A 220,946-nucleotide genomic window follows, 5' to 3' on the forward strand; every position below is an offset into this window, starting at 1 on the left:
GTGTCGGTCGAACTCTGGCAACGTTGCGTGGATGTGCTGCGCGACGAGCTGCCTTCGCAACAATTCAATACCTGGATCCGGCCACTGCAGGTGGAAGCGGAAGGGGATGAGCTGCGGGTGTTCGCGCCCAATCGCTTCGTGCTCGACTGGGTCAACGAGAAGTACCTGAGCCGCATCCTCGAATTGCTCGAGGAACATGCCGACGACGGCATCGCCCCGGTGCTGTCCCTGTTGATCGGCAGCAAGCGCAGCAACAAGCCGCGTCCGGCGCAGACGCCAAGTAGCCAGAGCACCCCGCTGCCTCCTCCGGTGCAGGCTCCGCAGCCGATCCAATCGGACATCGTCACCGCGGGCGTCGCCCTGGAAGACGTGACCGCGGAACTGGCCGAGGCCGACGAGCCGGCGGTCAAGACCGAACGCACCGTGCAGGTGGAGGGTGCGCTCAAGCACACCAGCTACCTGAATCGCACCTTCACCTTCGAGAACTTCGTCGAGGGCAAGTCCAACCAGCTGGCCCGCGCCGCGGCCTGGCAGGTGGCGGACAATCCCAAGCACGGGTACAACCCGCTCTTCCTTTATGGGGGCGTGGGTCTGGGTAAGACCCACCTGATGCACGCGGTGGGCAACCACCTGCTCAAGCGCAATCCGAACGCCAAGATCGTCTATCTGCATTCGGAGCGCTTCGTCGCCGACATGGTCAAGGCGCTGCAGCTCAACGCCATCAACGAATTCAAGCGCTTCTACCGCTCGGTGGACGCGCTGCTGATCGACGACATCCAGTTCTTCGCCCGCAAGGAGCGTTCGCAGGAAGAGTTTTTCCACACCTTCAATGCCCTGCTCGAAGGTGGACAACAGGTGATCCTCACCAGCGACCGCTATCCCAAGGAGATCGACGGCCTGGAAGAGCGGCTCAAGTCGCGCTTCGGCTGGGGTCTCACCGTGGCGGTGGAGCCGCCGGAGCTGGAAACGCGGGTGGCGATCCTGATGAAGAAGGCCGACCAGGCCAAGGTCGACCTGCCCCACGACGCCGCCTTCTTTATTGCCCAGCGCATCCGCTCCAACGTGCGGGAACTGGAAGGCGCGCTCAAGCGGGTAATCGCCCATGCCCACTTCATGGGCCGCGACATCACCATCGAGCTGATCCGCGAATCGCTCAAGGATCTCCTGGCACTGCAGGACAAGCTGGTCAGCATCGACAACATCCAGCGCACCGCGGCCGAGTACTACAAGATCAAGATCGCCGATCTGCTGTCCAAACGCCGCTCGCGTTCGGTCGCCCGGCCGCGGCAGGTCGCCATGGCGCTGTCCAAGGAGCTGACCAACCACAGCCTGCCGGAAATCGGCGACGCCTTTGGCGGACGCGATCACACGACGGTGTTGCACGCCTGTCGCAAGATCGCCGAACTTCGGGAATCCGACGCGGATATCCGCGAGGATTACAAGAACCTGCTGCGTACCCTGACGACCTGACGGACGCGGCCCTGGCAAGGACCTGACCATGCATTTCACCATTCAACGCGAAGCCCTGTTGAAACCGCTGCAGTTGGTGGCCGGTGTCGTGGAACGTCGGCAAACGCTGCCGGTGCTGTCCAACGTACTCCTGGTCGTGGAAGGCCAGCGGCTGTCGCTGACCGGTACCGACCTGGAAGTCGAGCTGGTTGGCCGGGTCGATCTGGAAGAAGCCGCCGAAGCCGGCGAAATCACCGTGCCGGCGCGCAAGCTGATGGATATCTGCAAGAGCCTGCAGCCCGATGCGCTGATCGACATCCGCACCGAGGAGCAGAAGCTGCTGATCCGTGCCGGACGCAGCCGTTTCACCCTGTCCACCCTGCCGGCCAACGACTTCCCCACCGTGGAGGAAGGTCCGGGTTCGCTGAAGTTCAGCATTCCCCAAGGCCGCCTGCGCCGTCTGATCGAGCGCACCGGCTTCGCCATGGCCCAGCAGGACGTGCGCTACTACCTCAACGGCATGCTGCTCGAAGCCAGCACCGGGCGCCTGCGCGCCGTGGCCACCGACGGTCACCGCCTGGCCATGTGCATGCTGGAAGCCGACGTCGACCAGGCCGAGAAGCACCAGGTCATCGTGCCGCGCAAGGGCATCCTGGAACTGTCGCGCCTGCTCACCGAGCCGGAGGAGCCGGTCAACGTGGTGCTGGGCCAGCACCATATCCGCGCCACCACCGGGGACTTCACCTTTACCTCCAAGCTGGTGGACGGCAAGTTCCCCGACTACGAGCGCGTCCTGCCGCGGCATGGCGACAAGCTGGTGCTGGGCGAACGTCAGCACCTGCGCGAGGCATTCAGCCGCACCGCCATTCTCTCCAACGAGAAGTACCGCGGTATCCGCCTGCAACTGGAAAACGGCTTCATGAAGATCCAGGCCAACAACCCGGAGCAGGAAGAGGCCGAGGAAGAACTGCAGGTCGACTACGACGGCGGCAGCCTGGAGATCGGCTTCAACGTCAGCTACCTGCTCGACGTGCTCGGCGTGATGACCACCGACCAGGTGCGCATCACCCTGTCCGATTCCAGCAGCAGTGCGCTGTTGCAGGAGGCGGGCAACGACGATTCCTCCTATGTCGTGATGCCGATGCGCCTCTGATCGCCGCTCGATGACGCTGATCCGCTTCAACGCCGACCGCCTGCGCAATCTGCAGGCGGTCGCGCTTCAGCCCTCGCCCCGGGTCAACCTGCTGCACGGCGCCAACGGCAGCGGCAAGACCAGCCTGCTGGAAGCCATCCACCTGCTGGGCCTGGCCCGTTCCTTTCGCAGCACCAAGCTGGCGCCGGTCATCCAGCACGAGCAGGCCAGCTGCACGGTGTTCGGCCAGGTGCGGCTGCCCGGGGGCCAGGATTGCAACCTGGGCATCCAGCGCGAGCGCGGCGGCGACTACCAGATCCGCATCAATGGCGAGAATGCCCGCAGTGCGGCGCAGCTGGCCGAGGTGCTGCCGCTGCAGCTGATCAACCCCGACGGCTTCCGGCTGCTTGAAGGCAGTCCCAAGATCAGACGGCAGTTTCTCGACTGGGGCGTGTTCCACGAGGAACAGCGTTTTCTGCCCCTATGGCAACGCCTGCAAAAGGCGCTCAGGCAGCGAAATCACTGGCTCAGACGTGGTAAAATCGACCCTGCGGCGCAGGCCGCCTGGGATCAGGAACTGGCCCTGGCCAGTGCCGAGATCGATGGCTTTCGCCAGGCCTATATCCAGCGCCTGAAACCGGAATTCACCGCGGTGCTGGCCGAGCTGATCCAGCTCGACGGCCTGACCCTGAGTTACTACCGCGGCTGGGACCGCGAGCGCGATCTGCGCGAGGTGCTGGCGGACAGCCTGCCGCGGGATCTGCAGCTGGGGCATACCCAGGCCGGTCCCCAACGCGCCGACCTGCGGATCCGCATCGGCAATCACAACGCGGCGGACATCCTGTCGCGCGGCCAGCAGAAGCTGGTGGTGTGCGCACTGCGCATCGCCCAGGGGCGGCTGGTCAACCAGGTCAAGCGGGGCCAGTGCGTCTATCTCATCGACGACCTGCCCTCGGAACTGGACGAGGGACACCGGCTGGCCTTGTGCCGGCTGCTGGAGGCACTGGAGTGCCAAGTCTTCATCACCTGTGTCGAGCGCGAGACGCTACAGGCCGCCTGGCGGCCGGAGACAGAGGTCAGCGTGTTCCACGTGGAACACGGCCATATCAAGCAGACCCACACTAGCGGGAGCCAAGCATGAGCGAGACCAATACCTACGACTCTTCCAGCATCAAGGTGCTGAAGGGACTGGATGCCGTGCGCAAGCGCCCCGGCATGTACATCGGCGACACCGATGACGGCACCGGCCTGCACCACATGGTCTTCGAGGTGGTGGACAACTCCATCGACGAGGCCCTGGCCGGCTTCTGCAGCGAGATCAGCATCACCATCCACATGGACGAATCCATCACCGTGCGCGACAACGGTCGCGGCATCCCGGTGGATATCCACAAGGAAGAAGGCGTTTCCGCGGCCGAGGTCATCATGACCGTGCTGCACGCCGGCGGTAAGTTCGACGACAACACCTACAAGGTGTCCGGCGGCCTGCACGGCGTGGGCGTCTCGGTGGTGAACGCCCTGTCCGAGGAGCTGCGGCTGACCATTCGCCGCGCCGGCCAGGTGTGGGAGCAGGTCTATGTGCATGGCGTGCCCCAGGCGCCGCTGGCGGTGATCGGCGAGACCGACACCACCGGTACCCAGGTGCACTTCAAGCCGTCCGCCGAGACCTTCAGCAACATCCAGTTCAGCTGGGACATCCTGGCCAAGCGGATTCGCGAGCTGTCCTTCCTCAACTCCGGTGTCGGCATCGTCCTGCGCGACGAGCGCAGCGGCAAGGAAGAGCTGTTCAAGTACGAAGGCGGCCTGCGTGCCTTCGTCGACTACCTCAACACCAACAAGACCGCGGTGAACGAGGTGTTCCATTTCCAAGTGCAGCGCGACGACGATGGCGTCGGCGTGGAAGTGGCCCTGCAGTGGAACGACAGCTTCAACGAGAACATCCTCTGCTTCACCAACAACATTCCCCAGCGCGATGGCGGTACCCACCTGGCGGGCTTCCGCTCGGCACTGACGCGCAACCTGAACAACTACATCGAGGCCGAGGGCCTGGCCAAGAAGTTCAAGGTGGCCACCACCGGTGACGACGCCCGCGAAGGCCTGACCGCCATCATCTCGGTCAAGGTGCCGGATCCCAAGTTCTCCTCCCAGACCAAGGACAAGCTGGTCTCCTCCGAGGTGAAGACCGCTGTGGAGCAGGAGATGGGCAAGTACTTCTCCGACTTCCTGCTGGAGAATCCCAACGAGGCCAAGGCGGTGGTCGGCAAGATGATCGACGCGGCCCGGGCCCGGGAAGCGGCGCGCAAGGCGCGGGAGATGACCCGCCGCAAGGGCGCCCTGGACATCGCCGGTCTGCCCGGCAAGCTGGCGGACTGCCAGGAAAAGGACCCGGCGCTGTCCGAACTCTACATCGTGGAGGGTGACTCCGCCGGTGGTTCGGCCAAGCAGGGCCGCAACCGGCGCACCCAGGCGATCCTGCCGCTCAAGGGCAAGATCCTCAACGTCGAGAAGGCCCGCTTCGACAAGATGCTCTCCTCCCAGGAGGTGGGCACCCTGATCACCGCGCTGGGCTGCGGTATCGGTCGCGAAGAGTTCAATATCGACAAGCTGCGCTACCACAACATCATCATCATGACCGATGCTGACGTCGACGGTTCGCACATCCGTACCCTGCTGCTGACCTTCTTCTTCCGCCAGATGCCGCTGTTGATCGAGCGGGGCTACATCTACATCGCCCAGCCGCCGCTGTACAAGGTGAAGCGTGGCAAGCAGGAGCAGTACATCAAGGACGACGAGGCGATGGAGGAATACCTGACCCAGACCGCCCTCGAGGAAGCTAGCCTGCACGTCAACGAGAACGCCCCCGGCCTGTCCGGCGTGGAACTCGAGAAGCTGGTGAACAGCTATCGCCAGGTGATGAAGACCTTCAAGCGCCTGTCGCGCCTCTATCCGGCCGACGTCAGCGAACACCTGCTGTACCTGCCCCGCGTGGGCGTGGAGCAGCTGGGTGACGAGGCGGCCATGCGCCAGTGGCTGGCCGGCCTGGAGACGCGCCTGAAGGCTGCCGAGCGCAATGGCACCACCTACACCCTGAGCCTGCGCGAAGACCGCGAGCGCAGCCTGTGGCTGCCGGAGGTCGAGACCCGTGCCCACGGCCTGTCCAGCTACGTCACCTTCAACCGGGATTTCTTCGGCAGCAACGATTACCGCCTGGTGACCGAGCTGGCCGCCCAGCTGGACAACCTGCTGGAGGAAGGCGCCTACGCCAAGCGCGGCGAACGCCGGCGCCCGGTCAGCACCTTCAAGGAAGCCTGGGAATGGCTGATGGTGGAGACCAGCAAGAGATTCAACATCCAGCGCTACAAGGGCCTGGGCGAGATGAATCCGGATCAGCTGTGGGAAACCACCATGGACCCGAACGTGCGCCGCATGCTGCAGGTGACCATCGAGGACGCCATCGCCGCCGATCAGATCTTCAACACCCTGATGGGCGATCAGGTGGAGCCGCGCCGCGACTTCATCGAGAGCAACGCCCTGGCCGTGTCGAACCTCGACGTCTGATCCCGCGGTTATGCACAAGCCCCGCCATGCGGGGCTTTTTTGTGGAAAACATTCTGCCTAGAGAGCCGCAGCGTTTCGTTCCTCGGGAGTGAACGCCGTTCATCTTATAGCCAGAGGTTTTGTGGATAGTTTTCCTCAGCCGCTTTTGATCACCACAGAAAATTTGCGTAAAGAGGCCGTGCCATGCGGCATAGAGACACAGGCTATAACGGATGATCCTGTGGATAAGCCTGGGAATAAGCTTGTCGGTACTTGTGGATGAAGACTCATCCGAGGTAGCGGGCCAAAATCTGCCCACATCAAAGGCTTGATCTGGCCTGTGGGTAAGTCTGTGGGAAAAGGGGTGGAAACAGCCAGGCCTCGCGGCCTGGCGGTCAGGCTACGCAGCGCGGGCGGGACTGGCGTCGGGTTTGGTCGCCAGAGCCTGTTCGATGAAGGCGAAGCAGCGGGCATTGAGATCGACGATGGCGCGCGGATCCTGACCCTGGGGATGGAGCAGCGGACCGATGCTGACCTTGATGGTCCCCGGCGACTTGATCCAGGAGCGATTGGGCCAGTAGGCACCGGCGTCATGGGCGATGGGCAGGATGGGCACGTTCAGGCTGCAGGCCAGGGCGGCGCCACCGCGAGAGAACTTGCCCATCTGGCCATGATCGATGCGGGTGCCCTGGGGAAAGATCAGAACCCAGCAACCCTGGGCCAGGTAGCGACCGCCCTGCTCCGTCAGCTGCTGCAGGGCCAGCTTGCCGTTGTCGCGGTCGATGGCGATCGGCTTGAGCAGCGAGAAGGCCCAGCCAAAGAAGGGGATCCGCAGCAATTCGCGCTTGATCACCTGGGAGGTGGGCTCGAACTGGGCGGACAGGAAAAAGGTTTCCCAGGTGCTCTGGTGGTTGGCCACGATCACGCAGGGCTGCGCCGGGACGTTTTCCAGGCCTTCGATCTCGTAGCGGATGCCGCAGATGACCTTGGCCAGCCAGACGGCGAAACCGGTCCAGGCCTTGACCACCAGCCGATAGCGGGCGCGATAGGCCAGGAAGGGCGCGATCAGCAGGCTGACGCAGGACCAGAGGATGCCGCTGGTTCCCAGCAGCACATAGAACAACAGGGTACGCAAGAGCCGCATCAGGGCGCTTCCTCGAGCAGGTGATCAGCCACCGCGGCCAGGTCGACGAAGACCCGGGTGCCGGCTGGCAAAGGCTTGGCCAGGGTGCGTTCACCCTTGCCGGTCCGCACCAGACAGGGCGTGCAGCCAAGGGCCACGCCGGCTTCCAGATCGCGCAGGCTGTCGCCCACCACCGGCACGCCGCTCAGGTCGGCACGGCCATAGTGGTGGGCGATGGCGCGAAACAGGCCGGGCAGCGGCTTGCGGCAGTCGCAGCCCGCTTCCGGGCCATGGGGGCAGTGCAGGATCAGGTCGACCCGACCGCCCTCCTCCGCCAGCAGCCGCTGCAGTTTCTCGTGCATGGCCGTCAGGTCGTCTTCCGTGAAGTAGCCGCGGGCCAGGCCGGACTGGTTGGTGGCCACGGCCACCTGCCAACCGGCCCGGTTCAGGCGAGCGATGGCGGCGAGGCTGCCGGGCAGCGGTTGCCACTGCTCGGCGCTGCGCACGTAGTCATCGGAATCGACATTGATGACGCCATCGCGGTCCAGCACGATCAGCTTCATGCCCTAGCCCAGCACCGAGATGTCGGCGATGCCCAGGAACAGGCCACGCAGGTGGGCGAGCAGCGCATAGCGATTGGCGCGGACGCGCTCGTCCTCGGCGTTGACCAATACCTCGTCGAAGAAGGCATCCACCGGGGCGCGCAGGCTGGCCAGGCGCTCCAGGGCTTCGCGATAACGGCGAGCTTCGGCCAGGGGCGCGGCTTCCCGCTCGGCATCGGCGATGGCCGCGGCCAGGGTGCGCTCGGCGTCGGTCTCGAACAGGGCGGCATCGGCCTGGGTGGCGACCGTGCCCTCGAACTTGCCGAGCAGGTTGGAGACGCGCTTGTTGGCGGCGGCCAGGGCTTCGGCTTCGGGCAGGCGGCGGAAGGCTTGCACGGCCTGGACGCGCTGATCGAAGTCCAGCGCCGAAGCCGGGCGCAGGGCCCGCACGGCCAGGTAGGCGGCGGTGTCGACGCCTTCGTCCTCGTAGCGGGCACGCAGGCGGTCGAAGACGAAGTCCAGCACCTGCTCCTGCAGCCCCGCGGCCTTGACCCGCTCGCCGTAACCGGCGATGGCGAAGGCGACGGCGGCTGGCAGATCCAGCTCCAGGCCCTTCTCGATGAGGATGCGCAGCACCCCCAGGGCCTGACGGCGCAGGGCGAAGGGGTCCTTGCTGCCGGTGGGCAGCATGCCGATGCCAAAGATGCCGACCAGGGTGTCGAGCTTGTCGGCCAGGGCCACGGCGGCCCCGGTCAGGGTCTGCGGCAATTCGGCGCCGGCGCCGCGCGGCATGTACTGCTCGTTGAGCGCCAGGGCCACGTCGTCGGCCTCGCCGCCCTTCTTGGCGTAGTAGTAGCCGGCGATGCCCTGCATCTCCGGGAATTCGCCGACCATCTCGGTGGCCAGGTCGCACTTGGCGAGCACACCGGCGCGGTGGGCGCGCTCGGCATCACCGCCGATGCGTTCGGCGATAAAGGCGGCCAGGGCGGCGACGCGCTGGGCCTTGTCGTAGACGGTGCCGAGCTGGGCCTGGAAGACCACGTTCTTGAGACGCTCGTTGAAGCTTTCCAGCGGCTGCTTCTGGTCCTGCTTGAAGAAGAACTCGGCGTCGGTGAGACGGGGGCGGACCACCTTCTCGTTGCCGCTGACGATCTGCGCCGGGTCCTTGCTCTCCAGGTTGGCCACGGTGATGAAGCGCGGCAGGAGCTTGCCCTGGGCGTCCAGCAGGCAGAAGTACTTCTGGTTGTCCTGCATGGTGGTGATCAGGGCTTCCTGGGGCACCTCGAGGAAGCGTTCCTCGAAGGCGCAGACCAGCGGCACCGGCCATTCCACCAGGGCGGTCACCTCGTCCAGCAGCGCGGGCGGCACCACGGCGCTGCCCTGCTCCGCCGCGGCCAGTTCGGCCACGCGGGACTCGATCAGCTGACGCCGTTCGGCGAAGTCGGCCAGCACATGGGCGGCGCGCAGGTCGGCGGCGTAGTGGGCCGGCGCGCTGATGCGCACGGCGTCGGGATGGTGGAAGCGATGACCGCGGGACTCACGGCCGGCGCGGCGGGTCAGGATCTCGCAGTCGATGACCTCGTCACCTAGCAGCATCACCAGCCACTGGGTGGGACGCACGAATTCCTCGCGGCGGGCGGCCCAGCGCATGCGCTTGGGAATCGGCAGCTCGGCCAGGGAGGCTTCGACGATGCCGGGCAGCAGGCTGGCCGCCGGTTGACCGGGAATGCTCTGGGAGAATCTCAGCTTGGGACCGCTGCGGTCGATGGCGCTGATGTCGACGCCACACTTGCGGGCGAAGCCCAGGGCCGCCTGGGTCGGCTGGCCATCGGCGCCAAAGGCGGCCTGGAGCGGCGGGCCGTCCAGGTTGACGCTACGCTCGGGCTGCTGGGTCTGCAGGGCTTCGACCAGCACCGCCAGACGGCGCGGCGCGGCATAGGCGCGGGCGCCGGCATAGCCGAGACCGGCCTGCTTGAGGCCCTTCTCAATGCCGGCGAGAAAGCTGTCGCCAAGGGTCTTGAGCGCCTTGGGTGGCAGTTCTTCGGTACCTAGTTCGACCAGGAAATCCAGAGTGGTGCTCATCATTCGCCCTCCTTGAGCAGCGCCTGGACATCGTCACGACCCAGGACCTCGTCACGCAGCGCGGGGCTGGCCAGCGGGAAGCCCAGCCGGGCCCGGGCCTTGAAGTAGCCCTGGGCGACGCTGCGCGCCAGGGTGCGCACGCGCAGGATGTAGCGCTGGCGCTCGGTCACCGAGATGGCACGGCGGGCGTCCAGCAGGTTGAAGGTGTGGGAGGCCTTGAGCACCATCTCGTAGGTGGGCAGCGGCAGGTCCAGGGCGATCAGGCGATTGGCCTCGGACTCGTAGAAGTCGAACAGCTCGAACAGCTTGGGCACATTGGCGTGCTCGAAGTTGTAGGTGCTCTGCTCCACCTCGTTCTGGTGGAAGACGTCGCCGTAGGTCACGGTGCCGAAGGGACCGTCGGCCCAGATCAGGTCATAGACCGAATCCACGCCCTGCAGGTACATGGCCAGGCGCTCCAGGCCATAGGTGATCTCGCCGGTCACCGGGTAGCACTCGATGCCGCCGGCCTGCTGGAAGTAGGTGAACTGGGTGACTTCCATGCCGTTGAGCCAGACTTCCCAGCCCAGACCCCAGGCGCCCAGGGTGGGCGATTCCCAGTTGTCCTCGACGAAGCGCACGTCGTGCACCAGCGGATCCAGGCCGATGGCGGCCAGGGAGCCGAGGTAGAGCTCCTGGAAGTTGTCCGGGTTGGGCTTCAAGACCACCTGGAACTGGTAGTAGTGCTGCAGGCGATTGGGGTTCTCGCCGTAGCGGCCGTCGGTGGGGCGGCGGCTGGGCTGCACATAGGCGGCGTTCCAGGTCTCGGGACCGATGGCGCGCAGGAAGGTGGCGGTGTGGAAGGTACCGGCGCCGACTTCCATGTCATAGGGCTGGAGTACCACGCAGCCCTGCTCGGCCCAGTATTGCTGCAAGGCCAGGATCAAGTCTTGGAAGGTGCGCACGGTGGGCTTGGACTGGCTCACGAAAAATACCCGTTCGGCTGCGACGAAAAGCCGGGGAGTATAGCCGAAAGCCGCCGTCGCCCGCATGGGGCGCGTGTCGCGGCCGGGCGGCTGGCCGGGTAGTCCGGACGGGCTGTCTCCGCTGGCGGGCAATTGCGCTAAGGTGAGGCCTTCCCTCCTCGACCGAGTCTTCGCCATGCCGCGTTGCTTCTGGTGCACCGCCGATCCGTTGTACATCGAGTATCACGACCACGAGTGGGGCGTGCCCCAGCGCGATCCGGCGGTGCTCTTCGAATTCCTCCTGCTGGAGGGCTTCCAGGCCGGACTGTCGTGGATCACCGTGCTGAAGAAGCGCGAGCGCTATCGTCAGGTGCTGCATGGCTTCGATCCCAGGCGCCTGGCGCAGTTGAGCGATGCCGAGATCGCGGTGCTGATGCAGGACCCGGGCATCATCCGCAATGGCGCCAAGCTGCGCGCCGCTCGTCAGAATGCCCAGGCCTGGTTGCGCCTCGAAGACCCTGCCGGCTGGCTGTGGTCCTTTGTCGGCGGTACTCCGCGCATCAATCGTTTCCGTGATCGCAGCGAGGTACCGGCGATCACCCCGGAAGCCGAGGCCATGAGCAAGGCGCTCAAGCGGGCCGGTTTCACCTTTGTCGGGCCGACCATCTGCTATGCCTTCATGCAGGCCATGGGCCTGGTCATGGACCATACCCTCGACTGCGACCGCCATGGCGAATTGGCGTCTGCGTCGGCAGAGCTGCAGGAAAAGTCGAATGTATAGCTGCCAGTTGGCGCGAACCTTACGCTTTCTTAACGTTTCCGGGGTCTGTAGACGGTAAACTGTCTGGGCATTCAGACAGGAGCCCCTCTTTTGGAAAGATTCAAAGGCGCGCTGATGATCGCCTTCCTGCGCCTTTTCGCCCTGCTGCCCTGGCCGCTGGTGCAGCGCCTGGGTGGATTCATCGGCTGGTGCATGTGGAAGCTGCCGACCCGCGCCAGCAAGGTCACCCGTATCAACCTCGCCCACTGTTTTCCCGAACTCGATGCCGCCGGTCTGGAACGGCTGTCGCGCGAGTGCCTGCGCGGCATCGGCAAGACTCTGACCGAAAGCGCCTGCGCCTGGATCTGGTCGCCGAAGCGTTCCTTGCGCCTGGTGCGCGAGGTGGAAGGGATGGACGTCCTGCAGGAAGCCCTGGCCTCCGGCGATGGCGTGGTGGGCATCACCAGCCACCTGGGCAACTGGGAGTTGCTCAACCACTTTTACTGCTCCCACGCCAAGCCGATCATCTTCTACCGGCCGCCCAAGCTCAAGGCGGTGGACGAGCTGCTCAAGCGCCAGCGGGTACAGCTGGGCAATCGGGTGGCGCCCTCCACCCCGGAAGGCATCATCAGCGTGATCAAGGAAGTCCGGCGCGGCGGCGCCGTGGGCATTCCGGCCGATCCCGAGCCGAGTCGCAGCGCCGGCCTCTTCGTGCCCTTCCTCGGCACCACCGCCCTGACCAGCAAGTTCGTGCCCTCGCTGCTGGCGCGTGGCAAGGCCCGCGGGGTGTTCTTCCATGCCGTGCGCCTGGCAGACGGCAGCGGCTACAAGGTGATCCTGGAAGCCGCGCCGCCGGCCATGTACGACCCGGATCCGGAGGTCTCGGTGGCCGCCATGAGCGAGGTGCTGGCCGGCTACGTGCGGCGCTATCCGACCCAGTACATGTGGAGCATGAAGAGATTCAAGAATCGCCCGGATGGCGAGGAGAAGTGGTACTGAGGTCTAGCGCCCGGGTCCTGCCCGGGCGCTGAGGGGCAGGCGGTGGTCCTATGACCTATCGCTCGGCGCTTCGCCAGCACCGTTCGGTCGGTGCGCGGCTGACAGGCGCCGGGCTTTGCCGGAAGCTGCCAGGACCTCAAGGGAGCGCCTAAGCCAGGGAGTCAGGCGATGAATTCGCGCGATCAGCGCCAGCATACCCGTACCCCGCTCAAGTGCCGGCTGTGGATCGCCTATCCGGATGGCGAGATCGTCGGCGAGACCCGTGACCTGTCCGATGGCGGCGTCTATGTGGTGCACCCCGAGCTGACCCGGCTGCCGCAAGGCACCCGCGTGGTCGGCCAGGTGCTCGACCTGCCGATCGAAGCGCCCAAGGTGACCATGGAAGTCATGCGCACCGACGGTGACGGCGCGGGCCTCAGATTCCTCCGCGATCAGGACTGAGCGCGGCGCGCCAGGCGCTTGAGAAACACCGTCATTTCCTTTTCCGCCTGCTTGTCGCCCCTGGCTTGCGCTGCCTGCAGGCCCTGGATCCAGGCCGCCTCGGCGCTGGCCAGGTCGGCACTCCCCTCATGGGCCTTGCCCAGCAGCTTCCAGGCCGCCGAATAGGTCGGATCGAATTCGACGCAGCGCGCCAGGTGCTCGATCGCCCGTGCAGGCTCTCCGGCATCCAGATAGCCCTTGCCCAGACCGAATCTGAGCAGGGCGTTGTCCTGGCCGCGGGCGAGCATCTTCTCCAGGGATTCGAGCATGGTGAGGTCTCCTACTTGGCGATCTTGATCAGCTTGCAGTAATAGAAGCCGTCATGGCCGTCGGGCTGCGGCAGGAGCTGGCGACCATGGGGCTGGGCAAGGCCCCAGGTAGCGGGGATGTCCAGTTCGCGGGCGCCGGGGGTGCGGGCGAGAAAGGCGGCGAGGTTGCTGCTGTTTTCTTCCGGTAGCACCGAACAGGTGGCGTAGACCAGGATGCCGCCCACCTCCAGCGTCGGCCAGAGGGCGTCCAGCAATTCGCCCTGCAGCTGCACCAGGGGCGCGATGTCGCTGGCCTGGCGGGTCAGCTTGATGTCCGGATGGCGGCGGATCACCCCGGTGGCGCTGCAGGGGGCGTCCAGCAGGATGCGCTGGAAGGGCGTGCCGTCCCACCAGTCGGCCACGGCACGGCCATCGGCAGCCAGGGTGCGCGCGGTGAGGCCCAGACGCGCCAGATTCTGCTCGACCCGCTGCAGGCGGCCGGCATCGGCGTCCAGCGCCACCACCTCGGCCAGCCCCGGCTCACTTTCCAGCAGATGGCAGGTCTTGCCTCCGGGCGCGGCGCAGGCGTCCAGCACCCGCTGGCCGGGCGCCAGTTCCAGCAGTTCGGCCGCCAGCTGCGCGGCTTCGTCCTGCACGCTCAAGCGACCCGCGGCAAAACCCGGCAAGGCGGTGACGTCCTGGGGCTGCAGCAGGCGGATGCCGTCGGCGCTGAAGGCGCAGGGCACGGCGTCGATATCGGCGGCGGCCAGCTCGGCCAGATAGGCATCGCGACTGCCCTGGCGGCGATTGACCCTGAGGATCAGCGGCGGGTGCAGGTTGTTGGCCCTGGCGATGGCTTCCCAGTGCTCCGGCCAGCGCGCCTTGAGGGCTTTCTGCAGCCAGCGCGGATGGGCCAGGCGCGCCGCTGGGTCATGCTCCAGGGCCGGCAGCAGGCTGTCGTATTCGCGCTGGGCGCGGCGCAGCACGGCGTTGAGCAGGCCCTTGGCCGAGGATTTCTTCAGCTTGTCGACGCAGCCCACCGTCTCGCCGATGGCGGCGTGGGCGGGGATGCGCGTGTGGAACAGCTGGTAGAGCCCGATCAGCAGCAGCGCTTCGAGATCGCGGTCGCCGGCCTTGAAGGGTTTATCCATGAGCTTTTCCGCCAGCAGCGACAGGCGCGGCTGCCAGCGGGCGGTGCCGAAGGCCAGATCCTGGGCCAGGGCGCGGTCACGCGGATCGACCTTGGCCAGTTGCTCGGGCAGGCTGCTGCCGAGGGAGGCGCGGCCGGCGAGGACCGCCGCCAGGGCGCGGGTAGCTGCCAGCCGCGGATTCATAGACCCAGCACCTGACCGGGGGCGAAGCGCTCGCGACGGGCGTTGTAGAGATCGGCGAAGCCTAGCGGCTTGCCCCCGGGCAGCTGCAGCCGGGTCAGGCGCAGGGCGCCTTCGCCGCAGGCGACCAGCAGGCCGGAGCGATCGGCATCCAGCACCATGCCGGGAACGCCCTGCCCTGCGGCCAGCTCCGCGGCCCAGACCTTGAGGGGTTCGCCGGCCAGGGCGGTGTGGCACAGCGGCCAGGGATCGAAGGCGCGGATACGGCGCTCCAGTTCCACCGCCGGACGGCCCCAGTCCAGCCGGGCCTCGTCCTTGTTGAGCTTGTGCGCATAGGTGGCCAGGTCATCGTCCTGCACCTCGCCCGCCAGGCTGCCGTCGGCCAGACCCGGCAGCGCCTGGACCACGGCGGCGGCGCCCAGGCTGGCCAGGCGATCGTGCAGGCTGCCGCCGGTATCGTCGGCGGTCAGCGGTGTGCTCACCTTGCTCAGCATGGGACCGGTATCCAGACCGGCTTCCATGCGCATCACGGTGACCCCGGATTCGGCATCGCCGGCCTCCAGGGCGCGCTGGATGGGCGCCGCGCCGCGCCAGCGCGGCAGCAGCGAGGCATGGCTGTTGATGCAGCCCAGGCGCGGGATGTCGAGCACCGCCTGGGGCAGGATCAGGCCGTAGGCCACCACCACCAGCAGATCGGGTTCCAGCGCCGCCAGGGTGGCCTGGGCCGCGGGATCGCGCAGGGTCGGCGGCTGCTGCACGGGAATGCCGTGGCTCAGCGCCAGCTGCTTGACCGGACTCATGGCCAGTTTCTGGCCACGCCCGGCGGGGCGATCCGGCTGGGTATAGACAGCGGCGATGGGATAACCGGCATCGATCAGCGCCTGCAGGTGCACGGCGGCGAATTCCGGGGTTCCGGCGAAGACGAGGCGAAGGGATCTGGACATGGCGGACCTGGCGGAAAGGGCGAGCGGCGGACGCCGAAGACGCCGTCCGCCAGGGCGATCAGGCCTTGTGGCGCTGCTGCTTTTCGAGCTTTTTCTTGATGCGATCGCGCTTGAGCGGCGACAGGTAGTCGACGAACAGCTTGCCGTCGAGGTGATCGATCTCGTGCTGGATGCACACCGCCAGCAGGCCGTCGCATTCCAGCTCGAAGGGCTTGCCGTCGCGATCCAGGGCCTTGACCCGGACGCGCTCGGGGCGGCAGACCTTTTCGTAGAAGCCGGGAATCGACAGGCAGCCTTCCTGATACTCGCCCAGTTCCTGGGTGAGCGGCTCGGCCTCGGGATTGATGAAGACCAGCGGCTCGCTCTTGTCTTCGCTGACGTCGATCACCACCAGGCGGCGATGCACGTTGACCTGGGTGGCGGCCAGACCGATGCCGGGCGCTTCGTACATGGTCTCGAACATGTCGTCGATGGTCTGGCGCAGGGCGTCGTCCACCGTGTCGATGGGCTTGGCGACGGTGCGCAGGCGGGGATCGGGGAATTCGAGGATGTCTAGGATCGCCATGGCGTTGAGGGCACTTGTGGAATACAGTCAAGGGGCGCTGCTAAGATGCCGCAGCGTTGTTTCCACCCGGCTCGGGCTGGTCCCGAGTGGTGGATGACGTCGGTCGACGGGGATGAGCGCCTGCGCTGCCCGGTGCCGACAAAGGTGGCGATCAGGGCACGACTGGGGCGATTCCCCGACGTTTGCGTGAAGACGGTTCTTCAAGGCCAAGAGTGTAAAGGGATTCGACGCATGAGGAAATCTTTGTTCGCCCTGCTGCTGGTTGCAGGGGGCGCCCTGCAGTCGGCGTACGCAGCGGTCACCCTGCGTCAGGATCACCCGGAAAGCTACACCGTGGTTCGCGGCGATACCCTCTGGGACATCTCCGCCAGATTCCTCAGCAAACCCTGGGAATGGCCGGAGATCTGGCAGGCCAATCCGCAGATCAAGAATCCCCATCTCATCTATCCCGGCGACACCCTGGTGCTGAGCTATGTCGACGGTCAGCCGCGCCTGCAGCTCAACCGCGGCGCCTCGCGCGGCACGGTCAAGCTGTCGCCCACGGTGCGCAGCACGCCCATCGCCGAAGCCATCCCGGCCATTCCGCTGGAAGCGGTCAACAGCTTCCTCTTGCAGAATCGCGCCATCGATTCGGCCGAACAGTTCCAGGCGGCGCCCTATGTGGTGGCCGGCAACGCCGAGCGGGTGGTGAGCGGCGCCGGCGATCGCATCTATGTGCGCGGCAAGCTGCAGCCGGGGGTCTCGGCCTACGGCATCTACCGCCAGGGCAAGACCTATGTCGATCCCAAGACCGGCGCCTTCCTCGGCATCAATGGCGACTTCATCGGCAGCGCCGATCTGGTCGCCCAGGAGGGCGACATTGCCACCCTGCGCCTGACGCGCACCACCCAGGAGGTGCGCCTGGGCGACCGGCTGTTCCCCACCGAGGAGCGGCTGGTGAACTCCACCTTCATGCCCAGCGCCCCGGCCCGCGACATCAATGGCCTGATCCTCGATGTGCCGCGTGGCGTCACCCAGGTCGGCCAGTTCGATGTGGTGACCCTCAACAAGGGCGCTCGTGACGGCCTGGCCGAGGGCAACGTGCTGGCGGTCTACAAGACCGGCGAGACGGTGCGTGATCGCATCACCGGCGAGCTGGTGAAGATCCCCGACGAGCGCGCCGGCCTGCTGATGGTCTTTCGCACCTACGACAAGATCAGCTACGGCCTGATCCTGACCGCCACCCGCCAGCTGGCGATCATGGACAAGGTGCGCAACCCCTAATCCCCTCCCGGGTCGCCAGGACGGCGACCGGCCACCCTCAAGGACGACACCATGGCCAGCTTCTCCCCTGCCGAGCTGGACGCTCGGCTGCGCCTGCACGCACTCCCCGAACTCGGCGCCGTGCGCCAGCGCCTGCTGCTGGACGCCTTTGGCAGCGCCAGCGCCGCCCTCAGTGCCCCGGCCTCCGCCTGGCGCGCCCTGCGCCTGCCGGCGGTGGCCGCAGAGGCCCGCCGCAGTCCCGCCACCCGCGAACGGGTCGACCAGGCCCTTGCCTGGCTGGACGGCCCCGAACGCCACCTGCTCTGCCTGGGCGACGAGCGCTATCCGGCGCTGCTCGCCGAGATCGCCGATCCACCCCCGCTGCTGTTCGTCGAAGGACGGGTCGGGTTGCTCGAACGACCGCAACTGGCCCTGGTAGGCAGTCGTCAGGCCAGCGCCCAGGGGCTGGACAATGCCCGGCGTTTCGCCCACAGCCTGGCCGCGGCCGGCTTCTGCATCACCAGTGGCCTGGCGCTGGGCATCGATGGCGCGGCGCACCAGGGCGCCCTGGAGGCCGGCGGCGGCACGGTCGCCGTGCTCGGCACCGGCCTGCGGCAGCTCTATCCGCGCCGGCACCTGGGGCTCGCCCGGCGCCTGCTGGCCGAGGGCGGCGTGCTGGTCTCGGAGTTGCCACTGGACTGCACGCCCCAGGCCGGCAACTTTCCACGGCGCAACCGGATCATCAGCGGTCTCAGCCTGGGTACCCTGGTGGTGGAGGCCAGTCCTTCCAGCGGTTCGCTGATCACCGCGCGCCTGGCCGCCGAACAGGGCCGCGAGGTGTTCGCCCTGCCCGGCTCCATTCATCATCCCGGGGCTCGCGGCTGTCACCAGCTGATCCGCGAGGGCGCGCAGCTGGTGGAAGGCGTTGAACACATTCTCGAAGCCCTGCAGGGCTGGCGTAGCCTGGCCCCGCTCGCTACCACCGCGGCGGTCGAGGAGCATCCCCTGTTGCGCCAGCTGGCCGCCGGACCGCTCAACAGCGAAGAACTGGCGCGGCTCTGCGAGCTGTCGCTGCCGGAGGTGCTGGTCCAGCTGACCGAACTGGAGCTGGAAGGCCGGATCGTGGCGCAGCAGGGCAGCTGGTGTCGCCTCGGCTAGCGGGGGATGACTGGCATCGGCGGCGCGCTCGGGTAGACTTCAGGGATTTGGCGGAGGCAAGGCGATGCACAACAGCTGGCGAGTGCGGCAGGCGGCGCGAATCGTGCGCGAGGGGGGCGTCCTGGCCTACCCCACCGAGGCCGTCTGGGGCCTGGGCTGCGATCCCTGGGATCAGGCCGCGGTCTATCGCCTGCTGATGCTCAAGCATCGGCCCATGGAAAAGGGTCTGATCCTGGTGGCCGACAACATCCGCCAGTTCGACTTCCTGCTGCATGATCTGCCGGAAGAGTCCCTGGCCAAGCTGGCCAGCACCTGGCCGGGGCCCAACACCTGGCTGGTGCCGCACCACAATCGCCTGCCCGGCTGGGTGACCGGCGCCCATGCCACCGTGGCGCTGCGAGTCTCCGAGCATCCCCTGGTGGGCGAACTCTGCGCCCTGACCGGGCCGCTGATCTCCACCTCGGCCAATCCCGCCGGTCGCCCGGCCGCCCGCACGCGGTTGCGGGTTCAGCAATACTTTCCCAATGGCCTGGACGGCATCCTCACGGGTGAACTGGGCGGGCGCAAGAATCCCAGCGTGATTCGCGACCTGGTGACCGGCAAGGTCTTCCGACCCTAGGTCAGTCCAGCAGCTGGCGCAGCAACCGCGCCAGGGCATCGATCTGGAACGGCTTGGCCAGCGAGGGCTCGCCGTTCGGCGTCGGGCGCTCGGCGTGACCGCTGACGAACAGCACCGGCAGCTCCGGCCAGCGCTCGCGCAGGCGCCCTGCCAGCTCGGCGCCATCGAGATCCGGCAGGCCGAGATCGGTGATCAGCAGGTCACAGGGCAGGTCGCCGTCGACCAGGGTGAGCGCCGCCGATGCACTGGCCGCGGTGCGCACGCGATAGCCCAGCTCGGTGAGCATCTCGCGCAACAGCAGCCGCACCGAGACATCGTCTTCCACCAGCAGCAGGCGTTCGCCCCGACTCTGGGCGATGGCCGCCTGGGGCGTCGCGCTCGCCGCCGGCCGCTCGGGCTGGGCACAGGGCAGCCAGAGACTGACCCGGGTGCCACTGCCCAATTCACTCTCCAGGGTCACGTGGCCACCGGACTGCTTGATGAAGCCATAGAGCATCGACAGGCCCAGGCCGGTGCCCTGGCCGATGGGCTTGGTGGTGAAGAAGGGATCGAAGGCGCGGTCTACCACCTCGGCGGGCATGCCGCTGCCGGTGTCGGCGATGGTCAGACGCACATAGTCGCCCGGCGGCAGGTCGTGTTCGGCGGCTAGGTCGGTGAGGTGATCGAGGGCGGTTTCCAGGGTCAGCTGGCCGCCTTCGGGCATGGCGTCGCGGGCGTTGATCACCAGATTCAGCAGGGCGTTTTCCAGCTGGTTGGTGTCGGTGCGCGCCGGCGGTAGCTGCAACGCGAGGCTGCTGCGCAGGCTGATGCGCTCGCCCAGGGTGCGCTGGAAGAGTTCTTCCAGGGACAGGATCAGGTCGTTGACGTCCACCGGCCGCGGATCGAGGGTCTGCCGGCGCGCGAAGGCCAGCAGGCGATGGGTCAGGGCCGCGGCGCGGGTGGCGGATTGCTCGGCGGTGTCCAGGTAGCGCTGCAGGTTGTCATGGCGACCCTGGTCGAGACGCCGGCGCAGCAACTCCAGGGAACCGCTGATGCCGGTGAGCAGGTTGTTGAAGTCGTGGGCGATGCCACCGGTGAGATGGCCGATGGCTTCCATCTTCTGCGCCTGGCGCAGGGCCGCTTCGGCATTCTGCAGGGCCAGGGCGGCATCGTGCTCGACGGTGACGTCGCGGCCGAAGACATAGATGCGTCCGTCGTGATCGGCGGTGGCCTTCCACATCATGTGGCGCCAGGCGCCGTCGCGGGTACGCAGGCGCCCGGGCAGATCGCTGAGCACCTCGCCGTGGCGCAGGGCGGCCAGGCGCGGAAACACCGGTGGATCGTCCGGATGCTCCAGCGAGGTCGGCGGCTGGTGGCGCAATTCCTCGTCGTCCCAGCCCAGGGTGCGGCCCCAGGCGGGATTGCGGCTGAGCCAGCGTTGTCCCTGGATGACGCCGAGCAGGTCGTCGGCCACGCGCCACATGCGGTCACGCTCGACGGTGCGCTCGTGGACCCGCTGTTCCAGCAATTCGGCCAGGCGCCGCAGGCGGTGCTCGGCCATGCGGATCTCGCTGACGTCGGTGTGCACGCCCACCCATTCGCAGACCACGCCGTTCTCCCGCACCGGCAGGGCGCGCACGCTGAAGGTGCGCCACTGGCCGTCGCGACAGCGCAGGCGGTGTTCGTCGTGGAAGTCCACCTGCTGCTGCACCGCCAGGCGCCAGCGACGCAGGGTGCGGGATGAGTCTTCGGGATGCAGGGCATCGGCCCAGCCGTCTTGCTGATACTGGGCATAGCTCTGCCCGGTCAGGGTGCTCCAGGCGAGTTGTTCGCCGAGTAGATGGCCCTGGGCATTGGTGGTCCAGACCACCCCCTGCACCGCCTCCACGGCATTGCGGAAGCGCTGGTTGGACAGGTGCAGCGCGGCTTCGGCCTGCTTGCGCTGGGTGAGATCGACCACCACCAGGCTTACCGACAGTTCCTGGCCGATTTCCGATTGCAGCGGCGAGCCATGCAGACTGACCCAAACCACCGAACCGTCGGGGCGCAGGAAGCGCTGGTCCAGCTTGAAGCTGTCGCCGCGCTCGCGCAGGGTGTCGAGATGGCGCTCCAGGACAGCCCGATCCTCGGGATGGGTCTGGGCCTGCAGGGTCTGCTCCAGCACCCCCACCTCGTTGCGATCGAGCAATTCGCAATAGCGGCGATTGGCGAGCAGGATGCGCCCGCGGGCGTCGGTCTGGCAGATGCCGACCGCCGCCTGGTTGATCAGGCTGGCCAGGCGCGCGCTGTGTTCGCGCAGGGCGGTTTCCGCATCGACCCGCTGCTGGACGTCATCGAACAGGGTGACCGAGGCGATCACCTCGCCGGTGGCCGAGCGGACCGGTGCGCTGGATACTTCCAGCAGCCGGATGCTGCCGTCGGGTCGCCGATAGCGCATCAACTCGGGCGCCACTGCCTGGCCGCTGCGCAGCACCCGTACCGTGGGATAGTCGTCCACCGCATAGGGCTGGCCATTGGCGTGCAGGGCGCCAATGGCGCCATAGCGTTCGTCCAGCGTTTCGCCGGCCGGACGCTTGCCTAGGAGGATGTCGACCCGGTCGTTGAGCATCACCGCTTCTTCGCTGCCGGCCTCGGTGATGGAGATGCCCAGGGGCGCCTGCTGCAGCACGCTGGCCAGCAGGCCCTGTTCCAGCGACAGGCGCCGTTCGAGGTGTCGGGCCTGATCCTGGGTCTGCTGCCGCACCAGCAGGGCGCCCAGCAGCAGGGCCAACTGATCCAGCAGCAGTCGGGTGTCCGCCTCGACGGCGCTGCCCAGCTGCAGATAGCCCAGGGGCTGAGTGGCCGGGCCGAATGGGATGAGCAACTGACCCGCTGGCGGACTGCCGGCCTCGGCCACGGACAGCAGCCGCGCCTGGGGATCGTCGGCCAGGTCGCGCAGGGCCTGGGTGGCGCACAGCCGCAGGGCGGCGAGATCCGTGGTGCCGCTGAGACGCCGTGACCATTCGCCGAGCGCCTGCAGGCGTTGCGGCAGGTCGCGCTCGGCGCTGCGGCGGGCGGCGAAGCGAGCCCGGCTCGCCGGGGCCTGCCAGACGTGCAGCAACCAGCCCACGGCAACGTCCTCCCGGCGCAGCGGCACCAGGTGCAGGTCGAGGCGTACCAGGTGACCGTCGCGGTGGCGCAGGCCCTGGGTCTGGCAGCGTTCGAGGGCGGTCAGCCAGCCGTCGGCCGGCGGCTCGGGGAGCAGCAGGCCGACGATGGATTCACCAAGCCAGTCCTGCGCCGTCCAGCCCAGCAGCCGGGCGACGGCCGGGCACCACTGCCCGATCCGCCCGTCGGCGGTCAGGGTGATCAGTGCCGTGTCCGTGGCGGTGTCGAGCAGGCTGGCGAGGGGGCTGGAGATAGGCATGACAAGGGCAGCGATCCGGCCGATTCTTGAAAGAACGTCAAGGCCGTGACGACCTGACTGTCCGACATAGACCGGCGTTTACCCCCGTCGTGCCGCCTGGCTGCGGGAAACTTAATGGCCGTCACGATTTCCCGGCCAGGCGTGCGGGCGTTTTGTCTCAGGGCAACAGGATGGTCGAGCCGCTGGTCTCACGACCCGACAGCGCCCGATGCGCCTCCTGCACCTCGGCCAGTGGATAGCGCCGACCGATGTCCACCTGGATGCGGCCATCGGTGATCAGCTCGAACAGCTGATCGGCCATGTCCTGCAGGGCCTCGGGCGAGGCGGCGTAGGTGGCCAGGGTCGGCCGGGTGACATAGAGCGAGCCTTTCTGCGAGAGGATCCCCAGGTTGACCCCGGTGACCGCGCCGGAGGCGTTGCCGAAGCTGACCATCAGGCCGCGGGGCGCCAGACAGTCCAGCGACATCTCCCAGGTGTCCTTGCCGACGCCGTCGTAGACCACCGGCACCTTGGCCCCGTCGGTCAATTCGCGGACCCGTGCCGGGACGTCTTCTTGGCGATAGTCGATCACCGCCCAGGCGCCCAGCGCCTTGGCCTTTTCCAGCTTTTCCGGCGAGCCGGCGGTACCGATCAGGCGCACGCCCAGGGCCTTGGCCCACTGGCAGGCCAGGGAGCCGACGCCGCCGGCCGCGGCATGGAACAGCACGGTGTCGCCGGCCTGCAGCGGATAGGTCTGGCGCAGCAGGTACTGCACCGTCAGCCCCTTGAGCATGACCGCGGCGCCCTGCTCGAAGGACACGGCTTCCGGCAGGTGCACCAGATGCCGCTCGGGCAGCACATGGACCTCGGCATAGGCGCCCAGCGGGCCGGTGGCATAGGCCACGCGGTCGCCGGCCTTGAAGCGGGTGACCGCACTGCCGACCGCTTCCACCACCCCGGCGCCCTCGGTGCCCAGGCCGGAGGGCAGCGACGGCGGCGGATAGAGGCCGCTGCGGTAGTAGGTCTCGATGAAGTTGAGGCCGATGGCATGGTTGCGCACCTGCACCTCGTCGGGGCCGGGCGCGGCGGGTTCGAAATTCACAAGTTCGAGTACTTCGGGACCACCGGTGCGGCTGAACTGGATGCGCTGGGCCATGCTTGAGTATCTCCTGGTTGGAGCCCTTGGCCGGGCTCTCTTGGGGTGAGCCTTCATCCAAGCCGCAACCGCGGGCCGCGTCAACCGGTCGGATACGGGTGTTATGCTTTCCGCCCTCCCCGCCTGTTGTGGAAATCCTTGCGATGAATCCCTCCCTGGAGGCCGTCAAGGCCTATCTGCTCGATCTGCAGGAGCGCATCTGCGCCGCACTGGAAGCCGAGGATGGCGCCGCCGCTTTCGTCGAAGACGCCTGGACCCGGCCGACCGGCGGTGGTGGCCGCACCCGGGTGATCGCCGAGGGCGCCCTGCTGGAAAAGGGCGGCGTGAATTTCTCCCATGTGCATGGCGACAGCCTGCCGCCCTCGGCCAGCGCCCATCGCCCGGAACTGGCCGGGCGCAGCTTCGAGGCCATGGGTGTCTCCCTGGTGATGCACCCGCGCAATCCCCATATCCCCACCGCCCATGCCAACGTGCGCTTCTTCCTGGCCGAAAAGCCCGGCGAGGCGCCGGTCTGGTGGTTCGGCGGGGGTCTCGACCTCACCCCCTACTACGGCAACGAGGCCGATTGCGTGCACTGGCACCAGGTCTGCCATGACGCCTGCGCGCCCTTCGGCGCCGACGTCTATCCGCGCTACAAGGCCTGGTGCGACCGCTATTTCCACCTCAAGCACCGGGGCGAGCCGCGCGGCATCGGCGGCCTGTTCTTCGATGACCTGAACGACTGGGACTTCGACACCTGCTTCGCCTTCCAGCGCGCCATCGGCGATGCCTTCGTCGACGCCTACCTGCCCATCGTCCAGCGTCGCCGCCACCAGTCGTACAGCGAGGCCGAGCGGGAATTCCAGGCCTATCGCCGCGGCCGCTACGTGGAATTCAACCTGGTCTATGACCGCGGTACCCTGTTCGGCCTGCAATCCGGCGGGCGCACCGAGTCCATCCTCATGTCGCTGCCGCCCGAGGTGCGCTGGGGCTATGACTGGAAACCCGTGCCCGGCTCGCCGGAAGCGCGCCTGACCGACTTCTTTCTCACCGACCGCGACTGGCTCGCACTCGCCCCGACGCCCGCAGGATAGACCCATGGATCGCTACGCCGTCTTCGGCAATCCCATCGCCCACAGCAAGTCGCCGCTGATCCACAGCCTGTTCGCCGACCAGACCGGCCAGCGCCTGCACTACGGGACGCTGCTGGCGCCGCTGGACGGCTTCAGCGAAAGCGCCCGCAGCTTCTTCCAGAGCGGCCTGGGCGCCAATGTCACGGTGCCCTTCAAGGAAGAGGCCTACCAGCTGTGCGATGAACTCACCCCGCGTGCGCGCCGCGCCGGGGCGGTGAACACCCTCAAGCGCCAGGGCAACGGTCGCCTGCTCGGCGACAACACCGACGGCGCCGGGCTGGTGCGGGATCTCACGGTCAACGCCGGTCTGCAGCTGGCCGGTCAGCGCGTCCTGGTGCTGGGCGCCGGCGGCGCCGTACGCGGCGTGCTGGAGCCCTTGCTGGCCTGCAATCCCGAGCAACTGGTGCTGGCCAATCGCACCGAGCTCAAGGCGGTGCAACTGGCGCGGGAATTCGCCGAACTGGGGACGATCGAGGTGGCGGCCTTCTCCACCCTGAGAGCGCCCTTCGACGTCATCATCAACGGCACCTCGGCCAGTCTCGGGGGCGGTCGCCCACCGCTGTCGGAAGCGGTGATCGGTCCACAGACGGTGACCTACGACATGATGTACGGCAAGGACCTCACCCCCTTCAACCGCTGGGCCCTGGACGAGGGTGCCTTCCACACCTTGGACGGCCTGGGGATGCTGGTGGAACAGGCCGCCGAGGCCTTCGAACTCTGGCGCGGCGTGCGCCCCGACAGCGCGCCGGTGCTGGCGGAGTTAAGGCGGCAGTTGGGGTGAGGGGCAAGGCGCGGCTTGTTGGGCGAGGGCCATACTGGGCATGCCAAGGCCGCCGTTGCTAGGGGCTCGAATCGCGGCCATGGGCCGCTCCTACGGGATATATAACCTCTGTAGGAGCGGCCCATGGCCGCGATGAGACAGCACAGCAGCGCACGCAGTTAGGAGCAGCCGTATCGGCGGACAGCCACGGCCGCGATTGAGAGTCTTGCTGTGTGGGGTATGGCGAAGCCCGACGGACAGGCGTCAGCCCAACACTTGAGGTTGAACGCCGCGGGATACAGGAGACACCGGCCAAGCTTGGGCTATACCGAAGCCGATTTCGACCAGCAGAAACACCGCCAGCAAGGGACTGGCGCCCTGGTACAGCGCCCAGGCCTGCCAGAGGCCGAACAGGCCCCTGGCGACGGCATCGTAGCGTCCCAGCAGCAGCGAAGGCTTGGCCAGGCGCAGCACCGCCCAGACGCACACCAGGGAGCCGAGCAGATTGCCCAGCAGCAGGGCTTCCGGCGGGAATGCCGCCAGGGGCGCCAGGCCCAATGCCTGGCCGAGCTCGTCGAGCTGTCGTAGCAGCCAGGCGAGACTCCAGGGGGTGGCGAAGGGCGCGGTGACCAGCAGATCATAGAGGGCGCTGGCACGGACCAGTCGCAGATAGGGCGCAAGCTTCCACATGGACGGACTTCCTTGAACGAGAGGAAGTCCAGTGTCGACCCTGGAGCAAGGTCCAGGGTCAAGGAGAACGGATGCGGATCGGCACCCTCGCCCAGGCCACCGGCCTGAGTCGCGACACCCTGAGATTCTACGAGCGCCAGGGACTGCTCCAGGCGCGGCGGCGGGCCAACGGCTATCGCGACTATCCACCCGAAGCCGTGGAATGGCTGGGCTATATCCGCACCGCCCAGCGACTGGGTTTCAGCCTGCAGGAAATCGCCGCCAACCTGAAGGACGTCGAGCGCGCCGCCGATCCGGATGCCTATCTGCAAGAACTGCTGCGCGACAAGCTCAGGGTCATAGAAGCGCGCATCGACGAATTGCAGGCGTTGCGTGGGGTGCTGTATTCGCGCTTGGGTGAAGCTTGTCCGCTGCGGGGGTAGCCGAGCGTTGGGCTTCGCTGCGCTCAAGCCAACCTACCAACTGGAGATGGCCGCCTGCTCTGACAGCCCCTTCTCCCCTTGGGAAAGTGTTGGGTGAGGGCGTACCCGCGCAATGAAGTCACCCGTGGAAAAGGCTGCGCCGTTTTCCACGCTACTGTGCTATTGCGCCAGGTGCCGTTCCTACGGGCTGGGTATAACGGCTGATCGTAATCGGGCCGGAGATGCTGGAGATGGACGCCTGCTTTGATAGCCCCCTCTCCCCTTGGGAGAGGGTTGGGGTGAGGGCGTACCTGCGCAATGAAGTCATCCGTGGAAAAGGCTGCGCCGTTTTCCACGCTACGGTGCTGTACTCAACCCAACCCAACCCGACCAGTTATCGCAACGCTTACGCCCCCTCCTCCCCATACCCCTCGGCCAGATGCTGGTCCTTGAGCTTCACGTAGTTGCCGGCGCTGTAGGTGAAGAAGGCGCGTTCCTTTTCCTCCAGCGGTCGCACCTGCTTGACCGGGCGACCGACGTAGAGATGGCCGCCTTCCAGCCGCTTGCCCGGCGGGACCAGGCTGCCGGCGCCGATCACCACGTCATCCTCCACCACCGCGCCGTCCATGACGATGCTGCCCATGCCCACCAGCACCCGGTCGCCGATCGTGCAGCCGTGCAGGGTCACCTGATGGCCGACGGTGACGTCGTTGCCGATCAGCAGGGGATAGCCGTCCGGGTTGAAGGGGCCGGCGTGGGTGATGTGCAGCACGCTGCCGTCCTGGATACTGGTGCGGGCGCCGATGCGGATGCGATGCATGTCGCCACGGATCACCGTCAGCGGCCAGATCGAGCTGTCTGCGTCGAGGGTCACGTCGCCGATCACCACCGCGGTGGCGTCGACGAAGGCGCGTTCGCCCAGTTGCGGGGTCTTACCCTGGAAGGTCCTTATGGTCACGATAGATACCTTTTCTCGTCGGAAGGGTCTTGAGACCTATTAGGATGGGCTCCATATATAACTGTCAAAGCCATCGCCCCGAGGGGAACGCCGTGAGCGCCAGCAATCCGCTGCTTCAGTCCCATGACCTGCCGCCCTTTTCCGCCATCAAGCCCGAGCACGTCGAGCCGGCCATCGATACCATCCTGGCCGAGAACCGTGCCGCCCTGGCCAAGCTGCTGGAGACCCAGAAGGAACACCCCACCTGGGCCGGCCTGGTGCTGGCGATGGACGAGCTGAACGATCGGCTGGGCCAGGCCTGGAGCCCCATCGGCCACCTCAACGCCGTGTGCAACAGCGCCGAGCTGCGCGCCGCCTACGAGGCCTGCCTGCCCAAGCTGTCGGCCTATTCCACCGAGATCGGCCAGAACAAGGACCTCTTCCAGGCCTACAGCCGCCTGGCCGAGAGCGAGGAAGCCAAGGGCTTCGACGTCGGTCAGAAGACCACCTTGGAACACGCCCTGCGCGACTTCCGCCTGTCCGGCATCGATCTGCCGCCAGCCGAGCAGCAGCGCTATGCCGCCATCCAGGCGCGCAAGTCCGAGCTGGGCAGCAAGTTCTCCAACCAGCTGCTCGACGCGACGCAGGCCTGGACCAAGCACCTCACCGACGAAGCCGCCCTCGCCGGCCTGCCCGAGTCGGCCAAGGCCCAGCTGCAGGCCGCCGCCCAGGCCAAGGAGCTGTACGGCTGGCTGGTGACCCTGGAATTCCCCAGCTACTACGCGGTGATGACCTACGCCGACGACCGCGCCCTGCGTGAAGAGGTCTATGCCGCCTATGCCACCCGCGCCTCCGAACAGGGTCCCAACGCCGGCCAGTTCGACAACGGCCCGGTGATGGAGGAATTGCTCGACCTGCGCCAGGAACTGGCCCGCCTTCTGGGCTACGCCAACTACGCCGAGCTGTCGCTGGCCACCAAGATGGCCGAGAGCAGCGACCAGGTGCTGGGTTTCCTGCGCGACCTCGCCGTGCGCTCAAAGCCCTTCGCCCAGCGCGACCTGGAAGAATTGCGCGCCTTCGCCGCCGAACAGGGCGTGCAGGATCTGCAGAGCTGGGACACCGGCTACTTCGCCGAAAAGTTGCGCCAGCAGCGCTATTCCCTGTCCCAGGAAGAGGTCCGTGCCTGGTTCCCGGTGGACAAGGTGCTGTCCGGCCTGTTCGCCACCGTACAGAAGCTCTATGGCATCGAGATCGCCGAGCTGCGCGACTTCGAGAAGTGGCATCCGGATGTGCGCCTGTTCGAGATCAAGGAAAACGGCACCTCCATCGGTCGCTTCTATTTCGATCTCTATGCCCGCGCCAACAAGCGTGGCGGTGCCTGGATGGACGGTGCCCGCGACAAGCGCCGCGATGCCCAGGGTCGGCTGATCGATCCGGTGGCCTACCTGGTCTGCAACTTCACCCCGGCCAGCCCCGGCAAGCCGGCGCTGCTCACCCATGACGAGGTAACCACCCTCTTCCACGAATTCGGCCATGGCCTGCACCACCTGCTGACCCGCGTCGAGCACGCCAGCGTCTCCGGCATCAACGGCGTGGCCTGGGATGCGGTGGAGCTGCCCAGTCAGTTCATGGAGAACTGGTGCTGGGAGCCCGAGGGCCTGGCGCTGATCTCCGGTCACTACGAGACCGGTGAGCCGCTGCCCCAAGAGCTGCTGGACAAGATGCTGGCGGCCAAGAACTTCCAGTCCGGCCTGATGATGCTGCGCCAGCTGGAATTCTCGCTGTTCGACTTCGAGCTGCATGCCAGCCACGGCGATGGCCGCAGCGTGCGCGAGGTGCTGGAAGGCATCCGCGACGAGATCTCGGTGGTACGGCCGCCGGCCTACAACCGCTTCCCCAACAGCTTCGCGCACATCTTCGCCGGCGGTTATGCGGCGGGTTACTACAGCTACAAGTGGGCCGAGGTGCTGTCCGCCGATGCCTTCGCCAAGTTCGAGGAGGAAGGCGTCTTCAACCCCGAAACCGGCCGGGCCTTCCGCGAAGCCATCCTGGCCCGCGGCGGCTCCCAGGCCCCCATGGTGCTGTTCGTCGACTTCCGCGGTCGCGAGCCCAGCATCGACGCCCTGCTCCGCCATTCCGGGCTGAGCGAGGAGGCGGCGTGAGCGAGCCGATCCGCAAGAGGTTCATCGCCGGGGCGGTCTGCCCGGCGTGCCAGGCGCAGGACACCCTGAAGATGTGGACCCAGGAGGGCACGCCCCATCGCGAGTGCGTCTCCTGTGGCTACAGCGACACCCTGGACGAGCGCGGCAATTCGGTCCCCAAAGAATTGCCGACGCGAGTCAATATCAGGGCGCTCAAGCCCAAGAAGCCCGATCCCACCGTGCAGGCCGTGCAGTTCTTTCCTAATCCCAAGCTGAAGAAGACGGATTAGGCAGCGGTGACCTTCGACAAGACCGCGCCCGGGATCACCCGGGCGCGGTCTTGCTGTTTTTGGGTCGAGTGAAATCGATCCGCATAGGACTTCTGCAGCGATGAAAACAGGCTTCAGCGCAGGGGGTCTCAAGCTTTATCCACAAAAAGCGGATTCGATAGCCAGCCGATCATCTTTTTAATCCATTGATACTAAAGGCTTTTTATTTGGTCCATGGCTGAGATTAGGGATTTCTCATGAAGTTATACCGATTTTATCCCCGATTTATCCACAGGCTGCGCATCCGTGAATGACCCGGGAGTCTTTTTCCGCGATCGGACTTCAAGGGGATAACCGCCACCCTCGTCCCCCATGAGGAAAGCCCCCCATGCGTACCCTCCTCGCTGCTGCAGCCTTCTGTCTGACCGGTAACCTGGCCCTGGCCGCGCCGCCGGATCACGAACCTGGCGGGCCCAAGGGACCGCACGGGCCGGGCTGGCAGGAACAGGGTGGTCCCAAGGGCCAGGGACCCGGTCCCAAGGCGCATGATCAGGGTCGTCCGGGTGCCGGACCGGCCGCCGGCGGGCCGCCCGATCTGGGACCGGCGCGGGAGCGCATCAAGGCGCTGCGGGGACAGATCGGCCGTGGGGGTGACCTGCCCCCGGGTCTGCGTCTGGAGCGTGGGCGTCCTCTGCCAGCCGGCTACGGCCGCGCCCTGCCCCCGGGCATCGCCCGCCAGTTGCCTGACTATCCCGGCTACGAATGGCGACGCCTGGGTACCGACATGGTGCTGGTCGCCGTGGGCACCGGACTCGTCTACGCCATCCTGCAGGGCGTGCTGGACTAGTCCGCCCAATTCTTTTGCCGGCAGCCCGCGGGCACCGCCGACTTCACCACAGGCTCTGGCACGGGCTCCCGGGGCCGGCCGCTCGGGCGTGGCCCGCCGGTGCGCCGGCGCAGGCGATAAATGGCGAAATCCCTCTGGCACAGTGCCAGCCCGGATTTTAGTAGAATAGCCGCCGCGCGCGGCCGCCTTCCGCCTCCAGACGGTAGGGAAACCGGGCCGCCTCGCATCGGTCTCAACGCCCATCGCTCGCCAAGGATTTCCCATGAGAGCTCTGCCCCGTCTGCTGCCGCTGGCCCTGTTCGCCCTGCTCGTGGGGCACAACGCCCCGGCCCGCGCCGAACCCGGTCTGTTCAATCTGCTGGTCGGCAGCTACACCGCGGGCAGCAGCCAGGGGTTGTATGTCTATCGCTTCAACAGTCGCAATGGTCAGATCGATGGCCCGCTGCGCATCGTCAAGGCGTCCAATCCCTCGTTTCTGACCCTGTCTCGCGATGGCCGGACCCTGTTCGCCGTCAACGAGAATGGCCGGGGCTCTAGCGGCGACAGCATTGGCCGGGTCACCTCCTATCGCTTCGAACCGGGCAATGGCCGCCTGCAGCAGGTCAGCCAGGTCAAGAGCCTGGGCGACGAGCCGACCCATTCCAGCCTCAGCACCGACGGCAAGTTCCTCTTCGTGGCCAACTACTCCAGCCTGCCGGAAGGCTCTCTGGCGGTGCTGCCGATCCAGGACGGCGGCGTGCTCAGTCCGGTGGCGCAGATCGAATTCCACCAGCCCAGCGAACAGCACCCGCGCCAGCAGTCGAGCCATGTGCATGCGGCGGTGACCACCCCGGACGGCCGCTTCGTCTTCGCCCCGGATCTGGGCGCCGATAAGGTCTTCGTCTATCGCTATCTGCCGCAGCAGCCGGAGCGGCCGCTGGTGGCCGCCGAGACGCCCTTCGTGCCGGTGCCGGAAGGCAGCGGGCCGCGTCACCTGGTGTTCAGCGCCGATGGCCGCTACGCCTACCTGACCCTGGAACTGGCCGGGCAGGTGATGGCCTTCGCCCACCAGGACGGCATGCTGCGGCAGTTGCAGAGCTACAGCCTGACGCCCCAGGAATTCACCGGCGAGCGGGATGCCGGCGCCCTGCACCTGTCCGGTGACGGGCGTTTCCTCTACGTCGCCAGTCGCGGCACCGACAACCAGCTGGCGGTATTCGCGGTGAATCCCGACGGCACCCTGACCTTTGTCGAGCGCCATCCGGTCAACGGCCTGTCGCCACGGGAATTCGCCATCGATCCGTCCGGGCGCTTCCTGCTGGTGGCCAACCAGAAATCCAATCAGCTCAAGGTCTTCGCCCGGGATCCCGACAGCGGCAAGCTCGGCGACGAACTCCAGAGCCTGGACGTTGGCGCGCCAGCCGACCTCAAATTCGTCGCGGTACCCTGATGACCCACTTCGATCGTCTGCACCACGTGGCGCTGATCTGCGCCGACTACCAACGCTCCCGGCACTTCTACACCGAGATCCTCGGGCTGCCGGTGATCGCCGAGACCTATCGCGAGGCCCGGCGTTCCTGGAAGCTGGATCTGGCGGTGGGCGCGCATGCCCAGCTGGAGCTGTTTTCCTTTCCCGATGCGCCGCCGCGGCCCTCGCGCCCGGAAGCCCAGGGCCTGCGTCACCTGGCGTTTGCCGTGGCCGACCTGGACGCCACCGTCGCCCACCTGCAGGGCCATGGCGTGGTCACCGAGCCGATCCGCACCGACGAACTGACCGGCAAGAGATTCACCTTCTTCGCCGATCCGGACGATCTGCCGCTGGAAGTCTACGAGCGCTAGCGCGCCGCTCAGGTCGCCAGCCGCGCGCCGGCCAGGGACTCGCGCGGCAGCTCCAGTTCTTCCAGCAGCCAGTCGAGAAAGCGCTGCACCAGCCGCTGGCGCCGCTTGCGCTCGGGCAGGATGGCGTAATAGCCATAGCGCGAGGTGGCCAGCCCGGCGAAGGGGCGACAGAGCAGCTCCTGCTGCAGCAGGTCGTCCACCAGGTGGCGCCAGCCGATCGCCAGGCCCTGGCCGGCGATGGCCGCCTGGATCACCAGGGTGTAGTTGTCGAAGCTCAGCACCGCACCGGACGGGGCCGCGGGCAGGGGCGCCAGGTCCAGCGCCGGCAACAACGTCTTCCAGTCATACCAGCGGCTGTTGGGCGCCGCCTTGAGATGCAGCAACGGCCACTGACCCAGCTCCAGGACGGGTAGCGGCGGCTGCCGACCCTGGAGCAGCCGCGGACTGCACACCGGAAAAACCTCTTCGCGAAACAGTGGCCAGGCTTCGCCATGCTTGAAGCGGCCGTCGCCAAAGCCCAGGGTGATGTCGATCTCCGGACCGGGCAGGGGCACCCTGTCGCTGGTCACCAGGCTGACGTCCAGCTCCGGATGGCGGGCATGGAAACGTGGCAGACGCGGCAACAGCCAGTAGGCGGCAAAGGCGAAATCGGTGGCCACCTGCAGCACCTCATGGGCGGGGCGGGCGGTAACCAGCCGCACCCCCTCGTCCAGGGTGGCGAGACCGGCCTCGACGTATTCCTGCAGCAGCCGTCCGGCTTCGGTGAGCAGGATGCCGCGATGGACGCGATCGAACAGCCGCACCTGCAACTGGGCTTCCAGGCGCTTGATCTGCTGGCTGATGGCCGGCTGCGTGGTGCCCAGTTCGCCCGCCGCCGCGGTAAAGCTCAGGCGGCGCGCCACCACCTCGAAGGTGCGCAGGCTGTCCAGCGCCAGGGCAGGGCGGTCGGCAGGGGCGGCGTCCAAGAGTATGTTTCCATGGCGATTGGTCATAAGCCTAGCTTATCCGAAACATCATCCCCAGTGGCCTTCACGCAGATTTTTCAGCATTGGATGATGGGTCACCCATAAGCAACCCTGATCCTAGCGGAGGCGCTCTTGTCCAAGCCGATGAACATCCTCTTTCTCATGGCCGACCAGATGGCGGCGCCCATCCTGCCGCTGTACGACGCCGCATCGCCGATCAAGCTGCCGAACCTGCAACGCCTGGCCGAACAGGCCGTGGTGTTCGACTCCGCCTACTGCAACAGTCCGCTGTGCGCACCCTCGCGCTTCACCCTGGTGAGCGGCCAGCTGCCGTCGAAGATCGGTGCCTACGACAATGCCGCCGACTTCGCCGCCGACATCCCCACCTATGCCCACCACCTGCGCCGCCTCGGCTATCGCACGGCGCTGTCGGGCAAGATGCATTTCTGCGGACCGGATCAGTTGCACGGCTACGAAGAGCGCCTGACCAGCGACATCTATCCCGCCGACTACGGCTGGGCGGTGAATTGGGACGCGACGGACGTGCGCCCGAGCTGGTACCACAACATGTCCTCGGTGCTGCAGGCCGGGCCCTGCGTGCGCACCAACCAGCTGGATTTCGACGAAGAGGTGGTCTTCAAGGCGCGCCAGTACCTCTACGATCACGTGCGTCGCGGCGATGACCAGCCGTTCTGCCTGACCGTGTCCCTGACCCATCCGCACGATCCCTACACCATTCCCCGCGAGTTCTGGGACCTGTACAACGAGGTCGACATCCCGCTGCCGCAAGGCGCCATCCCCCAGGCCGAGCAGGATCCCCACAGCCAGCGCCTGCTCAAGGTGATCGACCTCTGGGACAAGCCGCTGCCCGAGGCCAAGATCCGCGACGCCCGCCAGGCCTACTACGGTGCCTGCAGCTACGTCGACGCCCAGGTCGGCCACCTGCTCAAGACGCTGGAGGAATGCGGTCTGGCCGACGACACCGTGATCGTCTTTTCCGGCGACCACGGCGACATGCTCGGTGAGCGCGGACTTTGGTACAAGATGCACTGGTTCGAGATGGCCGCGCGGGTACCGCTGCTGATCCATGCGCCCGGTCGCTTCGCCCCGGCGCGGGTGCAGGCCTCGGTGTCGACCCTGGACCTGCTGCCGACCTTCGTCGAGCTGGCTGGCGGCCAGCTGCCGGACGAGCTGCCGCTGGATGGCCGCTCGCTGCTGCCGCACCTGGAAGGCCGGACCGGGCACAACGAGGTGATCGGCGAATACCTGGCCGAGGGCACCGTCAGCCCGCTGCTGATGATCCGCCGTGGCGCCTACAAGTACATCCACTGCGAACTGGATCCGCCACTGCTGTTCAATCTGCAGAACGATCCGCTGGAGCGTGAGAATCTGGCCGCCAGCGCCGACTACGCCGAGTTGCTCGTCAGCTTCCAGGCCGAGGTCCGCCAGCGCTGGGACCTGCCGCGCCTGCACGCCGAGGTGCTGGCCAGCCAGCGGCGCCGCCGCTTCGTCGCGGCGGCCCTGGAGCAGGGCGAGCGGACCAGCTGGGATCACCAGCCCTTCGTCGATGCCAGCCAGCAGTACATGCGCAATCACATCGACCTCGACGACCTGGAGCGTCGCGCCCGCTACCCTCAACCCTGAACCGCTAACAGGAGCACGGCCATGAAACACCGAATCATCGCTACCTTCACGCTGGCCCTGGTCAGCCTGTCGGCCCAGGCCGAGGACCAGGCCTGCGCAACGGTTCGCCTGGCCGATCCGGGCTGGAGCGACATCGCCGCCACCAACGCCCTCACCGGCGCGATCCTGGGTGCGCTGGGCTACACCGGCAAGGTCGAGACCCTGGCGGTGCCGATCATCTATGGCGGCATGCGCAACGGGCAGGTGGATGCCTTCCTCGGCAACTGGATGCCGGCGCAGCAGGCGCACTATGACCAGTTCGTGAAGACCGGGCAGGTCACCGAGCTGGCGCAGAATCTGGTCGGGACCGAATTCACCCTGGCGGTGCCCACCTATGTCTGGGAAGGCGGGGTGAAGAGCTTCGATGACCTGGCCAAGCATGCCGACCAGTTCGGCAAGAAGATCTACGGCATCGGCGCCGGCGCGCCGGCCAACCAGTCGCTGCAGAAGATCATCCAGGACAACGAGTTCGGTCTGGGTGGCTGGCAACTGGTGGAGTCCAGCGAGCAGGCCATGCTTTCCCAGGTCGGGCGCGCGGTGAAGCGCGACAAGTGGGTGGTCTTTCTCGGCTGGACCCCGCACCCCATGAACGTCGACTACCCCATCAAGTACCTGACCGGCGGCGACAAGTACTTCGGCACCGCCGGCACGGTCAACACCCTGACGCGCAAGGGCTACGCCGAGCAGTGCCCCAATCCGGCCCGCCTGCTGAGCAACATGAAATTCACCCTGGACATGGAGAACGCCGTCATGAGCGCCGCGCGGGACAAGGGCGGCAGCTACGATACCGCCGCCAAGGCGTGGCTCAAGGCCCATCCCCAGGTGCTGGAGCCCTGGCTACAGGGCGTCACCACCCGCGATGGCCAGCCGGGCCTGCCGGCGGTACAGAAAGCCCTGTGAGCGCTATGGCCTGAGGGCTACCTGAGACCGAGCCGCCGCGCCAGGCGGGCGAGGTTGGCGCGATCCAGATCGAGGGCGGCGGCGGCCAGGGTCCAGTTCTGGCCGTGCTGTTCCAGCGCCAGGGTGATGGTCTGGCGCTGGAAGGCATCGGTAGCCTCCCGCAGGGAGGTGGGGGGCAGGGCGGCATCCTCCTCGGGCACGGGCGCGGGTCCCAGTGGCAGGCCGAGCTGATCGCTGTCCAGGGTCAGGATGCCGCCGCGTTCCTCGCTGCCGGCATGGGCCTTGAGCGCCGCCCGGCTGATGAGGTGGGAGAGTTCGCGCACGTTGCCCGGCCAGTCGTAGGCCAGCAAGGTGCGCTGCGCCGCGGGTGTCAGCCGGAGGCCACGCAGGCCCAGGCGAGCACGATTCTGCTCCAGGTAGAAACCGGCCAGCAGCAGGACGTCGCGACCGCGCTCACGCATGGCCGGCACGGCCAGCGGATAGACGCTCAGGCGATGGTAGAGGTCGGCGCGAAAGCGCCCGGCGCGCACGCACTCGGCCAGGTCGCGATTGGTGGCGGCGATGATGCGCACGTCCACCTTGAGATCGCGATCCGAGCCCAGCCGCTGCAACTGGCCACTCTGCAGCACCCGCAGCAGCTTGGCCTGCACCGTCAACGGCAATTCGCCGACCTCGTCGAGAAACAAGGTGCCGCCGTCGGCCAGCTCGAAGCGCCCGCGGCGGTCGCTCACCGCGCCGGAAAAGGCCCCGCGCACATGGCCGAAGAGTTCGCTTTCCACCAGGGCCTCGGGCAAGGCCGCGCAGTTGAGGCTGATCAGCGGCCGCTGCTGGCGCAGGGAGCGCGCGTGCACGGCTTCGGCCACCAGCTCCTTGCCGACGCCGGTCTCGCCGGTGATGAGCACCGTCAGGTCACTGGCCGCCACGGTCTCGATCTCCTGCCGCAGGCGCAGGCTGGCCGGACTCTGGCCGATGAGTTCACGGGGTCGCTGGTGCCCCACCGATTGCTGATAGGCCACGGTCAGCTCGTGCTCGCTGACGATGCGCGCGGAGAGCTGACCGATGCGCTCGGCGGCCGCCACGGTGGCGGCCGCCAGCCCGGCGAAGGCGGCGAGGATGGTGAGATCCTCGGGCTGGGCATTCTGCGCCTGCAGCGAATCCAGGGTCAGCAGGCCCCAGAGCTGGTCCTGCACATAGAGCGGACAGCCCAGGCAGTCGTGGACCTCCAGATGCCCCTGCACGCCTTCCACCAGGCCATCGTAGGGATCGGGCAGGTCACAATCGACGGCGAAGCGGGTCGGCGCGCGACTCGCCAGCAGCAGCGCCAGGCGCGGGTGTTCGCCGACCTTGAAGCGCCGGCCCAGGGTGTCGGCCGCGAGACCCCTTACCGCCAGGGGCACCAGGACATCGCCATCCAGGCGCAACAGAGCCACCGCATCGAAGGGCAGGACCTTGCGCAGGGCATCGAGCAGGCTGGCATAGCGCTGCTGATCGGGCAGGTCGCGGGCCAGATCCGCCACCAGGGGCACCATGGCTTCGAGCAGGGTGGTACGGGTCAATTTGACCTCGGCGAGTCATAGGGACCTAGTCATTATGACAAGCTCCCTAGATAAAAGCCTGATCTGGCGCAGTTTTTTGGTTGGCACGACTCGTGATACGGCCAGGGCAGTCCTGTTTGGAGATCCCTGCCATGCTGTCATCAGATCAAAAGGCCATCATCAAGGCCACCGTCCCCCTGCTGGAAACCGGCGGGGAAATCCTGACCCGGCATTTCTACGACAGATTGCTCGGCGACAACCCCGAGATCCGCCCGCTGTTCAACGGTGCCCACCAGGCCAGCGGTGCCCAGGCCCGGGCGCTGGCGCGCGCGGTGCTGATGTACGCCCGCTACATCGATCGCCTGGATACCCTGGGGCCGCTGGTGGAGCAGATCGTCAACAAGCACGTCTCGCTGCAGGTGCAGCCGGACCACTATCCGCTGGTGGGCATCGCCCTGCTGCAGAGCATCCGCGAGGTGCTGGGCGCCGAGGTGGCCACCGATGCGGTGATCGACGCCTGGGCCGCCGCCTATGGCCAGCTGGCCAATCTGCTGATCGGTGCCGAGGAGCAGCGCTACGCCGCCCAGGCCGAGGCGCCCGGTGGCTGGCGTGGTGGGCGGGCGTTCCGCATCGCGCGGATCGAGCCGGAAAGCGAAGAGATCAGCTCCTTCTACCTGGAGCCGGTGGACGGGCTGCCGACCAGCATCGCCCAGCCCGGCCAGTACCTGGGGCTGAGCCTGACGCTGGACGGGGTCGAATACCGCCGCAACTACTCGATCTCGGCCGCCAGCGAAGGCCGTGGCTATCGCATCAGCGTCAAGCACCAGCCGGGTGGGGTGGTCTCGCGCTACCTGCATACCGACGCCCATGAGGGTACCGTGCTGCAGGTCTTCGCACCGGCCGGCGAATTCGTCCTGCAGGAATCGACCAAGCCGCTGCTGCTGATCGCCGGTGGCGTCGGCATCACGCCGCTGCTGCCCATGGTGTCGGCGGCGCTGCCGAGCGGACGGCCGATCCAGCTGATCCACTGCACCCGCCATGTCGGGGTCCAGGCCTTCGGGCACTGGCTGGAAGAGCAGGCCGCCCACCATCCGCAACTGCAGCTGTATTTCTGCTACAGCGAGCCGGTGGCGGAAGAGGCCTATGCCTCGCGCCTCGATCGGGCGCGCCTGCAGCGTTGGCTACCCAGGGATCGCGACCTGGACGTCTATCTTCTCGGTCCGCAGCCGTTCATGGCCCAGGTGCGCCGTGATCTGCTGGAGCTGGGCGTGCCGGAAAAGCAGATCCGCCACGAGTTCTTCGGACCCGCCACGGACCTCTGAAAAAAAGACGCCCACTGCCGTTGGGCAGTGGGCGTCTCTTCGCGAGAACCCAGGCGCCACCTGTGGGTAGCGCCTTGCTGTCAGCGAGCTAGCGACGCTGGTAGACGATGTCCTTGCTACCACCTTCGCAGCTGCCCACCACCTTGGCGGAGGCGCTGGCACTGCCCTTGTCCACCACCTCGAGGCTGTAGTTCGCCACCTGCTTGGCCTGCAGCTTGGCATCGATATCGGCCTTGACCGTGTCGCACGAGGTGCCGGCGGCGAAGGCACCGCCGCTCAGGGCCAACAAACCGAGGGTGATCACGACTCTACGCATCTTGCCTGTCCTTTTGCGGGGGGAGGGAGGTCTGGAGCTGTGCTCAGCTGGCTTCGATACGGAAGCCGATCTTCAGGGTGACCTGATAATGGGCCACCTTTGCGTCCTGGATATGACCACGGATTTCACCCACCTCGAACCATTCCAGGTTCTTGACCGACTTGGCGGTCTCGGCGAGGGCGTTGTTGATGGCGTCCTCAACACTGGTGGTGGAGGAGCCAACGATTTCCAGCTTCTTGTAGGTGTGATGATCGGACATGAAACTCTCCTGGGTCAGCAATAGCGGGCGCTGCAGCGGTTAGCCGGCAACGCGTTGACCGGTGTCGCGGTCGACTCGCCGGGAAGGGTGCCTCTGCCATTTGAGGCCGCGAAAGGCCCCGATAAGTTCACTGCCCAGGCTCTCGCCCACGGCTTTGCAGCACTTTCCAACGGCTCGGTAGTCACATTTCCTGAATCCGTCCATCCCAGGAGGTTGTCATGGCCCGTAACACCGATTACCAGGCGTCCATCGCCAGCATCGAGAACGAAATCAACAGCCTGCTCGACTCGCTGGCGTCGCTGAAGAAGAACGCTGCACGCGAATCCCGCAGCAGTCTGAATTCCTTCAAGAGCACCGCTCGCGAAGCCCTGCACCATTCGGGCGATTCGCTGGAAGAGGTCTATGACGACGTGCGTCGCCTGACCCGTCAGTACGGTCGCGCCGCTAGCGGCGTGGCGCGCGAACATCCCTGGGCCACTGTCGGCATCGCCGCCGGCGTGACCGTCCTGGTCGGCTGGGCGCTGCTGCGCGGCGACCACTGATCGTGGCGGTTCGAGGCATCCTCAAGGGGTGCCTCGGGCGCTAGCGCTCGGCCAGCTCGGTTCTGAGCCAGGCCGCCAATCGCTCCACCCGTTCATCCGCCAGCCGACCCGGCGCCCACAGCGCCAACTCCGCACCGGTCGCCGCAAAACCCCAGGGCGCCACCAGCCGGCCCGCCTTCAGATCCGCTGCCACCAGTGGCTCCGGCGCGATCGCCACGCCCAATCCCGACAGCGCCGCCTCCAGCAGGTAATAGAGGTGCTCGAAGCCCTGCCCGTACTCCAGCTCCGGTGCCTCCAGGCCCTGGGTGGCGAACCACTGTGGCCAGGCCTGGGGCCGTGACAGGGTGTGCAGCAGGCGTTCCGCCAGCAAGGCCTGCAGGTCGCCGTCCCGCAATCTCAGATAGGCCGGGCAATAGGGGCTCAGCACCGGACCGATGCGCTCAGGCGCCAGGTGATAGGGCATCACGTCCTGTGGCGGCGCCGTCTCGGTGAACAGCAGACTGGCATCCAGGCCGGCGGCGGCCAGCGGGGTGTCGTCGGTACGGGTCGAAAGGTGCAGGCGCAACTCCGGCAGATCGCGATTGAGGCGATCCAGCCGCGGAATGAACCAGCGCGCCACCAGACTGCCCGGGCAGCCCAGCACGAAGGGCCCCTGGCGACTGCCGGCCTTGAGTTCGGCGCACACCTCACGCAAGCGCTCGAAGACCTCGCCACTCACCTCGCGCAGCCGCAGACCGGCTTCGGTCAACGCCAGACCACGGCCTTCGCGGCGAAACAGCGCCACCCCCAGTTGTTCCTCCAGCGCACGGATCTGGCGACTTACGGCGCCATGGGTCACGTGCAGCTCGTCCCCGGCACGGCTCATGCCACCCAGACGAGCAGTGGCTTCGAAGGCGCGCAGGGCATTCAGGGGAGGCAGGTCGCGGGGATCGCTCATCTGTGAGATTTCCTGACGGGTCATCGCGATCTTATCGATTTATCAGCGTCACTCAAGCAGGTAAGGTAGATCCATCTTCGCAGGAGAATCCCATGACCCAGACCGCTTATCGCCAGGGCCCCGACGCTCAAGGCATGTTCGGCCAGTTCGGTGGCCGCTATGTCGCCGAAACCCTGATGCCGCTGATCCTCGATCTGCAGCGCGAATACGAGACCGCCATGGAGGATCCGGCGTTTCTCGAGCAGCTGGCCTACTTCCAGCGCGACTACGTCGGTCGGCCCAATCCGCTGTACTTCGCCGAGCGCCTGACCGAGCACTTCGGCGGCGCCAAGATCTATCTCAAGCGCGAAGAGCTGAACCACACCGGCGCGCACAAGATCAACAACTGCATCGGCCAGATCCTGCTGGCCAAGCGCATGGGCAAGACCCGCATCATCGCCGAGACCGGCGCCGGCATGCACGGCGTGGCCACTGCCACCGTGGCCGCGCGTTTCGGCCTGCCCTGCGTCATCTACATGGGCAGCACCGACATCGACCGCCAGCAGGCCAACGTCTTCCGCATGAAGCTCTTGGGCGCCGAGGTAATTCCGGTCACCTCCGGTACCGGCACCCTCAAGGACGCCATGAACGAGGCGCTGCGCGACTGGGTGACCAACGTCGCCGACACCTTCTACCTGATCGGCACCGTGGCCGGTCCGCACCCCTATCCGGCCATGGTCCGCGATTTCCAGGCCGTGATCGGTCGCGAGACTCGCGCCCAGATCCTGGAGAAGGAAGGACGCCTGCCCGACAGCCTGATCGCCTGCGTCGGTGGTGGCTCCAACGCCATGGGCCTGTTCCACGAATTCCTCGATGACACCGACGTCGCCATCATCGGCGTCGAAGCCGGCGGCCACGGCGTCGACACCAGCAAGCACGCCTCCAGCCTCAATGGCGGGATGCCCGGGGTGCTGCACGGAAACCGCACCTTCCTGCTGCAGGACGGCGATGGCCAGATCATCGACGCCCACTCGATTTCCGCGGGCCTGGACTACCCTGGCATCGGTCCGGAGCACGCCCACCTGCACGACGTGAAGCGCGTGGAATACGTGCCGATCAACGACGACGAGGCGCTCAAGGCCTTCCACCAGACCTGCCGCCTGGAAGGCATCATCCCGGCGCTGGAAACGGCTCACGCCCTGGCCGAGGCCTTCAAGCGCGCGCCGCACCTGCCCAAGGACCACCTGATGGTCATCTGCCTCTCGGGCCGCGGCGACAAGGACATGCAGACCGTGATGAGTCACCTGGGAGACAAGCTATGAGCCGCCTGGAAACCCGCTTCGCCGCGCTGAAGGCCGAGGGCCGCGCAGCCCTGGTCACCTACACCACCGCCGGCGATCCGGACTATGACACCGCCCTGGCCATCCTCAAGGGCCTGCCGGCGGCCGGTGCCGACGTCATCGAGCTAGGCATGCCCTTCACCGATCCCATGGCCGACGGCCCGGCTATCCAGGCCGCTGCCCTGCGCGCCCTGCAGGCGGGTCAGAATCTGGCCAAGACCCTGGAGATGGTGCGCGACTTCCGGCGCAGCGAAGGCGAGACGCCGCTGGTGCTGATGGGCTACTACAACCCCATCCATCGCTATGGCGTGGAGCGCTTTCTGGCGGAAGCCGCCGAAGCGGGCGTGGATGGCCTGATCGTGGTCGACCTGCCGCCCGAGCACGACGCCGAGCTGGCGCTGCCAGCCCAGGCCGTCGGCATCGACTTCATTCGCCTGACCACCCCGACCACCGACGACGCCCGCTTGCCGCGGGTGCTCAACACCAGCTCCGGCTTCGTCTACTACGTGTCCGTCGCTGGCGTCACCGGGGCCGGCTCGGCCACCACCGAACACGTCGAGGCCGCCGTGGCGCGTTTGCGTCGCTTCACCGACCTGCCCCTGGCCGTCGGCTTCGGCATCCGTACCCCCGAGCAGGCGCGGGTGATCGCTCGCATCGCCGATGGTGTGGTGGTGGGCTCGGCCTTCGTCGACCAGATCGCCAAGGCCGAGTCCTCAGGCGCTGCAGTCGACGGCGTGCTCGGTCTCTGCAAGCAGCTGTCGGACAGCGTGCGCACCGCGCGCTAGGCCCTCGTCAGCCTTGAAAAAGACCGCTTCAGGCGGTCTTTTTTTATGCCCGGACAGCCTGCAAGCTGTGCATAACCTTGTGGGCAGTCTGTTCGCTACCGGCGCAAAGCCGCGTGCCAGAAGGGTTGGGCAGGTATTGGCCCTGTTGATCGAATCCGCTACGACCTGATCCGCTGAGTCAGGCTGCGAACGCCGGACCGCTTTGCCGTCATTGCCTGACAGGTAAAGGCTGTGGATAAGCCTTGGGCAAGTTGTCAGCAACCGATCAGGCGGTTGTGCGGACAAAATTGCTCATTAAATAGCCAATTTCGTTCAGGTCGCTCAGGCGGCCGAAGGCGCACTCCGCGGTCCGGTTTTCCCACATCTGCTGTGTGCGTGCCTGTGGAAAAGATGTGGGACCTGGCCTGTACGCCATTGCTGGCAAGGCCTGTAGAGGATCGTACAAAAAATGATCAATCCTCTTTTAGGTGTTTTCCACAACCCACAATAGAGCTGCATAGGGCTGTGGATAGGTTGTTCGTCTAGTGCCAGAGGCCAGCGCTGGCGCGGCTTCCAGAGAATCGATCAAATAATGACCAGTTTCCGGGTTATTCCCGAGTCAAGGGATTTCTTCTGCCGGCCCAAGGAGTTATCCACGTCTGTTCAACGCCGTATTCAGCGATCGCCGCTAAAAGCTCTGTGGATAAGTCTGTTGATTTTCTGTTTGGAAGCCTGTGTACGACAGCATTGGTCTAGCGCAGCGTCACCTGCTGGAGCAGGCCTGCGGCCGGCAGGGTGAAGGCGCATTCCTCGAAGGTGGCCATTCGCATGCGCAGTGGCGGATTGTTGCTGTAGCCGTATTGTTCGGTGGGCATGCCGATGAAATTGGTGTCCAGCGAGCTGTTGCCGTTGCTGTCGTGGATGACCGACACGGCATAGCGCCCGGGCGGCAGCTCGAAGCGCTGTTCCTGGGTACCCGCCTGCGCGGCGAGATGGGCCTGGGCCACGGGCGTCTTGTGCGCTTTCCAGGCCGCTTCGCTATCGAATACCGCCAGCAGCAACTGGCCCCCCGAGGCATCGACCGTCTCCACCCGTACCTGCAGTTCGGCGGCCTGCAAGAGACCGCTCAGACCGAGACCAGCGACCAGCAACAGAGACTTCATGGGCATTCCTTCAGCAGGGGGAGGGCAGCAGCCGCAGCAACTCGGCCGGTTGTTCGAAGAAGAGATCGGGTTGCTGCGCGCGCAGCGTCGTGGGGCAGCCATAGCCCCAGGCCACGGCGGCGCAGCCCAGTCCGGCGCGGCGAGCGGCCTGCAGATCGCGCAGTTCGTCACCGACATAGAGGGCCTCGGCCGGCGCGATGCCCTGGCGGCGGAGCAGGTGCGCCAGGCGCCGCGCCTTGCCCAGTAGGGGGATGTCGAATTCGCCAGCGGCGAACAGGCGTCCGGCCTGGGGCAGCACCTGGTGCACGGCCGCGGCGGAGTTGGAGGTCGCCAGGCCCAGCTGCAGACCACTGGCCTGTAAGCGGTCGAGGGTAGCGGGAATCTCGGCGAAGGGCAGGACCTGAGCGCCACGCTGGACCAGCAGGCGGCGATAGTGCCGGGCGATGCGGGGCACCTGCCAGAGCGGGATGCCCAGGCTGTCGAGCAGACCGGTCAGGGAGGAGGCGCGCAATCGGGGCCACTCGTCGGCAGCTGGCTGGCGAAAGCCATGGGTCTGCGCCAGCTCGCCGAGACAGCTCAGCAGAAAGGGCAGGCTGTCCGCCAGGGTGCCGTCGAAGTCGAAGATGACGTAGCGATAGCTCATGCGAGAGAGGCGCGGTGGGCGAAGGCGCCAGCGTAGCGGTCGCCTCCCGGTTTTGCCACCGCGACGGGATCCGGCAGGGGCGTCCCTGCCGGACAGGTCACACGCGGAAGCGGCGGATCTGGCCGTTGAGCTCCACTGCCAGTTCGGAGAGCTGCTGGCTGGCGGCGCGGGTCTGCTCGGCACCGGCGGCGGTCTGCACCGACAGATCGCGGATGCGCACCAGGTTGCGATCCACCTCGCGGGCCACCTGGGCCTGCTCTTCGGCGGCGCTGGCGATCACCAGGTTGCGCTCGTCGATGCCCGACACCGACTGGGCGATGGCGGCCAGGGCGGCGTTGGCCGACTGCGCCTGCTCGCGGGTCTGGCGGGCCTGGTCGGCACTGGTCAGCAGCGCATCGACGGTCTGGCCGGTGCCCTGCTGGATGCTGCCGATCATGCCTTCGATCTCGCGGGTGGATTCGCCGGTGCGATGGGCCAGGGCGCGGACCTCGTCGGCGACCACGGCGAAGCCACGACCGGCATCACCGGCACGCGCCGCTTCGATGGCGGCGTTGAGCGCCAGCAGGTTGGTCTGCTCGGCGACCGAGCGGATCACGTCCAGCACCTGGCTGATGTTGCGGGTCTGCTCGGCCAGCTGGCGGGCCTGCTCGCTGGCACCCAGCACGTTTTCGGTAAGCACCTCGATGGCGCCCAGGGTATCGCCCAGCTGCCGCTGGCCCTGACGCGCGGTATCGGCGGCCTGGCGCGATTCGGACGAGGTGGAGGTGGCGTTGCCAGCCACCTCGTCCACCGCCTGGCTCATCTCGGTGACGGCGGTGGCCGCCATCTCGATCTCGCTGTTCTGCTGCTGCAGGCCGTGGGCGCTCTCCTGCATGACTGCGGTCATCTCCTCGGCGGCCGAAGCCAGCTGGGTAGCGGAGTGGCCCAGGTGGCCCAGGGTGTCGCGCAGATTGGTCTGCATCTGCTGCATGGCCTGCAGCAGCTGGGCGGCTTCGTCGTGACCGCGGGTATCCAGGGTCTGGGTCAGATCGCCATTGGCGATGGTCCGGGCGGCGGCGACGGCCTCGGCGATCGGCCGGGTCATGCTCAGGGTCAGGCGCCAGGCCAGCAGCACGGTCAGACCCAGGGCCAGGGCGATCACGATCCAGGTGATGGAGGTGGCCTGGGCATAGGTCTCGCCGGAGTGCTGGGAGGCGGCCTTGATGTCTTCCTGGTTGATCTTGCGCAGGGCTTCGGTGCGCTCGTTCATCTGCACGCCGAGCTGGGCCATGCTGGTCTGGATCAGGCTGCGGGCTTCGTCGAGCTTGCCGGCGCCGATCAGGTCGGCCAGTTGCGCGGTGTAGCGGACATAGTCGCCGTGGATCTGGCGCAGGGCATCGAAGGCCTGGCGCTCGCGATCGCCGCTGAGGAGTTTTTCATAGCGACCGAAACCGGCGCCGATGTCGGCGTTGATGCTGTCGATCTTCTTGCGTGTGTTGGCGACGGTGGCGGCATCCGGAATGGCCAGCAGACGCAGCACCTCGACCCGGGTGCGGGCCAGTTGCAGGGCGAGGTTGTCGGCTTCGACGATGCTGGGCACGTTGTTGGTTTCAATCACCTGGCCCTGGGTACGGATCTGCGACAGTTGCAGCAGTCCGAACAGGCCCAGACTGGCCACGAGGATGGCCAGCAGGCCGAAACACAGCACACTGCGGATAGCGAGGGAGAAGGAACGAAAAGTCACGGCGGCAGCCCCGGTGAAGAGTGAGGCCCCCTTTAACGGCTAGGGTCACCGTGACTTTATGGTCATCCGTCTTAAATATGACTTATGCGCTGGTAGAGCCGACCTGATGCAGGTGCGGCGCCGGTTGCTCCTCGCCCAGGTTGTTGAGCAGCCGCTCGCTGTACCAGTCGATGAAGTTGATCACGCCAAATTCGTAGGTCTTGGAATAGGGACCTGGCTGATAGGCCTTGGAGTTGATGCCGCGCTGGTTTTCCTCGGCCAGCCGGCGGTCCTGGTCGTTGGTGGCATCCCAGACCTTGCGCAGATTGACCGGATCGTAGTCGACGCCTTCCACGGCATCCTTGTGCACCAGCCACTTGGTGGTCACCACGGTCTCGGTCGGACCCAGCGGCCAGACGGTGAAGACGATCATGTGATCGCCCATGCAGTGGTTCCAGGAGTGCGGCAGGTGCAGGATGCGCATGGAGCCCAGGTCCGGGTCCTTGATGCGACCCATGAGTTTCTTGCAGCCGGGCTTGCCGTCCATGGTCATGGACACGGTGCCAGCGAGCAGCGGCATGCGCACGATGCGGTTGCGCAGGCCGAAGCTGGCATGGGCGTAGGGGATGTTGTCGGCGTCCCAGCGGCTGGTGCAGGCGGCGACCTGATCCTTGAACGCCTGAGAGGCGCGCGGATCGGTGACGTCGTCCCACTCCAGCAGGGTGTTCAGCAACTCGGGGTGGGAGCCGTTGCAGTGGTAGCACTCGCGGTTGTTTTCCAGCACTAGCTTCCAGTTGGCCTGCTCGACCAGGTCGGTGCGCACCGCGACCTTGGTGTTCTCCATGTCGTACGGCTCCATGTAGTGCTCGAGCGTACGCAGGAAGTCGTCGATGGCCGGCGGTTCGTCGGCCAGGGAGATGAAGATGTAGCCGCCGGCGGTCTTGACGTGAACCGGCTTGAGGTTGAAGTCGGCCATGTTGAAGTCGGCGCCCATCTCGGTGCCGGCGAACAGCAGGCGGCCATCCAGCTCGTAGGTCCACTGGTGGTAGGGGCAGACCAGCTTGGCGACCTTGCCCTTGTCGCTGACGCAGAGGCGCGAACCCCGGTGACGGCAGACGTTGTGGAAGGCGTGCACCTTGCCCTCGGCACCGCGGACCACCAGGATGGGGTTGTCACCCAGCTGCAGGGTGATGAAGTTGCCCTTGGTGGGGATCTCGCAGGTCATGCCGGCGATCAGCCATTCCTTGCCGAAGATCTCCTGCATGTCGATCTGGAACAGGCGCTCGTCGTTGTAGAACGGCTGGGGCAGGGAATAGGTGCGCTCGCGGGTGCGCAGCATCTCGGCCGTGGCCTTGCGGGCCGGATCGAGAGGGTCGCCCAAACTCAAGGTGCTGACGTCCATCGTACATCCTCGTGGCCACCGCGGCGGGTGGCGAAAGTGGTTGGTCACGGTATTGCAAGGCTGTTGGCCGACGGGGCAGGGCCGCCGAATGACCCCGGGTGTCGCCCGTCGCGCGCTGTTCAGGTTCGGCTTGGGGCGGAGTGTGGGGCCGGAGCCGGGAGGGGGCCTTGCTCATGGGCGACATGGCCGACGCTGTTCACGACGCCCCAGCCCTTGCCATTGCTGGGCCGGTCGCCATCGGCATGTGGATGTCGCGATTGGGAAAGTGGCGGTCGTGGGGCCCTCCCAGAATCGCCGCCAATAGCCCCAGTGGCAGTCGAGGTGCGTCATGAATACCTTCCTCAACCCCGTAACTACCCAGACCTGGACCAATGGCCGCCACCCCGTGCGCTGCGTCAAGGTCATCCAGGAAACCTGGGACGTGCGCACCTTCTGCTTCACGGCCGAAATCCCGCTGATGTACTTCTTCAAGCCGGGCCAGTTCGTGACCCTGGAACTGGAGATCGACGGCCGCCAGGTGATGCGCTCCTACACCATCTCCAGTTCCCCCTCGGTGCCCTACAGCTTTTCCATCACCGTCAAGCGCGTGCCGGGCGGCCAGGTGTCCAACTGGCTGCACGACAACATGAAGGTCGGCGACAACCTGGCCGTGCACGGGCCGGTCGGCCTGTTCAACGCCATCGACTATCCCGCCGACAAGGTGCTCTACCTCTCCGGCGGCGTCGGCATCACCCCGGTGATGTCCATGGCGCGCTGGTTCTACGACACTAACGCCAGCGTCGATATGGTCTTCGTGCACAGCGCCCGCACCCCGCGCGACATCATCTACCAGGGCGAGCTGGAGCACATGGCCGCGCGGATCGACAACTTCGCCCTGAACCTGGTGTGCGAGCGCACCGAGCACGGCGAGTCCTGGGCCGGCTATCGCGGCTACTTCGACCGCCGCATGCTGGAGCTGATGGCGCCGGACTTCCGGGAGCGCGAGATCTTCTGCTGCGGCCCCACGCCCTACATGAACGCCGTCAAGACCATGCTCCGCGAGCTGGACTTCGACATGACCCACTACCACGAGGAATCCTTCGGCGCGACGCCGCCGGAAGCCAAGGTGGAGGCCGCCGAGCAGGCCGAAGCCGCGGCCGAGCTGCCGCCGATTCCCCTGGAAGCCCAGTGCAACGTCGCCTTCACCGAGAGTGGCAAGAGCGTCAACATCGGCCCCGGCGAAACCATCCACGGCGCCGCGGCCAAGCTCGGCCTGCACATCCCCAAGGCCTGCGGCATGGGCATCTGCGGCACCTGCAAGGTGCTCAAGAAGAGCGGCGAAGTGGTCATGGACCACAACGGCGGCATCACCGAGGAAGACGAAGCCGAAGGCTACATCCTGTCCTGCTGCAGCATCCCGCAAGGGGATGTGCAGATCGAGTTCTGAGGAGGCAGGTTGGGCGGAGGTGGCTCCATCGCCGAAGCCCAACCGCACGGGTTCATCCCTGGCAACGTTGGGCTTCGCTGCGCCCAACCCAACCTACGGACGCTGCGCGGAGCCCGTAGCGTGGACAACGGCGCAGCCTTGTCCACATCGCCAAGTCCTTGTCTTGCACCAGTGGAAAACGCTGTGCGGTTTTCCACGCTACCGGCACCAGGATAATCGCGGCGCGCTGCCCCGAAAGTCGCTAGGCCAGCCGCAGCGGCAGGTGCAGGGTGATGACCACCTCGCCCGCGCCATTGGCGAAACGCGCCTCGCCGCCAAAGCTTTCGCTGAGCGCCTTGACGATGGGCAGGCCGAGGCCCCAGCCGCGCTTGTCGCTGCGGGTGGAGATGAAATAGGGCGTGGCCAGGTTGGCCAGGACCTCGTCGGGAAACTGGCCGAGGTTGCGCAACTCCAGCATGACCTGGTCGTCGGCCAGCCACTGGCGGACCCGGATCGGCGTACCCGCCTCGCCGTGCTTGGCGGCGTTGAGCACCAGGTTGTCGAAGATGCGCAGGAAGGCGTATCTGTCCCACAGCACCTCCTGCGCCGGGGTCTCCAAGCTCAGCTCGAGGTGATTGGCGAACTGCAGGCGCAGGTTAGCCGCGGCGTCGTTCAGCAGCGGACCCAGCACCAGCGGATCGCCGCTGAGGCGGACACCGCCGCCCAGGCTCATGTGGCTGATGTCCAGCACGTCGGTGATCATCTGGTTCATGCGCTGCAGGTTGTCGTGCAGGGTCTGCAGCAGATCGTCGGTACGCCGCGCCGGATTGCGCTGCATCAGGTTGACCACCATGGTGGCGGCGGTGAGCGGCGAGCGCAGATCGTGATTGAGCGATCTCATGAAGCGTTCGAGCATGACCTTTTCCGCCTGCAGATTCTCGCTGCGGGCGATGGCCGAATTGCGCTGCTGCTCCATGTGGCCGACCCGCGAGCTAGCCTTGAGCAGGGCGCCGACGGTGGCCAGCACCTCTTCCGGATTGATCGGGTGGGTCAGGTAGGCCTGGGCGCCGGTATTGAAGCCCTGGGCCTTGTCCTTGCCGGAAACGAAGGTGGCCGAGATGTTGATGATGGCCGGCAGCCGGCCCCAGCCGCACTTGCGCTCGATGGCCTGGATCAGCTCGAAGCCGGTGGTGTCCGGCAGATTGACGTCGATGATCACCAGCTCGACGGATTCGTCGATCAGCGCCAGGCCACTGGCACCGCTGGCCGCTTCCAGCACCTCGTAGTGGCTCTGGCTGCCGAGGATCTTGCGCAGCACATAGCGATTGGCCTCGGTATCGTCGATGATAACGATGCGGCGCGGGGCACTAGTCATCGGACAGGCTCCGCGCCAGGGCGCAGACCTCGGCCAGCAGCCGCTCGGCGTGATCGGGGGCGTGCTTGAACAGGATGGCGTGGCAGTAGTCCTGCAGGCGCTGGCGGCCCGCCTCGTCGAGGGGCTGGGCGGTATTGATCAGCACCCGCCGGTGCATGCTCCAGTCCATGCTGGCGAGCAGGTCCTCGCCATTGATGTCGGGCAGGTCGAGGTCGAGGATGATGATGTCCGGGCGCACTGCATTGAGCCGGTCCAGGCTGCTGCGGGCGCTGTCCGCCTCCAGCAGGACCGGATTGAGGCGTTCGAGGGTGCGCCGGACCAGATAGCGATCGCCCTCGTTGTCCTCGATCACCAGCACGGTGAGGCCGCTGAGATCGGGCTCCGGCTCGGCGGCCCGGTGGTTGGCGTAGTGGCGCGGCAGGCGCAGGGTGAAGCGACTGCCGCGGCCGATTTCGCTGTCGAGAGAGAGCTCGCCGCGCAGCAGCACGGTCAGGCGCTGCGCCAGGGGCAGGCCCAGGCCGGTGCCTTCGATATGGGTCAGGTGCGGCGAGCGGATGCGCTCGAATTCCTCGAAGATCTTCTGCTGATCCGCCGCGGCGATGCCGATGCCGCTGTCTTCCACCAGGAATTCCAGGCTGGCGTCGTCGGGCTGGAACACCTGGATGCGCACCTGGCCCCGGGGGGTGTACTTGAAGGCGTTGGAGATCAGGTTGCGCAGCACCTGGAACAGCCGACTCTCGTCGGTATCCAGCAGCACCCCGGCCGGCGGCGGGGCGACGCTGAAGCTGACCTGGGGATAGCGCGGCGCCAGGGCCGCGGCGAACTGTTCGAGGCGATCGATGAAAGGCCCCAGCGCAAAGGGCTGGGGCACGATGGTCAGGCGGCCGGACTGCACCTCGGCCAGCGCCAGCAACTCGCCGACCAGGTTGGCCAGTTCCAGCGCCGCGTCGCTGATGAAGCGCACCTGGCGCTGCTGTTCGGCATTGAGCGCCCCGTCCACCCCGCTGGCGAGCAGCTTGGCGACATTCTCGATGATGTTGATCGGGGTGCGGAATTCATGGGTCATGTTGGAGAAGAAACGGGTCTTCGCCTCGCTGGCCTCCTTGAGCTCCTGAGTGGCCTTTTCCAGTTCCGAATAGAGCGCCACCACGCCCTGGTTGGTGTTTTCCAGTTCCTTGTTGGTGACCTCCAGTTCCGACTGGCGCACCTGCAGCTCGGTGTTGGTCAGCAGCAGCTCTTCGCTCTGCAGGCGGATCTGCTGGTAGGGATCCGGTGGCGGACTGCCCTGCAGTTCGGCCGTCAGCGCCTGGAGCTGCTCCGCCTCGGGAAAGGGGCGCGGCGCCTGGTACTTGCGGGCGGTGATGCAGGTGCCGGCAGGGGAGGTCTGGATGTCGAAGTCGTCGAACAGCCGCTGGGCGCCGCGCAGGCCGATGCCCATGCCGGTGCTGGAGCGATAGCTGCCCGCGCGGATGGCCTCCATCTCGGCGATGCCCGGGCCCTGGTCGACCGCCCGCACCTCCAGGCCGCGCAGGCGCAGGTCTTCGCCACGCAGCAGGGCGAAGTCGAAGTGACCGCTGCCGGCGTACTGGTGGATATTGCGCGCCAGTTCGGAGACCGCGGTGGCCAGGCGGATCTGCTCCAGCGCCGGCCACTCCATGGCCGCGGCCAGGCGCTTGGCGGCCTGGCGGCAGTGCACGATGTCCTGCTCGCTGTGCAGGGCGAGGGTCAGCAGGGGCAAGACGTCAGACATGCTTGAGTACCAGAACGGTGGCATCGTCGGCGGAGCGCCGAAAGTCGCGGTGCAGGAGGGCGGCGATCAGCGCCGGATGTCGCGCCCCGAGCCCGGAACGCTCGCCCAGTCCCACCTTGGACGTCAGGCCATCGGAGTTCAGCACCAGCAGGGTGCCGGGCGTCCAGGGGTAGGTATAGGTCTGGATCCGCCCGATCCGGTAGCCCAGGGTGCCGTTGTTGGACACCAGGCTGCGTGTGGTGTTGCCCAGCAGGCGCCCGGCGATGTTGCCGATGCCGCAAAAGCTCACCTGGCCCTGATCCGGGTCCAGCTCGGCCAGCGCCAGGGCGGCGCCGCGGGTTTCCATGAGCGCCTGGTGCAGATTCTCCATCAGCCGCTGCAGGGGCAGGTGCGCGCCATGGCGCAGGAACAGGTCCCGCGCCCGGCGACTGGCGGTGGCGGCCTGCTGGCCATGGCCCAGGCCGTCGCAGACCAGCAGGCGGCGCCCGCTGACCGCCCAGGTGTCGCCGCAGAGCTGCTCCTCGGGGTGCGGCGTGCACAGGGCGCCATGCTGCAACCGGCTGCCGGTCGTCCCGGCCAGATGGAAGCGCGCCAGCACCACGGTGCCCTGACCCGGTCGCGAATGGATGTCGAACACATCGGCCTGCCGGCGAATCGCCCCCAGGCCGGCGCCCAGCGTCGCGGCCGTGCTGTAGTGATCGCTCAGGCAGCGGGCGACGTCGTGCATGCCCGGGCCGCGATCCACCGCCAGGACATCGAGCACCCCTTCGCCGCCCAGGGTGGCCAGGAGTTCGCCGTGCCCGGCATGGCGGACCAGGTTGTAGCCCAGCTCCTGGGTGACGATGGTCAGGCGCCCGAGCAGGGTTTCGTCGGCGGTGACGGTGCCGGCCAGCCGGACCAGGGCGCGCCGGGCGGCATCGACATGGACGCTGGTGCTCACCGGCAGCACCAGGCTGCACGGCTGGTCGTTCATCGCCACTTCCAGAGTTCGACGGTGGTGCCCTGGCCGGGCTGGCTGTCGATGTGGAAGTCGTCCACCAGTCGCCGCGAACCGGACAGGCCCAGGCCAAGGCCCTTGCCCGAGGTGTAGCCGTCGACCATGGCGCGCTCGAGATCGGCGATGCCCGGGCCCTGGTCGCGGATCACCAAGCGGATCGCCGGCTTGCCGGCGCGCAGCGTCTCCTCGATCAGGCACTCGCCGCCCAGCCCGTAGACCAGGCCGTTGCGCGCGATCTCGCTGGCCGCGGTGACGATCTTGGTCTGGGAGATGAGGCCCAGGCGGATGGCTTCGGCGACCTTGCGCACCTGCTGACGGATCAGCACGATGTCAGTCTCCTGGCGGAGTGGAAGCGTCTGTGTCTTCGCCACCCTCTGACTCCTCCAGCGATTCGTCCGCGGCGACCATGGCTTCCAGCCGGCGCATGCCCTTTTCCATGTTCAGCGCCGTGGCGATGCCTTCCAGCGACAGCCCCAGTTCCACCAGGGTGATGGCCACCGCCGGCTGCATGCCGACCACGATCACCTTGGCATCGAGGATGCGCGAGACCTGGGCGATGTGGGAGAGCATCCGGCCAATGAAGGAGTCGACGATTTCCAGCGCGGAGATGTCGATGAGTACGCCCTTGGCCTTGTGCCGCACGATCTGCTCGGTGAGGTCTTCCTGCAGGTCCAGCGCCAGCTGGTCGTGCATGTCCACCTGGATGCTCAGCAGCAGGAAGGGTCCAAGCTTGAGGATCGGAATCCGCTCGATCATGAGGCGCTCCCTAACCCTTGGCGGCCGGGGCGGCCAGGCGCACGCCCTGCTGGCGCAGGGCCAGGCGGAAGGCATCGGCCAGGGACGCCTTGGTGATGACGTCGCCCAGGTCCACGCCCAGGTGGACGATGGTGGCGGCGATCTGCGGGCGGATGCCGCTGATGATGCACTGGGCGCCCATCAGCCGGGCGGCGGTCACCGTCTTGAGCAGGTGCTGGGCGACCATGGTGTCTACCGTGGGTACGCCGGTGATGTCGATGATGGCGATGTCCGATCCGGTCTGGACGATCTTTTCCAGCAGCGACTCCATCACCACCTGGGTGCGGTTGCTGTCCAGTGCGCCGATCAGCGGGATGGCCAGGATGCCGTCCCACAGCTCCACCACCGGGGTGGACAGTTCCAGCATGCTTTCCTGCTGCTCGCGGATCACCGTCTCGCGGCCGCTCATGAAGCTTTCCATGCTGTACAGACCGAGATCGTCGATCAGCCGGGTGGCGGCCCAGATCTCGGCGAGGGGATCGTCGCATTCGTTCTGGATCAGGTTGAACAGCGGTTCCTTGAGCGAGAAGACGAAGGTCGCCGTCTGCGCGGGCGTCAGGCCCGCGCGACTCTGGTCGAAGGAGAAGCGCTCCAGCAGCGCGCGCACCGGCTGCCAGTGCGGCTCGCGCAGATTGCCCAGGCCCTGGGCGGCGGCCACGGTGATGCGGCGCAGCAATTCGGCGGAGTTGGCCAGGATGGTGGTTTCATCGAGCAGGTCGATGCGCATGCCGGCCGCGCGCTGGGCGCCGATCCAGGCATCGAGCAGCGACCGCTCGTGGGTGCGCAGCAGCTCGACCAAAGCGGTACTGTACATGGGGGTTCCTAGGTGACAAGAAGGTGGCTCAGGACGAGCCGACCAGGCAGAGAGCGGGCAGGAAGAGGCGCAGGTGTCGGTGGGGATCCGAGCGCGTGGCCGGATCCCCGAGAGATCACATGTCCATCTTTTCCTTGGTGATCTTGCCGGTCTTGGCGTCGGCATGGAAGTCGTACTTCATACCATCCTTCTTCATGCCTTCGCCTTCCCACTGACCGTCATCGGCTTCGATCTTGGTGATCGAGGTGTAGCCCTGCTCCATGAGCTTGGACTTGACGTCGTTCATGGGCATCCAGTCGGCACCGGGCTGGTCGGCCAGGGCGGCGGTGCTGGCCAGGACGGAACAGGCGAACAGGGAAGCGAGCAGCTTGGATTTCATCGCGAGACCTCGGCGTGGTGGTGTGCCCGGACTTGGACCACCAGCACGCGCGACAAATCCCGTCTGGCGCAGACGTTAGACTGACGATTCCTCGACCAGGTGCGGCAGCAGTCCGGCAGGGGCCTTGGCGCTCTGGCCCTTGGTCTTGCGCGGGGCATAGGGGCGGCTGGCCAGCCGCCAGAGATCCCGCCAGCGTTCGGCGAGGGCGGTGGGCTTGTCCAGATAGAGGCGCAGGCCCAGGGAAAAGGCCTTCGCCTGCAGCCGCTCGCGCTGCTGGGCCAGGCTTTCGCCGATCGCCAGGCGGGTGTTGCTGGCGCCGAACAGGGTCGGCTCGTCCAGCAGCAGCTGCTGCATCACCGCCAGGTCGTGATCGTCGCCCAGGTATTCCGACAGGCGCTTGAGGCTCTTCTGCCGCGTCTTGAATTCCGCCGGCCAGGCCGCGGCGAGCAGCTGGGTGTGATACCAGTGATCCTTCACCCGCTTGCGCCAGTCGTGCAGGGTATCGTCGGTGGGCTTGTCGCGCGCGGTCTTGAGCGCCTGGCGCCCGGCCTTGTAGTTGTCTTCCAGGCCGCGGGCGAAGAGGGCGAAGCCCTTGCCGGACAGTTTCCAGCCGGCCACCTCCTCGCGCATGGCGGTCAGTTCCTCGAGCAGTTCGGGATGGCCGCTGGCCGCGGCGATCTGCTGGTCGGCGCGCTCCTGCAGCCGCTGCCGCACGCGCTTCATGGCCGGCGAGGCGAATCTCTTGCGATCGGATTCGCCCAGCTTGTCCCAGCTTTCCACCAGGGCGGCGCTGTCGCGCAACGACGACAGCTCCCGGCCCAGGTCGCGCAGACGCCGATTGCGACTGGCGAAGGCGCGCTTGCCCAGGGCGCCGTGCAGCAGCCGCAGGAGGGCGCGCAATTCCTTGAGGCGCTTGCGTGTCTCGTGGACGCCCTTGGGGGTACCGCTCGCCAGGGACGCTTCAGCCTGCACCAGACGATCCGTCACCACGCGGCGGACTTCCTCGTCAGCCGGTTGCCGTGCATCGAAACGAAAGGCCATCGAACTCTCCTCAATAGGGTGGACTGCCGCACCCGCTTGCGCGGGAGCGTAACGGTATGAAAGACCTCCACGACAGCGGGAGATGCCAAATTTCATCTAAACGTCATATTTCCTTCATGCCGCCTGGTGCGGGGCACCGCCTGCCGCAGGCCGGGTCAGAAGGGCTATAGTTGCCCGACCACCTGCGCAAGGAGATCCGGATGTTCGAAGCCGCCGAAAACGAACACCTGCTCGATGAGGCCACCTACGACGCCAAGCTGCCCAAGCTGCGCGAGGCACTACTGGCCGCCCAGTACGAACTCAAGGCGCAGGGCCGTTTCCCGGTGATCGTGCTGATCAATGGCATCGAGGGGGCGGGCAAGGGCGAGACGGTCAAGCTGCTCAACGAGTGGATGGATCCACGCCTGATCCGCGTCGAGACCTTTCTCCAGCCCACTGCCGAGGAGCGCCAGCATCCCCCGGCCTGGCGCTACTGGCAGCGCCTGCCGGGCAAGGGCCGGACCGGCGTCTTCTTTGGCAACTGGTACAGCCAGATGCTGCACGGCCGGGTCAACAAGGAACTCAGTCGCGTCGAGCTGGATGCCGCCATTGGCCAGGCGGAACGCTTCGAGCGCATGCTGGCCGACGAAGGCGCGCTGATCCTCAAGTTCTGGTTCCACCTCTCCAAGCCGCAGCTCAAGCAGCGCCTGAAGCACCTCAAGAACGATCCCCGCCTAGGCTGGAAGCTCAGTCCGCTGGACTGGCGCCAGGCCAAGGTCTACGACCGTTTCGTCAAGGAGGGCGAACGGGTGGTGCGGCGAACCCACCACGACTACGCCCCCTGGCACGTGGTGCCCGGCTTCGACGAGCGCTTTCGCAGCCTGACCGTCGGCACCGTGCTGCTCAAGGCGCTGCAGCGGGCCCTGGCCAACAAGCCGCGCAAGCAGCGCCGGGCAGCCGCCGTAGTACCGCCACCGGTGGATGGTCGTGGCGTGCTGGAAGCCATGGATCTGACCCAGCGCCTGGACAAGGCCGACTACGAAGACCAGCTGCTCGCCGAACAGGCGCGCCTGGCGCGGCTGCTGCGCGACAAGAAGTATCGCCGCCATGCCCTGGTGGCGGCCTTCGAGGGCAACGACGCCGCCGGCAAGGGCAGCGCCATCCGCCGGGTCACCGGCGCCCTGGATCCGCGCCAGTACCGCATCGTCCCGGTTGCCGCACCCAGCGACGAGGAGCTGGCCCAGCCCTATCTCTGGCGCTTCTGGCGGCACATCCCGCGGCAGGCCAACTTCACCATCTTCGACCGCTCCTGGTACGGCCGGGTACTGGTGGAGCGGGTCGAGGAGCTGACGCCCGTCGCCGACTGGCAGCGGGCCTATGGCGAGATCAACGACTTCGAGGAACAGCTCCACGACGCCGGCATCGTGCTGGCCAAGTTCTGGCTGGCCATCGACCAGGACACCCAGCTCGAACGCTTTCGCGCCCGCGAGGAAACGCCCTTCAAGCGTTTCAAGATCACCGAGGACGACTGGCGCAACCGGGACAAGTGGGATCTCTACAGCCAGGCGGTCAACGACATGGTGGTCCAGACCAGCACCGCCATCGCGCCCTGGACCCTGGTGGAGGCCAACGACAAGAGGTTCGCCCGGGTGAAGGTGGTGCGGACGCTCAATGAGGCGCTGCAGCGGGCGTACGACAAGGGGTAAGCCAATGCCAGGGCTGTTTGGCTGATTATCGAGGTTTGCGGCTACCTCTTGTTTCGCCCCATCGGGCGAGTCATTTTTGCCAGTCGCGGCTGCGCGCCCCGGACAAAAGTAACCAAAAACGCTTGCCCCTCCATCCGGCCCCGGCTGCGCCGGGGTCCACTCCCTCCATCGCCGCTCCAGGGGCCCGCCGCGAAGGGCCTTCCATGGCCCTCGCGACTCTCGCGGCATCCATGCCGCTCGACCCTTGCGCAACGATTGCGTTCGCCCTGCTGGAAGGGGCATTGGGCGCGCCTGAGGCTTTGGGTGGTTTGGGCAATCAGCGTCTTTGTGGCGGAGATGGGCAATCCCGCAAAACCCGAATCCCAGAAACGAAAAAGCCCCACCGAAGTGGGGCCTTTCTGCAACCGGATCAGTCGTTAGACGACTTGAACCTGGTCAGCTTGCATACCCTTCTGGCCTTTGACAGCCACGAAAGTGACCTTCTGGCCTTCGCTCAGGCTCTTGAAGCCGGCGCTTTCGATGGAGCGGTAGTGCACGAACAGGTCGGCGCCGCTTTCCGGGGTGATGAAGCCGTAGCCTTTCTCATCGTTGAACCACTTGACGGTGCCATTTTCACGATTGGACATGAGTATCTCCAGGATGTAGGGGGAACAACCACGTTAGCGAGACATTCGCTAGCGGGACTGTAATGCGAGAGTGAGACGAGCCAGGAGATGAAAATGAAGCAACATCAAGCAGGTATCGAGTAACTATTGCAGTAGCAGTGCCTACACCATACGCGCTTTCGCGAGCTTGTATAGCCCTGATTCGCATATTTGTTGACCAATGGCGCTGCTTGCGCTGCCTGAGCGTCTCACTCAGGCTACGGACTCCCCTGCTCGAAAGAGACTCCGCATGGACAAGCTGCACCGGATCAAGGGGGCCTGGCCCTACCTGATCGCCGTCTTTCTCAACGCCTTCGTCGATCTTGGCCACAAGATCGTCATCCAGAACACCGTGTTCAAGGTCTATGACGGTTCCACCCAGGTGGTGCTGACCGCGCTGGTCAACGGCATGATGCTGCTGCCCTTCATCCTGCTGTTCAGCCCCTCCGGCCATGTCGCCGATCGCTTCGCCAAGGTGCGGGTGCTGCGCCTCGGCGGCTGGGCGGCGGTGGCCATCACCCTCGGCATCACCCTGGCCTACTACGCCGGGCTGTTCGAGCTGGCCTTTGCCATGACGCTCCTGCTGGCCATCCAGGCGACCTTCTATTCGCCGGCCAAGTACGGCTACATCAAGGCGCTGTTCGGCAAGCAGCGGCTGGCCGAGGGCAATGGCCTGGTGCAGGCCAATTCCATCATCGCCATCCTCGCCGGCACCGTGGTCTTCACCGCCTTCTTCCAGCTGCACCTGGGCGCGGACCAGGCCACGCCTCACGCCATCCTGCAGGACATCGCCCCGCTGGGCTGGCTGCTGGTGCTCTGCAGCCTGGCCGAGGTGGCGCTGCTCTATCGCCTGCCGCTGCTGGAAGAGCCCAGGCCGCGCGCGCCCTTCGACTGGCATGCCTATGTGCGGCTGCAGAGCGCCCGGCAGAACCTGGCGGTGATCGGCGAGAATCCGGTGATCCGCCTGTCGATCATCGGCCTCGCGGTGTTCTGGTCGGTGGGCCAGGTGCTGCTGGCGAGCTTTCCGGCCTATGCCAAGGATCACCTGGGCATCGACAACGTGTTGCTGCTGCAGGGCATCCTGGCCTGCGCCGGAATCGGCATCGCCCTCGGCTCGGCGCTGGCCAGCCGGGCCTCGCGCGGGCGCATCGAGACCGGCCTGATCCCGGTGGGCGCGCTGGGCATCGCCCTCGGTCTGTGGTGGCTGCCGGCGCCCAGTTCGGCGCTGGTGCATGCGCTCAACTTCGTCTTCATCGGGCTGATGGGCGGGCTGTTCATCGTTCCGCTCAATGCGCTGATCCAGTTCCATGCCCGGGAAGACCAGCTCGGTACGGTGCTGGCGGCCAACAACTGGGTGCAGAACGTCGCCATGCTGAGCTTTCTGGTGCTCACCGCGGTGATCGCCCTGCTCGGCCTGGACAGTCGCTGGCTGCTGCTGCTGATCGCCGCGGTAGCGCTGATCGGCGGCGCCTACACGGTGTGGAAGCTGCCGCAGAGTCTGGTGCGCTTTCTGCTCGGCCTGATGGTCACCCGCCACTACCGCATCCAGGTGCAGGGGCTGCAGAACCTGCCGGCCCAGGGCGGGGTGCTGCTGCTGGGCAATCACATCAGCTGGGTCGACTGGGCCATGGTGCAGATCGCCAGTCCGCGCCCGGTGCGCTTCGTGATGCTGCGCTCCATCTATGAGCGCTGGTACCTGAAGCCCTTCCTCAAGGCCATGGGCTGCCTGCCCATCGCCCAGGGCAACGGTGCCGGGGCGGCGCTGGAGCAGGTGGCGGCGTTGCTCAGCGCGGGCGAGGTGGTCTGCCTGTTTCCGGAAGGGGTGATCAGCCGCACCGGGCAACTCGGCGAATTCCGCCGCGGCTACGAAAAGGCCTGCGAGCGGGTCGGGCCCGAGGTGCAGATCGTGCCCTTCTACCTGCGCGGCCTCTGGGGCAGCCAGTTCTCGCGCTCCTCCAGCAAGCTCAAGGAACTGCGCGACAGTCCGCTGCACCGCGAGGTGGTGGTGGCCTTTGGCAAGGCGCTGGCCAAGGACACCCCGGCCGATGTGCTCAAGCGGCGGATCTTCGAGCTGTCGATCCGCTCCTGGGAGCGCTACATGCAGGGCCTGCCGTCGTTGGCCGATGCCTGGGTGGCCAGCGTCAAGCGCCGACCCAATGGCCTGGCGCTGATCGACGACCTGGGCGCTCCGCTCAAGGCCGCCCAGGCGCTCACCGGCGCCGCCTGCCTGGCGCGGCGGATGCGCAAGCGGCCCGAGGCCAATCTGGGTCTGCTGCTGCCCACCAGCAGCGGCGGCATGCTGGCCAACATGGCGGTGCTGCTGGCCGGCAAGACGCTGGTCAATCTCAACTACACGGCCACGCCCGAGGCCCTGGCGTCGGGCCTGGACCAGGCCGGTATCCGCACCGTCTACACCTCGACGCGCTTTCTCGAGCGCCTGCGCCAGCGCGGCCTGCCGGTGGACGAGTTGCTCGCCGGGCGCGAGGTGGTGGATCTGGAGGCATTGCGCGCCGGGATCGGCAAGGCCGAGCTGCTGGCCAACTGGCTGGCGGTCTGGCTGCTGCCGACCGCCATGCTGCAGGTGCTGGTGAGTCGCGCCCACGATCCCGAGGCCACCGCCGCCATCCTCTTCTCCAGTGGCAGCGAGGGCACGCCCAAGGGGGTGATGCTCAGCCATCGCAACCTGATGGCCAATCTCAAGCAGACCTCGGACGTGCTCAACACCCAGGACGACGATGTCTTCATGGCCTCGCTGCCGCTGTTCCACGCCTTCGGTCTCACGGTGACCCAGTTTCTGCCGCTGATCGAGGGGGTGCCGGTGGTGTGCCAGGCCGATCCCACCGACGTGGCCGGCATCGCCAAGGCGGTGGCGACCCATCGCGCCACGGTGCTCTGCGGCACCTCGACCTTCCTGCGGCTGTTCGTGCGCAACACCAAGGTGCATCCGCTGATGCTGGAGAGCCTGCGCATCGTGGTGGCCGGCGCCGAACGCCTGGATCCGGCGGTGCGCGAGGCCTTCAAGCTCAAGTTCAACCAGGACATCTACGAAGGCTACGGCGCCACCGAGACCGCCCCGGTGGCCTCGGTCAACCTGCCCGATGCCCTGGACGTCAGCTACCTGCAGGTGCAGCGCGGCGGCAAGCTCGGCACCGTGGGCATGCCGCTGCCGGGGACCGGCTTCAAGATCGTCGATCCCCAGACCTTCGCCGAATTGCCCACCGGCGAGGCCGGCATGGTGCTGATCGGCGGGCCGCAGCTGATGCAGGGCTACCTGAACGATCCCGAGCGCACCGCCAAGGCCATCCGCGAGATCGACGGCGAGCGCTGGTACGTGACCGGCGACCAGGGCCGGCTGGACGAGGACGGCTTTCTCACCATCGTCGACCGCTATTCGCGCTTCGCCAAGATCGGCGGCGAGATGGTCAGCCTGGGCGCCGTGGAGCAGGCCCTGGCCAGGGCGGTGGCCGATCCGGAGATCGAGCTGCAGGCGGTCAATCTGCCGGATGCCCGAAAGGGCGAGCGCATCGTGGTGCTGCATACCGGCACCCTGGACGGCGCAGCGGTAGAGAAGACCCTGCTGGCCCAGGGGGTGGGTGGACTGCTGCTGCCCTCGGCCTGGCTGGCGGTGGACAGCCTGCCGAAACTGGGGACCGGCAAGGCCGACGTGGCCGGGGCGAAACGTCTGGCGCAGACGCGGTTAAACGAGGCAGAGGAGGTTTAGGCGGCATTTCGTCCATCCGGCGCCGGCGAGCCCTAAAGCCTGGCGCCGTTTGGCCGATCATGAGGGGGCTAATCATTTTTCGAGGTCTTCCCGGTGAAGCTACGCTCCCTCAACATCGCCCCGCGGGCCCTGGTCGCCTTTGGTTTCTTCGCCCTGCTGGTGATCGGCCTGGGGTTGTTTTCCCTGGGCCAGAATCGGGTCATCAAGGAGAGCGAGGAGCAGATCGTCGGCAACGTCATCCCCAGCGTCCAGACCATCGGCGAGATCCGCGCCGATCTGCTGAGTCTGCGCATGCAGAACCAGGGGTTGATGCTGGCCAGTTCCAACGCCGAGACCCAGGCGGTGCACAAGGCCATCGACGCGGCCAAGGCCAGCCTGGAACAGCATGTGCGCCAGTTCGACGGCCTGTTGCTCACCGACTCCGGGCGGGAGGTCTACACCCGGATGACCGGCCAACTGGCCACCTACCTGAACAACCAGAATCGCTATCTGAAAGCGCTGGACGACCAGAACGACGCCGAGTTGCTCAAGCTGGCCGGGCAGGACGGCGAGATGGCCCACAGCGGCAATGCCCTGAGCGCCACCGTCAACGAACTCGCCGGGGTGGTCGATGGCAAGGTCACGCGCCTGGCCGCCGCCTCCATGGCCAGCTACCACAACGCCATCTCCATCACCGTGGCGGTGATGGTGGCGGCCCTGGCCGGTACCCTGTTGCTGGCCTGGCGCTTCACCCGCAGCCTCACCGGGCCGCTGGAAAAGGCCCTGGCGGTGGCCGAGCGCATCGCTGCCAACGATCTCAGCCGGACGATCGAGCGTGACGGCAACGACGAACCCGGCCGGCTGCTGGCGGCCATGGCGCGAATGCAGGACAACCTGCGCGGCACCCTGGAACGGCTGACCCTGTCGTCCACCACCCTCGCGTCCACCTCCGAAGAGCTGTCGACGGTCACCGAGACCGGCCTGCGCGGCATCCAGCGGCAAAACGACGAGCTGGCCCAGGCGGCCACCGCCGTCAATCAGATGACCGCCGCGGTGGAGGAGGTGGCGCGCAATGCCGCGGCCGCCAGCGCTGCCGCCCAGGACTCGCGCACCTCGGCCGATCTCGGCCAGCGCCGGGTCGAGGAAACCCTTGCCACCATTCATGCCCTGCACAGCGCGGTGGCCTCCAGCAGCGGTGAGATCGACGGCCTGGCGGGCCAGGTGCAGCGCATCAGCGGGGTGCTCGACGTGATCCGCGGCATCGCCGAACAGACCAATCTGCTGGCGCTCAACGCCGCCATCGAAGCGGCGCGCGCCGGGGATGCCGGGCGTGGCTTTGCCGTGGTGGCCGACGAGGTGCGCGCCCTGGCGGCCCGTACCCAGCAGTCCACCGGCGAGATCGAAGACATGATCGGTGCCATCCAGGGCGGCGCCGGCAAGGCGGTGGACGCCATGGCCACCAGCAATCAGCAGGCCGGTGCCTGCCTGACGGTGGCCGCCGCCGCCGGCGAGGCGCTGGCCGAGATCGCTCGCCACATCGTGCAGATCAACGAGCGCAACCTGAGCATTTCCGCGGCCACCGAGGAGCAGGCCCAGGTGGCGCGCGAGGTGGATCGCAACCTCACCAGCATCCGCGACCTCTCCACCCAGAACGCCGCCGGGGCCGAGCAGACCGCCGCCGCCAGCACCGACCTGGCGCGCCTGGCCGGCGACCTGAACGGCGCGGTCCGGCAATTCCGCCTCTGACCGCGGGCCTGCCTCAGCGGGCGATGTCTTCCAGCGCCCGGTTGCGGGTGCGCGGGCCGAACAGGCCGATGGTCAGCACCACGATCAGCATGCTGGCGACGATGAAGGCCAGCACGCCCGGGGTACCCAGGCGCTCCAGCAGGGTGCCGATCAGCAGGCTGCTGAACACCGTCGACAGCCGGCTGAAGGAATAGCAGAAACCCACCGCCCGGGCGCGGATGGCGGTGGGGAACAGCTCCGCCTGGTAGGAGTGGAAGGCAAAGGTCAGCCAGGCGTTGCAGAAGGTGATGCCGACGCCACAGAGGATCAGACCGAGGGCGCCCTGCTGCAGGGCGAACAGGCTGCCGAAGCCCACCGTCCCCAGGGCGGAGCCGACGATCTGCCACTTGTTCTCGAAGCGGTTGGCGATGCGCACGAACAGCAGCGGTCCCAGCGGATAGGCGAGGGTGATGACGAAGGCATAGCCCAGGCTGTGGGTCAGGCTCACGCCCTGGCCGGAGAGCAGCGCCGGCAACCAGTTGCCGAAGCCGAAGAAGCCGATGGCCTGGAACAGGTTGAAGACGATCAGCATGATCACCCGCCGCCGATAGGGCGGTTGCCATAGCGCCGCGAAGCGCGCGCTCACGGCGCGTTCTTCGACGATCGCCGCGGGTGGCGGCAGCGGCTGGCCGCTGTCGGCCTGGCAGGCGGCTTCCAGGCGCTCCACGCCCTGTTCGGCTTCGTCCAGCCGGCCCTGCTGCGCCAGCCAGCGCGGCGATTCGGGCAGGCGCTGGCGCAGCCACCAGATGAACAGGGCGAAGACGGCACTGGACAGCACCACCCAGCGCCAGCCGGAAATGCCCAGCGGCGCCTGGGGCACCAGCCACCAGGACAGCAGCGCCACCGCCGGTACCGAAAGGAACTGGAGGGCGAAGGCAAAGGCGAAGGCCGAGGTGCGCATGGCCTTGGGCACCAGCTCCGACAGATAGGCGTCGATGGTCACCAGCTCCAGGCCCAGGCCGATGCCCACCAGGAAGCGCAGGGCGATCAGCCCCAGAGCGGTGGTCTGCAGACCCATGGCCAGGGTCGCCAGGGTGTAGCCGACCAGTGCCCAGGTAAAGATCGCCCGGCGGCCGAAGCGGTCGGCGATGGGGCTGAGCAGGCTGGCGCCGACGAACAGGCCGAGAAAGGTGGCCGCGGCGAAGGCGGCCTGGTCGGAGACCCCGAACACCCCGGCCGCGCCGGTCTGGAAGACGCCATCGCGCAGGAGCCCGGGGCTGATGTAGGCGGTCTGGAACAGGTCGTAGAGTTCGAAGAAGCCGCCGATGGACAGCAGGGCCACCAGGCGCCACAGACTGCGGGTGGCCGGCAGGCGATCGAGACGCGCCGAGAGGGCGGCGGCCCGCTGGGAGGCGGGCAGGGCAGTGGCCGAAGCCGAGGACGCTGAGGGCATGGGACGCTATCCAGAGAACAGTCGTCCTACAGCTTACGGATCAGTCCTTGCCGAATGTTGCCAAAGATTTCCGTGCCGAGTGTGCCGTTTGGCAGGAAATCGCGTTTTCCGGCCCGGTTCTGGCAGTCGCTTGCGTGGATCAGGGGACCAGCGCCAGGGCAGTGCGCAGATCGACCACCAGGACATCCAGATAACCGCCCTGCAGCGCGCCGCGGATGGCATTGACCTTGCGCAGGCCTCCGGCCAAGCCCACCACGCGGTCGATCTTCAGCAATTGCGGCAGGTCCACCGCGACCACGGTCTCTTCACTGTCGTCCAGCACCGGTCGGCCCTGGGCGTCGAAGTACCTCAGGCAGATGTCGCCCACCGCGCCACGGGCGGCGAGCACTTCCAGCATGGCCTCGCCGTGGTAGTTGCCGCTGTTGCGCAGGAGCTGCGACGGCTCCAGCTCGCCGATGCCGACCAGGGCCACGGTGAGCCGGGCGAAGCGTTCGGTGACCTCGCGTACCTCGTCCAGCTGCAGGATGCGCTGACGACTTTCCGGTGACTGCTCGATGCTCTGGGACGGCAGCAGATAGGCCGGGCAACCGAGCAGGTTGGCCAGTTGCTGGGTCAGCAGGGTGGCCTCGAAGGCGCCCTTGTTGCCGACCCCGCCGAGCAGCTGCACCACCTCGGTCGCGCCCTGGCGACTGCTGCCGCGGTGCATGTGGCCGACCATGGCGCGGATGGTGGAGCTCCAGGAGGAGATGCCGATGTGGTCCTTTTCGGTGACGCTGGTTTCCAGGTAGTGGGCGGCGGCCGAGCCGATGGCCTGCTTGATGGCCTCTTCGTCGTCACCGGTGGGCTCCACCACGATCGCCTGGCGGATGCCGTAGCGCTGTTGCAGCTGACGCTCCAGCTCCAGGTGGAAGTTGCGCGGGCGCTGCACCGAGATGCGCACGATGCCTTCCTTGAGCGCTCGGCTCAGGGCACGGCTGACAAAGGATTGCGACAGGTCGAGCTGTTCGGAGATCTGCGACTGCTTGAGCCCTTCTTCGTAGTAGAGGGAGGCGATCTTGGTCAGCAGGCGTTGTTCTTCGAGATTACTCATCCAGATTTCCGGTACCGGCGGCTAGGTTGCACCCAGGGCTGCCGGGCCGGGGGCGGCCGTGACAAACCCTCAAAAAGCAGGCACTTGGCTGTTAGAAAGGCGCATTTTCCCGCTATTTTCCCTCAGCCTCCCGCTGTACGCCAAGGCTTTTGCGGCCTGGCGTCCCCCGGGGGTCGATCAGGACATGATCAGGCCACCGTCCACATTGATCGCCTGGCCGGTGATGTAGGCGGCGTCCGCCGAGGCGAGGAAGGCCACCAGGCCGGCCACATCGGCCGGGGTGCCGGCGCGCTTCATGGGGATGTTGCCGACCCATTCCTGCATCAGTTCGCCCTGGCCATAGCGCTTTTCCGGGGTGGAAAGGATCTCGCCCCAGACGCGGTCGTTGTAGTCCCACATCTCGCTTTCGATGATGCCGGGGCAGAAGGCGTTGACCGTGATGCCGTGGCGCGCCAGTTCATGGGCCAGGCTCTGGGTGATGCCGATGACGCCCATCTTGCTCGCCGCATAGTGGGGCGTGTAGATGAAGCCCTGGCGCCCCTGGCCGGAGCTGGTGTTGATCAGGCGTCCGCCACGCCCGGCGGCGACCATGCGCCTGGCCGCCTCGCGGCAGCACAGCCAGACGCCGGTGGTGTTGACCTGCAGGATGCGGTCGAAGTCCTCGCGCGGCATGCGGTCGAAGGCATCGATGGTGATGATCCCGGCGTTCTGCACCGAGACGTCGACCCGGCCGAAGCGCGACTCGGCCTGGGCATAGAGGTCGGCCACCGCCGCCTCGTCGGTGATGTCCACCACCAGCGGCAGCACCTCGGCCCCGGTCTCGGCGGCCAGCCGTGCGGCGGTGTCATGCACCCGCTCGGCGTTGGAGACCAGCACCAGGTTGGCGCCCTCACGCCCGAAGCGCTCGGCGATACCCTCACCGATGCCCCGACAACCGCCGGTGATGACCACGGTTTGACCTGCGAAGCGACGTTCCACGTGAAACCTCCTAGGGCTATAGGCGACGATCTCGCGAGCTAGAGCCAAACTAGGCGAAAAGACCTGAGGAAGCGGAGTTTACGAGCGGTAAATGAGCATTCCGAAGGTCTTTTCAACGCCGTTTGGCCGACGCGCAGCAGATCGTGAAAGGCGTTACCAGCAGACGAAGCCGCCATCGACGATGAGATCCACCCCGGTGCAAAAGGATGCGGCCGGGCTGCAGAGGAAGATCGCCGGACCAACCATTTCCTCCACCTCGGCCATGCGGCCCAGGGGGGTGGTCTGCTCGAAGATCTTGACCTGGTCGGCCACCTCGGGACGGGTGTTCATCGGCGTGGCGGTGTAGCCGGGGCTGATGCAGTTGACACGGATGCCGCGCTCGGCCCACTCCATCGCCAGGCTCTTGGTCAGGTGGATGACCCCGGCCTTGGAGGTGTTGTAGTGGGCCTGCAGGAGGCCGCGGTTGACGATGCTGCCGGACATGGAGGCGATGTTGACGATGGCGCCCTTGCCGCGCGGCAGCATGACCCGCGCCTGGGCCTGGCAACTGAGCATCACCCCGGTGAGGTTGATGTCGAGCATGCGCTGCCAGCGCTCCAGTTCCAGCTCCTCGGCCGGCTGGGCGTTGGCGATGCCGGCGCTGTTGACCGCGAGACTCAGGGGGCCGAGTTCGGCCTCGGTACGGGCCACGGCGGCTTCCAGGTCGGCGGCGCTGGTCACCGAGCCTTCCAGGGCCAGGGCGCGGCGGCCGTGGGCCTGGATCCGCGCGACGGTACCGGCGAGGTCGCGGCTGCCGGGCAAGTCGAAGCAGGCCACCTGGGCGCCGGCCTCGGCCAGTCCGACGGCGATGGCCTGGCCGATGCCACTGCCGGCACCGGTAACGAAGGCGGTCTGGCCGCCGAGATCGAAGAGACGCATGGGAAAACTCCTAGTCAGGCGGTCGCCAGTTCCATCACGGCCACCGGAGTGGCCTGTTCACGTTCGAGAATGCCCATCTGCTGGCCACGGCTCATCACCATGACCCGATGCGACAGGCCGAGGACCTCGTCGAGGTCCGAGCTGACCACGATCACCGCCATGCCGGTGGCCGCCAGTTCGGCGATCACCTGGTAGATGGCGGCGCGGGCGCCGACGTCGATGCCGCGGGTGGGCTCGTCGAGGATGAAGACCTTGGGATTGCGCGCCAGCCACTTGGCGATGATCACCTTCTGCTGGTTGCCGCCGGACAGGGCGGCGATGGCCTGCTCCGGCTGGCCCTTGACGCCGAGCCGCGCCACCGCCTTGCGGGCGAAGGCGCGCAGGCCGCCGGGCGAGACCCAGCCGCCACCGGCGAGCAGGTCGGTGTTGCCATAGATGAGGTTTTCCTCGATGGCGTGATCGACCACCACGCCCTGCTGCTTGCGATCCTCGGGCACCAGCACGATGCCGGCATGGATGGCGTCGTAGGGACTGGCGAAGCGACAGGCCTGGCCTTCCAGCACCAGCTCGCCGGTGACCTGCTCGGCCGCGCCGGCGATGGCGCGGACCAGCTCGGTACGCCCCGCGCCGACCACCCCGGCCACGCCAAAGACCTCGCCCGCGCGCACGCTGAAATCGATGTGTTTGAGTGGCATCTCGCGGCAGCTCAGGCCCTTCACCCGCAGCACCTCGCGAGCAGCGGGCGCGGCCATGGCCGGGAAGATGCGCTCCACGCTGCGGCCGACCATCTCTTCCACCAGTTGCCGCACCGGCACCTGGGCGGTGGCGTGCAGGGCGATCTGGCGGCCGTCGCGCAGCACTAGCACCCGGTCGGCGATGCGCGCGATCTCTTCCAGGCGATGGCTGATGTAGATGAAGGAGACGCCCTCGGCCTTGAGTCGCTCGACCTGGGCGAACAGCAACTCGGTCTCTTCGCCGCCCAGGGCCGCGGTAGGTTCGTCGAGGATCAGCAGGCGCGCCTTGAGGGTCAGCGCCTTGGCGATCTCCACCAGTTGCTGGGCGGCCACGCTGAGACCGGCCACGGTGCGCGTGGCGGGTACCTTCAGCCCCAGGCGATCCAGCTGGCGCTGGGCCTCGGTTTCCATGAAGGCGCGATCGATGCGGCCACCGCGCATGGGCAGGCGACCGACGAACATGTTCTCGGCGATGGTCAGTTCCGGCAGCAGGCGGATCTCCTGGTGGATCAGGCCGATGCCGGCGGCCAGGGCGGCGCCGGGGGAGTCCGGGGCATAGTCGCGACCCAGCCAGGTCATGCGCCCGCCCGCTTCGGGCGGCACCAGGCCGGCGATGATCGACGACAGCGTGGACTTGCCGGCGCCGTTCTCGCCGAGCAGGGCCAGGACCTCGCCGGGCTGGATGTCGACGTCCACGCCGCTCAGGACCTCGATGCCGGCGTATTTCTTGCCGATGTTTCTCAGGCTGAGGGCCGCGGGCTGTTCCAGGGGCATGACGGCGGACATGGAGCCTCCGAAGGGGGGAGCTGAAACGGTGCCTCCCTAGGGAGGCACCTTGGGCAGGAGCCAACACGATCTCGCGAGCTAGAGCCAACCAAGGCGAATACAGCTGAGGACGCGGAGTTTACGAGTGGTAAATGAGCAGTCCGAAGTTGTATTCAACGCAGGTTGACCGACGCGCAGCAGATCGTGGTTACGGGTGGTTCTCGATGAAGGGGGCGACGTTATCCTTGGTGGTCAGGATCGCCTCCTGCAGCTGCTCCTTGGGCACCTGCTTGCCTTCCTTGAGCGCCACCGCCGATTCCAGGGCCATGCGCCCCATCTTGCGGGTCTGCTGGGTCATGGTGGCGGACAGGGTGCCGGCGGCCACGGCCTTGAGGCCGGCCACGTCGCCGTCGAAGCCGACGATGGTCACCGGATGGTCGAGGTTGGCCACCTTGACCGCCTGGGCCGCGCCCAGGGCCATGGCGTCGGCACGGCCGAAGAAGACGCTGATGTTGGGATCGCGCTGGAGCATGTCCTGGGCCACGGCGAAGCCCTTGTCCTGGGCCCACTCGGCGGGCTGCTGGGCGACCACCTTCAGCTCGGGAAACTTGGCCAGGCCTTCGGAAAAGCCCTTGGCGCGATCGTTTTCCGGGGTGGTGCCGATCTGACCCTGGAGGATGGCGACGCGGCCCTTGCCGTTGGTGACCTTGCCGACGTATTCGGCCAGGGTGCGGGCGGCGGCGACGCTGTCGCTGGCGATGAAGGTGTCACCCGGGGCGTCGGGGGCGTTGCGGTCCACCGCCACCACCGGGATGCCGGCGGCCTTGGCCGCCTTGACCGGGACACCGGCGGCGGTGGCGCCGGCCGGGATGTAGATCAGGGCGTCGACCTGGCGGGTGATCAGGTCCTGGATCTGGTTGACCTGGGTCGCCGAATTGCCCTGGGCGTCCACGGTGATCACCTTGATGCCCTTGGCCTTGCCCTCGGCCTCGACGGCCTGCTTGATCTGGTTGAAGAAGTCGGCCTGCAGGTTGGCCACGGCCAGGCCCACGGTGAGTTCCTTGGCCTGGGCATTGAGGGCGCCAGTGCAGGTGATGGCGGCGAACAGGGTACTGAGCAACAGCTTCTTGGGGGTCAGCATGGATGGCACTCCGTTGTTATTGTTGTACTGCGGTGACGAGACGAAGCAGTTCTAAACTAGCGCTGCCCGTTACGGCGGCGCAGGGTGTCCAGGGTGACGGCCAGGGCGATGACGATGCCGATGATCACCTGCTGCACGAAGGGCGAGACCCCCAGCAGATTCAGGCCGTTGCGCAGCACGCCGATGATCAGCACCCCCACCAGGGTGCCACCGACGCTGCCGACGCCGCCGCTGAGGCTGGCGCCGCCGATCACCACCGCGGCGATGGCATCCAGCTCCATGGACAGGCCGGCGCTGGGCTGGGACGAATCCAGCCGCGCCGCCATGGCCACCGCGGCCAGACCCGCCAGGGCGCCGCTCAGGGCATAGATCCAGATGGTGATGGTGCGCACCTTGATGCCCGACAACCGCGCCACCTCGGCGCTGCCGCCCATGGCATAGAGGTTGCGGCCACCGGCGCGAAAGCGCAGGAACACCCAGGCCACCAGCAGCATCAGCAAAAACAGCCCGACGGTGACCGAGAGGAAGCCGAAGTGCCGCACCGTGGCCAGGCTGGTGAACCAGTCGGGAAAGCCGACGATCTGGCGACCGTCGGTGAGGATGTTGGCCAAGCCGCGGGCCACCGACATCATGGTCAGGGTGGCGATGAAGGCGGGTAGCCGGGCGCGGGCGATGAGCAGGCCCGAGACCAGGCCGCAGACCAGGCCGCCGAGGATGGCGGCGGGAATCGCCAGACCCAGCGGCCAGCCGATGTCCTGATAGAGCCAGCCCAGCAGCATCATGGAAAAGGCCAGTACCGAGCCCACCGACAGGTCGATGCCGCCGATGACGATGACCAGGGTCATGCCGATGGCCAGGATGCCGAGCACGGTCACCTGGTCGAGGATGTTGAGGGCGTTGCGCACGGAGAAGAAATACTCCGAGGCAAAGGAGAACACGGCGATCAGCAGCGCCAGGCCGATCAGCGGACCGCCGACGTTGCGCGGCAGGCGCAGGGCCAGGCGGGCGAGGGGCTTGGCGGGTGGCGAGGCGGTCGGGGCTTTGGCGTCCACGCACTTCTCCTGAGGTTATTGTTCTTGTGTCTGGCTCGCCTGAATATTTATGCGTGCCTGATTTTTAATTCAGACTCCGCCTGTTCCGGATGGAAGTCAAGCGCCTTTTCATCGCCGCATGCCGAACGCGACGGCCTCGGCAATCCCGCATCCTGGCCCACATTCTACCCGTACACCCGGTCGCCGATGGCCCTTCATGGCTATTGACGGCCCTGCGGATTGGGGTCTAAATGATAAATATATTTTCAGTGACGAATAAATATTCATAAGACGCCCACTGAAACCTCGGCAGGCGTCTGCTCCACTGCAGCTTCGGATACCCGAGGGGGTCGCCTGATGAATCCGTTCCAGTACGACGTCGCGCAGATTCGCGAAAAGGCCCGGCTGATCCGCCGGCGCGTCATCCAGCTCAATGCCGGCTCGCCTGCCGGCGGCCACACCGGGGCGGATCTGTCGGAGACCGACATCCTCGCCACCCTCTACTTCCGCCTGCTCGACGTCGCCCCGGAACGCGTCGCCGATCCCCGGCGCGACATCTACATCCAGAGCAAGGGCCACGGCGTCGGCGGCCTCTACTGCTGCCTGGCCGAAGCCGGCTACTTTCCGCCGGAATGGCTCGACACCTACCAGCACTTCGACTCCCACCTGCCGGGCCATCCGGTGCGGCAGAAGACCCCCGGCATCGAACTCAACACCGGCGCCCTCGGCCACGGCCTGCCCGTGGCCACCGGGATCGCCCTGGCCGCGCAACGCGATGGCAGTCCGCGCCGCGTCTATGTGCTGACCGGTGACGGCGAACTGGGCGAGGGCTCCAACTGGGAGTCGGCGCTGACCGCCGCCAAGTACCGGCTGGACAACCTCACGGTGATCGTCGACCACAACCGCCTGCAACTGGCCGGCCCCACCGCCGAGATCCTGCCGCTGGAGCCCCTGGCCGAGAAGTGGCGCGCCTTCGGCTTCCATGTGGTCGAGTGCGACGGCAACGACGTGGCCCAGCTGGTGGAGACCCTGGAAGCCCTGCGCGAACACCGCGGCCAGCCCCAGGTGCTGATCGCCAATACCGTCAAAGGCAAGGGGGTTTCCTTCATCGAAGGCAAACCCGAATGGCACCACCGGGTGCCCAAGGGCGACGAGATCGCCGCTGCTCTGGAGGAGCTCGACCATGGCCACTGATACCCAGACCCCGGGCGAAGCCCATCTCGCCAGCGTCATGGTCGAGGCCTTCATCGCCGCGGTGGACGCCGGCGTCGACCTGGTGCCGGTGGTGAGCGATTCCACCTCCACGGCCAAGATCGGCCCCTTCGTCAAACGCTTCCCGGAGCGCCTGGTCAACGTCGGCATCGCCGAACAGACGCTGGTCGGGGTGGCCGCCGGCCTGGGCCTGGCCGGCAAGGTGGCGGTGACCTGCAATGCCGCGCCCTTTCTGATCTCCCGCGCCAACGAACAGGTCAAGGTGGACGTCTGCTACAACAGGTCCAACGTCAAGATGTTCGGCCTCAACGCCGGGGCCAGCTACGGTCCCCTGGCCAGCACCCACCACAGCCTCGACGACATCGCCGTGATGCGCGGCTTCGGCCACGTGGAAATCTATGCCCCGGCCGATGGCAGCGAATGTCGGCAGATCGTCGAGCATGCCCTGGCCCATGACGGTCCGGTCTATATCCGCCTGGACGGCAAGGCGCTGCCCGATCTGCACGGGCCCGACTATCGCTTCGTCCCCGGTCAGGTCGATGTGCTGCGCCAGGGTCACGACGTCAGCCTGGTGGCCCTGGGCTCGGTGGTCCACGAGGCGGTGGACGCCGCGCGGTTGCTGGCCGAGCAGGGCATCAGCGCCCAGGTGATCAACCTGTCGTCGATCCGGCCGCTGCAGCGCGAGGCCTTGCTGGAAGCCCTCTGCGCCGCTCGCGGTGGGGTGGTCACGGTGGAAGAGCACAACGCCAACGGCGGGGTGGGCAGCCTGGTCGCCGAGGTCATGGCCGAGGCCGCGCTGGGCGTGCCGCTGATCCGCCTGGGCATCGCCGATGGCGAGTATGCTGCCGCCGGTGGCCGGGGGCCGACCCGCGCCAAGCACGGCATCGATGCCGCCGGCATCGTCGCCGCGGTGCAGCGCCTGCGCTGAGCTCTGGCGTAGTGAACCGATAAGAACAAGGAGCCGCCATGGCCGCCGAACCGCTGATCCTCGCCCTCGACGAGGGCACCACCAATGCCAAGGCGATCCTGATGGATCGCGCCGGTCGGGTCGTGGCCCGCGGTTCCCGGCCGCTGACCGTCCAGCATCCGCAAGCTGGCTATGCCGAGCAGGATCCCCTTGCCATCTGGCAGGCCCTGCAGGGCGCCATCGGCGACTGCCTGGCCCAGACGGACGCCCCCCTGGCGGCCATCGCCATCAGCAACCAGCGCGAATCCGCCCTGGCCTGGGAGCGCGGCAGCGGCCAGTTGCTCGGCCCCCTGGTGAGCTGGCAGTGCAAGAGATCCCAGCCGCAGTGCGAAGCCTTGCACGCCGCCGGCCACGGCGAGCTGATCCGCGAGCGCAGCGGCCTGGCGCTGGACCCGATGTTTTCCGCCGGCAAATGGCGCTGGCTGCTCGACCAGATCCCCGACGGCACGGCCCGCGCCGCCGCTGGCGAGATCTGCCTGGGCACCGTGGACAGCTGGCTGCTCTGGCAACTCAGCGGTGGCACGAGCTTTCTCATCGACGCGGCCAACGCCGCCCGTACCCAGTTGCTCGATCTGCGCGGCGGTGACTGGGATCCGCAGCTGCTGAGTCTGTTCGGCATTCCCCGGGCGGCCCTGCCAGAGATCCGTCCTAGTACCGGCTGCTTCGGCGAGACCCGCGCCCAGGGTCCGCTGCCGGCCGGTCTGCCGATCCTGGCGATGATCGGCGATTCCCATGCGGCGCTGTTCGGCCAGGGCGGTTTCGTCCCGGGCAAGGTCAAGGCCACCCTGGGCACCGGCTCCTCATTGATGACGCCCATCGCCGAACCGGTGGTTTCCGCCCATGGCCTGGCCACCACCCTGGCCTGGCGCCTGGGGGATACGCCGACCTTTGCCCTGGAAGGCAACATCGTCCACACCGGCGCCGCCGTGGGCTGGACGGCGCGCCTGCTGGGCGGCGCCGGAGAGCTGGAGGCCCTGGCCGCCGAAGCCGCGGCGCTGCCGGACAACGGCGGCGTCTACTTCGTCCCGGCGCTCGGGGGGCTCGGTGCGCCGCATTGGCGCGCCGAGGCGCGGGGGCTGTTCTGTGGTCTCAGCGAGAATTGCGGCCGGGCGCACCTGATGCGTGCGGCGCTGGAGGCCATCGCCTACCAGATCCGCGATGTCTTCGACGCCATGCAGCAGGACAGCCCGACGGCCTTGGACGAACTCTGGGTGGACGGCGGCGCCACGCGCAACGAATGGCTGCTGCAATTCCAGGCCGACCTGCTGCAGCGCCCGGTGATCTGCAGCCTGTCGCCGGAGGTCTCGGCCCTGGGCGCCGCCCACCTGGCCGGCCACGCCCTGGGCTGGTGGCAGGACGCCGCGGCCCTGGCCGATCTCGAACGGCCCCGTCGCCGCTACGAACCCCGCGCCAACGCCGTGCCGGAACTCTATGCCGGCTGGCGCCAGGCGCTGGCGCGGACGCTGCGGTAGGATTCCGGTATTTTGCTGATCGCGGCCATGGGCCGCTCCTACAGGATGTCCGGCTCCTGTAGGAGCGGTCGCTACGGCGCACCGGCATGGCCGCGATTTGGGGGGATCAGCCCCGTAGCCTTTTCCAATGGGACACCGTGGCGAGGGGCGCCCTCACCCCAACCCTCTCTCCAAGGAAGAGGGGGCTAGCCCGTAGGTTGGGTTGAGACGGCTCCATCGTCGAAGCCCAACAACAGGGATCCGATCCGGGCACCGTTGGGCTTCGCTGCGCTCAACCCAACCTATGGGGCCCCCGTAGCGTGGAAAACGGCGCAGCCTTTTCCACTAGGGCATCGTGACGAAGTGCTGCCCTCACCCCAACCCTCTCCCCGAGGGAGAGGGGGCTGTCCGAGCAGGCGGTTGGCTGCATTCGTCCCGGCGGGAGCGGCGTCGACTAGCGCGGTGCTGCCCGTAAGAGCAGCCCGGGATGGCTCAGGTCGGCAGAGTCATGAAGATCTGCGTCCCCTGACCGGGACGGGAGACCACGCCGATGCGGCCGCCGTGCTGGCGGATGATTTCCTTGCACAGGGCCAGGCCCAGGCCGGCGCCGCCCTTCTGGCTGCCGATCTGCACGAAGGGCTCGAATACCCGACCCTGCTGGGCGTAGGCGATGCCTTCGCCGTTGTCCTGCACCGCCATCAGCAGCTGTTCGTTCTGGCGCATGGCCTGAATGACGATACGGCCGCCGGCCGGGGTATGGCGCAGGGCATTGCTCAGCAGGTTGTCGAACACCCGGGCCAGTTGCTTGGGATCCAGGCTGACCCGTGGCAGCGGCGTGTGCAGCAACTCGACGGCCAGCTCGACATCGCGCTCGCGGGCCTCGTCGGCGTGGCGGGCGCGGGCTTCCTCCAGCAGGTCGCCGATCTCGCTCGGCAGCTTTTCCGGACGCTGCAGACCGCTCTGGTGGCGCGAATAGTCCAGCAGGTCGTTGATCAACTGCACCAGGCGATGGGTCTCCTCGTCCACCGTCTGCAGCAGAAAGGCCTCGCGGGATTCCGGCGCCACCTTGAGGCGTTCGCGCAGCAGACCGAAGGCCATGTGCATGCCGGTGACCGGGGTGCGCAATTCGTGGGAGGCGCGCAGGACGAATTCGTTGCGCACCCGATCGAAGGCGCGCTGCTCGGTGACATCGCGCAGCACCATCAGCGCACCCACGCTGCGGCCGTCGGCGTGGTTGACCGGGGTCAGACTCCAGGCCAGCAGCCGCACCTCATCATCGACGCGGATCTCCAGGTCTTCGGGCGCCGCGTCCAGGGCGCCGCCGGCCAGTACCCGTTGTACGCTGGTCTCGATTTCCGGCCGTTCCAGGGCGGCGATCAGGGATTCGCCCAGGTGATTCTCGTTCCAGCCCAGCTGGCGGCAGGCCACCGGATTGGCGTGCTCGATGTTGCCCTGGGGATCGAGGATCACCAGGCCGTAGTCGATACTGTCGAGCACGGCCTGCAGGCGCCGCTGGCCGGCCACCAGGGCCTCGACATTGGTCTGGCTGAGGCGGTGCAGGGCCTGGGCCATGTTGCCGAAGCGGCGGCTGAGCAGGGTGAACTCGGCGATCTGCGAGGTGGGCAGCTGGACGTCGAAGTTGCCCTGGCTGATGCGCTCGGCGGCCTTGGCCAGGCCGTCGATGGGCCCGGTGAAGCGCCGGGCGATGCCGTTGGCGGTGACCACCCCGGTGACCAGGATGGCCACGCCGATCAGCGCCAGCAGCAGGGCGATGATCACCGCCCGGTCATGGGCCTCGTCCTGCATGCGCTCCAGGGTCACCACATAGCTGCGCTGCAGATCGTAGATGCGCGTGCGCAGCGCGTTGAGGGTTTGCTGGAAGCCGCGATCGGCGCGCAGCTCGCCATAGCCCGCCGGGGGCGCGCGCAGGTAGTCGGAAAAGCGCTGGTAGCGCTGCTTGACGTCTTCCAGGATGGCCAGCTGCTCGGGCTTGCGCATCTGGCCTTCGACCTGTTGCAGGTACTCCTGGAAACGCTTCTGGGCCGCGGCCAGCGACTGGGGGTTGGGTGCCCCGTCGAGCATCTGGAACAGGCTGTTGCTCAGCTCCTGGCGCATGTTCAGCGTCAGGTTGATGAAGTCCAGGTTGCTGCGGGTCTGGACGCTCTGCTCGCGGGCCAGGTGCAGGACGCTGACCAGGCCCACTAGCAGCCCGATGAGGGCCACGGCGATCAGGGCGGAGATGCTGAGAAAGAGGCGGGTGTGCAACTTGATCGGCAGCTTCATAGCCCGTACTGCTTGCGTTTTCGATAGAGCGTGGAGGCGTCGATGCCCAGGGTCTTGGCGGCCTGGTCGAGGGTCTCGCTGGTGGCCATCACCGCGGCGATGTGGGCGCGCTCCAGGGCTTCCAGACTCAGCGCCTCGCCGACCCGCGGTGCGCTGGCGGCGCCGCTGGAGGCCGGGCTGTCACCCATGCCCAGGTGGTTGACGTCCACCAGGTCCTGGCCGCAGATGATGCTCGCCCGCTCGATGACGTTGCGCAGCTCGCGGACGTTGCCCGGCCAGCCATAATTGCGCAGGGCGTCCAGGGCCGCCTCGCTGAAGCCATGGGCGGGTCTGTTGTAGTCCTTGACGAAGCGGGCGAGAAAGCGCTCGGCCAGATCGACGATGTCTTCCTTGCGCTCGCGCAGCGGCGGCAGGTTGAGCACGATGACGTTGAGGCGATAGAGCAGGTCTTCGCGGAATTCGTTTTCCGCCACCATCTGTTCCAGGTTGCGGTTGGTGGCGGCGAGGATGCGCACGTCGGCGCGACGGGTCACCGGATCGCCGACGCGCTCGTATTCCTTGTCCTGGATGAAGCGCAAGAGCTTGGGCTGCAGGGCCAGGGGGAAGTCGCCGATCTCGTCGAGGAAGAGGGTGCCGCCGTCGGCCTGGCTGACCCGGCCGAGGGTGCTCTCGCTGGCCCCGGTGAAGGCGCCGCGGGTATGGCCGAACATCTCGCTTTCCATCAGATCGGCCGACAGCGACGGGCAGTTGATGGTGACGAAGGTCTTCTTGGCGCGCCGACTCCAGGCGTGGATGGCGCGGGCCAGTTCGCCCTTGCCGGAACCGGACTCGCCGAGGATCAGCACGTTGGCATCGGTGGTGGCGACCTGGCGGGCGGTCTCCAGGATGCTCATCATCGCCGGGCTGCGCGAATCGAGACCGGCGCTGGACTTGCGTACCTCGCCCTCGAGGGCCTCCAGGCGCGCCGAGAGCTGGCGGAACTCCAGCTGCTTGGCCGCCGCCATGCGCAGCTGATCGGGACTGCAGGGCTTCACCAGGTAGTCGGCGGCGCCGGCCTGCATGGCGTCCACCGCGGTGTCGATGGCCGAGTGGGCGGTGACGATCACCACCCGCATCCAGGGCGCCTGGATGCGCATCTGCTGCAGCACGTCCAGACCGTTGTCCGCGCCCAGGCGCAGGTCAAGAAAGCAGAGGTCGTAGACCTGGCGCAGCAGCAGGGCCTCGGCCTGGGCCGCGCTGTTGGCCGTGGCCACGCTGTAGCCGGCGTCTTCCAGGCAGAAACGAAAGGTCCGCAGGATGGCGGCTTCGTCATCCACGAGCAGGATACGACCGCTGGTTTGTTCCATGACGGGAGAACTCCAGGCCGCAGGGGCCGAAACGCGCTAAAGGACAGGGCTGGCAGTTAGTCCATCATACATCGTGCAAGTTGCAATCCGCTGGACCATCGGGCAATCCGGGCAGGGCGTCGCGGGCATCGTGCAGATCGCAACCCGCCGGCGAGAAAGTGGCAAAAAGCGGATTTTTTGGTGGGCAGTGGAGGGTTTCGGGCTCCCTTTCCCCTTCGCGCGGTCGAGCGGACTGGCCCGGTGCCTCCAGATCAGCCCCTGGCCATCATGCAAAACGCAATGGTTCAGGCGTTGCACCTTGCAAGGTGCAAGTGCAGGCGTCTCTGCCTAAAAGCATAAGTTGTTGTTTTAAAAGGCAAAAATAGTTTTCGAAAAGCTGGCACGCAGTCTGCAATCTCCTTGGCAAGCCGGCCTCAGGGCCAACGGATTGCAGGAGATACCCGATGATCAGCCAGACCCTTCGCAAGCACTTGGTAGGTACTGCGCTCTTCGCTTGCTTCGCCAGCGCCGCCGTCGCCGCCCCCCAGGGCCAGGACGTCAGCCGCGAACAGGCACTCATCGCATCCACCCGCATTGCTGCCCAGGCCATGGTGCCCGCAGCCAAGCCGCTGGCAAGTCAAGGCCGTGGGGAACTCAAAGCCATCCCGGCACAGTCCAACGGTGACCGTTTGGTGAAGCAGACCCGCTGGGTATTCTGAGGTCATGACCATGATGTGGATGCTGCTGATGATCGTGTTGTTCGTTGCAGCGGCGGTCGTACTCGGGATGTTGCTCAGTGCTTTGATGATGGCTCGTGCGCTCAATCAGACGCACAACCTCAACGGTCTGGATCTCGATCTGACCGATGTGGAACCACGGATGGCGAGTCTGGATACCCAGGATTTCGCTAATAAAACCACTGCTCGCTGGACAGGTGCTGTCGTCCGCTGAGTGCACTTGCAATACATAGGAGAAACACCATGCTGAGCTGGGCTATCACTTTCCTGATCATCGCGATCATCGCAGGCGTCCTGGGTTTCGGTGGCATCGCCGGTACCGCCACCAGTATCGCCAAGATCCTGTTCGTGCTGTTCCTGGTGCTGTTCGTGGTGTCGTTCTTCATGGGTCGCCGTCGTCCCTGACGGCTGGTCTGTGAGCAACACAAGCAGCCGGTCGTGATGACCGGCTGCTGAGGCTCTGTCATCGGATTGCAGCTTTAAGCCGATTCAATGGACAACCTCTAAGTCGTCTCCTGATCCGAGACGCAATGGCCACATGGTCGGGACGCTCTGCAGTAGGGGAGGGTTCCAAGAGTACAGGGAGTACTTTCGCACTCGCGGCGGACTGGGCTGGTTACGACCACACCCCTGAATTCGACCGGTTTCGTCTCTAGCGAAACCCGCCGACGTCAGGGGTGTCGTCGTTTTGGGAGCGGAAAAGTCGGACGTTCGGCAGGACTCAACCCTGCCAGAAGGCGTCCCACCAGGAACGCTCGCCGCGAGCGTCTTCCAGAACCACGGTACAGGTGGTGCCGGCCGCCAGCAGCAGGCCCTCGGGCAGCGGGTCCAGGGCGATGCGCACCGGCACCCGCTGGGCCAGGCGTACCCAGTTGAAGGTGGGATTCACATCGGCGGTGAGTTCACGACTCTGGGGGTTGTCCCGGTCATAGATGCCGCGGGCGATGCTTTCTACGTGGCCCTGCAGCGTCTGGCCGCTCATCAGGCGCATCTCCGCCGCTGCACCGACCCGCACATGGGGCAGCTTGGTCTCTTCGAAATAGCCATAGACCCAGAACGAATGGGCGTCGATGACGGCCAGCTTGGGCGCGCCCGCGGCGGCATAGTCGCCCTTGAACACCGAGAGGTTAGTGACGTAGCCGTCCACGGGGGCCAGCACCCGGGTGCGCTTGAGGTTGAGGCGCGCCGATTCCAGCTGGGCCTGGGCCTGACGCAGATCGGCCTCGGCGGCCAGGGCCGCGCTGCTGGCGTCCTCGCGGTTCTCGCGAGAGACCACCAGGCTGTCGATGTCGGCGCGGCGGCGGGCGTTCTGCTGACGCATGGCCAGGGTGGCCTTGCGCGCGGCGACCGAGGCCTCGGCCTGATGCACGGCGATCTCGTAGTGTTCCGGATCGATCTGCAGCAGCAGGTCGCCCTTGTTGACCCACTGGTTGTCGCGCACGGCGATCTCGGTGACCAGGCCCGCTACGTCGGGCGCGATGGTGATGACCTCGGCGCGCACTCGGCCGTCGCGGGTCCAGGGATCGTTCATGTAGTGCACCCAGAGCAGCCGACCGAGGATCAGCGCCAGGCAGACCACCAGCAGGGTAAAGAGCACGCCGAAGAGTTTCTTGAGGATCATGGCAGGAGTCCTAGCGATAGACGCACAGCGCCAGGGCGCAGTAGAGGCAGATGAACAGGGCCAGGCGCAGCAGCGCCGGATGCCAGACGACGTGATAGAGACCGACCGCGGCGAGCACCCGGTCCAGCGCCCAGGCGAGCAGGGCGGCGACCAGGAACAGCACCGTCACGGTGGGCAGGTAGAGGCCGTGGAAGGCGATTTCACGTGGCATGGGGGATCTCGAGATAGCGGGCCAGCGGCCCCTGGGGATCGAGCAGGGCGCTGCGGATGAAGTGCAGATCGCTTTGCACCTGGCGCAGCGGCGACTCGTCATAGGGCAGTTCCGGCGGTTCAGTCACGACCGTCACGGCGGCCAGGGCCGCATCCACCGCCGCCAGCGCCCGGCGCAGATTTTCCGCGCCGGGCTTGAGGAAGAGACGCACCAGGGCGCGTCCGAGCACCCGGATGGCCTGGCGCCAGGCGCTGCCCTCGGCATAGCGTGGCGCGTTCGGCAGGCGCGCCTGCAGCTGCCGCAACTCGATCACCGCATGGCCGATCTCCAGCACCGCGAAAGCCCAGCCGATCAGGCGCCGCTGCGCCTCGCCGCGCCCGGCGCTGACGCCATAGGCCTGGTTGAGCAGGTCGCGGGTCTGGCCCTCGAAGGCCGGCGCCAGGTGTGGCAGCGGCGCGCTCACTGCCCGCACCAGCTGCTGGCGTAGGTCCCGTTCCAGCCGGCGCCACAGCCAGGGGCTGTTGGGCGGCAGCAGCACCGCCGAGACCGCCGCGGTGATCACCATCGACAGGACCACGGCGATACCGTTGTTGATGAAGGCGTAGGCGTCGTAGACCGGCGGATTGTCGGGAATCGAGGTGAAGCAGAAGAACACCAGGCAACCCAGGCCATAGCCCATCCAGCCCGGGCGCAGGGAGATCCAGGTGCCGAGCATGAACACTGGCGCCAGGGTCAGCAGCAGCAGCGGCAGGCCGGTGATCCAGGGAAAGACGAAGAAGGTCAGGAAGAAGCCCAGCACCACGCCGCCACTGGCGCCGACGGCCATCTGCAGCGCGGTGCGCTTGGGATCCGGCGAGGCCGAGGCCAGCGCCGAGACGGCCGCGGCGTTGAGCGCCAGCATGCCACCGCTGGGATAGGCACTGGCGATCCAGAAGGCGCCCAGCACCAGCACCAGAAAGGCGCTGCGGATACCCGTGACCGCCGCGCCCAGGGCATTGGCCTTGGCCACGAAGCGCGGCTTCCACTGCTCGCGACTGTGCCGCGGCGCGGCCAGGGAAGCGTGGGTCTGCAGATAGCCGTGCCATTCGCCGGTGAAGCGAAAGAGCAGCTCCACGGCGGTCTCGAAGTCGCGCCGGTCGGTTTCGCTCAAGGGCGGCAACTCGGCGCGCAGGGCACGAATGCGCGGCCGCAGCCCCTGGTGCAGCTGTTCCAGACGCGCCGCCGCCGCCAGGGCCGCGCGGTCGGTGAGCGCCTGGCCGCGCCATTCCTCGAACAGTTCCAGCAGCGGCGCCCAGAGGCGTTCGAGGGCCGTCAGGGGCAGTTGGGCGTCGCGTTCGCGCAGGCGCATCAGCAGGCGGCTGAGGGCATGCAGGCGGGTGGTCAGGCCCATGAATTCGGCGTTCAGCCGGGCCAGGCGGCCGCTGCGCATGCGCATGTGCGGGTCTTCGAAGGCCGAGGCGCTGCGCAGGCTTTCCAGCCCCACGGCTTCGGCGGCCAGGCGCACGCCCGCGGCTTCCAGGGTGGGCCGGTCGAGCCGACCGCGCAGGACGTCGGCGGCCAGTCCGGCGAAGCCGCCCATGCGCCGATAGAGGGTCGCGCGCATGGCCGCGGCGCTGGTCTGCGGAAAGACCGCCGCACTCACCGCGCCGCTGCAGAGCACGCCCAGGGTGATGGCCAGCACCCGCATCACCGCCGACATGAAGGCGGTGTCGGCATTGAGCGCGGCAGGGATGCCGATCAGCGCGGCGGTATAGCCGGCCAGCATGCAGGCATAGCTGCGAAAGTCCCGGTAGCGCGCCGAGCCGGCCACGCAGAGGCCGATCCACAGCGCCAGAAAGATCAGGAAGGGCACCCGTTCCTGGGCGAACAGGGCGATCAGCACCAGCATCACCGCCAGTCCCAGCAGGGTCCCCATGACCCGGTAGAAGCTCTTGGCCAGGACCTGGCCGCTCTGCGGCTGCATGACGATGAACACGGTGATCACCGCCGAACTGGGGTGCGGCAATTGCAGGCGCATGGCCAGCCAGAGGGTCAGGCTGGCGGCGAGCAGCATCTTGGCCTGGTAGAGCCAGAGACTGCCGTCGCTGCGCGCCCAGGCGCCGAGGGCCTGGCGCAGCGGCGCGCCGGCGGTGGTGCTGGCACTCACCGGGGGGCTCGCTCGACGGCCACGCGCGCCGGCACCAGGTCGTGGTCGCCCGGGCCGCGTTCGAGGTCCGCGCCGCCGCCGAGGGCGACCAGGGCAGCGGCCTGGGCGGCCAGGCGCAGGGCATGCACCTGGGCGGTGACCCGCTGCTGGGCGAACAACCGGGTCTGGGCATCGAGCACGTGCAGGTAGTCGGTCAGGCCACGGCGAAAGGCCTCGCGGGCGATGTCGTAGGTGCGCTGGGCTTCCTGGCTGGCCTGGTCGGCCAGGGTGGCCTGCCTGGCCGCCGAGTCGGCCTTGATCAGCGCATCGGAGATGTCCTTGAGGGCGTCCACCAGGGTCTGGTTGTAGGCGCTGACGGCCATGTCGTAGGCCGCCGATTCCGCGCCGAGACGACTGCGCAGGGCGCCGCCGTCATAGATCGGCAGGGAGAACGCGGGGCCGATGAAGGAGCCGGTCTTGGCGTGGGTCAGCATCTCGCTGAGGCGGCCCAGGGTTAGGAACTGGCCGACGTTGGCCACCAGGTCGATGTTGGGATAGAAGCTGGCGCGGGCGACGTCCACGCCCTTGGCCGCGGCGGCGATCTGCCAGCGCCGCGCCACCACGTCGGGGCGCTTGCCGACCAGTTCCAGGGGCAGACTGCTGGGCAGGCGTGGCGCCGCGCCCAGGGTCAGGCGCGGCCGCTGCAGGCGGGCGCCGGCACCCGGGCCCTTGCCGGCCAGGGCGGCGAGCTGGTTGCGATCCAGCGCCAGGGTCTCGTCCAGGGCTTCCAGCTGGCGTTCGGTCTCGGGCAGCAGGGCGCGCGCCTGGCTGACCTCGAACTGGGTGCCGAGGCCACCGTCCAGCTGGCGCTGGGCCAGGTCGGCCAGTTGCCGCTGCTGCTCCAGGGTGGCGGCGAGGATGTCGCGCTGGTCATGGTGCAGGGCGAAGCCGATGTAGCTGCGGACGATGTTGCCGGTCAGCTCCAGTTCGGCGGCGCGGACCTCGGCGGCAGCCTGATGGGCCTGGTCCAGGGCCTGGGCACTGGCGTCGCGCTCGCGGCCCCAGAAGTCCAGGGCATAGCTCAGGCCCAGTTCGGCATTGTTGTTCCAGGTGGTGCGATCGGCCAGCTCGCCCGGGCCATAGAAGCCGTCGGTGGGCCAGCTGTAGCGCTTGAAGGCGCCCTTGGCCTCGACCTGCAGGGATTCGCGGGATTCGGCCAGGCCGGCCAGGGACTCGGCGCGGCGCACCCGGGCGGCGGCCGTGGCCAGACGCGGGTTGTCGGCCAGGGCACTGCCGATCCAGGCATCCAGCTGGGGATCGCCATAGGCGCGCCACCACTGGCGCGCGGGCCAGGCGGCCTGGCCGGCGGCGGCCTGGATGGCGGCGTCGGTGTCCAGCGCCTGATCGTCGAGACGCCGCGCCTGGGGCGCGTTGTGACCGGTACCGATACAGCCGGCCAGCAGGGTCGCGAGGGCGACCACCGTGAGCGCAGGCCAGGCTCTGCTAGAGAAAGGCGACACGTGGGGGTCCGTTGGCAACAAGGCCATACCGGCGTCTGGCGTTAGACGGCGCAGCGCGGTAGGCGAGATGAGCTGGAACTGAAGAGGACGCCGGTAGGAGATGCCCGCGAACCGAGCGGTCAGCAGACGTTACCATTAGGCTGCTAACGATTCTATAAAATTCCAGGGTGGCCGATTAGCGCGCGAACCGGCGAATCTTTGTTTCACATACTGAAATAATATGGAGAATGACGCTTTTCCCGACTGTCGAGGCGGCATGGACACCCTGCACAACATGCGCGTTTTCGTCGCCGTGGTGGAGAGCGGCAGCTTCACTGGGGCGGCCCAGACGCTGCAGACCACCACGGCCCACGTCTCCCGGGCGGTGGCCCATCTGGAAACCCATCTGCGCACCCGCCTGCTGCACCGGACCACGAGACGCATCGCCCTGACCGAGGCCGGCCAGCGCTACCTGGCGCGCTGCGAGCAGATCCTCGCCTATGTCGAGGAGGCCGAAGCCGAGGCCGGGCACGCCCAGGCGCGCCCCGAAGGACGGCTGCGGGTGCACAGCATGACCGGCATCGGTCAGCACTATGTGATCCGCGCCATCGCCGGCTATCGCGCCCTGCACCCCGAGGTGCGCTTCGACCTGACCATGGCCAACCGCATTCCCGATCTGCTCGAAGAGGGTTTCGACCTGGCCATCGTGGTGGCGGCCGAGCTACCCGATTCCGGCTTCGTCTCCCAGCAGATCGGCCACACCTACAGCATCCTCTGCGCCTCGCCCGCCTACCTGGCGGAGCATGGTCAGCCACAGACGCCGGCGGAGCTGGCCGACCACGCCTGCCTGAGATTCATCAGTCCGGTGGTGTCCTTCGACCGCTGGCACTTCGAGGGCCCCAACGGCCCTGAGACCTATCGCATCGGCGAGACCCCCTTCCAGGTCAACGTCGGCGACGCCATGACCGAGGCCCTGCGCCAGGGCCTGGGCATCGGCGTGCTGCCGCTCTATTCGGCGGTGGACGGCCTGCGCGACGGCAGCCTGGTGCGGGTGCTGCCGGCCTATCGCCTGCAACGGCTCAATGCCTATGCGCTCTATGCCTCGCGGCAGTACCTGGATGCCAAGATCCGCACCTGGGTGGCCTATCTGCGCGAACAGATTCCCGGGGCGCTGGAAGCGGACGAGGCGTTCGTGCGGGCCGTCAGCGAAGTCGTCGGCCAAGCGCATTGAGATCGACGGGCCCCTTGGACTAAGCTCGGAAGAGACCGGGCCGCGCGCCGGGCCATAGTTAGTAAGCTATTGAAATATCGCCCGGTATTGCGGTCCTGAGGGCGACAGGATGGGTGCTCGACGGCACACTCCGCCATCGTCGAGGTCCATGTCCCGAGTCGGTGCCCACGCCGACGGACCGCCGTGCAGGACGGCCGGATCACGCAGGCGGTCAGGGACCGCCGTTAGCGCCACGGGAGTCCAATGAGCGCCCAAGCAGGACCCACTCTGAGATTCGCCGACCAGCCGCTCAAGGGCATCGCCCTGATCTGCCTCGCGGTCTGGCTGTTCGCCTCCCACGATGCCCTCTCCAAGTACCTGTCCGGCTTCTATCCGGTGGTCATGGTGGTCTGGGCCCGCTACCTCTCCCACACCCTGCTGATGATGGGCATCTTCATCCCGCGCTCGGGACTGGCGGTGATCCGCACCAAGCGACCCGGCCTGCAGGTGCTCAGGGCGCTGTGCCTGATCGGTTGCAGCCTGTTCTTCACCACCGGGCTGCGCTATCTGCCGATGGCCGAGGCCACGGCGGTCAACTTTCTCGCCCCGCTGATGGTGACGGCGCTGTCGGTGCCGCTGCTCAAGGAAACCGTGACCCGCAGCCAGTGGGCGGCGGTGCTGGCCGGCTTCATCGGGGTGCTGATCATCGTGCGGCCGGGCGGCCAGCTGTTCACCCCGGCGGTGCTGCTACCGGTCTGCTCGGCGGTGTGCTTCGGTCTCTACCAGCTGCTGACCCGCCTGCTCAGCGGCATCGACAGCCCCACCACCAGCAACTTCCTCACCGGCATCATCAACACCCTGGTGCTGAGCAGCGTGGTGCCCTTCTTCTGGGAAATCCCGACCCTGACCCACGGCTTCATGCTGGCCCTGCTCGGCCTCTTCGGCATGTCCGGCCACCTGCTGCTGACCCAGGCCTTCCGCTATGCGCCACCGGCGCTGCTGGCGCCCTTCAGCTACGGCCAGATCGTCACCGCCGGCATCATCGGCTATTTCGTCTTCGGTCATGTGCCGGACAGCGGCGCGCTGATCGGCATCCTCATCATCTGCGCCAGCGGCCTGGCGGTGGCCTGGCAGCAGAGCCGCAAGGCGTCCAAGGCCAAGAAGGCCCGGGCGGTGCCGGCGACGCAACCCGAGGCGCTGCCGGAGGTGGTGGCCGATGCCGCCGCGGGCGCTCCGGCTCAGCGCAGTCCGTAATCGGCGATGATGCCGACGAGGATCGCCAGCCCCGCCCAGTGGTTGTGCAAGAAGGCCTTGAAGCACACCAGCGGGTCACGGTTGCGGGTAACGTGGAATTCCCAGGCGAAGCAGCCGGCCGCCACCAGCAGGCCCAGGTAGAAGGGCAGGCCCAGGCCGAAACGGCCGCCGGCTAGCGCCAGGCAGAACAGGGTCAGGCCCTGCAGGGTGGCGATGATCACCCGGTCGGCGTCGCCGAACAGGATGGCGGTGGATTTCACCCCGATCTTGAGATCGTCTTCGCGGTCGGCCATGGCGTAGTAGGTGTCGTAGCCCACCGTCCAGATCACGTTGGCGACGAACAGCAGCCAGGCCGCCGCCGGCAACTCGCCGGTCTCGGCGGTGAAGGCCATGGGCATGCCCCAGGAAAAGGCCGCGCCGAGCACCGCCTGGGGGTAGTAGGTGTATCTCTTCATGAAGGGATAGAGCGCCGCCACGCCCAGGGCGCCAAAGGACAGCCAGACGGTGGTGGCATTGGTGCAGAGCACCAGGCCGAAGCTGAGCAGCACCAGCACGGCAAAGAACAGCAGGGCTTCCTTGGGCGAGATGCGCCCGGTGGCCAGGGGGCGGTTCTTGGTGCGGGCGACGTGGCCGTCGAAATTGCGGTCGGCGAAGTCGTTGATCACGCAGCCGGCCGATCTCATCAGCACCACGCCGAGCACGAAGATCAGCAGATTCTTCAGACTCGGCACGCCCTCGGCGGCGATCCACAGCGCCCAGAGGGTGGGCCAGAGCAGCAGATAGATGCCGATGGGGCGGTCCAGCCGGGTCAGCTGGACGAAGTCGCGGATGCGCTCGCGGCGGGGGCGCGAGGCGATCACCCGGGCGCTGGGCTCGGGGCCGCGGGGCGCGGCGGGACGGCGATCACGGGGACGGGAGGCGTTCTTTTTCATCGGACGGCTGCATGGCGAAGGGCCCGGCGATTATAGGGGCCCTGGGATTTCGCCGCTGCCGTCGTGATGAGTCGACCCGCCCTCGCGCCGCGCGTGCGGCCAGAAGGCCGGCAGGAAGACCTCGCCCACCAGGATCGCCAGGGGACCGCGCCGGAACACCGAGCGCCGGGCCCAGCAGGGCGTGGTGGCCGCTCCTGCGGGCAACCAGGCCAGCGGATAGCGACAGGCTTCCAGTGGTCCGCGGACAAAGGCCGGCGCCTGGAACAACCAGTGGCCGAGGGGGCGCTCGCCCAGCGCCGCCAGGTCGAAATCCGCCGCTTCCAGGGCCTCGCGCGCCGCCACGCTGCGGGCGAAGACCCAGGCCTCGCCAGCACCGCGCAGCCAGACCTCGCGCACCCAGCCAGGGCTGGCCGGCGGCACCTCCAGCGCCTGGCACTCGTCCGGCCGCAGCGCTTGCCAGCCTTCGGCGATCACCTCGACGGCGAAGCGCCCGCCACTGAGGGCGGTCAGGCGTTCGGTGAGGGAGCCGCGGTCGGCATAGAGCCAGCCGCACGGCGCCTCGGCATGATCCGGCTCCGCGCCGGCCGCCGCCTGGGTCCGCCAGCACGGGGCGCCGTCACAGGCCCCAGACATTGCCCAGGGTGCTCAGCAGGGAGGGCTGGGTACCTTGCTTGCCGAGATAGCCCAGGATCACCTGGGCGAACTGGCTGGTCATGCCGCTGTTCATGCCCAGGGCGTTGAAGGTCTTGTCGACGTCCTGGCGGCTGTCGACATTGCCCAGCAGGCTGCCCAGCGGACTCTGCTTGGCGTCCTGACCACCACCGCCGAGCAGACTGCCCAGGCCGCCCAGTTGTGCCAGGCCGCCGGTGGCATTGGCGCCGGCCAGCTGGTCCAGTCCCGGCACGGCCTTGGCCAGCTGGCGGTAGTCGTTGCCCACCAGCTGATTCTTGGCCAGGCCGAGCAGGGCGCCGGTGCCGCCCACCGCCTGTTGCGGGGTGACGTTGAGCTGGCTGGTCAGCGCCTGCAGCAGGCCCTGGGCCTGGGGCGTGGCCGCCGCGGCGGCGGTGGCCTTGGCGTTGTTGTTGCCGTTGGCGCTGTTGTAGGCGTTGACGGCGTCGTTGAGGTTGAAGGCGAACACCGGGCTGGCGGCGAGCACCAGCGGCAGGGCGAGAACGGACAGACGCATGGGCGGACTCCAGCGGATTGCGTGAAAGGTCAGAGGATAACCCGGCGGCGATGACCACAGACTGAACGGCGTCCCTGCAGGGAGCGGACGCTGCGGTTATCATCGCCGTTTTGCCGGGAGAACCGCGATGCTCAACGGGTTGTGGCTGGGCTTCTTCATCGTTGCCGGGATCAGCGCCTTCGGCCAATGGCTGGTCGCCGGCAACGCCGGAGTCTTCGCCGCCATGGTGGAGAGTCTGTTCGCCATGGCCAAGCTGTCGGTGGAGGTCATGGTGCTCCTGTTCGGCACCCTGACCCTCTGGCTCGGCATCCTGCGCATCGCCGAAAAGGCCGGGCTGGTGGACGCCCTGGCGCGGCTGCTCGGGCCGCTGTTCGCTCGGCTGATGCCCGAGGTGCCGCGCGGTCATCCGGCGCTGGGGCTGATCACCCTCAACTTCGCCGCCAACGGCTTGGGTCTGGACAACGCCGCCACGCCCATCGGCCTCAAGGCCATGCGCGCCCTGCAGGAGCTCAATCCCAGCAGCACCACGGCGAGCAATGCGCAGATCCTCTTCCTGGTGCTCAATGCCTCTTCGCTGACGCTGTTGCCGGTGACGGTGTTCATGTACCGCGCCCAGCAGGGCGCCACCGATCCGACCCTGGTGTTCCTGCCGATCCTGCTGGCCCACACCTGCGCCAACCTGGTGGGGCTGTTCTCGGTGGCCTTCATGCAGCGGCTGAAGTTGTGGGATCCGGTGGTGCTGGCCTGGATCGGCGGCGGCGCCCTGGCCTTCGGCGCCTTCGTCGCCTTTCTCTTCACCCTGACCGCCACGGCGCTGGCCGGGTTGTCCTCGCTGCTCGGCAACCTGACCCTGTTCGGCATCATCCTGGCGTTCATGATCCTTGGCGCCCTGCGCAAGGTGCCGGTCTACGAAGCCTTCGTCGAAGGCGCCAAGGAAGGCTTCGACGTCGCCAAGTCGCTGTTGCCCTATCTGGTGGCCATGCTGTGCGCGGTGGGGGTGCTGCGCGCTTCCGGCGCCTTGGAGGCCGTTCTCGAAGGCATCCGCCATGCGGTGACCTTCCTCGGCTGGGACACCCGCTTCGTCGAGGCGCTGCCCACCGCCCTGGTCAAGCCCTTCTCCGGCAGCGCCGCCCGCGCCCTGCTGATCGAGACCATGCAGACCCATGGCGTGGACAGCTTTCCGGCGCTGGTGGCGGCGACCATCCAGGGCAGTACCGAAACCACCTTCTATGTGCTGGCGGTGTACTTCGGCGCGGTGGGCATCCAGCGCGCCCGCCATGCGGTGGGCTGCGCCCTGCTGGCGGAATTCACCGGGGTCACGGCCTCGATCCTGATCTGCTACTGGTTCTTTGGCTGAGGCTTGGGCTCCAGCTCGACCATCCACTCGTCCTGCACCATGCGCCGCTGACGGCGCGTGGTCAGCTGCTGGGTCTGCCAGTCCTCGGCGATCAGCGCGCAGTAGTGGCCGTCGTGCTGGCCCAGGCGAAAGCGCCGGCGCACGCCGATGGGGTCGTGGTCCGAGCCATAGAAGGCCACCGCGCGGATCTCCAGGCCCTCGAACACCCAGCCCTCGGGCGGCCGGTGGTCTTCCAGGGTCAGGCCGTTGTACTCTGCGGCGCGGCGAATCAGGCCCTGGAAGGTGCCGATGTGGGTGAAGTCGCCGGTGTTGAGCGGTCCCTGGTGGGTGGCCTGGCCCAGCACCAGATCGGGATCGACGTCATCCTGGCCGCTCTCGCGGATGTCGGTGACATCCGTGTAGAGCGTCTCGCGATTGGTCTTGAGGATCACCGTGAGCTGGTTGATGAACACCGGCTCGGCGCTCATGTTGGACAGCAGGCAGAGGGCGCCCACGCCCTTGCCGGCGCCGCGGTTGATGATCAGCCGCGGCTGGCGCTGGCGCTTGTAGTTGTTGAGCAGGAGCTGCGCATAGAGCACCCAGACGCCCAGGGTGCAGCACTGGGCAAAGAGCGTGAGAACCTGGGAATTGTCTTTCAACCACTGGAACATGGGAGCACTTCGCTGAACGGAATGACCATCGGAAATACCGTTCGGGTTCCAGGTTCCACCGCTTCGCTGACCAAAGGGCGGCGCTGAGAACATCGCCACAGCTCGAGCGTCCAAGCCTGAGAGGTCATCACGCCAAGGAAAATCGCCATGCTGCGTCTCTCGCTTCTCTGCTGCACCACCCTGCTGAGCACCGCCGTGCTGGCCGAACCCCTGTCCTGCGATCAGCTCAAGGCCGACATCGAGGTCAAGATCCAGTCGGCCGGGGTGACCGCCTATACCCTCGAAGCCGTCCCCAACGCCGAGGTGCGCGATCCCAACATGGTGGTGGGCAGCTGCGCCAACGGGACCTACAAGATCCTCTACCAGCGCAACGACTGAACCCCCGGACCGGGAGACAGACCGTTCATCCGCTGGATGCTTGTACAGTTCCGCTTGGCTTAGTACTGTTTGCGCATACAGTATTTAGCCAAGAGGGTAATGCCATGTCGCCGTTCGCCCGGATTCGCCAAGCTCTGTCCCTTGCCCAGCCCGCGCCGCGCTGGATGGAACGCGAGGATTTCCTGCGCATGAGTCGCCAGCTGCGCGAGCAGAAGGGTCGCCCGCTGACGGTCCGCACCAAGGATCGCAGCCAGGACGACTGGCTCAGCGTGCCTGCCTAATAGCCCTTCGCCTGACCGTGCCGGCCGCTCTGCCAGTCGTGGTCAGAAGGGCGAGCAGATGCCGCGCTCGGAGCTCACCAGTTCGCGCGGGCCGTCGTAGAGGGTGATCTGGCCCTGGCCAAAGGTGTTCTCGGCCTCCAGGCGATAGCGCCTGCCGGCCTGGAAGTCCGGATAGTCCAGTTCCAGATAGCACTGGATCTGCAGCGGTTCGCGCCAGCCGAAGCGCGAACCGAAGCCACCGCCGCCATAGAGTTCGTAGCGATAGCTCACCTTGAGGCTGTGGCTGCCGGGGGTGAGCTGGAAGTAGCGGCCATCGTCGAGACGCTTGCCGTCCTGGGCCTCGGCCAGCAGCGAGGCGCCCACCGCGGGTTCGCGCAGCACCAGATCGACCCACGCCTGGTGGGGATCCTTGGGGGGCAGCGGCGTGGTGCAGCCGCCGAGCACGAGCAGCAGGGGGACCAGCAGGCGCAGACGCATGGACGGCGACTCGCGACAGGGAGATCAGCCGAGTCTACACGTCGCCGCAACGACTGGCAGTGCTACGCGCCACTTCCTGGTTGCGCTCGTCATAGAGGCGCGCCCAGGGCCGCCAGCCGGTCTGGCCGGCTTCCAGGCGATAGCGCTCGCCCGCGGCGAAGGCCTTGTAGTTGAGGGTCACCAGGCAGGTGCGCGCCAGCGGATCGGCCACCTGGGCGCCGATGTTGGTGGGCTGCACCTCGAACTGGTAGCGTACCTGCAGATCGTGGCTCCCCGGCCAGACCTGGAAGTAGCGCCTGTCTTCGAGATCCTTGCGGTCGGCGCGCAGGGCTTCCAGCTTGGCCTTGCCGTCGCTGTCCAGATCGATCCAGGCCTGCGCCGGATCCGGCTTGGGCAACGGCCACAGGGAACAGCCACCTAGGAACAGTACAGGCAACAGCAGGCACAGTCTACGCATGACGGCTACAACTCCGGGCAGGGAAGGGCGCGCCACCCAGCCAGGCACCCTGCCTGCGCAACGCACGAGCCGCTGGCTGGCGCTGCTGTCCCTCGTGATCGGACTGAGCGGTTGTACCTCGGTCGGGTACTACGGTCAGATGGTACAGGGCCAATGGGCGCTGATCCGTGATCGCGAGCCCATTGCGACGGTCGTCGCAGATCCCGCGCGACCCGCCGTCCTGCGCAAACGCCTGGCTGCCGCGGCGGCGGCCCGCCGCTTCGCCAGTGCCGAGCTGGCCCTGCCCGACAACGCCAGCTATCGCAGTTTCGTCGAACTCAGGCGGCCCTTCGTGCTGTGGAACGTCTTCGCCACCGCCGAATTCTCCACCCGGCCCACCACCCACTGCTTTCCCATCGCCGGTTGCGTGGCCTATCGCGGCTACTACCAGGAAGCCCGGGCGCGGGCCGAGGCGCAGCGGCTGCAGGCCGAGGGCCAGGACACCTATGTCGGTGGCGTGCCGGCCTATTCGACGCTGGGCTGGTTCAGCGATCCCCTGCTCAGCAGCATGCTGCGCTGGGACGACGATCAGGTGGCGGCGACGATCTTCCACGAGCTGGCGCACCAGCGCTTCTATCTGCCCGGTGATACCGCCTTCAACGAGTCCTATGCCACCTTCGTCGAGGGCGAAGGCCTGCGGCAATGGCGCGCCAGTCGCGGGCTGCCGCCACCGGACGCGGGGCGCGAAGCCCGCTACCAGCAATTCCGCGCCCTGCTGCTGACCACCCGCGCCGACCTGGCCCGGCTCTATGCCCAGCCATTGGCGGCCGAGGCCAAGCGCGCGGCCAAGGCCCGCCGCTTCGCGCAGTTGCGCAGCGATTACCAGCGGCTGCGCGCCACCCCGGCCTGGCGGGACGACCGCCGCTTCGATGGCTGGATGCAGCAGCCGCTGAACAATGCGCGGCTGGTGCCCTATGGCCTGTACGAACAGTGGGTGCCGGCCTTTGCCGCCCTCTATCGGCAGCACCCGGGCAACTGGCCGGCCTTCTTTAATCGGGTCCGGCTGCTGGGCGAGCGCCCGGCGGCCGAGCGCGAGCAGGCGCTCAGGGCGCTGCTCGGGCCGGAGACAGGCCCCCAGTCCTAGCGCGGTGCCCGCCAGTTGGACCAGGCGGCGACCAGACCCAGAGCAGCCGCCAGAGCCAGTCCCAGCCGCGGGGCCAGGCTGCCATCCAGATGCAGCAGCAGCGCCAGGGCCGCGGCGCCCAGGGCCATGCCGGTCTGCCGCGCCGTGGCCTGGACACCGCCGGTGGCGCCATTGCGACCGGCCGGGGCGGCGGTCAGCATGATCCTGTTGTTGGGCACTTGGAAGAAGCCGAAGCCGATGCCGCCCACGATCAGGCAGGGAATCAGCAGGGCGGTCGAGCGCTCCAGCGGCATGATCGCCGCCGCGGCCAGCCCCAGGGCGATGCCCAGGCCGCCGAGCATGCACAGGCGCTGCGGCGGGTGGCGGTCGGCCAGGTGCCCGGCCACCTGCGCCGAGACGGCCACGGTGAGCGGCCAGGCCAGCATCAGCAGGGCCACCTGCAACGGCACCAGTCCAAGCTGGTGCTGCAGATAGAAGGGCAGGGCGAGAAAGCAGAGCATCTGCGCGGCAAAGGAGCAGACCGAGGCCAGCACCGAGTGGCGCATGGCCGGCAGCCCCAGCAGATCGACCGGCAACAGCGGCGCCGGCAGACCGCGCTCGCGGCGCACCAGCAGCACTAGGCTGGCGGCGGCCAGCAGCAGCAGGCCCACGCCCTGCGCCGGCGCGGCGCCGAGGCGCTCCAGACCGCCGATGCCGGCGCAGAACAGCAGGGCGTTGAGCAGCACGCTGAGGGGATCGAGGCGGCGCTGCGCACGGGGGCTGTCGGGCAGGTTGTGCACCAGCAGCGCGATCAGCACCGCCACCGGCACATTGACGGCGAACAGCCAGGGCCAGCCACCCAGGGCCAGGATGGCGGCGCCCAGGCTGGGTGCAGCGGCCGACCCCAGAGCCACGCAGAGGGCATTGATGGCGATGCCACGCCCGAGGCGATCGCGCGGATAGGAGAGGCGGACGATACCGGCGCTGACGCACATGATGGCGGCGGCGCCCACCCCCTGCAGCGCCCGCGCAGCCACCAGGCTGGCGAGATCCGGCGCCAGGGCGCAGCCCAGGGAGGCCAGGCCGAAGATCCCGACCCCGGCGGCGAAGACCGGCCGCAGACCGTGACGCTCGGCCACCGCGGCCAGGGGAAACAGCAGGGCCACCAGACTCAGCTGATAGGCGCTGACGATCCAGACCGCCGCCGCCGCCGAGACGTCCAGGGCCTCGGCGATGCTGGGCAGCGCCAGGTTGGCGATGCCGCTGTCCAGCACCGTCATGCTGATGGCCAGCAGCAGGGCGGCCACGGCGCGATAGCGGCGGGGCAGGGGCAGGCCGTCGGTGACGGCGGTGGCGGTGCTCAATCCTCGACCTTCACGTGCTGGTCGCTCTCGCCGAGCTTCCAGTAGCCGGCCGCCTTGACCCAGTCTCGTGGCAGTCCCTTGGCCAACAGCGCCTGGCGCGCGGCGCGGGCTTGCGTGGCCTCGCCGGCGATCCAGGCGTAGCCTTCGCCTGCCGGCAGCTCCAGCTGTTCCAGGGCCTGCACCAGGGCCTCGGCCGCGGTCTCGCGATAGACCCAGCGGATCTCGGCGGCCGCAGCCGTCGGCAGGGCGATCTCCAGGCCCGGACGGGCCACTTCGGCAACGACTACTACCCGGACGCCGGCTGCCAGCTGCTCCAGGCGGCGAGCGATGGCGGGCAGGGCGGTCTCGTCGCCGGCCAGCAGGTACCAGTCGAAATCCTCGGGCGGCACCAGAGCGCCCTTGGGTCCACCGATGATCAGCTCGGCACCCGGCTGCGCCTGGCGCGCCCAGGTGGTCAGCACCCCGGCTTCATGCAGGTAGAAGTCGATGGCCAGTTCGCCACGGGCGGCATCGTAGAGGCGCGGCGTGTAGTGACGGCCCGCCAGCTGTTCGGGGCTGGCGGCGCGAATCGGCGTGGTGTCGGCGGGGACGAAGAGCTTCACGTGCTCGTCGAAGGCCGCGCTCTGGAAATCGGCCAGATCGCTGCCGCCAAAGGTCAGGCGCAGCAGGTCGCCACCGAGTTCTTCGCGGCGGACGACGGTTGCCCAGCGACGCTTGAGGTCGAAGCGCACGCGCTGGAAAAGGTGAGGGGCACTGGCATCGCCCTCGCGGTTGTGAAAAGATGTCGCCATTGCGGAGGTACCATTCATTGAGGTTCCTCACTATATTCGAGGTAAGCAGCTTTCATGTCAACCGCCGCCGCCATTGCCGAAGCCCTGATGGATCTGAAACGGCAGATGCGCCAACAACTGGATGAGACCCTCAAGGCCTCCGGACTTTCCTTTGCCCGCTACAAGGTGCTCAAGGTGCTGGAACGCCTGGGCCCCTGCCGTCCGGGCGAGGTCGCCGAACAGCTGCGCCATGCGCCGCGCACCTTGACCGATGCCTTCGATGCCCTGGAACGCGACGGCCTGGTCCGGCGCGAGCCCCATCCCCAGGATCGCCGGGCGCTGCTGGTCCATCTCACGGATCAGGGCCGCCAGGCGCTGGACCAGGCCCAGGTGCCGCGCACCCAGGCCCTGGAAGCGGTCTTCGCGCCGCTGGACGCCACCGAGCAGGCGCAGTTGCTGGCCTATCTGGAGCGGGTGCGGATCCGCAATTGAGCGGCGGGCGAACTCCGCAGCGGTCGTCGCGCTCGAAAGAAGGACCCTACCGAGGAGAGCCCTTCATGAGCGACCAGCGTTCCGATGCCCATCTGGGCAAGACCCCACCCAACGAACCCGCGCTCGACGAAGCCGGACGGCCGGTGGACGTGGTGAAAAAGGACATGGAACAGCCGGCATCGACGCCGACCGATGGCATCGACAAGGTCATCACGCCCACCGATATCAAGACCAAGGAGCAGGAAGCCGAGGAGATCAGGCGCAAGACCGCCGAGGTCGAGCGCAAGCTGGAACGCTGATGCTCCACGTGGAACCTCGGGCCAGCCGGGGCTGCCACGCGCCAGCGGCCCTGGCCGGTCATAGTTCGTACCAGGGCCCGTCATAGCGATTTTGAACGGGTCAAAAGCAGGTGGGCGCTTTAGCCTGGACGAGGATCATCTCCCTTCAGCGTCAGGAGCCCTCTTGGACCAGATCACCTTCATCGAGCAACTCGCCCGCGAGGGCTTCCAGCCGCCGGTACTGGTCGAGCGCGAGGCCCTCGGCCGCCTGGACTCCCATGCTCATCCCTTCGAAGCCAAGGCGCTGGTCGTCCAGGGCGACTTGCACATCCGCACGGTCACGGGCGAGCGCCACTATGGCGTTGGCGAGGTCTTCCACCTGGCCGCCCACGAGCCGCATTCGGAGCGCTTCGGTGCCGAGGGCGTGCGCTATCTGGCAGGTCGGCGCCCGGCCTAGCCTTCGCTGTCGTTCTTCTCGATGTCCTTGCGCTGGCGATTGAGGATCATGCAGCCATAGATGCCGCCGCCCAGCAGCAACACGGCGAGGATGGAAAAAAGGGTCATGAAGAGGGAGTCGTTCATCGTGCTCTCCGAAAGCGAGGTCGGAGCAGTCTAGCGATTCGGCCTGTCGCTGCGAACGGCCTTTATGACGCGGTGTTGCCGATGCCAGGCGGCACCGGCAGGCACCTCAGAACCTTAGCCTTCGAGCGTGGCGTTCAGGTTGATCTTGGCGCCCTTGAGCACCTTGGACACCGGGCAGCCTTCCTTCGCCTGGTTGGCGATGGTGGTGAACTGCTCCTGGGTGGCACCGGGGATCTTGGCCTTCATGGTCAGATCGATGGTGGTGATCTCGAAGCCGTCGCCGACCTTGTCCAGGGTCACGTCGGCCTTGGTCTCGATGCGCTCGGGGGTCAGACCGTTCTGGCCCAGCAGCATGGAAAAGGCCATGGAGAAGCAACCGGCATGGGCCGCGCCGATCAGTTCCTCGGGATTGGTACCCGGGGTGTCTTCGAAACGGGTGTTGAAGCCGTAGGCATTGTCCTTGAGCGCGCCGCTCTCGGTGGAGATATGGCCCTTGCCATCCTTCAGACCGCCTTGCCAGACCGCGGAAGCATATTTCTTCATGGAGCGTCTCCGGTTGTGGATGAGAATTCATCTAGAACCACACGGCAGCCGGTAAGTTCGTTGCAGTCGATCCGGGACCCGCGTGGTCAACCTTTTTCGACCATCCCTGGAGGCCCCCATGAACTATCGCAATCTAGGCCGCACCGGTCTGAAGATCTCGCCCCTCTGCCTCGGCTGCATGACCTATGGCGTCCCGGAGCGCGGCAATCACCCCTGGACCCTGCCGGAAGACCAGAGCCAGCCGCTGCTGAAGAAGGCGCTGGATCTCGGGATCAACTTCTTCGACACCGCCAACAGCTACTCCGACGGCACCAGCGAAGAGATCGTCGGCCGCTTTCTCAAGGCCAACGCCGTGCGCGAGGAGATCGTGCTGGCGACCAAGGTGTACTTCCCGCTGCGCGACAAGCCCAATGTCGGCGGCCTGTCGCGCAAGGCCATCTTCGCCGCCATCGACGCCAGCCTGCAGCGGCTAGGCACCGACTATGTCGACCTCTACCAGATCCACCGCTGGGACTATCACACCCCCATCGAGGAGACCCTCGAAGCCCTGCATGACGTGGTCAAGGCGGGCAAGGCGCTGCACATCGGTGCGAGCAGCATGTATGCCTGGCAATTCGCCAAGGCGCTGCACACGGCGGAACGCCATGGCTGGACAAAATTCGCCACCATGCAGAACCACCTCAATCTGCTCAATCGCGAAGAGGAGCGGGAGATGCTGCCGCTGTGCCGCGACGCCGGCATCGGCGTGATCCCCTGGAGTCCGCTGGCCCGCGGCCGCCTGACCCGCGACTGGGACGCCAGCACCGCGCGCACCGAAAGCGATGCCTTCGGCAAGACGCTCTATACCGCCAGTGAGGAATCCGATCGGCAGATCGTCGCCGCCGTGGCGCGCATCGCCGAAGCCCGTGGCGTCCCTCGTGCCCAGGTGGCCCTGGCCTGGCTGCTGCAGAAGCCAGGGATCGACGCACCCATCGTCGGGGCGTCCAAGCCGCAGCATCTGGAGGATGCGGTGGCGGCGCTGGAGCTGCGCCTGAGCGAAGAAGAGATCGGTGCCCTGGAAGCGCCCTATGTGCCGCATCCGGTGGTGGGGTTCAGCTGAGGCGGGGGCTTGCCCTCACCCCGGCCCTCTCCCAGAGGGAGAGGGGGAAGACCGGGATGGCGCGGAGAATGAGTTCCGGCGCTCAAGCTGTCACGAAGCTTGATCTCTGGGCTCTAGCTCCCCTCTCCCTCGGGGAGAGGGGCCGGGGGTGAGGGCCCCTTCACCCCGACCTCGACTTTTCAGACTGCCACTGCCCACGCGCGAGAAGTCGCTAGCTCCCCTCTCCCTGACGGACAGGGGCCTGGGGTGAGGGCGACCGGATTCAGGCGAACTGCTCGGCGATCTGGCGTTCGGCGCTGGCCAGGGCCGCGCTCTTGGCTTCGTCGCCATAGGCCAGGCCTTCGGCATACACGGTCTGAACATCGGTGATGCCGAGAAAGCTCAAAACCAGCTTCAGATAGTCCGCATGGGCCAGTCCAGTCGGCTTGCCGGCATGGATGCCGCCCGCGGTAGCGACGATGATCGCCTTCTTGCCTTCACAGAGACCCACCGGACCGGCTTCGCTGTAGCGGAAGGTGGTGCCGGCCACAGTGATGCGGTCGATCCAGGCCTTGAGCTGGGTCGGGATGGTGAAGTTGTACATGGGCGCGCCCAGTACCAGGACATCGGCGGCGAGGAATTCCTGCAGGGCGCGGGCGTTGCGCTCGGCTTCGTCGCGCTGTTCGGCGCTGCGCTGCTCGGCCGGGGTAGCGCCGGCGGTCAGGCTGGCGGCGGAGAAGTCGCCCAGGGCATCGTGGGCGAGGTCATGGTAGCTGACCTCCAGTCCGGGCGTAGCGGCCTCGAGGGCGGCGACTACCTTGGCGGTCAGGGCACGGGAGGCGGAATGATCACCGAGGATGCTGGAATCGATGTGCAAGAGTTTCATGTGCGGTAGTCCTGTAGGGTTCGACGCGATGAGCCCAGACTACCGATAAGACGATCGGCTGATTAGTCGCCTAGAATGCGATGCTTCGTCCCATGGATAGGACAATCGTCCATGCAAGACCTCAATGATCTCGCCTACTTCGCCAAGGTGGTGGAAGCCGGGGGCTTCGCCGCCGCCGGGCGGCTGCTGGGCATTCCCAAGTCGCGGCTGTCCCGACGGATCGCCGAGCTGGAGACGCGCCTGGGCGCGCGGCTGCTGCAACGCACCACCCGTACCCTGACCCTGACCACCCTCGGCGAGCGCTACCTGGTGCACTGCCAGGCGCTGCTGCGCGAGGCGGAGAGCGCCGCCGAGACGGCGGCCAGCCTGTCCAGCGAACCGCGCGGCCCGCTGCGCGTGTCCTGCCCGGTGGCCCTGGCGCAGCAGTACCTGCCGGAGGTGGTGACGCAGTTCCTCGCGCGTTATCCCCAGGTGCAGCTGGACATGCTGCTGGTCAATCGGCGGGTGGACATCATCAACGAAGGGGTGGACGTCGCCCTGCGCGTGCGGGACCTCGCCGACGAGGAGCCGGGGCTGGTGGTGCGGCGGTTGCGTCAGGCCGCGGTGGTGCTGGTGGCGACTCCCGAATTGCTCGCCGGCCGGTCCCTGGATACACCGGAAGCCCTGCTGGGCCTGCCGCTGCTCGGCGCGCTCGAAGTGGATCGCAAGGTGCATCTGCGTCTGGTGGGCCCCCAGGGCGAACGGCGCGAACTGGTCCTGGAGGCCCGGTTGGGCATCGACGACTTCGGTGTCCGCAAGACCGCCGCCCTGGCCGGTCTCGGCTACACGGTGCTGCCGCTGATCTACTGCCAGGCCGAGCTGGCCGCAGGCCGCCTGCAGCGCCTGTTGCCGGACTGGTCCATCCCCGGCGGCCATCTGCAGGCCGCCTACGCCCACCGTCGCGGCCAACTGCCGGCCGTGCGAGCCTGGCTGGAGCATCTGGAGGCCAGTCTCCAGACGCACGACGGGGCGCCGGTCTAGCATAGGACTGTCCAGTCCTTATTCGGTCTGTATTTGGTTCTCTGATGTGCCACTGGTAGTCTGATGGGCAATCTATTACTGCCTGGGTCATCTCCGTCGGGAAACCCGGGCATTCGGCCCAGGAGGACATCCGATGAAAACCGAAACCATCAGCTACTTGAAGCGCCATGCGGCCAATCTGGATCTCGACGAGCCCATGATCGTTACTCAGAACGGGGTACCGGCCTATGTCGTCGAGTCCTATGCGGAGCGCCAGCGCCGCGACGAGGCCATTGCCCTGGTCAAGTTGCTGGCCATGAGCTCGCGTGAGGATGACGAGGGACAGCATCAAACCGCTGCGCAGATCAAGGATCGCCTGGCTGGGCGTTTCTCAGGAGCGTGAATGAACGTGACGCTACGGTTTACCGAGTGCGCCACCCTGAGTTTGGAAGATCAGATCCATCATCTGGCCGATCACACCAGCCAGCAGAATGCGCTCGCCAGGGTTATCGGGTTGATCGAAGCCGTCGAGAGCCAGCTGCCAGCAGCGCCCCTGGCTTTTCCCGTCAGCCGCCAGGCCAGTGAATTGGGCGTACTGCATTACCGTGAATTCAATCATGACGGTTTCCGGGTCTTCTACGAGATCAAGGCTACGGAACAGGCGGTGGTCGTGCTGCTGGTACTCAGGCAGAAGCAGAGCGTGGAAAAGGCGCTGATCCGCTACTGCCTGTTGCGCTAGACCACCGTCGCCCAGGCCGAGGCGAGCAGCAGCGCCGCCATCCCCAGGTTGAAGCCGCGCCAGGCGCGGGTCGATTTCAAACCATGCGCCGCGACCCGGCCGAGCAGGGCCCAGAGGCCCAGGCAGGGTACGGACACCAGCAGGAACACCAGGGCCAGCACCAGCACCTGGTGCCAGAGATCGGCACCGGGTTCGGCATAGACGGTCACCACCGCCAGCGCCATGCTCCAGCTCTTGGGGTTGAGCACCTGCAATCCGGCGGTGCCGCCGAAACCCAGGCGGGCACTGTCGTCCGCCACCGCGGGCGCCCCGGCGCGGGCCAGTTGCCAGGCCAGCCAGCTCAGCCAGAGCACCCCGGCCCAGGCCAGGGCGCGCTGCCAGTCGGGGTGTTGCGCCAGGGTCTGGCCGAGTCCGAAACCCACCACCAGCACCAGGGCCACCGCGCCCAGGCTGCCGCCCAGCACCAGCGGCAGGCTGGCCCGGGCGCCATGGCGCGCGCTGTGGCCGAGGATGAGCACATTGGTCGGCCCCGGGGTGATGGAGGCGACCAGGGCGAACAGCAGAAAGGGCAGCAGGGACATGGAAGACTCCCGAGAGGACTGAGCCACCAGGGTCGCAAGCCTTGCCGCTAGCGGTCTGGAAGATTCGAGCAGCGCGCGCGATAGGCCGCCGGGGTCAGGCCATAGGCGCGGCGGAACCAGCGCCCCAGGTGACTCTGATCGGCGAAGCCCAGGGCGGCCGCGGTCTCCGCCGGCGACAGACCATCGGCCAGCAGGCGGCGTGCCCGCGCCAGCCGCAGCTGCACCAGATAGGCATGGGGCGCCAGGCCGAAGGCGGCCTTGAAGGCGCGAGTCAGGCGGAATCTGTCCACCCCGGCGGCCCGGGCCAGTTCTTCCAGGCCGATATCTTCGTGGTGATGGGCATGCAGGAAGTCCCGCGCGCGCAGGGCCACCTGGGGCAGCCGCGGATCGCCGGCCTGGGGCGCGCGCCATTGCAGTTGCGGCAGGAGGCGCAGCAGCAGGGCATCCAGCGCGCTCTGGCGGACGATGCGCAATTCCGGACGACTCAGGACCTCATGGGCCCAAGCCACGGCGCGATGCAGCTCGGCCTGTTCCACCAGGGTTCGGGCGAAGCCGGGTTCGCCCAGGGGCCGGCCGTCGCCATGCAAGCCCTGCAGCTCGCGCGCCAGCCACTGGGGATCGAGATAGAGCATGGAATAGGTGAAGCCCTCGGCCTCCGGCGCCTGGCCATCGTGCAGTTCGCCGGGCTCGAGCAGAAAGACCTGGCCGGGGGTGCTCAGGTCGCGCTGGCCGCGACAGTGGAATTGCTGCAGGCCCTGCTCGGTGTAGCCCACCAGATAGGCGTCGTGCCAGTGCGGGTCATAGGCATGGCCCTCGAAATGGGCGCGCAGGGTCTCGATGCCGGTCTCGGCGTCCTGCTGCAGCTGGATCCAGTGATCGTCGGCCATGGCGAGAGAAGGGGGCTTTCGGGCCTTTCAGTCTAGTTACTGACCTGATGTCGGTCTGGAAGATTCGTGCAGCCCTAGCGTCCCAACCGCGCGGGCAGCTCCCGTGCCAGGTGGCGGATCAGTTCCGACAATCGGCGCGGCACGTGGCGCTGCTGGCGGTGCACCGCATAGATGGCCGCCGCCGATGCCTCGTGATCGGTCAGCAGCGGCACCAGGGCGCCGCTGGCGATCAGCTCGGCCACGTCCCATTCCGATCTCAGGATCAGCCCGTGGCCCTCCAGCGCCAGACGCACCACCACCTCGCCATCGTTGCTGCTCAGGCTGCCGCGGACCTTCTGGGCGAAATGCTGGCCGCCCTTGGTGAAGCGCCAGACGGCGTAGTCGCCGGCGTCCTGGCGCAGCACCAGGCAGTTGTGGTGCGCCAGGTCGGCCACGCTTTCCGGCACGCCGGCCCGGGCCAGGTAGCTGGGGGCGGCGCAGAGCAGGCGGCGGTTGTCCAGCAGGCGATGGGCGATGACCCGGGCGTCCGGCGGCTCGCCGACGCGGATGTCCAGGTCGAAGGGGCCGTCCAGCAGATTCACCGGATGACTGGAAAGGTGCAGGTTGAGCTCCAGCTCGGGATGACGGCGGGCGAAGTCCGACAGCAACGGCGCCAAGTGGCGGCGGCCGAAGCCAAAGGTGGCGTTGAGATTGAGCGTGCCACTCAGGGGCGCATCGGGTCGGCCAACCGCGGCCTCGAGATCCTCCAGCTGAGTCAGCAGCGGACGGGCGCCTTCCAGATAGCGCAGGCCTTCCGGGGTCAGGTCCAGGCGTCGCGTGGTGCGGCGGATCAGCTGCACGCCCAGCCGGCGCTCCAGGGCGGTGAGTCTCTTGCTGACGGCCGCCAGCGACAGGCCCAGTTCCCGGGCGGCGGCGGTCAGGCTGGGGTGGCCAGCCAGGCGGACAAAGAAGGCGAGGTCATCGGCGGACAAGATTCTTGATCCCAGGTTAAGAATGGCTTTCCCTGTGGCGGGATTGTACGCCCCTGGCGCAGGACTACACTGGGTCCATCTCACCCAGACTGCCGGAGAACGTCCATGCAAGCGTCCAAGCCCCACAAGATCGCGGTCATCGCCGGAGACGGCATCGGCAAGGAAGTCATGCCCGAAGGCATCCGCGTGCTGGACGCCGCCGCCCGCCGCTTCGGACTCTCGCTGCAGTGGGACCACTTCGACTTCGCCAGCGCCGAGTACTACCAGGCCCATGGCAAGATGCTGCCGGACGACTGGTTCGAGACCCTCAAGGACTACGACGCCCTCTATTTCGGCGCCGTCGGTTGGCCGGACGTGGTACCCGACCACATTTCCCTCTGGGGCTCGCTGCTGCAATTTCGCCGCCGCTTCGACCAGTACGTCAACCTGCGGCCCTGCCGGCTGATGCCCGGGGTCAAGGCGCCCCTGGCCAATCGTCAGCCGGGCGACATCGACTTCTATGTGGTGCGCGAGAACACCGAAGGGGAGTATTCCAGCGTCGGCGGCATCATGTTCGAGGGCACCGAACGCGAGGTGGTGATCCAGGAAACGGTGATGACCCGTCACGGCACCGACCGCATCCTCAAGTTCGCCTTCGACCTGGCCCAGCAGCGGCCGCGCCAGAAGCTGACCTCTGCCACCAAATCCAACGGCATCGCCATCACCATGCCCTGGTGGGACAAGCGCGTGGAAGAGATGGGCAAGGCCTATCCGGACGTGGCGGTGGACAAGTTCCACATCGACATCCTCACCGCCAACTTCGTCCTGCACCCGGACTGGTTCGACGTGGTGGTGGCCAGCAACCTGTTCGGCGACATCCTCTCCGACCTGGGCCCGGCCTGTACCGGCACCATCGGCATCGCGCCCTCGGCCAACATCAATCCGGAACGCACCTTCCCCAGCCTGTTCGAGCCGGTACACGGCTCGGCGCCGGACATCGCCGGGCGGGGCATCGCCAATCCCATCGGCCAGATCTGGTGCGGCGCCATGATGCTGGAGCACCTCGGCCATGCCGACGCCGGCGCTGCCGTGGTGGCGGCCATCGAGGCGGTGCTGCGCCAGGGGCCCGAGCAGGCACCCCTGACCCGCGACCTCGGCGGTCAGGGCACCACCGAAAGCCTGGGGCAGGCCATCGCCGCGGCCCTGGCCTGAAATGGACGGCCTCTTCGCGGGATTCGAACAGCGGCAGCTGAGCGTCAACGGCGTCGAGCTCAATTGCCGCGTCGGCGGTCAGGGCCCGGCGCTGCTGCTGCTCCACGGTCATCCGCAGACACTTGTCATGTGGCACAAGGTAGCGCCGCGTCTGGCCGAGCGCTTCACCCTGGTGGCCGCCGATCTGCGCGGCTATGGCGACAGCGCCAAGCCGGAGGCGGGTGCCGAGGCGTACAGCAAGCGTACCCTGGCGCGGGACAACGTCGAGCTGATGCGCCGGCTGGGCCATGAGCGCTTCGCCGTGCTGGCCCACGACCGCGGCGCCCGGGTCGCCCATCGCCTGGCGCTGGATCATCCCGCGGCGGTGGAGCGGCTGCTGCTGCTGGATATCGCGCCGACCCTGGCCATGTATCGGCAGACCGATGAGGCCTTCGCCCGCGCCTACTGGCACTGGTTCTTTCTGATCCGCCCGGCGCCGCTGCCGGAGCGGTTGATCGAAGCCGATCCGGAAGGCTATCTCAAGGGCGTGATGGGTACCCGCAGCGCTGGCCTGGCGCCCTTTCCGCCGGAGGTGCTGGCCGAATACCTGCGCTGCCTGAGCCTGCCCGGCACTGCCCGTGGTATCTGCGAGGACTATCGCGCCAGCGCCGGGATCGACCTGGCGCATGACCAGGCCGATCTGGATGCCGGGCGCCGGCTGGAATTGCCATTACGCATACTCTGGGGTGCGGAAGGCACCGTGGGGCGCTGCTTCGATCCCCTCGCCGAATGGCGCCAGGTGGCCACCCAGGTCAGCGGCCGCGCCTTGCCGGGCGGGCATTACCTGGCGGAAGAGCTACCGGATCTGGTGGTAGAGGAGGCCCTGGCCTTCTTTGGTTGACGCGGTGACTGCAAAGGAGTGTTGCATCATCTGGCTGTAACAAAGTGTGACGTTATCGAGGTCGAGCGGGTCTATTCGTGAAATTTTCGTGAAAAGAGACCTCGATGAACGCTCCACTCTTCGCTTCCACCTGGCAGTGGCGCCGCCTGGCGCTGTGCCAGGGACTGGCTCTGGGCCTGTTGCTGCTCTGGCTGATTCCGGGTGTGCGCAGCCAGCTGCTGGCCTTCGACGCCGGGTTGTTCCATGCCCTCAACGCGCCCCTGGCCCAGTCCACCGCCTGGCTCTACCTCTGGACCTTCTTCAGCCTGAGACCGGTGGATGCCCTCGTTGGCCTGGTGCTGCTGGCGCTCCTGGTCCGTGGCGGCTGGGCCTATCCGGCCCGGCAGGTGCGCCCGGCGCTGGCGGCCTTCATCGGCCTGCTGGTGATCCTGCTGATCGTGCGAACGCTGTTGACCAAGGGCATCGAAGCCTGGGGTTTGCAGCATTCCAGTCCGTCCGATGTGCTCTCGGGCGCCTATCTGCTCAGCGATCGCTTTCCCGGACTGGAGCACGGCTGGGAATTGAAGGACAGATCCGGCGCCAGCTTTCCCGGCGACCATGCCTCGGTGCTGCTGCTCTGGGCGCTGTTCATGGCGCATTTCACCCGCGGCGGACGCCGGTTGATGGTGGCCGCGCTGGCCGTGCTGTTCATGCTGCCGCGCCTGGTGGCCGGCGCCCACTGGGGCTCGGATGACTATATCGGCGGTCTGGCGCTAGCCCTGGCCGTCATCAGCCTGGGCCTGCATACGCCGCTGGCGGCCGTCTTCGCCCGCCAGGGTGAGCGCCTGCTGACGCCGCCGTTGCGGAGTCTGGGCCGGTTGCCGCTGCTGGGTCGGCTGAGTCTGCTGCGGCCCTAGCGCCTGCTAGCCGCGTGGCTGGGCCAGGGCTGGCAGCAATTGCTGGTCGATGGCCTGGCGCACCGCCGGCAGCAGCGCCGCGCTGCCGGACAGCAATTCCTGGATCAACTGCCGCAAGGCCTGGGCGCGCTCCTGGTTGAGTCCCGTCACCGCCTGGCGGCAGGCCTCGTCCGCGGTGGCCGCGGGCGTTACGTTGAAACCCAGCGCACGCAGGCGGTCGCGGAAGTCGTCCTGGTCGATCAAGTCGGCGATCATCATGGTGCTGCCCTCTCCGGTGGAATGCCTGGATTCTCCCATCGGCGTCGCAGACGGCAAGCCGGGCTGGCGTCGCCGCATAGCCGGATGTCGTTTTTGGAAAGCACCGCGCCCGCCAGCCAGGCAATGTAGGTTTATTACGACGTCATGCCCGGACAATCTGCCGCAGGGTCAAGAGCGACGTTCGCGGTTAGAATGGCGCCTATCAACGACATTTTCCGGTTGTTCGCCACCAGAGCCGAGCAACCCCCGGTTACACACTGAGGCCCATCAGGGCGTTTGAACCTCTTCCGTCTCCAGCGGTTGAGGTTTTTTTTTGTCTTTTGCCAGGTCAGCAGGGGGCAGGGCGCCCAGGTCGCCCGCGAGAAAGCGCTCCAGGGCCTCGCGCAGCGCCTCGGCCCGCCGACCCTGGGCGCGCAGGGCGCCGTGCAGCAGACCGGCGCCTTGCCACAGGCGACCGGGCGTTCCGCCGGCACGCAGGGCGGCGATATAGGCGCGGCCATGGTCGGCCAGGGGATCGCGCCGGGCCACGGCGACAAAGGCCGGCGCCAGTCCACTGCAATCGCTAGCCTCCAGGGGCAGGGCGAGAGACTCCCGGCGCTGCGCCTGGCGAGGCAGATAGACCTCCAGACACGCCCGCCAGTCGGCCGCGCTCAGCAACGGCGCCGCGGCCTGCCGGCGTTCGCTGGGCAGCACCCGCGCGGTCAGCGCCGGATAGATTAGCGCCTGGGCCCGGGGCTGGGCACGCCCTTGCTGCCGCAACGCCAGGCATAGGGCGGCGGCGAGATTGCCGCCGGCACTGTCGCCGGCCACCGCCAGCCGGGTCGGGTCCAGCCCCAGTGTCGGGGCGTGCTGCTGCAGCCAGTCCCAGGCCTGGCGGGCATCGTTCAGAGCGGCGGGATAGGGATGCTCCGGCGCCAGGCGATAGTCCACCAGCAGCACCGCCAGCCCCAGGCGCCGCGCCAGGCGCGCGGCGAGAAAGCCGTGGGAATCCAGGTCACCGAGCATCCAGCCGCCGCCATGCAGATAGAGCAGGGCGGGGCGGTCAGCGGCGGCCTCCTGCGGCGCCACCAGCCGCAACGGCACGTCGCCGGCGCAATGATCGCTGACCGCCAGGCCCTGATAGTCCGCCGGTGCCAGGGCGGCGCAGAGTCGGGCGTAGGCCTGGCGCTGAGCCTGGATATCCGGGTCGGCCGTGGCGAAGGCCTGGCTGGCCGCGACGAAGGCGGCCATGTCCGCCGACAGCGGTGGCTGGCTCATCGTTGCAGCACGCGAATCCGGGAATGCAGTTCGTCTCTGTCGACATAGCAGCCCTGGAAGTGACGCGCGCCGCTGGCAGGGTCGAATTCATCCCTGGCATGCAGGGCGCGTCTGTTGTCGAAACACCACAGCTGACCCGCTTCGAGTCGCTGTCGATAGCGGAAGCGATCGTCGCGCGTCAGGGCGATGAAGCGACGGTAGGCGCGGTAGAGCAGCGGCATGGTGGCGGGCAGGGTGCTGAAGGGGCCACGCAGGAAATTCGCCATGCGGATTTCCGTCACCTCCTGGTTTTCGCCCAGGGCAATGATGGGCGCCTGGTAGCGATAGTCAGAAGACCTGCCCCGATTGCGGAATTCGATGGGCAGGGTGGTGAGGATCTCGAAGGACTGCGGGTCTTCTTCCCTGAGCACTTCCGCCAGTTTGAAACCATCGACGAAGGTGCTGCTGCCGCCGCGTGCGTCGTTGACCAGGCAGTGCAGGAATTGCAGACCGGGTTGCAACTCGCGGGTCGGCAGATCGGTATGCAGCGGGAGGTTGAAGGCGGTATAGGCGTTGCTGTCCGCATCGACCTTGGACTGGACATCGAAGAGCGTGCCGAAATTGCTTTCCCGGATGAAGGAAATGCGTTTCGCCACGGGGACGAGCGCGCCGCTTTCGGTAGGCACGTCGTGGATCAGGGACAGGCCGGTATCTCTCACCATTAGCAGCCAGGCCAGCAGCGCGGTGTCGTCGGCCATTACGTCGGTGTAATGGAAGGCTGGAACAGCCAGGCTGCTGTCCCAGAGCCTTTTCTTCGGCTTCAGCCGTTCCCGTTCAGCGAGGGATTCCTCGTCATAGGCGTGGGCGCGCAACCAACCCGCGTCGTAGGTACTGGCATGCCCGTCTTGCCAGAGGATGTCCAGATTGCCGTCATCCGTGAGGGTCACCCGGGCGGCCTGAATGTCTTCGGGAATATCCAGGATCTCGACGACCTGCTCGCGGGTAACGGAATAGACACAGCGCGAGCAGGGGCAGTTGTCCCTGAGCCAGAGCAGGTGGTAGGGACTGGTTCGGCCGTCCAGCCAAAGCACCGTGACCTGAGTGTCATCCTCCAGGGCGCTGCGTATCGGGCTGATGACCTTGTAGGTACTGAAGTCGGCGATGGCGCTCATGTCAGGGTGACTCCGCTGGATCCTTGGGGTCGTTGGTCATTTTCTCGCGGGCGGCAGGCCGATGACCCGCCCGACGTGCTCCGGCCAGGGTTCGTCCCGCTGCGCCGCCAGCCGGGTCGCCAGCCAGTCGTGCACCGCGGGGGCGAAGGGCGCCGATTTAGGACCGGCTAGGTCCACGTGCAGCAGCAACTGCTCGGAGGCGGCCAGCAGCTCTGTCTCGCCCTCGCGATACAGCCCGAAGTGCAGGTGCAGACGCTTGGCGTCCAGAGCCAGGAATCTCACCCGCACCTCCAGCTGGGCGTCCGCCTTCACCTCGTGCAGGAAGTTGAGATGGCACTCCAGGGTGAACAGCGAGTGCCCGCTGGCGGCGCGGCCGGCGGCGTCCAGGCCCATGGCGTCCATCAGGGCGTCGGTGGCGTGGCTGAAGATCAGCAGGTAGTAGGCGTCGCGCAGATGACCGTTGTAGTCGACCCACTCGGGGGCGACGGTGGTGCTGTGGATCAGCATGACCCTTCTCCTAGTCCCGAATCCCGTGGCGTGTCTTGCAGTCGGCGATGGCCGCCTGCACCGCCAGCAGGCAGTCGTCGCGATAGCGCTCCAGCGCCGCCAGTTCCAGGTCGCCCTGCTGGGCCTGGGTGCCCTCGACCACGGCGTCGATCAGGCCGTCGGTCAGCTCCGGGGCTTCCAGGTAGGTCCAGGGCAGCTTCAGGGCCGGGCCGAATTGCTGCATGAAGTGGCGCATGCCCGCCGGGCCGCCGGCCAGGGTGTAGGTGAGGAAGGTGCCCATGAACGACCAGCGCAGGCCGGCGCCATAGCGGATGGCGTCGTCGATCTCGCCGGTGGTGGCGACGCCGTCGTTGACCAGGTGCAGCGCCTCGCGCCACAGGGCTTCGAGCAGGCGGTCGGCAATGAAGCCGGGCACCTCCTTGCGCACCCGCAGCGGCCGCATGCCCAGCTCGCGATAGAAGGCCTCGGCGCGCTCCAGGTTGGCCGTCGAGGTCTGGCTGCCACCCACCACCTCCACCAGCGGCAGCAGGTAGACGGGGTTGAAGGGATGGCCCACCAGGCAGCGCTCGGGGTGCTGGGCGTCGGCATAGAAGTCACTGGGCAGCAGCCCCGAGGTGCTGGAGCAGATCAGGGCGTCGGGCCGCGCCGCCCGGCTGACCCGGGCATGGAGGTCGCGCTTGAGCTCCAGGCGCTCGGGGGCGCTTTCCTGGATGACGTCGGCGCTGGCCACCGCGGCCTTCAGATCGGTATGGAAACTCAGGCGCTCCAGGCTGGCGCCGGGCGCCAGGCCCTGGGCCTCCAGCGCCGGCCAGGCATTGGCCAGGCGCGTGCGCAGGGCGGCCTCGGCGCCGGGTGCCGGGTCCCAGGCACGGACGTCCAGGCCCCGAGCCAGGGCCCGGGCGATCCAGCCGGCACCGATCACGCCGGTGCCGAGGGCGGCGAAGACGGCGCTCATCGGGCACCTCCCAGCTGCATGCGGTCCCGCCCTTCGGCCGGGCTCAGAGCGCGTCCGCCCAGCCGTTCGATGATCTGGATGACCCGCTCCACCAGGCTGCCGTTGGTGGCGTGGACGCCCCGGTCCAGCCAGAGATTGTCCTCCAGGCCGACGCGGACGTTGCCGCCCAGCAGCATGGCCTGGGCGGCCATGGGCATCTGCATCCGGCCGATGCCGAAGCCGGCCCAGCAGGCGCCCGCCGGCAGGTTGTCGACCATGGCCTTCATGGTGGTGGTGTCGGCCGGGGCGCCCCAGGGAATGCCCAGGCACAGCTGGAACAGCGGATCCTTCAGCAGGCCCTCCTTGAGCAACTGCTTGGCGAACCAGAGGTGGCCGGTGTCGAAGATCTCCAGCTCGGCCTTCACCCCCAGTTCGGTGATGCGCCTGGCCCCGGCGCGCAGTTGCGCGGGGGTGGAGACATAGATGAAGTCGCCGTCGCCGAAGTTGAGGGTGCCGCAATCCAGGGTGCAGATGTCCGGACGCAATTCCTCGACGTGCAGCAGGCGGGTGAGGGGGCCGACCAGGTCCGAGCCGGGGCCGAAGTCGGTGGGCGTCTCGCCCGGGCCGATCTCCAGGTCGCCGCCCATGCCGGCGGTGAGGTTGATGACGATCTCGGTGTCCGCCTCGCGGATGCGCTCAACCACCTCGCGATAGAGCGCCACGTCGCGACTCGGCTTGCCGGTGGCGGGATCGCGCACATGGGCGTGCACCACGGTGGCGCCGGCGCGGGCCGCCTCCAGGGCGGCGGCGGCGATCTGCGCCGGGGTAACGGGGACATGGGGATTGCGGCCTACGGTATCACCGGCGCCGGTCAGGGCGCAGGTGACGATGACATCGGTGTTCATGGGGTCTGTCCTTGGGCGATCAGAGCTTGAGAGCGGCGGGCTGGCCGGTACGGGTGGTCACGCCCTGGAGAAAGGCGTCGAGACGTTGCGGGTTGTCCTTGAGCCAGGCGCGGGCGGCGTCCTTGGGCGCGGTGCGCTCCAGGATGGGCGCCATCACGGCACTGACCTCGGCACTGTCCATGTGCAGATTGCTGAGCAGGCGCTGGACGTTGGCGCAGCGCTGCGGATAGTCGGCGGTGGTCACCACCGAGACCGTGGCCTGGCCTTCGTTGGGGCCGAAGACGTCTTCGCTGCCGGTCAGGTAGCGCATCTTGATCTGCAGGTTCATCGGATGCGGCTTCCAGCCAAAGAAGACGATCCACTCCTTGCGCTTCTCGGCGCGGCGCACGGCGGTGAGCATGCCCGCCTCGCTGGACTCCACCAGCTGGAAGTCCTTGAGGCCGAAACGGTCGGTCTTGATCATCTCGGCGGTGCCGCGGTTGGCGCCGCTGCCCGGCTCGATGCCGTAGATCTTGCCGCCGAGCTTGTCCTTGAAGCGGGCGATGTCGGCAAAGGTCTTCAGGCCCCCCTCGTAGACGTACTCGGGCACCGCATAGGTGGACTGGGCATCGGCCAGCAGCGGCGGAGTGATTACCTTGACCTGCCCCTTGTCGACGAAGGGCTGCACCACCGGCTGCATGGTCGGTTGCCAGTAGCCGAGGAACACATCGAGATTCTTGTCGCCCATGGCCGCCATGATGATCTGCTGGGAGGCGGTGGTCGGCTTCACGCCGTAGCCGAGGCCTTCGAGCATGACCTCGGCCAGGGCGCTGGTGGCGACCACGTCGGTCCAGCCGACGATGCCCATCCGTACCGTCTGGCAGCTGTCGGGATCGGCGGCGCGGGCGCTGCCAAGGGTGGCGGCCAGCAGGCCGCAGGCGAGGAGGGTGGCACTGAGGGTCTTGTTGGGCATGACGAACTCCCTGGGGCGGCGGGCGGGGATGACTGCCGGTTGCCTTCTACCCTAGGCGCCTCGCCCCGCCGCCATGTGCAGCCCGACGACCGGAATTTGCACCCTGGCGACCTTCTTGCTTGCCCAAGCCAACCGTTACCGAGGACGCCCCACCCATGCCGCAGTCCTTTGCCTTTCTCCTGCTGCCCGGCTTTTCCGCCCTGGGCTTCATCGCCACCCTGGAACCCCTGCGGGTGGCCAACCGCTTTCGCCCGGGCAGCTACCGCTGGCGCATCCTCGGTCGCGAGGGCGCGGCGGTGACCGCCAGCAACGGCATGTCGGTCAATGTCGACAGTGGCCTCGATGCCCTGGAAGCGGGCACCACCCTGTTCGTGGTGGCCGGTTTCGAGCCCCTGGCCCATTACGACGACGGCCTCGCCAGCTGGCTGCGCCAGGTCGCCCGCCACGGCCATCCCCTGGGCGGGATCGACACGGGTGCCCTGGTGCTGGCGCGTGCCGGGCTGCTGGACGGCCATAGGATCACCCTGCACTGGGAGGCGGTGGCGGCCTTTCGCGAAGCCTGGCCGCAGCTCGAGGTGACCGGCGAGCTGTTCGAGATCGACCGCGGCCGCATCACCTGCGCCGGCGGCACGGCCAGCCTCGACCTGCTGCTGGAACTGATCGGCCGCAGCCACGGCAGCGAACTGGCGGTGCAGGTCTCCGAGCAATTCGTGCTCGGGCGCATTCGCCCGCCGCGCGAGCACCAGCGGCTGCAGGTGGCGCAGCGCTACGGTATCGCCAATCGCAAGCTGATCCGCGTGGTGGAGCGCATGGAGCGCCACACCGAGACGCCCCTGGGCACCCTGGAACTGGCCGCCGGCATCCAGGTGACCCGCCGCCAGCTGGAGCGGCTGTTCCGCCTCCACCTGCAGACGACCCCCTCCACCTTCTATCTGCAGTTGCGCCTGGACCGGGCCCGCCAGCTGCTGCAGCAGGGGGAGGCCAGCGTGCTGGACGTCGCCCTGGCCTGCGGCTTCGAGTCCGCGTCCTATTTCTCCCGCTGCTACCGCCAGCGCTTCGGCCTGAGTCCGCGGGAAGACCGACCGCACCGGTCGTCGGCGCCGGAGCTTGCGGCGGCGGCTGCCGGCCTGCCGCCGGGGTAGGCCGACCCGCTCACTGACGCTTCTGGTGATACCCCTGTCGTTTTTGCATCCGGTCGGCCAGGACCCCGGGGCTATGCTGGCCTCGAATCGCCGGCACCCGTTCCGGCGCGAGACCAACGCCGGAGCCCGTCATGAATGCCACCGAACTCCACGCCGACAGCATCGTCATCGACGGGCTGATCATCGCCAAGTGGAACCGCGAACTCTTCGAAGACATGCGCAAGGGTGGCCTGACCGCCGCCAACTGCACCGTCTCGGTATGGGAGGGCTTCCAGGCCACGGTCAACAACATCGCCGCGAGCCAGAAGCTGATCCGCGAGTGCAGCGACCTGGTGGTCCAGGTGCGCACCACCGCCGAGATCCGCCAGGCCAAGGCCCAGGGCAAGACCGGCATCCTGTTCGGCTTCCAGAACGCCCATGCCTTCGAAGACCAGATCGGCTACGTCGAGATCTTCAAGCAGCTCGGCGTGGGCATCGTGCAGATGTGCTACAACACCCAGAACCTGGTGGGCACCGGCTGCTACGAGCGTGACGGCGGCCTGTCCGGCTTCGGTCGCGAGATCGTCGCCGAGATGAACCGCGTCGGCATCATGTGCGACCTCTCCCACGTCGGCTCCAAGACCAGCGAGGAAGTCATCCTCGAATCCAAGAGGCCGGTCTGCTACTCCCACTGCCTGCCGTCCGGCCTGAAGGAGCATCCGCGCAACAAGTCGGACGCGGAACTCAAGTTCATCGCCGACCACGGCGGCTTCGTCGGCGTGACCATGTTCGCCCCCTTCCTGGCCAAGGGCATCGACTCGACCATCGACGACTACGCCGAGGCCATCGAGTACGTGATGAACCTGGTGGGTGAAGACTCCATCGGCATCGGTACCGACTTCACCCAGGGCCACGGCCATGACTTCTTCGAGTGGCTGACCCATGACAAGGGCTACGCCCGTCGCCTGACCAACTTCGGCAAGATCGTCAACCCGCTGGGCATCCGCACCGTGGGCGAATTCCCCAACCTGACCGAGACCCTGCTCAAGCGCGGCATGCCCGAGCGCACCGTGCGCAAGGTCATGGGCGAGAACTGGATGCGCATCCTCGGCGAAGTCTGGGGCGAGTAGTGAATACCTCTGGAGCCTACTGCGCACACCGCTAGCGGCGTCGCGTCCTCGCGCCAGGTTCGCCGTACCTCGGTACTGCTCTCACCTGGCGCTGCGGGACTCCTTGCCAGCGGCGCGCTCGCTACGGCTCCACAGGCATTCACCCACACCTTTTTTTAGATACGTATTAGCGAATCGGAGCTCCACACATGGCCAGCCACGCCCCCGAAATGCCCATCCAGGTCGACGACGAAACCGGCGTCTGGACCACCGACGCCTTGCCGATGCTGTACGTACCCCGGCACTTCTTCGTCAACAACCACATGGGTATCGAAGAAGTCCTGGGCGCCGACAAATACGCCGAGATCCTCTACAAGGCCGGCTACAAGTCCGCCTGGCACTGGTGCGAGAAGGAAGCCGAGTGCCATGGCATCCACGGCGCCGCGGTGTTCGAGCACTACATGAAGCGCCTGTCGCAGCGCGGCTGGGGCCTGTTCGAGACCCAGAAGCTGGACCTGGACACCGGCCATGCCGAGGTCAAGCTCAAGCACTCCGCCTTCGTCTACGTCTACGGCAAGGTCAATCGCAAGGTCGACTACATGTTCACCGGCTGGTTCTCCGGCGCCATCGACCAGATCCTGGCCGCCAAGGGCAGTGCCATCCGCACCGTCACCGTCCAGGAATACAGCGGTTCCGAAGAAGGCCATGACGACGGCCTGTTCGTCACCCGGCCGAAGTAACGTCCCGCCCCCGGGTGGCCGCCGACCCGCTCGCCGCCACCCCAGCGACACCCCAGAGCAAGAGCGCGGCTCAAGACCGCGCACCAGCCGATCGAGGAGAAGGTCATGGCCTTCGAAGCAATGTTCCAGCCGATCCAGATCGGCAAGCTCACCATCCGCAACCGCGTACTCTCCACGGCCCACGCCGAGGTCTATGCCACCGATGGCGGCATGACCACCGAGCGCTACGTCAAGTATTACGAAGAGAAGGCCAAGGGCGGCATCGGCCTGGCCATCTGCGGGGGTTCCTCGGTGGTCGCCATCGACAGCCCGCAGCACTGGTGGAGTTCGGTCAACCTGTCCACCGACCGCATCATTCCGCACTTCCAGAATCTGGCCGACGCCATGCACAAGCACGGCGCCAAGATCATGATCCAGATCACCCACATGGGGCGCCGTTCGCGCTGGGACGGCGGCCACTGGCCGACACTGATGTCGCCGTCGGGCATCCGCGAGCCCGTACACCGCGCCACCTGCAAGACCATCGAGCCGGAAGAGATCTGGCGGGTGATCGGCAACTTCGCCCAGGCCGCCCGCCGGGCCAAGGCCGGCGGCCTGGACGGCGTCGAGCTGTCCGCCGTGCACCAGCACATGATCGACCAGTTCTGGTCGCCGCGGGTCAACAAGCGTACCGACGAATGGGGCGGCAGCTTCGAGAACCGCATGAGATTCGGCATGGAGGTGCTCAAGGCCGTGCGTGCCGAGGTCGGTGACGACTTCTGCGTCGGCATGCGCATCACCGGCGACGAATTCCACCCGGACGGTCTGTCCCACGACGACATGAAGCAGATCGCCAAGTACTACAGCGACACCGGCATGCTCGACTTCATCGGCGTGGTCGGCTCGGGGTGCGACACCCACAACACCCTGGCCAACGTCATCCCCAACATGACCTATCCGCCGGAGCCCTTCCTGCACCTGGCCGCGGGCATCAAGGAAGTGGTCAACGTACCGGTGCTGCACGCCCAGAACATCAAGGATCCGAACCAGGCCACCCGTATCCTGGAGGGCGGCTACGTCGACATGGTCGGCATGACCCGCGCCCACATCGCCGATCCGCACCTGATCACCAAGATCAAGATGGGGCAGATCGACCAGATCCGTCAGTGCGTCGGCGCCAACTACTGCATCGACCGCCAGTACAACGGCCTGGACGTGCTGTGCATCCAGAACGCCGCCACCAGCCGCGAATACATGGGCCTGCCGCACATCATCGAGAAGTCCACCGGGCCCAAGCGCAAGGTGGTCATCGTCGGCGGCGGCCCGGCCGGCATGGAGGCCGCGCGCGTCTCGGCCGAGCGCGGCCACGACGTCACCCTGTTCGAGAAGCAGGAGCAACTCGGCGGCCAGATCACCCTGGCCTCTCGCGCTCCGCAGCGCGACCAGATCGCCGGCATCACCCGCTGGTACCAGCTGGAACTGGCGCGCCTGGGCATCGACCTGCGCCTGGGCACCGCCGCCGATCCGGCGACCATCCTCGACCTGCGCCCGGACATCGTCATCCTGGCCAACGGCGGCCATCCCTTCCTGGAACAGGTCGATCACTGGCACGCCGCCGACGGCCTGGTCGTCAGCAGCTGGGACATCCTCTCGGGCAAGGTCGAACCGGGCAAGAACGTGCTGGTGTACGACACCATCTGCGAATTCACCGGCATGTCGGTGGCCGACTACCTGGCCGACAAGGGCGCCCAGGTCGAGATCGTCACCGACGACATCAAGCCGGGCGTGGCCATCGGCGGGACCACCTTCCCGACCTACTACCGCAGCCTCTATCCCAAGGAAGTGATCATGACCGGCGACCTGATGCTGGAAAAGGTCTACGCCGAGGGCGACAAGAAGGTCGCGGTGCTGGAGAACGAATACACCGGCGCCCGCGAAGAGCGCGTGGTCGACCAGATCGTCATCGAGAACGGCGTGCGCCCGGACGAGGGGCTCTACTACGCCCTCAAGGAAGACTCGCGCAACAAGGGCCAGATGGACATCGAGGCGCTGTTCGCCATCGAGCCGCAGCCGGCGCTGGGCGAGACCGGCAACGGTTACCTGCTCTACCGGATCGGCGACTGCGTGGCCCAGCGCAACACCCACGCCGCCATCTACGACGCCCTGCGCCTGTGCAAGGACTTCTAAGACACGCCCCGTGAGGGTTCGCAACGTCCGGTCGGCACGGACAGCCTCCTCTCCCTGAGGGAGAGGGCGGGGGTGAGGGGCCCAGCTGACGCCTTGGCGTCAAAGCGGGCTCTCCATCTCGGCTTTCTCCCCAGGGAGAGGAGGTGATCCGCCGCCACCCGAGGTCCCGTAGGGAGACCCGCAATGCTCAGTACCATCCTCCCCATCCTGCTCTTCGCCGCCCTGGCCCTCACCGTGATCGGTGCCGTGCGCCGCTTCAGCCTCTGGCGACAGGGGCGTCCGGCCGAGGTCGACTGGCTGGGCGGGCTGCTGAAGATGCCGCGGCGCTACCTGGTGGATCTGCACCACGTGGTCGACCGCGACAAGTACATCTCCAAGACCCACGTGGCCACCGCCGGCGGCTTCGTCCTGGCGGCGCTCTTGGCCATCCTGGTGCATGGCTTCGGCCTGCACAGCCGCATCCTCGGCTGGGCGCTGCTGGCGGCCACCGCCTGCATGTTCACCGGCGCCCTGTTCGTCGCCAGGCGCCGCCGCAATCCGCCGGCGCGGCTGTCCAAGGGCCCCTGGATGCGCCTGCCCAAGAGTCTGCTGGCCTTTGCCGCGAGCTTCTTCATCGCCACCCTGCCGGTCGCCGGCATCCTGCCGCCGGACTTCGGCGGCTGGCTGTTGGCCGCGGTGCTGGCGGTGGGCGTGGCCTGGGGCGTGTCCGAACTGTTCCTCGGCATGACCTGGGGCGGTCCCATCAAGCACGCCTTCGCCGGTGCCCTGCACCTGGCCTGGCACCGTCGCGCCGAGCGCTTCAGCACCCCGCACAACGCCAGCGCCGCCCGCTCCAGCGGTCTCAAGGCGCTGGACCTGCACGATCCCAAGGCGCCGCTGGGGGTGGAAAAACCCGCCGACTTCACCTGGAACCAGCTGCTCGGCTTCGACGCCTGCGTCCAGTGCGGTCGCTGCGAAGCCATGTGCCCGGCCTTCGCCGCCGGCCAGCCGCTCAATCCCAAGAAGCTGATCCAGGACATGGTCGTCGGCCTCAAGGGCGGCAGCGATGCCCGCTACTTCGGCTCGCCCTATCCCGGCAAGCCGGTCGGCGAGCACGCCGGCGGTCCGCACCTGCCGATCGTGGCGCGCCAGGGCAAGGCCCTGGTGGATGCCGAGACCCTCTGGTCCTGCACCACCTGCCGCGCCTGCGTCGAGGAATGCCCGATGATGATCGAGCACGTCGATGCCATCGTCGACATGCGCCGGCACCTGACCCTGGAACGCGGCGAGACGCCGAACAAGGGCGCCGAGGTGCTGGAAAACCTCATCGCCACCGACAACCCCGGCGGCTTCGCCCCCGGTGGCCGCCTGAACTGGGCCGCCGACCTGGACCTGCCGCTGATGAAGGACAAGGGCCAGGCCGAGGTGCTGTTCTGGGTCGGCGACGGTGCCTTCGACATGCGCAACCAGCGCACCTTGCGCGCCTTCGTCAAGGTGCTCAAGGCGGCCAAGGTGGACTTCGCCGTGCTCGGCCTGGAAGAGCGCGACAGTGGTGACGTGGCCCGTCGCCTGGGTGACGAGGCGACCTTCCAGCAACTGGCCAGACGCAACATCGAGACCCTGGGCAAGTATCGCTTCCAGACCATCGTCTCCTGCGATCCGCACAGCTTCCATCTGCTCAAGAACGAATACGGCGCCCTGGGCGGCAACTACCAGGTGCAGCACCACAGCACCTTCATCGAGACCCTGCTCAGCCGCGGCACCCTGCACCTCGGACAGCACGCCCTGGCCGAGCAGGGCGCCACCATCACCTATCACGATCCCTGCTATCTGGGCCGCTACAACGGCGAGTACGAGGCGCCGCGCGCGGTGCTCAAGGCGCTGGGCATCGCGGTCAAGGAGATGGAGCGTTCCGGCTTCCGTTCGCGCTGCTGCGGCGGTGGCGGTGGCGCCCCCATCACAGACATCCCCGGCAAGCAGCGGATCCCCGACATGCGCATGGCCGACATCAAGGAAACCGGCGCCGAGCTGGTGGCCGTGGGTTGCCCCCAGTGCACCCTGATGCTGGAAGGCGTGGTCGCCCCGCGTCCGGAGATCAAGGACATCGCCGAACTGGTGGCCGAGGCCATCGTCGAGGCGCCGGTGGACAGCAAGCCTGCGGCTGCGCGGCGGCCGGTGGCGGAGGCGCTGTCGTGAGTGGGTTTGGTAGCCCCCTCACCCTGGCCCTCTCCCCGAGGGGAGAGGGGATGGCCAGGTGTGCCAGACACGTCCCGGTGTTCACCGCTTTTACCCCCTCTCCCCTCAGGGGAGAGGGCTGGGGTGAGGGGCCCACCGCGCACCTCACCGGCCATTTCCAAACGGAGCGCCCAGCATGAGCATCATCCGTCGCGATCCGCGCCGCGAGTGGATCGCGCGCAACCGTCTGCATCCGCTGCACGCCAGTATCGCCAGCAGCGCCGAGGCCGAAGTCCGCTGGATGGGCCCCAATGGCCTGGTCCGCAAGAATCCCCATGCCGCGGCGGCCGGTTTCGTCGGCCCCCAGGGCGTCAAGCGGATCGATCGCAGCGGCGCCCAGCAGGGCGGCGGCCGCCGTGGCGCCGCCCAGGCGGTGGAAGAACAGCTGCCGCTGCACCGCATCGCCGAGCCGGCCTTCCACATCGCCGTGGTTCCGGACCTGGTCAGCGGTCGCCTGACCGCCCATGACCGCGACCTGCTGGGCCTGGCTCGGCAACTGGCCGGCGCCGAGGGCGCCGTGCTGGCGGTGGTCTTCGGCGAGGTCAAGGAAACCGCCTTCGATACCGCCGGCGTGGATCGCCTGCTGCATCTGGACGGCGAGCAATTCCAGGGCTATGCCCCCGAGCAGCGGGTGCTGGCGCTGCGCGCGGTAGACAATGAACTGCAGCCGCGTCACTGGCTGCTGCCCGACAGCCGCAGCGGTGGCGGCGAACTGGGTCGGCGCCTGGGCGCGGCCCTGCACGAGCGCCCTGCGACCCGCGTCTGGCAGGTCAAGGACGGTCTGGCCACCGGCCGCGCCGGTGCCGGTCGCCAGGATCTGCAGCAGCCGCTGCCGCGCCTGGTGCTGGCCCTGCCGGAGTGCGCGGAGCCGGTCGGCGAGACCCGTCACGAGGTCCTGCCGGTCACCCTCGGCGGCAACATCGCCCGCCACCTGCCGCGCATTGAGGACCTCGGCCCGGTCGCCGTGGACCCTATGCAGATTCCCCTGGGCGAGGCCGAATTCATCCTCTCCGGCGGCAACGGCATCCGCGACTGGGATCTGTTCCACAGCACCGCCGCCATCCTCGGTGCCACCGAAGGCGCCTCGCGGGTGGCGGTGGACGACGGCCACATGCCGCGCAATCGTCAGGTAGGTGCGACCGGGACCTGGGTCACCGCGCGGGTCTATCTGGCCGTGGGTATCTCCGGCGCCGTGCAGCATCTGCAGGGCATCGCCAGTTGCGACAAGGTCATCGCCATCAATACCAATCCGGGTTGCGACATGGTCAAGCGCGCCGATCTTTCGGTGATCGGCAATGGTGACGCCATCCTGGCCGCCCTGGCGCGGCTGGTCGAACAACAGCGGGCAGGGGAGTTGCAGGATGTCGCCTGAGCAGAAGCTGCCGTCGCTGGACGGCGTCAAGGTCGTGGCCCTGGTCTCCGTCGGCGCCCACCCCACCTCCGGGCGGGCCCGGCGGGCGGAGCAGGATGCCCGCGCCGTCGAACTGGGCCTGCGCCTAGTGGGTGACAAGCTGCGCGTGCTGCACGCCGGTGATCCCGCCGAAGAGGCCTTGCGCGGCTATCTGGGCATGGGCGTGCCGGCCCTGCACGTACTGGAACAACCGCCAGGCGCCGATGCCCTGCCAGCCCTCGGCGATACCCTGCGCGACGTTGGCGCCGGCTTGGTGCTGACCGGCAGCCAGGCGGAAACCGGCGAGGGCTCGGGCCTGCTGCCCTATCTGCTGGCCGAGACCCTTGGCTGGCCGCTGGTGGTCGGCCTCGCCGCGGTGGAAGTCGTGGAAGGTGGCCAGGCGACCGTACTCCAGGCCCTGCCGCGTGGTCAGCGCCGTCGGCTGCGGGTACGGCTGCCCTTCGTCGCCAGCGTCGACAGCGCCGCCCCGGCGCCGCGGCAAAGCGCCTTTGGCCCGGCCCGGCGGGGCGAGTTGCAGGTGGAGACCACCGAGATCGTGCAGGACAGTCTGTTCGACAGCGGCGAATTGCAGCCCGCCAAGGCCCGCCCCAAGCGCCTCAAGGTGATCAAGGCCAAGACCGCCGCCGACCGCTTCAAGGCCGCCACGGCCAAGGCTTCCGGCGACGGCGGCCAGGTCCTCAAGGACCTGACCCCGGAAGCGGCCGCGGCCGCCATCTTCAAGGTATTGCGCGAGGAAGGCGTGGTGCGCTGAGGCTTTACCCCCTCTCCCCCTGGGAGAGGGCCGGGGTGAGGGCCCCCTTGGCACCCGAGTTTCAAGTGGAAAAGGCTGCGCCGTTTTCCACGCTACGGTGCCACGGAGCCGAAGCCACGCTCCAAACCACCCCCTCTCCCTCCGGGAGAGGGCTGGGGTGAGGGAAGCCCCGGCACCCAAGCCTCAAGTGGAAAAGGCTACGCCGTTTTCCACGCTACGGTGCCACGGTGTCGAAGCCACGCTCCAAACCGCCCCCTCTCCTCTTGGGAGAGGGCTGGGGTGAGGGCGCCCTTGGCACCTGAGTCTCAGGTGGAAAAGGCTGCGCCGTTTTCCACGCTACGGTGCCACGGTGTCGAAGCCATACTCCAAACCGCTCCCTCTCCCCCTGGGAGAGGGCTGGGGTGAGGGGAGGCGGCACCCAGGCCTCAGATGGACATGGCTGTTCCGTTTCCAAGCTACGGTGTCTGAATCGCGGCCATGGGCCGCTCCTACAGTGAGATCTAAACCTGTAGGAGCGGCCGCATTGGCGGACCGCCATGGCCGCGATCAAACCCAGTCAGGCGTACAGATCAGTGCGCCTCATCCCAATTGCCACCCACCCCCGACTCCACCAGCAGCGGTACGTCCAGCTCGCCGGCGCCGCTCATCAGCGGCAGCAGGCCTTCGCGCAGCAGCTCCACCTGGTCTTCGCGGACCTCCAGCACCAGTTCGTCGTGTACCTGCAGGATCACCCGGGCATCCAGCTCGGGGGTCGATTGCAGCCAGCTGTCCACGGCGATCATGGCGCGCTTGATGATGTCCGCCGCGGTGCCCTGCATGGGCGCGTTGATCGCCGCCCGCTCGGCCGCGCGACGCAGGCCCTGGTTCTTGGAGTGGATGTCCGGCAGGTACAGCCGGCGGCCATAGAGGGTCTCCACGTAGCCCTGGTCTACCACCTGGGCGCGGGTGCGCTCCATGTAGGCCAGCACGCCCGGATAGCGCTGGAAATAGCGATCGATATAGGCCTGGGCCTCGGCGCGGCCGACGCCGATCTGCTTGGCAAGGCCAAAGGCGCTCATGCCGTAGATCAGGCCGAAGTTGATGGCCTTGGCGCGGCGACGGTCCTCGTTGCTGACCTCTTCCAGGGGCACGCCCATCACCTCGGCGGCGGTGGCGCGGTGCACGTCCAGATCGTTCTGGAAGGCGTGCAGCAGGCCTTCGTCCTGGGCCAGGTGGGCCATGATGCGCAATTCGATCTGCGAATAGTCCGCCGCCAGTAGGCGATAGCCTTTGGGTGCGACGAAGGCCTGGCGGATGCGCCGGCCCTCGGCAGTGCGGATCGGAATGTTCTGCAGATTCGGGTCGCTGGACGACAGCCGCCCGGTAGCCGTCACCGCCTGGTGGTAGCTGGTGTGGATGCGCCCAGTGCGCGGATTGATCTGCTGCGGCAGCTTGTCGGTGTAGGTGCTCTTGAGCTTGCTCATCTGCCGGTACTGCATCAGCACCTTGGGCAGCGGGAAGTCCTGGTCGGCCAGTTCCTGCAGCACCGCCTCGGCGGTGGAGGGCTGGCCGGAAGCGGTCTTGCTGACCACCGGCAGACCCAGCTTGACGAAGAGGATCTCGCCCAGCTGCTTGGGCGAACCCAGGTTGAATTCCTGGCCGGCCAGCTCATAGGCCTCCTTTTCCAGGGCGATCATCTTCTCGCCCAGCTCGCGGCTCTGCACCCCGAGCAGCGCCGAATCCACCAGGGCGCCGTTGCGCTCGATGCGCGCCAGCGCCGGCACCAGCGGCATCTCGATGTCGCGCAGCACCGCGGCCAGGCCCGGCACGGCCTCCAGCCTGGGCCAGAGGGTCTCATGCAGGCGCAGGGTGACGTCGGCATCCTCGGCGGCATAGGGCCCGGCCTGCTCGATGGCGATCTGGTCGAAGGTCAGCTGCTTGGCGCCCTTGCCGGCGATGTCCTCGAAACGGATGGTGCTGTGGCCCAGGTACTTGAGCGCCAGGCTGTCCATGTCGTGACGGGTGCCGGTGGCGTCCAGCACATAGGATTCGAGCATGGTGTCGAAGGCGATGCCCTGGATCGTGATGCCGTAGCGGGTCAGCACATTGAGGTCGTACTTGCCGTGCTGCATGACCTTGAGCTTGGCCGGGTCTTCCAGCAGCGGCTTGAGCGCCGCCAATACCGGCTCCAGACCGAGCTGGGTCGGCGCGCCCATGTAACTGTGGGCCAGGGGCACATAGGCAGCCTGGCCCGTCGCCACGGCAAAGGACAGGCCCACCAGCTCGGCGCGCTGGGCATCGATGCTGGTGGTCTCGGTGTCGAAGGCGAAGCAGTCGGCGGCTTGCAGGCGCGCTAGCCAGGCGTCGAAGTCGGCCTGCTCCAGCACGGTGTCGTAATGGGTTTCCACCTGGGTGGTGGCGGCATCCTCGGCCAGCGGCAGGGGCGCGCCCTGGCGCTTGGTGTCGCGGATCAGCTCATCCAGCCAGGACTTGAATTCCAGCTCCTGGTAGAGCGCCATCAGGGCTTCCACATGGGGCTCGCCGACCTTGAGTTCCTCGAAGGTGAGGTCCAGCGGCACGTCCAGCTTGATGGTCGCCAGCTGATAGGACAGATAGGCCTGCTCGCGATGCTGGTCCAGCTTGGCGGCCAGCGACTTGGCGCCGCGCAGGGGCAGGGCGGCCACCGCGTCGAGGTTGGCGTAGAGGGTATCCAGGCCACCGCCGATGCCATTGAGCAGGCCGGCGGCGGTCTTCTCGCCCACCCCGGGCACCCCGGGGATGTTGTCGATCTTGTCGCCCATCAGCGCCAGGTAGTCGATGATCAGCTCCGGACCCACGCCGAACTTGGTCCTGACCCCTTCCACGTCCAGCACGCTGCCGCTCATGGTGTTGACCAGGGTGACATAGGGGCAGACCAGCTGGGCCATGTCCTTGTCGCCGGTGGAGATCACCACCGGGCGCTCGGCGCTGGCGCAGTGGCGGGCGAGGGTGCCGATGACGTCGTCGGCTTCCACCCCTTCGACGGCCAGCAGCGGCAGGCCCAGGGCGCGGATGCAGGCGTGCAGCGGCTCGACCTGGCCGCGCAGGTCGTCGGGCATGGCCGGTCGCTGGGCCTTGTAGTCGGCGAAGAGTTCGTCGCGGAAGGTCGGGCCCTTGGCGTCGAAGACCACCGCGAAGAGGCTGTCCGGATACTGGCGGCGCAGCGAGAGCAGCATGTTGAGCACGCCCTTCACCGCGCCGGTCGGCTTGCCGGTGGAGGTCATCAGCGGCGGCAGGGCGTGGAAGGCGCGATAGAGATAGGAGGAACCGTCCACCAGGACGAGAGGGGCGTGGCTCATGGTCTAGACCTTTGTCGTGGCGTGTGCGGCGTCTGTCCGGCCAGTCTCGACGACTGCAAGGCCGGGTTCTAGAATCGACCACTCGCTCCGTTCAAAAGGTCAAAGGTTACCATGGGTGCTCGTCGCTTCCTCTTCGCCGCGTTGCTGCTGGCGCCGCTGGTCCAGGCCGCGGAACCGCTGCCACCGGGCGAAAAGCCCCTGCCTGACGAGATCAAGGTGATCCGCTATCAGGCCGGCGACCAGACCATCGAGGAGACGCGCATCCGCGGCGTGCTGCAGTCCACCCGGGTCATCCCCAAGCATGGCGCGCCCTACGAACTGGTGCCCGCCGATGGCAGCAGCACCGCCGCCAACGACAAGCCGACCCTGCACGTCCCCAGCTGGCGCCTGTTCAGCTGGTAGGCGCAAGGCGCCTGGACCGGTAAACTGCGCGCCGCTCGCACATTCCTCCGCCAGGCCCCGTCATGTCCGTTTTCACGCCCCTCGATCGTCCCACCCTCGAAGCCTTTCTCGCGCCCTATGGCCTGGGCCGGCTGCGGGATTTCCGGGGCATCGCCGAGGGCTCGGAAAACACCAACTACTTCATCAGCCTGGAAGGCGGCGAATTCGTCCTGACCCTGGTGGAGCGCGGCCCGGTGGCGGAGATGCCGTTCTTCATCGAACTGCTCGACGTCCTCCACGACGCCGACCTGCCGGTGCCCTATGCGGTGCGCACCCAGGATGGCCAGGCCCTGCGCGAACTGGCCGGCAAGCCGGCGCTGCTGCAACCGCGCCTGGCCGGTCGCCACGAGCGTGCACCCAATCCCCATCACTGCAGCGAAGTCGGCCACCTGCTGGGCCATCTGCACCGGGCTACTGCGGGTGAAAAACGCATCGAACGCGCCAGTGATCGCGGCCTGGCCTGGATGCTGGCCGAAGGCGAGCGCCTGGCGCCGACCCTGGACGCGACCGCCCGGCCATTGCTGGAGCGCACCCTGGCGGAGATCCGCGAGTTGCTGAGCGAGCAGCCGCCGCTGCCCGAGGCCAATCTGCACGGCGACCTGTTCCGCGACAACGTGATGTTCGACGGCCCCCGGCTGTCGGGCGTCATCGACTTCTACAACGCCAGTTCCGGCTGGATGCTCTATGACCTCGCCATCACGGTGAACGACTGGTGCTCCACCGAGAGCGGCGCGCTGGACCTGCCACGCGCCCGGGCGCTGCTGGCAGCCTATGCCGCCGACCGCCACTTCACGCCGCGCGAAGCCGAGTTGTGGCCGGTGCTGCTGCGGGTCGCCTGCGTACGCTTCTGGCTGTCACGCCTGATCGCCGCTCAGGCCTTTGCCGGTCAGGACGTGCTGATCCATGATCCGGCCGAATTCCAGCAGCGCCTGGCGGCGCGGCAGCAGACCCCGCTGGAATTGCCGCTGACCCTGTAGCCCAGGGTTCCACGTGAAACCTCTGTGCCGAGCTACAGCTGCAGGCGTCGCTCGATGGCGGGCTGCGCCTGGCCCTGCCGCTGCCAACTCAGCCTGGCCTTGATCAGGCTGCCTGGCGCCGCGCCCAGGCGCGTGATCACCGGGCAGCCGTCACCCCTGGCCTCGCCGGCCTGGCGCGTGCGGGCGACGCCCCCCGGGCCGTGCAATTCGACGATGAGTTCGTAGCGCAGGGGCGTGTCTTCGTCGGCGAAGCACAGCTCCACCTGAGCGCCCGCCGGTTGCGGCTGCAGCTCCAGGCGGGCGCTGGCCGCGGCGCCGCCCGCCAGGGGCAGGAGGGCCGCGATTAGCCAGGCGACGGGTTTCACCGCTGGTTGATGGTGGCGCTGTTGCCGAAGCCGCTCTGCGAGATCTGCGCGCTGTCGTTGAAGCCGTTGAAGTTGGCCGAGGTCTGCAGGATGCTCGCGCGGTTGCTGTCGCCGACCTGGCTGACGCTGGCCGTGCTGATGGCACTGGTAACGTCGAGACGCGCTTCGTTGCCGTTGCCGGTCTGGACGATGCTGGTCTGGTTGCTGTCGCCCTGGACGGTGACGCTGGCCAGGTTGTCGTCGCCGGTGGAGCTGCCGCTGAAGCGATTGCCGCGACCGGCCTGGTTGACGTTCAGGGTGTTGCGATTGCCGTCCTGGGTAAAGCTCAGTTCGTTGAACTTGCCGGAGGAGAGCACCGTGGCGACGTTGGCCTGGCCGCGCTGGGTCAGCTCCACGGTGTCGACCGAGTAGCCCTGCTGGGTCAGGTCGATGCGGTTGTCGGTACCGGTCTGACTGAGGGTGGCCGTCACGGCATCGCCGCTCTGGTCGACGCGGACCTGGTTGTTGTCGCCATTCTGCTCCAGGGTTAGCTGGGCGCTGGAGGCCGACTGGACCAGGGCGCCGCTGTTGCTGCCTACGGAGGTGATGCTGGCCTGGTTGCCGAAGCCGTCCTGGGCCAGGGTATGGACGTTGCTGCCGCCTTCCTGGCGCAGGTTCGCCACGTTGCCCTGGGCGTAGCCGTAGACATCGCCGCCCTGGGTGATGGTGGCGCTGCTGGCGCCGGTCTGGACCACGCTGATCGTGTTGCCTTCGCCCTGCAGCTGATAGAGCGACGCGCTGTTGCCGGGGCCGCTCTGGTCCAGGGTGATGGTGCCGCTGTTGCCATCCTGCTGGACGGTGGCGGTGCTGTTCTGGGCGAAGGCGTTGGCCGCCACGAGGGCCAGCGTCAGGGCGGCCAGGGGCCTGAGTAGAAACATCTGTCTGATCTCCATGAGTGCCATCAGCGGTACTGACGTACCACCGTGTTCTGGTTGCTTCCGTACTGGACGATGCGGCTGGACAGGCCCGAGCCGTGCTGTTCGATGCGGGCGTTGCCCTGGACGCCGAGTTGCAGGATGTCGGCCTGGTTGCCGCTGCCGACCTGCTCGATGCGCGCCACGTTGCCGTAGCCGCCCTGGAGGATGACCGCGCTCAGTTCCGTGCCATCCTGCAGGATGCGGGCTTCCTGGGCGGCGCCGCTCTGGGCGATCTGGGCGCGCAGCGCGGTGCCACGCTGGTCGATGAGCGCCTGGTTGCCTACGCCGACCTGGCGGATGGCGGCTTCGCGCCCGGCTGCGGGCGCCTGCCCCAGGTCGTCGGTCTCCATGAGATCGGCGGCCGACGCCAGGGCGTCCAGGCCGAGTACCAGGGCAAGGACCACGATCAGGCCGCGGGTTGGGCTGCGCATCTCTGTCACCATCACTGCCTTGGATTCTCCGCCTGGCATTGTCCGGAGCCGCCTGGCCCATCGCTATCGCTCCAGGGAGCGAATCCCGCGGGGCTGGCGGCTTAATCCCTAGCGCCGGGTCGGCTCCAGGTACTTGGTCAGCGCCGGATCCCGCGGATCGCGACCGTCGGCCACCAGCCACAGCCGCCGCTCCACGCCCTGGGCGACCAGATGGGCGACCGCCGCCTCGATGGCCGAGAGCACGCACAGCTGCGCCGGCTCGTTGGTGGTGTAGCCGGACTCGGCTTCGAGCAGCTTCTTGAATTCGATGAACTTGAAGACCCCGGCCTGGCGGCCGATGGAATAGATGGTCTTGGAGGTCATGACATTGGCCAGCACCCGACCGCTGCGGGTGTCGATGGCGCGCAGATTGACCGTCACCTGATCCACCCGGTATTCCTCGGACAGGCCGATGCCCAGGTAGCGCGCCCCTTCGCCGCCGCTGCGCACGTTGGTGTCGTAGGCCACCACGCCACCTTCCAGCAGCAGGTTGGCCGCCTGCAGCGAGGGCAGCGCCTGCTGCAGATTCTCCGGCAGGTCCGGCTTGTTCTGGGTGGCACGGATGATCTTGCGCTCGGTCAGCAGGTTCTGCAGGCCCTCGCGTTCGAGCACCACGAACCAGCCGCTGGCCTGCAGGGCGTCCACCAGCATGCTGCCGGCGCCCTGGGTGACGGCGGTGGAAAAGGAGCTGGCCGGATTGGGCTTGTATTGCCCGGTCTGGTCGCGGAAGCCGTAGACGGCGGCCACCAGCGGACCTTTGGGCGGCGGCAGCGCCAGCAGGTCGTAGTAGGTGGAGGCACGCGGCGTCAGGGTCGGCGCGGCGTTCTGTTCGGCGGGCATGGGATCGCGCACGCAGCCGGTCAGGACGAGGGCGGCGGTCAGGGCCGCCGCCAGGGAAAAGGCGTTCATGGCAGGCATCCGTGCTCAGGGTTGGTTGAAGCCGTTGACGGAGATTTCCGAAATCTCCCCGGTACCGCGATCGGTGATCTGCACGGTCAGGTTGCCGGAGTCGTCGACGATGTTGACGATGAACTGGTCGGTGGAGAGGGTGCCCGAGTTGCCGTCCTTGATGTCGGTCAGCACCTGGGACAGCAGCCGCGATTCCAGCTGGCTGGTGAAACGCTCGAGGGGCGACTGGCTGCTGGCGCTGCTGCGCAGGTCGGGATCCTTGTGGCGATCCTGGGCGGTGGCGTTGTTCAGCAGGTAGGTGCCGTTGAGCGGATTGCCGCCAAAGGACGGATTCACCGGCGTATAGACCAGTTCGGTCGCCATGGCCGGGGCGACGCACAGGGTGCAGAGCAGGGGCAGGGCCTTCCAGGCGTGCGCGTTCATAACTCGTCCTTTTCCATGTCGAAAGTGTCCTGCAGCAGATTTTCCAGGCGGCGTCGGGTGATGCCCTCGTGGACCTGGTCCGCCGCGGCGTAGGCGGCATCCTTGAGTTCGCTGTTGTTGGGCGGAATGAACTGGCGATAGAGCAGCCGCTGTTCGTACTCGACCCAGACCAGGCTGCCCCAGCGCGCCGAGGGCCGTTCGCGCACCACCAGGTTGAAATCCAGATCGGTGGTGTCGGTGAGGCGGTCGGCGAAATGGCGATAGAAGTCGTGGCCGAAGCGGGAGATGGTGTTGTCCACCAGCAGTCCCTGGATCAGCTCGCCCTCGGCCCGCAGCGGTCCGGCCAGCAGCAGGCCGAACAGCAGCCAGACCGCCTTCATCCCGGCAGGTCCTGCCCGGCATGAAAGCGCAGCGCCGCCTCGGCGCGATTGGCTGCGCCGGTCTTGCGCAGCAGGTTGTGCATGTGGCTCTTGACCGTGTGGGTGCTCAGGCACAGCGTCTCGCCGATGGCGGCGTTGGAGAGCCCGCGACCGACCAGCCGGAGGATCTCCCGCTCGCGGCGGGTGAGGCCGTCGGCGGCGATGCTCGGGCGTTCGCGGGAACGGCGCAGCAGGTGGGCCAGGATGGCGCGGGGCAGCCAGTCCTCGCCGGCCAGCAGGGCGCCCAGCCCCTGCAGCAGCTGGTCGCGACTGGCCTGGGGGGCGAACACGCCCTGGATGGCGGGAAAGCGTTCGACCCAGGGCAGCGCCTGTTCGACGCTGGCATTGAGAAAGGCCACCGTGACCGCCGGTGTCAGGCCTTCCAGCCAGCGCTCCAGCGCCGGCTCGGGCACGCTGCCGAGATCGACCAGTACCAGGCCGGCGTCGCCGGCTGCGTCCAGCTCGCGGGCGCAACTCAGCTCGATGCCGTGGCGTTCTTCCAGAAAGGGTTTGAGCAGTTCTGCCAGGAGGACGTTTCCTGTCGTCAGGCAGACCTTGCTCGCAGGTATCGCGCGCATGTCCATATGGGCTGTCTCATCATCCGTTGCGCGAACGCTGAGACAAATCGCCGGGAGCGACAAGAAAAAATTGACCGATTTCCAGCGACTTAACGGCTCTGTGGACCGCTTGGCAGATTACCCGTCGACCAGCCGGCGGCAGCTAGCTCCAAAGACTTAGCTCTCCGGATTGAGGCGCGAAAACAGGCGCGCCGGCTGCCGGAGCGCCTGGGCCGAGGATCGTCGCCTCAGCGGGTGAGGGTAACCTTGCGCAGGTGGCGCGGCTGGTCCGGGTCCTGGCCCCGGGCCTCGGCCAGCAAGGCGGCCATGCGATAGAAGCTCTGGATCGCCAACAGGCCGTCCAGGTCCGGATGGCCGGCGACGGAAAGGGGCAGGTCACGCTCGGCCACCTCGTCCGGTGCGGCCAGCAAGACCCGCGCGCCACGTCCGCGCAGGTCCCGCGCCAGGTGCAGCAGACCGGCCTGCTCGGGCCCGCGCAGGGCAAAGATCAGCAGCGGATAGCCGCGCTCCACCAGCGCCAGGGGGCCGTGCTGCAATTCCGCGCCGCTGAAGGCCTCGCCCTGCAGCGCCGAGGTCTCCTTGAGCTTGAGCGCGGCCTCCTGGGCGATGGCGAATCCCGGCCCGCGGCCGACCACCATGCAGCGCTCGGCATCGCGCAATACTGGCAGCGCCGGCGCCCAGCTCAGTTCGGCCGCGCGATCCAGCGCTTCGGGCAAGGCCGCGCCCGCCGCCAGCAGGGTCTCGTCCTGCTGCCAGTGGGCGATCAGCCGGGCTGCGGCGGCCAGGGTGGCGATAAAGCTCTTGGTAGCGGCGACGCTCTGTTCGGGGCCGGCCTGCACGCCGATGGCGTGGCGGCAGGCCAGGGCCAAGGGCGAATCGATCTCGTTGACCAGGGCGGCGGTGCGGGCGCCGTAGCGATCCAGGGCCGACAGCGTCTCGATCAGGTCGGGACTGCGCCCGGACTGGGAAAAGCCCAGGGCGAGCTGGCCTTCGACGCGCAGCGGCGCCTGGCGCAGGGTCACCAGCGAAGGCGGCAGCGACAGCACCGGTAGCCCCAGGTGGGCCATGGCCAGGTAGGCGAAATAGCTGGCCGCATGGTCCGAACTGCCGCGCGCCACGGTCAGCGCCAACTGCGGCGGGTGGGCCCTGAGGTCGTCGGCCAGCGCCGCCAGGGCCTGGTCGATGGTCGCCAGTTGGCGAGCGACCGCCGCGCCGCTGGCGGCGGCTTCTGCGAGCATGAGCGAGGTCAAGAAGGACTCCTTGGGCGAATGCCGAGTCCCTCACTCTGCCATTGCTGGCCAGGCGCGACCAGCCGACCTTGGTCAGTCCCCGTCGTCCGCCGCGCCACCGGTGAACTGCAGGTCGTGCTTGCGCAGTTTGTCGGACAGCGTCTTGCGCGGCAGCCCCAGGGCTTCGGCCAGGCTGCGCAGGGAGGCGTGGGGGCGGGCCAGTTCGCGCTGGATGAGTTCGCGCTCGAAGGCCTCGACCTGCTCGCCCAGCCCGGCGGCGAGGGCGGCCGCCGCGGGTGCCGCCGCCGTGGAGGCGGCCACGGGCGTCGCCGTCATGGGCGCCAGGGGCGCATAGGCGCTGTTGTCCAGCGCCAGCTCCAGCCCCAGGGCGAAGCGCTCGGCGGCGTTCTGCAATTCGCGCACGTTGCCTGGCCAGCTGTGGGCGATCAGGGCGGCGCGCTGCTCGGCGTCGGGTTCGCGCAGCGGGGTGCCGTGGCGCTGGGCGGCGGCCAGGGCGAAGTGGCGGAACAGGGGCAGGATGTCTTCGCTGCGCTCGCGCAGGGCGGGGATGCGCAGGGTGGCGACATTGAGCCGGTAGTAGAGGTCGGCGCGGAACCGGCCCTGGTCGGCGGCCTGGCGCAGGTCTTCCTTGGTGGCGGCGACCACCCGGATGTCCAGCGGGATCTGCTGGTTGGAGCCGAGGCGCTCGACCTTGCGCTCCTGCAGCAGGCGCAGCAGCTTGACCTGGACATCCAGGCTCATGCTCTCGATCTCGTCGAGAAAGAGGGTGCCGCCGCTGGCGTATTCGAATTTGCCGATACGGCGCTTCTGGGCTCCGGTGAAGGCGCCCTGTTCGTGGCCGAAGAGTTCGCTCTCCACCACGGATTCGGCGAGGGCGCCGGCGTTGATGGCGACGAAGGGGCCGTCGCGGCGATTCGACAGGTCGTGCAGGGCACGGGCCACCACCTCCTTGCCGGCACCGGTTTCGCCATGGATCAGCACGTCCGCCTGGGTCGCGGCGAGGGCGCCGATCTGGTCGCGCAGCCGGGCCATGCCTGGGGTCTGGCCGATCAGCCGGGTCTGCAGCTCATGGCGTTCGGCCAGGGCCAGGCGCAGGCTGCGGTTCTCCAGCACCAGGTGGCGGGCGCCCAGGGCGCGGCGCACGCTGTCGATCAGGGCGTCGTTGGCGAAGGGCTTTTCCAGGAAGTCATAGGCGCCGGCGCGCATGGCCTGGACCGCCAGGGGCACGTCGCCGTGGCCAGTGATCAACACCACCGGCAATTCGGCGTCGCGCTGGTGCAACTGGGCGAGCAACTCCAGGCCATCGATGCCGGGCATGCGGATGTCGCTCACCACCACGCCGGGCCAATCGCGCACGGTGGCCATTTCCAGGTCGCGGGCATCGGCCAGGGTAGTCACCTTGAAGCCGGCCAGGTCCAGGGTCTGGCTCAGGGCCAGGCGCAGGTGGGCGTCATCGTCGATCAACAGGATCTGGCTGGCAGGGTCGAAGGGGGGCAGAGCGCTCATGGCAAGGAACCTAAGGTAAGGGGCTGCACGGTCAACCGCGGACTTCTTCCTGGGGTACCGACGCGACCCCGGGTTTGCCGTGCAGCAGATAGAGGCGCACCTCGGCGCCACCGTCGAGATGGTTGGACAGGTGCAGGTGGCCGCCGAGGGTCCGCAACAGGTTATCGCAGATCGCCAGACCCAGGCCGAGACCCTGGGCGGTGGCCTTGGTGGTGAAGAAGGGTTCATGGGCGCGGGCCAGGGCTTCGCTGGAGAAACCCGGTCCGTTGTCCCTCAGGATCAGGGTCACACCGCGCTCGTCGATGCTGGTGGTCAGCCACAGCCGGCGGGTGCTGGTCTTTTCCGCCAGGGCGTCGAGGGCATTGCTCAGCAGGTTGCTGATGATCTGCCGCAGGCGGGTCTCGCCGGCCTGCACCCACAGCGGCGCATCGGGCAGGTCGCGGATCAGCTCCACCTGCATGGCCCGGCGCCGCGCGGCGACCAGCGCCAGGGCGTCTTCCAGGGCACCCTGCAGCACCACGCTCTCCGGCGCGCGGCGGGCACCGCGGGCATAGGCCTTGAGGTGGGCGATGATGTTGGCCATGCGCGTGGTCAGTTCGCCGATCAGCTTGAGATTGCCGCGGGCATCGTCCAGCCGATCGTGGTCGAGCAGCACCACGGCGTTTTCCGTGTAGCTGCGGATGGCCGCCAGCGGCTGGTTGAGTTCGTGACTGATGCTGGCCGACATGGTCCCCAGCGCCGACAGCTTGCCGGCCTGCACGGCTTCGTCCTGGGCGCGCATGAGTTCGCGCTGGGCCTGCTCGCGATCGTGCACCTCCTGCTGCAGCCGCGCGTTGAGCGTCTGCAGGTCGCGGGTGCGCTCCTCCACGTTCAGCTCCAGGTCACGCTTGGCCCGGGCATCCAGCGCCAGGCGCTCGATGAAGTGGCGCCGTCTCAGGGTCATGACCACCAGCAGCAGGAGCAGCGCCAGCAGGGTGGCCGCGCCGACATAGAGGGCGCTGCGCACCTGGCGCTCGACCATCTCCCGCGGCGCCAGGATCTGCGCGTTCCAGCCCACCTCGTCGAGATTGCGGGTCTGGGTCAGCCAGTCGCCGGGCACCAGGGTCAGGGGCGCCGGATTGGTGGTGGGGTAGGGCCGGTTGGCGTTGACCTGCTCGCGCTGGCGCTCGTCCAGCGGATGGGTGGCGCGAAAGCGCCAGGCGTCATGGGAGGTGAGGATGACCACGCCCAGGTCATCGGTCACCAGCAACTGCTCGGGCGCGTTGCCCCAGAGCTTTTCCGCACTGTCCAGATCGACCTTGACCACCACCACGCCGATGGCGCGCGCCCCGTCACGCACGGCGGCGGCGAAATAGTAGCCGCGTTTGCTGGAGGTGGTGCCCAGGCCGAAGAAGCGCCCCGGCTGGCCCTGCATGGCCGCCTTGTAATAGGGCCGGAAGGAGAAGTCGCGACCGACGAAGCTGTCCGCCTGGCGATAGTTGGAGCTGGCCAGGCAGGTGCCGTCGTCCTGCATCAGGTAGATGACATCCGCCCCGGTGCGCTGGCGGATGTCTTCCAGCATCTGGCTGGCGGCGTCCTGGGCGCTGCCGTCACGCTGGCCTTCCAGGGCATGGCGCAGCACCGGCAGATCGCCCAGCAGATCCGGCAGCACCTCGTAGCGTCTCAGGGTGCCCAGCAGGTTGGCGACATAGAGGTCCAGCGTCTGACCGTTCTGCTCGGCCAGTTGCGCCTCGTAATAGTGCTGGGCCGCATAGCGCAGCGGAATCAGCAGCAGCGTCAGGCCCAGGGCCAGCAGCAGCAGGCTGCTCCAGCGGGGGCGCTTGGGGAGATGAGGACTCTTGGGCATACGCGGCTACGGTAAGGGGGCGTCTCGGCATTATGCCCAAGCCGGGCCCCTGACGAAGGGGTTGCCAGACTGTTAACGCCTTGGCAGTCGATTGAAATATCTTGTTACCAATGGCCCTGGCTGTGGAAGGGGACACGGTTTTGCCGGGCGAAAGGCGGCTAACTGGGGCTGCAATCAGCCACCGAAGGAGTGACTTCCATGAAAAGCACCACCCTCTGCCTGACCCTCGCCGGCCTGCTGGCCACCTCCGCCGCCTTCGCCCAGACGGCGCCCGCCGATCCTGCGGCAACGCCTGCCGCGACGAGCAGCAGCCCGGCCAAGACCGGCAAGCAGACCACCACCCACCACAAGAAGGTGGCGCACAAGAAGGTCCACAAGGCCAGCACCAGCGGCAGCTGATCCGCGGCGCGGCACCTCCCCGCGGGGGAGGTGCCTAAAGGGAGTGCATCCGTTCCGAGGAGTCCTCCCATGCGTACCTCTTCCCTGCTCTCTGCCCTGCTCTTGGGCCTCAGCCTGTCCGGCGCCGCCCTGGCCCAGACCAGCCCGACCAATCCCCCGGCCACCCCCGCGCGACCCGATCCCACTAGCACCCATGGTATGGAAAAGGCGCCCAGCACCGGCGTCGGCGCGGCCGACAACGGTTCCAGCAGCGGTTCGGGCAGCGATACCGGCACCGATCACGTGAAGAAGCCCAAGACTCAGCACAAGGATCACTGAGGCATCCGCCCATTCCCTCGGGGAATGATCCAATGAGCAAAGATCGCTTGAGCAGCCCGTGCGGGCATGTCGAAATCGGCTTCTAGCCTGAGCCAGGAGCCGCTCCCATGACCGTCGCGTCGCTGCTTTCCCCGGATCTGATCCGCACCCGCTTTTCCCAGGCCATGTCGGCGATGTACCGCCAGGAGGTGCCCCAGTACGGCACCCTGTTGGAACTGGTCGCCGAGGTGAACGCCGGACAGCCGGGCTTTGCCGGAGATTCCGCGGAGCGCCTGGATCTGGAGCGCCATGGCGCCATTCGCGTCGGCACCGCCACCGAGCTGGCCACCCTGCGCCGCCTGTTCGCCGTGATGGGCATGCAGCCGGTCGGCTACTACGACCTGAGCGTGGCCGGGGTGCCGGTGCATTCCACCGCCTTCCGTCCGGTGGAGCCGGCCGCCCTGCAGGTCAATCCGTTTCGCGTCTTCACCTCGCTGCTGCGCCTGGAGCTGATCGAGGACACCGAGCTGCGCCAACTGGCCGAAGGGGTACTGAACGCGCGCCGCATCTTCACCCCGGGTGCACTGGAGTTGATCGAGCGCGCCGAAGCCCAGGGCGGCCTGACGGATGCCGAGGCCGCTGCCTTCGTCCAGGAAGCCCTAGAGACCTTTCGCTGGCACCGCGAGGCCAATGTCGACGCCAGTCTCTACCAGCGCCTGCACGCTGCCCACCGACTGATCGCCGACGTGGTCTGCTTCAAGGGGCCGCACATCAACCACCTGACCCCGCGCACCCTCGACATCGACGCCGTCCAGGCGCAGATGCCCGCCCGCGGCATCGCGCCCAAGGAAACCATCGAAGGCCCGCCCCGCCGCCAGTGCCCCATCCTGCTGCGCCAGACCAGTTTCAAGGCCCTGGAAGAACCCATCCTGTTTCAGGGCGAGGTCCAGGGCTCGCACACGGCGCGCTTCGGCGAAATCGAACAGCGCGGCATCGCCCTCACGCCGGCCGGTCGCCAGCGCTACGACGAACTGCTGCAGGAGGTCCGCCAGCGCAGCAAGGCGGCCGGCAGTGACTACGCAACGGTATTGGCCGAGGTGTTCCAGGTGCTGCCCGACAACTGGGACGAGCTGCGCCGTCAGGGGCTGGCCTGGTTCCGCTATCGCGCTGCGCCCGCCAGCCAGGCGGCTAGCGATAGCCACGATCCCGAGGCCCTGATCGCCGCTGGCCAGCTCCTTGTGGATCCCATCACCTACGAAGACTTCCTGCCGGTCAGCGCCGCGGGCATCTTCCAGTCCAACCTGGGTGCCGGTAGCCAGCAGGAGTACCAGAGCGGCGGCAATCGCGCCGCCTTCGAAGCCGCCCTGGGTGCGCCGGTGCTCGACGAGATGGCGCTGTACGAGCGCCAGCAGCAGCAATCCCTGGACGCCGCCCTGGCTGCCCTCGGCCGCCCCGCCTAGAATGTCGGCTCCCGCGTCGGTGGCCTCTGCCCCCGACGCCCGCCCCCGGCAGGCAGCCACGATGTTCACCAAACTCGATCCGACCGACTGGCAGCTCATCCACCTGCTGCAACAGAACGCCCGCGCCTCCAACGCCACCCTGGCCCGCCAGCTGGGCCTGGCGCGCACCACGGTGGTCACCCGCCTGGCGCGCCTGGAGCGTGACGGCATCATCCAGGGCTACGGCCTGCGCCTAGGCTCCGAACTGGAACAGGCCGCCGTGCGCGCCTACTGCGCCATCAGCGTCCTGCCGCGCAGCACTGCCGGCGTCATCCGCGCCCTGGAAAAGATGGTCGAGGTCGAGGAAGTCTCCTCGGTCAGCGGCCAGTTCGACTATCTGGCCTTCCTGCGCTGCACCACCCACGAAAAGCTCGACGAACTGCTCGACCGCATCGGTAACCTTGAGGGGGTTAAGCAGACCCAGACGTCGATCATCCTGAACCGAAAGATCGATCGGCGTTTGGGTGCTTGATAGCCGGCCTTCTTGAAGCTTACCGGAAGTACCTTTAGTGCTTGTTTAAAAGCCGCCACCTGCGTTTAACCATGCCTGTTCGTCCGGAGTGTTGAGCCGGCCTAGGACATAATTTCGGTGCGGAAAACGACCGAAGCGAGCGATCACCTCCAGATGAGCCTCGGCATAGCGCCGGTAGTGCTCGATCCCCAGTGCCTCGAAAAGTATGAGCGAGTGCCGCTGATCGTCCAGCGCCTCGGAGTGCTCGAAGGGCAGATAGAAGAAGGCGCGCAACTCGGCTTCGACCTGCTGATCCAGGCCGGCGGCTATCGCCTGTCGCGCGTGCTGCAGGGCCAGGCCGTCGGTGGCGAAGGCGTGGCCGCTGTGGCGATAGATATTGCGCGGGATCTGGTCCAGCAGCAGGCACAGGGCCAGGGCGCCTTCGGCACTGGCGGCCCAGCCGTCCCATTCACCGCGACTGGCGGCCAGGTGCGTGTCCGCGAAGCGCACGCGGCACTCGGCGTCGAAGGCAGGGCCGCCGTTGAACCACTGACGACGGCCGGCGGCGCGCCAGAAGGAGAGGATTTCGGCTGGACTCATTGCGTGCTCCTTGTCTGCTCGGGTTCCACTTGGAACCCCTCAGCCCCGCCCCACATAGGGCATCTTGGTCGCCATCACGGTCAGGGTCTGGACGTTGGCATCCAGCGGCAGGCTGGCCATGTAGCGGACGGCGTCGGCGACGTGCCTGACGTCCATGCGTGGCTCCACGGCGGTGCTGCCGTCGGCCTGGAGCACGCCGTTGGCCATGCGCTCGGTCATCTCGGTGGCAGCGTTGCCGATGTCGATCTGGCCGCAGGCGATGTCGAAGGCGCGGCCGTCCAGGGCCAGGGCCTTGGTCAGCCCGGCCACGGCGTGCTTGGTCGCGGTATAGGGCGCACTGAAGGGCCGGGGCGTGTGCGCCGAGATGGAGCCGTTGTTGATGATGCGCCCGCCACAGGGCGATTGTGCGCGCATCAGGGCGAAGGCCGCGCGGCTGCAGAGAAAGACGCCGGTGAGGTTGGTGTTGACCGCCCGGTGCCAGGCGTCCAGTTCCAGCTCGTCGATGGGCACCGCCGGGGCGCCGACGCCGGCGTTGTTGAACAGCAGGTCCAGGCGGCCGTAGGTCTCGCGGATGCGAGCGAACAGCGCCTCGACGCTGGCGGCATCGGTGACGTCGCAGGGTACAGCCAGGGCTTCGCCGCCCTGTTGCCGCGCCTCTTCGGCGAGGGCCTCCAAGGGTTCGGCGCGACGGGCAGCGAGGACCACGCGGAAGCCGTCCTGCAGCAGGCCGAGGGCGACGGCGCGGCCGATGCCCTGGGAGGCACCGGTGACGAGGGCGATGGGGCGGGCGGTGGTCATGGGCGGTCCTTGGACAGGGGAGGAGCTTCCAAGGCTAGCAGGTAGGGAGGGGTGGTGGGCGGCCCTCACCCTAGCCCTCTCCCAGGGGGAGAGGGGATGGTTGTGGTGTGTTGGGGAGGTAGGTGGTTCCTGGTAGCTCCGGTCGGCTCAGCGCAGCTTTAAGTCGGTCGCCACCAGGATCGCCTGGCCGGAGGGTCGCGCGCGCAGGCGGTCGAGATAGGCGGCGAGGCGGGGCCAGGTCGTCCGCCAGTTGAGGGCCGGCAGGGGCTCCAGATAGTCGAGCATGGGCGCCAGCAGGGCGTCGGGCAGACTGAATTCGGCGCCGCAGAGAAAGCCCTGGTTGCCCAGCTGGCGATCGAGCACGGCCAGGGTCGCGTCGACGTCGGCCAGGGCGCGCTGCTCGTCCTCCGGTGTGCGGAAGGGGGCGGGTCGTGGCCCGGCGACGCGCAGCAGATAGTGGCGGACCAGACGGCTATCCACAGTGGTGAGCAGGGCGCTGCTCCAGGCGTCCTGCTCCGGGTTGCCATCGCGCTCCGGCGAGAGCCGACGATCGAGATGGCGGCAGATGGCGAGGGTCTCGAAGATCCGCAGCTCGCCATCGAACAGCACCGGCACCTGGCCGAAGGGGTGCAGCGCCAGGTGGGCTTCGCTGCGCCAGGCGATGGCCTGGCCGGCGGGTGCGAGGCCACAGGGCAGCTCAAGGCCCTGTTCCAGGGCATGGAGGCGCACGCTACGCACCAGGGTGCTGAAAGCGGGACCGAAGAGATAGGGCGTCATGCTGCAGGCTCCTTGCAAAGAAGGCTCCATGCTGGCAAAGGGGACCTTATGTTCAAGAACATAATCTGGAGTAGCCATGGCCTGGCCCCTTGATCAGCGCGAGCAGACCCGCCAGCGCATCCTCGACAGCGCCGCCCACCTGTTCGCCCTGCGCGGCTTCGATGCGGTCGGTCTCGACGACCTGATGGCCGATGCCGGTCTCACCCGCGGCGCCTTCTACCACCACTTCCGCACCAAGACCGAGGTCTATGACCAGGCCATCGCCCATGCCGCCCGGGTCGGCAGTGCCCGGCTCGACGATCTCGGTAGCCAAGGCCTCGGGCAACTGGTCGAGCATTACCTGAGTCGCGAACATGCCGAGGGCGAAGCGCTGCGCTGTCCGCTGGCCTTTCTGGCGGCCGACGTCACCCACCGGGAGGCCGCCATCCGGGGCAGCTATACCCGCTTCTTCGCGCGCTTCGTCACCCGACTGGAGCAGGATCTGTCGGGGCCGCCGGCGCAGCGGCGCGCCCGGGCGCTGCAGCTGGCCACCACCCTGATCGGGGGCGTGGCCCTGGCGCGGGCACTGGATGACGAGAGCCTCGCCGAGGAATTGCTGGCGGCCTGTCGCCAGGGCGCCCAGGGGCTGCTGGAAGAGGGCGGTGATTTGGCAGCGGCACTCGGCTAGGCGACACTGGCGGCCCCTTCGTCCGCCGGAGTCACCCATGCAGATTCGCCCCCTCGAAGCCGCCGATTTCGACCAGGTCTGGCCGCTGATCCAGCAGGTCGCCCAGGCCCGGGAGACCTACGCCTACGACCCGGACATGACCCGCGACGAGGCCTGGCGCCTCTGGGTGGAGCTACCGCGGGCGACCTTCGTCGCCGAGCGCGACGGCCAGCTGCTCGGCAGCTACTACCTCAAGGCCAATGCCATGGGGCCAGGCGATCACGTCTGCAATTGCGGCTACATGGTCGCCCCCGCCGCCCGCGGCCAGGGCGTCGCCGGCGCCCTTTGCGAGCACTCCCTGCAGGTGGCCCGTGAACTGGGCTTCCAGGCGATGCAATTCAACTCGGTGGTGGCCAGCAACCAGGTGGCGGTACGGCTCTGGCAGAAGCACGGCTTCGAGATCGTCGGCACCCTGCCCAGGGCCTATCGCCACTCCAGCCTGGGGCTGGTGGATTGCCTGGTGATGTATCGCTGGTTGGCGGACTAGCGCCACTCGCTCAACACCGTCTGCAGCGAGGCCGGCAGCATGGGGCCGTGGCCCAGCCCTTCGAGCACCTCGTAGCGCACCCGGATGCCGGGGAGCTGGCCGAGGCGGTCGGCCAGGCGCCGGGTGGCATCGGCGGGGACCTCGCTCTGGAAGTGCGCGGGCAGTTCGCGCTCGGCGCCGCCCTGCAGCAGCACCAGGCGGACCGGATGGGCCTGGAAGCGCGCCTTCAATTGCTCGTCGTCTTGCGGCAGCACGGTGGGACTCCACCACAGCGAAGGACTCACGGCGTAGCCCTCGGCGAAGGCGTCCGGACGGGTGAGCAGGGCGTGGAGGACGAACAGCCCGCCCAGGGAATGACCCCAGACCGCGCGCTGGCCAGGATCCAGGGGGACCTGACGGGCCACCGCCGGCTCCAGGCGCTCCAGCAGCCAGGCGAGAAAGACGTCGGCGCCGCCGGTGGCCATCTCGCGAAAGCGCTCGCTGGTGGGGGCCGAGGGCGTGTAGTCATAGGCCCGACCCGGGCCATCGATACGCTTGCCGCCCGTGTAACCCACCGCCACCAGCACGGGCGGATGGGGCCGCTTGGCCAGGGTGTCGAGCAATTCGGCATTCAGCCCGCCCAGGGCGGCGTTGCCGTCGAGCAGATAGAGCACCGGATAGCCGGTGGCCGGCGCCGGGGTGGTGGGTCGGGCGATCCACACCTGGTAGTGGCGGGCGCCGTCGGTGGAATCCAGCTGGAGTTCGCTGAAGGCATAGCCGTGGCCCGGCTGCTGGAGCACCTGGGCGTCCATGGGCTGATCGATGGGGCGCGCCTGGCCCGGCAGGGCCAGGGCCAGCAGCAGCGGCAGGGCCAGCCAGGTGCAGCGTGGAGGGCGGCGAGAGGAGAGCGGCGACGGAGGCATCAGCGAACAAGACTCATTTCCAGTGAAGCGGTCGAGCCTACCGATCTCTGCCACCGGTCGCCATACTGACGGGGATCTCCGCTGCCCAGGACGCCCCATGCATCACCCCCATCTGCTGTTCGATCTCGATGGCACCCTCACCGATTCGCGCCTGGGCATCACCCGGGCGATCCAGGTGGCGCTGCGCGCCGAGGGGATCGAGGAGCCCGATCTGCGCAGGCTGGAGGTCTTTATCGGCCCGCCGCTGCTGCAGAGTTTCATGACCCACTACGGCTTCGACGAGGCGCGCGCCTGGCGCGCGGTGGCGGCCTATCGCGGGTATTTCCGCGCCACCGGTCTCTATGAGAACGAGGTCTATGCAGGCATCCGCGAGTTGCTGGCCGCGCTGCAGGCGGCCGGGCGACGGCTCTATCTGGTGACGGCCAAGCCGCGGGTGTTCGCCGTGGAGATCCTCCGGCACTTCGCGCTGACGGAGTTCTTCATCGCCCTGCATGGCAGCGAGCTGGATGGCACCCGCACCGACAAGACCGAGCTGCTGCGCTTCGTGCTGGACACCGAAGGCCTGGCGCCGGAGACCTGCCTGATGCTGGGCGACCGCGAGCACGACCTGATCGCCGCCCGGGCCAACGGCGTGGCGGCGGTGGCCCTGGGCTATGGCTTCGGTAGCCGGGAAGAGCTGGAGCGCCACCGCCCGGCCTTTCACTTCCACAGCGTGGCAGCCCTGCGCCAGGGCTTCGGCCTCTAGCGGCAGGCGCCGACCTGCGCGACCGGGGTCGGCAGGTCGTGGGGCGCGACGGGGATCAGCCGCAGGTGGCGGTCTGCACCACCAGACTGGCGCTGGTGGTGATGGTCAGGCGCTGGGAGTTGAAGTCCATGGTCATGGGGTCCTGCGGACGGACCACGCGAACGACCTGGGCACCGGCGCGTTGCCGGCCTTCTTCGGCCAGGGCCGGGGAGAGGGCCTTGCCGACCAGATCCTGGACCGCATCGGAGTTGCACCGGCCACTGCTGCTGACGGCGCCGCTCGGGGCCGAAGAGGCCGCCGGGCTGCTCTGGGTTTCGTGCGAGCCGCAACCGGCCAGCAGGGTGAAGAGCGCGGCGCCAGCCAGCAGGAGGGGAGTCTTGAAGCTCATGAGTTCGCCTTTTCGATCGTGAGAGAAGGAACCTTAACCCGTACGGGCCTCCTGATGGACCCCTCAAGGGCGGGCATTGTTACAAAGCGCGATACAGGAGACGTTGCGAGACCTAGGTGAGCAGTCGTCCCGCAGGCATAAAGTTAATAAATATAACGTTCGGTAATCGGCCAGATTCGGATCGGATGGCTTGATCCATTTCTGCCATCGACCATCATCGAACCAGGGCCACCCGGCCCCCACGGTGACGACAACAACAACAAAGGGACACCCGCCATGTCAGCTCGCTATCCAACCACTCTCCCGCCTGACCGCTACCCGATCCGCGCCCGCTAGGCCCTGATCCGCGCGCCCCTGCGGCGCCTTCCGCATCCTCAGTCAGGACGGTCATCTCATGTCTTGTTCGCGCTCGCTTCCGGCCTGCGCACGGGCTCGCTCGTGCCTCGCCTTTACTACTCTCGCCGCCCTGCTCGCCAGCCAGGGTGCCCTGGCCGCGCCTTCCACCACCCTGGAAAGCTCCCGGCCCAAGCCGCTCAACAACCTGGAGACGGCGCGTCCCCTGCCGCCCGGACCGCCGCGCTGGGCGGAGGACTATCGCTTCCTCGACGATCCGCAAAAACGCACCGATCCCTTCGACGGGCTGCGCTACCAGCGCCTCGGTGACTCGGCCTGGCTGCAGACCGGTGGCGAGGCGCGCTACCGCTTCGACACCATCCGCAATCCGGTCTTTGGCCGGCGGGGGGTGGATACCGATCACTACATCCAGCAGCGCCTGCAACTGCACGCCGACCTGCACCTGTTCGATGACGCCCTGCGCGCCTTCGTCCAGCTGGAAAACACCCGCGCCTGGAACAAGGCGCTCTACGGCCCCTACGACCAGAGCCGCACCGAACTGCACCAGGCCTTCATCGACCTCAACACGTCGCTGGCCGGTGGCAAGCTGATGACCCGCATCGGTCGCCAGGAGCTGGGCTACGGCAACCAGGCCTTCGTCACCTACCGCGACGCGCGCAACATCCGCCTCAACTTCGACGGCCTGCGCCTGGCCTGGACCCGTCCGGACGGCTACCGGCTGGACGCCTTCGGCCTGCGGCCCGTGGTGACCGGCGAAGACAGCTTCGACGACGGCTCCAACAACGCGGTCAAGTTCTATGGTCTCTATGGCACCCTGCCGCTGACCGGGCCGCTCAAGCTCGACGTCTACGGCTTCGGTCTGGAGACCGACCAGCGCACCCTGGATGGCCTGACCGGCGCGGAAAAGCGCTACACCGCCGGCTTCCGTCTGTTCGGCAACGCCGGTCCCTGGGACTGGAGCTGGGACCTGGCCGGGCAGGGCGGGCATCTGGCCGGGGCGGAGATCCGCGCCTGGGGCCTGAGCAGCGAAACCGGCTATCGCCTGGGCGGCGCCTGGAAGCCGCGGCTGGCCTTGCGGGTGGACGCCGCCAGCGGCGATCGCGGCCCAGGCGACGACCGCGTCGGCACCTTCGATCCGCTCTTTCCCAAGAACGGTTTCTATGGCGACTCCGGGCTCACCACCCTGGCCAACCTCTATCTGGTCGGGCCGCTGCTGACCCTGGCGCCGCGGCCGACGCTGCAGCTGGAGAGCGGACTGTTCGGCGTCTGGCGGCAGAGCACCGAAGACGGCGTCTACCTGCCGGGCATGACCACGGTGCCGGGCACCGCGGCCAGCTCGGCGCGCAAGGCTGGCACCCTCTGGCGCAACAACCTGCGCTGGATGCCCACCGCCAACCTGACCCTGGACCTGGAATACAGCTACTTCCAGGCCGGCGCCGCCGTGCGCCAGGCCGATGGCGACGACACCAGCTTCCTGATGGCTGCTACCACCTTCCGCTTCTGAGGAGTCCACCATGCGCCTGCTCTCGACCGCCCCGCCCGGGGCCCGCCTGACCCTGCTGCTGTGCTTCATCGTCGCCCTGCTGGAGGGCATGGACCTCCAGGCCATGGGCATCGCCGCCCCGGCCATGGCCAAGGCCTTCGGCTTCCAGCCGGGGCAGATGGGCCTGGTGTTCAGCGCCAGCATCCTCGGCCTCTTGCCCGGCGCCTTCATCGGCGGCTGGTGCGCCGATCGCATCGGCCGCAAGAAGGTGCTGATCGCCTGCGTGCTGATCTTTGGCGTCTTCTCGGTGGCCACCGCCCATGTCTGGAGTCTGGAGAGCCTGCTGCTGGCGCGACTGCTCACCGGCATCGGTCTGGGCGGCGCCCTGCCCAACCTGATCGCCCTGTCCGCCGAGTCGGTGGACGAGCGCGCCCGGGCCACGGCGGTCAGCCTGATGTATTGCGGCGTGCCCCTCGGTGGCGCCCTGGCGGCGGTGGTGGGGCTGCTGGACGTCGGCCGCTGGCAGACGGTGTTCTATGTCGGCGGCCTGGCGCCGCTGCTGGTGGCGCCGCTGCTCGGGCGTTACCTGGCGGAGACCGCCGGCTTTCTGCGCAAGCGAGGCGGGACTCAGGCGGGTAGTCCGCGCGGGGCCTGGCTGGGCGCCATCCCGCTGTCGACCACCCTGCTGCTGTGGCTGGGCTACTTCTTCACCCTCACGGTGATGTACATGCTGCTCAACTGGCTGCCGTCGCTGCTGGTGGGGCAGGGCTTCAGCCGCGGCCAGGCGGTGGGGGTGCAGATCCTCTTCAACCTGGGCGGCGGCATCGGTTCGGTGCTTTTCGGCCTGCTCATGGATCGCTGGCGCCCGCGGCTGACGGTGCTGGCCATCTACCTGGGCATCCTGCTGGGTCTGGCCGGGCTAGGGCTGGCCAAGGCCTATCCGCTGGTGGTCCTGGCCGGTTTCGCCGCCGGGCTGTTCGTGGTCGGCGGCCAACTGGTGCTCTATGCCCTGGCGCCGCAGCTCTATCCGGCGGCGGTGCGGGCGACCGGAACCGGCGCGGCGGTGGCGGTCGGACGCCTGGGCGCCATGGCCGGCCCACTGCTGGCGGGGCAGGTCCTGGCCCTGGGCGGTGGCGCGGCGACCCTAGTGGTGGCCACCACCCCTGCGGTACTGGTGGCCGCAGGCGCGGTGCTGGCCCTGCTGCACCGGCGGGCACCGGTGCCGGCGGCTACCACCCACGCGGAGGCGCCTGGGCATGCGTAGTGTGCTGCTCGTCACCCTGCTGACGCTGACTGGCCTGGCCCGGGCGGCCACCACGGACGGCGATCCGGCCACCGCCACGCCACCGCCGCTGCAGCTCGAACCCCTGGCGCGCTTCGAGGTGGCCCTCGACGCCCCGGTCTGGGAGCTGGGCCAGACCAGTGACCTGGGCAAGCGGCGCATCATCCCCATCACCGGCGGCCGCTTCGACGGCCAGCGCCTGCATGGACGGATCCTCAACAACGGCGCCGACTGGCAGGTGGTGACCGCCGATGGCCTGGCCATCATCGACACCCGCTATCTGCTGCAGACCGACGATGGCGCCCTGATCTATCTGCAGACCAAGGGCTATCGCTATGGCCCGCCGGAGGTGATGCGCGAGCTGGCCGCCGGCAAGCCGGTGGATCCCCGGCGCTATTTCTTTCGCGTCACCCTGACTTTCGAGACCGCCGCACCAGCCTATGCCTGGCTCAACCGCGCCCTGGGCGTGGGCAGCGCCATGCGCCTGGGCAAGGCGGTGGTCTACGACGCCTATCTGCTGCAATAGAGGAGGAGCCGATGCCCATTGGAATGACTGCGCTCTACGACGATGTCCTGCTGCTGGATGGCGTGCGCACGCCCTGGACCGATCTGAATGGCGCCCTGGGGCAGGTATCACCCACCGACCTGGGCATCGCCGTGGCGAGGGCGCTGCTGGCGCGCGGGCATGAGGCCGGAGCGGTGGATTCCGTGCTGGCCGGCTCGGTGGCCCAGGCCAGCTTCGATGCCTATCTGCTGCCACGCCATATCGGCCTCTATGCCGGGGTGCCCGAGGCGGTGCCGGCGCTGCAGGTGCAACGGGTCTGCGGCACCGGCCTGGAGCTGCTGCGCCAGGCCGGCGATCAGTTGCAGAGCGGTCAGGCTAGCCGGGTGCTGTGCGTGGCGGCCGAGTCCATGACCCGCAATCCCATCGCCGCCTACACCCACCGCAGCGGCTTTCGCCTCGGCGCGCCGGTGGAATTCCACGACTTTCTCTGGGAAGCGCTCAAGGACCCGGCGGCCGGACTGGACATGATCGCCACCGCCGAGCGCCTGGCGCAACGCCATGGCATCGCCCGCGAGGCGGTGGATGCCTGGGCGCTGCGGAGTTTCGAGCGCGCCCTGGCGGCCCAGCGCCAGGGCTGGTTTCGCGAGGAGGTCGTGCCGGTGACGGCGGCGCGTTTCGCGGCTGAAGGTCTGGCGCCGCGGGAGTTGCGTCTGCCGCGGGGTTGCGCGGGGGTCGAGCAGGACAGCCATCCGCGGGAGACCTCGCGGGAGGCCCTGGCACGGCTGACGCCAGTGCATCCGGGCGGGGTGCAGACCGCCGGCAACAGCTGCGCGGTGGCCGACGGCGCCGCCGCCGTGCTGCTGGCACGGGGCGCGGACGCCGCGCCGGAGCGGGCGCTGGCCTGGGTGCGCGGCAGTTGTGTGGTGGGGGTATCGCCGGACGTCATGGGCAGCGGCCCGGTGCCGGCCATCCAGGGCCTGCTCGACCGCGCCGGCCTCAGGCTGGAGGCCATCGACCGCCTGGAGATCAACGAAGCCCAGGGCGCCCAGCTGCTGGCGGTGCAGCAGGCTCTGGAACTGGATCCGGCGCGACTCAATGTGCATGGCGGCGCCATCGCCCTGGGGCATCCGCTGGCTGCGACCGGCCTGCGCCTGGCCATCACCCTGGCCCGCCAGCTGCGCGCCGAGGGGCTCAGGTACGGGGTGGCGGCGGTGTGCATCGGCGGTGGGCAGGGGATGGCGGTGCTGCTGGAGAATCCGGGGTGGCGGGGGCGGTAAGGGGTTGGGCCGGGGTGTATCGGGCTTCGCGGGGCCCAGCTCAACCTGATCGTAGCCATGGCGGTCCGCCGATACGGCCGCTCCTACGGTTGTCCCACAGCCTGTAGGAGCAACTGTCTTGATCGCGTATCGCGGCCATGCCGGTGCGCCGTAGCGACCGCTCCTACAGTGGCGTCCGTGCCTGTAGGAGCGGCCCATGGCCGCGATGATTTTTTAGGCGGCAGGAGGGCGACACTTTGTTGGGCTACGCGCTCAACCTACGCGGGGACCTCCACGGCAGGCACGACCAGGGGCGGGAAGTGGATGGCCACGCGCAGGCCCTGACCGCCGGTGGCGGTGGCCAGTTCGATGCCGGCGTCGTGGGCGGTGGCGATGTCGCGGACGATGGCCAGGCCCAGGCCGGTACCGTGGATGCCGCGGTCGAGGCGATAGAAGCGCTCGAAGATGCGTTCGCGCTCCGCCTCGGGAATGCCCGGGCCGTCGTCTTCCACCTCCAGCACCGTGGCCCCGGCCTGGCCGCGCAGGCGGACCGTGACCTGACCGCCGCGCGGGGTGTATCTGAGGGCATTGTCGACCAGGTTGTCGAGCAGGTCGCGCAGCTGGAAGGCGTTGCCCTGCACGGTCTGCGGCTCCAGTTCGTAGCCCAGGTCGATGCCGTGGCCATCGGCCTGGGCCAGCTGGCTGGGCATGGCTTCGCCGATCAGTTCGTCCAGCCGCAGCGGCTCGCGCGGCGGACTCTCCAGCCGCGCGGTGGCGGCGCGGGCCAGGGTCAGCAACTGGTTGGTCTGGCGGGTCATGCGCTCGGTGGCGGCCTGGAGTTGCGCCAGCGCCGCGGCGCTTTCGGCATCGCCGGCATGGCGCTGGCGCAGCCACTGGGTCAGGGTGCTGATGCCCGCCAGCGGGGTGCGCAGCTGGTGGGCCATGTCGTCGAGAAAGGCGCGCTGGTTGCGCGCGCCCTCGCGGATGCGCAGCAGCAGGCCGTTGAGCGCGGTGACGAAGGTGCCCAGTTCGCGGGGCGCACCCTCTTCGCGCAGCGGCGCCAGGTCATCGTAGTGGCGACTGTCGAGCTGACGCTCCAGCCGTTCCAGCGGCTTGAGGCCGCGGCGCACCGCCCAGAGCAGCTGGGCGGCGATCAGCAGGGCGACCAGGATCTGCACCGCCACCAGGGTCAGCACCATGCGCTGCAGGGCGGCGGTGTGGCGACTCAGGGTCTGGGCCACGCTGGCCACCACCGGTTGCCCGGCCACCTCGCCGAGGCGGCCGACCATGAACACCGAGCGGTCGTTGATGCGGGTGCGCAGCGCGGTGGTATGGCCGTCGCGCATCTCCTCGGTGATCTCCTGGACCGGCATGGCGGCATCGCCGAACAGCAGCTGGCCGTCGAGGGCGCGCACCGCCAGCCAGACGTGGTCGTGGCTGTTGTGGCGCAGCAGGTAGTCGGCTTCCGTCGGCAGCCACAGGCGGCCGTTGCCGTCCACCTCCAGCTGTTCGAGCAGCAGGATCGCCGCGTCGGTGAGGTCGCCGTCCAGGGCGCTGAAGGCCGGTTTGCGGGCGAACTGGTAGCTGACCACGGCGCCGCCGAGGTTGACCAGCAGCACCGGCAGCACCAGCCATTTCAGCAGCCGCCGGCGCAGGCTGGGCGCGGTGGCGGTCATGGCGCCGCTTCTTCCAGGCGATAGCCGAAGCCGCGCACGGTGCGGATACCGACCCCGGAGTCGGCCAGTTTCAGCCGTAGCCGCGAGACATAGACCTCCACGGCGTTGTGGGTCAGGTCTTCGCTGCCCCAGGGCGCCAGGGCGTCGATGATCTGCTGCTTGGAGACCACCTTGCCGGCCTGGCGCAAGAGGTGTTCGAGCACCGCCCACTCGCGCGCCGAGAGGTCCAGCGCGGTGTCACCGAGGCGCGCCTGGTGGGCGGCGGTGTCCAGGCGCAGGGCGCCGAGGGTCAGGTCGGCGCTGTTCTGGCCACCGGCGCGACGCACCAGCGCCTTGATCCGCGCCACCAGCTCGGGCACGGCGAAGGGCTTGACCAGGTAGTCGTCGGCGCCCACCTCGAAGCCATGCACCCGGTCGTCGATGGCGTCGCGGGCGGTGAGCAGCAGCACCGGCTGGTCGCTGCCACGCTGGCGCAGGCGGCGGACCACCTCGAAGCCGTCCAGGCCACCGGGCAGGCCGATGTCCAGCACCACCACGGCGAAGCGAGTGGTGCGCAGCCAGGCATCGGCCTCGGCGCCGTTGCGCAGGAGGTCGACCTGCATGCCATGGCCTTCCAGGACGCGGCGGATGCCGTCGGCCAGGGTGGCGTCATCTTCGACCAGCAGGATGTGCATGGGTGATCCTCGGATTCAACGCGATTCGGTCGCCGTAGCGCCGATTATGCACAGGCGCTCAGCGGGGCAGGGCGCAGAAATCGCCCAGCGCCCGCACCAGGGCCAGGCGGTGGAGATCATCGGGGCGCGCGGCGGCGAGGTGGGCGGCGAGGGCGCGGTCCAGTTGCGCCGGGCAGTCCGCGGCGCCGCGCAGTTCGCCGGTGGCGGCGAGACCGCCGAGCAGCCTGGCCTGGAGTTCGTTCAGCTGGGTCCTGAGCGTCGTCAGGTCCGTCGTCTTGGCGGGCAGCGGCCGTTCGTGGCGCCGCCAGGCCTGCAGCAGGCCGTATTGCACCAGCTTGTTGGCTTCCATCTGGGCGGCGAAAAAGGTCTGGGCTGTGGCCGGGGAGACGGCGGCTGCGGGCGCGGCCTGGGCGACCTCCTGCAGCACCTGGCGCTCGCGGGCTTCGTCCAGTACCGGCTTGCCGCTGTCGTGCTTGCTGCGGGCGACCCCATCGGCCAGCGTCAGGCGCTGGGCCATGGCATCCAACAGGGCCGGCAGCGGCGCCGGCGCGGCCTGGGCGCCGAGGGCGATGCTCAAGAGCGGAAGGGCGAGCCAGCGAATACCCGACATGAGGGACCTCCGGGGCAGGGGAAAGGGCACCGAAGCTCGCACGGGGCCGCGGGGCGGTCAAGATGGCCGGGGCAGGGCGGTTGCGTGGGAACGCGGTGGTGGGGGCGGCCCTCACCCCAGCCCTCTCCCGGAGGGAGAGGGGGCGGAGCGGCGCGGGGGGTGGGCTGGCGTAGGGTGGAAAACCGCAATGCGTTTTCCACGCGGGTATCGTGACTCCGCATGCCGGTAGCTTCGCGCGGCGCGGCTCCCTTATTCCAACCCGCTTCCTACGCCTCCTGCGCCGCCCGGACCTCGGCGGTCAGGGCCTGGAGGCGGGCGTCGAGGGCATTGAGGGCGCCGGCGTCGGCGGCGGTGTCCAGGCTCAGGCGCAGGGCGGCCAGCACCAGCAGCTCGGTGGCGTCACCGCGACGGCGGTCGCCCTGGATGGCGACCAGTTCGTCGCGCAGGCGGGCGGCGGCCTGTTGCAGGGCGGCGCGGTCGCCTTCGGCCACCTTGAAGCGGTAGCGGCGACCGAGCACCTCCACCTCGTCGTCGGCGCCCGTCTTGGCGGTCTTCACTCGACGCTGGCCGCGTGGCGCTGCTCGGCGTCGGCGGCCACGGCCTGCTCGACGGACTGCGCGGACAGCAGGGCCAGCAGGCCTTCCACGCGCTGGCGGGTGCTGGCGCCGTGTTCTTCCTGCTCCAGCAGACTCAGTTGCAGGGTGTCGTTTTCGTCGCGCGCGGCCAGCAGCGCCTGCTCCAGTTCCTGGGTGCGGGCGGTCAGGCGCTGGTTGCGCTGCAGCAGGTCGCGGATGGCGGTTTCCAGTTCGCTCAGGGTGTTGTCCAGCATGGGCGCGGTCGTCTCTCGTGTCAGGTTCGGGACTGCCAGGGCGGCAGGGGTCAGCATTCTAGGCCTCTCACCGACCACCGGCACCCCATTCGTCGTGGGCTAAGCCCTTGTTTGCCAAGAGGTTCACGGGGGTGACCGGCGAGCTGACCGGCTGTCAGGCAGTTGTCAGGTTGCGCTAAGGGGGCCGTAAGGCAAGACGCCTTAGCCTGGGCTCATCGCGTCGGCTGTCCTGTTCCGGCGCCCCTCGCTTCGGATGAGCCGCCATGACCGATCTGTCCCAGAGCACCGCCCCGCGCCAGCTGGACGAGCCCTTCCTGCCGTTCTCCCGGCCCAGCATCGGCGCCGAGGAAGTGGCCGCGGTGAGCCAGGTGCTGACCTCGGGCTGGATCACCACCGGGCCCCAGGCCAACCTGCTGGAAGAGCGCTTCGCCGATTCGGTGGGCGCCGCCCATGCCGTGGCCCTGTGCTCGGCCACCGCCGCCATGCACGTGACCCTGCTGGCGCTGGACATCGGCCCAGGCGACGAGGTGATCACCCCCTCGCTGACCTGGGTCTCCACCGCCAACATGATCACCCTGATCGGCGCCACCCCGGTGTTCGTCGACGTCGACCGCGACACCCTGATGGTCTCCGCCGAGCAGGTGGCCGCCGCCATCACCCCGCGCACCAAGGCCATCGTGCCGGTGCACTACGCCGGCGCCAGTTGCGACCTGGCTCCGCTGCGCGCCCTGGCCCGCGAGCACGGCGTGGCGCTGATCGAAGACGCCGCCCACGCCGCCGGCACCCGATACCAGGGCGAGCCCATCGGCCAGCGCGGCACCGCCATCTTCAGCTTTCACGCCATCAAGAACCTGACCTGCGCCGAGGGCGGCATGCTGGTGACCGACGACGCCACCCTGGCCGAGCGGGTGCGCCGGCTGAAATTCCACGGCCTGGCGGTGGATGCCTTCGACCGCCAGACCCTGGGTCGCAAGCCCCAGGCCCAGGTGCAGGAGCCCGGCTTCAAGTACAACCTCTCGGACATCCACGCCGCCCTGGCCCTGGTGCAGCTGGATCGCCTGGGCGACATCAACAGCCGTCGCCGGCTGCTGGCCCAGGCCTACACCCAGCGCCTGGCCCAGCTGCCGGTCGCGCCCCTGGCGCTGCCCGACTACGCCCAGACCCACGCCTGGCACCTCTACATCCTGCGCATCTGCCCCGAGCGTTGCGGCCTGGAGCGCGAAGCCTTCATGGCCGGCCTCAAGGCGCGCGGCATCGGCACCGGCATCCATTTCACCGCCACCCACCTGCATCCCTGGTACCGCGAGCGCTGGCCCGAGCTGGCGCTGCCCAACAGCGAATGGAATTCGGCACGGCTGTGCTCCATCCCGCTGTTTCCCGACATGACCCTCGCCGACGTCGACCGCGTGGTCGGCGCCATCGAAGACCTGCTGGAGAAAGGCGCATGAAGCCCTATGCCATCGACCGGGTATCCGTGGTGATCCCCGTCTACAACGAAGAAGCCAGCCTGCCGGAACTCTTGCGCCGCACCCGCGCCGCCTGCCGCCTGCTGGATTGCCAGGTGGAGATCATCCTGGTCGACGACGGCAGTCGCGACCGCAGCGCCGAGATCCTGCAGCGGGTTGCCAGCGAGCCGGACAGCCCAGTCGTGGCGGTGCTGCTCAATCGCAACTACGGCCAGCACTCGGCGATCCTCGCCGGCTTCGAGCAGGCGCGGGGCGATCTGATCATCACCCTGGACGCCGACCTGCAGAATCCGCCGGAAGAGATCCCGCGCCTGGTGCACACCGCCGCCCAGGGCTACGACGTGGTCGGCACCGTGCGCCAGCAGCGCCAGGATTCCTACCTGCGCACCCTGCCGTCGCGGCTGATCAACCGCGCCGTGCAGCGCTCCACCGGCGTCGCCATGCGCGACTACGGCTGCATGCTGCGCGCCTATCGCCGCCAGGTGGTGCAGTCGATGCTGGCCTGCCACGAGCGCAGCACCTTCATCCCGATCCTGGCCAACAGCTTCGCCCGCCACACCACCGAGATCGAGGTGGCCCACGCCGAGCGCGAACACGGGGATTCCAAGTACGGCTTCCTCAAGCTGATCAACCTGATGTTCGACCTGCTGACCTGCATGACCACCACCCCGCTGCGCATGCTCAGCCTGTTCGGCGGCGGCCTGGCGGTCTTCGGCTTCCTCTTCGCCGCGCTGCTGCTGGTGCTGCGCGTCACCCACGGCGCCGAGTGGGCGGCCGATGGCGTGTTCTCGCTGTTCGCCGTGCTGTTCATCTTTACCGGCGCCCAGTTCGTCGGCCTCGGTCTGCTCGGCGAGTACCTCGGCCGGGTGTACCACGACGTCCGTGCCCGGCCCCGGTTCCACGTGGAACAAGTGATCCGCGCCGCCACCCTTTCTCCTTCGCCGGCGCCGCTGCGCCAGGTCCAGTAACAGGAAAGCCCCTGATGAAAACCGCCATCGTCTTCGCCTACCACGACATCGGCTGCGCCGGCCTCACCGCGCTGATCCAGGCCGGCTATCCCATCGCCGCCGTCTTCACCCACCCGGATGACCCGAGCGAAAACCGCTTCTTCGGTTCGGTGGCCCAGCTTTGCGCCCGCCACGGCATCCCGGTGCACGCGCCGGAAGACGTCAACCACCCGATCTGGGTCGAGCGCATCCGCGCCCTGGAACCGGATTTCATCTTCTCCTTCTATTACCGCAACCTGCTGTCGGGCGACGTCCTGGCCTGCGCCAAGCGCGGCGCCTACAACCTCCACGGTTCGCTGCTGCCGCGCTATCGCGGTCGCGCCCCGGCCAACTGGGTGCTGGTCAACGGCGAGACCGAGACCGGCGTGACCCTGCACCGCATGGTCAAGCGCGCCGACGCCGGCGCCATCGTCGCCCAGCAGCGCGTCGCCATCGCCGCCGACGACACCGCCCTGACCCTGCACGCCAAGCTGCGCGAAGCCAGCCAGACGCTCCTGCGCGACAGCCTGCCGGCCCTGGCCGAAGGCCGGCTGAGCGAGCGCGAGCAGGACGAAAGCCAGGCCACCACCTTTGGCCGGCGCAGCGCCGCCGATGGCGAGCTGGAGTGGAGTCGTCCGGCCGTGGAACTGGGCAACCTGGTGCGCGCCGTGACCCAACCCTATCCGGGCGCCTTCGGCTGGATCGGTGACCGCAAGCTGATCGTCTGGAGCGCCCAGGCCCGCCAGGAAAGCCATGGCCAGACCCCCGGCAGCGTGCTGAGCCTGGAGCCGCTGCGCATCGCCTGTGGCGAGGGCGTCCTGGAAATCCAGGCCGGCCAGCTGGGCGACAACGGCCTCTATCTGTCCGGTCCGCAACTGGCCCGCGAAGCCGGCCTCGTGGCCGGTGCCCGCCTGCATCGCCAGGATCGCCGCGCCAAGCGCCGCACCCGGGTGCTGATCCTGGGCGTCAACGGCTTCATCGGCAACCACCTCTCCGAGCGCCTGCTGGCCGACGGCGAGTACGAGGTCTATGGCCTCGATATCGGCTCCGATGCCATCGAGCGGCTCAAGGCCAATCCGAATTTCCACTATGTGGAAGGCGACATCTCCATCCACACCGAGTGGCTGGAATACCACATCAAGAAGTGCGACGTGGTGCTGCCGCTGGTGGCCATCGCCACCCCCATCGAATACACCCGCAATCCGCTGCGCGTGTTCGAACTGGACTTCGAGGAAAACCTCAAGATCGTTCGCCACTGCGTGAAATACGGCAAGCGCGTGATCTTCCCGTCCACCTCCGAGGTGTACGGCATGTGCCAGGACGAGCGCTTCGACGAAGACCGCTCCAACCTGGTGGTCGGCCCGATCAACAAGCAGCGCTGGATCTACTCGGTCTCCAAGCAGCTGCTCGACCGGGTCATCTGGGCCTATGGCGCCAAGGGCCTGAAATTCACCCTGTTCCGTCCGTTCAACTGGATGGGCCCGCGCCTGGATCGTCTGGACTCGGCGCGCATCGGCAGCTCCCGCGCCATCACCCAGCTGATCCTCAACCTGGTGGAAGGCACCCCGATCAAGCTGGTCGACGGGGGCGCCCAGAAGCGCTGCTTCACCGACGTCGACGACGGCATCGAGGCGCTGTTCCGCATCATCGAGAACAGGGGCGGTCGCTGCGACGGCCAGATCGTCAACATCGGCAACCCGGACAACGAAGCGAGCATCCGCGAACTGGCCGAAGAGCTGCTGGCGCAGTTCGAGGCCCATCCGCTGCGCCACGAATTCCCGCCCTTCGCCGGCTTCCGCGAGGTGGAGAGCAAGAGCTTCTACGGCGACGGCTACCAGGACGTGGCCCACCGCAAGCCCAGCGTGGAAAACGCCCGTCGCCTGATCGACTGGCAGCCGACCACCGCCATGGCCGCCACCGTCGGCAAGACGCTGGACTTCTTCCTGCGCGAAGCCCTGGCGCAGCGGGAGGCCTGATGAACACCCTGATCCCGGCCAGCCTGCGCATCGACGTGGACACCTATCGCGGCACCCGCGAAGGGGTACCGCGGCTGCTCGACCTGCTGGACGAGGCCGGGGTCAAGGCCACCTTCTTCTTCAGCGTCGGACCGGACAACATGGGGCGCCACCTCTGGCGCCTGGTGAAGCCCACCTTCCTGTGGAAGATGCTGAGGTCCAAGGCCGCCAGCCTCTATGGCTGGGACATCCTGCTGGCCGGCACCGCCTGGCCGGGTCGGCCCATCGGTCGCGACCTCGGTCACCTGATGCGCGAGACCCGCGCCCGCGGCCACGAGGTCGGCTTGCACGCCTGGGATCACCACGCCTGGCAGGCCCATACCGGCAGCTGGAGCCTGGAGCGTCTAGGTCAGGAATTCGGCCGTGGCCTGCAGGCCCTGGAAGACATCCTCGGCGCCAGGGTCGACTGCTCCGCCGCCGCCGGCTGGCGCGCCGATCCGCGCGTGGTGCTGGCCAAGGAGGCCTTCGGCCTCCGCTACAACAGCGATTGCCGCGGCAGTGCGCTGTTTCGTCCGCGGCTGGGCAATGGCAGTCACGGCACCCCCCAGGTGCCGGTGGACATGCCGACCTTCGACGAGGTGGTCGGCCCGGAGCTGGCCGCCGGTGACTGGAACGGCTATCTGCTCAAGCGCTTCCGTCCGGGGGCGCTCAACGTCTACACCCTGCACGCCGAGGTGGAAGGCATTGCCTTCGCCAATGACTTCCGCGCCCTGCTCAAGGCCGCGCGGGAGCAGGGCATCCTGTTCCTGACCCTGGGCGATCGCCTGCCGGCCGATCCGCGCCAGTTGCCCGCGGGCAATCTGGTGCGTGGCAGCCTGGCCGGCCGCCAGGGCTGGCTGGGCGTGCAGGCATGAGTCGGCGTCGCCTGTGGATGCTGCTGCCGCTGGCGCTGCTGGCCTATGCCCTGCCGCTGGCCTGGCGCGGCCTGTGGATTCCGGACGAGTCGCGCTATGCGCAGATCGCCCAGGAACTCTGGCGGCGTGGCGACTGGGTGGTGCCGCACTTCCTCGGCCTGCCCTATTTCGAGAAACCCATCGGCGGCTACTGGACCCAGGCCATCGCCCAGGCCTGGCTCGGTGACTCGCTGTTCAGCGTGCGCCTGGTGCCACTGCTGGCCAGCCTGGCCACCGCCGCCCTGGTGGTGCGCCTGACCCGGCTGATCTGGCAGGACCGCCCGCTGGCGCTGCTCGCCGGGGTGGTCTATCTCTCCTGCGTGGCCGTGGCGGGGCTGGCCACCTACGTGACCCTCGACGCCCAGTTCGCCTTCTGGATGGCCCTGGCGCTGCTCGCCCTCTGGCAGGCCCAGGCCGCCGAGACCCGCGGCGCGGCCCTGGTGCAATGGGCGCTGCTGGGGCTGGCCTGTGGCTGCGGCCTGCTGACCAAGGGCTTTCTCGCCCTGGTGCTGCCGGTGCTGGTGGCCGTGCCCTTCTTCCTCCTGCAGCGGCGCCTGGGCGAGTTGCTCTGCCGCGGTCCCCTGGCTGTGCTGGTGGCGATCCTGGTGGTGGCCCCCTGGGCGCTGCTGGTGGCCCGGCGCGATGCGGATTTCTGGAATTTTTTCTTCTGGCACGAGCACATCCAGCGTTTCGCCGGCCAGGATGCCCAGCACGAGCGGCCGTTCTGGTTCTATGGCCCGGTGCTGCTGCTGGCCATCCTGCCCTGGGCCGGCCTCCTGCCGCGTACCCTGGGCCAGCTCTGGCAGGACCGGCGTCACCGCGGCACCGCCTTCCTCGGCATCGCCGTGGTCGGCCAGCTGCTGTTCTTCAGCCTCAGCCGCGGCAAGCTGCCGACCTACCTGCTGCCGACCCTGGCCGCCCTGGTGCCGCTGCTGGCGCGCACCCTGCAGGAGGCGGGCCGGCGCGGCGCCACCGGTGCCCTGCGGCTGAACGGCCTGTGCAATCTGCTGCTGGGCCTGGCCGGCCTTGCCGCCCTGCTGATCTATGGCGGTCGCCTCTATGAAAGCGGCGAAGGCCTGACCCGCGCCCTGGCCCTGCTGGCGCCCCTGGCGCTGCTGCTGGCCGGCTTGGCCGCGCTGGTCTGGCCGCGGCGCACCCTGCTGGCGCCGGCCCTGGCGCTCTGGGTGCTGCTGCCGCTGCTGTCCATCGCCCTGCCCAACGGCCTGGTCGACAACAAGCTGCCGAGCACCTTCATCCAGGCCCAGCTCGGCCACTTCAAGAATGCCGGCCTGCTGGTCAGCAACGACCTCGGCGTGGCCGCCAGCCTGGCCTGGGCCACCCACCGCGATGACGTGGTGCTGGTGGGCGGTCCGGGCGAACTCAAGTACGGCTTCGCCCGCGAGCCGGCCAGCGGCCGGCTGATCGAAGAGCGCGACCTGGCCGCCTGGCTCGCCGCCCATCGCGACCAGGGTCCGGTGGCCATCCTCTTGCGGGTCGACGGCCCCAGCGATCGCCAGCTGCTCGACAGTCTGCCCGAGCCGGGCGAGAGCATCGCCAGCGAGCGCCTGGTGCTGCTGGTCTATCCGAGGCCGACGCCATGACCGCCCTCGACGGCCTGCTGATCGCCGTGGTGATCGGCCTCACCAGCGCCGGCCAACTGGGCCAGAAGCGCGCGGTAGCCGCCGGTAATGCGCTGGCCGCACGCCTGCGGTCGCCCTGGTTGTGGGGCGCCCTGGTCTGCCTGGGCCTGGCCCTGCTGGTCTGGTGCGCGGTGCTGCAGCGGGTGCCGGTGGGCGTCGCCTATCCCTTGCTCTCGCTCAACACCCTGGCGGTGACCCTGCTGGCGCGCCTGGTGTTCGGCGAGGTGGTGGACGCCCGCGCCTGGTGTGGCTGCCTGTGCATCGTCGCCGGCGCCGCGCTGCTGGGTGGCCAGCTATGAACGGCCTGCTGCCCCTCGGCCTGAGCATCCTGCTCACCACCCTGGCGCAACTCGCCCTGCGCGCGGCGCTGGTGCGGCTGCCGGCCATGGCCAGCTGGGTCGGCGCGCCCGAGTCGCTGCTGAGTACGGCCGGGCTGCTGCTGGCCCTGGGCATCTTCTGCTACGGCCTGTCGCTGCTGGCCTGGCTGGCCGCCCTGGCGCGCCTGCCGCTGGGTCGCGCCTATGCGGCGCTCGGCCTCTCCTACGTCTTCGTCCACCTCGGCGCGGCCTGGCTGCCAGGCGCCGCCGAATCCTTCACCCCCTGGAAAACCCTGGGCGTCGCGCTGGTCGTGGCCGGTGTCGCCCTTGTCGGCGGGCCCCGCGCCAGCGCCGCTCCCACCCTGAGGAATACCCTATGAACATCAGCGTTTTCGGCATCGGCTACGTGGGTCTGGTGCAGGCCGCCGTGCTGGCGGAAGTCGGCCACCAGGTGGTGTGCATGGACATCGACCGCGCCAAGATCGACAAGCTCAAGCGCGGCGAGGTGACCCTCTATGAGCCGGGTCTGGAAGAGCTGGTGCGCAGCAACCTGGCCGCCGGCCGCCTGGTGTTCACCCATGAGGCCGCCGAAGCCGTGGCCCATGGCGCCGTGCAGTTCATCGCCGTCGGCACCCCGCCGGCCGCCGATGGCTCGGCCGATCTGTCCGCCGTCTTCGCCGTGGCCGAGACCATCGCCCGCCTGCGCCGCGAGCCGCTGATCGGCCAGCCGGTCTCCCGCGATCCGCTGCTGGTGGTGAACAAGTCCACCGTGCCGGTGGGCACCGGCGACCGCGTCCGCGCCCTGATCCACGAGGTGCTCGCCGAAGAGGGCCGCACCCTGCACGTGGAGGTGGTCTCCAACCCGGAATTCCTCAAGGAAGGCGCCGCCATCGCCGACTGCAAGAAGCCCGATCGCATCGTGGTGGGCACCGACTCGCCGGTGGCCCGCGACGTGATGCGCGAACTCTATGCACCCTTCAACCGCAACCATGACCGCATCCAGTGCATGGACCTGCGCAGCGCCGAGCTGGCCAAGTACGCCGCCAACAGCCTGCTGGCGGTCAAGATCAGCTTCATCAACCAGATCGCCGAACTGGCCGAGCACGTCGGCGCCGACATCGAGGCGGTGCGCCAGGCCATCGGCGCCGATCCGCGCATCGGTCACCACTTCATCTACCCGGGTTGCGGCTACGGCGGCTCCTGCTTCCCCAAGGACCTGCAGGCGCTGATCCGCACCGGCGAGGAAAACGCCGTGGAGCTGGATCTGCTGCGCGCCGTGGAAGCCATCAACGTGCGCCAGAAGACCAAGCTGTTCGAGCGCATCAACACCTACTTCGACGGTGACCTGCGCGGCCGTACCTTCGCCCTCTGGGGGCTGGCCTTCAAACCCAACACCGACGACATGCGCGATGCGCCCAGCCGGGTGCTGATGGAGGCCCTCTGGGCGGCCGGCGCCAAGGTGCGCGCCTTCGACCCGGTGGCCATGGCCGAGGCCCAGCGCCTCTATGGCCACGACGAGCGCCTGGCGCTGATGGGCACCCCCGAGGCCGCCCTGGCCGGCGCCGATGCCCTGGTCATCTGCACCGAGTGGCAGCAGTTCAAGGCGCCGGACTTCGATCTGATCGCCCGCCAGCTCAATCAGCCGCTGATCTTCGACGGGCGCAACCTGTTCGATCCCGAGCGCATGGAGCGTCGCGGCATCGAGTACTTCGCCATCGGCCGTGGCGCCGCCCTGGGCGGTCCCCAGGTCACCCGCCGTGTGGACGCCGCCTGATGGTCTCGCCCATGCCCCTGACCCCACGCAGCGCGCCCCTGGCCGCGCTGCCGGCGGCCAGTCGCCTGCGCCGCGAAAGCCTGCTGCTCGGGGTGATCGCCACCCTGATGTTCACCCTCGGCATCTGGAACCAGGCGCCCCAGGGCTTCGACGGTCGCTGGGCGGTCTTTCTCGGCGAGATGTTTCGCCATGGCCCGTCCTTTTTCGCCACCACCTACGGCCAGCCCTATCCGGACTATCCCGGCACCGCCACCTGGCTGAGCTGGCTGGCCGCGCGGGTGATCGGCGCGCCCAATCACCTGGCCAACGTGCTGCCCACCGCCCTGGCCTCGGCCGCGGTGCTGGCGCTGACCTATCGCCTGCTGGCCGATACCCGCCGCGCCTGGGCGCTGCTCACGGTGCTGCTGGTGGCCCTGACCCCGCAGTGGCTGGAAAAGGCCCGCGCGGTCTGCCTGGATCAGCTGGTCGCCCTGGTGGTGCTGCTCTGCTTCTACCTGCTCTACAGCGCCGACCGTGACGGTCGCCCGCTGCGCCGCCTGCTGGTGCTGCCGCTGTTCGCCCTGGGCTTCGCCATCCGTGGTCCGCTGGGCCTCATCGAGCCCTGCGGCGTGGTCTGCCTCTACTGGCTGGTGGTGGCCTGGGGCGAACCGGCCCGGCGCACCCTCGCCCTGCAACGCCTGTTCGGCTACGGCCTGGCCGGTCTGGCGCTGCTCGCCCTCGGCTGGTGGACGCTGATCCAGCTCGCCCACCACGAGGGTGGGGCGGATTTCGCCGCCGAGGTCTGGCACATGCAGGTCACCGGCCGGCTGGACGAGAGCGGCAAGCCGTTCTGGTTCTATCTGCAGCTGGGGCTCTATCGCTATCTGCCGGTGCTGCCGCTGGCGCTGCTGGTGCTGGCGGCCGAGCGCCGCCGCCTGCTGGCCTGGCCGCACACCGCCCAGCGCCGGCTGCTGCTGGGGCTGGCCGGCAGCGGTCTGCTGATCCTGGTCGGGTTGTCCATCCCGCACTTCAAGCGCGCCTACTATGTGGTGCCCATGGTGCCCTTCCTGGCCGCCATCGCCGCCCATGGCCTCCTGCGCGCCGAGGGCTGGTTCCGCCGCATCGCGCCAGTCTACACCGCGCTGGTGCTGGCGCTGCCCGGGCTGGCGCTGGTGGCCATGCTGGTCTGTCGTCACCTCTGGCAGCGCCACGGCTACTGGCCGGATGTCTCCCTGGCGCTGCTGGTGCCGGCCTTCGTCCTGCTGCAGATCGCCGCCCTGGTCAGCTGGCGCCGGCTGGACGGCAGTCGCCGCCTGCTGACGCTGAGCGCCCTGGCGCTGGCCGCCCAGTGGCTGATGCTGGTCACGGTGGTGGAGCCGGCCCAGGACCTGCAGTACGACACCCGCGGCTTCGTCCAGCAGGTGGAAGGTCTGCGCCAGCAGCAGCCGGGTCCCCTGGTGTTCTTCGGCCTCGGCCAGGACAGCTGGGCGATCCGCTACATGATGAACCTGGACCACGACGAGCAGCCGATCTTCATCGCCCGGCCGCAGGTCGCGGACCTGGCCCACCTGCCGTCCGGCGCCTGGATCATCCTCGCCCGCGACGACCGCGAATTGCTGGCGGGCACCCCGCTGGCCGACCTCACCCCGGTGCTGGGGCGCCGCCTCAACGGCAATCCCTGCCTGGTGTATCGCCTGCCCTGAAGTCCCCGGAGCCGCTCGCCCTAGCGAGCGGCTCCGGCGTCTCGCGAGAATTCCAGGATGCGGTTGCGCCCCTGCTCGGCGACCAGGTAATGACCGTCGCCGCGCGGGATCAGGGTCTGCGCCGAGCGCAGGTGCGAGAGCACCGTGACCAGACGGCCATCGGGCTGCACCAGCAGCACCCGGGCGCCGTGGGTGGCGTCTTCGGTGATCCACAGGCCGTCGGCCGAACACTGCACGAAGCCCGGCGCGTCGAGACCCGCGGCGACCAGGGTATCGGTCCCTCCCGGCTGCCACTGCTTGACCCAGCCCTTGGCCTTTTCGGTATAGAACAGCCGGCCATCCGGGCAGCGGGCCACCCCTTCGCCTTCTTCCAGGCCGTCGCGCAGCACCGCCAGGCGACGCTGCAGCGGGTCGTAGCTGAGCAGGCGACCGCGGGGCAGGTCCTCGATGGCATAGAGGGTCTGGCCATCGGTGGCGACGCCCTCGACGTCGTTGCCGTCGAACAGGGCCTGGTGCTGGCCGTCGCGCAGGAGAAACACCGGCAGCGGTCCGCCTTCCTGGCTGACCACCAGGCCGCCCTGGAACATCACCAGGCCATCCGGCTTGGACAGCTCGCCCAATACCGGCTGGCGCTCGCCATTGGGCAGCAGCCGCAGCAGGCTGCCGCGGCGACTGGAAAATTCCTGGGTCACGAACAGGCTGCCATCGGCGTCCAGGGCCAGGGCGCTGACCATGGGGATGTCGGCGGCGACTTCCCGGTAGCGCCAGCCCTCGGCCGCACTGACCGGATGGAAATGCCGCCAGGCCGGATAGGCGAAGCCGGCGGCCAGCACGGCGACGCCCAGCGCCAGACCCTGGCGCCAGCCCAGGCGCGGAACACGACGCATGGCGATCTCTCTGTGGCAGAACGATGACCGGGCAGTCTAGCGGCCCGCGCGTGAAGAATCCGTCGCCGGCACCCCAGGTGAGGGGGCCGGCGGGGCGGGGCCTCAGGCGGTGAGGAAGGCCTCGGTCAGCTTGACCCAGTAGCGCGCGCCCACCGGCAGCAGGGCGTCGTTGAAGTCGTAGGCCGGGTTGTGCAGGTTGGCGCTGGGCCCGTTGCCGACGAACAGGTAGCAACCGGGCACCTGCTGCAGCATGTAGGCGAAGTCCTCGCTGGCCGGGATGGGCGCGAAGGGGTGCAGGGCCTCGGCGCCAAAGTGCTCGAACGCCACCTGGCGGGCGAAGGCGGTGGGGCCGTCGTGGTTGACCAGCACCGGATAACCCCGCTGATAGTCCAGCTCGGCGGTGGCGCCGAAGCTTTCCGCCTGGGCGCGCACCAGGGCGCCGATGCGCTGCTCCAGCAGGTCGCGGGTGCTGTCCTGGAAGGCGCGGATGGTGAGCTTCATCTCCACCGCATCGGGAATGACGTTGGAGGCCTCGCCGCCGTGGATGCTGCCCACGGTGATCACCGCGGTGTCCAGCGGCGCCACGTTGCGCGAGACCACGGTCTGCAGCGCCATCACCGTGGCCGCGCTGGCGACGATGGGATCGACCGCCTTGTCCGGTACCGCGCCGTGGCCGCCCTGGCCGCGGATGCGCAGGAGGGCGGTGTCGGACGAGGCCATGGCGGCGCCGTCGACGAAGCAGAACTTGCCGGTGGGCACGCCGGGCATGTTGTGCAGGCCGAACACCTGGTCGCAGGGAAACAGCTCGAAGAGGCCGTCCTGCATCATCTTCAGGGCGCCGCCCAGGCCTTCCTCGGCCGGCTGGAAGATCAGGTGCAGGGTGCCGTCGAAGGCGCGGGTCTCGGCCAGGCAGCGGGCGGCGGTGAGCAGGGTGGTGGTATGGCCGTCGTGACCGCAGGCGTGCATGCGGCCCGGGTGCTGGCTGGCGTAGTCGAGGCCGGTGGTCTCCAGGATCGGCAGGGCGTCCATGTCGGCGCGGATACCCAGCACCTTGCTGCCGCTGCCGGCGCGCAGGGTGCCGACCACCCCGGTGCCGCCCAGGCCGCGATGGACCTCGTAGCCCCAGCCGGCGAGGGCGGCGGCCACCAGGTCGCTGGTGCGCTGTTCCTGGTAACCCAGTTCGGGATGGCGGTGGATGTCGCGGCGCAGGGCGACCATGTCCGGCAGGTAGCCGGCAATATGACGGGCGGTGGCGTCTTGATCCGCAGCGGTGGCAAGGCTCATGGCGATCTCTCTCAATCCAGGTGGCGTTCGGGATAGCTCAGCAGTGCCAGCCATCCTATCAGCAGCATGCCGATCAGGTACCAGGCCGGGGCGAGCGGGCTGCCGGTGGCGCCGATCAGCCAGGTGGCGATGAACTGGGCGGTGCCGCCGAACAGGGTCACCGCCAGGGCGTAGGTCATGGCGAGGCCGGTGGCGCGCACCGGCCGCGGCAGGCCGGCGAGGATCAGCAGCAGTCCGGCGGTCATGTTGACGCTCATGGCGGTGATCACCACGAAGCGGGCGGCAAAGGCCAGGCCCTGGGTGGTGGGATCGTTCAGCCAGACGAAGGCCGGGTAGATGCCCAGCAGGGCCACCGCCAGGCTGACTAGGGCCACCGGCTTGTAGCGACCGAAGCGATCCAGCAGCAGCCCGGCGGCCAGGGCGGCGGCCATCTGCACGGCGCTGGAGGCCACCCCGGCCAGGTAGGCGCTGGTGGCCGGCAGGCCGACGATGCGGGTCATGTAGGTGGGCATGTAGAACTGCATCAGATAGGTCAGCAGGGTCGCCGACATCACGATCAGCAAGCCCAGGCCGAAGCGCCGCGGATGCTCGCGCAGAAAGGCGCGCACCGGGCCGCCCTCGACCGTGCCGGCGCCGCTCCAGGTCTCGTCCACCTGGCGGCGGATATAGAGGCCGACCGGGATGATGAGCAAGCCGACCAGGAAGGGGATGCGCCAGCCCCAGGCATGCAGCTCGGCCTCGGACAGGCTGCGGGTGAGCAGGGCGCCCAGACCGGCGCCGAGCAGGGCGCTGCCGCCCTGGCTGATCACCTGCCAGCTGACATGGAAGCCGCGCCGGCCGGGGCTGGCCGATTCCAGCAGCAGGGTGGTGGCGGCGCCGATCTCGCCGCCGGCGGAAAAGCCCTGCAGCAGGCGCCCCAGCAGCAGGATCAGCGGCGCGGCGATGCCGATCTGGGCGTGGGTCGGGGTGAAGGCGATCAGGGCGCTGCCCAGGCCCATCAGCGAAATGGTCAGCAGCATGGCCTGCTTGCGCCCGTGGCGGTCGGCATAGGCACCCAGCACCATGCTGCCCAGGGGGCGCATGACGAAGCCGACGCCAAAGACGCCAACCGCCATCAGCAGGGAGCCGTAGGGCGTATCCGAAGGGAAATACAGCTGGCCGATGATGGCGGCGAAAAAGCTGAAGACGGTGAAGTCGAACATCTCCAGGCCGTTGCCGAGACTGGCCGCGGCGATCAGCATGGCCCGCGAGGGCGTGGCGACCGTGCTGGCGGGGGCCACGTCGGCGCGGGAGGAGGACGTCGGAAGAGCCTGGGCCATGGTGCGTTCCTCTGCACTGAGATGAATGCTTAGCTATGCAAATGACGGTCCGGTCCGCGCGGGCCGCGTGCCTGGGCGGTCGTGGCGGGGCCGGAGACCGGGCGTGCGCCAGGGTGGTGCAGCGCCGGCCCTCTTGCAGCCTAGTCGAACCTGCCGCCTCGGCTGGCACTCGCTCATAAATCCGTCACAATGCGCGCCTAGGCTCTGTACGAAAAATGCCTGCGCTCGGTGATGCTGCGTTGAAAATCAGCTCGGAATGCTCATTTACCCCTCGTAAACTCGTTCGCGAGCTCGGTCCGCTTCCTCACTGATTTTCGCCTTGCCTGACCTTCGCTCGGCAATCTTTCGTACAGAGCCTCGAGTGCCGGCTTGCGCCTGAGCGTCGCCGGCCCAGGCCCGTCTCCCATCCCCGCGAGGAATCCGGCATGGACATCAAAGGTCCGCTGACCGCTGTGGCGCTCGCCCTGGCGCTCGGTGGCACGACCGCTCGAGCCGAGGGCGTCGACCCGGCCATCCCTGCTTACCAGAAGGTGAGCGGGATCTCCGGCAATCTGTCGAGCGTGGGCTCCGACACCCTGGCCAACCTGATGACCCTTTGGGCCGAGAGCTACAAGCGCGAGTATCCCAACCTCAATATCCAGATCCAGGCGGCCGGCTCGTCCACGGCGCCGCCGGCGCTCACCGAAGGCACCGCCGGCATCGGCCCCATGAGTCGCAAGATGAAGGACGCCGAGCTACAGGCCTTCGAGCAGCGCTTCGGCTACCCGCCCACCGCGGTGCCGGTGGCCATCGATGCCCTGGCGATCTTCGTCAACAAGGACAATCCGTTGCGCCAGCTGACCCTGGAGCAGGTCGACGCGATCTTTTCCAGCACCCGGCTCTGTGGCGGTCCGCACGAACTCAAGACCTGGGGCGACCTGGGCCTGACCGGCGACTGGGCCAGGCGGCCGATCCAGAGATTCGGCCGCAATTCGGTGTCGGGCACCTACGGCTACTTCAAGGAAGCGGCGCTGTGCCGTGGCGACTTCCGCGCCAACGTCAACGAACAGCCTGGCTCGGCCTCGGTGGTCCAGGCCATCAGCCAGTCCCTGGGGGGCATCGGCTACTCGGGCATCGGCTACCAGACCGCCAGCGTCCACACCCTGGCGCTGGCACGCCAGGGCACCACCGATTTCGTCGAGGACAACCAGGCGAACACCCTGTCCGGGCGCTATCCCCTGGCGCGCTATCTCTACGTCTATGTGAACAAGGCGCCCAATCGTCCGCTCAATCCCCTGGAGGGGGAATTCCTGCGGCTGATCCTCTCGCGCAGCGGCCAGGAAGCCGTGGTCAAGGACGGCTACATCCCCCTGCCGGCGGCGGTGGTGCAGCAGGCCCTGAAGACCCTGGGCTACTGAGCGCCTGGCGCCCTGCGCCCGTCCCGGGCGTAGCGCCTCGGGCCGTCCATTCGCTGTAACCTTTCTGTCACACGACGTGATTAGGCTCTGCGCCATGATATCCCCGGTACCCCCGTCCCCGCCCGATCCTCGCGGCCCCGCTCGGCTGGACTTCAACACGCCTGCACTGCGCCGGCGGCGGCGCTGGCGGGCCCTGCAGGATCGCCTGATACGGGGTGCGGTGCTGGCCGGTGGCCTGGCCGTGCTGGCCACCATCACCCTGATCTTCTTCTATCTGGCCTATGTGGTGCTGCCGCTGCTTCGCGGCGCCAGCCTCGAGGCCCAGCCGCTGCCCCAGCCCGACTGGCTGGCGGCCGCCGGGGCACCGTTGCTGCTGGGCATCGACGAGCAGGATCGCCTCGGCCTGCATCTGTCCCAGGCTGGCGAGGCCACTTTCTTCACCCTGGCCGACGGCCAGCCGGTCATGCGCGAGCGCCTGCCGCTGCCGCCCGGCGTCACCATCAGCAGCCAGGCCCAGGACGCCCCGCGCGGGCTGATCGCCCTGGGCCTGTCCGATGGTCGCGTGCTGGTGGCGCACAAGCGCTATGTCTCGCGCTATCCCCAGGGCAACCGGGTCATCACCCCGGAACTGGACTTTCCCTACGGGCGCGAGCCACTGGACCTGGGCGCCTCCCGTAGCGCCCTGGAACGGGTCGCCATCGCCGGTGACGAGGACCTGCTGGTGCTGGCCGGTGCCCAGGGCAACCGCGTGACCGCCCTGCGCCTGACCGGGCTGGCGGCGCCGGTGACCGGTGGCGCGGCCGCTCCCATGCGTACCTCGCTCTCCCTCGGACCGCTCAACACCGCGGCCAAGGCGCTCTACCTCGACCCTCGCGGGCACTGGCTCTATGCCCTCAACGGCCGCGCCCAGGCGGATGTCTTCGATCTCCGCGACGGCAGTCTCAACGGCCACTACAAGCTGCTCGACGCGGCCGACGATGAGGTCACCGCCAGTGCCCAGCTGCTGGGCGGCGTGTCCCTGCTGGTGGGTACCGCCAAGGGCGGCATTGGCCAGTGGTTCATGGTCCGCGGCCAGGACGGCGAGCCGGTGCTAAGACATATCCGCAGCTTCCAGCTGGGCACCGCGCCCATCGTCCAGCTGGTGCCGGAGCAGCGCCGCAAGGGCTTCGTGGCGCTGGATACCACGGGCGAACTGGGGGTCTTCCACAGCACCGCCGGGCGTACCCTGTTGCGCGAGCAGATCGCCCCCGCTGGCGGGGTACTGGCGTTGTCGCCGCGTGCCGATCAGCTGCTGCTGGAGGAAAATGGCCGGCTGCTCGGCTTCCGCCTGGACAATCCGCACCCGGAAGTCTCCTGGTCGGCGCTCTGGGGCAAGGTCTGGTACGAGAATTACGAGGCGCCGGCCCGGGTCTGGCAGTCCAGCGCCGCCACCGCAGACTTCGAACCCAAGCTGAGCCTGGCGCCGCTGACCTTCGGCACCCTCAAGGCGGCCTTCTACGCCATGCTGTTCGCCGCGCCCCTGGCCATCGCCGCGGCGGTCTATACCGCCTACTTCATGGCGCCGCGCATGAGGCGCACGGTCAAGCCGGTCATCGAGCTGATGGAGGCCCTGCCCACGGTGATCCTCGGCTTCTTCGCCGGGCTGTTCCTCGCGCCCTTCGTGGAAAATCACCTGCCGGGGCTGTTCAGCCTGCTGCTGCTCCTGCCGCTGGCCATCCTCGCCGCGGGCTTTGGCTGGTCGCGCCTGCCGCTGACGCTGCGCGAGCGCCTCCCGGAAGGCTGGGAAAGCCTGTTGCTGTTGCCGGTGGTGCTGCTGACCACCGCCCTGGCGCTGTGGCTCAGTCCCTGGCTGGAAGGGCTGCTGTTCGCCGGCGACCTGCGCCTCTGGCTGAGCCAGACCCTGGGCATCGCCTACGACCAGCGCAACGCCCTGATCATCGGCCTGGCCATGGGTTTCGCGGTCATCCCCAACATCTTCTCCATCGCCGAAGACGCCATCTACAGCGTGCCGCGCAGCCTGACCCTGGGCTCCCTGGCGCTGGGCGCCACCCCCTGGCAGACCCTAGTGCGGGTGGTGCTGCTCACCGCCAGCCCGGGCATCTTCTCGGCGCTGATGATCGGCCTGGGCCGCGCCGTCGGCGAGACCATGATCGTGCTCATGGCCACCGGCAACACCCCGATCATGGATGCCAACCTGTTCGAGGGCATGCGCACCCTGGCGGCAAACATCGCCGTGGAGATGCCCGAATCCGAGGTGGGCGGCACCCATTACCGCCTGCTGTTCCTGGCCGCGCTGGTTCTGCTCAGCTTCACCTTCCTGATGAACACCCTGGCCGAACTGATCCGCCAGCGGCTGAGGAAAAAATATGCGGCCCTCTAGCGCTGGCGCGCCGCCGGGGCAGGGCGCCCGGCCGCGGCGCTCCCTGGGCGTCTGGCTGCGCGGCGGCGCGCCCGGGGTCTGGCTCAGCGCCGGCGCCGTGGCCATCGCCGTGCTCATGACCCTGGGGCTGATCGGCATCCTCGCCGTGCGCGGCCTGGCGCACTTCTGGCCGGCCGAGGTGGTGCAGGCGCGCTACACGCCGCCGGGCCTGGAAGCGCGCCTGGTGCTCGGCCAGGTGGTGGACCAGGAGACGATACCGGCCGAGCGGCTGCACAGCGCCGGAGTGACCCTGCCGGCGGACAGCGGCGAAACCCTGACCCGCGAACTCTTCAAGCTGGGCAATCGCGACCTCTATGGCAGCGACTTCGTCTGGCTGGTCGGCGACTGGCTAAAAGATCGCCAGACCCCGGCCGATGCCCTGGTGCTGGAGCGCCGCGAATGGGGCAACTTCTACGGCTATGCGCTGGAGGTGCGCGAAGCGGGACGCCAAGTGGCCAAGGGCGCCGCGGCCGTGCCCGAGCTGCAGCGCCGCCTGCTGCGCACCCGCGACCTGAGCGACCAGCTGGAGCGCCTGGAAAAGCAGGACATCGGCAGCGTCAACCATGCCCTGGAGCGCCTGCGCCTGGAGGGCCGCGGCCTGGAACTGGACGGTCGTCTCGACGCTACTGCCCAGGCCGATCTCGCCGCCCGCCGCGCCGAGCTCGAAGCCCGTTACGGCGACCTGGAAGACCAACTGGCCAGCCTGCGCCAGGAGCGCCGCCGCGACAGCGTGGTGCTGCGCGACGTCGAGGGCCGCACCCTGGAACTCAATCTGTCGCGCATCGTGCGCGCCTACCAGCCCAACGCCATGGGCCTGGGCGCCAAGCTCGGCTTCTATGGCAGCAAGCTGTGGGAATTCCTCAGCGCCGATCCGCGCGAGGCCAACACCGAGGGCGGCGTCTTCCCGGCCATCTTCGGCACCGTGATGATGACCCTGCTGATGGCGGTGATCGTCACCCCCTTCGGCGTCATCGCCGCCATCTACCTGCGCGAATACGCCCGCCAGGGGCCGCTGACCCGCACCATCCGCATCGCGGTCAACAACCTCGCCGGGGTGCCGGCCATCGTCTATGGCGTCTTTGGCCTGGGCTTCTTCGTCTATGTGCTGGGGGGCTCCCTGGATCAGCTGTTCTTCCAGGCCAGCCTGCCCACGCCGACCTTTGGCACCCCGGGGCTGCTGTGGGCTTCGCTGACCCTGGCGATCCTCGCCATGCCGGTGGTGATCGTCGCCACCGAAGAGGGCCTGGCGCGCATTCCCCGCAGCATCCGCGAGGGCTCCCTGGCGCTGGGCGCGACCCAGGCCGAGACGCTGTGGAAGGTGGTGCTGCCGCTGGCCAGTCCGGCGATGATGACCGGGCTGATCCTGGCCGTGGCCCGCGCCGCCGGCGAGGTGGCGCCGCTGATGCTGGTGGGGGTGGTCAAGCTGGCGCCCTCGCTGCCGCTGGACGGCAACTACCCCTATCTGCACCTGGATCAGAAGATCATGCACCTGGGCTTCCACATCTATGACGTCGGCTTCCAGAGCCCCAACGTGGAAGCCGCCCGCCCGCTGGTCTATGCCACCGCGCTGCTGCTGGTGCTGGTGATCGCCGGGCTGAACCTGTCCGCCGTGTTCCTGCGCAACCGGCTGCGCGAAAAGTACCGGCTGCTGGAAGACTAGCGCCCGCGGCCGAGGAGACCCCATGCCTTCCGATTCCTCCATCTTCAGAACCGCCGCCGCCTACGCGGCCAGCGCCCAGCCTGCGGCGAACGAAGGTGGCGTGGCCCTGTCGGTGCCGCGGCTCAATCTGTTCTACGGCAAGAAGCAGGCCCTGCACGACATCGCCCTGGAGATCCCGCGGCAGCGGGTCACTGCCTTCATCGGCCCCAGCGGCTGTGGCAAGTCCACCCTGCTGCGCTGCTTCAATCGCATGAACGACCTGGTGGAAGATTGCCGCATCGACGGCGAGATCCTACTCGACGGCCAGAACATCTATGCCCGCGGCACCGAGATCGCCGAGTTGCGGCGGCGCGTGGGCATGGTGTTCCAGAAGCCCAATCCCTTTCCCAAGAGCATCTACGAGAACGTGGTCTACGGCCTGCGCATCCAGGGCATCAAGCAGAAGCGGGTGCTCGACGAGGCGGTGGAATGGGCGCTGCACGGCGCGGCGCTGTGGGACGAGGTCAAGGATCGCCTGCACGAGTCGGCCCTGGGTCTCTCCGGCGGCCAGCAGCAGCGTCTGGTGATCGCCCGCACCATCGCCGTGCAGCCCGATGTGCTCCTGCTCGACGAACCCTGTTCGGCGCTGGACCCCATTTCCACCCTCAAGGTGGAGGAGCTGATCCACGAACTGAAACAGCGCTACACCATCGTCATCGTCACCCACAACATGCAGCAGGCGGCGCGGGTCTCCGACTACACCGCCTTCATGTACATGGGCCAGCTGGTCGAACACGGCGACACCGACACCCTCTTCACCAACCCGGCGAAGCGGCAGACCGAAGACTACATCACCGGCCGCTACGGCTAGTTCCAGGCAGGCCGGTGCCCCACCCGGCGACTCGCTCCTCTCAGGCAGGACTGACAGCATGATCAACAAAGAAGGCCACACGCAGCACATCTCCCAGCAATACAACGTCGAACTGGAAGAGGTCCGCAGCCACCTGCTGGCCATGGGCGGTCTGGTGGAAAAGCAGGTCAGCGACGCCGTGCGCGCGGTGATCGATGCCGATGCCGGGCTGGCGCGCCAGGTGCGCACCATCGACGACCAGATCGACATCATGGAGCGCGGCATCGACGAGGAATGCCTGCGCATCCTCGCTCGCCGTCAGCCCGCGGCCTCTGACCTGCGCCTGATCATCAGCATCTCCAAGTCGGTGATCGATCTGGAGCGCATCGGCGACGAGGCTTCCAAGATCGCCCGTCGCGCCATCGAGCTGACCGAGGACGGCGAGGCCCCCCGCGGCTACGTCGAGGTCCGCCACATCGGCGAGCAGGTGCGCAAGATGGTCCACCAGGCGCTGGACGCCTTTGCCCGCTTCGACGCCGAACTGGCCCTCTCGGTGGCCCAGTACGACAAGCTGATCGACCGCGAATACAAGTCCGCCCTGCGCGAACTGGCTACCTACATGATGGAAGACCCGCGCTCCATCTCGCGGGTGCTGAGCATCATCTGGGTGCTGCGCTCCCTGGAGCGGGTCGGCGACCATGCGCGCAACATCGCCGAACTGGTGATCTACCTGGTGCAGGGTACCGACGTAAGGCACATGGGCCTCAAGCGCATGGCCGAAGAGGTCAATCGGTCGCGCGAATGATCCGCCCGGTCACTCCCCGGGTGGCGTGCCGAACCCGCCTGCTATGCTGGAAGACTTGGCATGGAGTGACCGATGAGCAAGTTGAACGTACTGGTGGTGGATGACGCGCCCTTCATTCGCGATCTGATCAAGAAGGGCCTGCGCAACCTGTTTCCCGGGCTGACGGTAGACGAGGCGACGGATGGTCGCCGCGCCCAGACGCTGCTCGGCAAGCAGCGCTTCGACCTCATCCTCTGCGACTGGGAAATGCCCGGCATGACCGGTCTGGAACTGCTGAGCTGGTTTCGCGCCCAGCCGGACCACAAGGGCGTGCCCTTCATCATGGTCACCAGCCGCGGCGACAAGGAAAACGTCGTCCAGGCCATCCAGGCCGGCGTGTCCGACTACATGGGCAAGCCGTTCTCCAACGAACAGCTGGCGGCCAAGGTCAAGAAGGCCCTGCAACGCACCGGCAAGCTCGCCGAGTTGCAGGCCGGCGCCCAGCCGCGCCCGGCCACCGGCTTCGCCAATGATTCCCTCGGTGCCCTGACCGCCGGCCGCAGCGACGTGGTCCAGCCCACCGCCGCACCGGTCGCGGCGCCGGCCGCCGCCTCCAGTGCCGCCCTGCTCACCGGCAGCGCGCCGCCGCCACCCGCCCGTGGCAAGCCCGCCGCCAACTTCGGTCAGGGCCAGCTGCGCCTGCCCAACGCCAGCATGGCCTGTCTGATCAAGGCCATCAGCATCAAGGAAGCCCTGCTGGTGGTGCGCCGTGGCGATCCGCTGCCGCAGATCCTGGAAACCGCCGTGCTCGACCTGGAGCAGGGCGAAGACGGCAATGACGTGGCGCGCCTCAATGGCTATCTGCATTCCCTCAGCGCGGTGGAAGCGACGCCGGCCAGCGAGTGGGTGCAGGTCAACTTCCGCTTCATCGACCGGGACCCGGCCAAGCTCGACTACCTGTCGCGACTGATCGCCAAGGGCACCGCCCAGCGGCACTACGTGCCGGGCGCCTAGGGCGGGGCGGCGCGATGAAGGGCCTGGCACGGAGACTGCTTCGCGCTGAGACACCGCGGATTTTTGACGCCCTGCCCATGCCCCTCGCCTGTCGCCTGCTGCTGCTGTCGCTCGCCTTCTCAGGTCCCGCCCTGGCGGCGCCCATCTACAAGTACGTCGATGCCAACGGCGTGGTCACCTACACCGACAAGGCGCAGAAGGGCGCCAAGGTGATGACCTTCAGCGACGATCCCATCGAGCGGCTCGATCAGCGGGTCAAGCTGCAGCCGCGGCACTATGCCGGCGGCACGGTGCTGGAGGTGCGCAACGACAGCTTCCTGCCGGTGACCGTCACCCTGCGCCTCTCGGCGTTGCAGAACGTCAGCGGGGTGGGCGAGGCGCCCATCCGCAAGGTGCTGCCGGCGCGCAGCCTGACGCGCCTGGCGACCCTGATCGCGCCCGACCCGGGCCGTCCGCAGCGCTATACCCCGCAGCTCACCACCCTGATGGGCAGCGCCACCCCGGTCTTCGCCTCCGGTTTCGCCTATCCGCTGCCCTGGCTGGGCGGTCCCTTCAACGTCAGCCAGGGCGCCGGTGGCGGCTTCAGCCACAACACGCCCAAGAGTCGCTATGCGGTGGACATCGCCATGCCGGAGGGCACGCCCATCGTGGTCTCGCGCGCCGGCCAGGTGGTGGAGGTGGAGAACGACCAGGACGGGCGCGGCAACCACCCCTCCGGCAACTTCGTGCGCATCCTCCACGACGACGGCACCATGAGCGTCTACCTGCACCTGCAGCGCGGTTCGATCAAGGTCGCCGAAGGCCAGTGGGTGCGCCCTGGCCAGCCGCTGGCGTCTTCGGGCAACACCGGGCGCAGCACCGGGCCCCACCTGCACTTCGTGGTCCAGCGCAACACCGGCGAGGCGGTCGAATCCATTCCCTTCCGCTTCGCCCAGGCGGTGGACAGCCTGCCCAACTTCGCCGTCGGCGGGCCTTGAGAGCCTGGGTCAGCCCTGGGCGTCGAGGTACTCGCTCGGCGAGACCCCCAGCACCCGGCGGAACATCCGGGTAAAGGCCGACGGCGAGGCGTAGCCCAGATCCAGGGCCACTCGGGTCACCGGTTCGCCGGCGGCCAGCCGCGGCAGGGCCAGCATCAGCCGGGTGTGCTGGCGCCAGGTGGAAAAGCTGGTGCCGGTCTCCTTGAGAAATAGTCGGGCCAGGCTGCGCGAGCAGAGGTGCAGCTGCTGCGCCCAGGTCGCCAGCGCCGTGTCGTCGGCGGGATCCGCGTGCAGGCTGGTCTGGATGGCACGCAGCCGCCGGTCGGCCAGCGCAGGCAGGTGCAGCGCGGTCTCTTCGAGAAACACCAGTTCCGCCAGCATTAGCGCCCGGACGTGACTGCCCAGCTCGGCTTCGCCGTAGGCGGCGCCGCCGCGTCTCAGGCAGCGCAGCAATTCGCGCAGCAGCGGCGAGATGAGCACCATGCGGGTGGCTGCCTGGGGGCAGGGCAGGCCGCTCGGCAGGGCGATGATCACCACCTGCAGGGTGGCTTCGCCATTGGCCCGCGCCTGGTGCTCGATGCGCGGCGGGATCCAGATCGCCTGCTTGGGCGGCACGTACCAGACCCCTTCGTGGGTGGTGACCTCCAGCACGCCGTTGACCGTGTACATCAGGTGCGCCTGATCGTGCACGTGCGGCGGCCACACCTGGCCATGGGCGAAGGTGCCGAGCTGGGATACTAGCGGCCCGGCGGGCGGGACGGGGGCATCCGCCACCACGCTCCGCGTCGGGTCGATTGTCTGTTCCTGCATAACAGCTGTCCGTTTCGGTTGGGCCGGCTCCAGGTGCCAGGGCCTAACCTGCAGCACTATGGCCGGAGCATCGGGCGCGCCCGGGGTGATCCCTCTGCACGCCGAAAACCTGCCTCTTGCGGGAGTGTCGCACAGAACACCCGCCGCTTGGCTGACCTGCCTGAACCATCAGGCCTGTATTTGAACTACCGTCCGATCGGTGGCAGCGTGGCACAGGGATTTGAGTGCCACGCTTTTTTATTCGCGACGATGCTTTGCCAGCGGCTTCACAAAGCCGTGGTTTGGCCATCGCCCAGTCTGCACGGCTTTGTTAGGTTCTGTCCTTGCCCATCATGGTGGCCCTATGCCATGGACCGACGCCTGACCGCCCTGATCACCTGCCTGAGCCTCGCCCTGGCCGTGCCCGCCCTCGCGCCGGCCGCCGAAAAGGCGACCCTCACCAAGACCTCTGCCAAGAGTCCGGCCCGCAAGGGGCAGGTCAAGCTCAAGGTGCGCAATGCCAGTGAAGGCCGCATCTTCGAGGTCCGCAACGATTTCGACGTGCCCGTGCGGGTCGAGCTGCGCCTGCAGCGCACCGTCAACGTGGCCGGTGCCGAGCGCCCGATCCGCCAGGTCATCGAGCCGCGCTCCACGGTGCAGCTGGCGGTGATCCGCAAGCGGCAGCAGGGCTTTCCCATGCACTTCGACCAGGCCTTCAGCTACAGTCCGCAGCTGCCGGTCGGCTCCCTGCCGGCGCTGGCGACCGGTGCGCCGGGCGGGGTTGATAGCGGCATCGGCTATGGCTACGCCTGGCCCTGGCGCCAGGGCGTCTACTACGTGACCCAGGGTGCGGGCGGCGATTTCAGCCACAACACGCCCAAGGGGCGCTATGCGGTGGACATCGCCATGCCCGAGGGCACCCCGATCAGCGCCGCCCGTGCCGGCACGGTGATCGACGTGGAAAACGGCCAGTTCGGCCATGGTCCCAATCCCTCCGGCAACTTCGTGCGCATCGCCCACGAGGACGGCAGCCAGAGCGCCTATCTGCACCTGCGCCGCGGGTCGGTCAAGGTGCGACCTGGCGAGCGGGTGGAGGTCGGCACGCCCCTCGCGGAGTCGGGCAATACCGGGCGCAGCACCGGCCCCCACCTGCACTTCGTGGTCCAGGCCCACGAAGGTGGTGAAATGGTCTCCATTCCCTTCCGCTTCGTGCGGCCGCTGGCAGCCCTGCCCAACATGGCGCTCGGCGACCGCTGAGGCCCTGCGCAAGCGCGTTCCAGACAGGCTGACGCCACGGGGTCCATAAGGCGACCAGGCGCCCGTTCGCCCGCAGAAATCCCTTGGCAGGAACCGGGTTGGTGGCGTTATGCTATCACCACGCTATTCTTCCAAGGCGCGGGTTCTACCGTGGCCTTCCCTTCCTTCAGGCTATGGATGCCGCTCCATGAAAGGATTCCTGGCCACCCTGTGCGCCGGTGGGCGCAAGCATGCTCTGTACCTGCTGGCATTGCTGTTGATCGCCCTCGACGGCCAGGCGCAGGTGCTGCGACTAGATGATCCGGGGCGCAGCTACGATCCGCGGCCGGCGCTGGAGATTCTCAAGGCACCTGCCAGTCTGACCTTTGCCGAGGCCGCCGCCCGCCCACGCGGTGGCGAGGACGGCTGGCATGCGCCCGATGAACTGGAAATGCTGCTCCATGACGGCCGCCAGGGTCTCTGGCTGCGCTTCGCCATCCAGGGCCGCGACGACCAGGCCTGGTGGCTGATTCCGAGCTGGCCGGTGCTGGATCGCCTGGACCTGCGCACCCGCGCTGCCGATGGCCACTGGAGTCCGCTGCAGCAGAGCGGCCTGGCCCTGCCGGCCTCGCAACGGACACTGCCCGGTCGCCAGCTGATGTTCGCCCTGGCGCCGACCGCCGGTGCGGTGGAGGAGGTCTACCTGCGATTGGATTCGCGGGAGACCTTTGTCCTGCCGCTGCGGCTGGTGACCCCGGCCGCCTATTTGCGCGAGGCGCAGCAGGATGCCTGGCTGATCGGCGGCTTCTTCGGTTGCCTGGTCACCATCCTCTTGCTGACCCTCACCCTGTGGGGCTTTGGCCGCCGCTCGGGCTTTGGCTGGTACGCCCTCTATCTGCTCAGCGTCATCGGCTATCAGGCGGTCACCACCGGCTACGGCGCCTGGCAACTCTGGCCGGAGAGTCCGGCCTTCGCCCTGCGTGCCCACCTGGTCTTTACCGCCCTGTGCTTTCTGAGTGGCGGGTTGTTCGTGCGCTATCTGCTCAGCCTCTATCACGGCGGCCGCTGGATCGACTTCGGCAATCGCCTGCTGATCGGCTACTGGAACGTGGCGCTGGTCATCACGCTGATCTGGCCGCATCTGCTGAGCTTCCAGGAAATGCTCGGCATGATGGCGCTGAGTTGCCTGGGGCTGCTGGGCACCACCACCTACCTGGCGCTGCGCGGCAGCCGCATGGCGCTGTGGTTCAGCGCCGCCTGGGCCCTGCTGCTGCTGGGCAGCTCGATCCAGCTGCTGGCGATCGCCGGCTGGCTGCCCGCCGACAGTCCGGCCTTCCACGGGCAGATGGCCGGCTTCGCCCTGGGCTTCGTGATGCTGTCGCTGGGGCTCACCGAAGGCCTGAGTCTGCAGCGCCGGGCGCGGATCGAGGCGCAGCGGCAGGCGCTGGAAGCCTCCAGCGCCCTGGCCCGGGAGCGCGAAGCCTCCTTTGTCGAACTGGAATTGCGGGTGGCGCTGCGCACCGTGGAGTTGCAGCAGGCCAAGGCCAGTCTCGAGCGGCTCAATCGCGAACTGCTGCACCAGAGCCAGACCGACTCCCTGACCGGGCTCGGCAATCGCCGGCATTTCGAACGGGTCTTCCAGCAGGAGATCCGCCGCGCCATCCGCGCCGAACGGCCGCTGGCGGTGCTCTTGGTGGACATCGATCATTTCAAGGCGGTCAACGACACCCACGGCCACACCCTGGGCGACGAATGCCTGAGGTGCGTGGCCGAGGTGCTGCGCAGGCACGTCCAGCGGGCGGGGGAGGTGGCGGCGCGCTATGGCGGCGAGGAATTCGTCATCGCCCTGCCCGGGAGCGACCAGCAGGCGGCCCGGACGCTGGCGGAGCGCATCCGCCAGGAGGTGGCAGGGCTGGAGTTGCAGACCGAGCAGGGGCGCCTGCGGCCGTCGATCAGCGTCGGCGTCGCGGTGACCGTGCCGAGCAATCTCGAACACGGCCTGGGGCTTCTGGAAGACGCCGATCGGGCGCTCTATGCGGCCAAGCGCGGCGGGCGCAATCGCGTCTGCCTGAGCGATGGCCTGCCGGAACTGGGCAGCGGACGCGGCTGAGGCCGCGTCGACTCAACGCTCTTCCGGCTGGCGCCGGCGGACGTCCTTGGGATCCAGCTTGATGACCTTGGCCAGGACGATCTTGGGGCCCTTCATCTTCTTGACGATGATGCGCAGGCCCTCGGCTTCCAGCACCGTCTCCTCTTCGGGGACGCGCTTCAGGCTGTCGTAGATCAGGCCGGCCAGGGTCTCGGCCTCGACGTGATCCAGATCGATACCCAGCAGTCGCTCGACCTTGAACAGCGGGGTGTCGCCCCGCACCAGCAGCTTGCCCGGCTGGTAGGCGACCACGCCGCGCTCGGTCTTGCGGTGTTCGTCTTGGATGTCGCCCACCAGCACCTCGAGCACGTCTTCCATGGTCAGGAAGCCGATGACCTTGTGGTCGGCTTCCTCCACCAGCACGAAGTGCGCGCCGCCACGGCGGAATTGCTCCAGCAGGTCGGACAGCGGCATGTGCTTGGTCACCCGCTCCAGCGGATGCACCAGATCGTCGAGGTCGAACGAAGCCGCTTCGCTGTCCAGGCCGGCGATGGCCAGCAGCAGGTCCTTGATGTGCAGGACCCCGGTAAAGGTCTGGCTGTCTTCGTCGTAGACCGGGTAGCGGCTGTACTTGGAGCGGCGGATCTGGGTGAGGATCTCGTCCAGGCTGGCCTTGCTGTCCAGGTAGATGAGGTCTTCGCGGGAATTGGCCCAGTCCACCACCTCCAGCTCGCCCAGCTCCACGGCCGAGGCCAGCACCCGGCTGTCCGGGTCGGTGGCGCGGTTGGAGTGCAGGATCAGCTTGAGTTCGTCGCGACTGTAGTGGTGCTCGTGGTGCGCGCCCGGCTCGCCCTGGCCGGCGATGCGCAGGATGCCGTTGGCGCTGGCGTTGAGCAGCCAGATGGCCGGATACATCAGCCAGTAGAAGAGGTACAGCGGCACCGCCGTCCACAGCGAGAGCAGGTCGGGCTTGCGGATCGCCCAGGACTTGGGCGCCAGCTCGCCGACCACGATGTGCAGGTAGGAGATGATGAAGAAGGCCGAGAAGAAGGCGATGCCGTGGATCACCTCGGGGCTGCTGACGCCGACGGCGCCGAGCAGGGGTTCGAGCAATTCGGCGAAGGCCGGCTCGCCGACCCAGCCCAGACCCAGGGAAGCCAGGGTGATGCCGAGCTGGCAGGCGGAGAGGTAGGCGTCGAGCTGGTTGTGCACCTTCTTGAGGATGCGCCCGCGCCAGCCGTGCTTCTTGGCGATGGCCTCCACGCGGGTGGCGCGCAGCTTGACCATGGCGAACTCGGCGGCGACGAAGAAGCCGTTGAGCAGCACGAGGAAGAAGGCGAAGAACACGAGGCCGAGATCGGCGAACAACGTCGAGGCGAGACTGGTGGAAGGGTCCATTAGGGCCGAGAGCTGGAAAAAGGTCGGCTAAGCATGGGGGCGGGGCAGGGCAGTTGCAAGATGTTGCGCCTGCCGGAGGGACGGGGCGCACCCCGGGCTGACGGACAGCGGCTCTGGCGCCCACCTTTGCCGGCAGAAGTTTTTCCCTAGGTCCAGCCTTCCAGACGCATGGTGGCCCGCACCAGGCGCTGCTCTTCCTGCTCGATCTCGCGCAGGCTGTCCCTGACGCTGTGGATGTGCTCGCGGGCGGCGGCGTGGGCCTCGTCGGGTAGGCGCTGGCTCACGGCGGCATAGAGGCGGGCATGCTGGGCGTCGATCTCGCGGCGCTGCGGCGGGCGATGGTAGAGATTGGCGATGCAGGCGAACACCGAACCCAGCAAGAGCTCGTTGAGCGATTGCAGGGTGTGCACCAGCACCGGGTTGTGCGAGGCCTCGCTGATCGCCAGGTGGAAGGCATGATCGAGGCGCGCGTGGGTTTCCGCCGGCAGGGTGGCCGGGTCCTGGCAGGCGGCGCAGAGTTCGTCGTAGCGGCGACCGATCAGCACCAGGTCGGCGGTGGTGGCGCGCAGCGCCGCCAGGCGCGCGGCTTCGCCCTCCAGCAGGGCGCGGACCTCCAGCAGGTCGTAGAGGGTGCGCGGCTGGCTGCTGAACAGGTGCAGCAGCGGATTCTCCGCTGCCGGGGCCGCCAGCCGGGCGACGAAGCTGCCCTGGCCGTGGCGGGTCTCGATGATGCCGCGGGCGCGCAGCAGGCCCAGGCCCTCGCGCAAGGCGGTACGCGAGACACCGAGCTTGTCGCACAGGCGCCGCTCGGACGGCAGCGGCTGACCGACCTTGAGCACCCCGTCCACCACCAGGCGTTCGATCTGCTGACTGACGTTCTCGGCGACGGGAAGACGGGCGGCGGGCGCGGACATGGCGAGTTCCTGCTGGTATGACCACGAGGTTTGACGCTAGTGAGCCACTGGTGGAATCTGCCGTCAAGCCGGCTGAAAGCGGCTCATCCTTTGGTCGAAGAGGGCACAAAAACTGGTATGACCAGTGCGCTGGACCATGGACGCCCCGCGTGCAGTCGGGGTACAACGAAGCCTTTCCAGCCAGAACAACAACAATGGCGGTTACCCGATGAGCCTGGTCTACGACGAACGTCTCGACGGCGCCTTGCCCCGCCCGGACAAGGCGCAACTGCTGCAGCGGTTGCGTGCCGAACTGCCCGAGCACTGCCTGCTGCACGACAGGGAAGACCTCAAACCCTACGAGTGCGATGGTCTCGCGGCCTATCGCACCACGCCGCTGCTGGTGGTGCTGCCAGAAACCGTGGAGCAGGTGCAGGCGACCCTGCGCCTCTGCCATGAGCTGCAGGTACCCCTGGTGGCCCGCGGCGCCGGCACCGGCCTGTCCGGCGGCGCCCTGCCGCTGGAGCAGGGCGTGCTGCTGGTGATGGCGCGCTTCAATCGCATCCTCGAGGTGGACCCCGACGGTCGCCGGGCGCGGGTCCAGCCCGGGGTGCGCAACCTGGCCATCTCCCAGGCCGCGGCGCCCCATGACCTCTACTACGCGCCCGATCCCTCCTCGCAGATCGCCTGCTCCATCGGCGGCAACGTGGCCGAGAACGCCGGCGGCGTGCACTGCCTGAAATACGGTCTGACCGTGCACAACGTGCTGGCGGTGGAGATCGTCACCCTGGAAGGCGAGCGCCTGACCCTGGGCGGCGCCGCCCTGGACAGCCCCGGCTTCGACCTGCTGGCGCTGTTCACCGGCTCCGAAGGGTTGCTCGGGGTGGTGGTGGAAGTGACCGTCAAGCTGCTGCCCAAACCGCCCTGCGCCCGGGTGGTCATGGCCAGCTTCGCCGACATCGAGCGCGCCGGGGCGGCGGTGGCCGACATCATCGCCGCCGGCATCATCCCCGGCGGCCTGGAGATGATGGACAACCTGACCCTGAGAGCCGCCGAGGACTTCATCCACGCCGGCTACCCGGTGGACGCCGCCGCCATCCTGCTCTGCGAGCTGGACGGGGTGGAAGCCGACGTGGCCGCCGACATCGAGCGGGTCAGCGCCCTGCTGGCCACCGCCGGCGCCACCGAGATCCGCCTGGCCCGCGACGAGGCCGAGCGGCAGAAATTCTGGGCCGGGCGCAAGAACGCCTTTCCCGCCGTGGGACGGCTGTCGCCCGACTACTACTGCATGGACGGCACCATCCCGCGTCGCGCCCTGCCCGAGGTGCTGCGCGGGATCGAGGCGCTGTCGGCGGAGTACGGACTGGCGGTGGGCAATGTCTTCCATGCCGGCGACGGCAACCTGCACCCGCTGATCCTCTTCGATGCCAATCGGCCCGGCGAGCTGGAACAGGCCGAGGCCCTGGGCGGCCGCATCCTCGATCTCTGCGTGGCGGTGGGCGGCACCATCACCGGCGAGCACGGCGTCGGTCGCGAAAAGATCAACGCCATGTGCACCCAGTTCCAGTCGGGCGAGCTGACCTTCTTCCATGCGGTAAAGGCCGCCTTCGACGCCCCCGGGCTGCTCAATCCCGGCAAGAACGTGCCGACCCTGCACCGCTGCGCCGAATTCGGCGGCCTGCACGTGCATCGCGGCCAGTTGCCTCACCCCGAACTGGAGCGTTTCTGATGGACAGTCTGAACCTGCTCCTCGACCAGGTCCGCGAGGCCCTGGCCCGTCGCCAGCCGCTGCGCATCCATGGCGGCGACACCAAGGCCCGGCTGGGCCGTGCGGTGGAGGGCGAGCCGCTGGACGTCAGCGGCCATCGCGGTCTGGTGCACTACGATCCCACCGAACTGGTGGCCACGGTGCGCACCGGTACGCCGCTGGCCGAACTCAACGCCGCCCTGGCCGAACAGGGGCAGATGCTGCCCTGCGAACCGCCGCGGCTGGGGGAGGGCGCTACCGTCGGCGGCACCCTGGCCTGCGGTCTTTCCGGTCCGCGCCGCCCCTGGGCCGGCAGCCTGAGGGATTTCGTCCTGGGTACCCGGCTGATCACCGGCACCGGCGAACACCTGAGATTCGGCGGCGAGGTGATGAAGAATGTCGCCGGCTATGACGTCTCCCGCCTGCTGGCCGGCAGCCAGGGTTGCCTGGGGGTGATCACCGAGGTGTCCTTCAAGGTGCTGCCCAGGCCGCGCTGCACCCAGAGTCTGAGTCTGGATCTGGATACCGAACGCGCCCTGCAACGCCTGGCCGTCTGGGGCCGCGAAGCCCTGCCGATCTCGGCGGCCTGCCATGACGGCGAGCGGCTGCACCTGCGCCTGGAAGGCGGCGAGGGTTCGGTGCGCTCGGCGGCCGATCGCCTGGGCGGTGAAGCCCTGGGCGAAGGCTTCTGGGACGAGCTCAACGAACAGCGGCTGGCCTTCTTCGAAGGGCCCGCGCCCCTGTGGCGGCTGTCGGTGCCGGTCAACACCCCGCTGCTGGACCTGCCCGGCAGCCGCTTATTGGATTGGGGCGGTGCCCAGTACTGGCTCAAAAGCGATGCCCCGGCCACCGTGCTGCGCGAGATCGCTGCGCGCGCTGGCGGCCATGCGCTCTGCTACACGCCGGACGCCGAGCGCGAGGCCCAGCATCCGCTGCCCGCCGCGCTGCTGGACTATCACCGCCGCCTCAAGGCGCGCCTGGACCCCCAGGGGATCTTCAATCCGGGTCGGCTGTACGCCGGGCTGTAGGGGAAAGACGTCATGCAAACCAATCTGAGTCCCGCCGCCCGCGAACTGCCCCGCGCCGCCGATGCCGAGCGGGTGCTGCGCAGCTGCGTGCACTGCGGCTTCTGCAATGCCACCTGCCCGACCTACCAGCTGCTCGGCGACGAGCTGGACGGTCCACGCGGGCGCATTTACCTGATCAAGGGCATGCTCGAAGGCGGCGAGGTCAGCGAGAAGACCCGCGAGCACCTCGACCGCTGCCTGACCTGCCGCAATTGCGAGACCACCTGTCCCTCGGGCGTCTCCTATCACGAATTGCTCGACATCGGCCGCGCCGAGGTGGAACGCCGGGTGCCGCGCCCGCTGGGCCAGCGCCTGCTGCGCGCCGGCCTGCGCCAGGTGCTGCCGCAGCCGCGCCTGTTCGGCGCGCTGCTGAAAAGCGGCCAGGCGCTGAAGCCACTGCTGCCGGCAGGCGTCCAGGCCAAGCTGCCGGCGCGCATTGCCGCTCCGGGCTTGCGACCCGCGCCACGCCATGTCCGGCGCATGCTGATCCTCGAAGGCTGCGTGCAGCCGGGGCTTTCGCCCAACACCAATGCCGCCACCGCGCGGGTGCTGGATCGCCTCGGCATCAGCCTGGAGGCCGCGCCCCGCGCCGGCTGCTGCGGCGCGGTGGACTACCATCTCAACGCCCAGGAGGCCGGACTCGACCGCGCCCGGCGCAACATCGACGCCTGGTGGCCGGCCCTGCAGAGCGGCGCCGAAGCCATCATCCAGACCGCCAGCGGCTGCGGCGCCTTCGTCAAGGAATACGCCAGCCTGCTCAAGGACGATCCGGCCTATGCGGCCAAGGCGCGGGAAGTCTCGGCGCGCACCCGCGACCTGGTGGAGGTGCTGCGCGAACTGCCGCTGGAAGAGCTGCGCTTGGCCAACACCCCGCGGCTGGCCTTCCATTGCCCTTGCACCCTGCAGCACGCCCAGCGCCTGGGCGGCGCCGTGGAGGGCGTCCTGCAGCGCCTTGGCTTCCCGCTGGCGCCGGTGCCCGACGGCCACCTCTGCTGTGGCTCGGCCGGCACCTATTCGCTGACCCAGCCGGACTTGTCGCGGCGGCTGCGCGACGCCAAGCTCGACGCCCTGGAGAGCGTTCACCCCGAGGTAATCGCCACTGCCAACATCGGCTGCCAGAGCCATCTCGACGGCGCCGGGCGGACCCCGGTGCGCCACTGGATCGAAATCCTCGACGCGGCCCTGGCCGCTCCGACCCAACTCTGAACCCTGGAGGCCCCATGAAGACCAAAGCCGTGCTCACCCTTGCCGAGATCGACACCCTGCTGGCCGCCGGTCGCGCCGAAGCCGAGCGCCAGGGCTGGGCCGTGTGCATCGCCGTGGCCGATGACGGCGGCCATCCGCTGGCTCTGCTGCGCCTCGACGGCGCCGCGCCCAACAGCGCCTACATCGCCCCGGAAAAGGCCCGCAGCGCCGCCCTGGCGCGCAAGGAGTCCAAGGTGCTGGAAGAGATGATCAACAACGGCCGCACCGCCTTTCTCAGCGCCCCGCTGATGCAGGGCATGCTCGAAGGTGGGGTGCCCATCCTGGTGGACGGCCAGGTGGTGGGCGCCGTCGGCGTCTCCGGCGTCAAGGCCCCGGAAGATGCCCAGGTCGCCAAGGCCGCGATTGCAGCCCTCAACTGAATTCAACGCCTCACATTAAGGAAAGCCATCATGACCGACCGTACTCCCCTGGGCCGCCTGCAGGTGGCCACCGAGCTGCAGCGCTTCATCGACGAGGAGGTGCTGCCTGGCACCGGACTCGACACCGCCGCCTTCTGGTCGGGCGTGGACCAGCTGGTGCACGAGCTGGCGCCGCGCAATCGCGAACTGCTGGCCGAGCGAGATCGCCTGCAGGTGGAACTGGACAACTGGCACAGCGCCCATCCCGGTCCGGTCACCGATCTGCCCGCCTACCAGAGCTTCCTGGAAAGCATCGGCTATCTGCAGCCGGTGCCCGGTCAGGTGCAGGCCTCGACGGCCGGGGTCGACCGCGAGATCGCCGAGCAGGCCGGTCCGCAGCTGGTGGTGCCGGTGCTCAACGCCCGCTACGCCCTGAACGCCGCCAACGCCCGCTGGGGGTCGCTGTACGATGCCCTCTATGGCACCGACGCCCTGCCCGAAACCGATGGCGCCGAGCGCGGCAAGGGCTACAACCCCGCCCGTGGCGCCAAGGTGGTGGCCTTCGCCCGCCAGGTGCTGGATGGCGTAGCGCCCCTCGCCAGCGGCTCGCACCGGGACGCTACCGCCTACCGCATCCAGGACGGCCGCCTGGTGGTGGACCTCAGGAGCGGTACCAGCGAACTGGCCGATCCGACCGCCTTCGTCGGTTACCAGGGCGATGCCGCCGCACCGTCCGCGGTGCTGCTGCGCCATAACGGCCTGCACCTGGAAATCCAGATCGACCGCGACAGCACCATCGGCAAGACCGACGCCGCCGGGGTCAAGGACCTGCTGATGGAGGCCGCGGTCAGCACCATCATGGACCTGGAAGACTCCATCGCCGCGGTGGACGCCGCCGACAAGGTGCTGGCCTATCGCAACTGGCTGGGCCTGATGAAGGGCGACCTGGCCGAAGAGGTCAGCAAGGGCGGCGAGACCTTCACCCGCCGCCTCAACCCCGATCGCGAGTACCAGGGCGCCGACGGCCAGCCGCTGAGCCTGCACGGTCGCTCGCTACTGTTCATCCGCAACGTCGGTCACCTGATGACCAATCCGGCAGTGCTGCTGGAAGACGGCCGCGAGATCCCCGAGGGCATCCTCGATGCCGTGGTCACCGTGACCATCGCCCTGCACGACCTCAAGCGCCAGGGCAATTCCCGCAGCGGCTCGGTGTACATCGTCAAACCCAAGATGCACGGCCCGGCCGAGGTGGCCTTCGCCGTCCAGCTGTTCGACCGTGTCGAGGCCCTGCTGAGGCTGCCGGCCAATACCGTCAAGCTGGGCATCATGGACGAGGAGCGGCGCACCAGCGTCAACCTCAAGGCCTGCATCCATGCCGCCGCGGCGCGGGTGGCCTTCATCAATACCGGCTTCCTCGACCGCACCGGCGACGAGATGCACACCGCCATGCTGGCCGGCCCCATGCTGCGCAAGGGCGACATGAAGACCTCCAAGTGGATCACCGCTTACGAGCGCAACAACGTGCTGGTCGGCCTGGCCTGCGGCCTGCGCGGCAAGGCGCAGATCGGCAAGGGCATGTGGGCCATGCCCGATCTGATGGCCGCCATGCTGGAGCAGAAGATCGGCCATCCCAAGGCCGGCGCCAACACCGCCTGGGTACCGTCGCCCACCGCCGCCGTGCTGCACGCCCTGCATTACCACCAGGTCAACGTCCAGCAGGTGCAGCAGGAGCTGGAACGCAGCGACGTCGACGCCGCCCGCGGCGAATTGCTCGCCGGGCTGCTCAGCGTACCGGTGGCCGAGTCGCCGGACTGGTCCGCCGAGGCCATCCAGCAGGAGCTGGACAACAACTGCCAGGGCATCCTCGGCTACGTGGTGCGTTGGGTCGACCAGGGCGTGGGCTGCTCCAAGGTGCCCGACATCCATGACGTCGGCCTGATGGAAGACCGCGCCACCCTGCGCATCTCCAGCCAGCACATCGCCAACTGGCTGCACCACGGCGTGGTCAGCGCCGAACAGGTGGACGAGACGCTGCAGCGCATGGCCAAGGTGGTCGACGGCCAGAACGCCTGCGATGCCCTCTACGAGCCCATGGCCGGTCACTTCGACACGTCCTACGCCTATCGCGCCGCCCGCGACCTCATCTTCAAGGGCCGCGAGCAGCCCAGCGGCTACACCGAGCCGCTGCTGCACGCCTGGCGCCTGAAGAAGAAAGCCGGCGCCTGATCCGGCCAGGGCTCCCGTCCGGCGCGGGCGGGAGCCACTTACCCAGGTGCGGTGCCGGTGGTCCTCCGACCACCGCCCCTTCCCTTGCCACTGGCGAATTTTTATACTATCGGGTCCCCCGTTCCCGGGATCATCATCGCCACGAGGAAGACCATGGCCCGCGTTACTGTCGAAGACTGCCTGGACAACGTAGACAACCGATTCGAGCTGGTCATGCTCGCCACCAAGCGCTCGCGCCAGCTGGCCACCGGCGGCAAGGAGCCCAAGGTACCGTGGGACAACGACAAGCCCACCGTCGTCGCCCTGCGCGAGATCGCCGAAGGTCTGGTCGACGAAGAAGTCATCCGTCTTGACGACATCGTCGAAGAAGAGCCGCTGTTCGCCGCCTTCGAAGTCAACGAAGAAGTGGACGGCGAGGCCCTCTAAGCCATGGCCGCCGAGCCTGCGTATGGTGACGTCCACCCGACCGGCATCGACCTGCTGGCCGAGCGTCTGGCGGACTACCTGACCCCCGACCAGGTCAATCTGGTACGGCGGGCCTACTACTACGCCGAGCAGGCTCACGACGGGCAGCGCCGCCGCAGCGGCGAGCCCTATGTCACCCATCCGCTGGCCGTCGCCAACATTCTCGCCGACATGCACATGGACCATCAGAGCCTGATGGCCGCCATGCTGCACGACGTGATCGAGGACACCGGCATCGCCAAGGAAGCCCTGGCCGGCCAGTTCGGCGAGACGGTGGCGGAGCTGGTGGACGGGGTCAGCAAGCTGACCCAGATGAAGTTCGAGACCAAGGCCGAGGCCCAGGCGGAGAACTTCCAGAAGATGACCATGGCGATGTCCAAGGACATCCGCGTCATCCTCGTCAAGCTGGCCGACCGGCTGCACAACATGCGCACCCTGGACGCCATGCCGCCGGACAAGAGCCGGCGCATCGCCAAGGAAACCCTGGAAATCTACGCGCCCATCGCCAACCGGCTGGGCATGCACGATTTCTACGTGGAATTCGAGGACCTGGGTTTTCGCGCCATGCACCCGATGCGCGCCGAACGCATCCAGCGGGCGGTCAAGACCGCGCGGGGCAATCGCCGCGAGATCCTCGGCAAGATCCAGGAATCCCTGGCCAACTGCCTGGCCCGCGACGGCCTGGACGGCGAGGTGGTCGGCCGCGAAAAGCACCTGCACAGCATCTACCAGAAGATGCGCGGCAAGCGTAAGTCGTTCAACGAGATCATGGACGTCTACGGCTTCCGCATCATCGTCGACAAGGTCGACACCTGCTACCGCGTGCTCGGCGCGGTGCACAATCTCTACAAGCCGTTCCCGGGGCGCTTCAAGGACTACATCGCCATCCCCAAGGCCAACGGCTACCAGTCCTTGCACACCACCCTGTTCGGCATGCACGGCGTGCCCATCGAGATCCAGATCCGCACCCGCGAGATGGAAGAGATGGCCAACAACGGCATCGCCGCCCATGGCCTGTACAAGGCCGGCGGCGACGAACCGCGCGCCAGTCACCTGCGCGCCCGCCAGTGGGTGAAGGGCATCCTCGAGTTGCAGCAGCGCGCGGGCAACTCCCTGGAATTCATCGAGAACGTGAAGATCGACCTCTTTCCCGACGAGGTCTACGTCTTCACCCCCAAGGGCCGCATCATGGAGCTGCCCAAGGGCTCCACGGCCGTGGACTTCGCCTACGCGGTGCACACCGACGTCGGCAACAGCTGCATCGCCTGCCGCATCAACCGCCGCCTGGCGCCGCTGTCGCAGCCGCTGGGCAGCGGCGAGACGGTGGAGATCGTCACCGCCCCCGGCGCCCGGCCCAATCCGGCCTGGCTCAACTTCGTGGTCACCGGCAAGGCGCGCACCAACATCCGCCATGCGCTCAAGCAGCAGCGTCGCTCCGAGTCCATCAGCCTCGGCGAGCGGCTGCTGAACAAGGCGCTGTCCGGCTTCGGCACCCAGCTGTCGAAGATCTCGCCGATGCGCATCCTCTCGGTGCTCGGCGAATACAAGGGCGTGGTGCTGGAAGACCTGCTCGAAGAGATCGGCCTGGGCAACCGCATGGCCTATGTGGTGGCGCGGCGCCTGGTGTCCGGCAGCGAGCAGGAAGAGCCACTGGAACCCCAGGCCAGCACCACGCCCCAGGGCCCGCTGGCGATCCGCGGCACCGAAGGCCTGGTGATCAGCTACGCCAAGTGCTGCACGCCGATTCCGGGCGATCCCATCGTCGGTCACCTGTCGGCCGGCAAGGGCATGGTGATCCACCTGGAAAATTGCCGGAACATCGCCGAATTCCGGCATAACAGCGAAAAGTGCATCGTGCTCAACTGGGCCAAGGACGTCACTGGCGAATTCAGCGTCGAGTTGCGCGTCCAGCTGGAGCACCAGCGCGGCCTGATCGCCATGCTGGCCAACAACGTCACCGCCGCGGACGCCAACGTCGAGAAGATCGGCATGAACGAGCGCGACGGCCGGGTCAGCGTGGTCCAGCTGGTGGTCAGCGTGCGTGATCGCGTGCACCTGGCGCGGGTGATCAAGAAGCTGCGGACGCTCAAGGGCGTGGCCGGTATCACTCGGGTTCGCAGCTGAGGTTGCAGGGTGTCACCACCGGCTTGCAGAATCGGGCCTTTCCCGCACAGGAGCGACCCATGAGCAAGCAAGTGATCCACACCGACAAGGCGCCGGCCGCCATTGGTACCTATTCCCAGGCGATCAAGGTCGGTGACACCGTCTATCTCTCCGGGCAGATCCCGCTCAACCCGACCAGCATGGAGCTGGTGGACGGCTTCGAAGCCCAGGTGGTCCAGGTCTTCGAGAACCTCAAGTCCGTCGCCGAAGCCGCCGGTGGTTCGCTGGCCGATATCGTCAAGCTGAACATCTTCCTGATCGACCTCGCCCACTTCGCCACCGTCAACGAGATCATGGGGCGCTATTTCCAGCAGCCCTATCCGGCACGCGCCGCCATCGGCGTCGCCGCGCTGCCGAAGGGCTCCCAGGTGGAAATGGATGGGGTCTTGGTACTGAGTTAAAGCCTTTGATCGCGGCCATGGGCCGCTCCTACAGTAGTTGATGCACCTGTAGGAGCGGCCCATGGCCGCGATGACCCCCCAAAAAAAAGCCGACCGTCTCGCGACGGTCGGCTTTTTCATGTCTGCCTGCTTAGGCCGGGATGGACTTGATCTTCGGCATCCGCGCCCAGCAACGGTGCTTGGCGATGGCGGCGAAGAAGTCCTGCTGCACCGCCTTGAAGTCGCTGCCGGTGAGCAGCGCCTCGTCGGTGTCCAGGTAGACCGCCTTGAGCAACTGCTCGGCTTCGCCGGTGAGGGCGATGGCCTTGAGGTGCTTGTAGGCTTCCAGCAGGTAGTGTTTGATCACGCCGTCATCGAGCATGGCCTTGACGCTCTCGGCACCGCCCGGCACATAGACCGCGTCCAGCGCCACCGAAGGCATGCCTTCGGCCGAACCGTCCACGGCCACTTCGCTGCCGTCGGCGGCCTTGACCGGGCCGGCGGTGGGGCCGAGCACCTTCACATGAGCACCTTCGGCCTTGAGCGCCTGCTTGATGGCCTCCACTTCGCTGGCGATGACGCCGTCACCCACCAGCACCGCCACCTTGAAGCCCTTGATGTTGCCGGACAGCAGGTTGAGCTGGCTCAGCGCCGGCGACTTGTCGATGGAGATCTTGCGCGGCTGCACGGTGGGGGCGGTGGGCGGGGTCACGCCGACCTTCTTGGCCACCTTCTGCGCCAGCTCCAGATCGATGTTGGCGAGGATCTCGTTGACCTGGCGCTCGCGAATCCACATGCGCTCGACCTTGCCCAGCTCGAAGCTGTAGGCATCGGCGACGTGCGCCTGCTCGGCTTCCGACAGGCTGTTGTAGAAGAGCGTGGCCTGGGAGAAGTGGTCGCCAAAGGTCTCGCTGCGCTCACGCACCTTGTGGCCGTCGATGCGCTCGTAGTAGCTCTCGAAGCCGCCGTCCTGGGGTGCCGGCGGGGTTTCCTTGGGCCAGCCGCCGTCGATGGAGTTGGGCTCGTAGGAGGCCCGGCCCTTGTCGATGGTCATGCGGTACTTGGCGTCACGCTGGCCGTTGTGATTCGGCACCACTGGGCGGTTGACCGGCAGCTCGTGGAAGTTCGGCCCACCGAGACGGCTGATCTGGGTGTCGGTGTAGGAGAACAGCCGACCCTGCAGCAGGGGATCGTTGCTGAAGTCGATACCGGGCACGACATGGCCGGGGCAGAAGGCCACCTGCTCGGTCTCGGCGAAGTAGTTGTCCGGGTTGCGGTTGAGCACCAGCTTGCCCAGCGGGGTGATGGGCACCAGCTCCTCGGGGATGATCTTGGTGGCGTCGAGGATGTCCCAGTCGAACTTGTGCTCGTCTTCCTCGGGAATGATCTGCACGCCGAATTCCCACTCGGGGTAGTCACCGGCTTCGATAGCTTCCCAGAGGTCGCGACGGTGGGCATCGGTGTCCTTGCCGGCCAGCTTCTGAGCCTCGTCCCACACCAAGGAGCGCACGCCGCCGGCGGGCTTCAGGTGGATCTTGACGAAGACGCCCTTGCCGGCGGTGTTGATCATGCGGAAGGTGTGGATGCCGAAGCCTTGCATGCTGCGCAGATTCACCGGGATGGCGCGGTCGGTCATGGTCCAGAGCACCATGTGCGCCGACTCGGGCACCAGGGAGACGAAGTCCCAGAAGGTGTCGTGGGCGCTGCCGCCGGTGGGGATCTCGTTGTGCGGCTCGGGCTTCACCGCATGGACGAAGTCGGGGAACTTGATGGCGTCCTGGATGAAGAAGACCGGCATGTTGTTGCCGACCATGTCCCAGTTGCCTTCCTCGGTGTAGAACTTGATGGCGAAGCCACGCACGTCGCGCACGCTGTCGCCGGAGCCGCGCGGGCCCTGCACGGTGGAGAAGCGCACGAACACCGGGGTCTGGTGGTTGGGGTCGCGGAAGAGGGCGGCCTTGGTCAGGTCAGACCAGTCCTGGTAGGGCTGGAAATAGCCGTAGGCGCCGGTGCCGCGGGCATGGACGATGCGCTCCGGGATGCGCTCGTGGTCGAAGTGGGTGATCTTCTCCCGCATGATGAAGTCTTCGAGCAAGGAAGGACCGCGGGTGCCGGCGCGCAGCGAATTCTGGTTGTCGGCGATCTTCACGCCATGATTGGTGCGCAGTGCCTGGCCGGTGGCATCGGAGCGGAATTGCTCCAGTTGCTCGATTTTCTTCGAGGTGTTCTGGCGATCCAGGGTATCGGTACCGGCGAGTTCACTCTTGGGGGGCGTAGCCATGGAAAGTCCTCATCAGGCGCCTGTCAGGCGCTCTTTGCGTCCCCTACGGAATGTGGGGCGAATACAGGCAGTCCTGTAGTGACTCATGGGCTGGAGCTGGTGTTCCGCTTGGCTGATGCGAAGCGACGGGCTGTTCCCGCGGGTGAAGTCCCGACGCACGAACTGGCCATATGCCTTTATTGGCTTAATACCCGACAACAAGTGCTAAGCAGATATAAGCGCGCACGTTAAACTGCGCGGCCGGATCACCCTCCAGTTGTCTGACGATACCCACAAGGTTTTTCCATTGATCGAATTCCACGCTGTCCACAAGACGTACCGCACGCGCGGTCGCGAGGTCGCGGCGCTCCAGCCGGTCGACCTGAGGATCGAAGCCGGCGAGATCTTCGGCCTGATCGGCCATTCCGGTGCCGGCAAGAGCACCCTGCTGCGCCTGATCAATCGCCTCGAAGCCCCCAGCGGCGGTCGCCTGCAGGTCGATGGCGCCGAGGTCACCACCCTGGGCTCGACCGAGCTGCGCGATTTCCGCCGCCGCATCGGCATGATCTTCCAGCACTTCAATCTGCTCTCCTCGAAGACCGTGGCGGCCAACGTGGCCCTGCCATTGGAACTGGCCGGCGGCCGTTCGCGGGCGCAGATCGCCCAGCGCGTCGAGGAACTGCTGGCGCGGGTCGGCCTGTCCGACCAGGCGCGCAAGTATCCGGCGCAGCTCTCCGGCGGTCAGAAGCAGCGCGTCGGCATCGCCCGCGCCCTGGCCACCGAGCCGAAGATCCTGCTCTGCGACGAGGCCACCAGCGCCCTCGATCCCCAGACCACCGCCCAGGTGCTGCAACTGCTCGCCGAACTCAATCGCGAGCTGGGCCTGACCATCGTGCTGATCACCCACGAGATGGACGTGATCCGTCGCGTCTGCGACCGCGTCGCCGTCCTCGACGGCGGTGCCGTGGTGGAGCAGGGCACCGTCGCCGATGTCTTCCTGCACCCGCAGCACCCCACCACCCGCCGCTTCGTGTTCGAGGCCGAGCACCAGGACGAGGCCGACCTGGCCGACGCCTATGCCCATGTCGAAGGCCGCATCCTGCGTCTGACCTTCCGTGGCGAAGCCACCTATGCACCGCTGCTGGGCCACGTCGCCCGGGAGACCGGTGTCGACTACAGCATTCTCGGCGGTCGCATCGACCGCATCCGGGACGAGCCCTATGGCCAGCTCACCATCGCCCTGGTGGGCGGTGACCTGGACGCCGCCCTGGCTCGCTTCCAGGCCGCCGACGTCACCGTGGAGGTCCTGCGCTGATGGACGAACTCTTCACCAACATCGACTGGGCCGAGATCTGGCAGGCGACCCAGGACACCCTGGCCATGCTTGGCTGGTCCATGCTCTTTACCCTGATCCTCGGGCTGCCGCTGGGCGTGCTGCTGTTTCTCACCAGCCGCCGCCAGCTGCTGGAGCAGCCGCTGGTCTACGGCATCCTCTCCTTCGTGGTCAACGTGCTGCGCTCGGTGCCCTTCATCATCCTCCTGATCCTGATGATCCCCATCACGGTCTGGCTGATCGGCACCTCCCTGGGCGTCGAGGGCGCCATTCCGCCGCTGGTGGTGGGCGCCGCGCCCTTCTTCGCCCGGCTGGTGGAGACCGCCCTGCGCGAGGTCGACCGCGGCATCATCGAGGCGACCCAGGCCATGGGCGCCAGCCTCTGGCAGATCGTCACCCGCACCCTGTTGCCCGAGGCCCTGCCCGGGCTGATCGCGGCCACCACCGTCACCGCCATCGCCCTGGTGTCCTACACCGCCATGGCCGGGGTGATCGGCGGCGGCGGCCTCGGCGATCTGGCCATCCGTTTCGGCTACCAGCGCTTCCAGACCGACGTCATGGTGGTCACGGTGCTCTTGCTGCTGGTGCTGGTCCAGGTACTGCAGATGGTCGGCGATCGCCTCGTCGCCCATTTCAGTCGTCGTTGATCCAGGCTTCATCCACTCGAAGGTTTTGCACAAGGAAAATCCAGATGTCGCTGAAACGTACCCTGCTGTCCCTGGCCTTCGGCCTGGGTGTCGCCACCGCCGCCCAGGCCGCCGAGACCCTGACCGTCGCGGTCAATCCGGTTCCCCACGCGGAGATCCTGGAATTCATCAAGCCGCAGCTGGCCAAGGAAGGCGTGGACCTCAAGATCAAGGTCTTCACCGACTACATCCAGCCTGATCGTCAGACCGATCAGAAGCAGGTGGATGCCAACTACTTCCAGACCAAGCCCTATTACGCCAGCTACAAGAAGAGCAACCCGAGCAGCGACCAGGTGCCGGTGGTGGCGGTGCACGTCGAGCCCTTCGGTGCCTATTCGCAGAAGATCAAGGACATCAAGGAACTCAAGGACGGCGCCACCGTGGCCATCCCCAACGACCCGAGCAACTCCGGTCGCGCGCTGCTGCTGATCGCCAAGCAGGGCCTGATCACCCTCAAGGATCCGAGCAACGTCACCGCCACCCCGCGTGACATCGTCGAGAATCCCAAGCACCTGAAGTTCAAGGAGCTGGAAGCCGCGACCCTGCCGCGCGTGCTGAACCAGGTCGACCTGGCGCTGATCAACGCCAACTACGCCCTGGAAGCCAAGCTGGTGCCGACCAAGGACGCCATCTTCATCGAGAGCGGCGAGTCGCCCTACGCCAACCTGCTCTACACCCGTGCCGACAAGGCCAACGACCCGGCCATCCAGAAGCTGGCCAAGGCCCTGACCACCCCCGAGGTGAAGCAATTCATCGAGAAGAAGTACCAGGGCGCCGTCGTTCCCGCGTTCTGAGCCTCGGCTCCATCGCCGTCGACGCCCGTAGAGGCGTCGACGGTTCCACCCCGTTCTAGGAAACTGCCATGAAGAAATTGCTCGCCACCGCCGCCCTGCTGGCCGCCAGCCTGGCCGCCCACGCCGCCGAGACCCTCAGCGTCGCCGCCACCCCGGTGCCCCACGCCGAGATCCTCGAATTCGTCAAACCCCAGCTGGCCAAGGAAGGGGTGGACCTGCAGATCAAGGTCTTCACCGACTACGTGCAGCCCAACCTGCAGGTGGCCCAGAAGCGTCTGGACGCCAATTTCTTCCAGCACCAGCCCTACCTGGATGAATTCAACAAGAGCCGCGGTACCGACCTGGTGACCGTCGCCCAGGTGCATGTCGAGCCCTTCGGCATCTACTCGCAAAAGATCAAGAAGCTCGACGAAGTCCGCGAAGGCGCCGTCGTGGCCATCCCCAGCGACGCCACCAATGGCGGCCGTGCCCTGCTGCTGCTGGAAAAGGCCGGGCTGATCAAGCTCAAGGACAGCGCCAACATCCTCGCCACGCCCAAGGACATCGCCGAGAATCCCAAGAAGCTCAAGTTCAAGGAGCTGGAAGCCGCGACCCTGCCACGCGTGCTGAATCAGGTCGACCTGGCGCTGATCAACACCAACTACGCCCTGGAAGCCAAGCTCAACCCGACCCAGGACGCCCTGCTGCTGGAAGGCAAGGAATCGCCCTACGCCAACATCCTGGTCGCCCGTCCGGACAACAAGGACAGCGATGCCGTGCAGAAGCTGGCCAAGGCGCTGAACACCCCGGCGGTGAAGCAATTCATCGAAGAGAAATACAAGGGCGCCGTGGTGCCGGCGTTCTAAGTGCTGCCCGAGACAAGAGACGCCGGCCCCGTGCCGGCGTTTTTCGTAGGGCTCAATGGCGTTTCAGGGGGACGACGCCCATTCCCAGGCCGAAGGGTCGAAAGACCGCTTGCAGCGTCGCCAGGGTGGGATTGCCTTCATCCTGCTCCAATTGTCGCAAGGTACGCAGCGAGATACGGGCCATGCGTGCGAAGTCAGCCTGGGTCAGGCCGGTTATGTCGCGACGGAGGCGGCGGACACCGGTGCCCAGACTCAGGCGCCCGGTCTGTAATCCTTCACGGATATCATCCAGCTTGTGTTGCCGCAGTTCCGGATCATCGAGGTTCATAGCAGCCCTGCCTCGCGCAAATGGCTATCCAGACGCCGTAACGGAATCCGCGGATGTTCCCAGGTGGCCCGGGGCAGCATCGGCTGCAACAGGTCCGGCAGGGAGCGGAGCTGCTCGGCGTTCTGCTTGAGTGCTTCCCACAGCCGTTCGGGATCGTCCCACTCGGCCAGCAGCCGACAGGTCGCGTACCAATCGACAGCGCCCGCCTGCTCGACGGGCGTTGGCCATTTGCTGGTTCGGGTGATGCCCTGCTCATCCATGACCATGGGGGCAAGGTCGTAGAGAGGCGCCAGGCGCACGCGATGCTCATCTCGCAGAATGGCGGTATTGCGGCCGTGGTTGTCACTGTTGCCCAGCAGCTGATTGAGCAGATCACGGCGCAGGTAGTCGTCCAGCAGCGCCGGAATCTCGCGGTCCTGACCCGCTGCGCGCCAGACCCTGATCAGGGCGCCGATGGCGTCGAGATGATTTAGATAGCTGCCGGGCACCAGGGTGTGAGTCAGCGAATAGAGGGATTCAACGGCCAGACGCTCTACGTGTTGCGGGCCGGTGCAGCGGTCGAAGCGTGGCAGCCAGAGACTGGGGCGGCGACCTTCTTCCAGGGCGAGTCCGTTTTCAGCGACGGTCTCCAGCCCAAGGGTATTCAAGGCCCGATAGTAGCCGTGCTCGCTACGCAGGATGTCCTGGTCCGTGGCGTTGCCTTTGTTGCGCGGAAACTTCACCAGCCAGTGTCGACAGGCCAGGTCATCGGCTAGGGTGGCATCTGGATGGAGCAAGCCCTGAGCATCTTCGGCCAGCAGTAGCTTGGGTGCATCGCCACCTGCCCCGGTTGCACCGCCGATGGCGGCACCTTGCTCATAGGCATACTCCAAAAAGTCCTGATCGCGAGCGATGACCTGTTCACGGGTAAAGCCCACGGAGGGTGTCTGCGCCAGCCCGTCCAGCGACTCACGAATTCGCAGATGGCCAATGGGCGCTGGCGTGCAGCGCGATAACAATTGAAAGTCGGTCTGCGCAGCTTCCGCTGCGGTCAGCCCGAGGCGAGGCAGCAGAAAGCGGCGAGCGGCGCCAGCCGGGAGAATGTCCTGGAGAAACGCTGGCCAATGGGGCAGGCGCTCGACCTCCCAACTCAAAGGCAGGTTGGCGCTCACGGCTGCAGCCGTCGGCTTGCCGAAATCGTCGAGATGATCGCTCAGGTAGGCGGCCAGATAGCTGAGGGTGCAGGCGCCTTGTTGGGGGCCTTGCCCAGGGTCATCGAAAACCAGGCGCAGGGCATCGTGCCAATGCCCGCTCAGATAGGCTTGAACCACGAGCGTACTCACGGCAGACCTCCGGCAATATACTGCCGATAATTATGGGTGCTATACGCATTATCGGCAATATAGTGCCTGAAACAAGCTTATATAGCGCGATATTGGGTATTAAATTGCCGTTTGCATGGTCGGCGCGCTGCCCCTACGGCCGACGATCACCAGCAATACCGCAGCACCGGCCGCCATCAGCAGCGGCAGGGCGTGGCCGGTGAGCCACTGGCTGGCAGCGCCGGTGACCAGCGGGCCGACCAGGCAGCCGACGCCCCAGAGCTGGGCGATGCAGGCGTTGGCGCTGACCAGTTCGGCGTCGCGATAGCGCTCGCCCACCAGGATCAGCGCCAGGGTGAAGAGGCCGCCGGCGGTGGCGCCGAACAGCACCAGCAGTGGCCAGACGCCCGCGGTGTGCAGCAGCAGCGGCAGGGCCAGACTGACCGCCAGCAGCCCCAGGGCGCAGCCAAGGAACAGGCCCTGGCGCGAGAGGCGATCGGCGAGCAGGCCCAGGGGAAGTTGCAGCAGGGCATCGCCCACCACCACGGCGCTGACCATGTACAGCGCCAGTTGCTGGCCGAAGCCCTGGTTGAGCGCATAGACCGGCAGCAGGGTGAGGATCATCGCCTCGAAGCAGGCGAACAGCGCCACCGCCCAGGCGATGGCTGGAGCACCGCGACAGAAGTCCAGCAGCGCTCGCCAGGCCGCGGTATGGCCGCCGGCGGCCGGCGCGCCCTGGCGGCCGAGCAGCAGGGCAGCGCCGCCGAGCATGAGCAGGGCGCCGAGCCAGAAGCCCTGGTCGCCCTCGGTGCCCAGCACCCCCAGCAGCAGCGGACCGGCCAGCTGGCTCAGGGCGTAGCTGCTGCCATAGAGGGCCACCAGGCGGCCGCGCCAACGATCGGTGATGACCTGGTTCATCCAGCTTTCGCCAAGCACGAAGACCAGGGTGAGGATGGCGCCCAGGGCCAGGCGCAGGAGCAGCCACAAGGGGTAGCTGGGCAGCAGCGAGAGCACGATCAGCGAGGCGGCGCCACTGATCAGGCACAGTCGCATCAGCCGCGGCGTGCCGATGCGCGCGGCCAGGCGTCCGGCCAGACTGGCGCCGGTGAGGATGCCGAGGGCTGGCGAGGCGGCCATGACGCCGATGGCGAAGCTGCCATAGCCCCAGCCTTCCAGGCGCAGCGAGACCAGCGGCATCGACAGGCCGCTGGCCAGGCCCACGCTGATGACACTGCCCAGCACGGCGAAATAGATGGCCCAGGGCATGGGCGATGGCGAGGAATTCATGGACTCAGCCTAGCTGATCGGGGTGGAAGACGGGTAGCTGCCACGCGCAGCCTATGGAGCCCTGGGCGTCCGCCGGGGTTCCGGCACGGTTGGCCTTTGCCGGGCTTTCGCGTAGCGTGCGCGCTACCTGAAGCCGGTTGGGAGATAACAGAACATGCGGAAATGGCAATGCATCGTGTGCGGCTATATCTATGACGAAGCCCTGGGCTGGCCGGACGACGGCATCGCGCCGGGAACGCGCTGGGAGGATGTGCCCGAGGATTGGCTGTGCCCGGACTGCGGCGTGGGCAAGGGCGACTTCGAGATGATCGCCATCGGCTGATCACCCCGCTCCGCGTCTTCTGCGCGGACACAAAAAAGGCATCGCACGGGCGATGCCTTTTGGCTGCAGCGGCGATCCGTGCCGCTTCATGCTCAGCCTTCGATGCTGTCCTTCAGCGCCTTGCCCGGCTTGAACGCCACCGTGTTGCTCGCACGAATCTTGACCGGCTCGCCGGTCTGGGGATTCTTCCCCATGCGGGCACCGCGGTGACGCGGCAGGAAGGTACCGAAGCCGACCAGGGTAACGCTGTCCTTGCGGTGCAGCGCATTCGCGATCTCGTCCAGCAGCGTGTTGAGCACGACGTTGGCTTGTTCCTTTGGAAGTCCGACTTTTTCAGCGATCACAGTCGCCAATTCAGGCTTGCGCATACCTACCTCTCTTGGAGTCATTTTTAGCCGTGTGGGCGTCGCATGGCTTTCCTGGCAAAGCGATTACCCCCGAGATAGAGGGTGGCCCGACACAAAGATCGTTGGTGCGACAAAAGTCGAACCAGATAGCGTTATAAGGCAAAGCCGAGAAGAGCGAAAGTTAATTAGCAGACTATTAGCCGTTGGTAGGATGACTGATGCCGACTTGGACATTTATCGACCAATTTTGGCCATCTATGTGGACATTCTGTCCACTTTATGGCCGGGGAGAAAGGGGGCGGAGCGACGATGAGGGGCTCTGGCAAGCCGGTATCGCGATCAGCGACGGCGCTGCGGACTTCTGATCCGGCAGCGCCGCTGAGGTGAGGGAAGGGGGTGAAGCGGCCGCTGGCCGCTCCACCCTCCGGATCAGGCCGGTGCCTGGGCCGGCATGACCGGTTGACCCGCCGGCGCCTGGCCTTCCAGGCGGCGCTCCAGGGCCTTGGGCTCGATCACCAGGCGCATGCCATTGCTGGCCTGGGTGCGCCCCCAGTCCTCGAGCAGCTCCATGCAGGCGTGATCGATATAGGAGACGCGCTCCAGGGGCACGTGCAGGGTGGTGCCGGGCTTGACCTGTTCCAGCACCTTGGTCAGCTGGGGCACGCGCAGGAAGGTCGCGGCGCCCACCAGGCGCAGGTCGGCCTGGTCCGGCTGGTCTTCGCGATAGGTCAGGCTGACCTTGAGTTGCGCCGCCTTGACCGCCAGGAAGGCGATGGACAGGCCGAAGCCCACCAGCACCCCGGTCAGCAGATCGGTGGCGACGATCATCAGGGCGGTCAGGGCATAGATGATCATGGGTGTCCGGCCATAGCGCTTGAGCCCGGTCAGCGACTTGGGATCGGCCAGCTTGACGCCGGTGAACACCAGCACGCCGGCCAGGCTCGCCACCGGCACCAGCTTGAGCACGAAGGGCAGGGCGGCGACGAAAGCCAGCAGCCAGAGGCCGTGGAAGATGGTGGAGGCGCGACTGGTGGCGCCGGCCTGGACATTGGCCGAGCTGCGCACGATGACCCCGGTCATGGGCAGGGCGCCAACGGCACCGCAGAGCAGGTTGCCGACACCCTGGGCGCCCAGCTCGCGGTCGAAGTGCGAGCGCGGCCCGGTGTGCATGCGGTCCACCGCGGCGGCCGAGAGCAGGGTCTCGGCGCTGGCGATGAAGGCCAGGGCGAGGGCGGCCACCACCAGTTCGGCATTGGCCAGCATGCCCAGGTCGGCAAAGGTCACCCAGTCGATGGCGTCGGCCAGGTTGTTGGGCACTTCCACGCGGCGGATGTCCAGCGCCAGCCAGAGACTGGCCAGGGTCGCCAGGGTCACGCCGATCAGGGCGCCGGGCAGGAAGCGCAGGGTCTGCGGGCGGAATTTCTCCCACAGCCACATGCTGGCGATGGTCAGCAGACCGATCAGCGCCGCCTGGGCGCCGATGCCACTGCCGTTCCACTGGCTTGCCGCGGTGAGGGCGGCGCCGGGGAAGGCCAGCAGGTTGGACAGGCCCGAGGCCGCCGGCTTGGCATCCAGCATCACGTGCAGCTGCGAGAGCACGATGAGGATGCCGATGCCGGCGAGCATGCCGTAGACGACGGCGGGCGAGGTGACGCGGAACCAGGCGCCCAGGCGGGTGAAGCCGGCGATGAGCTGCAGCAGGCCGGCCAGCAGCAGCACCGGGCCCAGGGCCTCGATGCCGTGGCGGTTGATCAGGTCGAACACCAGCACCACCAGGCCGGCGGCCGGACCGCTGACCTGCAGCGGCGAGCCGGCGAGAAAGCCGACCACCAGGCCACCGATGATGCCGGTGATGATGCCCTTGGCCGGCGGCATGCCGGAGGCGATGGCGATCCCCATGCACAGCGGCAGGGCGACCAGAAACACCACGAGTGAGGCCAGGGCATCGCGCGACAGGCTGCGCCCCGGGGTCTGTTGATTGCCAAGCATGGTCCTGGTCCTCCAGCGACTAGGTAAAGGGGTGCCCGCGCGTCATATCACGTCGTATGACACGGTTCGGGATTCAGGCGGCTAGCGGAAAGGGTGGACGGTCCCGATGGAGCCCCAAGTGGGGATCGCCCGGCGCGGTGCGCTGTTATGGCGACGGATCGGCTGACCCGTCTTGCAATGGCCATCCGGCGAACCGGATGGCCACCGTGGATCAGGCCTGCTGCAGGCGCGGACGCGGGGTGGCAACCGGCATGTTCTCGCCATCCAGGGGCAGGAAGCGCTCCTGCTGGGCGTCGTACGCCTTGATCTCGCTGGTCTCGATGGAATAGACCCAACCATGGATCTGCAGCTGACCGCTGGCCAGGCGCGAGGCCACTGAGGGGTGGGTGCGCAGGTGGACCAGCTGGGCCACCACGTTTTCCTCGGTCAAAAAGCCCAGGGTGCCGCCGTGGCCGCAGTCGCAATGGCCATGGTCCTCGACCACGGTACGGGCGACCTCGGCGTGGCGCAGCCAGACCTTTACCGTCGGCATCTTTTCCAGCGGATCGGGATTGAGCACCGCCTTCATGGCGCCGCAGTCGGAGTGGCCGCAGATGATGATGTGCTTCACGCCGAGGGCCACGACCGCGTATTCGATGGCGGTGGAGACGCCACCGTTCATCTGGCCGTAGGGGGGCACCACGTTGCCGACGTTACGGGTCACGAACAGATCGCCCGGCGAACTCTGGGTGATGAGTTCCGGGACGATGCGCGAGTCGGCGCAGGTGATGAACATGGCTTTGGGCGACTGCGCACTGGCGAGCTTCTTGAACAGCGCTTCCTGTTCGGGAAAGACATCCTGGCGGAAACGCTTGAAACCATCGACCAGTTGCAGGAGGGCCTCGTCGGGTGCGCCGAAGGTATCCGTGTTGTCGCTCATCTGTTTCTGACCTCTTCTCAAGTACGCAATGGCAGCGGCAAGCGCTGGTTAGTGGCTAGACGCCCCCTGGCATCGCCTCGATACGCCCCGACTCTCTCGAGCTCCGGTGGCTTCATTGTCTGGCGGTCCATCGCGTCGTCGGGCAGCGTCCTGGCACCCGGTCACTCAGTCTGGTGACCACAACCTTAATCCACGCTGAAACAATAGCTCGTGACAGACAACGCAGAAGATATTTCAAACTTATACTGAGATCATCCCGCCATTATCGCTGCACGATCATCGCTTTTAACCCTTTTATCGGCACGAAGCCGGAATATAGGTGCCGAATCGCGCTTTTCCCCGTGAAGAAAACGTGAATCGCGATAGCCGAAGAGTTTTCCTTGGCGATCAGTGGCTTGCGAGAGATGTGCAAAAATGTGAACGCAATGCCGCTGGCAGACATCGAGCGTCTTTCGCCCACTTTGCGTCCGGCCTGTGATCTGCGGCACAGTGCCGCAGCCTAGAGCTTTCGCCAGGCTTTCAATAGGTCCAATGCCCTATAGGACAAGGGTTTGCTGGCTTTGCTTGATAGCCGCCCAAAAATCCGGTCCGACAACGGACCTCAGGATTTGCAACGCGCGGTCGATAGCGGGGGCTTTCCAGGCTCAACGGAAACTCCCCATGTCCTTTCGCAATCTCTCCATCGCGCGGCGTGCCACGCTCGGCTTCGCCTTTATCGGTCTGCTCCTGCTGCTGCTCGGCGGCACCGCCCTGGTCAAGATGAACGACATCCGCGCCTCGGGCCTGGCCATCGAAGACCGTGCCATGCCGCGGGTGGCCGCGCTCGACGAGCTGACCGCCCTGACCCTGCGCCTGCGGGTGCTCTCCTATCGGCTGCTGCTCAATCGCGAGCCGGAGATCATCGCCAAGACCCAGGCGCTGTTCCAGCAGCGCAACGGCCAGATGCGCGCCGCCCAGCAGCGCTACGAGGCGCTGATCCAGTCCGATGAAGAACGCACCGCCTACAGCCGCTACGGCCAGCTGATCACCCAGTACGACGGTCTGCAGCAGCGCATGCTGGCGTTTTCCGCCGCCGATCAGCTGGAGCCCCTGCGCCGCCTGCTCAACGAAGACCTGCTGGCCAACTCCGATGCGGTCAACGGCGTGCTCAAGCAACTCACCGATCTGGTCGACCAGCAGACCGCTGCGGCCAACGAGCAGTCCGCTGCCGACTACAGCCACGCCATCCAGTGGCTGGTGCTGCTGCTGGCGGCCACCGCGCTGCTGACCGTGGTCTTCGCCTGGCTGCTGATCCGCAGCATCACCCAGCCCATCGCCCGCGCCGTGCAGGCCGCCGAGGTGATCGCCACCGGTGACCTCAGTCAGGAAATCCACAGCGAAGGCCGCGACGAGGCCGCGCGCCTGCTGCAGGCCATGAAGACCATGCAGGGCCAGCTGCGCCATACCCTGCAAGGCATCCTCGGTTCGGCCACCCAGCTCGCCTCGGCGGCGGAAGAACTCAATGCCGTGACCGATGAATCCAGTCGCGGCCTGCAACGCCAGAACGCCGAGATCGAACAGGCCGCCACCGCGGTGAACCAGATGTCGTCGGCGGTGGACGAGGTGGCGCGCAACGCCGTCAACACCTCCCAGGCGTCCCAGGAATCCGCCGGCGTGGCCCGTGATGGCCGCGATCTGGTGCAGGAAACCGTGGGTGCCATCGCCACCATGAGCGAAGACGTCCAGCACGGTGCCACCCTGGTGGGCGATCTGGCGGTCCAGGTCAATGACATCGGCAAGGTGCTGGACGTGATCCGCAGCGTGGCCGAGCAGACCAATCTGCTGGCGCTCAATGCCGCCATCGAGGCGGCGCGCGCCGGTGAGGCCGGTCGCGGCTTCGCCGTGGTGGCCGACGAGGTGCGCGCCCTGGCCCATCGCACCCAGGAATCGACCCGCGAGATCGAGACCTCCATCGGCACCATCCAGCAGGGCACCGATCAGGCGGTGGCGGCCATGCGCAGCAGCACCGAGCGTGCCCAGTCCACCCTGGAAGTGGCCCGCGGCGCCGGTCATGCCCTGGAGCGCATCCATGGCGCCATCGGCGGCATCAACGAACGCAATCTGGTCATCGCCAGCGCGGCGGAAGAGCAGGCTCAGGTGGCTCGCGAAGTGGATCGCAACCTGGTCAACATCCGCGAGTTGTCGGTCCAGACCGCCGCGGGCGCCGAGCAGTCCAGCGCCGCCAGCGCCGAGCTGTCGCGCCTGGCCGTGGACCTCAATGGCCTGGTAGCGCGCTTCCGCCTGTGATCCCGTGGCGTCCGTTCGCTTCGGTGAGCGGACGCTGCGGCCCTAGCCGGGGCCGAGCAGTTGCAGCACGCCGGTCAGCAGCACCAGCAGGCCCAGGGGTGAGGCGAGAAAGGACAGCAGCAGGCAGCGCAGGCGCGGGCCGCGCGGGGTAGGGCAGGTCGTCATGACGTCAGGCAGCTCCGTAGCGAAAAGCGGCGCCACGCCTGGCGCCCGGAGCCAATTTTCGCCTGTCCCGGCAGCAACGTCATGCCAAGAAAACGTAAAGATGGGTAAAGCCGCCCCTCCCCCCGGGGCGCCTGTATCCGGGGGGAGGGGCGCGCCGGGTCAGACGCGGAAGCGCGCGGCCAGGCCGTGGATCTCGTGGGTCAGCTCGGCGAGTTGGCGACTGGAGGTCTCGATCTGGTCGGCGCCGCGCTTGGACACGGCTGCCAGCTCGCGGATGTTGATCAGGTTGCGATCCACCTCGCGCGCCACCTGGGCCTGTTCCTCGGCGGCGCTGGCGATGACCAGGTTGCGCTCGTTGATGTCGCCGATGGCGACGAAGATGTGCTCCAGGCTCTGGCCGGTGCGCTCGGTGGTTTCCAGGGTGGTGCCGGCCAGGGTATTGCTGCGCTGGATGGCGGTCACCGCCTGGCCGGTGCCGGTCTGGATGTTGCCGATCATCTGCTCGATCTCCAGGGTCGACTGGCGGGTACGCTGCGCCAGGCTGCGCACCTCGTCGGCCACCACGGCGAAGCCACGACCGGCATCGCCGGCGCGGGCGGCTTCGATGGCCGCGTTGAGCGCCAGCAGGTTGGTCTGCTCGGAGACGGCGCGGATCACGTCCAGCACCTTGCCGATCTGGTTGGCCTGCTGCGCCAGGCTGGCGATGACGGTTTCGCTTTCCTTGACCGTGCTCTGCATGCTCTGCAATTCGCTGAGCACCTGGGCCACCTGGCCGCGACTGCCGGCGGCCAGGCGATCGGATTCGCGAGCGGTATCCGAGGTGGAGGCGGCATTGCGCGCCACCTCTTCCACGGCGGCGGTCATCTCGGTCACCGCGGTCACGGCCTGCTCCAGCTCCTGTTGCTGCTGATTGAGGGTGCGATTGCTCTGGGCGGTGACCTGACCCAGTTCCTGGGCGGCGCCGTCGAGTCGTTCGGCGGTGCGATTGAGCTGGGCCAGGGTGTCGCGCTGGCGACTTTGCAGGGTAGCCAGACCGGCGAACAGCTGGCCGATCTCGTCATGGCTGCGCACCTCGATGCGGCGGGTCAGATCGCCTTCGCTCATGGCGGCGAAGTGCTCGCCGGCTTCGTTGAGCGGGGCCAGCACGCGGCGGGCGATGAACCAGCCGGAGAGGACGGCCAGCAGCAGGGTCAGGCCGACCAGCAGCAGACTGCCGACCTGGGCCTGGGACACGCGGCTGTCGGAGGCGGCGAGCGTGGCGTCGATACGGCTGGTGATCTCGTCGGTAAAGGCCTGGCGGGTGTCGGCGAAGGCCGTACTGGCCCCTTTGGCACCGTCGCTGATCCGGATGTAGCCAGGCAGGTCGCCGGCGCGGCAGGCGGCGATCTGCCCTTCGACGATGGCCTTGTAGGCGTCGAAGGCCTTGAGCATGGCTTCGATCTGGCTGACCAGTTTGGGATCCCTGACGTTGGCCTGCATGTCGGTGATCAGCTTGCGGGCGATGTCCAGCCGCTCTAGGGCCAGCTTCACGCCTTTCTCGGCCTTGGCCGCATCGCCGTTGACGCGGTCGAGCATGGCGGTATGGGAGTTGGCGCTTGCGCGACTGATCCAGGTGGCGGCGTTGTTGACCCGGTCCAGCTGCTCCATCGTCAGGCTATCCAGGTCGCGGATCTGTTGGGCACTGGTCCGGGCGCTGATCCAGCCGTACAGGCAGGCGAGCAGCAGGCAGGCGACGAACAGGCTGAGGACGCTGTACATCCCGGTACGGATTCTTGTTGTTTTTTTCATGGTGGGCTCTCTGGCGACGTCGCTGGCTGGGGTGCGCAATACGACTTTGGTAAGGCTTTTCGCCAGCAGTACGCCAAAGGCCCGGGCAGGCGTCGATGGCCTGGAGCCGGTCGGTATCAGTTAAGCGCTGAAAAGTCGTCGGATGTCTTCAGCAGGACGGGGCCCGGCGGACGCCGGGCCCGCGGGGATCAGGACAGGGGGGTGAACTGGATGACTTCGACCCAGTAGCCGTCGGGATCCTTGATGAAGGCGATTTCCTTCATGCTGCCGTCGGTCAGGCGCTTCTGGAAGGCGACGCCCAGTTGCTCGAATCGCTCACAGGCGGCGCGGATGTCCGGGACCGCCACGCAGGTGTGGCCGAAGCCGCGCGGATCGCTGTTGCCGTTGTGGTAGCTGAATTCGGCGTCGTTCTCGGTACCGTGGTTATGGGTCAGCTCGAGGATACCCGGGGTCGACTTGCGCCAGCGCTGGCGGGCCTCCGGCTCTTCCGGCACCTGGTTGCGGTCGACCAGGGCGAGAAAGGTCAGGCTGAACTTGGCGTCCGGGAAGTCCTTGTGATCGACGACGGTGAAACCCAGCACGCGGGTATAGAAGTCCAGCGAGGTCTCGAGGTTCTTGACCCGCAGCATGGTGTGGTTGAAGACGAACTCGCGGGTGGCGGCGTCGGGCTGGGCGGTCACGCCCGGCAGGTTGTCGAATTGGCTCAGCGACATCAGGATTCTCCTGTGTAGGGTGTGGCAATTGGAGAGACGGCCCCTGCGCAACGTTCCCGCGAGAGGTGGCGCCTGGGCGGTCGCTCACGAAAAAGGGCGGGAAGTCTAAAGGCTTCCAGCGCCGCTGCCCAAAGCTTCCTGGCGCGGCTTGCCGCTGCGCTGTGCGACGAATGGTCGAAACCACCCGGCTAGAGCCGCAGTCGGATTTTACAAGCGCACTGCCTGTGCGATCCCAAGGAGACTGATATGAGCAGCACCAGCGACAAGATCAAGGGTACCGCCAAAGAAGTGGCCGGCAAGGTCAAGCAAGGTATCGGCGAAGCAACCGACAACTCGCGCATGAAAGGCGAGGGTCGTGCCCAGGAAGCCGAAGGCAAGCTGCAGAAGAACGTCGGCAAGGGCAAGGAAGCGGTCAAGAACACCATCGACCGCGCCTGAGTCCAGTCGTGACGAAAAGGCCGCCCCCGGGCGGCCTTTTCTTTTGCCCGTCAGGCCGGATCCAGCTCCGGATAGTGACGGAAGATGCCGTTCTCGCTGAAGGGCAGGCGGCGGGGCGAGGCCAGGTAGGCGGCGATGTTGGGTCGCGCGGCCACTCGCTCGGCCAGGGCCAGCACCCGCGGGATCTCCGGTGCCAGACGGCGCATGGCGTTGGGGAAGGCATAGGTCAGGCCGGCTACCACCTGGAACAGCGACAGGTCGACATAGGAGCGCTGGTCGCCCACCAGCCAATGGTCACCCGCCGGGTTGTAGCCCAGCACCCGCTCGAAATAGCTCAGGTAGGTACGGATCCGTTCGCCGGCAAAGGCCTTGGCGCGGCGCCGGGCTTCGTCCTGCTGCTCTTCGTAGGTCAGGGAGATGGCCACCGGATGATGGACGTCATGGGCCTCGGCGGTGAGGTCGGTGATGGTCAGCTGCAGACCGTGCACCCAGAAGCGGGCTTCCTCGTCGGCCGGTACCAGGTCCAGGCGCGGCCCGAGGAACTGGAGGATGTTGGCGACATGGGAGACGACCTCGTCGCCGGCCTTGAGAAAGGGCGGGGCGAAGGGCGGGCGGCGGGTCTTCCTGCCTTGCAGATAGTCTTCCAGAGCGGGTACGCCCAGGCCTTCGCCTTCCGGGGCGTTGCCGACGTCCAGATAGGGTGCGCCGGCTTCTTCGAGCGCCAGGCGGACGAATTCGCCGCGGCCCTGGATGCTGGGCCAGTAGTGCAGTTCATAACGCATGGAAACCTCCGTCGTCTGCTGGGAATACGGGTCCAGGAAGGCTGACCCCCGGCAGGGTTCCGAGGTTTGCCCGCCGTGCGGCTTTCACGACGAAGCGCACAACCAATTCCCGTCGCTGAGACTCCTATCAACCAGCGGCTCGCGATAAGGACGGTGGGATGACAGGCAACAGCAGGCGGACGGTTCCATGCGCATAGGCATTCTTACCCACGTGAAACACCCGGTACGCCAGCCGTTCGCCGGCGGTCTCGAAGCCTTCACCTACGACATCACCCTGCAGCTGCGCGAGCGTGGCCATGCGGTGACGCTGTTCGCCAGTTCGGCCTCGGCGCCGGAGCTGGAGGTGGTGCCCATCCTCGACGACGGCAACTACGGCGCGGACGGCTGCCGGCGCAAGCGCAACGTGCTCAGCTCCGAATACCTCGACGAGCACCACGGCTATCTGGACTGCATGCAGCGCATCGATGGCTACGGCTTCGACGTCATCTTCAACAACGCCCTGCACTATGTGCCGGTGACCATGTCCGGGCTGATCCGCACCCCCATGCTCACGGTGTTGCACACCCCGCCATTCTTCGAATTGATCAACGCCCTCGGCGAATTGCACAAGCGCGGCGGCGGCCACTACTGCACGGTGTCCCAGGCCAATGCCGACAACTGGGCGCACCTCGCGCCGGCCTGCCACGTGATCCCCAACGGCATCGACCTCGACGCCTGGCGCCCGCGCGAGACGCCGATCGGCGACCATGCCCTCTGGTTCGGCCGCCTGGTGCCGGACAAGGGGCCGCATCTGGCGCTGGATGCCGCACGCGAGGCCGGTGTGGCCCTGCGCCTGGCCGGCCAGGCCACCGACGAGCGCTATTTCCGTCAGGAGATCGAACCCCGCCTGGGGGACGGAGCCGTCTACCTCGGTCACCTGGACCGTACCGCCCTGGCGGCCGAGGTCGCCCAGGCCCGTGCCTGTCTGGTCACGCCCTGCTGGGACGAACCCTTCGGCCTGATCGTCGCCGAGGCCCTGGCCTGTGGCACACCGGTCGCCGCCTTTGCTCGCGGCGCCCTGCCGGAACTGCTCACCGCCGAGACCGGCGCCCTGGCCCCGCCGGGCGATGTCCCGGCCCTGGCGGCGGCCCTGCGCGAAGCCCTGTCGCTGTCCCGCGAGGCCTGCCGGGCGCGGGCCGAGGCCCAGTGGAGCCACCAGCTGATGATCGACCGCTACGAGCGCCTGCTCGCCGATGTCGCCGCCGGCCGAGTCGCCCGTGGCTAGACTGCCCGTGACTGAGCTGAACGTCGGCTACTACGCCCACCATCACGGCGCCGGCCACGTGACCCGCGCCCTGGCCATCGCCGCGGCCTTCGACGGTCCCCTGACCCTGTTCGGCAGTCGCCTGCCCGAACGGGTGGCGCTGCCCAACGTGCAGCTCTGCCCGCTGCCGCCCGACGTGGCCGCGGGCGTCGAAGGCGAAGCCTTCGCCTGCCTGCACTATGCCCCGCTGGGAGTGGCAGGGCTGCGCGAGCGCATAGGCCTGCTGGTGGACTGGTTTCGCCGCGCCTGGCCCTGCCTGCTGGTGGTCGACGTCTCGGTGGAGGTGGCGCTGCTGGCCCGGTTGTGCGGCGTGCCGACGATCTATCTGCGCCAGCGCGGCAGTCGCTTCGATGCCGCCCACGAACTGGCCTACGCCAGTGCCAGTCGCCTGCTGGCGCCCTATCCGGACTGCCTGGAAGAGCCTGATACCCCGGCCGCCTGGCGGGCCAAGACCTGCTATGCCGGCAGCCTGTCGCGCTATGCCGGGCACGGGCCCGACCGCGGGCGCGAGCCCGGCACGGTCACCGTCATCGCCGGCCATGGCGGCACCGCCTTCAGCCGCGCGCGCCTGGTGGCGGCCGCCCGTGCCTGTCCCGCCTGGCACTGGACGGTGCTGGGTCCGGTGCTGGACGACGCCATCGAGGCACCCGCCAATCTGACTTTTCTGGGCAGCGTGGCCGATCCCGCACCCTGGCTGACCCGCGCCGAGCTGGTGGTCGGCTCGGCGGGTGACAGCCTGGTGGCGGAACTGGCCGACCTGCGCTGCCGCTTCCTCTGCCTGCCGGATGCCCGGCCCTTCGACGAGCAACTGTCCACCGGGCGCCTGCTGGCCGCCCAGGACCTGGCGATCACCTGTGAAAGCTGGCCCGCCGACGAGGACTGGCCGGGGCTGCTGGCCAGGGCGCGCGAACTCGATCCCGAGCGCTGGGCGGCGGTAAGCGATGGCGAGGGCGCCCGGCGCGCCGCTGCCTGTATTCGACAGGTCGCCCACGAGGTGCTGGCATGATCGTCCTGACCCTGGTCCATGGCCGCGAGCGGCAACTGGCCAATCTCATCCGTGGCCTGGAGCGGGCGCCGACCCCGCCTGCGGCCCTGGTGGTGGTGCAGATGAACGAGGCACCGCGCGCCTGGCACAGCCCACGCTTTCCGATCCAGGTGCACGGAGTCGAGGGCGACGGCATCCTGCCCCTGGCCGCTGCGCGCAATGCTGCCGTAGCCGCCGCGCCAGGCGAGGAGCTGGTGTTTCTCGACGTGGACTGCATCCCAGCGCCGGAATTGCTCGACGCCTACCAAGAGGCGCTAACGGCCCACCCCGAAGCCCTGCACCAGGGCTTCGTCCACTACCTGCCGGCGGGCGTCGCGGAAGGTGACTGGACGCCGGAAGAGCTGCGCGCCAGCGGCGTCGTCCATCCCCTGCACCGGGATCGTCCGCCTGGCGAGGCGATTCCCCACCCGCTGTTCTGGTCGCTCAACTTCGCCTGTACCCGCGCCACCTTCGGCCGCATCGGCGGCTTCGATGAGGGTTATCGCGGCTATGGCGGCGAGGACACCGACTTCGCCTTTCGCGCCCGCGCGGCGGGGGTGCCGGTCTACCAGGCCGAGGCGCGGGCCTTCCACCAGTACCATCCGACCTATCACCCACCGCTCAACCATTTCGCCAGCATCCTGGAGAACGCCCGGCGCTTCCAGGCGCGCTGGGGACTCTGGCCCATGGATGGCTGGCTGCGCGAATTCGCCGCCGCCGGCTACATCGAATTCGACGAAAGCCGCGGGATAGAGGAAATCCGCCCGCCTACCGCCGCCGAAGTCGCTGCCTGCTGGGATGCCTCGGGGTCCGGCTTCTGACGTCAGGGCGCAACCAACCCGGCCGCTGCCACTCTGAAGGTAGGGCGGACCTGCAAAGCCGCCGGGCGCAGGCCGTGCAGGCCGGCCCCAGGAATCCTTCGTGAGGAACGTTCGTCAGGAGCCGTTATGTCCTTGTTTGCCTTCAGCCTGCGCGGCGTTTCGCCGTTCACCCTCATCAAGCGTGCCGTCCAGGAATTCGTGGCCGACGACATGCCCACCTATGCCGCAGCGCTGGCCTACCAGATGCTGTTCTCGCTGTTTCCCTTCCTGCTGTTCCTGATCGCCCTGATCGGCTTCCTGCACTTGCCGGACTTCTTTACCTTCCTGCGCGAACAGGCCGCCTACCTGCTGCCGGTCACGGCGCTGGACACCGTCAATCCCATCATCGACCAGTTGCAGACACAGAAGGGCGGGCTGCTGTCCTTCAGTATCATCGTCGCGCTCTGGTCCGCCTCCGGTGGCTTCCGCTCGCTGATGACCGCCATGAACAGCGCCTATGACGTGGTGGAAAGCCGTCCGGCCTGGAAGCGCATTCCGCTGTCGGTGCTGCATACCATCGGCCTCGCCGGAATCCTGCTCAGCGCCGCCGCCCTCATGGTGCTGGGGCCTCAGGTGATGAACTGGCTGGCTGCCTACGTGGGGCTGGAAGACTACATGGTGACCCTCTGGGCACTGATCCGCTGGCCGCTGGCGGTGGCCCTGCTGATGATCGCCGTGGCGGCGCTCTACTACGTCACCCCGGACGTGAAGCAGGACTTCCGCTTCATCACCCCCGGCTCGGTGCTGGCGGTGGTGGTCTGGATCCTGGCGTCCCTGGGCTTTGGCTACTACGTGCAGAACTTCGCCAACTACAACGCTACCTACGGCAGCATCGGCGCCATCATCGTGCTGTTGCTGTACTTCTATCTGTCGTCCGCGGTGCTGCTGTTCGGCGCGGAGATCAACGCGGTGATCGAGCACCACAGCGACGACGGCAAGGAAAAAGGCGAGAAGACCCCGGGCGATGGCGGGGTGGAAGGTGACGAGGAAATCCAAGCGGCCCAGGCAGAAGAAGAGGGCGTGCTGGGCGAGGCGCGGGTGGTGAAGCGCCCGGAGCGTCGCACCTGAGGCCGTAGGGTGGATAACGGCGCCAGCCTTATCCACCGCTCACCGGCGACCCTTGGTTGTGGAAAACGCTACAGGTCTCGTCTTGAAAACGATCCGGTTTTCTCGCTAAGAAAATCGCGGCCATGGGCCGCTCCTACAGACTCCTAGGTAACCGTAGGAGCGGCCGCATCGGCGGACCGCCATGGCCGCGATGAAACGCCTTACTTCGCCTTGCCCTGATTGGCCACCGCGGCCATCTTGGCGGCGACCTCGTCCGGGTCGGCCAGGTAGTAGTGCTTGGTAGGCTTCAGGTCTTCGTCGAACTCGAATACCAGCGGCACGCCGTTGGGGATGTTGAGGCTGACGATGTCGCTGTCGGAGATGTTGTCCAGGTACTTGATCAGGGCGCGCATGGAGTTGCCATGGGCGACCACCAGCACGCGCTGGCCGCTGCGAATGGCCGGCGCCAGGACTTCGTTCCAGTAGGGCAGGACGCGTTCGACGCAATCCTTGAGGCATTCGGTGCGCGGTACCTGATCCAGCGGCAGACCGGCATAGCGCGGATCGGCGGCCAGCGCCTGCTGCTCCTCGACGCTCTGCTCGGGCGGCGGCACGTCGTAGCTGCGGCGCCAGACCAGCACCTGTTCCTCGCCGTACTTGGCGGCGGTCTCGGATTTGTTCAGTCCGGTCAGGCCGCCATAGTGACGCTCGTTGAGGCGCCAGTCGCTCACCACCGGCAGCCACATCTGGTCCATGCCTTCCTGCACGTGCCAGAGGGTGCGCACGGCGCGCTTGAGCACCGAGACGTGAGCCACGTCGAAGAGGAAGCCGGCGTCCTTGAGCGCCTGACCGCCCTCGTGGGCCTCGCGGATCCCCTGTTCGGTCAGATCCACATCCGCCCAGCCACTGAAGCGGTTTTCCAGGTTCCACGCCGACTGGCCATGGCGGATGAATACGACTTGCGACATGCGACCTCCATCTTGGGATTCATTGTTTGGCTCACGCCTACGCGAAGCTGTGCCAAACATACCGCAGATGGAGGCGGCCGGCATGGGCATCACGGAATCCGTGATGCGTCCGGCACTCGTAGCGCGTCTCAGGCGGCCAGGGCGCGGCGGGTACGGGCGATGACACGCTCCAGTCCGTCGGCAGCGCTGTACTGCTCGGGGTAGAGACGCTCGCTGCGACAGGCCACGCCGCGCTCGTCGACCACGGTGAAGCTGAAGCCGCCCTTGCGCGAAGCCGGGGTGGTGATGCAGTGGAACGGCGCAAAGGCCGCCTGGAGATGTTGCATGGCCGCGATGGCCTGGTTTTGAATGTTCATATGACTATCCTTGGGATCCACGCTCAGTCGGCGCGGTGAAATAACTCCAGCAACCTCGTACCCATGACGGCCGACGGCTGAATCTCTGGCTGGAGGAAGGCAGCGTGTGGGCGAAACGCCCAGGCATGCAGGTAAGTACTTGGGAAGGCAGGCAACCGGCCGGGCACGAGATTCAGAGGCCGCGGCGGCAGATCCTGAGCAATCGAGGGATCAGTCGATCCGGATGACGCTGATTTCGCGCTGCTACAACGAGCGGAAAGGCGTCCAGCGATTGGGGTCAGCTTGGTACTAACCCGATCAAGCTAGCAGGATCGATGCCAACCGCGCAAGCCCGTCGGTCGGCGATGGGCTTGATGGTCGTTGGCACTCGACGAGCTGCTGCCAGACTGACCGAGCGTCAATCTGGCAGGGACTCAGTGCGCCCCTGCCGGGGTGTCGCCGCCAGCGGGCGACGGAGCGGGTTGCTGGTGACCGAACGCTTGGCCTAGGTCATCGCCGGAGGTGGTGCGGTTGTCATCGGTGCGCCACTTGGCGACCTCGGCGGCGCTGACCGGCGCGGCGGCGTTGCCCCAGCTGGCGCGGATGAAGCTGACCACGTCGGCCACCTGGGCATCGTTCAGCCGCCAGCCGAAGGGCGGCATGACGATCATCGAGGGCGCCGTGTGCAGGCCGGGCAGGGTGCCGCCCTTGAGCACGATGTTGATCAGCGAACTGGCGTCGGCCGTGCGCAGCACCGGATTGCCGGCCAGCGCCGGGAAGACCCGGTCGTAGCCCTGGCCATCGGTGCGGTGGCAGGCGGCGCAGTTGTCCACATAGACCTGGGCGCCACGGGCGCTGTCGTCGCCGCGCCAGAGCGCCGCGGCGGCCCGTCCGTCGGCCTGGAAGGGCGCGTCGTGCGGATCCTTGGCCGGCAGGGTCTTGAGGTAGCGGGCGATGGCCTGTAGATCGGCGTCGCTCAGGTACTGCAGGCTGTGCTGCACCACCTCGGTCATGCCGCCGAACACCGCGCTGTCGGCGGAGCGCCCGGTCTTGAGGAATTGCACCAGCTGCGCTTCGCTCCAGCTGCCTAGGCCGTCGCGGTGATCACCGCGCAGATTCTTGGCGATCCAGCCTTCCAGGGGCGCGCTGCCGGCCAGGAAATCCTTGCCGTCGGCGGGGGAGAGCGCCTTCTCCTGCATGGTGAAGGCACGCGGGGTGTGGCAGGCGCCGCAGTGGCCGAGGCCTTCCACCAGATAGGCGCCGCGGGCCACCACCGGATCCTGGTCCGGCGCGGGCTGGAATTGCACCACCTCGGGCGCGAACAGCTGGCGCCAGATCGCCAGCGGCCAGCGCATGGACAGCGGCCAGGGGATGTCGCTGTCGCGATTGACCTGCTCGACTGGCGTCACGCCGTGCATGAAGTAGGCATAGAGGGCGCGCATGTCGCCCTCGCTGACCCGGGCATAGGAGGGGTAGGGCATGGCCGGATAGAGGGTATGGCCCTCCTTGGCGATACCCTGGCGGATGGCGGCGTCGAAGTCGGCATAGCTGTAGTCGCCGATGCCGGTCTGCCGATCCGGGGTGATGTTGGTGGAATAGAGGGTGCCGATGGGCGTCTGCATGGGCAGGCCGCCGGCGAAGGGCTGGCCACCCGGCGCCGTGTGGCAGGCCACGCAGTCGCCGGCGCGGGCCAGGTATTCGCCTTGCTTGACCAGCGCCGGGTCGGTGTCTTGGGCGGCCTGGGCCGCCAGCGCCAGGCCGCTGCCCAGCAGCAGGGTCGCGAGGGTACGAAGGATCATGGGCGCGCCTCTCATGCCTGCACCAGCGGGCCGGGATTTTTCAGGTACTGCTCGCGGATGGCCCGCGCCGACCAGTAGGTCAGGGCCGCCACCAGGCCGGTGGGGTTGTAGCCCAGGCCCTGGGGAAAGGCCGAGGCACCCGGTACGAAGACGTTGTGCACGTCCCAGCTCTGCAGGTAGCGATTGACCGCGCTGGTCTTGGGGTCGGTGCCCATGATGGCGCCACCGTTCAGGTGGGTGGTCTGGTAGCTGGCGGTGTTGAAGTGACCGCCGAAATCCTTGACCGACACGCTGATGTGCTCGGGATCCATGGCCTCGGCGATCTTCTTCATCTTGGCGGCCATGAAGCGGGTCATGCGGATGTCGTTGTCCTTCCAGTCGAAGGTCATGCGCAGCAGCGGCTGCCCATAGGCGTCGCGGTAGGTGGGATCCAGATCCAGGTAATTGTCGCGATAGGACTGGTGCGCGCCGTGGGCGTCCATCGACAGCTGGTGGTTGTAGTAGCCGGCCTGGGCCTTTTTCCAGGCACTGCCCCACTGGGGCGTGCCGGGCGGATTGGCCGCGCCGGCGATGGGCCGGGTGCCGGCCTGGTTGACCCACATGGGCGAGCCGCCGACGAAGCCGTGGGGGCCGTGGTCGAAGTTGTCGGCGTTGAAGTCGTCCACCGCCACGCCATTGCCGCCTGCGCCGATGAAGGGGTTGGTGTGGTGCTGGTCCTGGCGGAAGAAGGCCTTGATGGTGGCCATGTTCTGGTAGGCGAAATTGCGCCCGACCACGCCTTCGGCGGTCTTGGGGTCATAGGGCTGGCCGATGCCCGACAGCAGCATGAGGCGCACGTTGTTGAACTGGAAGGCGGCGAGGATGACGATGTCGGCCGGCTGCTCCAGCTCCTGGCCCTGGGCGTCCAGGTAGGTCACCCCGGTGGCCTTCTTGCCGGTGCTGTCCAAGTTCACCTTGAGCACATGGGCCTGGCTGCGCAACTCGAAGCGCGGCTCCTGCTTGAGCGCCGGCAGGATGTTGAGATTCGGCGAGGCCTTGGAATACATGTAGCAGACGTAGCCGCTGCAATAGCCGCAGAAGTTGCAGGGGCCCATCTGGCAACCGTAGGGGTTGGTGTAGGGCCCCGAGGTGTTGGCCGAGGGCAGGTTGTAGGGGTGATAGCCCACCTCCCGCGCGGCCTTCTCGAACAGCTGCGCCGAGACGGTGTTCTTTTGCGCCGGCAGCGGGAAATCGCTGGAGCGATCCGGCGCATAGGGATTGCCACCCTTGCCGTCGCCCACCACCTGGCCCTTGATGCTCCAGGCGGTACCCGAGGTGCCAAAGACCTTTTCCGCGAAATCGAAGTAGGGCTCCAGCTCGGCGTAGCTGACGCCGAAATCCTGGATGGTCATGCCGTCGGGAATGAATTTCTTGCCGTAACGCTCTTCATAATGACTGCGCAGGCGCAACTCCACCGGGTCGACGCGGAAGTGCACCCCCGACCAGTGCAGGCCGGCGCCGCCCACGCCATCGCCAGGCAGGAAGACGCCGAGCTGGCGGTTGGGCAGGGCGACGTCGTTGACGCTGTGGCGGATGGTGACGGTTTCCTTGGAGACATCGACG

General features: G+C 67.6%; 211 protein-coding genes and 6 pseudogenes (1 of these 217 running past the window's edge). 109 read left to right on the forward strand and 108 right to left on the reverse strand.

Annotated features, from left to right (window positions below; all coding sequences use genetic code 11):
• The 4 genes from dnaA to gyrB are packed head-to-tail and all read left to right on the forward strand — an operon-like array spanning window position 1 to window position 6,139.
• Complete coding sequence (gene dnaA, locus ACZ5R1_RS00005) at window positions 1-1,470, forward strand: chromosomal replication initiator protein DnaA (RefSeq protein WP_007160135.1); 1,470 nt, start codon at window positions 1-3, stop codon at window positions 1,468-1,470.
• A 28-nt stretch (window positions 1,471-1,498) separates the two neighbouring features.
• Window positions 1,499-2,602, forward strand: a complete 1,104-nt coding sequence (gene dnaN / locus ACZ5R1_RS00010; RefSeq protein ID WP_007160136.1) for a DNA polymerase III subunit beta — start codon at window positions 1,499-1,501, stop codon at window positions 2,600-2,602.
• A 10-nt stretch (window positions 2,603-2,612) separates the two neighbouring features.
• Entirely contained in the window at window positions 2,613-3,722 is a 1,110-nt protein-coding gene (gene recF / locus ACZ5R1_RS00015; protein ID WP_007160137.1) for a DNA replication/repair protein RecF, read from the forward strand.
• Window positions 3,719-6,139: a DNA topoisomerase (ATP-hydrolyzing) subunit B gene (gene gyrB, locus ACZ5R1_RS00020; RefSeq protein ID WP_027598724.1), complete on the forward strand. Its 2,421-nt coding sequence runs from the start codon at window positions 3,719-3,721 to the stop codon at window positions 6,137-6,139. The genes recF and gyrB overlap by 4 nt, the downstream gene beginning before the upstream one ends.
• 379 nt (window positions 6,140-6,518) lie before the next feature.
• On the opposite strand, the gene ACZ5R1_RS00025 is transcribed toward gyrB, so the two are convergent.
• Genes ACZ5R1_RS00025 through glyQ form a run of 4 tightly spaced genes read right to left on the reverse strand, consistent with a single transcriptional unit; the run spans window position 6,519 to window position 10,830 of the window.
• Window positions 6,519-7,262, reverse strand: coding sequence for a lysophospholipid acyltransferase family protein (locus tag ACZ5R1_RS00025; protein WP_027598725.1), 744 nt, complete (start codon window positions 7,260-7,262; stop codon window positions 6,519-6,521).
• Entirely contained in the window at window positions 7,262-7,804 is a 543-nt protein-coding gene (gmhB, locus tag ACZ5R1_RS00030; RefSeq protein ID WP_027598726.1) for a D-glycero-beta-D-manno-heptose 1,7-bisphosphate 7-phosphatase, read from the reverse strand. The genes ACZ5R1_RS00025 and gmhB overlap by 1 nt, the downstream gene beginning before the upstream one ends.
• A 3-nt stretch (window positions 7,805-7,807) precedes the next feature.
• Window positions 7,808-9,865: a glycine--tRNA ligase subunit beta gene (gene glyS, locus ACZ5R1_RS00035; protein ID WP_027598727.1), complete on the reverse strand. Its 2,058-nt coding sequence runs from the start codon at window positions 9,863-9,865 to the stop codon at window positions 7,808-7,810.
• A complete protein-coding gene (gene glyQ / locus ACZ5R1_RS00040) occupies window positions 9,865-10,830 on the reverse strand; it encodes a glycine--tRNA ligase subunit alpha (RefSeq protein ID WP_150340262.1) in 966 nt (321 codons plus the stop codon). The genes glyS and glyQ overlap by 1 nt, the downstream gene beginning before the upstream one ends.
• A gap of 175 nt (window positions 10,831-11,005) precedes the next feature.
• Between glyQ and ACZ5R1_RS00045 the strand changes: the two genes are divergently transcribed.
• The 3 genes from ACZ5R1_RS00045 (at window position 11,006) to ACZ5R1_RS00055 (ending at window position 13,009) form a co-directional block, all read left to right on the forward strand.
• Window positions 11,006-11,590, forward strand: a complete 585-nt coding sequence (locus tag ACZ5R1_RS00045) for a DNA-3-methyladenine glycosylase I (protein WP_027598729.1) — start codon at window positions 11,006-11,008, stop codon at window positions 11,588-11,590.
• Window positions 11,591-11,680: 90 nt separating this feature from the next.
• Window positions 11,681-12,568 carry a lysophospholipid acyltransferase gene (locus ACZ5R1_RS00050; protein ID WP_027598730.1) on the forward strand — a complete coding sequence of 296 codons (888 nt, stop codon included), beginning with the start codon at window positions 11,681-11,683 and terminating at the stop codon, window positions 12,566-12,568.
• A 168-nt stretch (window positions 12,569-12,736) separates the two neighbouring features.
• On the forward strand, window positions 12,737-13,009 hold the full coding sequence (locus ACZ5R1_RS00055; protein ID WP_007160145.1) for a PilZ domain-containing protein: 273 nt from the start codon (window positions 12,737-12,739) through the stop codon (window positions 13,007-13,009).
• On the opposite strand, the gene ACZ5R1_RS00060 is transcribed toward ACZ5R1_RS00055, so the two are convergent.
• The 4 genes from ACZ5R1_RS00060 to def are packed head-to-tail and all read right to left on the reverse strand — an operon-like array spanning window position 13,000 to window position 16,136.
• A complete protein-coding gene (locus tag ACZ5R1_RS00060; RefSeq protein ID WP_464712747.1) occupies window positions 13,000-13,317 on the reverse strand; it encodes a tetratricopeptide repeat protein in 318 nt (105 codons plus the stop codon). The two genes, ACZ5R1_RS00055 and ACZ5R1_RS00060, sit on opposite strands and share 10 nt — an antisense overlap.
• 11 nt (window positions 13,318-13,328) lie before the next feature.
• The gene (gene rsmB, locus ACZ5R1_RS00065; RefSeq protein WP_042134983.1) at window positions 13,329-14,630 is read right to left on the reverse strand and encodes a 16S rRNA (cytosine(967)-C(5))-methyltransferase RsmB; all 1,302 of its coding nucleotides are present in this window, start codon (window positions 14,628-14,630) and stop codon (window positions 13,329-13,331) included.
• The gene (fmt, locus tag ACZ5R1_RS00070) at window positions 14,627-15,571 is read right to left on the reverse strand and encodes a methionyl-tRNA formyltransferase (protein ID WP_027598733.1); all 945 of its coding nucleotides are present in this window, start codon (window positions 15,569-15,571) and stop codon (window positions 14,627-14,629) included. The genes rsmB and fmt overlap by 4 nt, the downstream gene beginning before the upstream one ends.
• 58 nt (window positions 15,572-15,629) lie before the next feature.
• Window positions 15,630-16,136 (reverse strand): peptide deformylase, encoded by a 507-nt coding sequence (def, locus tag ACZ5R1_RS00075; RefSeq protein ID WP_007160149.1) that lies wholly within the window; start codon window positions 16,134-16,136, stop codon window positions 15,630-15,632.
• 231 nt (window positions 16,137-16,367) lie between these two features.
• Here def and ACZ5R1_RS00080 point away from each other — a divergent pair, with 231 nt between their 5' ends.
• The 3 genes from ACZ5R1_RS00080 to tsaC all read left to right on the forward strand — a co-directional run bounded on the left by ACZ5R1_RS00080 (window position 16,368) and on the right by tsaC (window position 19,155).
• The gene (locus ACZ5R1_RS00080; RefSeq protein WP_027598734.1) at window positions 16,368-17,399 is read left to right on the forward strand and encodes a LysM peptidoglycan-binding domain-containing protein; all 1,032 of its coding nucleotides are present in this window, start codon (window positions 16,368-16,370) and stop codon (window positions 17,397-17,399) included.
• Between the two features lie 51 nt (window positions 17,400-17,450).
• A complete protein-coding gene (gene dprA, locus ACZ5R1_RS00085; RefSeq protein ID WP_042134985.1) occupies window positions 17,451-18,536 on the forward strand; it encodes a DNA-processing protein DprA in 1,086 nt (361 codons plus the stop codon).
• Window positions 18,537-18,600: 64 nt separating this feature from the next.
• Window positions 18,601-19,155 (forward strand): L-threonylcarbamoyladenylate synthase type 1 TsaC, encoded by a 555-nt coding sequence (tsaC, locus tag ACZ5R1_RS00090; RefSeq protein ID WP_042134987.1) that lies wholly within the window; start codon window positions 18,601-18,603, stop codon window positions 19,153-19,155.
• A gap of 1 nt (window position 19,156) precedes the next feature.
• On the opposite strand, the gene ACZ5R1_RS00095 is transcribed toward tsaC, so the two are convergent.
• The 4 genes and pseudogenes from ACZ5R1_RS00095 to ACZ5R1_RS00110 all read right to left on the reverse strand — a co-directional run bounded on the left by ACZ5R1_RS00095 (window position 19,157) and on the right by ACZ5R1_RS00110 (window position 23,675).
• Window positions 19,157-19,441: a response regulator gene (locus ACZ5R1_RS00095; protein WP_420030764.1), complete on the reverse strand. Its 285-nt coding sequence runs from the start codon at window positions 19,439-19,441 to the stop codon at window positions 19,157-19,159.
• 174 nt (window positions 19,442-19,615) lie between these two features.
• Window positions 19,616-19,858: pseudogene (locus ACZ5R1_RS00100) on the reverse strand (ATP-binding protein); the annotation flags it as partial.
• Between the two features lie 246 nt (window positions 19,859-20,104).
• Window positions 20,105-22,540 (reverse strand): annotated as a pseudogene (locus tag ACZ5R1_RS00105) (PAS domain S-box protein); the annotation flags it as partial.
• 157 nt (window positions 22,541-22,697) lie between these two features.
• Window positions 22,698-23,675 carry an NADPH:quinone reductase gene (locus ACZ5R1_RS00110; RefSeq protein ID WP_042134991.1) on the reverse strand — a complete coding sequence of 326 codons (978 nt, stop codon included), beginning with the start codon at window positions 23,673-23,675 and terminating at the stop codon, window positions 22,698-22,700.
• A gap of 143 nt (window positions 23,676-23,818) precedes the next feature.
• On the opposite strand from ACZ5R1_RS00110, the gene hemF reads away from it, so the two are divergent.
• Both hemF and aroE read left to right on the forward strand, forming a co-directional pair.
• Window positions 23,819-24,748: an oxygen-dependent coproporphyrinogen oxidase gene (hemF, locus tag ACZ5R1_RS00115; RefSeq protein ID WP_042134993.1), complete on the forward strand. Its 930-nt coding sequence runs from the start codon at window positions 23,819-23,821 to the stop codon at window positions 24,746-24,748.
• A 4-nt stretch (window positions 24,749-24,752) separates the two neighbouring features.
• Window positions 24,753-25,568: a shikimate dehydrogenase gene (gene aroE, locus ACZ5R1_RS00120; RefSeq protein ID WP_115946224.1), complete on the forward strand. Its 816-nt coding sequence runs from the start codon at window positions 24,753-24,755 to the stop codon at window positions 25,566-25,568.
• Between the two features lie 243 nt (window positions 25,569-25,811).
• Here aroE and ACZ5R1_RS00125 read toward each other — a convergent pair whose 3' ends face one another.
• On the reverse strand, window positions 25,812-26,237 hold the full coding sequence (locus ACZ5R1_RS00125; RefSeq protein ID WP_042134997.1) for a hypothetical protein: 426 nt from the start codon (window positions 26,235-26,237) through the stop codon (window positions 25,812-25,814).
• A gap of 71 nt (window positions 26,238-26,308) precedes the next feature.
• On the opposite strand from ACZ5R1_RS00125, the gene ACZ5R1_RS00130 reads away from it, so the two are divergent.
• Window positions 26,309-26,659, forward strand: a complete 351-nt coding sequence (locus ACZ5R1_RS00130; RefSeq protein WP_027598742.1) for a MerR family transcriptional regulator — start codon at window positions 26,309-26,311, stop codon at window positions 26,657-26,659.
• A 385-nt stretch (window positions 26,660-27,044) separates the two neighbouring features.
• Here the strand turns inward: ACZ5R1_RS00130 and ACZ5R1_RS00135 are convergent, their stop codons facing one another.
• Window positions 27,045-27,596 (reverse strand): gamma carbonic anhydrase family protein, encoded by a 552-nt coding sequence (locus ACZ5R1_RS00135; protein ID WP_042134999.1) that lies wholly within the window; start codon window positions 27,594-27,596, stop codon window positions 27,045-27,047.
• Window positions 27,597-27,640: 44 nt separating this feature from the next.
• Here ACZ5R1_RS00135 and prlC point away from each other — a divergent pair, with 44 nt between their 5' ends.
• The 5 genes from prlC to gloA2 all read left to right on the forward strand — a co-directional run bounded on the left by prlC (window position 27,641) and on the right by gloA2 (window position 32,650).
• Window positions 27,641-29,737 (forward strand): oligopeptidase A, encoded by a 2,097-nt coding sequence (prlC, locus tag ACZ5R1_RS00140; protein ID WP_156045012.1) that lies wholly within the window; start codon window positions 27,641-27,643, stop codon window positions 29,735-29,737.
• On the forward strand, window positions 29,734-30,006 hold the full coding sequence (locus ACZ5R1_RS00145) for a YheV family putative zinc ribbon protein (protein WP_042135003.1): 273 nt from the start codon (window positions 29,734-29,736) through the stop codon (window positions 30,004-30,006). Before prlC ends, ACZ5R1_RS00145 begins: the two co-directional genes overlap by 4 nt.
• A gap of 367 nt (window positions 30,007-30,373) precedes the next feature.
• Entirely contained in the window at window positions 30,374-30,832 is a 459-nt protein-coding gene (locus ACZ5R1_RS00150) for an anti-virulence regulator CigR family protein (RefSeq protein ID WP_288473251.1), read from the forward strand.
• Window positions 30,833-31,094: 262 nt separating this feature from the next.
• Window positions 31,095-32,261, forward strand: a complete 1,167-nt coding sequence (locus ACZ5R1_RS00155) for a lactonase family protein (protein WP_027600520.1) — start codon at window positions 31,095-31,097, stop codon at window positions 32,259-32,261.
• Window positions 32,261-32,650, forward strand: a complete 390-nt coding sequence (gene gloA2 / locus ACZ5R1_RS00160) for an SMU1112c/YaeR family gloxylase I-like metalloprotein (RefSeq protein ID WP_027598748.1) — start codon at window positions 32,261-32,263, stop codon at window positions 32,648-32,650. Before ACZ5R1_RS00155 ends, gloA2 begins: the two co-directional genes overlap by 1 nt.
• An 8-nt stretch (window positions 32,651-32,658) precedes the next feature.
• Here gloA2 and ACZ5R1_RS00165 read toward each other — a convergent pair whose 3' ends face one another.
• Entirely contained in the window at window positions 32,659-33,642 is a 984-nt protein-coding gene (locus tag ACZ5R1_RS00165; protein ID WP_042135007.1) for a choline sulfate utilization transcriptional regulator, read from the reverse strand.
• 117 nt (window positions 33,643-33,759) lie between these two features.
• On the opposite strand from ACZ5R1_RS00165, the gene betC reads away from it, so the two are divergent.
• Together betC and ACZ5R1_RS00175 are read left to right on the forward strand one after the other, a co-directional pair.
• A complete protein-coding gene (gene betC / locus ACZ5R1_RS00170; protein WP_288405274.1) occupies window positions 33,760-35,259 on the forward strand; it encodes a choline-sulfatase in 1,500 nt (499 codons plus the stop codon).
• Between the two features lie 21 nt (window positions 35,260-35,280).
• Complete coding sequence (locus ACZ5R1_RS00175) at window positions 35,281-36,198, forward strand: choline ABC transporter substrate-binding protein (RefSeq protein ID WP_115946220.1); 918 nt, start codon at window positions 35,281-35,283, stop codon at window positions 36,196-36,198.
• A gap of 17 nt (window positions 36,199-36,215) precedes the next feature.
• Here the strand turns inward: ACZ5R1_RS00175 and norR are convergent, their stop codons facing one another.
• A complete protein-coding gene (norR, locus tag ACZ5R1_RS00180) occupies window positions 36,216-37,754 on the reverse strand; it encodes a nitric oxide reductase transcriptional regulator NorR (RefSeq protein WP_042135010.1) in 1,539 nt (512 codons plus the stop codon).
• A gap of 131 nt (window positions 37,755-37,885) precedes the next feature.
• Between norR and hmpA the strand changes: the two genes are divergently transcribed.
• Window positions 37,886-39,055 carry an NO-inducible flavohemoprotein gene (hmpA, locus tag ACZ5R1_RS00185; RefSeq protein WP_074583313.1) on the forward strand — a complete coding sequence of 390 codons (1,170 nt, stop codon included), beginning with the start codon at window positions 37,886-37,888 and terminating at the stop codon, window positions 39,053-39,055.
• A gap of 88 nt (window positions 39,056-39,143) precedes the next feature.
• Here the strand turns inward: hmpA and ACZ5R1_RS00190 are convergent, their stop codons facing one another.
• A complete protein-coding gene (locus ACZ5R1_RS00190) occupies window positions 39,144-39,371 on the reverse strand; it encodes a DUF1161 domain-containing protein (protein WP_027598753.1) in 228 nt (75 codons plus the stop codon).
• Between the two features lie 43 nt (window positions 39,372-39,414).
• Complete coding sequence (locus tag ACZ5R1_RS00195; protein WP_007160169.1) at window positions 39,415-39,630, reverse strand: dodecin; 216 nt, start codon at window positions 39,628-39,630, stop codon at window positions 39,415-39,417.
• 218 nt (window positions 39,631-39,848) lie between these two features.
• Here ACZ5R1_RS00195 and ACZ5R1_RS00200 point away from each other — a divergent pair, with 218 nt between their 5' ends.
• Window positions 39,849-40,172 carry an ElaB/YgaM/YqjD family protein gene (locus tag ACZ5R1_RS00200; RefSeq protein WP_007160170.1) on the forward strand — a complete coding sequence of 108 codons (324 nt, stop codon included), beginning with the start codon at window positions 39,849-39,851 and terminating at the stop codon, window positions 40,170-40,172.
• Window positions 40,173-40,212: 40 nt separating this feature from the next.
• Here the strand turns inward: ACZ5R1_RS00200 and ACZ5R1_RS00205 are convergent, their stop codons facing one another.
• Complete coding sequence (locus tag ACZ5R1_RS00205; protein WP_027598754.1) at window positions 40,213-41,109, reverse strand: LysR family transcriptional regulator; 897 nt, start codon at window positions 41,107-41,109, stop codon at window positions 40,213-40,215.
• A 92-nt stretch (window positions 41,110-41,201) separates the two neighbouring features.
• On the opposite strand from ACZ5R1_RS00205, the gene trpB reads away from it, so the two are divergent.
• Both trpB and trpA read left to right on the forward strand, forming a co-directional pair.
• Window positions 41,202-42,410 carry a tryptophan synthase subunit beta gene (gene trpB / locus ACZ5R1_RS00210; RefSeq protein WP_115946218.1) on the forward strand — a complete coding sequence of 403 codons (1,209 nt, stop codon included), beginning with the start codon at window positions 41,202-41,204 and terminating at the stop codon, window positions 42,408-42,410.
• Window positions 42,407-43,213, forward strand: a complete 807-nt coding sequence (gene trpA, locus ACZ5R1_RS00215; RefSeq protein WP_115946217.1) for a tryptophan synthase subunit alpha — start codon at window positions 42,407-42,409, stop codon at window positions 43,211-43,213. The genes trpB and trpA overlap by 4 nt, the downstream gene beginning before the upstream one ends.
• A 731-nt stretch (window positions 43,214-43,944) precedes the next feature.
• Here trpA and ACZ5R1_RS00220 read toward each other — a convergent pair.
• The 4 genes from ACZ5R1_RS00220 to gbcA all read right to left on the reverse strand — a co-directional run bounded on the left by ACZ5R1_RS00220 (window position 43,945) and on the right by gbcA (window position 48,102).
• Window positions 43,945-44,355: a DUF2141 domain-containing protein gene (locus tag ACZ5R1_RS00220; RefSeq protein ID WP_037007709.1), complete on the reverse strand. Its 411-nt coding sequence runs from the start codon at window positions 44,353-44,355 to the stop codon at window positions 43,945-43,947.
• A 10-nt stretch (window positions 44,356-44,365) separates the two neighbouring features.
• Window positions 44,366-44,998, reverse strand: a complete 633-nt coding sequence (locus ACZ5R1_RS00225) for an HAD hydrolase-like protein (RefSeq protein WP_115946215.1) — start codon at window positions 44,996-44,998, stop codon at window positions 44,366-44,368.
• A 97-nt stretch (window positions 44,999-45,095) separates the two neighbouring features.
• Window positions 45,096-46,721 (reverse strand): methyl-accepting chemotaxis protein, encoded by a 1,626-nt coding sequence (locus ACZ5R1_RS00230; RefSeq protein WP_042135024.1) that lies wholly within the window; start codon window positions 46,719-46,721, stop codon window positions 45,096-45,098.
• Between the two features lie 82 nt (window positions 46,722-46,803).
• Window positions 46,804-48,102 (reverse strand): glycine-betaine demethylase subunit GbcA, encoded by a 1,299-nt coding sequence (gene gbcA, locus ACZ5R1_RS00235; protein ID WP_042135026.1) that lies wholly within the window; start codon window positions 48,100-48,102, stop codon window positions 46,804-46,806.
• Between the two features lie 328 nt (window positions 48,103-48,430).
• On the opposite strand from gbcA, the gene ACZ5R1_RS00240 reads away from it, so the two are divergent.
• Window positions 48,431-49,528 carry an FAD-binding oxidoreductase gene (locus tag ACZ5R1_RS00240; RefSeq protein ID WP_042135029.1) on the forward strand — a complete coding sequence of 366 codons (1,098 nt, stop codon included), beginning with the start codon at window positions 48,431-48,433 and terminating at the stop codon, window positions 49,526-49,528.
• Window positions 49,529-49,769: 241 nt separating this feature from the next.
• Here ACZ5R1_RS00240 and ACZ5R1_RS00245 read toward each other — a convergent pair whose 3' ends face one another.
• The 8 genes from ACZ5R1_RS00245 to ACZ5R1_RS00280 all read right to left on the reverse strand — a co-directional run bounded on the left by ACZ5R1_RS00245 (window position 49,770) and on the right by ACZ5R1_RS00280 (window position 56,658).
• A complete protein-coding gene (locus ACZ5R1_RS00245) occupies window positions 49,770-50,882 on the reverse strand; it encodes a hybrid sensor histidine kinase/response regulator (RefSeq protein WP_042135031.1) in 1,113 nt (370 codons plus the stop codon).
• On the reverse strand, window positions 50,875-52,632 hold the full coding sequence (locus tag ACZ5R1_RS00250; protein ID WP_288405230.1) for an ATP-binding protein: 1,758 nt from the start codon (window positions 52,630-52,632) through the stop codon (window positions 50,875-50,877). Before ACZ5R1_RS00250 ends, ACZ5R1_RS00245 begins: the two co-directional genes overlap by 8 nt.
• Window positions 52,625-53,605, reverse strand: a complete 981-nt coding sequence (locus tag ACZ5R1_RS00255) for a SpoIIE family protein phosphatase (RefSeq protein WP_464712748.1) — start codon at window positions 53,603-53,605, stop codon at window positions 52,625-52,627. The genes ACZ5R1_RS00250 and ACZ5R1_RS00255 overlap by 8 nt, the downstream gene beginning before the upstream one ends.
• Complete coding sequence (locus tag ACZ5R1_RS00260) at window positions 53,602-53,955, reverse strand: ATP-binding protein (RefSeq protein ID WP_037006590.1); 354 nt, start codon at window positions 53,953-53,955, stop codon at window positions 53,602-53,604. Before ACZ5R1_RS00260 ends, ACZ5R1_RS00255 begins: the two co-directional genes overlap by 4 nt.
• A gap of 4 nt (window positions 53,956-53,959) precedes the next feature.
• Entirely contained in the window at window positions 53,960-54,385 is a 426-nt protein-coding gene (locus tag ACZ5R1_RS00265; protein ID WP_007160184.1) for an STAS domain-containing protein, read from the reverse strand.
• A 10-nt stretch (window positions 54,386-54,395) separates the two neighbouring features.
• Entirely contained in the window at window positions 54,396-55,238 is an 843-nt protein-coding gene (locus ACZ5R1_RS00270) for an STAS domain-containing protein (RefSeq protein ID WP_027597260.1), read from the reverse strand.
• Window positions 55,239-55,353: 115 nt separating this feature from the next.
• Window positions 55,354-55,617 (reverse strand): PepSY domain-containing protein, encoded by a 264-nt coding sequence (locus ACZ5R1_RS00275; RefSeq protein ID WP_007160186.1) that lies wholly within the window; start codon window positions 55,615-55,617, stop codon window positions 55,354-55,356.
• 75 nt (window positions 55,618-55,692) lie between these two features.
• The gene (locus ACZ5R1_RS00280) at window positions 55,693-56,658 is read right to left on the reverse strand and encodes a CHAD domain-containing protein (protein ID WP_042135039.1); all 966 of its coding nucleotides are present in this window, start codon (window positions 56,656-56,658) and stop codon (window positions 55,693-55,695) included.
• Window positions 56,659-56,858: 200 nt separating this feature from the next.
• Between ACZ5R1_RS00280 and pap the strand changes: the two genes are divergently transcribed.
• A complete protein-coding gene (gene pap, locus ACZ5R1_RS00285) occupies window positions 56,859-58,343 on the forward strand; it encodes a polyphosphate:AMP phosphotransferase (protein WP_027597262.1) in 1,485 nt (494 codons plus the stop codon).
• A 416-nt stretch (window positions 58,344-58,759) separates the two neighbouring features.
• Here the strand turns inward: pap and ACZ5R1_RS00290 are convergent, their stop codons facing one another.
• On the reverse strand, window positions 58,760-58,969 hold the full coding sequence (locus tag ACZ5R1_RS00290; RefSeq protein ID WP_007160189.1) for a cold-shock protein: 210 nt from the start codon (window positions 58,967-58,969) through the stop codon (window positions 58,760-58,762).
• 268 nt (window positions 58,970-59,237) lie between these two features.
• Between ACZ5R1_RS00290 and ACZ5R1_RS00295 the strand changes: the two genes are divergently transcribed.
• The 3 genes and pseudogenes from ACZ5R1_RS00295 to ACZ5R1_RS00305 all read left to right on the forward strand — a co-directional run.
• Window positions 59,238-62,708, forward strand: a complete 3,471-nt coding sequence (locus ACZ5R1_RS00295) for an acyl-[ACP]--phospholipid O-acyltransferase (protein ID WP_464712749.1) — start codon at window positions 59,238-59,240, stop codon at window positions 62,706-62,708.
• A gap of 159 nt (window positions 62,709-62,867) precedes the next feature.
• Window positions 62,868-63,527 (forward strand): annotated as a pseudogene (locus ACZ5R1_RS00300) (MCP four helix bundle domain-containing protein); the annotation flags it as partial.
• A gap of 309 nt (window positions 63,528-63,836) precedes the next feature.
• Window positions 63,837-64,433 (forward strand): annotated as a pseudogene (locus ACZ5R1_RS00305) (methyl-accepting chemotaxis protein); the annotation flags it as partial.
• Window positions 64,434-64,446: 13 nt separating this feature from the next.
• Here ACZ5R1_RS00305 and ACZ5R1_RS00310 read toward each other — a convergent pair.
• The 7 genes from ACZ5R1_RS00310 to ACZ5R1_RS00340 all read right to left on the reverse strand — a co-directional run bounded on the left by ACZ5R1_RS00310 (window position 64,447) and on the right by ACZ5R1_RS00340 (window position 72,543).
• Window positions 64,447-65,865 (reverse strand): MFS transporter, encoded by a 1,419-nt coding sequence (locus ACZ5R1_RS00310; RefSeq protein ID WP_027600540.1) that lies wholly within the window; start codon window positions 65,863-65,865, stop codon window positions 64,447-64,449.
• Between the two features lie 139 nt (window positions 65,866-66,004).
• Window positions 66,005-66,955 (reverse strand): sugar-binding transcriptional regulator, encoded by a 951-nt coding sequence (locus tag ACZ5R1_RS00315; protein ID WP_027600541.1) that lies wholly within the window; start codon window positions 66,953-66,955, stop codon window positions 66,005-66,007.
• A 177-nt stretch (window positions 66,956-67,132) separates the two neighbouring features.
• Entirely contained in the window at window positions 67,133-67,933 is an 801-nt protein-coding gene (locus ACZ5R1_RS00320) for an SDR family oxidoreductase (protein WP_027600542.1), read from the reverse strand.
• Window positions 67,934-68,086: 153 nt separating this feature from the next.
• Window positions 68,087-68,851 (reverse strand): SDR family oxidoreductase, encoded by a 765-nt coding sequence (locus tag ACZ5R1_RS00325; protein WP_027600543.1) that lies wholly within the window; start codon window positions 68,849-68,851, stop codon window positions 68,087-68,089.
• A gap of 14 nt (window positions 68,852-68,865) precedes the next feature.
• Complete coding sequence (locus tag ACZ5R1_RS00330) at window positions 68,866-70,371, reverse strand: sugar ABC transporter ATP-binding protein (protein ID WP_027597269.1); 1,506 nt, start codon at window positions 70,369-70,371, stop codon at window positions 68,866-68,868.
• 187 nt (window positions 70,372-70,558) lie between these two features.
• Window positions 70,559-71,491: a sugar ABC transporter substrate-binding protein gene (locus ACZ5R1_RS00335; RefSeq protein WP_042135051.1), complete on the reverse strand. Its 933-nt coding sequence runs from the start codon at window positions 71,489-71,491 to the stop codon at window positions 70,559-70,561.
• Window positions 71,492-71,547: 56 nt separating this feature from the next.
• On the reverse strand, window positions 71,548-72,543 hold the full coding sequence (locus ACZ5R1_RS00340) for an ABC transporter permease (RefSeq protein ID WP_027600545.1): 996 nt from the start codon (window positions 72,541-72,543) through the stop codon (window positions 71,548-71,550).
• Between the two features lie 336 nt (window positions 72,544-72,879).
• On the opposite strand from ACZ5R1_RS00340, the gene ACZ5R1_RS00345 reads away from it, so the two are divergent.
• From ACZ5R1_RS00345 to ACZ5R1_RS00355, 3 genes are read left to right on the forward strand one after another with little or no spacing between them, the layout of a single operon-like run.
• Window positions 72,880-73,716, forward strand: a complete 837-nt coding sequence (locus ACZ5R1_RS00345) for a transketolase (protein WP_115946209.1) — start codon at window positions 72,880-72,882, stop codon at window positions 73,714-73,716.
• Complete coding sequence (locus ACZ5R1_RS00350; RefSeq protein WP_044341217.1) at window positions 73,706-74,662, forward strand: transketolase family protein; 957 nt, start codon at window positions 73,706-73,708, stop codon at window positions 74,660-74,662. Before ACZ5R1_RS00345 ends, ACZ5R1_RS00350 begins: the two co-directional genes overlap by 11 nt.
• Before the next feature lie 38 nt (window positions 74,663-74,700).
• Window positions 74,701-76,173: an FGGY family carbohydrate kinase gene (locus tag ACZ5R1_RS00355; protein ID WP_042135056.1), complete on the forward strand. Its 1,473-nt coding sequence runs from the start codon at window positions 74,701-74,703 to the stop codon at window positions 76,171-76,173.
• Window positions 76,174-76,644: 471 nt separating this feature from the next.
• On the opposite strand, the gene ACZ5R1_RS00360 is transcribed toward ACZ5R1_RS00355, so the two are convergent.
• Together ACZ5R1_RS00360 and algB are read right to left on the reverse strand one after the other, a co-directional pair.
• Window positions 76,645-78,435, reverse strand: coding sequence for an ATP-binding protein (locus ACZ5R1_RS00360; protein WP_042135058.1), 1,791 nt, complete (start codon window positions 78,433-78,435; stop codon window positions 76,645-76,647).
• A complete protein-coding gene (algB, locus tag ACZ5R1_RS00365) occupies window positions 78,432-79,781 on the reverse strand; it encodes a sigma-54-dependent response regulator transcription factor AlgB (RefSeq protein WP_042135059.1) in 1,350 nt (449 codons plus the stop codon). Before algB ends, ACZ5R1_RS00360 begins: the two co-directional genes overlap by 4 nt.
• Window positions 79,782-80,224: 443 nt before the next feature.
• Between algB and ACZ5R1_RS00370 the strand changes: the two genes are divergently transcribed.
• The 3 genes from ACZ5R1_RS00370 to ACZ5R1_RS00380 are packed head-to-tail and all read left to right on the forward strand — an operon-like array spanning window position 80,225 to window position 80,902.
• Window positions 80,225-80,479 (forward strand): hypothetical protein, encoded by a 255-nt coding sequence (locus ACZ5R1_RS00370; protein ID WP_007160204.1) that lies wholly within the window; start codon window positions 80,225-80,227, stop codon window positions 80,477-80,479.
• A gap of 10 nt (window positions 80,480-80,489) precedes the next feature.
• Complete coding sequence (locus ACZ5R1_RS00375) at window positions 80,490-80,711, forward strand: hypothetical protein (RefSeq protein WP_464712750.1); 222 nt, start codon at window positions 80,490-80,492, stop codon at window positions 80,709-80,711.
• Between the two features lie 29 nt (window positions 80,712-80,740).
• On the forward strand, window positions 80,741-80,902 hold the full coding sequence (locus ACZ5R1_RS00380) for a DUF1328 domain-containing protein (protein WP_007160206.1): 162 nt from the start codon (window positions 80,741-80,743) through the stop codon (window positions 80,900-80,902).
• A gap of 316 nt (window positions 80,903-81,218) precedes the next feature.
• Here the strand turns inward: ACZ5R1_RS00380 and ACZ5R1_RS00385 are convergent, their stop codons facing one another.
• The 4 genes from ACZ5R1_RS00385 to ACZ5R1_RS00400 are packed head-to-tail and all read right to left on the reverse strand — an operon-like array spanning window position 81,219 to window position 85,974.
• Window positions 81,219-82,118: an efflux RND transporter periplasmic adaptor subunit gene (locus tag ACZ5R1_RS00385; RefSeq protein WP_027600551.1), complete on the reverse strand. Its 900-nt coding sequence runs from the start codon at window positions 82,116-82,118 to the stop codon at window positions 81,219-81,221.
• 10 nt (window positions 82,119-82,128) lie between these two features.
• Window positions 82,129-82,329: a DUF1656 domain-containing protein gene (locus tag ACZ5R1_RS00390; protein ID WP_007160208.1), complete on the reverse strand. Its 201-nt coding sequence runs from the start codon at window positions 82,327-82,329 to the stop codon at window positions 82,129-82,131.
• Complete coding sequence (locus ACZ5R1_RS00395; protein ID WP_042135064.1) at window positions 82,319-84,475, reverse strand: FUSC family protein; 2,157 nt, start codon at window positions 84,473-84,475, stop codon at window positions 82,319-82,321. The genes ACZ5R1_RS00390 and ACZ5R1_RS00395 overlap by 11 nt, the downstream gene beginning before the upstream one ends.
• Entirely contained in the window at window positions 84,472-85,974 is a 1,503-nt protein-coding gene (locus ACZ5R1_RS00400) for an efflux transporter outer membrane subunit (protein ID WP_464712751.1), read from the reverse strand. The genes ACZ5R1_RS00395 and ACZ5R1_RS00400 overlap by 4 nt, the downstream gene beginning before the upstream one ends.
• 256 nt (window positions 85,975-86,230) lie before the next feature.
• On the opposite strand from ACZ5R1_RS00400, the gene ACZ5R1_RS00405 reads away from it, so the two are divergent.
• Complete coding sequence (locus ACZ5R1_RS00405) at window positions 86,231-87,184, forward strand: LysR family transcriptional regulator (protein WP_027597281.1); 954 nt, start codon at window positions 86,231-86,233, stop codon at window positions 87,182-87,184.
• 243 nt (window positions 87,185-87,427) lie between these two features.
• Complete coding sequence (locus ACZ5R1_RS00410; RefSeq protein WP_027600554.1) at window positions 87,428-88,417, forward strand: DMT family transporter; 990 nt, start codon at window positions 87,428-87,430, stop codon at window positions 88,415-88,417.
• On the opposite strand, the gene ubiA is transcribed toward ACZ5R1_RS00410, so the two are convergent.
• From ubiA to ACZ5R1_RS00425, 3 genes are read right to left on the reverse strand one after another with little or no spacing between them, the layout of a single operon-like run.
• Complete coding sequence (ubiA, locus tag ACZ5R1_RS00415; protein ID WP_042135069.1) at window positions 88,402-89,349, reverse strand: 4-hydroxybenzoate octaprenyltransferase; 948 nt, start codon at window positions 89,347-89,349, stop codon at window positions 88,402-88,404. The genes ACZ5R1_RS00410 and ubiA overlap by 16 nt on opposite strands.
• Before the next feature lie 30 nt (window positions 89,350-89,379).
• A complete protein-coding gene (locus ACZ5R1_RS00420; RefSeq protein ID WP_042135071.1) occupies window positions 89,380-89,982 on the reverse strand; it encodes a chorismate--pyruvate lyase family protein in 603 nt (200 codons plus the stop codon).
• Complete coding sequence (locus tag ACZ5R1_RS00425) at window positions 89,966-90,535, reverse strand: DUF2780 domain-containing protein (protein ID WP_027597285.1); 570 nt, start codon at window positions 90,533-90,535, stop codon at window positions 89,966-89,968. The genes ACZ5R1_RS00420 and ACZ5R1_RS00425 overlap by 17 nt, the downstream gene beginning before the upstream one ends.
• A 127-nt stretch (window positions 90,536-90,662) precedes the next feature.
• Here ACZ5R1_RS00425 and ACZ5R1_RS00430 point away from each other — a divergent pair, with 127 nt between their 5' ends.
• Window positions 90,663-91,892 carry a nucleoside recognition domain-containing protein gene (locus tag ACZ5R1_RS00430; protein ID WP_007160216.1) on the forward strand — a complete coding sequence of 410 codons (1,230 nt, stop codon included), beginning with the start codon at window positions 90,663-90,665 and terminating at the stop codon, window positions 91,890-91,892.
• Here the strand turns inward: ACZ5R1_RS00430 and ACZ5R1_RS00435 are convergent.
• Window positions 91,874-92,542 (reverse strand): hypothetical protein, encoded by a 669-nt coding sequence (locus tag ACZ5R1_RS00435; RefSeq protein ID WP_042135074.1) that lies wholly within the window; start codon window positions 92,540-92,542, stop codon window positions 91,874-91,876. The two genes, ACZ5R1_RS00430 and ACZ5R1_RS00435, sit on opposite strands and share 19 nt — an antisense overlap.
• Before the next feature lie 147 nt (window positions 92,543-92,689).
• Here ACZ5R1_RS00435 and ACZ5R1_RS00440 point away from each other — a divergent pair, with 147 nt between their 5' ends.
• Complete coding sequence (locus ACZ5R1_RS00440) at window positions 92,690-92,920, forward strand: DUF1161 domain-containing protein (RefSeq protein WP_027597286.1); 231 nt, start codon at window positions 92,690-92,692, stop codon at window positions 92,918-92,920.
• A gap of 104 nt (window positions 92,921-93,024) precedes the next feature.
• Window positions 93,025-93,201, forward strand: a complete 177-nt coding sequence (locus ACZ5R1_RS00445) for a hypothetical protein (RefSeq protein WP_288493717.1) — start codon at window positions 93,025-93,027, stop codon at window positions 93,199-93,201.
• 42 nt (window positions 93,202-93,243) lie between these two features.
• Here ACZ5R1_RS00445 and ACZ5R1_RS00450 read toward each other — a convergent pair whose 3' ends face one another.
• Together ACZ5R1_RS00450 and ACZ5R1_RS00455 are read right to left on the reverse strand one after the other, a co-directional pair.
• The gene (locus ACZ5R1_RS00450) at window positions 93,244-93,678 is read right to left on the reverse strand and encodes a PA0061/PA0062 family lipoprotein (RefSeq protein WP_042135076.1); all 435 of its coding nucleotides are present in this window, start codon (window positions 93,676-93,678) and stop codon (window positions 93,244-93,246) included.
• A 34-nt stretch (window positions 93,679-93,712) separates the two neighbouring features.
• On the reverse strand, window positions 93,713-94,135 hold the full coding sequence (locus tag ACZ5R1_RS00455; protein WP_007160221.1) for a PA0061/PA0062 family lipoprotein: 423 nt from the start codon (window positions 94,133-94,135) through the stop codon (window positions 93,713-93,715).
• Here ACZ5R1_RS00455 and ACZ5R1_RS00460 point away from each other — a divergent pair.
• Window positions 94,134-95,258 (forward strand): aminopeptidase, encoded by a 1,125-nt coding sequence (locus ACZ5R1_RS00460; RefSeq protein ID WP_081875186.1) that lies wholly within the window; start codon window positions 94,134-94,136, stop codon window positions 95,256-95,258. The genes ACZ5R1_RS00455 and ACZ5R1_RS00460 overlap by 2 nt on opposite strands.
• Here ACZ5R1_RS00460 and ACZ5R1_RS00465 read toward each other — a convergent pair.
• On the reverse strand, window positions 95,255-96,601 hold the full coding sequence (locus ACZ5R1_RS00465) for an MFS transporter (RefSeq protein ID WP_115946204.1): 1,347 nt from the start codon (window positions 96,599-96,601) through the stop codon (window positions 95,255-95,257). The genes ACZ5R1_RS00460 and ACZ5R1_RS00465 overlap by 4 nt on opposite strands.
• Window positions 96,598-97,392 carry a siderophore-interacting protein gene (locus tag ACZ5R1_RS00470; protein WP_042135440.1) on the reverse strand — a complete coding sequence of 265 codons (795 nt, stop codon included), beginning with the start codon at window positions 97,390-97,392 and terminating at the stop codon, window positions 96,598-96,600. The genes ACZ5R1_RS00465 and ACZ5R1_RS00470 overlap by 4 nt, the downstream gene beginning before the upstream one ends.
• Window positions 97,393-97,446: 54 nt before the next feature.
• Here ACZ5R1_RS00470 and ACZ5R1_RS00475 point away from each other — a divergent pair, with 54 nt between their 5' ends.
• The 3 genes from ACZ5R1_RS00475 (at window position 97,447) to ACZ5R1_RS00485 (ending at window position 98,598) form a co-directional block, all read left to right on the forward strand.
• Window positions 97,447-97,863 (forward strand): MarR family winged helix-turn-helix transcriptional regulator, encoded by a 417-nt coding sequence (locus ACZ5R1_RS00475; protein WP_115946203.1) that lies wholly within the window; start codon window positions 97,447-97,449, stop codon window positions 97,861-97,863.
• Between the two features lie 65 nt (window positions 97,864-97,928).
• On the forward strand, window positions 97,929-98,162 hold the full coding sequence (locus ACZ5R1_RS00480; RefSeq protein ID WP_042135083.1) for a hypothetical protein: 234 nt from the start codon (window positions 97,929-97,931) through the stop codon (window positions 98,160-98,162).
• 163 nt (window positions 98,163-98,325) lie between these two features.
• On the forward strand, window positions 98,326-98,598 hold the full coding sequence (locus tag ACZ5R1_RS00485; protein ID WP_042135085.1) for a cupin domain-containing protein: 273 nt from the start codon (window positions 98,326-98,328) through the stop codon (window positions 98,596-98,598).
• Here the strand turns inward: ACZ5R1_RS00485 and ACZ5R1_RS00490 are convergent.
• Entirely contained in the window at window positions 98,595-98,723 is a 129-nt protein-coding gene (locus tag ACZ5R1_RS00490; protein WP_255211810.1) for a hypothetical protein, read from the reverse strand. The two genes, ACZ5R1_RS00485 and ACZ5R1_RS00490, sit on opposite strands and share 4 nt — an antisense overlap.
• A gap of 114 nt (window positions 98,724-98,837) precedes the next feature.
• Window positions 98,838-99,266, reverse strand: coding sequence for an OsmC family protein (locus tag ACZ5R1_RS00495; protein WP_007160229.1), 429 nt, complete (start codon window positions 99,264-99,266; stop codon window positions 98,838-98,840).
• 118 nt (window positions 99,267-99,384) lie between these two features.
• On the opposite strand from ACZ5R1_RS00495, the gene ACZ5R1_RS00500 reads away from it, so the two are divergent.
• Window positions 99,385-100,365 (forward strand): aldo/keto reductase, encoded by a 981-nt coding sequence (locus tag ACZ5R1_RS00500; RefSeq protein ID WP_007160230.1) that lies wholly within the window; start codon window positions 99,385-99,387, stop codon window positions 100,363-100,365.
• A 262-nt stretch (window positions 100,366-100,627) separates the two neighbouring features.
• On the opposite strand, the gene ACZ5R1_RS00505 is transcribed toward ACZ5R1_RS00500, so the two are convergent.
• The gene (locus ACZ5R1_RS00505) at window positions 100,628-101,230 is read right to left on the reverse strand and encodes an FMN-dependent NADH-azoreductase (RefSeq protein ID WP_042135088.1); all 603 of its coding nucleotides are present in this window, start codon (window positions 101,228-101,230) and stop codon (window positions 100,628-100,630) included.
• 111 nt (window positions 101,231-101,341) lie between these two features.
• On the opposite strand from ACZ5R1_RS00505, the gene ACZ5R1_RS00510 reads away from it, so the two are divergent.
• From ACZ5R1_RS00510 to ACZ5R1_RS00520, 3 genes are all read left to right on the forward strand, one after another.
• Complete coding sequence (locus ACZ5R1_RS00510) at window positions 101,342-102,250, forward strand: LysR substrate-binding domain-containing protein (RefSeq protein WP_042135090.1); 909 nt, start codon at window positions 101,342-101,344, stop codon at window positions 102,248-102,250.
• Window positions 102,251-102,383: 133 nt separating this feature from the next.
• Entirely contained in the window at window positions 102,384-102,632 is a 249-nt protein-coding gene (locus ACZ5R1_RS00515) for a type II toxin-antitoxin system Phd/YefM family antitoxin (protein ID WP_027597296.1), read from the forward strand.
• Window positions 102,633-102,968 (forward strand): type II toxin-antitoxin system RelE/ParE family toxin, encoded by a 336-nt coding sequence (locus ACZ5R1_RS00520; RefSeq protein WP_042135093.1) that lies wholly within the window; start codon window positions 102,633-102,635, stop codon window positions 102,966-102,968.
• Here the strand turns inward: ACZ5R1_RS00520 and ACZ5R1_RS00525 are convergent.
• From ACZ5R1_RS00525 to ACZ5R1_RS00535, 3 genes are all read right to left on the reverse strand, one after another.
• Window positions 102,965-103,549 carry a LysE family translocator gene (locus tag ACZ5R1_RS00525; RefSeq protein WP_027597298.1) on the reverse strand — a complete coding sequence of 195 codons (585 nt, stop codon included), beginning with the start codon at window positions 103,547-103,549 and terminating at the stop codon, window positions 102,965-102,967. The genes ACZ5R1_RS00520 and ACZ5R1_RS00525 overlap by 4 nt on opposite strands.
• Before the next feature lie 47 nt (window positions 103,550-103,596).
• Window positions 103,597-104,436, reverse strand: coding sequence for an AraC family transcriptional regulator (locus tag ACZ5R1_RS00530; protein ID WP_464712752.1), 840 nt, complete (start codon window positions 104,434-104,436; stop codon window positions 103,597-103,599).
• A gap of 74 nt (window positions 104,437-104,510) precedes the next feature.
• Window positions 104,511-105,407: a LysR family transcriptional regulator gene (locus ACZ5R1_RS00535; protein WP_027600568.1), complete on the reverse strand. Its 897-nt coding sequence runs from the start codon at window positions 105,405-105,407 to the stop codon at window positions 104,511-104,513.
• A gap of 105 nt (window positions 105,408-105,512) precedes the next feature.
• Between ACZ5R1_RS00535 and ACZ5R1_RS00540 the strand changes: the two genes are divergently transcribed.
• The 3 genes from ACZ5R1_RS00540 (at window position 105,513) to ACZ5R1_RS00550 (ending at window position 108,374) form a co-directional block, all read left to right on the forward strand.
• Window positions 105,513-106,598 (forward strand): tartrate dehydrogenase, encoded by a 1,086-nt coding sequence (locus ACZ5R1_RS00540; protein WP_042135097.1) that lies wholly within the window; start codon window positions 105,513-105,515, stop codon window positions 106,596-106,598.
• A gap of 1 nt (window position 106,599) precedes the next feature.
• On the forward strand, window positions 106,600-107,478 hold the full coding sequence (locus ACZ5R1_RS00545; RefSeq protein ID WP_042135099.1) for an alpha/beta fold hydrolase: 879 nt from the start codon (window positions 106,600-106,602) through the stop codon (window positions 107,476-107,478).
• Between the two features lie 104 nt (window positions 107,479-107,582).
• Window positions 107,583-108,374 (forward strand): phosphatase PAP2 family protein, encoded by a 792-nt coding sequence (locus ACZ5R1_RS00550; protein ID WP_042135101.1) that lies wholly within the window; start codon window positions 107,583-107,585, stop codon window positions 108,372-108,374.
• Window positions 108,375-108,380: 6 nt separating this feature from the next.
• Here the strand turns inward: ACZ5R1_RS00550 and ACZ5R1_RS00555 are convergent, their stop codons facing one another.
• From ACZ5R1_RS00555 to choX, 7 genes are all read right to left on the reverse strand, one after another.
• The gene (locus ACZ5R1_RS00555) at window positions 108,381-108,632 is read right to left on the reverse strand and encodes a hypothetical protein (protein ID WP_007160239.1); all 252 of its coding nucleotides are present in this window, start codon (window positions 108,630-108,632) and stop codon (window positions 108,381-108,383) included.
• 267 nt (window positions 108,633-108,899) lie between these two features.
• Window positions 108,900-109,889, reverse strand: a complete 990-nt coding sequence (locus ACZ5R1_RS00560) for an alpha/beta hydrolase (protein WP_464712753.1) — start codon at window positions 109,887-109,889, stop codon at window positions 108,900-108,902.
• Window positions 109,886-111,040, reverse strand: coding sequence for a gamma-butyrobetaine dioxygenase (locus ACZ5R1_RS00565; protein WP_042135103.1), 1,155 nt, complete (start codon window positions 111,038-111,040; stop codon window positions 109,886-109,888). Before ACZ5R1_RS00565 ends, ACZ5R1_RS00560 begins: the two co-directional genes overlap by 4 nt.
• A 36-nt stretch (window positions 111,041-111,076) precedes the next feature.
• Window positions 111,077-111,547: a thioesterase family protein gene (locus ACZ5R1_RS00570; RefSeq protein WP_042135105.1), complete on the reverse strand. Its 471-nt coding sequence runs from the start codon at window positions 111,545-111,547 to the stop codon at window positions 111,077-111,079.
• 10 nt (window positions 111,548-111,557) lie between these two features.
• Window positions 111,558-112,502 (reverse strand): L-carnitine dehydrogenase, encoded by a 945-nt coding sequence (locus ACZ5R1_RS00575; RefSeq protein WP_042135107.1) that lies wholly within the window; start codon window positions 112,500-112,502, stop codon window positions 111,558-111,560.
• On the reverse strand, window positions 112,499-113,386 hold the full coding sequence (cdhC, locus tag ACZ5R1_RS00580; RefSeq protein ID WP_042135109.1) for a 3-dehydrocarnitine:acetyl-CoA trimethylamine transferase CdhC: 888 nt from the start codon (window positions 113,384-113,386) through the stop codon (window positions 112,499-112,501). Before cdhC ends, ACZ5R1_RS00575 begins: the two co-directional genes overlap by 4 nt.
• Before the next feature lie 19 nt (window positions 113,387-113,405).
• Window positions 113,406-114,338 (reverse strand): choline ABC transporter substrate-binding protein, encoded by a 933-nt coding sequence (gene choX / locus ACZ5R1_RS00585; RefSeq protein WP_027597309.1) that lies wholly within the window; start codon window positions 114,336-114,338, stop codon window positions 113,406-113,408.
• Window positions 114,339-114,493: 155 nt separating this feature from the next.
• On the opposite strand from choX, the gene ACZ5R1_RS00590 reads away from it, so the two are divergent.
• The 7 genes from ACZ5R1_RS00590 to etfB all read left to right on the forward strand — a co-directional run bounded on the left by ACZ5R1_RS00590 (window position 114,494) and on the right by etfB (window position 123,850).
• Window positions 114,494-115,480, forward strand: a complete 987-nt coding sequence (locus ACZ5R1_RS00590; RefSeq protein ID WP_042135111.1) for a GlxA family transcriptional regulator — start codon at window positions 114,494-114,496, stop codon at window positions 115,478-115,480.
• 131 nt (window positions 115,481-115,611) lie between these two features.
• Window positions 115,612-116,589: a dipeptidase gene (locus tag ACZ5R1_RS00595; RefSeq protein ID WP_042135113.1), complete on the forward strand. Its 978-nt coding sequence runs from the start codon at window positions 115,612-115,614 to the stop codon at window positions 116,587-116,589.
• Window positions 116,590-116,777: 188 nt separating this feature from the next.
• Window positions 116,778-117,308, forward strand: a complete 531-nt coding sequence (locus tag ACZ5R1_RS00600) for a DUF5943 domain-containing protein (RefSeq protein WP_027597311.1) — start codon at window positions 116,778-116,780, stop codon at window positions 117,306-117,308.
• 105 nt (window positions 117,309-117,413) lie between these two features.
• Complete coding sequence (dgcA, locus tag ACZ5R1_RS00605) at window positions 117,414-119,474, forward strand: dimethylglycine demethylation protein DgcA (RefSeq protein ID WP_027597312.1); 2,061 nt, start codon at window positions 117,414-117,416, stop codon at window positions 119,472-119,474.
• Between the two features lie 183 nt (window positions 119,475-119,657).
• Window positions 119,658-121,649 (forward strand): dimethylglycine demethylation protein DgcB, encoded by a 1,992-nt coding sequence (gene dgcB / locus ACZ5R1_RS00610; RefSeq protein WP_042135115.1) that lies wholly within the window; start codon window positions 119,658-119,660, stop codon window positions 121,647-121,649.
• Window positions 121,650-121,824: 175 nt separating this feature from the next.
• Window positions 121,825-123,060: an electron transfer flavoprotein subunit alpha gene (gene etfA, locus ACZ5R1_RS00615; RefSeq protein ID WP_027600579.1), complete on the forward strand. Its 1,236-nt coding sequence runs from the start codon at window positions 121,825-121,827 to the stop codon at window positions 123,058-123,060.
• On the forward strand, window positions 123,050-123,850 hold the full coding sequence (gene etfB / locus ACZ5R1_RS00620; RefSeq protein WP_042135119.1) for an electron transfer flavoprotein subunit beta: 801 nt from the start codon (window positions 123,050-123,052) through the stop codon (window positions 123,848-123,850). Before etfA ends, etfB begins: the two co-directional genes overlap by 11 nt.
• A 569-nt stretch (window positions 123,851-124,419) precedes the next feature.
• Here the strand turns inward: etfB and polA are convergent.
• Window positions 124,420-127,167: a DNA polymerase I gene (polA, locus tag ACZ5R1_RS00625; RefSeq protein ID WP_042135122.1), complete on the reverse strand. Its 2,748-nt coding sequence runs from the start codon at window positions 127,165-127,167 to the stop codon at window positions 124,420-124,422.
• A gap of 111 nt (window positions 127,168-127,278) precedes the next feature.
• On the opposite strand from polA, the gene ACZ5R1_RS00630 reads away from it, so the two are divergent.
• Window positions 127,279-127,569 carry a DUF2782 domain-containing protein gene (locus tag ACZ5R1_RS00630; protein ID WP_027597317.1) on the forward strand — a complete coding sequence of 97 codons (291 nt, stop codon included), beginning with the start codon at window positions 127,279-127,281 and terminating at the stop codon, window positions 127,567-127,569.
• A gap of 62 nt (window positions 127,570-127,631) precedes the next feature.
• The gene (locus tag ACZ5R1_RS00635) at window positions 127,632-128,585 is read left to right on the forward strand and encodes a homoserine kinase (RefSeq protein WP_027597318.1); all 954 of its coding nucleotides are present in this window, start codon (window positions 127,632-127,634) and stop codon (window positions 128,583-128,585) included.
• Between the two features lie 32 nt (window positions 128,586-128,617).
• Here the strand turns inward: ACZ5R1_RS00635 and ACZ5R1_RS00640 are convergent, their stop codons facing one another.
• From ACZ5R1_RS00640 to ACZ5R1_RS00685, 10 genes are all read right to left on the reverse strand, one after another.
• Window positions 128,618-128,950: a hypothetical protein gene (locus ACZ5R1_RS00640; RefSeq protein ID WP_042135124.1), complete on the reverse strand. Its 333-nt coding sequence runs from the start codon at window positions 128,948-128,950 to the stop codon at window positions 128,618-128,620.
• Window positions 128,947-129,867: a hypothetical protein gene (locus ACZ5R1_RS00645; RefSeq protein WP_255211812.1), complete on the reverse strand. Its 921-nt coding sequence runs from the start codon at window positions 129,865-129,867 to the stop codon at window positions 128,947-128,949. The genes ACZ5R1_RS00640 and ACZ5R1_RS00645 overlap by 4 nt, the downstream gene beginning before the upstream one ends.
• Before the next feature lie 23 nt (window positions 129,868-129,890).
• Complete coding sequence (locus ACZ5R1_RS00650; protein ID WP_042135128.1) at window positions 129,891-130,337, reverse strand: curli fiber surface-exposed nucleator CsgB; 447 nt, start codon at window positions 130,335-130,337, stop codon at window positions 129,891-129,893.
• 108 nt (window positions 130,338-130,445) lie between these two features.
• Complete coding sequence (locus ACZ5R1_RS00655; RefSeq protein ID WP_017641598.1) at window positions 130,446-131,285, reverse strand: CsgG/HfaB family protein; 840 nt, start codon at window positions 131,283-131,285, stop codon at window positions 130,446-130,448.
• A gap of 15 nt (window positions 131,286-131,300) precedes the next feature.
• A complete protein-coding gene (locus tag ACZ5R1_RS00660; protein ID WP_042135131.1) occupies window positions 131,301-131,708 on the reverse strand; it encodes a curli assembly protein CsgF in 408 nt (135 codons plus the stop codon).
• Window positions 131,705-132,088 (reverse strand): curli production assembly/transport protein CsgE, encoded by a 384-nt coding sequence (gene csgE, locus ACZ5R1_RS00665; RefSeq protein ID WP_027597323.1) that lies wholly within the window; start codon window positions 132,086-132,088, stop codon window positions 131,705-131,707. Before csgE ends, ACZ5R1_RS00660 begins: the two co-directional genes overlap by 4 nt.
• Window positions 132,085-132,705, reverse strand: a complete 621-nt coding sequence (locus tag ACZ5R1_RS00670; RefSeq protein ID WP_223855396.1) for a helix-turn-helix transcriptional regulator — start codon at window positions 132,703-132,705, stop codon at window positions 132,085-132,087. The genes csgE and ACZ5R1_RS00670 overlap by 4 nt, the downstream gene beginning before the upstream one ends.
• Before the next feature lie 227 nt (window positions 132,706-132,932).
• Entirely contained in the window at window positions 132,933-133,943 is a 1,011-nt protein-coding gene (locus tag ACZ5R1_RS00675; RefSeq protein ID WP_042135443.1) for an SIS domain-containing protein, read from the reverse strand.
• A gap of 84 nt (window positions 133,944-134,027) precedes the next feature.
• Window positions 134,028-135,461, reverse strand: a complete 1,434-nt coding sequence (locus ACZ5R1_RS00680) for a sigma-54-dependent transcriptional regulator (protein ID WP_042135133.1) — start codon at window positions 135,459-135,461, stop codon at window positions 134,028-134,030.
• 31 nt (window positions 135,462-135,492) lie between these two features.
• Window positions 135,493-137,307, reverse strand: a complete 1,815-nt coding sequence (locus ACZ5R1_RS00685) for a sensor histidine kinase (RefSeq protein WP_042135135.1) — start codon at window positions 137,305-137,307, stop codon at window positions 135,493-135,495.
• Window positions 137,308-137,505: 198 nt separating this feature from the next.
• Here ACZ5R1_RS00685 and ACZ5R1_RS00690 point away from each other — a divergent pair, with 198 nt between their 5' ends.
• The 4 genes from ACZ5R1_RS00690 to ACZ5R1_RS00705 all read left to right on the forward strand — a co-directional run bounded on the left by ACZ5R1_RS00690 (window position 137,506) and on the right by ACZ5R1_RS00705 (window position 139,974).
• Window positions 137,506-137,706, forward strand: a complete 201-nt coding sequence (locus ACZ5R1_RS00690) for a hypothetical protein (RefSeq protein ID WP_042135137.1) — start codon at window positions 137,506-137,508, stop codon at window positions 137,704-137,706.
• Window positions 137,707-137,775: 69 nt separating this feature from the next.
• A complete protein-coding gene (locus ACZ5R1_RS00695) occupies window positions 137,776-138,024 on the forward strand; it encodes a hypothetical protein (protein ID WP_042135139.1) in 249 nt (82 codons plus the stop codon).
• 107 nt (window positions 138,025-138,131) lie between these two features.
• Window positions 138,132-139,463: a 2-oxoadipate dioxygenase/decarboxylase HglS gene (hglS, locus tag ACZ5R1_RS00700; protein ID WP_042135141.1), complete on the forward strand. Its 1,332-nt coding sequence runs from the start codon at window positions 138,132-138,134 to the stop codon at window positions 139,461-139,463.
• A 61-nt stretch (window positions 139,464-139,524) separates the two neighbouring features.
• The gene (locus ACZ5R1_RS00705) at window positions 139,525-139,974 is read left to right on the forward strand and encodes an Lrp/AsnC family transcriptional regulator (protein WP_042135142.1); all 450 of its coding nucleotides are present in this window, start codon (window positions 139,525-139,527) and stop codon (window positions 139,972-139,974) included.
• Between the two features lie 45 nt (window positions 139,975-140,019).
• Here the strand turns inward: ACZ5R1_RS00705 and ACZ5R1_RS00710 are convergent, their stop codons facing one another.
• From ACZ5R1_RS00710 to ACZ5R1_RS00720, 3 genes are all read right to left on the reverse strand, one after another.
• Window positions 140,020-140,553 carry a DUF924 family protein gene (locus ACZ5R1_RS00710; RefSeq protein ID WP_042135143.1) on the reverse strand — a complete coding sequence of 178 codons (534 nt, stop codon included), beginning with the start codon at window positions 140,551-140,553 and terminating at the stop codon, window positions 140,020-140,022.
• A 39-nt stretch (window positions 140,554-140,592) separates the two neighbouring features.
• Window positions 140,593-141,351 (reverse strand): SDR family oxidoreductase, encoded by a 759-nt coding sequence (locus ACZ5R1_RS00715; protein WP_042135144.1) that lies wholly within the window; start codon window positions 141,349-141,351, stop codon window positions 140,593-140,595.
• Window positions 141,352-141,498: 147 nt separating this feature from the next.
• Window positions 141,499-142,128: a glutathione S-transferase family protein gene (locus ACZ5R1_RS00720; RefSeq protein WP_042135147.1), complete on the reverse strand. Its 630-nt coding sequence runs from the start codon at window positions 142,126-142,128 to the stop codon at window positions 141,499-141,501.
• 76 nt (window positions 142,129-142,204) lie between these two features.
• Here ACZ5R1_RS00720 and ACZ5R1_RS00725 point away from each other — a divergent pair, with 76 nt between their 5' ends.
• Both ACZ5R1_RS00725 and ACZ5R1_RS00730 read left to right on the forward strand, forming a co-directional pair.
• Window positions 142,205-142,795 (forward strand): TetR/AcrR family transcriptional regulator, encoded by a 591-nt coding sequence (locus ACZ5R1_RS00725; protein ID WP_042135149.1) that lies wholly within the window; start codon window positions 142,205-142,207, stop codon window positions 142,793-142,795.
• Window positions 142,796-142,832: 37 nt separating this feature from the next.
• Window positions 142,833-143,321 (forward strand): N-acetyltransferase family protein, encoded by a 489-nt coding sequence (locus tag ACZ5R1_RS00730; protein WP_464712754.1) that lies wholly within the window; start codon window positions 142,833-142,835, stop codon window positions 143,319-143,321.
• On the opposite strand, the gene ACZ5R1_RS00735 is transcribed toward ACZ5R1_RS00730, so the two are convergent.
• The gene (locus tag ACZ5R1_RS00735) at window positions 143,318-144,223 is read right to left on the reverse strand and encodes an alpha/beta hydrolase (protein ID WP_464712755.1); all 906 of its coding nucleotides are present in this window, start codon (window positions 144,221-144,223) and stop codon (window positions 143,318-143,320) included. The genes ACZ5R1_RS00730 and ACZ5R1_RS00735 overlap by 4 nt on opposite strands.
• Before the next feature lie 97 nt (window positions 144,224-144,320).
• On the opposite strand from ACZ5R1_RS00735, the gene ACZ5R1_RS00740 reads away from it, so the two are divergent.
• Window positions 144,321-144,968 (forward strand): HAD hydrolase-like protein, encoded by a 648-nt coding sequence (locus tag ACZ5R1_RS00740; protein WP_042135153.1) that lies wholly within the window; start codon window positions 144,321-144,323, stop codon window positions 144,966-144,968.
• 55 nt (window positions 144,969-145,023) lie between these two features.
• Here ACZ5R1_RS00740 and ACZ5R1_RS00745 read toward each other — a convergent pair whose 3' ends face one another.
• A complete protein-coding gene (locus tag ACZ5R1_RS00745; protein WP_027600409.1) occupies window positions 145,024-145,356 on the reverse strand; it encodes an I78 family peptidase inhibitor in 333 nt (110 codons plus the stop codon).
• A gap of 394 nt (window positions 145,357-145,750) precedes the next feature.
• On the opposite strand from ACZ5R1_RS00745, the gene ACZ5R1_RS00750 reads away from it, so the two are divergent.
• The 4 genes from ACZ5R1_RS00750 to ACZ5R1_RS00765 are packed head-to-tail and all read left to right on the forward strand — an operon-like array spanning window position 145,751 to window position 150,257.
• Window positions 145,751-147,214, forward strand: a complete 1,464-nt coding sequence (locus ACZ5R1_RS00750; RefSeq protein WP_115946186.1) for an alginate export family protein — start codon at window positions 145,751-145,753, stop codon at window positions 147,212-147,214.
• 10 nt (window positions 147,215-147,224) lie between these two features.
• Window positions 147,225-148,457: a 3-(3-hydroxy-phenyl)propionate transporter MhpT gene (gene mhpT / locus ACZ5R1_RS00755; RefSeq protein WP_115946185.1), complete on the forward strand. Its 1,233-nt coding sequence runs from the start codon at window positions 147,225-147,227 to the stop codon at window positions 148,455-148,457.
• Window positions 148,450-149,001, forward strand: a complete 552-nt coding sequence (locus ACZ5R1_RS00760) for a DUF3237 domain-containing protein (RefSeq protein WP_115946184.1) — start codon at window positions 148,450-148,452, stop codon at window positions 148,999-149,001. The genes mhpT and ACZ5R1_RS00760 overlap by 8 nt, the downstream gene beginning before the upstream one ends.
• Window positions 149,002-149,024: 23 nt before the next feature.
• On the forward strand, window positions 149,025-150,257 hold the full coding sequence (locus ACZ5R1_RS00765) for a thiolase family protein (protein ID WP_115946183.1): 1,233 nt from the start codon (window positions 149,025-149,027) through the stop codon (window positions 150,255-150,257).
• Window positions 150,258-150,514: 257 nt separating this feature from the next.
• Here ACZ5R1_RS00765 and ACZ5R1_RS00770 read toward each other — a convergent pair whose 3' ends face one another.
• The 5 genes from ACZ5R1_RS00770 to ACZ5R1_RS00790 all read right to left on the reverse strand — a co-directional run bounded on the left by ACZ5R1_RS00770 (window position 150,515) and on the right by ACZ5R1_RS00790 (window position 154,082).
• Window positions 150,515-151,912, reverse strand: coding sequence for a sensor histidine kinase (locus ACZ5R1_RS00770; protein WP_074583452.1), 1,398 nt, complete (start codon window positions 151,910-151,912; stop codon window positions 150,515-150,517).
• A complete protein-coding gene (locus ACZ5R1_RS00775) occupies window positions 151,909-152,586 on the reverse strand; it encodes a response regulator transcription factor (RefSeq protein WP_007160283.1) in 678 nt (225 codons plus the stop codon). Before ACZ5R1_RS00775 ends, ACZ5R1_RS00770 begins: the two co-directional genes overlap by 4 nt.
• Window positions 152,587-152,644: 58 nt before the next feature.
• Entirely contained in the window at window positions 152,645-153,196 is a 552-nt protein-coding gene (locus ACZ5R1_RS00780; protein ID WP_288404381.1) for a chorismate mutase, read from the reverse strand.
• A gap of 266 nt (window positions 153,197-153,462) precedes the next feature.
• Window positions 153,463-153,753, reverse strand: coding sequence for a cell division protein ZapA (zapA, locus tag ACZ5R1_RS00785; RefSeq protein ID WP_007161496.1), 291 nt, complete (start codon window positions 153,751-153,753; stop codon window positions 153,463-153,465).
• On the reverse strand, window positions 153,750-154,082 hold the full coding sequence (locus ACZ5R1_RS00790) for a hypothetical protein (RefSeq protein WP_256326388.1): 333 nt from the start codon (window positions 154,080-154,082) through the stop codon (window positions 153,750-153,752). Before ACZ5R1_RS00790 ends, zapA begins: the two co-directional genes overlap by 4 nt.
• Window positions 154,083-154,324: 242 nt before the next feature.
• Here ACZ5R1_RS00790 and arnB point away from each other — a divergent pair, with 242 nt between their 5' ends.
• From arnB to ACZ5R1_RS00835, 9 genes are read left to right on the forward strand one after another with little or no spacing between them, the layout of a single operon-like run.
• On the forward strand, window positions 154,325-155,473 hold the full coding sequence (arnB, locus tag ACZ5R1_RS00795; RefSeq protein ID WP_139346900.1) for a UDP-4-amino-4-deoxy-L-arabinose aminotransferase: 1,149 nt from the start codon (window positions 154,325-154,327) through the stop codon (window positions 155,471-155,473).
• Window positions 155,470-156,459 (forward strand): undecaprenyl-phosphate 4-deoxy-4-formamido-L-arabinose transferase, encoded by a 990-nt coding sequence (gene arnC, locus ACZ5R1_RS00800; protein ID WP_074583455.1) that lies wholly within the window; start codon window positions 155,470-155,472, stop codon window positions 156,457-156,459. The genes arnB and arnC overlap by 4 nt, the downstream gene beginning before the upstream one ends.
• A gap of 14 nt (window positions 156,460-156,473) precedes the next feature.
• Window positions 156,474-158,453 carry a bifunctional UDP-4-amino-4-deoxy-L-arabinose formyltransferase/UDP-glucuronic acid oxidase ArnA gene (gene arnA / locus ACZ5R1_RS00805; RefSeq protein ID WP_464712756.1) on the forward strand — a complete coding sequence of 660 codons (1,980 nt, stop codon included), beginning with the start codon at window positions 156,474-156,476 and terminating at the stop codon, window positions 158,451-158,453.
• Between the two features lie 11 nt (window positions 158,454-158,464).
• Entirely contained in the window at window positions 158,465-159,346 is an 882-nt protein-coding gene (gene arnD, locus ACZ5R1_RS00810) for a 4-deoxy-4-formamido-L-arabinose-phosphoundecaprenol deformylase (RefSeq protein ID WP_042135449.1), read from the forward strand.
• Window positions 159,343-160,986: a lipid IV(A) 4-amino-4-deoxy-L-arabinosyltransferase gene (arnT, locus tag ACZ5R1_RS00815; RefSeq protein ID WP_255211813.1), complete on the forward strand. Its 1,644-nt coding sequence runs from the start codon at window positions 159,343-159,345 to the stop codon at window positions 160,984-160,986. The genes arnD and arnT overlap by 4 nt, the downstream gene beginning before the upstream one ends.
• Window positions 160,983-161,324: an EamA family transporter gene (locus ACZ5R1_RS00820; RefSeq protein ID WP_007161489.1), complete on the forward strand. Its 342-nt coding sequence runs from the start codon at window positions 160,983-160,985 to the stop codon at window positions 161,322-161,324. Before arnT ends, ACZ5R1_RS00820 begins: the two co-directional genes overlap by 4 nt.
• On the forward strand, window positions 161,321-161,722 hold the full coding sequence (gene arnF / locus ACZ5R1_RS00825; protein ID WP_042135171.1) for a 4-amino-4-deoxy-L-arabinose-phosphoundecaprenol flippase subunit ArnF: 402 nt from the start codon (window positions 161,321-161,323) through the stop codon (window positions 161,720-161,722). Before ACZ5R1_RS00820 ends, arnF begins: the two co-directional genes overlap by 4 nt.
• Entirely contained in the window at window positions 161,719-163,116 is a 1,398-nt protein-coding gene (locus ACZ5R1_RS00830; RefSeq protein WP_027598081.1) for a UDP-glucose dehydrogenase family protein, read from the forward strand. The genes arnF and ACZ5R1_RS00830 overlap by 4 nt, the downstream gene beginning before the upstream one ends.
• On the forward strand, window positions 163,116-164,798 hold the full coding sequence (locus ACZ5R1_RS00835; protein WP_042135174.1) for a glycosyltransferase family 39 protein: 1,683 nt from the start codon (window positions 163,116-163,118) through the stop codon (window positions 164,796-164,798). Before ACZ5R1_RS00830 ends, ACZ5R1_RS00835 begins: the two co-directional genes overlap by 1 nt.
• 20 nt (window positions 164,799-164,818) lie before the next feature.
• On the opposite strand, the gene ACZ5R1_RS00840 is transcribed toward ACZ5R1_RS00835, so the two are convergent.
• The 3 genes from ACZ5R1_RS00840 to ACZ5R1_RS00850 all read right to left on the reverse strand — a co-directional run bounded on the left by ACZ5R1_RS00840 (window position 164,819) and on the right by ACZ5R1_RS00850 (window position 168,288).
• On the reverse strand, window positions 164,819-165,685 hold the full coding sequence (locus tag ACZ5R1_RS00840) for an SMP-30/gluconolactonase/LRE family protein (RefSeq protein WP_042135175.1): 867 nt from the start codon (window positions 165,683-165,685) through the stop codon (window positions 164,819-164,821).
• 102 nt (window positions 165,686-165,787) lie between these two features.
• Window positions 165,788-166,969, reverse strand: a complete 1,182-nt coding sequence (locus ACZ5R1_RS00845) for a M20 aminoacylase family protein (protein ID WP_464712757.1) — start codon at window positions 166,967-166,969, stop codon at window positions 165,788-165,790.
• Between the two features lie 11 nt (window positions 166,970-166,980).
• Complete coding sequence (locus ACZ5R1_RS00850) at window positions 166,981-168,288, reverse strand: MFS transporter (RefSeq protein WP_464712758.1); 1,308 nt, start codon at window positions 168,286-168,288, stop codon at window positions 166,981-166,983.
• Between the two features lie 425 nt (window positions 168,289-168,713).
• On the opposite strand from ACZ5R1_RS00850, the gene ACZ5R1_RS00855 reads away from it, so the two are divergent.
• The 7 genes from ACZ5R1_RS00855 to ACZ5R1_RS00885 all read left to right on the forward strand — a co-directional run bounded on the left by ACZ5R1_RS00855 (window position 168,714) and on the right by ACZ5R1_RS00885 (window position 177,368).
• Complete coding sequence (locus ACZ5R1_RS00855) at window positions 168,714-169,685, forward strand: PstS family phosphate ABC transporter substrate-binding protein (protein WP_027598086.1); 972 nt, start codon at window positions 168,714-168,716, stop codon at window positions 169,683-169,685.
• 94 nt (window positions 169,686-169,779) lie between these two features.
• Complete coding sequence (locus ACZ5R1_RS00860; RefSeq protein ID WP_042135179.1) at window positions 169,780-172,065, forward strand: ABC transporter permease subunit; 2,286 nt, start codon at window positions 169,780-169,782, stop codon at window positions 172,063-172,065.
• On the forward strand, window positions 172,052-173,764 hold the full coding sequence (gene pstA, locus ACZ5R1_RS00865) for a phosphate ABC transporter permease PstA (protein WP_042135180.1): 1,713 nt from the start codon (window positions 172,052-172,054) through the stop codon (window positions 173,762-173,764). Before ACZ5R1_RS00860 ends, pstA begins: the two co-directional genes overlap by 14 nt.
• Window positions 173,765-173,786: 22 nt before the next feature.
• The gene (gene pstB / locus ACZ5R1_RS00870) at window positions 173,787-174,614 is read left to right on the forward strand and encodes a phosphate ABC transporter ATP-binding protein PstB (protein WP_027598089.1); all 828 of its coding nucleotides are present in this window, start codon (window positions 173,787-173,789) and stop codon (window positions 174,612-174,614) included.
• A gap of 58 nt (window positions 174,615-174,672) precedes the next feature.
• On the forward strand, window positions 174,673-175,398 hold the full coding sequence (gene phoU / locus ACZ5R1_RS00875; protein ID WP_007161478.1) for a phosphate signaling complex protein PhoU: 726 nt from the start codon (window positions 174,673-174,675) through the stop codon (window positions 175,396-175,398).
• Window positions 175,399-175,470: 72 nt separating this feature from the next.
• The gene (locus ACZ5R1_RS00880; RefSeq protein WP_464712759.1) at window positions 175,471-176,391 is read left to right on the forward strand and encodes a response regulator; all 921 of its coding nucleotides are present in this window, start codon (window positions 175,471-175,473) and stop codon (window positions 176,389-176,391) included.
• Window positions 176,392-176,468: 77 nt separating this feature from the next.
• Window positions 176,469-177,368: a peptidoglycan DD-metalloendopeptidase family protein gene (locus tag ACZ5R1_RS00885; protein WP_042135184.1), complete on the forward strand. Its 900-nt coding sequence runs from the start codon at window positions 176,469-176,471 to the stop codon at window positions 177,366-177,368.
• Window positions 177,369-177,377: 9 nt separating this feature from the next.
• On the opposite strand, the gene ACZ5R1_RS00890 is transcribed toward ACZ5R1_RS00885, so the two are convergent.
• A complete protein-coding gene (locus ACZ5R1_RS00890; protein ID WP_027600389.1) occupies window positions 177,378-178,178 on the reverse strand; it encodes a helix-turn-helix domain-containing protein in 801 nt (266 codons plus the stop codon).
• A gap of 348 nt (window positions 178,179-178,526) precedes the next feature.
• On the opposite strand from ACZ5R1_RS00890, the gene ACZ5R1_RS00895 reads away from it, so the two are divergent.
• Window positions 178,527-179,414: a M23 family metallopeptidase gene (locus ACZ5R1_RS00895; RefSeq protein ID WP_037006555.1), complete on the forward strand. Its 888-nt coding sequence runs from the start codon at window positions 178,527-178,529 to the stop codon at window positions 179,412-179,414.
• A 187-nt stretch (window positions 179,415-179,601) separates the two neighbouring features.
• Window positions 179,602-181,503, forward strand: a complete 1,902-nt coding sequence (locus ACZ5R1_RS00900; RefSeq protein ID WP_144954929.1) for a sensor domain-containing diguanylate cyclase — start codon at window positions 179,602-179,604, stop codon at window positions 181,501-181,503.
• 12 nt (window positions 181,504-181,515) lie between these two features.
• Here the strand turns inward: ACZ5R1_RS00900 and ACZ5R1_RS00905 are convergent, their stop codons facing one another.
• Both ACZ5R1_RS00905 and glcC read right to left on the reverse strand, forming a co-directional pair.
• On the reverse strand, window positions 181,516-182,880 hold the full coding sequence (locus ACZ5R1_RS00905) for a hemolysin family protein (protein WP_042135189.1): 1,365 nt from the start codon (window positions 182,878-182,880) through the stop codon (window positions 181,516-181,518).
• Window positions 182,881-183,026: 146 nt separating this feature from the next.
• Window positions 183,027-183,794, reverse strand: coding sequence for a transcriptional regulator GlcC (glcC, locus tag ACZ5R1_RS00910; RefSeq protein ID WP_044341159.1), 768 nt, complete (start codon window positions 183,792-183,794; stop codon window positions 183,027-183,029).
• Between the two features lie 208 nt (window positions 183,795-184,002).
• Between glcC and glcD the strand changes: the two genes are divergently transcribed.
• The 8 genes from glcD (at window position 184,003) to ACZ5R1_RS00950 (ending at window position 193,446) form a co-directional block, all read left to right on the forward strand.
• Window positions 184,003-185,502, forward strand: a complete 1,500-nt coding sequence (gene glcD / locus ACZ5R1_RS00915) for a glycolate oxidase subunit GlcD (protein WP_027600386.1) — start codon at window positions 184,003-184,005, stop codon at window positions 185,500-185,502.
• Window positions 185,502-186,548, forward strand: a complete 1,047-nt coding sequence (glcE, locus tag ACZ5R1_RS00920; RefSeq protein ID WP_115945114.1) for a glycolate oxidase subunit GlcE — start codon at window positions 185,502-185,504, stop codon at window positions 186,546-186,548. The genes glcD and glcE overlap by 1 nt, the downstream gene beginning before the upstream one ends.
• 12 nt (window positions 186,549-186,560) lie before the next feature.
• Window positions 186,561-187,793, forward strand: a complete 1,233-nt coding sequence (gene glcF, locus ACZ5R1_RS00925; RefSeq protein WP_115945115.1) for a glycolate oxidase subunit GlcF — start codon at window positions 186,561-186,563, stop codon at window positions 187,791-187,793.
• Window positions 187,794-187,807: 14 nt separating this feature from the next.
• Window positions 187,808-188,212, forward strand: a complete 405-nt coding sequence (locus ACZ5R1_RS00930; protein WP_027598097.1) for a heme-binding protein — start codon at window positions 187,808-187,810, stop codon at window positions 188,210-188,212.
• A gap of 30 nt (window positions 188,213-188,242) precedes the next feature.
• Window positions 188,243-190,417, forward strand: coding sequence for a malate synthase G (locus tag ACZ5R1_RS00935; protein ID WP_464712760.1), 2,175 nt, complete (start codon window positions 188,243-188,245; stop codon window positions 190,415-190,417).
• Between the two features lie 153 nt (window positions 190,418-190,570).
• The gene (rpoZ, locus tag ACZ5R1_RS00940) at window positions 190,571-190,843 is read left to right on the forward strand and encodes a DNA-directed RNA polymerase subunit omega (protein ID WP_042135200.1); all 273 of its coding nucleotides are present in this window, start codon (window positions 190,571-190,573) and stop codon (window positions 190,841-190,843) included.
• A 3-nt stretch (window positions 190,844-190,846) separates the two neighbouring features.
• The gene (gene spoT / locus ACZ5R1_RS00945; protein ID WP_042135202.1) at window positions 190,847-193,006 is read left to right on the forward strand and encodes a bifunctional GTP diphosphokinase/guanosine-3',5'-bis pyrophosphate 3'-pyrophosphohydrolase; all 2,160 of its coding nucleotides are present in this window, start codon (window positions 190,847-190,849) and stop codon (window positions 193,004-193,006) included.
• A gap of 59 nt (window positions 193,007-193,065) precedes the next feature.
• Window positions 193,066-193,446, forward strand: coding sequence for a RidA family protein (locus tag ACZ5R1_RS00950; protein WP_027600381.1), 381 nt, complete (start codon window positions 193,066-193,068; stop codon window positions 193,444-193,446).
• A 130-nt stretch (window positions 193,447-193,576) separates the two neighbouring features.
• Here ACZ5R1_RS00950 and katE read toward each other — a convergent pair whose 3' ends face one another.
• Complete coding sequence (gene katE / locus ACZ5R1_RS00955; RefSeq protein ID WP_042135205.1) at window positions 193,577-195,706, reverse strand: catalase HPII; 2,130 nt, start codon at window positions 195,704-195,706, stop codon at window positions 193,577-193,579.
• Window positions 195,707-195,992: 286 nt separating this feature from the next.
• Here katE and ACZ5R1_RS00960 point away from each other — a divergent pair, with 286 nt between their 5' ends.
• The 4 genes from ACZ5R1_RS00960 to ACZ5R1_RS00975 all read left to right on the forward strand — a co-directional run bounded on the left by ACZ5R1_RS00960 (window position 195,993) and on the right by ACZ5R1_RS00975 (window position 199,343).
• Entirely contained in the window at window positions 195,993-197,000 is a 1,008-nt protein-coding gene (locus tag ACZ5R1_RS00960; protein WP_042135207.1) for a methionine ABC transporter ATP-binding protein, read from the forward strand.
• Window positions 197,000-197,665: a methionine ABC transporter permease gene (locus ACZ5R1_RS00965; protein WP_007161460.1), complete on the forward strand. Its 666-nt coding sequence runs from the start codon at window positions 197,000-197,002 to the stop codon at window positions 197,663-197,665. The genes ACZ5R1_RS00960 and ACZ5R1_RS00965 overlap by 1 nt, the downstream gene beginning before the upstream one ends.
• 50 nt (window positions 197,666-197,715) lie before the next feature.
• The gene (locus ACZ5R1_RS00970; protein WP_027598103.1) at window positions 197,716-198,498 is read left to right on the forward strand and encodes a MetQ/NlpA family ABC transporter substrate-binding protein; all 783 of its coding nucleotides are present in this window, start codon (window positions 197,716-197,718) and stop codon (window positions 198,496-198,498) included.
• 68 nt (window positions 198,499-198,566) lie between these two features.
• A complete protein-coding gene (locus ACZ5R1_RS00975) occupies window positions 198,567-199,343 on the forward strand; it encodes a MetQ/NlpA family ABC transporter substrate-binding protein (RefSeq protein WP_027598104.1) in 777 nt (258 codons plus the stop codon).
• A 52-nt stretch (window positions 199,344-199,395) separates the two neighbouring features.
• On the opposite strand, the gene ACZ5R1_RS00980 is transcribed toward ACZ5R1_RS00975, so the two are convergent.
• The 3 genes from ACZ5R1_RS00980 to ACZ5R1_RS00990 form a co-directional block, all read right to left on the reverse strand.
• Complete coding sequence (locus ACZ5R1_RS00980) at window positions 199,396-199,671, reverse strand: helix-turn-helix domain-containing protein (RefSeq protein ID WP_042135209.1); 276 nt, start codon at window positions 199,669-199,671, stop codon at window positions 199,396-199,398.
• Window positions 199,668-200,993 (reverse strand): type II toxin-antitoxin system HipA family toxin, encoded by a 1,326-nt coding sequence (locus ACZ5R1_RS00985; protein WP_042135211.1) that lies wholly within the window; start codon window positions 200,991-200,993, stop codon window positions 199,668-199,670. The genes ACZ5R1_RS00980 and ACZ5R1_RS00985 overlap by 4 nt, the downstream gene beginning before the upstream one ends.
• 99 nt (window positions 200,994-201,092) lie before the next feature.
• A complete protein-coding gene (locus ACZ5R1_RS00990; protein WP_042135212.1) occupies window positions 201,093-202,238 on the reverse strand; it encodes an MFS transporter in 1,146 nt (381 codons plus the stop codon).
• 175 nt (window positions 202,239-202,413) lie between these two features.
• Between ACZ5R1_RS00990 and ACZ5R1_RS00995 the strand changes: the two genes are divergently transcribed.
• Window positions 202,414-202,581, forward strand: a complete 168-nt coding sequence (locus ACZ5R1_RS00995) for a rubredoxin (protein WP_007161456.1) — start codon at window positions 202,414-202,416, stop codon at window positions 202,579-202,581.
• Between the two features lie 92 nt (window positions 202,582-202,673).
• Here ACZ5R1_RS00995 and ACZ5R1_RS01000 read toward each other — a convergent pair whose 3' ends face one another.
• The 3 genes from ACZ5R1_RS01000 to ACZ5R1_RS01010 form a co-directional block, all read right to left on the reverse strand.
• Window positions 202,674-202,949, reverse strand: coding sequence for an HU family DNA-binding protein (locus tag ACZ5R1_RS01000; RefSeq protein WP_017639309.1), 276 nt, complete (start codon window positions 202,947-202,949; stop codon window positions 202,674-202,676).
• A gap of 408 nt (window positions 202,950-203,357) precedes the next feature.
• Entirely contained in the window at window positions 203,358-204,917 is a 1,560-nt protein-coding gene (locus tag ACZ5R1_RS01005) for a SulP family inorganic anion transporter (RefSeq protein ID WP_464712761.1), read from the reverse strand.
• A 211-nt stretch (window positions 204,918-205,128) separates the two neighbouring features.
• Window positions 205,129-205,836: a carbonic anhydrase gene (locus ACZ5R1_RS01010; protein WP_007161453.1), complete on the reverse strand. Its 708-nt coding sequence runs from the start codon at window positions 205,834-205,836 to the stop codon at window positions 205,129-205,131.
• Window positions 205,837-206,496: 660 nt separating this feature from the next.
• Here ACZ5R1_RS01010 and ACZ5R1_RS01015 point away from each other — a divergent pair.
• Together ACZ5R1_RS01015 and ACZ5R1_RS01020 are read left to right on the forward strand one after the other, a co-directional pair.
• A pseudogene (locus tag ACZ5R1_RS01015) lies at window positions 206,497-207,216 on the forward strand (MCP four helix bundle domain-containing protein); the annotation flags it as partial.
• A gap of 309 nt (window positions 207,217-207,525) precedes the next feature.
• Window positions 207,526-208,122: pseudogene (locus ACZ5R1_RS01020) on the forward strand (methyl-accepting chemotaxis protein); the annotation flags it as partial.
• A 42-nt stretch (window positions 208,123-208,164) separates the two neighbouring features.
• On the opposite strand, the gene ACZ5R1_RS01025 reads toward ACZ5R1_RS01020, so the two are convergent.
• The 3 genes from ACZ5R1_RS01025 to gloA all read right to left on the reverse strand — a co-directional run bounded on the left by ACZ5R1_RS01025 (window position 208,165) and on the right by gloA (window position 210,788).
• Complete coding sequence (locus ACZ5R1_RS01025; protein ID WP_255211814.1) at window positions 208,165-208,287, reverse strand: hypothetical protein; 123 nt, start codon at window positions 208,285-208,287, stop codon at window positions 208,165-208,167.
• 159 nt (window positions 208,288-208,446) lie between these two features.
• Window positions 208,447-210,045: a methyl-accepting chemotaxis protein gene (locus tag ACZ5R1_RS01030; protein WP_042135217.1), complete on the reverse strand. Its 1,599-nt coding sequence runs from the start codon at window positions 210,043-210,045 to the stop codon at window positions 208,447-208,449.
• 218 nt (window positions 210,046-210,263) lie between these two features.
• Window positions 210,264-210,788, reverse strand: a complete 525-nt coding sequence (gene gloA / locus ACZ5R1_RS01035) for a lactoylglutathione lyase (RefSeq protein WP_027598112.1) — start codon at window positions 210,786-210,788, stop codon at window positions 210,264-210,266.
• Between the two features lie 246 nt (window positions 210,789-211,034).
• Here gloA and ACZ5R1_RS01040 point away from each other — a divergent pair, with 246 nt between their 5' ends.
• A complete protein-coding gene (locus ACZ5R1_RS01040; RefSeq protein ID WP_027598113.1) occupies window positions 211,035-211,226 on the forward strand; it encodes a CsbD family protein in 192 nt (63 codons plus the stop codon).
• A gap of 50 nt (window positions 211,227-211,276) precedes the next feature.
• Here ACZ5R1_RS01040 and ACZ5R1_RS01045 read toward each other — a convergent pair whose 3' ends face one another.
• On the reverse strand, window positions 211,277-212,008 hold the full coding sequence (locus ACZ5R1_RS01045; RefSeq protein WP_027600373.1) for a glutathione S-transferase: 732 nt from the start codon (window positions 212,006-212,008) through the stop codon (window positions 211,277-211,279).
• A 187-nt stretch (window positions 212,009-212,195) separates the two neighbouring features.
• Between ACZ5R1_RS01045 and ACZ5R1_RS01050 the strand changes: the two genes are divergently transcribed.
• From ACZ5R1_RS01050 to ACZ5R1_RS01065, 4 genes are all read left to right on the forward strand, one after another.
• Window positions 212,196-213,272 (forward strand): glycosyltransferase, encoded by a 1,077-nt coding sequence (locus tag ACZ5R1_RS01050; RefSeq protein ID WP_027600372.1) that lies wholly within the window; start codon window positions 212,196-212,198, stop codon window positions 213,270-213,272.
• Window positions 213,265-214,317: a hypothetical protein gene (locus ACZ5R1_RS01055; RefSeq protein WP_464712762.1), complete on the forward strand. Its 1,053-nt coding sequence runs from the start codon at window positions 213,265-213,267 to the stop codon at window positions 214,315-214,317. Before ACZ5R1_RS01050 ends, ACZ5R1_RS01055 begins: the two co-directional genes overlap by 8 nt.
• Window positions 214,314-215,156, forward strand: coding sequence for a glycosyltransferase family 2 protein (locus ACZ5R1_RS01060; RefSeq protein WP_042135220.1), 843 nt, complete (start codon window positions 214,314-214,316; stop codon window positions 215,154-215,156). Before ACZ5R1_RS01055 ends, ACZ5R1_RS01060 begins: the two co-directional genes overlap by 4 nt.
• A gap of 126 nt (window positions 215,157-215,282) precedes the next feature.
• Window positions 215,283-216,263 (forward strand): YihY/virulence factor BrkB family protein, encoded by a 981-nt coding sequence (locus ACZ5R1_RS01065; protein ID WP_042135221.1) that lies wholly within the window; start codon window positions 215,283-215,285, stop codon window positions 216,261-216,263.
• 200 nt (window positions 216,264-216,463) lie between these two features.
• On the opposite strand, the gene gpmA is transcribed toward ACZ5R1_RS01065, so the two are convergent.
• The 4 genes from gpmA to ACZ5R1_RS01085 all read right to left on the reverse strand — a co-directional run.
• The gene (gene gpmA, locus ACZ5R1_RS01070; RefSeq protein WP_464712763.1) at window positions 216,464-217,210 is read right to left on the reverse strand and encodes a 2,3-diphosphoglycerate-dependent phosphoglycerate mutase; all 747 of its coding nucleotides are present in this window, start codon (window positions 217,208-217,210) and stop codon (window positions 216,464-216,466) included.
• 128 nt (window positions 217,211-217,338) lie between these two features.
• Window positions 217,339-217,566 carry a hypothetical protein gene (locus ACZ5R1_RS01075; protein ID WP_027598119.1) on the reverse strand — a complete coding sequence of 76 codons (228 nt, stop codon included), beginning with the start codon at window positions 217,564-217,566 and terminating at the stop codon, window positions 217,339-217,341.
• A 413-nt stretch (window positions 217,567-217,979) separates the two neighbouring features.
• The gene (locus tag ACZ5R1_RS01080) at window positions 217,980-219,344 is read right to left on the reverse strand and encodes a cytochrome c (RefSeq protein WP_042135224.1); all 1,365 of its coding nucleotides are present in this window, start codon (window positions 219,342-219,344) and stop codon (window positions 217,980-217,982) included.
• A gap of 11 nt (window positions 219,345-219,355) precedes the next feature.
• On the reverse strand, window positions 219,356-220,946 hold the 3' portion of the coding sequence (locus ACZ5R1_RS01085; protein ID WP_042135225.1) for a GMC family oxidoreductase. Its footprint extends 197 nt past the window's final position; 1,591 of the gene's 1,788 nt are visible here — the last part of the coding sequence; its start codon lies beyond the right edge, outside the window — the gene reads right to left on this strand; its stop codon occupies window positions 219,356-219,358.

The sequence above is a fragment of the Pseudomonas sp. Pso3 genome, from assembly GCF_055393275.1.

Coding starts and splice junctions, on each gene's coding strand:
- dnaN (WP_007160136.1), top strand. CDS start 1,499: ATGCATTTCACCATTCAACGCGAAGCCCTGTTGAAACCGCTGCAGTTG.
- recF (WP_007160137.1), top strand. CDS start 2,613: ATGACGCTGATCCGCTTCAACGCCGACCGCCTGCGCAATCTGCAGGCG.
- gyrB (WP_027598724.1), top strand. CDS start 3,719: ATGAGCGAGACCAATACCTACGACTCTTCCAGCATCAAGGTGCTGAAG.
- ACZ5R1_RS00025 (WP_027598725.1), bottom strand. CDS start 7,262: ATGCGGCTCTTGCGTACCCTGTTGTTCTATGTGCTGCTGGGAACCAGC.
- gmhB (WP_027598726.1), bottom strand. CDS start 7,804: ATGAAGCTGATCGTGCTGGACCGCGATGGCGTCATCAATGTCGATTCC.
- glyS (WP_027598727.1), bottom strand. CDS start 9,865: ATGAGCACCACTCTGGATTTCCTGGTCGAACTAGGTACCGAAGAACTG.
- ACZ5R1_RS00045 (WP_027598729.1), top strand. CDS start 11,006: ATGCCGCGTTGCTTCTGGTGCACCGCCGATCCGTTGTACATCGAGTAT.
- ACZ5R1_RS00055 (WP_007160145.1), top strand. CDS start 12,737: ATGAATTCGCGCGATCAGCGCCAGCATACCCGTACCCCGCTCAAGTGC.
- ACZ5R1_RS00060 (WP_464712747.1), bottom strand. CDS start 13,317: ATGCTCGAATCCCTGGAGAAGATGCTCGCCCGCGGCCAGGACAACGCC.
- rsmB (WP_042134983.1), bottom strand. CDS start 14,630: ATGAATCCGCGGCTGGCAGCTACCCGCGCCCTGGCGGCGGTCCTCGCC.
- fmt (WP_027598733.1), bottom strand. CDS start 15,571: ATGTCCAGATCCCTTCGCCTCGTCTTCGCCGGAACCCCGGAATTCGCC.
- def (WP_007160149.1), bottom strand. CDS start 16,136: ATGGCGATCCTAGACATCCTCGAATTCCCCGATCCCCGCCTGCGCACC.
- ACZ5R1_RS00080 (WP_027598734.1), top strand. CDS start 16,368: ATGAGGAAATCTTTGTTCGCCCTGCTGCTGGTTGCAGGGGGCGCCCTG.
- dprA (WP_042134985.1), top strand. CDS start 17,451: ATGGCCAGCTTCTCCCCTGCCGAGCTGGACGCTCGGCTGCGCCTGCAC.
- tsaC (WP_042134987.1), top strand. CDS start 18,601: ATGCACAACAGCTGGCGAGTGCGGCAGGCGGCGCGAATCGTGCGCGAG.
- ACZ5R1_RS00095 (WP_420030764.1), bottom strand. CDS start 19,441: ATGCTCACCGAGCTGGGCTATCGCGTGCGCACCGCGGCCAGTGCATCG.
- ACZ5R1_RS00110 (WP_042134991.1), bottom strand. CDS start 23,675: ATGGCCCAGCGCATCCAGTTCAGCCGCACCGGTGGTCCCGAAGTACTC.
- hemF (WP_042134993.1), top strand. CDS start 23,819: ATGAATCCCTCCCTGGAGGCCGTCAAGGCCTATCTGCTCGATCTGCAG.
- aroE (WP_115946224.1), top strand. CDS start 24,753: ATGGATCGCTACGCCGTCTTCGGCAATCCCATCGCCCACAGCAAGTCG.
- ACZ5R1_RS00125 (WP_042134997.1), bottom strand. CDS start 26,237: ATGTGGAAGCTTGCGCCCTATCTGCGACTGGTCCGTGCCAGCGCCCTC.
- ACZ5R1_RS00130 (WP_027598742.1), top strand. CDS start 26,309: ATGCGGATCGGCACCCTCGCCCAGGCCACCGGCCTGAGTCGCGACACC.
- prlC (WP_156045012.1), top strand. CDS start 27,641: ATGGGCTCCATATATAACTGTCAAAGCCATCGCCCCGAGGGGAACGCC.
- ACZ5R1_RS00150 (WP_288473251.1), top strand. CDS start 30,374: ATGCGTACCCTCCTCGCTGCTGCAGCCTTCTGTCTGACCGGTAACCTG.
- ACZ5R1_RS00155 (WP_027600520.1), top strand. CDS start 31,095: ATGAGAGCTCTGCCCCGTCTGCTGCCGCTGGCCCTGTTCGCCCTGCTC.
- gloA2 (WP_027598748.1), top strand. CDS start 32,261: ATGACCCACTTCGATCGTCTGCACCACGTGGCGCTGATCTGCGCCGAC.
- ACZ5R1_RS00165 (WP_042135007.1), bottom strand. CDS start 33,642: ATGACCAATCGCCATGGAAACATACTCTTGGACGCCGCCCCTGCCGAC.
- betC (WP_288405274.1), top strand. CDS start 33,760: ATGAACATCCTCTTTCTCATGGCCGACCAGATGGCGGCGCCCATCCTG.
- ACZ5R1_RS00175 (WP_115946220.1), top strand. CDS start 35,281: ATGAAACACCGAATCATCGCTACCTTCACGCTGGCCCTGGTCAGCCTG.
- hmpA (WP_074583313.1), top strand. CDS start 37,886: ATGCTGTCATCAGATCAAAAGGCCATCATCAAGGCCACCGTCCCCCTG.
- ACZ5R1_RS00190 (WP_027598753.1), bottom strand. CDS start 39,371: ATGCGTAGAGTCGTGATCACCCTCGGTTTGTTGGCCCTGAGCGGCGGT.
- ACZ5R1_RS00195 (WP_007160169.1), bottom strand. CDS start 39,630: ATGTCCGATCATCACACCTACAAGAAGCTGGAAATCGTTGGCTCCTCC.
- ACZ5R1_RS00200 (WP_007160170.1), top strand. CDS start 39,849: ATGGCCCGTAACACCGATTACCAGGCGTCCATCGCCAGCATCGAGAAC.
- ACZ5R1_RS00205 (WP_027598754.1), bottom strand. CDS start 41,109: ATGAGCGATCCCCGCGACCTGCCTCCCCTGAATGCCCTGCGCGCCTTC.
- trpB (WP_115946218.1), top strand. CDS start 41,202: ATGACCCAGACCGCTTATCGCCAGGGCCCCGACGCTCAAGGCATGTTC.
- trpA (WP_115946217.1), top strand. CDS start 42,407: ATGAGCCGCCTGGAAACCCGCTTCGCCGCGCTGAAGGCCGAGGGCCGC.
- ACZ5R1_RS00220 (WP_037007709.1), bottom strand. CDS start 44,355: ATGAAGTCTCTGTTGCTGGTCGCTGGTCTCGGTCTGAGCGGTCTCTTG.
- ACZ5R1_RS00225 (WP_115946215.1), bottom strand. CDS start 44,998: ATGAGCTATCGCTACGTCATCTTCGACTTCGACGGCACCCTGGCGGAC.
- gbcA (WP_042135026.1), bottom strand. CDS start 48,102: ATGGACGTCAGCACCTTGAGTTTGGGCGACCCTCTCGATCCGGCCCGC.
- ACZ5R1_RS00240 (WP_042135029.1), top strand. CDS start 48,431: ATGAATACCTTCCTCAACCCCGTAACTACCCAGACCTGGACCAATGGC.
- ACZ5R1_RS00245 (WP_042135031.1), bottom strand. CDS start 50,882: ATGACTAGTGCCCCGCGCCGCATCGTTATCATCGACGATACCGAGGCC.
- ACZ5R1_RS00250 (WP_288405230.1), bottom strand. CDS start 52,632: ATGTCTGACGTCTTGCCCCTGCTGACCCTCGCCCTGCACAGCGAGCAG.
- ACZ5R1_RS00255 (WP_464712748.1), bottom strand. CDS start 53,605: ATGAACGACCAGCCGTGCAGCCTGGTGCTGCCGGTGAGCACCAGCGTC.
- ACZ5R1_RS00265 (WP_007160184.1), bottom strand. CDS start 54,385: ATGATCGAGCGGATTCCGATCCTCAAGCTTGGACCCTTCCTGCTGCTG.
- ACZ5R1_RS00270 (WP_027597260.1), bottom strand. CDS start 55,238: ATGTACAGTACCGCTTTGGTCGAGCTGCTGCGCACCCACGAGCGGTCG.
- ACZ5R1_RS00275 (WP_007160186.1), bottom strand. CDS start 55,617: ATGAAATCCAAGCTGCTCGCTTCCCTGTTCGCCTGTTCCGTCCTGGCC.
- ACZ5R1_RS00280 (WP_042135039.1), bottom strand. CDS start 56,658: ATGGCCTTTCGTTTCGATGCACGGCAACCGGCTGACGAGGAAGTCCGC.
- pap (WP_027597262.1), top strand. CDS start 56,859: ATGTTCGAAGCCGCCGAAAACGAACACCTGCTCGATGAGGCCACCTAC.
- ACZ5R1_RS00290 (WP_007160189.1), bottom strand. CDS start 58,969: ATGTCCAATCGTGAAAATGGCACCGTCAAGTGGTTCAACGATGAGAAA.
- ACZ5R1_RS00295 (WP_464712749.1), top strand. CDS start 59,238: ATGGACAAGCTGCACCGGATCAAGGGGGCCTGGCCCTACCTGATCGCC.
- ACZ5R1_RS00310 (WP_027600540.1), bottom strand. CDS start 65,865: ATGCCCTCAGCGTCCTCGGCTTCGGCCACTGCCCTGCCCGCCTCCCAG.
- ACZ5R1_RS00315 (WP_027600541.1), bottom strand. CDS start 66,955: ATGAGTAATCTCGAAGAACAACGCCTGCTGACCAAGATCGCCTCCCTC.
- ACZ5R1_RS00325 (WP_027600543.1), bottom strand. CDS start 68,851: ATGCGTCTCTTCGATCTCGGCGGCCAGACCGCCTTCGTTACCGGTGCC.
- ACZ5R1_RS00330 (WP_027597269.1), bottom strand. CDS start 70,371: ATGTCCGCCGTCATGCCCCTGGAACAGCCCGCGGCCCTCAGCCTGAGA.
- ACZ5R1_RS00335 (WP_042135051.1), bottom strand. CDS start 71,491: ATGCTGACCCCCAAGAAGCTGTTGCTCAGTACCCTGTTCGCCGCCATC.
- ACZ5R1_RS00345 (WP_115946209.1), top strand. CDS start 72,880: ATGAATCCGTTCCAGTACGACGTCGCGCAGATTCGCGAAAAGGCCCGG.
- ACZ5R1_RS00350 (WP_044341217.1), top strand. CDS start 73,706: ATGGCCACTGATACCCAGACCCCGGGCGAAGCCCATCTCGCCAGCGTC.
- ACZ5R1_RS00355 (WP_042135056.1), top strand. CDS start 74,701: ATGGCCGCCGAACCGCTGATCCTCGCCCTCGACGAGGGCACCACCAAT.
- ACZ5R1_RS00360 (WP_042135058.1), bottom strand. CDS start 78,435: ATGAAGCTGCCGATCAAGTTGCACACCCGCCTCTTTCTCAGCATCTCC.
- algB (WP_042135059.1), bottom strand. CDS start 79,781: ATGGAACAAACCAGCGGTCGTATCCTGCTCGTGGATGACGAAGCCGCC.
- ACZ5R1_RS00370 (WP_007160204.1), top strand. CDS start 80,225: ATGATCAGCCAGACCCTTCGCAAGCACTTGGTAGGTACTGCGCTCTTC.
- ACZ5R1_RS00375 (WP_464712750.1), top strand. CDS start 80,490: ATGATGTGGATGCTGCTGATGATCGTGTTGTTCGTTGCAGCGGCGGTC.
- ACZ5R1_RS00380 (WP_007160206.1), top strand. CDS start 80,741: ATGCTGAGCTGGGCTATCACTTTCCTGATCATCGCGATCATCGCAGGC.
- ACZ5R1_RS00385 (WP_027600551.1), bottom strand. CDS start 82,118: ATGATCCTCAAGAAACTCTTCGGCGTGCTCTTTACCCTGCTGGTGGTC.
- ACZ5R1_RS00390 (WP_007160208.1), bottom strand. CDS start 82,329: ATGCCACGTGAAATCGCCTTCCACGGCCTCTACCTGCCCACCGTGACG.
- ACZ5R1_RS00405 (WP_027597281.1), top strand. CDS start 86,231: ATGGACACCCTGCACAACATGCGCGTTTTCGTCGCCGTGGTGGAGAGC.
- ACZ5R1_RS00410 (WP_027600554.1), top strand. CDS start 87,428: ATGAGCGCCCAAGCAGGACCCACTCTGAGATTCGCCGACCAGCCGCTC.
- ubiA (WP_042135069.1), bottom strand. CDS start 89,349: ATGAAAAAGAACGCCTCCCGTCCCCGTGATCGCCGTCCCGCCGCGCCC.
- ACZ5R1_RS00420 (WP_042135071.1), bottom strand. CDS start 89,982: ATGTCTGGGGCCTGTGACGGCGCCCCGTGCTGGCGGACCCAGGCGGCG.
- ACZ5R1_RS00425 (WP_027597285.1), bottom strand. CDS start 90,535: ATGCGTCTGTCCGTTCTCGCCCTGCCGCTGGTGCTCGCCGCCAGCCCG.
- ACZ5R1_RS00430 (WP_007160216.1), top strand. CDS start 90,663: ATGCTCAACGGGTTGTGGCTGGGCTTCTTCATCGTTGCCGGGATCAGC.
- ACZ5R1_RS00435 (WP_042135074.1), bottom strand. CDS start 92,542: ATGTTCCAGTGGTTGAAAGACAATTCCCAGGTTCTCACGCTCTTTGCC.
- ACZ5R1_RS00440 (WP_027597286.1), top strand. CDS start 92,690: ATGCTGCGTCTCTCGCTTCTCTGCTGCACCACCCTGCTGAGCACCGCC.
- ACZ5R1_RS00445 (WP_288493717.1), top strand. CDS start 93,025: ATGTCGCCGTTCGCCCGGATTCGCCAAGCTCTGTCCCTTGCCCAGCCC.
- ACZ5R1_RS00450 (WP_042135076.1), bottom strand. CDS start 93,678: ATGCGTCTGCGCCTGCTGGTCCCCCTGCTGCTCGTGCTCGGCGGCTGC.
- ACZ5R1_RS00460 (WP_081875186.1), top strand. CDS start 94,134: ATGACGGCTACAACTCCGGGCAGGGAAGGGCGCGCCACCCAGCCAGGC.
- ACZ5R1_RS00455 (WP_007160221.1), bottom strand. CDS start 94,135: ATGCGTAGACTGTGCCTGCTGTTGCCTGTACTGTTCCTAGGTGGCTGT.
- ACZ5R1_RS00470 (WP_042135440.1), bottom strand. CDS start 97,392: ATGGCGACATCTTTTCACAACCGCGAGGGCGATGCCAGTGCCCCTCAC.
- ACZ5R1_RS00475 (WP_115946203.1), top strand. CDS start 97,447: ATGTCAACCGCCGCCGCCATTGCCGAAGCCCTGATGGATCTGAAACGG.
- ACZ5R1_RS00480 (WP_042135083.1), top strand. CDS start 97,929: ATGAGCGACCAGCGTTCCGATGCCCATCTGGGCAAGACCCCACCCAAC.
- ACZ5R1_RS00490 (WP_255211810.1), bottom strand. CDS start 98,723: ATGAACGACTCCCTCTTCATGACCCTTTTTTCCATCCTCGCCGTGTTG.
- ACZ5R1_RS00495 (WP_007160229.1), bottom strand. CDS start 99,266: ATGAAGAAATATGCTTCCGCGGTCTGGCAAGGCGGTCTGAAGGATGGC.
- ACZ5R1_RS00500 (WP_007160230.1), top strand. CDS start 99,385: ATGAACTATCGCAATCTAGGCCGCACCGGTCTGAAGATCTCGCCCCTC.
- ACZ5R1_RS00505 (WP_042135088.1), bottom strand. CDS start 101,230: ATGAAACTCTTGCACATCGATTCCAGCATCCTCGGTGATCATTCCGCC.
- ACZ5R1_RS00510 (WP_042135090.1), top strand. CDS start 101,342: ATGCAAGACCTCAATGATCTCGCCTACTTCGCCAAGGTGGTGGAAGCC.
- ACZ5R1_RS00515 (WP_027597296.1), top strand. CDS start 102,384: ATGAAAACCGAAACCATCAGCTACTTGAAGCGCCATGCGGCCAATCTG.
- ACZ5R1_RS00520 (WP_042135093.1), top strand. CDS start 102,633: ATGAACGTGACGCTACGGTTTACCGAGTGCGCCACCCTGAGTTTGGAA.
- ACZ5R1_RS00525 (WP_027597298.1), bottom strand. CDS start 103,549: ATGTCCCTGCTGCCCTTTCTGCTGTTCGCCCTGGTCGCCTCCATCACC.
- ACZ5R1_RS00530 (WP_464712752.1), bottom strand. CDS start 104,436: ATGGCCGACGATCACTGGATCCAGCTGCAGCAGGACGCCGAGACCGGC.
- ACZ5R1_RS00540 (WP_042135097.1), top strand. CDS start 105,513: ATGCAAGCGTCCAAGCCCCACAAGATCGCGGTCATCGCCGGAGACGGC.
- ACZ5R1_RS00545 (WP_042135099.1), top strand. CDS start 106,600: ATGGACGGCCTCTTCGCGGGATTCGAACAGCGGCAGCTGAGCGTCAAC.
- ACZ5R1_RS00550 (WP_042135101.1), top strand. CDS start 107,583: ATGAACGCTCCACTCTTCGCTTCCACCTGGCAGTGGCGCCGCCTGGCG.
- ACZ5R1_RS00555 (WP_007160239.1), bottom strand. CDS start 108,632: ATGATGATCGCCGACTTGATCGACCAGGACGACTTCCGCGACCGCCTG.
- ACZ5R1_RS00560 (WP_464712753.1), bottom strand. CDS start 109,889: ATGAGCCAGCCACCGCTGTCGGCGGACATGGCCGCCTTCGTCGCGGCC.
- ACZ5R1_RS00565 (WP_042135103.1), bottom strand. CDS start 111,040: ATGAGCGCCATCGCCGACTTCAGTACCTACAAGGTCATCAGCCCGATA.
- ACZ5R1_RS00570 (WP_042135105.1), bottom strand. CDS start 111,547: ATGCTGATCCACAGCACCACCGTCGCCCCCGAGTGGGTCGACTACAAC.
- ACZ5R1_RS00575 (WP_042135107.1), bottom strand. CDS start 112,502: ATGAGCGCCGTCTTCGCCGCCCTCGGCACCGGCGTGATCGGTGCCGGC.
- cdhC (WP_042135109.1), bottom strand. CDS start 113,386: ATGAACACCGATGTCATCGTCACCTGCGCCCTGACCGGCGCCGGTGAT.
- choX (WP_027597309.1), bottom strand. CDS start 114,338: ATGCCCAACAAGACCCTCAGTGCCACCCTCCTCGCCTGCGGCCTGCTG.
- ACZ5R1_RS00590 (WP_042135111.1), top strand. CDS start 114,494: ATGCCGCAGTCCTTTGCCTTTCTCCTGCTGCCCGGCTTTTCCGCCCTG.
- ACZ5R1_RS00595 (WP_042135113.1), top strand. CDS start 115,612: ATGAATGCCACCGAACTCCACGCCGACAGCATCGTCATCGACGGGCTG.
- ACZ5R1_RS00600 (WP_027597311.1), top strand. CDS start 116,778: ATGGCCAGCCACGCCCCCGAAATGCCCATCCAGGTCGACGACGAAACC.
- dgcA (WP_027597312.1), top strand. CDS start 117,414: ATGGCCTTCGAAGCAATGTTCCAGCCGATCCAGATCGGCAAGCTCACC.
- dgcB (WP_042135115.1), top strand. CDS start 119,658: ATGCTCAGTACCATCCTCCCCATCCTGCTCTTCGCCGCCCTGGCCCTC.
- etfA (WP_027600579.1), top strand. CDS start 121,825: ATGAGCATCATCCGTCGCGATCCGCGCCGCGAGTGGATCGCGCGCAAC.
- etfB (WP_042135119.1), top strand. CDS start 123,050: ATGTCGCCTGAGCAGAAGCTGCCGTCGCTGGACGGCGTCAAGGTCGTG.
- polA (WP_042135122.1), bottom strand. CDS start 127,167: ATGAGCCACGCCCCTCTCGTCCTGGTGGACGGTTCCTCCTATCTCTAT.
- ACZ5R1_RS00630 (WP_027597317.1), top strand. CDS start 127,279: ATGGGTGCTCGTCGCTTCCTCTTCGCCGCGTTGCTGCTGGCGCCGCTG.
- ACZ5R1_RS00635 (WP_027597318.1), top strand. CDS start 127,632: ATGTCCGTTTTCACGCCCCTCGATCGTCCCACCCTCGAAGCCTTTCTC.
- ACZ5R1_RS00645 (WP_255211812.1), bottom strand. CDS start 129,867: ATGTTTCTACTCAGGCCCCTGGCCGCCCTGACGCTGGCCCTCGTGGCG.
- ACZ5R1_RS00650 (WP_042135128.1), bottom strand. CDS start 130,337: ATGCGCAGCCCAACCCGCGGCCTGATCGTGGTCCTTGCCCTGGTACTC.
- ACZ5R1_RS00655 (WP_017641598.1), bottom strand. CDS start 131,285: ATGAACGCCTTTTCCCTGGCGGCGGCCCTGACCGCCGCCCTCGTCCTG.
- ACZ5R1_RS00660 (WP_042135131.1), bottom strand. CDS start 131,708: ATGAACGCGCACGCCTGGAAGGCCCTGCCCCTGCTCTGCACCCTGTGC.
- csgE (WP_027597323.1), bottom strand. CDS start 132,088: ATGAAGGCGGTCTGGCTGCTGTTCGGCCTGCTGCTGGCCGGACCGCTG.
- ACZ5R1_RS00670 (WP_223855396.1), bottom strand. CDS start 132,705: ATGCGCGCGATACCTGCGAGCAAGGTCTGCCTGACGACAGGAAACGTC.
- ACZ5R1_RS00675 (WP_042135443.1), bottom strand. CDS start 133,943: ATGCTCGCAGAAGCCGCCGCCAGCGGCGCGGCGGTCGCTCGCCAACTG.
- ACZ5R1_RS00680 (WP_042135133.1), bottom strand. CDS start 135,461: ATGAGCGCTCTGCCCCCCTTCGACCCTGCCAGCCAGATCCTGTTGATC.
- ACZ5R1_RS00685 (WP_042135135.1), bottom strand. CDS start 137,307: ATGCCCAAGAGTCCTCATCTCCCCAAGCGCCCCCGCTGGAGCAGCCTG.
- ACZ5R1_RS00690 (WP_042135137.1), top strand. CDS start 137,506: ATGAAAAGCACCACCCTCTGCCTGACCCTCGCCGGCCTGCTGGCCACC.
- ACZ5R1_RS00695 (WP_042135139.1), top strand. CDS start 137,776: ATGCGTACCTCTTCCCTGCTCTCTGCCCTGCTCTTGGGCCTCAGCCTG.
- hglS (WP_042135141.1), top strand. CDS start 138,132: ATGACCGTCGCGTCGCTGCTTTCCCCGGATCTGATCCGCACCCGCTTT.
- ACZ5R1_RS00705 (WP_042135142.1), top strand. CDS start 139,525: ATGTTCACCAAACTCGATCCGACCGACTGGCAGCTCATCCACCTGCTG.
- ACZ5R1_RS00710 (WP_042135143.1), bottom strand. CDS start 140,553: ATGAGTCCAGCCGAAATCCTCTCCTTCTGGCGCGCCGCCGGCCGTCGT.
- ACZ5R1_RS00715 (WP_042135144.1), bottom strand. CDS start 141,351: ATGACCACCGCCCGCCCCATCGCCCTCGTCACCGGTGCCTCCCAGGGC.
- ACZ5R1_RS00720 (WP_042135147.1), bottom strand. CDS start 142,128: ATGACGCCCTATCTCTTCGGTCCCGCTTTCAGCACCCTGGTGCGTAGC.
- ACZ5R1_RS00725 (WP_042135149.1), top strand. CDS start 142,205: ATGGCCTGGCCCCTTGATCAGCGCGAGCAGACCCGCCAGCGCATCCTC.
- ACZ5R1_RS00730 (WP_464712754.1), top strand. CDS start 142,833: ATGCAGATTCGCCCCCTCGAAGCCGCCGATTTCGACCAGGTCTGGCCG.
- ACZ5R1_RS00735 (WP_464712755.1), bottom strand. CDS start 144,223: ATGCCTCCGTCGCCGCTCTCCTCTCGCCGCCCTCCACGCTGCACCTGG.
- ACZ5R1_RS00740 (WP_042135153.1), top strand. CDS start 144,321: ATGCATCACCCCCATCTGCTGTTCGATCTCGATGGCACCCTCACCGAT.
- ACZ5R1_RS00745 (WP_027600409.1), bottom strand. CDS start 145,356: ATGAGCTTCAAGACTCCCCTCCTGCTGGCTGGCGCCGCGCTCTTCACC.
- ACZ5R1_RS00750 (WP_115946186.1), top strand. CDS start 145,751: ATGTCTTGTTCGCGCTCGCTTCCGGCCTGCGCACGGGCTCGCTCGTGC.
- mhpT (WP_115946185.1), top strand. CDS start 147,225: ATGCGCCTGCTCTCGACCGCCCCGCCCGGGGCCCGCCTGACCCTGCTG.
- ACZ5R1_RS00760 (WP_115946184.1), top strand. CDS start 148,450: ATGCGTAGTGTGCTGCTCGTCACCCTGCTGACGCTGACTGGCCTGGCC.
- ACZ5R1_RS00765 (WP_115946183.1), top strand. CDS start 149,025: ATGACTGCGCTCTACGACGATGTCCTGCTGCTGGATGGCGTGCGCACG.
- ACZ5R1_RS00770 (WP_074583452.1), bottom strand. CDS start 151,912: ATGACCGCCACCGCGCCCAGCCTGCGCCGGCGGCTGCTGAAATGGCTG.
- ACZ5R1_RS00775 (WP_007160283.1), bottom strand. CDS start 152,586: ATGCACATCCTGCTGGTCGAAGATGACGCCACCCTGGCCGACGGCATC.
- ACZ5R1_RS00780 (WP_288404381.1), bottom strand. CDS start 153,196: ATGTCGGGTATTCGCTGGCTCGCCCTTCCGCTCTTGAGCATCGCCCTC.
- ACZ5R1_RS00790 (WP_256326388.1), bottom strand. CDS start 154,082: ATGCTGACCCCTGCCGCCCTGGCAGTCCCGAACCTGACACGAGAGACG.
- arnC (WP_074583455.1), top strand. CDS start 155,470: ATGAAGCCCTATGCCATCGACCGGGTATCCGTGGTGATCCCCGTCTAC.
- arnA (WP_464712756.1), top strand. CDS start 156,474: ATGAAAACCGCCATCGTCTTCGCCTACCACGACATCGGCTGCGCCGGC.
- arnT (WP_255211813.1), top strand. CDS start 159,343: ATGAGTCGGCGTCGCCTGTGGATGCTGCTGCCGCTGGCGCTGCTGGCC.
- ACZ5R1_RS00820 (WP_007161489.1), top strand. CDS start 160,983: ATGACCGCCCTCGACGGCCTGCTGATCGCCGTGGTGATCGGCCTCACC.
- arnF (WP_042135171.1), top strand. CDS start 161,321: ATGAACGGCCTGCTGCCCCTCGGCCTGAGCATCCTGCTCACCACCCTG.
- ACZ5R1_RS00830 (WP_027598081.1), top strand. CDS start 161,719: ATGAACATCAGCGTTTTCGGCATCGGCTACGTGGGTCTGGTGCAGGCC.
- ACZ5R1_RS00835 (WP_042135174.1), top strand. CDS start 163,116: ATGGTCTCGCCCATGCCCCTGACCCCACGCAGCGCGCCCCTGGCCGCG.
- ACZ5R1_RS00840 (WP_042135175.1), bottom strand. CDS start 165,685: ATGCGTCGTGTTCCGCGCCTGGGCTGGCGCCAGGGTCTGGCGCTGGGC.
- ACZ5R1_RS00845 (WP_464712757.1), bottom strand. CDS start 166,969: ATGAGCCTTGCCACCGCTGCGGATCAAGACGCCACCGCCCGTCATATT.
- ACZ5R1_RS00850 (WP_464712758.1), bottom strand. CDS start 168,288: ATGGCCCAGGCTCTTCCGACGTCCTCCTCCCGCGCCGACGTGGCCCCC.
- ACZ5R1_RS00855 (WP_027598086.1), top strand. CDS start 168,714: ATGGACATCAAAGGTCCGCTGACCGCTGTGGCGCTCGCCCTGGCGCTC.
- ACZ5R1_RS00860 (WP_042135179.1), top strand. CDS start 169,780: ATGATATCCCCGGTACCCCCGTCCCCGCCCGATCCTCGCGGCCCCGCT.
- pstA (WP_042135180.1), top strand. CDS start 172,052: ATGCGGCCCTCTAGCGCTGGCGCGCCGCCGGGGCAGGGCGCCCGGCCG.
- pstB (WP_027598089.1), top strand. CDS start 173,787: ATGCCTTCCGATTCCTCCATCTTCAGAACCGCCGCCGCCTACGCGGCC.
- phoU (WP_007161478.1), top strand. CDS start 174,673: ATGATCAACAAAGAAGGCCACACGCAGCACATCTCCCAGCAATACAAC.
- ACZ5R1_RS00880 (WP_464712759.1), top strand. CDS start 175,471: ATGAGCAAGTTGAACGTACTGGTGGTGGATGACGCGCCCTTCATTCGC.
- ACZ5R1_RS00885 (WP_042135184.1), top strand. CDS start 176,469: ATGCCCCTCGCCTGTCGCCTGCTGCTGCTGTCGCTCGCCTTCTCAGGT.
- ACZ5R1_RS00890 (WP_027600389.1), bottom strand. CDS start 178,178: ATGCAGGAACAGACAATCGACCCGACGCGGAGCGTGGTGGCGGATGCC.
- ACZ5R1_RS00895 (WP_037006555.1), top strand. CDS start 178,527: ATGGACCGACGCCTGACCGCCCTGATCACCTGCCTGAGCCTCGCCCTG.
- ACZ5R1_RS00900 (WP_144954929.1), top strand. CDS start 179,602: ATGAAAGGATTCCTGGCCACCCTGTGCGCCGGTGGGCGCAAGCATGCT.
- ACZ5R1_RS00905 (WP_042135189.1), bottom strand. CDS start 182,880: ATGGACCCTTCCACCAGTCTCGCCTCGACGTTGTTCGCCGATCTCGGC.
- glcC (WP_044341159.1), bottom strand. CDS start 183,794: ATGTCCGCGCCCGCCGCCCGTCTTCCCGTCGCCGAGAACGTCAGTCAG.
- glcD (WP_027600386.1), top strand. CDS start 184,003: ATGAGCCTGGTCTACGACGAACGTCTCGACGGCGCCTTGCCCCGCCCG.
- glcE (WP_115945114.1), top strand. CDS start 185,502: ATGGACAGTCTGAACCTGCTCCTCGACCAGGTCCGCGAGGCCCTGGCC.
- glcF (WP_115945115.1), top strand. CDS start 186,561: ATGCAAACCAATCTGAGTCCCGCCGCCCGCGAACTGCCCCGCGCCGCC.
- ACZ5R1_RS00930 (WP_027598097.1), top strand. CDS start 187,808: ATGAAGACCAAAGCCGTGCTCACCCTTGCCGAGATCGACACCCTGCTG.
- ACZ5R1_RS00935 (WP_464712760.1), top strand. CDS start 188,243: ATGACCGACCGTACTCCCCTGGGCCGCCTGCAGGTGGCCACCGAGCTG.
- rpoZ (WP_042135200.1), top strand. CDS start 190,571: ATGGCCCGCGTTACTGTCGAAGACTGCCTGGACAACGTAGACAACCGA.
- spoT (WP_042135202.1), top strand. CDS start 190,847: ATGGCCGCCGAGCCTGCGTATGGTGACGTCCACCCGACCGGCATCGAC.
- ACZ5R1_RS00950 (WP_027600381.1), top strand. CDS start 193,066: ATGAGCAAGCAAGTGATCCACACCGACAAGGCGCCGGCCGCCATTGGT.
- katE (WP_042135205.1), bottom strand. CDS start 195,706: ATGGCTACGCCCCCCAAGAGTGAACTCGCCGGTACCGATACCCTGGAT.
- ACZ5R1_RS00965 (WP_007161460.1), top strand. CDS start 197,000: ATGGACGAACTCTTCACCAACATCGACTGGGCCGAGATCTGGCAGGCG.
- ACZ5R1_RS00975 (WP_027598104.1), top strand. CDS start 198,567: ATGAAGAAATTGCTCGCCACCGCCGCCCTGCTGGCCGCCAGCCTGGCC.
- ACZ5R1_RS00980 (WP_042135209.1), bottom strand. CDS start 199,671: ATGAACCTCGATGATCCGGAACTGCGGCAACACAAGCTGGATGATATC.
- ACZ5R1_RS00990 (WP_042135212.1), bottom strand. CDS start 202,238: ATGCCCTGGGCCATCTATTTCGCCGTGCTGGGCAGTGTCATCAGCGTG.
- ACZ5R1_RS00995 (WP_007161456.1), top strand. CDS start 202,414: ATGCGGAAATGGCAATGCATCGTGTGCGGCTATATCTATGACGAAGCC.
- ACZ5R1_RS01000 (WP_017639309.1), bottom strand. CDS start 202,949: ATGCGCAAGCCTGAATTGGCGACTGTGATCGCTGAAAAAGTCGGACTT.
- ACZ5R1_RS01005 (WP_464712761.1), bottom strand. CDS start 204,917: ATGCTTGGCAATCAACAGACCCCGGGGCGCAGCCTGTCGCGCGATGCC.
- ACZ5R1_RS01010 (WP_007161453.1), bottom strand. CDS start 205,836: ATGAGCGACAACACGGATACCTTCGGCGCACCCGACGAGGCCCTCCTG.
- ACZ5R1_RS01025 (WP_255211814.1), bottom strand. CDS start 208,287: ATGACGACCTGCCCTACCCCGCGCGGCCCGCGCCTGCGCTGCCTGCTG.
- ACZ5R1_RS01030 (WP_042135217.1), bottom strand. CDS start 210,045: ATGTACAGCGTCCTCAGCCTGTTCGTCGCCTGCCTGCTGCTCGCCTGC.
- gloA (WP_027598112.1), bottom strand. CDS start 210,788: ATGTCGCTGAGCCAATTCGACAACCTGCCGGGCGTGACCGCCCAGCCC.
- ACZ5R1_RS01040 (WP_027598113.1), top strand. CDS start 211,035: ATGAGCAGCACCAGCGACAAGATCAAGGGTACCGCCAAAGAAGTGGCC.
- ACZ5R1_RS01045 (WP_027600373.1), bottom strand. CDS start 212,008: ATGCGTTATGAACTGCACTACTGGCCCAGCATCCAGGGCCGCGGCGAA.
- ACZ5R1_RS01050 (WP_027600372.1), top strand. CDS start 212,196: ATGCGCATAGGCATTCTTACCCACGTGAAACACCCGGTACGCCAGCCG.
- ACZ5R1_RS01060 (WP_042135220.1), top strand. CDS start 214,314: ATGATCGTCCTGACCCTGGTCCATGGCCGCGAGCGGCAACTGGCCAAT.
- ACZ5R1_RS01065 (WP_042135221.1), top strand. CDS start 215,283: ATGTCCTTGTTTGCCTTCAGCCTGCGCGGCGTTTCGCCGTTCACCCTC.
- gpmA (WP_464712763.1), bottom strand. CDS start 217,210: ATGTCGCAAGTCGTATTCATCCGCCATGGCCAGTCGGCGTGGAACCTG.
- ACZ5R1_RS01075 (WP_027598119.1), bottom strand. CDS start 217,566: ATGAACATTCAAAACCAGGCCATCGCGGCCATGCAACATCTCCAGGCG.
- ACZ5R1_RS01080 (WP_042135224.1), bottom strand. CDS start 219,344: ATGATCCTTCGTACCCTCGCGACCCTGCTGCTGGGCAGCGGCCTGGCG.